The organism is Mycolicibacterium rutilum (genome assembly GCF_900108565.1).
In the GTDB taxonomy this organism is placed as follows: domain Bacteria; phylum Actinomycetota; class Actinomycetes; order Mycobacteriales; family Mycobacteriaceae; genus Mycobacterium; species Mycobacterium rutilum.
On sequence record NZ_LT629971.1, the window covers coordinates 4,487,495 to 4,718,180 of the forward strand.

Annotated in this window: 212 protein-coding genes and 4 pseudogenes (2 of these 216 cut by a window edge); 79 read left to right on the forward strand and 137 right to left on the reverse strand. The window is 69.0% G+C overall.

What is annotated here, in order from left to right; translation table 11 throughout:
• Together scpA and mutA are read right to left on the reverse strand one after the other, a co-directional pair.
• A protein-coding gene (gene scpA / locus BLW81_RS21840) for a methylmalonyl-CoA mutase (RefSeq protein ID WP_083408983.1) crosses the window boundary here: on the reverse strand, positions 1–212 show its beginning. Its footprint begins 2,056 nt before the window's first position; 212 of the gene's 2,268 nt are visible here — the first part of the coding sequence; the start codon lies at positions 210–212; its stop codon lies off the left edge, out of view.
• Position 213: 1 nt separating this feature from the next.
• Complete coding sequence (gene mutA, locus BLW81_RS21845; RefSeq protein WP_083408984.1) at positions 214–2,025, reverse strand: methylmalonyl-CoA mutase small subunit; 1,812 nt, start codon at positions 2,023–2,025, stop codon at positions 214–216.
• 99 nt (positions 2,026–2,124) lie between these two features.
• Here mutA and BLW81_RS21850 point away from each other — a divergent pair, with 99 nt between their 5' ends.
• Positions 2,125–2,862, forward strand: a complete 738-nt coding sequence (locus tag BLW81_RS21850; protein ID WP_083408985.1) for a TVP38/TMEM64 family protein — start codon at positions 2,125–2,127, stop codon at positions 2,860–2,862.
• Here the strand turns inward: BLW81_RS21850 and BLW81_RS21855 are convergent.
• The 3 genes from BLW81_RS21855 to BLW81_RS21865 all read right to left on the reverse strand — a co-directional run bounded on the left by BLW81_RS21855 (position 2,838) and on the right by BLW81_RS21865 (position 5,005).
• Positions 2,838–3,266 carry a hypothetical protein gene (locus BLW81_RS21855; protein ID WP_083408986.1) on the reverse strand — a complete coding sequence of 143 codons (429 nt, stop codon included), beginning with the start codon at positions 3,264–3,266 and terminating at the stop codon, positions 2,838–2,840. The two genes, BLW81_RS21850 and BLW81_RS21855, sit on opposite strands and share 25 nt — an antisense overlap.
• A 96-nt stretch (positions 3,267–3,362) precedes the next feature.
• On the reverse strand, positions 3,363–4,544 hold the full coding sequence (locus BLW81_RS21860; protein ID WP_083408987.1) for an SPFH domain-containing protein: 1,182 nt from the start codon (positions 4,542–4,544) through the stop codon (positions 3,363–3,365).
• A gap of 29 nt (positions 4,545–4,573) precedes the next feature.
• Positions 4,574–5,005: an NfeD family protein gene (locus tag BLW81_RS21865; protein WP_083408988.1), complete on the reverse strand. Its 432-nt coding sequence runs from the start codon at positions 5,003–5,005 to the stop codon at positions 4,574–4,576.
• Positions 5,006–5,065: 60 nt separating this feature from the next.
• On the opposite strand from BLW81_RS21865, the gene BLW81_RS21870 reads away from it, so the two are divergent.
• Positions 5,066–5,917, forward strand: a complete 852-nt coding sequence (locus BLW81_RS21870; RefSeq protein ID WP_083408989.1) for an Rv1486c family protein — start codon at positions 5,066–5,068, stop codon at positions 5,915–5,917.
• On the opposite strand, the gene BLW81_RS21875 is transcribed toward BLW81_RS21870, so the two are convergent.
• The 10 genes from BLW81_RS21875 to BLW81_RS21920 all read right to left on the reverse strand — a co-directional run bounded on the left by BLW81_RS21875 (position 5,914) and on the right by BLW81_RS21920 (position 15,899).
• On the reverse strand, positions 5,914–6,912 hold the full coding sequence (locus BLW81_RS21875; RefSeq protein ID WP_083408990.1) for a ferrochelatase: 999 nt from the start codon (positions 6,910–6,912) through the stop codon (positions 5,914–5,916). The genes BLW81_RS21870 and BLW81_RS21875 overlap by 4 nt on opposite strands.
• Complete coding sequence (gene inhA / locus BLW81_RS21880; protein ID WP_083408991.1) at positions 6,913–7,722, reverse strand: NADH-dependent enoyl-ACP reductase InhA; 810 nt, start codon at positions 7,720–7,722, stop codon at positions 6,913–6,915.
• A gap of 28 nt (positions 7,723–7,750) precedes the next feature.
• Positions 7,751–8,515 (reverse strand): 3-oxoacyl-ACP reductase FabG1, encoded by a 765-nt coding sequence (gene fabG1 / locus BLW81_RS21885; protein ID WP_083408992.1) that lies wholly within the window; start codon positions 8,513–8,515, stop codon positions 7,751–7,753.
• 57 nt (positions 8,516–8,572) lie between these two features.
• Complete coding sequence (locus tag BLW81_RS21890; RefSeq protein WP_083408993.1) at positions 8,573–9,583, reverse strand: VWA domain-containing protein; 1,011 nt, start codon at positions 9,581–9,583, stop codon at positions 8,573–8,575.
• Positions 9,584–9,596: 13 nt separating this feature from the next.
• A complete protein-coding gene (locus tag BLW81_RS21895; protein WP_083408994.1) occupies positions 9,597–10,604 on the reverse strand; it encodes a VWA domain-containing protein in 1,008 nt (335 codons plus the stop codon).
• A gap of 41 nt (positions 10,605–10,645) precedes the next feature.
• Positions 10,646–11,593 (reverse strand): DUF58 domain-containing protein, encoded by a 948-nt coding sequence (locus BLW81_RS21900; protein ID WP_083408995.1) that lies wholly within the window; start codon positions 11,591–11,593, stop codon positions 10,646–10,648.
• The gene (gene moxR1 / locus BLW81_RS21905) at positions 11,590–12,750 is read right to left on the reverse strand and encodes a chaperone MoxR1 (RefSeq protein ID WP_083410734.1); all 1,161 of its coding nucleotides are present in this window, start codon (positions 12,748–12,750) and stop codon (positions 11,590–11,592) included. The genes BLW81_RS21900 and moxR1 overlap by 4 nt, the downstream gene beginning before the upstream one ends.
• Positions 12,751–12,919: 169 nt before the next feature.
• Positions 12,920–13,597 (reverse strand): NlpC/P60 family peptidoglycan endopeptidase RipB, encoded by a 678-nt coding sequence (ripB, locus tag BLW81_RS21910; RefSeq protein WP_083408996.1) that lies wholly within the window; start codon positions 13,595–13,597, stop codon positions 12,920–12,922.
• Positions 13,598–13,669: 72 nt separating this feature from the next.
• Positions 13,670–15,088 carry an NlpC/P60 family peptidoglycan endopeptidase RipA gene (gene ripA / locus BLW81_RS21915; protein WP_083408997.1) on the reverse strand — a complete coding sequence of 473 codons (1,419 nt, stop codon included), beginning with the start codon at positions 15,086–15,088 and terminating at the stop codon, positions 13,670–13,672.
• Positions 15,089–15,335: 247 nt separating this feature from the next.
• A complete protein-coding gene (locus BLW81_RS21920) occupies positions 15,336–15,899 on the reverse strand; it encodes an Rv1476 family membrane protein (RefSeq protein ID WP_083408998.1) in 564 nt (187 codons plus the stop codon).
• A 161-nt stretch (positions 15,900–16,060) separates the two neighbouring features.
• Between BLW81_RS21920 and BLW81_RS21925 the strand changes: the two genes are divergently transcribed.
• Entirely contained in the window at positions 16,061–18,898 is a 2,838-nt protein-coding gene (locus BLW81_RS21925; RefSeq protein WP_083408999.1) for an aconitate hydratase, read from the forward strand.
• 18 nt (positions 18,899–18,916) lie between these two features.
• Positions 18,917–19,486: a TetR/AcrR family transcriptional regulator gene (locus BLW81_RS21930; protein ID WP_083409000.1), complete on the forward strand. Its 570-nt coding sequence runs from the start codon at positions 18,917–18,919 to the stop codon at positions 19,484–19,486.
• On the opposite strand, the gene BLW81_RS21935 is transcribed toward BLW81_RS21930, so the two are convergent.
• The 8 genes from BLW81_RS21935 to BLW81_RS21970 form a co-directional block, all read right to left on the reverse strand.
• Complete coding sequence (locus BLW81_RS21935) at positions 19,483–19,674, reverse strand: helix-turn-helix domain-containing protein (RefSeq protein ID WP_083410735.1); 192 nt, start codon at positions 19,672–19,674, stop codon at positions 19,483–19,485. The genes BLW81_RS21930 and BLW81_RS21935 overlap by 4 nt on opposite strands.
• Positions 19,675–19,795: 121 nt before the next feature.
• Positions 19,796–21,424 (reverse strand): ABC-F family ATP-binding cassette domain-containing protein, encoded by a 1,629-nt coding sequence (locus BLW81_RS21940; RefSeq protein ID WP_083409001.1) that lies wholly within the window; start codon positions 21,422–21,424, stop codon positions 19,796–19,798.
• Positions 21,425–21,436: 12 nt separating this feature from the next.
• A complete protein-coding gene (locus BLW81_RS21945) occupies positions 21,437–22,276 on the reverse strand; it encodes an enoyl-CoA hydratase (RefSeq protein ID WP_083409002.1) in 840 nt (279 codons plus the stop codon).
• Between the two features lie 18 nt (positions 22,277–22,294).
• Positions 22,295–22,660 (reverse strand): thioredoxin, encoded by a 366-nt coding sequence (gene trxA, locus BLW81_RS21950; RefSeq protein ID WP_083409003.1) that lies wholly within the window; start codon positions 22,658–22,660, stop codon positions 22,295–22,297.
• 40 nt (positions 22,661–22,700) lie between these two features.
• On the reverse strand, positions 22,701–23,333 hold the full coding sequence (locus BLW81_RS21955; RefSeq protein ID WP_083409004.1) for a hypothetical protein: 633 nt from the start codon (positions 23,331–23,333) through the stop codon (positions 22,701–22,703).
• Positions 23,333–23,857: a hypothetical protein gene (locus BLW81_RS21960; protein WP_083409005.1), complete on the reverse strand. Its 525-nt coding sequence runs from the start codon at positions 23,855–23,857 to the stop codon at positions 23,333–23,335. The genes BLW81_RS21955 and BLW81_RS21960 overlap by 1 nt, the downstream gene beginning before the upstream one ends.
• A gap of 34 nt (positions 23,858–23,891) precedes the next feature.
• On the reverse strand, positions 23,892–25,208 hold the full coding sequence (locus BLW81_RS21965; RefSeq protein ID WP_157897988.1) for an MFS transporter: 1,317 nt from the start codon (positions 25,206–25,208) through the stop codon (positions 23,892–23,894).
• A gap of 76 nt (positions 25,209–25,284) precedes the next feature.
• Entirely contained in the window at positions 25,285–25,788 is a 504-nt protein-coding gene (locus tag BLW81_RS21970; RefSeq protein ID WP_083409007.1) for a CGNR zinc finger domain-containing protein, read from the reverse strand.
• A gap of 85 nt (positions 25,789–25,873) precedes the next feature.
• Between BLW81_RS21970 and BLW81_RS21975 the strand changes: the two genes are divergently transcribed.
• The gene (locus tag BLW81_RS21975) at positions 25,874–26,749 is read left to right on the forward strand and encodes an alpha/beta fold hydrolase (protein ID WP_083409008.1); all 876 of its coding nucleotides are present in this window, start codon (positions 25,874–25,876) and stop codon (positions 26,747–26,749) included.
• Here BLW81_RS21975 and BLW81_RS21980 read toward each other — a convergent pair.
• The 7 genes from BLW81_RS21980 to BLW81_RS22010 are packed head-to-tail and all read right to left on the reverse strand — an operon-like array spanning position 26,739 to position 32,931.
• Positions 26,739–27,086 (reverse strand): metal-sulfur cluster assembly factor, encoded by a 348-nt coding sequence (locus BLW81_RS21980; RefSeq protein WP_083409009.1) that lies wholly within the window; start codon positions 27,084–27,086, stop codon positions 26,739–26,741. The genes BLW81_RS21975 and BLW81_RS21980 overlap by 11 nt on opposite strands.
• Positions 27,083–27,541 (reverse strand): Fe-S cluster assembly sulfur transfer protein SufU, encoded by a 459-nt coding sequence (gene sufU / locus BLW81_RS21985; RefSeq protein ID WP_083409010.1) that lies wholly within the window; start codon positions 27,539–27,541, stop codon positions 27,083–27,085. Before sufU ends, BLW81_RS21980 begins: the two co-directional genes overlap by 4 nt.
• 1 nt (position 27,542) lies before the next feature.
• Entirely contained in the window at positions 27,543–28,805 is a 1,263-nt protein-coding gene (locus tag BLW81_RS21990; RefSeq protein ID WP_083409011.1) for a cysteine desulfurase, read from the reverse strand.
• A gap of 3 nt (positions 28,806–28,808) precedes the next feature.
• Positions 28,809–29,579, reverse strand: coding sequence for a Fe-S cluster assembly ATPase SufC (gene sufC / locus BLW81_RS21995; RefSeq protein ID WP_083409012.1), 771 nt, complete (start codon positions 29,577–29,579; stop codon positions 28,809–28,811).
• On the reverse strand, positions 29,576–30,772 hold the full coding sequence (sufD, locus tag BLW81_RS22000) for a Fe-S cluster assembly protein SufD (protein WP_083409013.1): 1,197 nt from the start codon (positions 30,770–30,772) through the stop codon (positions 29,576–29,578). Before sufD ends, sufC begins: the two co-directional genes overlap by 4 nt.
• Positions 30,773–32,218, reverse strand: coding sequence for a Fe-S cluster assembly protein SufB (gene sufB, locus BLW81_RS22005; RefSeq protein ID WP_083409014.1), 1,446 nt, complete (start codon positions 32,216–32,218; stop codon positions 30,773–30,775).
• Positions 32,215–32,931, reverse strand: a complete 717-nt coding sequence (locus BLW81_RS22010; RefSeq protein WP_083409015.1) for a helix-turn-helix transcriptional regulator — start codon at positions 32,929–32,931, stop codon at positions 32,215–32,217. Before BLW81_RS22010 ends, sufB begins: the two co-directional genes overlap by 4 nt.
• A gap of 91 nt (positions 32,932–33,022) precedes the next feature.
• Here BLW81_RS22010 and mptB point away from each other — a divergent pair, with 91 nt between their 5' ends.
• Genes mptB through BLW81_RS22025 form a run of 3 tightly spaced genes read left to right on the forward strand, consistent with a single transcriptional unit; the run spans position 33,023 to position 36,434 of the window.
• Positions 33,023–34,729, forward strand: coding sequence for a polyprenol phosphomannose-dependent alpha 1,6 mannosyltransferase MptB (mptB, locus tag BLW81_RS22015; RefSeq protein ID WP_083409016.1), 1,707 nt, complete (start codon positions 33,023–33,025; stop codon positions 34,727–34,729).
• Positions 34,730–34,752: 23 nt separating this feature from the next.
• The gene (locus BLW81_RS22020) at positions 34,753–35,661 is read left to right on the forward strand and encodes an ABC transporter ATP-binding protein (protein WP_083409017.1); all 909 of its coding nucleotides are present in this window, start codon (positions 34,753–34,755) and stop codon (positions 35,659–35,661) included.
• A complete protein-coding gene (locus BLW81_RS22025; RefSeq protein ID WP_083409018.1) occupies positions 35,658–36,434 on the forward strand; it encodes an ABC transporter permease in 777 nt (258 codons plus the stop codon). Before BLW81_RS22020 ends, BLW81_RS22025 begins: the two co-directional genes overlap by 4 nt.
• Here the strand turns inward: BLW81_RS22025 and BLW81_RS22030 are convergent.
• Positions 36,348–37,043: a hypothetical protein gene (locus BLW81_RS22030; RefSeq protein ID WP_083409019.1), complete on the reverse strand. Its 696-nt coding sequence runs from the start codon at positions 37,041–37,043 to the stop codon at positions 36,348–36,350. The two genes, BLW81_RS22025 and BLW81_RS22030, sit on opposite strands and share 87 nt — an antisense overlap.
• 90 nt (positions 37,044–37,133) lie before the next feature.
• On the opposite strand from BLW81_RS22030, the gene BLW81_RS22035 reads away from it, so the two are divergent.
• Positions 37,134–37,703: a TetR/AcrR family transcriptional regulator gene (locus BLW81_RS22035; RefSeq protein ID WP_083409020.1), complete on the forward strand. Its 570-nt coding sequence runs from the start codon at positions 37,134–37,136 to the stop codon at positions 37,701–37,703.
• A 43-nt stretch (positions 37,704–37,746) separates the two neighbouring features.
• Positions 37,747–38,697 carry a COX15/CtaA family protein gene (locus tag BLW81_RS22040; protein WP_083409021.1) on the forward strand — a complete coding sequence of 317 codons (951 nt, stop codon included), beginning with the start codon at positions 37,747–37,749 and terminating at the stop codon, positions 38,695–38,697.
• On the opposite strand, the gene BLW81_RS22045 is transcribed toward BLW81_RS22040, so the two are convergent.
• Entirely contained in the window at positions 38,647–39,588 is a 942-nt protein-coding gene (locus BLW81_RS22045) for an ATP-grasp domain-containing protein (RefSeq protein WP_083409022.1), read from the reverse strand. The two genes, BLW81_RS22040 and BLW81_RS22045, sit on opposite strands and share 51 nt — an antisense overlap.
• A gap of 18 nt (positions 39,589–39,606) precedes the next feature.
• Between BLW81_RS22045 and BLW81_RS22050 the strand changes: the two genes are divergently transcribed.
• The gene (locus BLW81_RS22050; RefSeq protein ID WP_083409023.1) at positions 39,607–40,578 is read left to right on the forward strand and encodes a quinone oxidoreductase family protein; all 972 of its coding nucleotides are present in this window, start codon (positions 39,607–39,609) and stop codon (positions 40,576–40,578) included.
• Position 40,579: 1 nt separating this feature from the next.
• Here the strand turns inward: BLW81_RS22050 and BLW81_RS22055 are convergent, their stop codons facing one another.
• On the reverse strand, positions 40,580–41,593 hold the full coding sequence (locus BLW81_RS22055) for an Rv2253/PknI dimerization domain-containing protein (RefSeq protein ID WP_157897792.1): 1,014 nt from the start codon (positions 41,591–41,593) through the stop codon (positions 40,580–40,582).
• Positions 41,594–41,674: 81 nt separating this feature from the next.
• On the reverse strand, positions 41,675–42,601 hold the full coding sequence (locus BLW81_RS22060) for a heme o synthase (protein WP_083409025.1): 927 nt from the start codon (positions 42,599–42,601) through the stop codon (positions 41,675–41,677).
• Positions 42,602–42,778: 177 nt separating this feature from the next.
• On the opposite strand from BLW81_RS22060, the gene tkt reads away from it, so the two are divergent.
• The 7 genes from tkt to BLW81_RS22095 all read left to right on the forward strand — a co-directional run bounded on the left by tkt (position 42,779) and on the right by BLW81_RS22095 (position 51,390).
• Positions 42,779–44,872 carry a transketolase gene (gene tkt, locus BLW81_RS22065; RefSeq protein WP_083409026.1) on the forward strand — a complete coding sequence of 698 codons (2,094 nt, stop codon included), beginning with the start codon at positions 42,779–42,781 and terminating at the stop codon, positions 44,870–44,872.
• A gap of 22 nt (positions 44,873–44,894) precedes the next feature.
• Complete coding sequence (tal, locus tag BLW81_RS22070) at positions 44,895–46,013, forward strand: transaldolase (RefSeq protein ID WP_083409027.1); 1,119 nt, start codon at positions 44,895–44,897, stop codon at positions 46,011–46,013.
• A 7-nt stretch (positions 46,014–46,020) separates the two neighbouring features.
• Positions 46,021–47,547, forward strand: coding sequence for a glucose-6-phosphate dehydrogenase (gene zwf, locus BLW81_RS22075; RefSeq protein WP_083409028.1), 1,527 nt, complete (start codon positions 46,021–46,023; stop codon positions 47,545–47,547).
• Positions 47,544–48,452 (forward strand): glucose-6-phosphate dehydrogenase assembly protein OpcA, encoded by a 909-nt coding sequence (gene opcA / locus BLW81_RS22080; protein WP_083410736.1) that lies wholly within the window; start codon positions 47,544–47,546, stop codon positions 48,450–48,452. The genes zwf and opcA overlap by 4 nt, the downstream gene beginning before the upstream one ends.
• Positions 48,449–49,159, forward strand: coding sequence for a 6-phosphogluconolactonase (gene pgl / locus BLW81_RS22085; RefSeq protein WP_083409029.1), 711 nt, complete (start codon positions 48,449–48,451; stop codon positions 49,157–49,159). Before opcA ends, pgl begins: the two co-directional genes overlap by 4 nt.
• A 248-nt stretch (positions 49,160–49,407) precedes the next feature.
• Positions 49,408–50,841: an HNH endonuclease signature motif containing protein gene (locus BLW81_RS22090; protein ID WP_083409030.1), complete on the forward strand. Its 1,434-nt coding sequence runs from the start codon at positions 49,408–49,410 to the stop codon at positions 50,839–50,841.
• Positions 50,842–51,018: 177 nt separating this feature from the next.
• Positions 51,019–51,390 carry an ATPase gene (locus BLW81_RS22095; RefSeq protein ID WP_083409031.1) on the forward strand — a complete coding sequence of 124 codons (372 nt, stop codon included), beginning with the start codon at positions 51,019–51,021 and terminating at the stop codon, positions 51,388–51,390.
• Here the strand turns inward: BLW81_RS22095 and ppc are convergent.
• From ppc to uvrC, 12 genes are all read right to left on the reverse strand, one after another.
• A complete protein-coding gene (ppc, locus tag BLW81_RS22100) occupies positions 51,387–54,182 on the reverse strand; it encodes a phosphoenolpyruvate carboxylase (protein WP_083409032.1) in 2,796 nt (931 codons plus the stop codon). The two genes, BLW81_RS22095 and ppc, sit on opposite strands and share 4 nt — an antisense overlap.
• 51 nt (positions 54,183–54,233) lie before the next feature.
• Positions 54,234–54,467, reverse strand: a complete 234-nt coding sequence (gene secG, locus BLW81_RS22105; RefSeq protein ID WP_083409033.1) for a preprotein translocase subunit SecG — start codon at positions 54,465–54,467, stop codon at positions 54,234–54,236.
• Positions 54,468–54,498: 31 nt separating this feature from the next.
• Entirely contained in the window at positions 54,499–55,284 is a 786-nt protein-coding gene (tpiA, locus tag BLW81_RS22110; protein ID WP_083409034.1) for a triose-phosphate isomerase, read from the reverse strand.
• Positions 55,285–55,292: 8 nt separating this feature from the next.
• Positions 55,293–56,507 carry a phosphoglycerate kinase gene (locus tag BLW81_RS22115; protein WP_083409035.1) on the reverse strand — a complete coding sequence of 405 codons (1,215 nt, stop codon included), beginning with the start codon at positions 56,505–56,507 and terminating at the stop codon, positions 55,293–55,295.
• Between the two features lie 4 nt (positions 56,508–56,511).
• A complete protein-coding gene (gene gap, locus BLW81_RS22120) occupies positions 56,512–57,531 on the reverse strand; it encodes a type I glyceraldehyde-3-phosphate dehydrogenase (protein ID WP_083409036.1) in 1,020 nt (339 codons plus the stop codon).
• A 73-nt stretch (positions 57,532–57,604) separates the two neighbouring features.
• Positions 57,605–58,318: an ABC transporter substrate-binding protein gene (locus BLW81_RS22125; protein WP_083410737.1), complete on the reverse strand. Its 714-nt coding sequence runs from the start codon at positions 58,316–58,318 to the stop codon at positions 57,605–57,607.
• A gap of 10 nt (positions 58,319–58,328) precedes the next feature.
• On the reverse strand, positions 58,329–59,642 hold the full coding sequence (locus BLW81_RS22130) for an APC family permease (RefSeq protein WP_083409037.1): 1,314 nt from the start codon (positions 59,640–59,642) through the stop codon (positions 58,329–58,331).
• Positions 59,639–60,514 carry a carbon-nitrogen hydrolase family protein gene (locus tag BLW81_RS22135; RefSeq protein ID WP_083409038.1) on the reverse strand — a complete coding sequence of 292 codons (876 nt, stop codon included), beginning with the start codon at positions 60,512–60,514 and terminating at the stop codon, positions 59,639–59,641. Before BLW81_RS22135 ends, BLW81_RS22130 begins: the two co-directional genes overlap by 4 nt.
• A gap of 12 nt (positions 60,515–60,526) precedes the next feature.
• The gene (whiA, locus tag BLW81_RS22140; protein WP_157897989.1) at positions 60,527–61,504 is read right to left on the reverse strand and encodes a DNA-binding protein WhiA; all 978 of its coding nucleotides are present in this window, start codon (positions 61,502–61,504) and stop codon (positions 60,527–60,529) included.
• Positions 61,501–62,505 (reverse strand): uridine diphosphate-N-acetylglucosamine-binding protein YvcK, encoded by a 1,005-nt coding sequence (gene yvcK / locus BLW81_RS22145; RefSeq protein WP_083410738.1) that lies wholly within the window; start codon positions 62,503–62,505, stop codon positions 61,501–61,503. Before yvcK ends, whiA begins: the two co-directional genes overlap by 4 nt.
• Before the next feature lie 23 nt (positions 62,506–62,528).
• On the reverse strand, positions 62,529–63,443 hold the full coding sequence (gene rapZ / locus BLW81_RS22150; RefSeq protein WP_083409040.1) for an RNase adapter RapZ: 915 nt from the start codon (positions 63,441–63,443) through the stop codon (positions 62,529–62,531).
• Positions 63,440–65,422: an excinuclease ABC subunit UvrC gene (gene uvrC, locus BLW81_RS22155; protein ID WP_083409041.1), complete on the reverse strand. Its 1,983-nt coding sequence runs from the start codon at positions 65,420–65,422 to the stop codon at positions 63,440–63,442. The genes rapZ and uvrC overlap by 4 nt, the downstream gene beginning before the upstream one ends.
• 53 nt (positions 65,423–65,475) lie before the next feature.
• Between uvrC and BLW81_RS22160 the strand changes: the two genes are divergently transcribed.
• Together BLW81_RS22160 and BLW81_RS22165 are read left to right on the forward strand one after the other, a co-directional pair.
• Positions 65,476–67,437, forward strand: coding sequence for a gamma-glutamyltransferase family protein (locus BLW81_RS22160; RefSeq protein ID WP_197680334.1), 1,962 nt, complete (start codon positions 65,476–65,478; stop codon positions 67,435–67,437).
• Positions 67,434–67,895 (forward strand): GNAT family N-acetyltransferase, encoded by a 462-nt coding sequence (locus tag BLW81_RS22165; protein WP_235632056.1) that lies wholly within the window; start codon positions 67,434–67,436, stop codon positions 67,893–67,895. Before BLW81_RS22160 ends, BLW81_RS22165 begins: the two co-directional genes overlap by 4 nt.
• Here BLW81_RS22165 and BLW81_RS22170 read toward each other — a convergent pair.
• The 4 genes from BLW81_RS22170 to BLW81_RS22185 form a co-directional block, all read right to left on the reverse strand.
• Entirely contained in the window at positions 67,882–68,331 is a 450-nt protein-coding gene (locus BLW81_RS22170; RefSeq protein ID WP_083409042.1) for a PH domain-containing protein, read from the reverse strand. The genes BLW81_RS22165 and BLW81_RS22170 overlap by 14 nt on opposite strands.
• The gene (ribH, locus tag BLW81_RS22175; RefSeq protein WP_083409043.1) at positions 68,328–68,807 is read right to left on the reverse strand and encodes a 6,7-dimethyl-8-ribityllumazine synthase; all 480 of its coding nucleotides are present in this window, start codon (positions 68,805–68,807) and stop codon (positions 68,328–68,330) included. The genes BLW81_RS22170 and ribH overlap by 4 nt, the downstream gene beginning before the upstream one ends.
• On the reverse strand, positions 68,804–70,135 hold the full coding sequence (locus tag BLW81_RS22180) for a bifunctional 3,4-dihydroxy-2-butanone-4-phosphate synthase/GTP cyclohydrolase II (protein WP_083410741.1): 1,332 nt from the start codon (positions 70,133–70,135) through the stop codon (positions 68,804–68,806). Before BLW81_RS22180 ends, ribH begins: the two co-directional genes overlap by 4 nt.
• Before the next feature lie 65 nt (positions 70,136–70,200).
• On the reverse strand, positions 70,201–70,809 hold the full coding sequence (locus BLW81_RS22185) for a riboflavin synthase (RefSeq protein WP_083409044.1): 609 nt from the start codon (positions 70,807–70,809) through the stop codon (positions 70,201–70,203).
• Between the two features lie 154 nt (positions 70,810–70,963).
• On the opposite strand from BLW81_RS22185, the gene BLW81_RS22190 reads away from it, so the two are divergent.
• Entirely contained in the window at positions 70,964–71,662 is a 699-nt protein-coding gene (locus BLW81_RS22190) for an LppX_LprAFG lipoprotein (protein WP_083409045.1), read from the forward strand.
• Positions 71,662–73,233, forward strand: coding sequence for an MFS transporter (locus BLW81_RS22195; RefSeq protein WP_083409046.1), 1,572 nt, complete (start codon positions 71,662–71,664; stop codon positions 73,231–73,233). The genes BLW81_RS22190 and BLW81_RS22195 overlap by 1 nt, the downstream gene beginning before the upstream one ends.
• A 9-nt stretch (positions 73,234–73,242) precedes the next feature.
• On the opposite strand, the gene BLW81_RS29655 is transcribed toward BLW81_RS22195, so the two are convergent.
• On the reverse strand, positions 73,243–73,395 hold the full coding sequence (locus BLW81_RS29655) for a hypothetical protein (RefSeq protein ID WP_173839660.1): 153 nt from the start codon (positions 73,393–73,395) through the stop codon (positions 73,243–73,245).
• 140 nt (positions 73,396–73,535) lie between these two features.
• On the opposite strand from BLW81_RS29655, the gene BLW81_RS22200 reads away from it, so the two are divergent.
• From BLW81_RS22200 to BLW81_RS22210, 3 genes are read left to right on the forward strand one after another with little or no spacing between them, the layout of a single operon-like run.
• The gene (locus BLW81_RS22200) at positions 73,536–74,090 is read left to right on the forward strand and encodes a type 1 glutamine amidotransferase domain-containing protein (protein WP_173839661.1); all 555 of its coding nucleotides are present in this window, start codon (positions 73,536–73,538) and stop codon (positions 74,088–74,090) included.
• Positions 74,091–74,136: 46 nt separating this feature from the next.
• Complete coding sequence (locus BLW81_RS22205) at positions 74,137–75,186, forward strand: ABC transporter permease (protein ID WP_083409047.1); 1,050 nt, start codon at positions 74,137–74,139, stop codon at positions 75,184–75,186.
• 1 nt (position 75,187) lies between these two features.
• The gene (locus BLW81_RS22210) at positions 75,188–76,183 is read left to right on the forward strand and encodes an ABC transporter ATP-binding protein (RefSeq protein ID WP_083409048.1); all 996 of its coding nucleotides are present in this window, start codon (positions 75,188–75,190) and stop codon (positions 76,181–76,183) included.
• Positions 76,184–76,187: 4 nt separating this feature from the next.
• Here the strand turns inward: BLW81_RS22210 and ribD are convergent, their stop codons facing one another.
• From ribD to BLW81_RS22250, 8 genes are read right to left on the reverse strand one after another with little or no spacing between them, the layout of a single operon-like run.
• A complete protein-coding gene (gene ribD, locus BLW81_RS22215) occupies positions 76,188–77,189 on the reverse strand; it encodes a bifunctional diaminohydroxyphosphoribosylaminopyrimidine deaminase/5-amino-6-(5-phosphoribosylamino)uracil reductase RibD (protein ID WP_157897793.1) in 1,002 nt (333 codons plus the stop codon).
• Positions 77,186–77,863 carry a ribulose-phosphate 3-epimerase gene (gene rpe, locus BLW81_RS22220; protein ID WP_083409049.1) on the reverse strand — a complete coding sequence of 226 codons (678 nt, stop codon included), beginning with the start codon at positions 77,861–77,863 and terminating at the stop codon, positions 77,186–77,188. Before rpe ends, ribD begins: the two co-directional genes overlap by 4 nt.
• A 4-nt stretch (positions 77,864–77,867) precedes the next feature.
• Positions 77,868–79,244, reverse strand: a complete 1,377-nt coding sequence (locus BLW81_RS22225; RefSeq protein ID WP_083409050.1) for an RsmB/NOP family class I SAM-dependent RNA methyltransferase — start codon at positions 79,242–79,244, stop codon at positions 77,868–77,870.
• On the reverse strand, positions 79,241–80,170 hold the full coding sequence (fmt, locus tag BLW81_RS22230; RefSeq protein WP_083409051.1) for a methionyl-tRNA formyltransferase: 930 nt from the start codon (positions 80,168–80,170) through the stop codon (positions 79,241–79,243). Before fmt ends, BLW81_RS22225 begins: the two co-directional genes overlap by 4 nt.
• 9 nt (positions 80,171–80,179) lie before the next feature.
• The gene (locus BLW81_RS22235) at positions 80,180–80,710 is read right to left on the reverse strand and encodes a LemA family protein (protein ID WP_083409052.1); all 531 of its coding nucleotides are present in this window, start codon (positions 80,708–80,710) and stop codon (positions 80,180–80,182) included.
• Positions 80,704–82,539 carry a DUF2207 domain-containing protein gene (locus BLW81_RS22240; RefSeq protein ID WP_083409053.1) on the reverse strand — a complete coding sequence of 612 codons (1,836 nt, stop codon included), beginning with the start codon at positions 82,537–82,539 and terminating at the stop codon, positions 80,704–80,706. The genes BLW81_RS22235 and BLW81_RS22240 overlap by 7 nt, the downstream gene beginning before the upstream one ends.
• A gap of 36 nt (positions 82,540–82,575) precedes the next feature.
• On the reverse strand, positions 82,576–84,522 hold the full coding sequence (locus tag BLW81_RS22245; protein WP_083410744.1) for a primosomal protein N': 1,947 nt from the start codon (positions 84,520–84,522) through the stop codon (positions 82,576–82,578).
• 54 nt (positions 84,523–84,576) lie between these two features.
• Positions 84,577–85,305: a lysoplasmalogenase gene (locus BLW81_RS22250; RefSeq protein WP_173839662.1), complete on the reverse strand. Its 729-nt coding sequence runs from the start codon at positions 85,303–85,305 to the stop codon at positions 84,577–84,579.
• Here BLW81_RS22250 and BLW81_RS22255 point away from each other — a divergent pair.
• The gene (locus BLW81_RS22255; protein ID WP_083409054.1) at positions 85,304–86,260 is read left to right on the forward strand and encodes an alpha/beta hydrolase; all 957 of its coding nucleotides are present in this window, start codon (positions 85,304–85,306) and stop codon (positions 86,258–86,260) included. The genes BLW81_RS22250 and BLW81_RS22255 overlap by 2 nt on opposite strands.
• 50 nt (positions 86,261–86,310) lie before the next feature.
• Positions 86,311–87,792: a flavin-containing monooxygenase gene (locus BLW81_RS22260; RefSeq protein ID WP_083409055.1), complete on the forward strand. Its 1,482-nt coding sequence runs from the start codon at positions 86,311–86,313 to the stop codon at positions 87,790–87,792.
• A gap of 81 nt (positions 87,793–87,873) precedes the next feature.
• Here BLW81_RS22260 and metK read toward each other — a convergent pair whose 3' ends face one another.
• The 12 genes from metK to pyrR form a co-directional block, all read right to left on the reverse strand.
• Entirely contained in the window at positions 87,874–89,082 is a 1,209-nt protein-coding gene (gene metK / locus BLW81_RS22265) for a methionine adenosyltransferase (protein WP_083409056.1), read from the reverse strand.
• A 124-nt stretch (positions 89,083–89,206) separates the two neighbouring features.
• Entirely contained in the window at positions 89,207–90,457 is a 1,251-nt protein-coding gene (gene coaBC, locus BLW81_RS22270; RefSeq protein ID WP_083409057.1) for a bifunctional phosphopantothenoylcysteine decarboxylase/phosphopantothenate--cysteine ligase CoaBC, read from the reverse strand.
• Between the two features lie 30 nt (positions 90,458–90,487).
• Entirely contained in the window at positions 90,488–90,805 is a 318-nt protein-coding gene (gene rpoZ / locus BLW81_RS22275) for a DNA-directed RNA polymerase subunit omega (RefSeq protein WP_083409058.1), read from the reverse strand.
• Between the two features lie 73 nt (positions 90,806–90,878).
• Positions 90,879–91,454, reverse strand: coding sequence for a guanylate kinase (gmk, locus tag BLW81_RS22280; protein ID WP_083409059.1), 576 nt, complete (start codon positions 91,452–91,454; stop codon positions 90,879–90,881).
• A 10-nt stretch (positions 91,455–91,464) separates the two neighbouring features.
• Positions 91,465–91,782 carry an integration host factor, actinobacterial type gene (mihF, locus tag BLW81_RS22285; protein ID WP_003889986.1) on the reverse strand — a complete coding sequence of 106 codons (318 nt, stop codon included), beginning with the start codon at positions 91,780–91,782 and terminating at the stop codon, positions 91,465–91,467.
• A 430-nt stretch (positions 91,783–92,212) separates the two neighbouring features.
• Positions 92,213–93,022, reverse strand: a complete 810-nt coding sequence (pyrF, locus tag BLW81_RS22290; RefSeq protein WP_083409060.1) for an orotidine-5'-phosphate decarboxylase — start codon at positions 93,020–93,022, stop codon at positions 92,213–92,215.
• Positions 93,019–96,366 carry a carbamoyl-phosphate synthase large subunit gene (carB, locus tag BLW81_RS22295; protein ID WP_083409061.1) on the reverse strand — a complete coding sequence of 1,116 codons (3,348 nt, stop codon included), beginning with the start codon at positions 96,364–96,366 and terminating at the stop codon, positions 93,019–93,021. Before carB ends, pyrF begins: the two co-directional genes overlap by 4 nt.
• A 21-nt stretch (positions 96,367–96,387) precedes the next feature.
• Entirely contained in the window at positions 96,388–97,515 is a 1,128-nt protein-coding gene (carA, locus tag BLW81_RS22300) for a glutamine-hydrolyzing carbamoyl-phosphate synthase small subunit (RefSeq protein WP_157897794.1), read from the reverse strand.
• Positions 97,512–98,015: a PH-like domain-containing protein gene (locus BLW81_RS22305; RefSeq protein WP_083409063.1), complete on the reverse strand. Its 504-nt coding sequence runs from the start codon at positions 98,013–98,015 to the stop codon at positions 97,512–97,514. Before BLW81_RS22305 ends, carA begins: the two co-directional genes overlap by 4 nt.
• 31 nt (positions 98,016–98,046) lie before the next feature.
• A complete protein-coding gene (locus BLW81_RS22310; protein WP_083409064.1) occupies positions 98,047–99,339 on the reverse strand; it encodes a dihydroorotase in 1,293 nt (430 codons plus the stop codon).
• Positions 99,336–100,286, reverse strand: a complete 951-nt coding sequence (locus tag BLW81_RS22315; RefSeq protein WP_083409065.1) for an aspartate carbamoyltransferase catalytic subunit — start codon at positions 100,284–100,286, stop codon at positions 99,336–99,338. The genes BLW81_RS22310 and BLW81_RS22315 overlap by 4 nt, the downstream gene beginning before the upstream one ends.
• On the reverse strand, positions 100,283–100,867 hold the full coding sequence (pyrR, locus tag BLW81_RS22320; RefSeq protein ID WP_083409066.1) for a bifunctional pyr operon transcriptional regulator/uracil phosphoribosyltransferase PyrR: 585 nt from the start codon (positions 100,865–100,867) through the stop codon (positions 100,283–100,285). Before pyrR ends, BLW81_RS22315 begins: the two co-directional genes overlap by 4 nt.
• A gap of 112 nt (positions 100,868–100,979) precedes the next feature.
• Between pyrR and BLW81_RS22325 the strand changes: the two genes are divergently transcribed.
• Both BLW81_RS22325 and BLW81_RS22330 read left to right on the forward strand, forming a co-directional pair.
• Positions 100,980–102,182, forward strand: coding sequence for a serine hydrolase domain-containing protein (locus BLW81_RS22325; protein ID WP_083409067.1), 1,203 nt, complete (start codon positions 100,980–100,982; stop codon positions 102,180–102,182).
• Between the two features lie 16 nt (positions 102,183–102,198).
• On the forward strand, positions 102,199–103,410 hold the full coding sequence (locus tag BLW81_RS22330; RefSeq protein ID WP_083409068.1) for an FAD-dependent monooxygenase: 1,212 nt from the start codon (positions 102,199–102,201) through the stop codon (positions 103,408–103,410).
• On the opposite strand, the gene BLW81_RS22335 is transcribed toward BLW81_RS22330, so the two are convergent.
• Both BLW81_RS22335 and BLW81_RS22340 read right to left on the reverse strand, forming a co-directional pair.
• Complete coding sequence (locus tag BLW81_RS22335; RefSeq protein ID WP_083409069.1) at positions 103,395–103,601, reverse strand: hypothetical protein; 207 nt, start codon at positions 103,599–103,601, stop codon at positions 103,395–103,397. The two genes, BLW81_RS22330 and BLW81_RS22335, sit on opposite strands and share 16 nt — an antisense overlap.
• Positions 103,602–103,656: 55 nt before the next feature.
• A complete protein-coding gene (locus BLW81_RS22340; RefSeq protein ID WP_083409070.1) occupies positions 103,657–106,233 on the reverse strand; it encodes a helix-turn-helix transcriptional regulator in 2,577 nt (858 codons plus the stop codon).
• A gap of 79 nt (positions 106,234–106,312) precedes the next feature.
• On the opposite strand from BLW81_RS22340, the gene BLW81_RS22345 reads away from it, so the two are divergent.
• Positions 106,313–106,720, forward strand: a complete 408-nt coding sequence (locus BLW81_RS22345) for a nuclear transport factor 2 family protein (RefSeq protein WP_235632057.1) — start codon at positions 106,313–106,315, stop codon at positions 106,718–106,720.
• 41 nt (positions 106,721–106,761) lie between these two features.
• Here the strand turns inward: BLW81_RS22345 and BLW81_RS22350 are convergent, their stop codons facing one another.
• The 4 genes from BLW81_RS22350 to BLW81_RS22365 are packed head-to-tail and all read right to left on the reverse strand — an operon-like array spanning position 106,762 to position 109,505.
• Positions 106,762–107,313, reverse strand: coding sequence for a hypothetical protein (locus tag BLW81_RS22350; RefSeq protein WP_083409071.1), 552 nt, complete (start codon positions 107,311–107,313; stop codon positions 106,762–106,764).
• Positions 107,314–107,316: 3 nt separating this feature from the next.
• On the reverse strand, positions 107,317–107,796 hold the full coding sequence (gene nusB / locus BLW81_RS22355; RefSeq protein WP_083409072.1) for a transcription antitermination factor NusB: 480 nt from the start codon (positions 107,794–107,796) through the stop codon (positions 107,317–107,319).
• 14 nt (positions 107,797–107,810) lie between these two features.
• Positions 107,811–108,374, reverse strand: coding sequence for an elongation factor P (efp, locus tag BLW81_RS22360; RefSeq protein ID WP_083409073.1), 564 nt, complete (start codon positions 108,372–108,374; stop codon positions 107,811–107,813).
• A 15-nt stretch (positions 108,375–108,389) separates the two neighbouring features.
• Positions 108,390–109,505 (reverse strand): aminopeptidase P family protein, encoded by a 1,116-nt coding sequence (locus BLW81_RS22365; RefSeq protein ID WP_083409074.1) that lies wholly within the window; start codon positions 109,503–109,505, stop codon positions 108,390–108,392.
• A gap of 33 nt (positions 109,506–109,538) precedes the next feature.
• On the opposite strand from BLW81_RS22365, the gene BLW81_RS22370 reads away from it, so the two are divergent.
• Entirely contained in the window at positions 109,539–110,087 is a 549-nt protein-coding gene (locus tag BLW81_RS22370; protein ID WP_083409075.1) for a B-4DMT family transporter, read from the forward strand.
• Positions 110,088–110,096: 9 nt separating this feature from the next.
• Here the strand turns inward: BLW81_RS22370 and BLW81_RS22375 are convergent, their stop codons facing one another.
• The 8 genes from BLW81_RS22375 to BLW81_RS22410 all read right to left on the reverse strand — a co-directional run bounded on the left by BLW81_RS22375 (position 110,097) and on the right by BLW81_RS22410 (position 116,977).
• Complete coding sequence (locus tag BLW81_RS22375) at positions 110,097–111,005, reverse strand: ATP-grasp fold amidoligase family protein (protein WP_083409076.1); 909 nt, start codon at positions 111,003–111,005, stop codon at positions 110,097–110,099.
• Positions 111,006–111,007: 2 nt separating this feature from the next.
• A complete protein-coding gene (locus BLW81_RS22380; protein WP_083409077.1) occupies positions 111,008–111,946 on the reverse strand; it encodes a methionyl-tRNA formyltransferase in 939 nt (312 codons plus the stop codon).
• Positions 111,947–112,287: 341 nt separating this feature from the next.
• On the reverse strand, positions 112,288–112,740 hold the full coding sequence (gene aroQ / locus BLW81_RS22385) for a type II 3-dehydroquinate dehydratase (protein WP_083409078.1): 453 nt from the start codon (positions 112,738–112,740) through the stop codon (positions 112,288–112,290).
• On the reverse strand, positions 112,737–113,822 hold the full coding sequence (aroB, locus tag BLW81_RS22390; RefSeq protein WP_083409079.1) for a 3-dehydroquinate synthase: 1,086 nt from the start codon (positions 113,820–113,822) through the stop codon (positions 112,737–112,739). Before aroB ends, aroQ begins: the two co-directional genes overlap by 4 nt.
• The gene (locus BLW81_RS22395; protein ID WP_083409080.1) at positions 113,815–114,459 is read right to left on the reverse strand and encodes a shikimate kinase; all 645 of its coding nucleotides are present in this window, start codon (positions 114,457–114,459) and stop codon (positions 113,815–113,817) included. Before BLW81_RS22395 ends, aroB begins: the two co-directional genes overlap by 8 nt.
• Positions 114,459–115,670: a chorismate synthase gene (gene aroC / locus BLW81_RS22400; RefSeq protein ID WP_083410747.1), complete on the reverse strand. Its 1,212-nt coding sequence runs from the start codon at positions 115,668–115,670 to the stop codon at positions 114,459–114,461. The genes BLW81_RS22395 and aroC overlap by 1 nt, the downstream gene beginning before the upstream one ends.
• A gap of 37 nt (positions 115,671–115,707) precedes the next feature.
• On the reverse strand, positions 115,708–116,331 hold the full coding sequence (locus BLW81_RS22405; protein WP_083409081.1) for a TetR/AcrR family transcriptional regulator: 624 nt from the start codon (positions 116,329–116,331) through the stop codon (positions 115,708–115,710).
• Positions 116,332–116,335: 4 nt separating this feature from the next.
• The gene (locus tag BLW81_RS22410; protein ID WP_083409082.1) at positions 116,336–116,977 is read right to left on the reverse strand and encodes an alpha/beta fold hydrolase; all 642 of its coding nucleotides are present in this window, start codon (positions 116,975–116,977) and stop codon (positions 116,336–116,338) included.
• 69 nt (positions 116,978–117,046) lie between these two features.
• Here BLW81_RS22410 and BLW81_RS22415 point away from each other — a divergent pair, with 69 nt between their 5' ends.
• On the forward strand, positions 117,047–117,835 hold the full coding sequence (locus BLW81_RS22415; protein ID WP_157897795.1) for an alpha/beta hydrolase: 789 nt from the start codon (positions 117,047–117,049) through the stop codon (positions 117,833–117,835).
• Here the strand turns inward: BLW81_RS22415 and BLW81_RS22420 are convergent.
• The 4 genes and pseudogenes from BLW81_RS22420 to eccA form a co-directional block, all read right to left on the reverse strand.
• Positions 117,820–118,305 (reverse strand): DUF3237 domain-containing protein, encoded by a 486-nt coding sequence (locus BLW81_RS22420; protein WP_083409084.1) that lies wholly within the window; start codon positions 118,303–118,305, stop codon positions 117,820–117,822. The genes BLW81_RS22415 and BLW81_RS22420 overlap by 16 nt on opposite strands.
• Positions 118,302–118,682, reverse strand: coding sequence for a nuclear transport factor 2 family protein (locus tag BLW81_RS22425; RefSeq protein WP_083409085.1), 381 nt, complete (start codon positions 118,680–118,682; stop codon positions 118,302–118,304). The genes BLW81_RS22420 and BLW81_RS22425 overlap by 4 nt, the downstream gene beginning before the upstream one ends.
• A gap of 25 nt (positions 118,683–118,707) precedes the next feature.
• Positions 118,708–119,691, reverse strand: a pseudogene (locus BLW81_RS22430) (MinD/ParA family ATP-binding protein); the annotation flags it as partial.
• Between the two features lie 29 nt (positions 119,692–119,720).
• The gene (eccA, locus tag BLW81_RS22435) at positions 119,721–121,538 is read right to left on the reverse strand and encodes a type VII secretion AAA-ATPase EccA (RefSeq protein ID WP_083409087.1); all 1,818 of its coding nucleotides are present in this window, start codon (positions 121,536–121,538) and stop codon (positions 119,721–119,723) included.
• Positions 121,539–121,732: 194 nt separating this feature from the next.
• Here eccA and BLW81_RS22440 point away from each other — a divergent pair, with 194 nt between their 5' ends.
• The 13 genes from BLW81_RS22440 to BLW81_RS22500 all read left to right on the forward strand — a co-directional run bounded on the left by BLW81_RS22440 (position 121,733) and on the right by BLW81_RS22500 (position 131,287).
• Positions 121,733–122,053: a hypothetical protein gene (locus BLW81_RS22440; protein ID WP_083409088.1), complete on the forward strand. Its 321-nt coding sequence runs from the start codon at positions 121,733–121,735 to the stop codon at positions 122,051–122,053.
• A complete protein-coding gene (locus BLW81_RS22445; RefSeq protein ID WP_083410748.1) occupies positions 122,050–122,403 on the forward strand; it encodes a YbaB/EbfC family nucleoid-associated protein in 354 nt (117 codons plus the stop codon). Before BLW81_RS22440 ends, BLW81_RS22445 begins: the two co-directional genes overlap by 4 nt.
• 391 nt (positions 122,404–122,794) lie before the next feature.
• Positions 122,795–123,079 (forward strand): hypothetical protein, encoded by a 285-nt coding sequence (locus BLW81_RS22450; RefSeq protein ID WP_083409089.1) that lies wholly within the window; start codon positions 122,795–122,797, stop codon positions 123,077–123,079.
• A 259-nt stretch (positions 123,080–123,338) separates the two neighbouring features.
• Positions 123,339–124,403, forward strand: a complete 1,065-nt coding sequence (locus tag BLW81_RS22455; protein WP_083409090.1) for a hypothetical protein — start codon at positions 123,339–123,341, stop codon at positions 124,401–124,403.
• Positions 124,404–124,423: 20 nt separating this feature from the next.
• The gene (locus tag BLW81_RS22460) at positions 124,424–124,720 is read left to right on the forward strand and encodes a PE family protein (protein WP_083409091.1); all 297 of its coding nucleotides are present in this window, start codon (positions 124,424–124,426) and stop codon (positions 124,718–124,720) included.
• A gap of 1 nt (position 124,721) precedes the next feature.
• Positions 124,722–125,807 carry a PPE domain-containing protein gene (locus BLW81_RS22465; RefSeq protein WP_083409092.1) on the forward strand — a complete coding sequence of 362 codons (1,086 nt, stop codon included), beginning with the start codon at positions 124,722–124,724 and terminating at the stop codon, positions 125,805–125,807.
• On the forward strand, positions 125,804–126,625 hold the full coding sequence (locus BLW81_RS22470; protein ID WP_083409093.1) for an ESX secretion-associated protein EspG: 822 nt from the start codon (positions 125,804–125,806) through the stop codon (positions 126,623–126,625). Before BLW81_RS22465 ends, BLW81_RS22470 begins: the two co-directional genes overlap by 4 nt.
• A 67-nt stretch (positions 126,626–126,692) precedes the next feature.
• Entirely contained in the window at positions 126,693–126,962 is a 270-nt protein-coding gene (locus tag BLW81_RS22475; protein WP_083409094.1) for a hypothetical protein, read from the forward strand.
• Positions 126,963–126,979: 17 nt separating this feature from the next.
• Entirely contained in the window at positions 126,980–127,267 is a 288-nt protein-coding gene (locus BLW81_RS22480) for a hypothetical protein (RefSeq protein WP_083409095.1), read from the forward strand.
• A 91-nt stretch (positions 127,268–127,358) separates the two neighbouring features.
• Positions 127,359–128,120 carry an ESX secretion-associated protein EspG gene (locus BLW81_RS22485; protein ID WP_083409096.1) on the forward strand — a complete coding sequence of 254 codons (762 nt, stop codon included), beginning with the start codon at positions 127,359–127,361 and terminating at the stop codon, positions 128,118–128,120.
• 21 nt (positions 128,121–128,141) lie between these two features.
• Positions 128,142–129,140, forward strand: a complete 999-nt coding sequence (locus BLW81_RS22490) for a 3-oxoacyl-[acyl-carrier-protein] synthase III C-terminal domain-containing protein (RefSeq protein ID WP_083409097.1) — start codon at positions 128,142–128,144, stop codon at positions 129,138–129,140.
• 34 nt (positions 129,141–129,174) lie between these two features.
• Complete coding sequence (locus tag BLW81_RS22495) at positions 129,175–129,495, forward strand: hypothetical protein (protein ID WP_083409098.1); 321 nt, start codon at positions 129,175–129,177, stop codon at positions 129,493–129,495.
• A 31-nt stretch (positions 129,496–129,526) separates the two neighbouring features.
• The gene (locus BLW81_RS22500) at positions 129,527–131,287 is read left to right on the forward strand and encodes a hypothetical protein (protein WP_083409099.1); all 1,761 of its coding nucleotides are present in this window, start codon (positions 129,527–129,529) and stop codon (positions 131,285–131,287) included.
• Positions 131,288–131,312: 25 nt separating this feature from the next.
• Here the strand turns inward: BLW81_RS22500 and BLW81_RS30030 are convergent, their stop codons facing one another.
• From BLW81_RS30030 to eccCa, 12 genes and pseudogenes are all read right to left on the reverse strand, one after another.
• On the reverse strand, positions 131,313–132,824 hold the full coding sequence (locus BLW81_RS30030; RefSeq protein ID WP_235632059.1) for a hypothetical protein: 1,512 nt from the start codon (positions 132,822–132,824) through the stop codon (positions 131,313–131,315).
• Between the two features lie 28 nt (positions 132,825–132,852).
• The gene (locus tag BLW81_RS29485) at positions 132,853–133,074 is read right to left on the reverse strand and encodes a hypothetical protein (protein ID WP_157897796.1); all 222 of its coding nucleotides are present in this window, start codon (positions 133,072–133,074) and stop codon (positions 132,853–132,855) included.
• A 6-nt stretch (positions 133,075–133,080) separates the two neighbouring features.
• Positions 133,081–133,332 carry a DUF7161 family protein gene (locus tag BLW81_RS22510; protein WP_083409100.1) on the reverse strand — a complete coding sequence of 84 codons (252 nt, stop codon included), beginning with the start codon at positions 133,330–133,332 and terminating at the stop codon, positions 133,081–133,083.
• A complete protein-coding gene (locus BLW81_RS30035; RefSeq protein WP_235632346.1) occupies positions 133,325–137,491 on the reverse strand; it encodes an alpha/beta hydrolase in 4,167 nt (1,388 codons plus the stop codon). Before BLW81_RS30035 ends, BLW81_RS22510 begins: the two co-directional genes overlap by 8 nt.
• Before the next feature lie 63 nt (positions 137,492–137,554).
• Positions 137,555–138,313, reverse strand: a pseudogene (locus tag BLW81_RS30040) (glycerophosphodiester phosphodiesterase); the annotation flags it as partial.
• A gap of 903 nt (positions 138,314–139,216) precedes the next feature.
• Positions 139,217–146,185, reverse strand: a pseudogene (locus tag BLW81_RS30240) (alpha/beta hydrolase); the annotation flags it as partial.
• A gap of 40 nt (positions 146,186–146,225) precedes the next feature.
• Positions 146,226–146,522: a WXG100 family type VII secretion target gene (locus BLW81_RS22520; protein WP_083409102.1), complete on the reverse strand. Its 297-nt coding sequence runs from the start codon at positions 146,520–146,522 to the stop codon at positions 146,226–146,228.
• A gap of 3 nt (positions 146,523–146,525) precedes the next feature.
• The gene (locus BLW81_RS22525) at positions 146,526–146,993 is read right to left on the reverse strand and encodes a YbaB/EbfC family nucleoid-associated protein (RefSeq protein WP_083409103.1); all 468 of its coding nucleotides are present in this window, start codon (positions 146,991–146,993) and stop codon (positions 146,526–146,528) included.
• A 308-nt stretch (positions 146,994–147,301) separates the two neighbouring features.
• Positions 147,302–148,666, reverse strand: a pseudogene (locus tag BLW81_RS30050) (MinD/ParA family ATP-binding protein); the annotation flags it as partial.
• Positions 148,667–148,683: 17 nt separating this feature from the next.
• Entirely contained in the window at positions 148,684–150,027 is a 1,344-nt protein-coding gene (gene mycP / locus BLW81_RS22535) for a type VII secretion-associated serine protease mycosin (RefSeq protein WP_083410749.1), read from the reverse strand.
• Between the two features lie 38 nt (positions 150,028–150,065).
• Entirely contained in the window at positions 150,066–151,517 is a 1,452-nt protein-coding gene (eccD, locus tag BLW81_RS22540) for a type VII secretion integral membrane protein EccD (protein ID WP_083409105.1), read from the reverse strand.
• The gene (eccCa, locus tag BLW81_RS22545) at positions 151,514–155,572 is read right to left on the reverse strand and encodes a type VII secretion protein EccCa (RefSeq protein ID WP_083409106.1); all 4,059 of its coding nucleotides are present in this window, start codon (positions 155,570–155,572) and stop codon (positions 151,514–151,516) included. The genes eccD (BLW81_RS22540) and eccCa overlap by 4 nt, the downstream gene beginning before the upstream one ends.
• A gap of 81 nt (positions 155,573–155,653) precedes the next feature.
• On the opposite strand from eccCa, the gene eccD (BLW81_RS22550) reads away from it, so the two are divergent.
• A complete protein-coding gene (gene eccD, locus BLW81_RS22550) occupies positions 155,654–157,138 on the forward strand; it encodes a type VII secretion integral membrane protein EccD (RefSeq protein WP_083409107.1) in 1,485 nt (494 codons plus the stop codon).
• 2 nt (positions 157,139–157,140) lie between these two features.
• Here eccD (BLW81_RS22550) and eccB read toward each other — a convergent pair whose 3' ends face one another.
• Positions 157,141–158,640 (reverse strand): type VII secretion protein EccB, encoded by a 1,500-nt coding sequence (gene eccB, locus BLW81_RS22555; RefSeq protein ID WP_083409108.1) that lies wholly within the window; start codon positions 158,638–158,640, stop codon positions 157,141–157,143.
• A 124-nt stretch (positions 158,641–158,764) separates the two neighbouring features.
• On the opposite strand from eccB, the gene eccE reads away from it, so the two are divergent.
• Both eccE and BLW81_RS22565 read left to right on the forward strand, forming a co-directional pair.
• On the forward strand, positions 158,765–160,420 hold the full coding sequence (gene eccE / locus BLW81_RS22560) for a type VII secretion protein EccE (RefSeq protein WP_268875570.1): 1,656 nt from the start codon (positions 158,765–158,767) through the stop codon (positions 160,418–160,420).
• Positions 160,421–160,431: 11 nt separating this feature from the next.
• Positions 160,432–161,160 carry a DUF5336 domain-containing protein gene (locus tag BLW81_RS22565; protein WP_157897798.1) on the forward strand — a complete coding sequence of 243 codons (729 nt, stop codon included), beginning with the start codon at positions 160,432–160,434 and terminating at the stop codon, positions 161,158–161,160.
• Between the two features lie 384 nt (positions 161,161–161,544).
• On the opposite strand, the gene BLW81_RS22570 is transcribed toward BLW81_RS22565, so the two are convergent.
• A complete protein-coding gene (locus tag BLW81_RS22570) occupies positions 161,545–161,973 on the reverse strand; it encodes an A24 family peptidase (protein ID WP_235632063.1) in 429 nt (142 codons plus the stop codon).
• A 494-nt stretch (positions 161,974–162,467) separates the two neighbouring features.
• On the opposite strand from BLW81_RS22570, the gene BLW81_RS29490 reads away from it, so the two are divergent.
• Positions 162,468–162,728, forward strand: a complete 261-nt coding sequence (locus BLW81_RS29490) for a molybdopterin-binding protein (protein ID WP_157897799.1) — start codon at positions 162,468–162,470, stop codon at positions 162,726–162,728.
• Between the two features lie 145 nt (positions 162,729–162,873).
• Here BLW81_RS29490 and BLW81_RS22580 read toward each other — a convergent pair whose 3' ends face one another.
• The 7 genes from BLW81_RS22580 to BLW81_RS22610 form a co-directional block, all read right to left on the reverse strand.
• Positions 162,874–163,401 carry a hypothetical protein gene (locus tag BLW81_RS22580; protein ID WP_083409113.1) on the reverse strand — a complete coding sequence of 176 codons (528 nt, stop codon included), beginning with the start codon at positions 163,399–163,401 and terminating at the stop codon, positions 162,874–162,876.
• Between the two features lie 13 nt (positions 163,402–163,414).
• Positions 163,415–164,563 (reverse strand): esterase-like activity of phytase family protein, encoded by a 1,149-nt coding sequence (locus BLW81_RS22585; protein ID WP_235632064.1) that lies wholly within the window; start codon positions 164,561–164,563, stop codon positions 163,415–163,417.
• Positions 164,564–164,683: 120 nt separating this feature from the next.
• Complete coding sequence (locus BLW81_RS22590; protein WP_083409115.1) at positions 164,684–165,484, reverse strand: shikimate dehydrogenase; 801 nt, start codon at positions 165,482–165,484, stop codon at positions 164,684–164,686.
• Entirely contained in the window at positions 165,481–166,722 is a 1,242-nt protein-coding gene (gene mltG / locus BLW81_RS22595; protein ID WP_083409116.1) for an endolytic transglycosylase MltG, read from the reverse strand. The genes BLW81_RS22590 and mltG overlap by 4 nt, the downstream gene beginning before the upstream one ends.
• The gene (ruvX, locus tag BLW81_RS22600) at positions 166,715–167,260 is read right to left on the reverse strand and encodes a Holliday junction resolvase RuvX (protein WP_083409117.1); all 546 of its coding nucleotides are present in this window, start codon (positions 167,258–167,260) and stop codon (positions 166,715–166,717) included. Before ruvX ends, mltG begins: the two co-directional genes overlap by 8 nt.
• Before the next feature lie 4 nt (positions 167,261–167,264).
• Positions 167,265–169,961, reverse strand: a complete 2,697-nt coding sequence (gene alaS / locus BLW81_RS22605; RefSeq protein WP_083409118.1) for an alanine--tRNA ligase — start codon at positions 169,959–169,961, stop codon at positions 167,265–167,267.
• Between the two features lie 114 nt (positions 169,962–170,075).
• On the reverse strand, positions 170,076–170,477 hold the full coding sequence (locus BLW81_RS22610; protein WP_083409119.1) for a secondary thiamine-phosphate synthase enzyme YjbQ: 402 nt from the start codon (positions 170,475–170,477) through the stop codon (positions 170,076–170,078).
• Positions 170,478–170,566: 89 nt separating this feature from the next.
• On the opposite strand from BLW81_RS22610, the gene BLW81_RS22615 reads away from it, so the two are divergent.
• Entirely contained in the window at positions 170,567–170,872 is a 306-nt protein-coding gene (locus tag BLW81_RS22615; protein WP_083410750.1) for a GlsB/YeaQ/YmgE family stress response membrane protein, read from the forward strand.
• Between the two features lie 60 nt (positions 170,873–170,932).
• Here BLW81_RS22615 and BLW81_RS22620 read toward each other — a convergent pair whose 3' ends face one another.
• From BLW81_RS22620 to BLW81_RS22635, 4 genes are all read right to left on the reverse strand, one after another.
• Entirely contained in the window at positions 170,933–171,406 is a 474-nt protein-coding gene (locus BLW81_RS22620) for an SRPBCC family protein (RefSeq protein WP_083409120.1), read from the reverse strand.
• Entirely contained in the window at positions 171,403–171,756 is a 354-nt protein-coding gene (locus BLW81_RS22625; protein ID WP_083409121.1) for an ArsR/SmtB family transcription factor, read from the reverse strand. The genes BLW81_RS22620 and BLW81_RS22625 overlap by 4 nt, the downstream gene beginning before the upstream one ends.
• Positions 171,757–171,827: 71 nt before the next feature.
• Positions 171,828–173,156: a replication-associated recombination protein A gene (locus tag BLW81_RS22630; protein ID WP_083409122.1), complete on the reverse strand. Its 1,329-nt coding sequence runs from the start codon at positions 173,154–173,156 to the stop codon at positions 171,828–171,830.
• A gap of 25 nt (positions 173,157–173,181) precedes the next feature.
• Entirely contained in the window at positions 173,182–174,018 is an 837-nt protein-coding gene (locus tag BLW81_RS22635) for a DUF3097 domain-containing protein (protein ID WP_083409123.1), read from the reverse strand.
• Positions 174,019–174,140: 122 nt separating this feature from the next.
• Between BLW81_RS22635 and BLW81_RS22640 the strand changes: the two genes are divergently transcribed.
• Both BLW81_RS22640 and BLW81_RS22645 read left to right on the forward strand, forming a co-directional pair.
• Positions 174,141–174,941: an SDR family NAD(P)-dependent oxidoreductase gene (locus BLW81_RS22640; protein WP_083409124.1), complete on the forward strand. Its 801-nt coding sequence runs from the start codon at positions 174,141–174,143 to the stop codon at positions 174,939–174,941.
• Positions 174,938–175,411 carry a nuclear transport factor 2 family protein gene (locus tag BLW81_RS22645; RefSeq protein WP_083409125.1) on the forward strand — a complete coding sequence of 158 codons (474 nt, stop codon included), beginning with the start codon at positions 174,938–174,940 and terminating at the stop codon, positions 175,409–175,411. Before BLW81_RS22640 ends, BLW81_RS22645 begins: the two co-directional genes overlap by 4 nt.
• Position 175,412: 1 nt before the next feature.
• Here BLW81_RS22645 and BLW81_RS22650 read toward each other — a convergent pair whose 3' ends face one another.
• From BLW81_RS22650 to BLW81_RS22670, 5 genes are all read right to left on the reverse strand, one after another.
• The gene (locus tag BLW81_RS22650; RefSeq protein WP_083409126.1) at positions 175,413–176,435 is read right to left on the reverse strand and encodes a zinc-binding metallopeptidase family protein; all 1,023 of its coding nucleotides are present in this window, start codon (positions 176,433–176,435) and stop codon (positions 175,413–175,415) included.
• Entirely contained in the window at positions 176,428–177,327 is a 900-nt protein-coding gene (locus tag BLW81_RS22655; protein ID WP_083409127.1) for a transglutaminase family protein, read from the reverse strand. The genes BLW81_RS22650 and BLW81_RS22655 overlap by 8 nt, the downstream gene beginning before the upstream one ends.
• Positions 177,324–179,978, reverse strand: coding sequence for a circularly permuted type 2 ATP-grasp protein (locus BLW81_RS22660; protein WP_083409128.1), 2,655 nt, complete (start codon positions 179,976–179,978; stop codon positions 177,324–177,326). The genes BLW81_RS22655 and BLW81_RS22660 overlap by 4 nt, the downstream gene beginning before the upstream one ends.
• Positions 179,978–183,304, reverse strand: coding sequence for a transglutaminase family protein (locus tag BLW81_RS22665; RefSeq protein ID WP_083409129.1), 3,327 nt, complete (start codon positions 183,302–183,304; stop codon positions 179,978–179,980). The genes BLW81_RS22660 and BLW81_RS22665 overlap by 1 nt, the downstream gene beginning before the upstream one ends.
• A gap of 74 nt (positions 183,305–183,378) precedes the next feature.
• Positions 183,379–184,209, reverse strand: coding sequence for a formate/nitrite transporter family protein (locus BLW81_RS22670; protein ID WP_083409130.1), 831 nt, complete (start codon positions 184,207–184,209; stop codon positions 183,379–183,381).
• A gap of 78 nt (positions 184,210–184,287) precedes the next feature.
• Here BLW81_RS22670 and BLW81_RS22675 point away from each other — a divergent pair, with 78 nt between their 5' ends.
• Entirely contained in the window at positions 184,288–184,668 is a 381-nt protein-coding gene (locus BLW81_RS22675) for an MmcQ/YjbR family DNA-binding protein (RefSeq protein ID WP_083409131.1), read from the forward strand.
• Positions 184,669–184,671: 3 nt separating this feature from the next.
• Here BLW81_RS22675 and BLW81_RS22680 read toward each other — a convergent pair whose 3' ends face one another.
• A complete protein-coding gene (locus BLW81_RS22680; RefSeq protein ID WP_083409132.1) occupies positions 184,672–185,139 on the reverse strand; it encodes a winged helix-turn-helix transcriptional regulator in 468 nt (155 codons plus the stop codon).
• A gap of 90 nt (positions 185,140–185,229) precedes the next feature.
• Between BLW81_RS22680 and BLW81_RS22685 the strand changes: the two genes are divergently transcribed.
• Positions 185,230–186,411, forward strand: coding sequence for a thiolase family protein (locus BLW81_RS22685; RefSeq protein ID WP_083409133.1), 1,182 nt, complete (start codon positions 185,230–185,232; stop codon positions 186,409–186,411).
• Between the two features lie 52 nt (positions 186,412–186,463).
• Here BLW81_RS22685 and BLW81_RS22690 read toward each other — a convergent pair whose 3' ends face one another.
• Positions 186,464–186,886, reverse strand: coding sequence for a nitroreductase family deazaflavin-dependent oxidoreductase (locus BLW81_RS22690; protein WP_235632065.1), 423 nt, complete (start codon positions 186,884–186,886; stop codon positions 186,464–186,466).
• A 59-nt stretch (positions 186,887–186,945) separates the two neighbouring features.
• Here BLW81_RS22690 and BLW81_RS22695 point away from each other — a divergent pair, with 59 nt between their 5' ends.
• The gene (locus BLW81_RS22695) at positions 186,946–187,740 is read left to right on the forward strand and encodes an SDR family NAD(P)-dependent oxidoreductase (protein WP_083409135.1); all 795 of its coding nucleotides are present in this window, start codon (positions 186,946–186,948) and stop codon (positions 187,738–187,740) included.
• On the opposite strand, the gene aspS is transcribed toward BLW81_RS22695, so the two are convergent.
• Positions 187,737–189,506, reverse strand: coding sequence for an aspartate--tRNA ligase (aspS, locus tag BLW81_RS22700; protein WP_083409136.1), 1,770 nt, complete (start codon positions 189,504–189,506; stop codon positions 187,737–187,739). The two genes, BLW81_RS22695 and aspS, sit on opposite strands and share 4 nt — an antisense overlap.
• 78 nt (positions 189,507–189,584) lie before the next feature.
• Between aspS and BLW81_RS22705 the strand changes: the two genes are divergently transcribed.
• Complete coding sequence (locus tag BLW81_RS22705; protein WP_083409137.1) at positions 189,585–190,472, forward strand: oxidoreductase; 888 nt, start codon at positions 189,585–189,587, stop codon at positions 190,470–190,472.
• Between the two features lie 79 nt (positions 190,473–190,551).
• Entirely contained in the window at positions 190,552–191,061 is a 510-nt protein-coding gene (locus tag BLW81_RS22710) for an SRPBCC family protein (RefSeq protein WP_083409138.1), read from the forward strand.
• Here the strand turns inward: BLW81_RS22710 and BLW81_RS22715 are convergent.
• Positions 191,055–192,560: a carboxylesterase/lipase family protein gene (locus BLW81_RS22715; RefSeq protein ID WP_083410751.1), complete on the reverse strand. Its 1,506-nt coding sequence runs from the start codon at positions 192,558–192,560 to the stop codon at positions 191,055–191,057. The genes BLW81_RS22710 and BLW81_RS22715 overlap by 7 nt on opposite strands.
• Before the next feature lie 31 nt (positions 192,561–192,591).
• Here BLW81_RS22715 and ypfJ point away from each other — a divergent pair, with 31 nt between their 5' ends.
• From ypfJ to BLW81_RS22745, 6 genes are all read left to right on the forward strand, one after another.
• Positions 192,592–193,488, forward strand: a complete 897-nt coding sequence (ypfJ, locus tag BLW81_RS22720; protein ID WP_083410752.1) for a KPN_02809 family neutral zinc metallopeptidase — start codon at positions 192,592–192,594, stop codon at positions 193,486–193,488.
• A complete protein-coding gene (locus tag BLW81_RS22725) occupies positions 193,481–195,127 on the forward strand; it encodes a DUF885 domain-containing protein (protein WP_083409139.1) in 1,647 nt (548 codons plus the stop codon). The genes ypfJ and BLW81_RS22725 overlap by 8 nt, the downstream gene beginning before the upstream one ends.
• A 41-nt stretch (positions 195,128–195,168) precedes the next feature.
• The gene (locus BLW81_RS22730) at positions 195,169–195,846 is read left to right on the forward strand and encodes an MBL fold metallo-hydrolase (RefSeq protein ID WP_235632066.1); all 678 of its coding nucleotides are present in this window, start codon (positions 195,169–195,171) and stop codon (positions 195,844–195,846) included.
• A complete protein-coding gene (locus tag BLW81_RS22735; protein WP_083409140.1) occupies positions 195,843–196,376 on the forward strand; it encodes a DinB family protein in 534 nt (177 codons plus the stop codon). Before BLW81_RS22730 ends, BLW81_RS22735 begins: the two co-directional genes overlap by 4 nt.
• An 84-nt stretch (positions 196,377–196,460) precedes the next feature.
• Positions 196,461–197,207, forward strand: a complete 747-nt coding sequence (locus BLW81_RS22740) for an SDR family oxidoreductase (protein WP_083409141.1) — start codon at positions 196,461–196,463, stop codon at positions 197,205–197,207.
• Positions 197,208–197,219: 12 nt separating this feature from the next.
• Positions 197,220–198,041: a mycofactocin-coupled SDR family oxidoreductase gene (locus BLW81_RS22745; protein ID WP_083409142.1), complete on the forward strand. Its 822-nt coding sequence runs from the start codon at positions 197,220–197,222 to the stop codon at positions 198,039–198,041.
• 77 nt (positions 198,042–198,118) lie between these two features.
• On the opposite strand, the gene BLW81_RS22750 is transcribed toward BLW81_RS22745, so the two are convergent.
• Complete coding sequence (locus BLW81_RS22750; RefSeq protein WP_083409143.1) at positions 198,119–199,000, reverse strand: acyl-CoA thioesterase; 882 nt, start codon at positions 198,998–199,000, stop codon at positions 198,119–198,121.
• Between the two features lie 78 nt (positions 199,001–199,078).
• On the opposite strand from BLW81_RS22750, the gene BLW81_RS22755 reads away from it, so the two are divergent.
• The 4 genes from BLW81_RS22755 (at position 199,079) to BLW81_RS22770 (ending at position 203,507) form a co-directional block, all read left to right on the forward strand.
• A complete protein-coding gene (locus tag BLW81_RS22755) occupies positions 199,079–199,708 on the forward strand; it encodes a TetR/AcrR family transcriptional regulator (protein WP_083409144.1) in 630 nt (209 codons plus the stop codon).
• Between the two features lie 109 nt (positions 199,709–199,817).
• Complete coding sequence (locus BLW81_RS22760; protein ID WP_083409145.1) at positions 199,818–201,041, forward strand: amidohydrolase family protein; 1,224 nt, start codon at positions 199,818–199,820, stop codon at positions 201,039–201,041.
• A gap of 67 nt (positions 201,042–201,108) precedes the next feature.
• A complete protein-coding gene (locus BLW81_RS22765) occupies positions 201,109–202,251 on the forward strand; it encodes an acyl-CoA dehydrogenase family protein (RefSeq protein WP_083409146.1) in 1,143 nt (380 codons plus the stop codon).
• Positions 202,248–203,507: an acyl-CoA dehydrogenase family protein gene (locus tag BLW81_RS22770; protein WP_083409147.1), complete on the forward strand. Its 1,260-nt coding sequence runs from the start codon at positions 202,248–202,250 to the stop codon at positions 203,505–203,507. Before BLW81_RS22765 ends, BLW81_RS22770 begins: the two co-directional genes overlap by 4 nt.
• Positions 203,508–203,513: 6 nt before the next feature.
• Here the strand turns inward: BLW81_RS22770 and BLW81_RS22775 are convergent, their stop codons facing one another.
• On the reverse strand, positions 203,514–204,557 hold the full coding sequence (locus tag BLW81_RS22775) for an Rv2578c family radical SAM protein (RefSeq protein WP_083409148.1): 1,044 nt from the start codon (positions 204,555–204,557) through the stop codon (positions 203,514–203,516).
• Positions 204,558–204,677: 120 nt separating this feature from the next.
• On the opposite strand from BLW81_RS22775, the gene helR reads away from it, so the two are divergent.
• A complete protein-coding gene (gene helR / locus BLW81_RS22780; RefSeq protein WP_407662283.1) occupies positions 204,678–206,861 on the forward strand; it encodes an RNA polymerase recycling motor ATPase HelR in 2,184 nt (727 codons plus the stop codon).
• A 1-nt stretch (position 206,862) separates the two neighbouring features.
• On the opposite strand, the gene BLW81_RS22785 is transcribed toward helR, so the two are convergent.
• Positions 206,863–207,282: an Rv2576c family protein gene (locus tag BLW81_RS22785; protein WP_157897800.1), complete on the reverse strand. Its 420-nt coding sequence runs from the start codon at positions 207,280–207,282 to the stop codon at positions 206,863–206,865.
• A 245-nt stretch (positions 207,283–207,527) separates the two neighbouring features.
• Here BLW81_RS22785 and urtA point away from each other — a divergent pair, with 245 nt between their 5' ends.
• From urtA to BLW81_RS22820, 7 genes are read left to right on the forward strand one after another with little or no spacing between them, the layout of a single operon-like run.
• Positions 207,528–208,793 (forward strand): urea ABC transporter substrate-binding protein, encoded by a 1,266-nt coding sequence (gene urtA / locus BLW81_RS22790; RefSeq protein WP_083409149.1) that lies wholly within the window; start codon positions 207,528–207,530, stop codon positions 208,791–208,793.
• Positions 208,794–208,830: 37 nt separating this feature from the next.
• Positions 208,831–209,715, forward strand: a complete 885-nt coding sequence (urtB, locus tag BLW81_RS22795) for an urea ABC transporter permease subunit UrtB (protein ID WP_083409150.1) — start codon at positions 208,831–208,833, stop codon at positions 209,713–209,715.
• Complete coding sequence (gene urtC / locus BLW81_RS22800) at positions 209,712–210,830, forward strand: urea ABC transporter permease subunit UrtC (RefSeq protein ID WP_083409151.1); 1,119 nt, start codon at positions 209,712–209,714, stop codon at positions 210,828–210,830. The genes urtB and urtC overlap by 4 nt, the downstream gene beginning before the upstream one ends.
• Positions 210,827–211,648 carry an urea ABC transporter ATP-binding protein UrtD gene (gene urtD, locus BLW81_RS22805; protein ID WP_083409152.1) on the forward strand — a complete coding sequence of 274 codons (822 nt, stop codon included), beginning with the start codon at positions 210,827–210,829 and terminating at the stop codon, positions 211,646–211,648. The genes urtC and urtD overlap by 4 nt, the downstream gene beginning before the upstream one ends.
• Positions 211,648–212,340, forward strand: coding sequence for an urea ABC transporter ATP-binding subunit UrtE (urtE, locus tag BLW81_RS22810; RefSeq protein WP_083409153.1), 693 nt, complete (start codon positions 211,648–211,650; stop codon positions 212,338–212,340). The genes urtD and urtE overlap by 1 nt, the downstream gene beginning before the upstream one ends.
• 51 nt (positions 212,341–212,391) lie before the next feature.
• Entirely contained in the window at positions 212,392–212,919 is a 528-nt protein-coding gene (locus BLW81_RS29660; protein ID WP_173839665.1) for a hypothetical protein, read from the forward strand.
• Positions 212,916–214,028, forward strand: a complete 1,113-nt coding sequence (locus tag BLW81_RS22820) for an MBL fold metallo-hydrolase (RefSeq protein ID WP_083409154.1) — start codon at positions 212,916–212,918, stop codon at positions 214,026–214,028. Before BLW81_RS29660 ends, BLW81_RS22820 begins: the two co-directional genes overlap by 4 nt.
• Positions 214,029–214,033: 5 nt before the next feature.
• On the opposite strand, the gene BLW81_RS22825 is transcribed toward BLW81_RS22820, so the two are convergent.
• From BLW81_RS22825 to BLW81_RS22835, 3 genes are read right to left on the reverse strand one after another with little or no spacing between them, the layout of a single operon-like run.
• Positions 214,034–215,023, reverse strand: coding sequence for an amidohydrolase family protein (locus tag BLW81_RS22825; protein WP_083409155.1), 990 nt, complete (start codon positions 215,021–215,023; stop codon positions 214,034–214,036).
• Between the two features lie 32 nt (positions 215,024–215,055).
• A complete protein-coding gene (gene hisS / locus BLW81_RS22830) occupies positions 215,056–216,321 on the reverse strand; it encodes a histidine--tRNA ligase (RefSeq protein WP_083409156.1) in 1,266 nt (421 codons plus the stop codon).
• A complete protein-coding gene (locus tag BLW81_RS22835; protein WP_083410757.1) occupies positions 216,318–216,995 on the reverse strand; it encodes an MBL fold metallo-hydrolase in 678 nt (225 codons plus the stop codon). Before BLW81_RS22835 ends, hisS begins: the two co-directional genes overlap by 4 nt.
• A 102-nt stretch (positions 216,996–217,097) precedes the next feature.
• Between BLW81_RS22835 and BLW81_RS22840 the strand changes: the two genes are divergently transcribed.
• Together BLW81_RS22840 and BLW81_RS22845 are read left to right on the forward strand one after the other, a co-directional pair.
• Complete coding sequence (locus BLW81_RS22840) at positions 217,098–217,967, forward strand: peptidylprolyl isomerase (protein ID WP_083409157.1); 870 nt, start codon at positions 217,098–217,100, stop codon at positions 217,965–217,967.
• Positions 217,968–217,977: 10 nt separating this feature from the next.
• Positions 217,978–219,015 carry a peptidylprolyl isomerase gene (locus BLW81_RS22845; RefSeq protein WP_083409158.1) on the forward strand — a complete coding sequence of 346 codons (1,038 nt, stop codon included), beginning with the start codon at positions 217,978–217,980 and terminating at the stop codon, positions 219,013–219,015.
• A 3-nt stretch (positions 219,016–219,018) separates the two neighbouring features.
• On the opposite strand, the gene BLW81_RS22850 is transcribed toward BLW81_RS22845, so the two are convergent.
• From BLW81_RS22850 to yajC, 7 genes are all read right to left on the reverse strand, one after another.
• Positions 219,019–219,312: a DUF4333 domain-containing protein gene (locus BLW81_RS22850; RefSeq protein ID WP_083409159.1), complete on the reverse strand. Its 294-nt coding sequence runs from the start codon at positions 219,310–219,312 to the stop codon at positions 219,019–219,021.
• Between the two features lie 139 nt (positions 219,313–219,451).
• Complete coding sequence (locus BLW81_RS22855) at positions 219,452–221,803, reverse strand: RelA/SpoT family protein (protein ID WP_083409160.1); 2,352 nt, start codon at positions 221,801–221,803, stop codon at positions 219,452–219,454.
• Positions 221,804–221,839: 36 nt separating this feature from the next.
• The gene (locus BLW81_RS22860; protein ID WP_083410758.1) at positions 221,840–222,334 is read right to left on the reverse strand and encodes an adenine phosphoribosyltransferase; all 495 of its coding nucleotides are present in this window, start codon (positions 222,332–222,334) and stop codon (positions 221,840–221,842) included.
• A gap of 29 nt (positions 222,335–222,363) precedes the next feature.
• A complete protein-coding gene (locus BLW81_RS22865; RefSeq protein ID WP_157897991.1) occupies positions 222,364–223,956 on the reverse strand; it encodes an ABC transporter substrate-binding protein in 1,593 nt (530 codons plus the stop codon).
• A gap of 83 nt (positions 223,957–224,039) precedes the next feature.
• On the reverse strand, positions 224,040–225,305 hold the full coding sequence (secF, locus tag BLW81_RS22870) for a protein translocase subunit SecF (RefSeq protein ID WP_083409161.1): 1,266 nt from the start codon (positions 225,303–225,305) through the stop codon (positions 224,040–224,042).
• Positions 225,306–225,308: 3 nt separating this feature from the next.
• Positions 225,309–227,144: a protein translocase subunit SecD gene (secD, locus tag BLW81_RS22875; RefSeq protein ID WP_083409162.1), complete on the reverse strand. Its 1,836-nt coding sequence runs from the start codon at positions 227,142–227,144 to the stop codon at positions 225,309–225,311.
• A gap of 77 nt (positions 227,145–227,221) precedes the next feature.
• Positions 227,222–227,563 carry a preprotein translocase subunit YajC gene (gene yajC / locus BLW81_RS22880; RefSeq protein ID WP_083409163.1) on the reverse strand — a complete coding sequence of 114 codons (342 nt, stop codon included), beginning with the start codon at positions 227,561–227,563 and terminating at the stop codon, positions 227,222–227,224.
• 263 nt (positions 227,564–227,826) lie between these two features.
• Between yajC and gabT the strand changes: the two genes are divergently transcribed.
• Positions 227,827–229,167: a 4-aminobutyrate--2-oxoglutarate transaminase gene (gabT, locus tag BLW81_RS22885; protein ID WP_083409164.1), complete on the forward strand. Its 1,341-nt coding sequence runs from the start codon at positions 227,827–227,829 to the stop codon at positions 229,165–229,167.
• Positions 229,168–229,177: 10 nt separating this feature from the next.
• Positions 229,178–230,611 (forward strand): gamma-aminobutyraldehyde dehydrogenase, encoded by a 1,434-nt coding sequence (locus tag BLW81_RS22890; RefSeq protein WP_083409165.1) that lies wholly within the window; start codon positions 229,178–229,180, stop codon positions 230,609–230,611.
• Positions 230,612–230,621: 10 nt separating this feature from the next.
• Here BLW81_RS22890 and BLW81_RS22895 read toward each other — a convergent pair whose 3' ends face one another.
• Positions 230,622–230,686: the 3' portion of a cytochrome P450 family protein gene (locus BLW81_RS22895; protein WP_083409166.1), read on the reverse strand. It continues 244 nt past the right edge of the window; 65 of the gene's 309 nt are visible here — the last part of the coding sequence; the start codon falls outside the window, past its right edge; it ends in the stop codon at positions 230,622–230,624.

A 230,686-nucleotide genomic window follows, 5' to 3' on the forward strand; every position in this document is an offset into this window, starting at 1 on the left:
TCGCGGTCGGCGCCGATGTAGACGGGTTTGACGTCGATGCCCTCGGGCGTCACCCAGTCGACCTGCTCGGCGGTGTAGCCGTGCGCGGCCGCGGCGGCCTCGACCTGCGCGCTGACCGCGGCCTGGTCCGGCGCCTCGGTGCCGGTGTCGCTGGCCAGCGGGACGTCGGCGAAGCTGCCGATGTCTTTTCCGATCCCGGCGGTAGCAGTCACCTCAGGCCCCCAATCTGGTGAGCAGGTCCGACAACGTGGCGACCGCGTCGATCTTCGCGGTCAGATAGCCGTCCGGCTTCGAATCCGCCTCGGCGACAGCCTTTTCCGGACCGGCCAGCAGAACATGCGAGACACCCGCGGCGCGTGCGGAATCGACCGCGGCCGAGGCCTCGGCGCCGTACCGCGCGTCGGTTCCGCAGATGACCGCGATCGACGACGTGCCGTCGGTCACCGCCTCGATGCCGCCGGACGCGAGCAGGTTGGTCGCGAACGTGGTGCGCACGTTGTGCTCGGCGAGCGGGCCGAGCGGCAGCAGCAGCACCTGGGGCCGCGAGCCGGTCTTCGCCAGGAAGGCGTCCGACCGGTCCCGCAGCGCCTCGAAGCCCGCCGCGTAGCGCGCCACCTCCGTCAGCGCCTCGCCGGCAGGGAGCGGCGTCTCGGCGAGGTTGGGGAACTCGTTGACCCCCGTCAGCGCGGTGCGCCGGTGCGCGATGTCGGCGGCGCGACGCTCGGCCACCTCCGCGATCTGCGCGACGACGTGGTCGCGGGCCTGGGCGAAACCGCCGCGCGATTCGATGTCCTGGAAGTGTTTCCACGCCTGCTCGGCGAGCTGGTTGGTGAGGTCCTCGACGTGCCACGACCCCGCGGCGGGGTCGAGCACCCGGCCCAGATGCGACTCCTCGAGCAGCAGCAGTTGGGTGTTGCGGGCCATCCGGCGGGCAAAGCTGGCCGCGGTGCCGGGATAGCCGCCGGCGATCGCGACGTCGAACGGGTGCACCTGCACGGTGTCGGCGCCGCCCACACCGGCGGCGAACGCGGCCAGCGTGGTGCGCAGCATGTTCACCCACGGATCGCGCTTGGCCATTATCGGCAGCGACGTGACCGCATGGATGGTCGCGGCACCTTGTTCGGGGGCGCCGACCACCTCGGCGACCCGGGCCCACAGCCGCCGGGCCGCGCGCAGCTTGGCGATCGTCATGAACTGGTCGTCGTCGGCGGCGATGCGGAAACTGATCTGCCGCAGCGCATCTGTCACGTCGACACCGCCCTGGCCGAGCAGCCGCAGGTAGTCGACGCCGGCGGCCACCACGGCCGCCAGCTCCCAGGAGGCGCTCGCGCCGCGGTTGTGGAAGGCGGGACCGTCGACGGTGACGGTCCGGACGTGGCCGCCGAATTCGGCCACCCGCGCGGCGGTCGCGACCACGTCGGCGATCTCCGGCGCCTGCTTCGCGCTCAGCGGGGCCGTCAGCGGGTCGGCGCCGAAGTCGATCGACAACCGCGACCGCCGGTCGGCGTCGAAACCGGCGACCAGCCCCAGCGCCGCGTCGACGGTGGCGGTGAAATCGCTTCCGGCGCAGTCGAAGATGACCGGAACCAGGTCCAGGAACACGCCGTCGAAGAACCGGTCGAGTTCGGCGGCGGCCACCCCGGAGGGCGCCCCGACGCGGACCGCGAGCGCGCTCACTCCTTCGGTGAGGCCCAACAGCACCGCGCCGTTGTGCTCGGCCACGCTGCCGGAGTCGGTCGCCGGGAAGGCCTCGGCGACCCGCCATCCCGTCTTGACGTCACGCAGCGCATCGCCGCCGCGCACGAACGGCCACCGCCCGGGCAGCGGCGGTTCGGGCAGGGCGTCCAGGCTCGTGTAGAGCGGACGGATGGCGAAGCCGTCATACGTCGGCGAATCCAGCAGGCGCTCGGGTTCGGCGGGCAGATCGGCGGGATCGCGTCGGGTGCTCTTTGCCAGCACCCCGGCGACCGCGGAGCGCCAGCGCTCCCGATCGGCCTCGACCGCAGTGGGTTTCTGCACGTCCATCAGGCTAAATGATGGCCATCACACGCTCGTCCGCCGGTCGGCCGACTCACGCCCGCGCCGGCGGGTGCCCGCCGACACCGTTCCGTACGCTTGGTAGGCGTGAATACCGTCGTCAACACCCTGCGAACGCTCGGAGCCGCGGTGGTCGCGACGGCGACGGGAGTGTCGCGGGTCCGGTTGCTCGGCACGTTCGCGGTGATTGTGATTCTCGTCGCAATCGCGCTGCTGGTGCCGCTGCCGACGGCGCTGCAGTTGCGGGACTGGGCCACCTCGGTCGGGCCCTGGTTCCCGCTGGCGTTCCTGGCGGCGCACATCGTCGTGACGGTGTTCCCGTTCCCCCGCACGGCGTTCACGCTGGCTGCCGGCCTGCTGTTCGGTCCCGCACTCGGCGTTCCGCTGGCGGTCACCGCCGCGACGATCAGCGCGCTGCTCGCGCTGCTGCTGGTGCGCGCCGTCGGCCTGCACCTGGACCGGCTGCTGCCGCATCCCCGGATCGGGTCCCTCAACGCCCGGCTGCGCGAACGGGGCTGGCCGACCGTGGTGTCCATGCGGCTGATCCCGGCGGTGCCGTTCTCCGTGCTGAACTACGCGGCAGGCGCGTCATCGGTGCGGGTGCTGCCGTACACGTTGGCGACGCTCGTCGGGCTGCTGCCCGGCACCGCCGCCGTGGTGATCCTCGGCGACGCGCTCACCGGCAACGTCAGCCCGTTGCTGGTGCTGGTGTCGCTCTGCACGGCCAGTGTCGGCGTGGCCGGACTGAGCTACGAGATCTACCGCCACCGGCGTCGGCGGCCCGCCGACGCCGCGGCCGATCAGCCAGCGCGCCTGACGAGGTAGCCGAGCACGCCGTAGAGCACCACCACGAAGAGCTCGAACGGCATCACCCCGTTGACGATCTTGATGACCGCGGACACCAGGATCGCGAGCGACGCGATCACGGCGGCGATCAGCAGGATGCCGTTCGGCCGGCGGCGCACCGTGGCGACGCTGCCGTAGATCAGCAGCCCGCCCAGCACCAGATGCAGCGGGCCGGTCACCCACCACAACGGCGAGGCGCCCTCCATCGTGGCGACCGCGCCGGTCAGCGCGAACCCCGCGATCAGCTCATAGAGCCCGAGCACGACGGCCAGCACCGCGATCGGCACCGTGTACCGGCCGTGCGGGGCGACCGCGACTTCGCTGGTTTCGGTCGATGTGGGCGGTTCCTCCGGCCCCACCGGATCCGTTTCCGCCTGTGACATGGCACCCTCCCCTGCACTGCCGACGGCTGTCGTTGTTTGCTGGATCAACGATAGCCGTCGCGGGGGCGGGCTGACCGGCGATTCGCCGGACAGATGTCAGAGCGAATGCGCTCCGCCGCCGTCGGCGCGCGCCGGCGGGGGCCCGCTGATCTGTTGCGGCGGCGCGTACCCCGGACCGTCGACCGGAGTGCGTGCCTCGGCCTCGGCCTTGGCCACCGCGCGGGCGATCTCGGGGTCGGTCTCGGTGTTGAACCAGTCCGAGACCTCGTCGTCGTCGCTCGGGGGCGGGGTGTCGTCGACCGGCGACGGCGTGTACCGGAACACCCCGTCCTCGCCGGGCGCGCCGAGCAGTTTGGTGAAACCCTGCAGCGCCGAACCGAAGTCGCTGGGCACCAGCCACACCTTGTTGGCCTCGCCCTTGGCCATCTGCGGCAGCGTCTGCAGGTACTGGTAGGCCAGCATCTCCGGCGTCGGCCTGCCCGCCTTGATCGCGGCGAACGTCTTCTCGATGGCCTTGGCCTGCCCCTGGGCCTGCAGGTACGCGGCGGCGCGCTCGCCCTGGGCGCGCAGCATCCGCGACTGGCGGTCGGCCTCGGCGGCCAGGATCGCCGCCTGCTTGGCGCCCTCGGCGGCCAGGATCTGCGCCTGCTTCTGGCCCTCGGCCTGCTTGATCGCCGCTTCGCGGCTGCCCTCGGCGGTCAGGATCATCGCGCGCTTCTCGCGGTCGGCGCGCATCTGCTTTTCCATCGAGTCCTGGATCGACGGCGGCGGGTCGATGCTGCGCAGTTCGACGCGCGCCACGCGCAGTCCCCAGCGGCCGGTGGCCTCGTCGAGCACCCCGCGCAGCTGGCCGTTGATGGAGTCGCGGGAGGTCAGCGTCTGCTCGAGCGTCATGCCGCCGACGACGTTGCGCAGCGTCGTGGTGGTCAGCTGCTCGACGCCGACGATGTAGTTGCTGATCTGATAGACCGCGGCCTGCGGGTTGGTGACCTGGAAGTAGACGACGGTGTCGATGTTGACGGTCAGGTTGTCCTCGGTGATCACCGGCTGCGGCGGGAACGACACCACCCGCTCGCGCAGGTCCACCCTGGCGCGGATCTTGTCGATGAACGGCAGCAGCAGCGTCAGTTGACCGGACACGGTCTTGCTGTAGCGGCCCAGCCGTTCGATCACCGCGGCCTCGGCCTGCGGGATCAGCGCGATCGACTTCGCGACGATGATGGCGGCGAACACCACCAGCACGCCGACGAGTATCAGGCCGGCGACGGCACCTTCCATGACTTCCTCCTCATCGCGCCCAGTGGTCTCTAGGCGAGCTTTTGGACGACGGCGGTGGCGCCGTCGATGTGGACGACGGTGACGTTGTCGCCCGGTTCGTAGATGTCGCTCTCGTTGAGCGGCCGGGCGGTCCAGACCTCACCGTCGAGTTTGACCTGTCCTTCGTGGCGCGCGACCCGGTCGAGCACCAGCGCGGTCTTGCCCTCCAACGCCTTCGCCGGGTCCGGCAGCCCGGTGCCCGACCGGAAATGCCTGCGCAGCGCGGGCCGCACCAACACCAGCAGCAGCACCGACACCACCGCGAACACCGCACCGTGAATCCACAGATCGTCGAAGATCAGGCTCGACCCCGCCGCGGCGAGCGCCCCGCCGCCGAGCATGAGCAGGAACAGGTCACCGGTCAGGGCTTCGGCCCCGGCGAGGGCCAGCGCGGCGATGAGCCAGAGCAGCGCAGCGGGCATGTCGCCAGCGTAACGTCGCAACCGGCCACATGCGGGCGTAACAACTACACTGCGAGCATCATGTGGTGTCCGAGTGTTTCTTTGACGGTGTGGGCGAATGCCTGGCTTGCCGGCGCGGCCGCGCCCGACGACGTTCTTGACGCGTTATCGCTATGGGCGCCAAAGCATTCCGTAACGGCGTATGACTCCGTGGCGGCCGGCCGCACCGGACTTCCGTGGCCGGATCTGCTCGACTCGGGCGCGGTCTCGCTGCTGCAGACGCTGCGCACCGCCGCCGGGCCGGGCCGGACGTCGCCGCCGATCGCGCTGGCGCTGCCGGTCCCGGGTGATGTCCGCGGACTGCCTGCGGGCACCCAGTTCCAGCGCGACGCGGTCACCGCGGGTGAGGCGCTGATCGTGTCCGGCGGCGCGGCCGACCCGATCGGCCTGGTCCCCGATTTCGAGTACGACGAACTCGACGTCGACGACGAGTTCGACCGCGATCCGAGCGCCCTGTCGTGGACGGTGTACTCGCTGCCCGTGACGGCGCCCCCGCAGTACATCGACCTCGGTGAGGCCGAATACGAACTGCGTTCGGCGGTCAGGGCTGCCGCCGACGCGCTGGGCGCGCTGCGCGCCGGCGCCGCCGACATCGACGTCGAGGATCCCCGCGGGCTGGTCGAGGAGATCTTGGAATCCGGTCGCGCGCATCGGCTTCCGGGCCATGCACCGGACCGCGCGCTGCGTGTCCTGGAGAACGCCGCGCACGTCGACGCGATCATCGCGGTGAGCGCGGAACTGATTCCCTCCGGGCTGGCCAGCTCCACCCAGGTGCAACTGGCCAGCGATGCACTGCGGCCACTGGGGTCGGTGGTGCGGTCCGCACGGATCGCGGCGGTGACCGCGATCCTGCAGTCGGCCTGGCGCGGCTAGCCGGCGCAGGCGGGCGTGCACACCACGCCGTCGACCGAAACCCCTTGCAGCGGAGGGGCGTCCGCACCCGCCACCCGGGCCGGGGATCGGCCTTCGCGCAGCTCGCCGAGCAGATCGGCGGCCACCTTCGCGAGGTCGGCGTTGGGCGTCGCGGCCCGGGCGAACGCCACCCCGGCGTCGCGGGCCTGCAACCGCAGTTCGTGGTCGAGGTCCCAGACGACTTCGATGTGGTCGGCGACGAACCCGATCGGGCACACCACGACGGCCTCGGTGCCCGACTCGGCCAGCGTCGCCAGGTGGTCGCCGACATCGGGTTCCAGCCACGGCATCTGCGGCGGCCCCGATCGCGACTGCCACACCTGGTCGTAGTCCGAGTAGCCCGCGGCGGCGGCGACCAGTTTCGCCGCGTGCGCCACCTGCCGCGCGTAAAGGTCGGTGCCGCAGCGGGACCGGGCCGTGTCGGGGATCGAATGCGCGGTGAACACCAGCCGCGCGCCCGCGGGCACCGTCTGCGCGGCGGCGGTGACCGCGTCGGCGAACATCTGCACGAACAGCGGATGGTCGAAGTACTGGCGCATTTTGACCAACTGCGGGGCGTCGGGTCCGGCGGCCTGCCGTCCCCGCGCGATGTCCTCGACGTACTGCGTGCAACTGGAGTACCCGCCCCACGCCGACGTGGTGAACACGGCGGCCCGGCGGACGCCGTCGTCGCGCATGGCCGCCACCGTGTCCTCGACGTACGGCCGCCAGTTGCGGTTGCCGAAGTAGACGGGCAGATCGATCAGGGTCCGCAGTTGTTCGATCAGCGCCCGGTTGATGCCGTTGATCGGTGAGATACCGCCGAAGTGCAGATAGTGTTCGGCGACGCCGGCCAGTCGTTCGGGTGGGATCCCGCGGCCCCGGGTGACGTTCTCGAGGAACGGCATCACGTCTTCGGGAGCCTCGGGCCCCCCGAAGGACAGCACCAGGACGGCCTGGGGATCCCGGAGATCCATCTAGAGCAACTGGGTGCTGGCGCCGCCGTCGGCGTAGACGACGGTGCCGGTGGTCGCGGGCAGCCAGTCGGACAGCAGCGCGCACACCGTCTTGGCGACCGGGGTCGGGTCCTTCATGTCCCAGCCGACCGGCGCGCGCTGATCCCAACCCTCCTCGAGCAGGCGCATCTGTTCGCCGGCTTCGGCGCCGAGCGCGCCGCCGACGATGGCGCTCATCGCCAAGGTCCGGATCGGCCCGGCGGCAACGAGATTGGAGCGCACGCCGTACGGGCCTGCCTCGCGCGCGACGAACCGGTTGACCGACTCCAGGGCGCTCTTGGCGACGGTCATCCAGTTGTAGGCGGGCATCGCGCGGGTGGGGTCGAAGTCCATGCCGACGATGCTGCCGCCGCGGTTCATGATCGGCAGCGTCGCCTTGGCCAGCGAGGCGTACGAGAAGGCCGAGATGTGGATGCCCTTGGAGACGTCCTCGTACGGCGCGTCGAAGAACGGGTTGATGCCCATCCCGGACTGCGGCATGAAGCCGATCGAGTGCACGACTCCGTCGATCTTGTTGCCCTCGCCGATCGCCTCGCCGATACGGCCGGCGAGGGAGTTGAGGTGTTCCTCGTTCTGCACGTCGAGTTCAAGCAGCGGCGCCGGGTTGGGCAGCCGGTCGGCGATGCGCTGGATCAGCTTCATCCGGTCGAACCCGGTGAGCACCAGTTCGGCGCCGGCCTCCTGGGCGACCTTGGCGATGTGGAACGCGATCGACGAGTCGGTGATGATCCCCGTGACGAGGATGCGCTTGCCTTCGAGCAGACCTGCCATGTTGAAAGTCCTTCTCTCCTGGTGAGTTCTAGTGACCCATGCCCATGCCGCCGTCGACGGGGATCACCGCGCCGGCGATATAGCTGGCGTCCTCCGACGCCAGGAAGCTGACGGCGCCGGCGACCTCGTCGGCGGTGCCGACGCGTTTGGCCGGGATGAAATCCAGTGCCCCCGCCTGGATTCGTTCGTCCAGGGCGCGGGTCATCTCGGTGTCGATGTAGCCGGGTGCCACCACGTTGGCGGTGACGTTGGCCTTGGACAGCTCGCGCGAGATCGACCGGGCCATGCCGATCAGCCCGGCCTTGGCGGCTGCGTAGTTGGCCTGGTTGCCGATGCCCCACATGCCCGACACCGAGCCGATGAAGATGATCCGGCCGAAGCGCTTGCGCTGCATGGTGCGCGAGGCTCGCTGGGCGACCCGGAACGCCCCGGTGAGGTTGGCGTTGATGACCTCCTCGAACCGCTCCTCGGTCATCCGCATCAGGAACGCGTCCTTGGAGATGCCGGCGTTGGACACCAGCACCTCGACCGGCCCCTGGTGCTCCTCGACCTCTTTGAAGGCGCGGTCCACGGCGGCGTTGTCGGTGACGTCGCACACCACCCCGAACAGTCCCTCGGGGGCACCGGATCCGCGGTGGGTGACGGCGACCTTGTGCCCGTCGGCGGCCAGGCGCTGGGCGATGGCCAGCCCGATCCCCCGGTTCCCACCGGTCACCAGCACCGAACGCGACACGAACGGCGGACGCCCGCCTCCGGTCTGGCTGGCCGATTCAGGTACTGCAGTCTCGGTCATGCCCGCCAACCTATCGCCTGCACGGCATTCTTAAGAAATCGCCTTAGTCGTGTGGAGCTACAGCGGAAGCCGACGGTTCATCAGCAGGCTCGCCGCGGCGGCCACGGCCGCGACCAGAGCCGCGAGTCGCAGCCACCCGGTGGTCGCCTCGCCCCGCACCGTTTCGTAGCCGATCTGGTCCTGCAGGGTCGAGTAGACCTTGTTCAGTTCCTCGAGGTTCTCCGCGGTGTAGGACTCGCCGCCGGACAGTTCGGCGATCCGCCGCATCATCTTGTCGTCGACGGGCACCGGCACGCGCTCGTTGTTGACCTCCACGGTGCCGTTCGGCGTGCCGAACGAGATCGTCGAGATCGGCACGCCCTGGTCCTTAGCGGCGCGCGCCGCGGTGAACGCGCCCTTGGGGTTGTCCGGGTTGTTCGGCACCGTCTCCTTGCCGTCTGAGAAGAGCACGATGTGCGCGGGCGGTGGTTCGTCACCGCCGCCGATCACCGCGCCGACCGTCGAGATCGACGACAGGGACGTGAGGATCGCCTCACCGGTCGCGGTGCGCTCGGCCACCTGGAGGTTGTCGATGGCGCGCCGGCTCGCGTCGCGGTTCGTCGTGGGCGACACCAGCACCGTCGCGGTGCCCGCGAATGCGATCACCCCGAGGTTGATGCCCGGCGTCAACTCGTCGACGAACTTCTTCGACGCCTCCTGCGCGGCGGCCAGCCGGCTGGGCTCGACGTCGGTGGCGTTCATCGACTGCGACACGTCGATCGCCAGCACCACCACCGCGCGGTTGCGCGGCAACCGCTGGTCGTGCGTCGGGCCGGCCAACGCAATCGTGCACAGCAGCAACGAGATTGCGAGCAGCGCCGCGGGCACGTGGCGCCACCGGCTGGGCCGGCTGGTCGCGACGCTCTCGAGCAGTTCGGTGTTGGTGAACTGCTGCAGCCGGCGACGCCTGCGGATCTGGGCGACGACGTACAACGCGACCAGCACCGCGACCACGATCAGGAACAGCAGGAACCACCACAGGTGGGTGAACCCCGAAAGCGAGACCGGCCCGAGCAGTGGAATCGTCATGTCAGCGGTGTCCTCAGTTCGGCAGCCGACGGTTGATGGCCAACGCCGCCAGGGTGGCCAGTGCCAGCGCCAGCGCACCGAGCCGCAGCCAGCCGATGCTCGCGTCGCCCCGGATGGTCTCGTAACCGATCTGCTGCTGCAGGTTCGCGTAGACCTGCCGTAACTGTTCGAGGCTCGACGCGGTGAACGCGTCGCCGCCGGACAGGTCCGCGATCTTCTTGAGCATCTCGTCGTCGACCGGCACCGGCTGGCGCTGGTCGTTGATCTCGACGTAGCCGTACGGGGTGCCGAACGAGATCGTCGAGATCGGCACGCCCTGGTCCTTGGCCGTGCGCGCGGCGGTGTAGGCGCCCTTGGGGTTGTCCGGGTTCGACGGCACCGTCTCCTTGCCGTCGGAGAACAGCACGATGCGCGCGGGCGGCGGCTCGTCACCGCCGCCGATCACGGCGCCGACCGTCGCGATCGCCTGCAGCGCAGTGAAAATGCCTTCACCGGTGGCGGTGCGGTCGGCGAACTGCAACTTGTCGATCGCGGCCTTGGTCGCCTCGCGGCCGGTGGTCGGCGAGACCAGCACGGTGGCCGTGCCCGCGTACGAGATCAGCCCGAGGTTGATGCCCGCGGTCAGCTCGTCGGCGAACTGCTTGGAGGCCTCCTGGGCCGCGGCCATCCGGTTGGGTGAGACGTCGGTGGCCCGCATCGACTGCGACACGTCCATCACCAGCATCACCACCGCGCGATTGCGCGGGATGCGCACATCGTGGGTGGGGCCGGCCATCGCGACCGTCAGGAACACCAGCGCGATCACCGTGAGGATGGCGGGCACATGCCGCCAGCGCGACGACCGTTTGGGCGCAACGCTTTCCAATAGCTCCATGTTGGCGAAGCGCAGCATCCGGCGGTGCCGGGCGAGCTGGACCACGATGTAGAGCCCGACGAGCCCGAGCACGACGAGCAGGAACAGGAAGAACCACGCGTTTTCGAAACCCGACAGGCTCATCGGTCCGAGCAACGGCAATGTCATATGCGCCTAATCATTTCGATCATCTCCGCGGCCACCGTCAACTAGGCGTGGCCCGCCAGCGCGCCCCGCCTGCGGTTGGCCACGAACCGGACGACGTCGGCGATCCAGTCGCGGTCCGTGCGCAGCGTCAGCAGCGGTGCGTCGCAGCGCCGCAATGTCCTGGCGACCTCGGCGCGGTGCGCCCCCGCGGCCCGCTCGAAGTCGGTGCGCAGCTGCTCGTCGATGGTGAACTCGCGGGTCACCCCGGTCTCGGCGTCCTGCAGCACGACGTCGCCGACGGGCGGCAGTTCGACATCGCGGGGATCGAGTATCTCGATGCCGAGCACCTCGTGGCGGCCGGCGATCGCCCGCAGCGGGCGCATCCAGTTGATCGGGCCGAGGAAGTCGCTGATGATCACCGCCATGCCGCGCCGGCGCTCGGGCCTGCGCAACGCGTCGATCGCCGCGGCCAGGTCACCGCGCACACCCGCGGGCGCCTTGGGCATGGTCGCGATGGTGCGCAGCATCTCCTGCTCGTGCATACGGCCCGACAGCGCAGGCACCCGCCGCACCGTGTCGCCGTTGGCGATGACGGCGCCGATCCGGTTGCCGCCGCCGCTGTTGAGGAACGTGATCGCCGCCGCGGCGGCGACCGCCAGGTCGCGCTTCTCGCAGCCGGTGGTGCCGAAGTCCAGGCTCGCCGACATGTCGACGACCAGCCAGGTCTCCAATTCCCGGTCGGCGATCATCTGCCGCACGTGCGGATGCGTCGTGCGCGCCGTGACCGACCAGTCCATCCGGCGCACGTCGTCGCCGGGTTGATAGAGCCGCGACTCCCCCGGTTCCGAACCCGGGCCGGGCAGCAGTCCCAGGTGGTCGCCGTGCAGCACGCCGTCAAGCTTGCGGCGCACGGTGAGCTCCAGTTTGCGCAGCGCCGCGCTCAGCGCGGGGTCACGAATCTCCCCGCGCTTGAGCGACGGAAGGTCGACCGCCCGCCGAGAACTGGTCACCGACCACCGGCCGCACCTGCGGCGGCGGGTACGACGGGCGGAACCGAATGACCTTGCTGCGGAATCGCATTCACCTGCGGCAGCGCGACGGTCTGCAGGATCCGGTTGATCACCGTCTCGGCGGAGATCTCGTCGGCCAGCGCGTCGTAGGTGAGCACCAGCCGGTGCCGCAGCACGTCCGGGATGACCTCGACGACGTCCTGCGGGATCACGTAGTCGCGGCCGCGCACCAGGGCCAGCGCCCGCGACGCCGCGATGATGCCCAGCGAGGCGCGCGGAGACGCGCCGTAGGCGATCCACGCCTTGGCGTCGGGCATCCCGAACTTCTCGGGCTGGCGGGTGGCGGTGACGATGCGCACCACATAGTCCACCAGCGCGTGATGGACGAAGTTGTTGGCCGCGACGTCCTGCAGCCGCAGCAGGTCGCCGGGCCCGAGGATCTGCTTGGGCTCCGGCGGCTTGACGCCCATCCGGTAGATGATCTCGCGCTCTTCTTCAGGCGACGGGTAGTCGATGTTGAGCTTGAACAGGAAGCGGTCGCGCTGCGCCTCGGGCAGTGCGTAGACGCCTTCCTGCTCGATCGGGTTCTGCGTGGCCATCACCAGGAACGGCTGCGGCAGCGGGAAGGTCTTGCCGCCGATCGAGATCTTGCGCTCGGCCATCACCTCGAGCAGCGCCGACTGCACCTTGGCCGGCGCACGGTTGATCTCGTCGGCGAGCAGGAAGTTGACCACCACCGGGCCGAGCTCGATGTCGAACTCCTCCTTGCCCACGCGGTAGATCCGGGTGCCGATGATGTCGGTGGGCACCAGGTCAGGGGTGAACTGGATGCGGGCGAAGGTACCGCCGACGACCTTGGCGAAGGTCTCGACGGCCAGCGTCTTGGCCACCCCGGGCACGCCCTCGAGCAGCACATGGCCCTTGGCCAGCAGGCCGACGAGCATCCGCTCGACCAGCTGATCCTGGCCGACGATGATCCGCTTGACCTCGAACACGGCCCGCTCGAGCGTGTGGACCTCCTGCTGCAGCCCGCCGTTGGTGGCGGCCCCGGCCCCGGGGTTGGCCGGCGCGGCGTGCGCGCCCTGCTGGTATCCCTGCGGCTGCGGCTGGCCGGGATAGCCTCCAGCGCCCTGCGGCGGCCCACTCGGTGACGTCATCCACGTTCCTTCCACGTAACTCGCTGGTCTGGGCGGCGCTGGCCGGTCCGGGCCGCACGCTCGCCGTCAACTATTCCAGGCACCGCAGAATCCGTCGACGTTGCCCGGCGCTGAGCGCGTACCCGGCGGGCATTTCAAAACACCCGTTCAGGAAGCGCTCAGCTTGCGCTCAGGATTCGATGATGCGGGCCGCGTACGGCTGCAGCCCGCCGCGCCGCACGGGGCTCACGGTGACCTTGCCTGCGCTGCCCGAAGCCTCGATCATCTGCCCGCCGCCGAGGTAGAGCGCGACGTGCTGGCTGCCACCGGGACCCCAGAACAGCAGATCGCCGCGCTTGGCCTGCGCCACGGGCACCTTGCGACCGGTGTCGTACTGGTCGCCGGAGTACTTGGGGATCAGCACGCCGACGCCGGCGAACGAGAACTGGGTGAAGCCCGAGCAGTCGAAGCCGACGGTGTTGGCGCCGGAGTCGACGCCGCGGCTGGGCCCGTTGGGCTTGCCGCCGCCCCATGAGTACGGCACCCCCATCTGGGTCGCACCGCGCCGGATCACGTACTCGATGGCCTGCGGCCCGCGCACCCGCCCGGGCGCGACGCCGGCCGTCGCCGCCTCCGGTGGCGCGAGGCCCAGGGTGGACAGGAACTTGCGCCCAAGGTTCATCGTGACCTCGGTGGCCTGGGCCGTGGCGGCCAGCGACGCGTTCGCGATGGCCAGCGGGTCGCCGGGAGCGCCCGCGCTGATCAGTTTGGGCAGCGTCGGGTCCCACTGGCCGTCATCGGGCGCCGAGGCAGCCGGGATGGCGGTGCCTGCCGCGAGGCCGACCGCCAACGCGACCGCCGCCAGCACGCGTGTGCACCTGGAGTGGAACCGGAATCGCTTGAACTGCAAAGTCTTCCTATCGTTGTGGCTCGGCACCTCTCACCATTCGATGAGACGGGTCGCGTAGGGGGTCATGCCGCTGGTGCGGACCGGGGACACCTTGACCACCGACCCGGTGTAGGGCGCTTCGAGCATCTGGCCGTCGCCGAGGTAGAGCGCGACGTGCTGGCTGGCGTTGGGGCCCCAGAACAACATGTCGCCGCGGCGCATCTGGGACGACGGGATCTTGCGGCCGGCGTTGTACTGCGAGCCCGAATAGTGGTCGAGCTTGATCCCGACACCGGCGAACGCGTACAGCATCAGGCCCGAGCAGTCGAAGCCGACAGTGCCTGCGCCGGAGTCGATTCCGCGGCTCGGTCCGGCCGCGTTGCCACCGCCCCACGAGTACGGGACACCCATCTGCGACATGGCCCGCTTGATCACGTACTCGGTGGCCTGCCTGCCGTAGACCCGCGGGATCCCGCCGTTGTTGGTGTAGCCGGTCGGGGTGGGCAGCAGGCCGAGCTTCTGCAGGAAGCTGCGCCCGAGGTCCTGGGTGACCTGCGCCGAGGTGGACGCGATGCCCAGGATCGCGTTGATGATCGCGATCGGGTCGCCGCTGACGAACGCGCTCGGGATGGCGGGCAGCGTCGGATCCCACGGCATGGCCCAGTTACCGGTCGCCGGATCGGGCTTCTGCGGGGAGCGGTCCCAGTTCGAGTCCGGCGTGCCGACGGGGTTGGCGGCGGGCTGCGCGGGCACGGCCGCGGGTGCCGGCGCCGACGACGCCTGAGCTGCCGCCAGCCGGGCCTGCGCGGCCGAGCGTTCGGCGCTGAGCTTGTCGAGTTCGGCCTGCTGGGTGCGGAAGGTCTCCTGTGCGGCGGTCAACGCGGACACCGCCGACTGTTGGCTGGCCTCGGCGTCGGCGACCGCCTTGTCGGCGCTCTCCTTGGCCAGCCGCGCCGCGGAGTCGCGGTTGACCTGCTCGGTGCGGGCCCGCTGCAGATCGGTCATCACCTGCTGCGAGCTCAGCGAGAGCGTCTGCCCCGCCGCGGCGGTGCTGATGACGTCGGCGGGGTCGGCAGCGGTGAGGTAAGAATCCGACGGCCCGTTGATGTAGGTGGCGGCGGCGAACGAGTCGAACCGCTTCTGCGCCTGCTCGATCGCGATGTTGGCGTCCTGCACCCGCAGCTTGCTGGCATCGACCTCACGCTGCGCGGCGTCGGCGTTGTCCCGCGCGGTCTGCACGTCGAGGATCGCCTTGTTCACGCTCTCCTGCTGTTGCTGGATCTGCGCGCCGAGGTCCTGCAGTTTCTGGTCGGCGTTGGCGACGGCGGCCACCAGCGCGGCGATGCTGTCGGGACTTGCGGGCTGCGCGACGGCCAGGCCGGGGGTGGCGAACACGATCGCGGCGGCGAGCAGCGCCGCGCAGAACCGCCCACGCGGCCGCGTGACGGATGGGCCAGGGGTGCGTCTCATCCGACTCAGTTCTCCTATGGCTCTGATGCGAACGTGCGGACACATTCGTCGGGTGAACTGTGCGCAGTTGTCACACAAAGCACATCCACAACACAGTTACCGACTGCACCGTACGTCACATCTGACGCCGAAGAAACTTATGTCACAAATTACAAGTTTGTAATTGAAATAGGCGTTATCCGACCGTTATTTCGGCCATTGCCGGGCACTCGCGCGAACCCGCGAAAGTGCTTGTGGCAGTGAGACTTCAGGCCTGCGCACGCGAGACGGCGCGCTTGCTGCGGACCTGCAAAAGTCGCGTTCCGATAACGGCCGCGACGACCCCGAGAACCACCAGAATGGTGAATGTCGTCCAGGGAAAATGCGAGGCGGTGAGTTCGCTCAGGAAGTTCTTCGAACCCTGTACCGGACCGCGCCCCTCGGCGACGTCCTGACCGGCCTCCAGCGTCATCCGGTCGTAGGTCGTCGAGAACGTGCCGGACTCGGTCGGGCTGAGCACCAGCACCGTCGAACCCGGGAACGCCTCACCCACCTCGGTGGCGATGTCGCGCAGCGGGGTGTCGATCGGCGGGTTGCGGTCGACGACGACGATCTTGAGGTCGACGCCCTTTTGCTGGGCCTCGGCGATGACCTCGGGTAGTCCCTCGTTCTCGGGGGTGGGCGCCGCACTGACGCCGTCGTCGCGTACGTCGTCGATCACGAGGCTCATGCACGTGTCGACCGGCGTGGTCGCCGGGTCCTGGCCGACCGGTCCGCACACGTCGGGCGGGATGTAAGCCGGCAGGAACGGAATGACATGCGGTCCGATCACAGGGAAACCGTACGTGATGGGTACTCAGCGGGGTGGCAGCACACACGCGCGGCGACCAGACTGGAGACGGGCCCTGGTTGTTTTGCAGGACAAGCGTACTGTTAGGATCGGAGACGTCGCCGACACAGCCCGTCGGCGGCGAGAACTAGCCGGGAGTTGATGTGAGCAAAGGTAATAACGCCAATTCGTCCTTGAACTCTTTTGGTGCCCGCGACTCCCTCAAGGTCGGGGACAAGAGCTACGAGATCTACCGCCTCGACGCGGTGAAGGGCACCGAGAAGCTGCCCTACAGCCTGAAGGTGCTCGCCGAGAACCTGCTGCGCACCGAGGACGGCGCCAACATCACCAAGGACCACATCGAAGCGATCGCCAACTGGGATCCCGACGCCGAGCCCAGTGTCGAGATCCAGTTCACCCCCGCCCGGGTGATCATGCAGGACTTCACGGGCGTGCCCTGCATCGTCGACCTGGCCACCATGCGCGAGGCCATCGGTGATCTGGGCGGCGATCCCGACAAGGTCAACCCGCTGGCGCCCGCCGACCTGGTCATCGACCACTCGGTGATCGCGGACCTGTTCGGGCGCGCGGACGCCTTCGAGCGCAACGTCGAGATCGAGTACGAACGCAACGGCGAGCGGTACCAGTTCCTGCGCTGGGGCCAGGGCGCCTTCAACGACTTCAAGGTGGTGCCGCCGGGCACCGGCATCGTGCACCAGGTCAACATCGAGTACCTGGCCCGCGTCGTGTGGGAGCGCGACGGCGTCGCATATCCGGACACCGCGGTCGGCACCGACAGTCACACCACCATGCAGAACGGCCTGGGCGTGCTGGGCTGGGGCGTCGGCGGCATCGAGGCCGAGGCCGCGATGCTGGGCCAGCCGGTGTCGATGCTCATCCCCCGCGTCGTCGGCTTCAAGCTGACCGGCGAACGGCGCCCCGGCGTGACCGCGACCGACGTGGTGCTGACCGTCACCGAGATGCTGCGCAAGCACGGCGTGGTCGGCAAGTTCGTCGAGTTCTACGGTGACGGCGTCGCCGAGGTGCCGCTGGCCAACCGCGCGACGCTGGGCAACATGAGCCCCGAGTTCGGTTCCACCGCCGCGATTTTCCCGATCGACGACGTCACGATCGACTACATGCGGATGACCGGCCGCAGCGAGGAGCAGCTCGCACTGGTCGAGGCCTACGCCAAGGAACAGGGCATGTGGCACGACCCCGAGCGTGAGCCGAAGTACTCCGAGTACATCGAGCTCGACCTGTCCGATGTGGTGCCGTCGATCGCCGGACCGAAACGCCCGCAGGACCGGATCGCGCTCGACGAGGCCAAGGAAGCGTTCCGGCGCGACATCCACAACTACGTCGACGAGCACCAGCCGACGCAGTACACCAAGCTCGACGACGCGGTCGACGACACGTTCCCGGCCAGTGACCCGGTGCGCAACATCGAGTACGCCGACAACGGCACGCTGCACGACCACGAGTCCGCCACCTCGGCCGCGGTCGGGGCGAAGGGCCGCCCGAGCAAACCGGTCAGCATCAAGTCCGACGAGCTGGGCGAGTTCGAACTCGACCACGGCGCCGTCGTCATCGCCGCGATCACGTCGTGCACCAACACCTCCAACCCCGAGGTGATGCTCGGCGCGGCGCTGCTGGCCAAGAACGCCGTGGAGAAGGGGCTGGCAACCAAGCCGTGGGTCAAGACCACGATGGCGCCGGGCTCGCAGGTCGTCACCGACTACTACGACAAGGCCGGGCTGTGGCCGTACCTCGAGAAGCTCGGCTTCTACCTGGTCGGCTACGGCTGCACCACGTGCATCGGCAACTCGGGGCCGCTGCCCGAGGAGATCTCCAAGGCGGTCAACGACGCCGACCTGTCGGTCACCGCGGTGCTGTCGGGCAACCGCAACTTCGAGGGCCGGATCAACCCGGACGTGAAGATGAACTACCTGGCGTCCCCGCCGCTGGTCATCGCCTACGCGCTGGCCGGCACGATGGACTTCGACTTCGAGAAGGACTGCCTGGGCACCGACAAGGACGGCAACCAGATCTTCCTGAAGGACATCTGGCCGACGCAGAAGGACATCGACAACACGATCGCCGAGGCGATCAACACCGAGATGTTCACCAAGAACTACGCCGACGTGTTCAAGGGCGACGAGCGCTGGCGCAACCTGCCGACACCGAGCGGCAACACCTTCGAGTGGGCCGACGACTCCACCTACGTGCGCAAGCCACCGTACTTCGACGGCATGCCCGCCGAGCCGGAGCCGGTCACCGACATCAAGGGCGCCAGAGTGCTGGCGCTGCTGGGTGATTCGGTGACCACCGACCACATCTCCCCCGCGGGCGCGATCAAGCCCGGCACCCCGGCGGCCGAGTACCTGGAGTCCAACGGCGTCGAGCGCAAGGACTACAACTCCTACGGCTCGCGTCGAGGCAACCACGAGGTGATGATCCGCGGCACGTTCGCCAACATCCGGCTGCGCAACCAGTTGCTCGACGACGTGTCCGGCGGCTACACCCGCGACTTCACCAACGGCGGTGAGCAGGCGTTCATCTACGACGCCGCGCAAAACTATGCAGCGCAAGGGATTCCGCTGGTGGTGCTCGGCGGCAAGGAGTACGGGTCGGGCTCGTCGCGCGACTGGGCGGCCAAGGGCACCAGCCTGCTGGGCGTGCGCGCGGTGATCACCGAGTCCTTCGAGCGCATCCACCGGTCGAACCTGATCGGCATGGGCGTGATCCCGCTGCAGTTCCCCGAGGGTGAGTCGGCGGCGTCTCTCAAGCTCGACGGCACCGAAACCTTCGACATCAGCGGCATCGAGGCGCTCAACGACGGCAAGACGCCGAAGACGGTGCACGTGACCGCGACCAAGGAGGACGGTTCGAAGGTCGAGTTCGACGCGGTGGTGCGCATCGACACCCCCGGCGAGGCCGACTATTACCGCAACGGCGGCATCCTGCAGTACGTGCTGCGCAACATGCTCAAAACGCAGTAGCGGGAAGGGACAACTCCGTTGCCCCGGGTCACCGACGATCACCTGGCGGCGCGCCGTCGGCAGATCCTCGACGGTGCCCGGCGGTGCTTCGCGGAATACGGTTACGACAAGGCGACCGTGCGACGGCTCGAACAGACGATCGGGCTGTCGCGCGGCGCCATCTTCCACCACTTCAAGGACAAGGACACCTTGTTCTTCGAACTGGCCCGCGAGGACGCCGAGCGGATGGCCGACGTCGCGGCGCGCGAGGGCCTCGTGCAGGTGATGCGCGACATGCTGGCCGCCCCCGACCAGTTCGACTGGCTGGCCACCCGGTTGGAGATCGCGCGCAAGCTGCGCAACGACCCGGAGTTCCACCGCGGCTGGCAGGACCGGTCAGCGGAGTTGTCCGCAGCCACCGAGGCGCGGCTACGGATGCAGAAGCAGGCGGGCCGGCTTCGTGACGACGTGCCCGGCGCCGTGTTGCAGACCTATCTCGATCTGATCCTCGACGGTCTGGTCGCCCGGCTGGCGTCCGGCGACGACCCCGAAAAGCTCAGTGCGGTACTGGACCTCGTGGAGGACTCAGTCCGCCAGTCGCGCAGCTAGTGCCGCCTGCTGCGGTGGTTCGGCCCCCCGCGGCTGCGCATCGTGGTACCGGATTCACGCAGCATGCTGTGAATCGAACCGTATGAGCGTCCGGTGGATGCGACCAGCGTCCGGATGCTCGCGCCGCCTTCGTACGCGCTGCGCAGCTCGTTGAGCAACTCGTCGCGCGACTTGTCCAGTTTCTTCATCAGCACCTCCCCAAGTGGATGCCCCGACGGTTACCCAGGGTAGGAAGCAGCTACACGCCGCTAGCCGAAATTGACGAAACGGTTCGCGATTTGGATCCACCACGACGCAATGCGTCCGAGGTCAGGCGAGTTCGATCAGTTCCGAGTACTCCTCGGACCAGAAATCCTCGGTGCCGTCGGGCAGCAGCACGACGCGCTGGGGTTCCAGCGCCTCGGCCGCCCCCGGGTCGTGTGTCACCAGGACCACCGCGCCGACATAGCTGCGCAGCGCGTCGAGGACCTGCTCGCGCGAGGCGGGGTCGAGGTTGTTGGTCGGCTCGTCGAGCAGCAGCACGTTCGCCGTCGACGCGACCAACCCGGCCAGCGCGAGCCGGGTCTTCTCGCCGCCGGACAACGTGCCCGCCGGTTGCTCCAGCTGCGGACCACTGAACATGAACGCGCCCAACAGACCTCGCAGATCCTGCTCGCCGGTGTCCGGTGCGGCGTGGCGGATGTTCTCCCACACGGTCGCGGTGTCGTCGAGGGTGTCGTGTTCCTGGGCGAAGTATCCGAGCTTGAGACCGTGGCCCGGTTCGATGCCGCCGGCGTCCGGCGTCTCGACCCCGGCCAGCAGGCGCAGCAGCGTGGTCTTGCCCGCGCCGTTGAGGCCGAGCACGACGACGCGCGAACCGCGGTCGATCGCCAGGTCCACGCCGGTGAAGACCTCCAGCGAGCCGTAGTTCTTCGTCAGTCCCTTGACCACCAGCGGCGTGCGCCCGCACGGCGCGGGGGTCGGGAACTTGATGCGGGCCACCTTGTCGGCCACCCGTTCCTCGTCGAGCGCGGCCATCATCCGGTCCGCGCGCCGCAACATGTTCTGCGCCGCAACGGCTTTGGTGGCCTTCGCGCCCATCTTTGCGGCCTGGGTACGCAGCGCTGCGGCCTTGCGTTCGGCGTTGGCGCGTTCGCGTCGGCGGCGCTGCTCGTCGGTGGCGCGGGCGTCGAGATACTTCTGCCAGCCCATGTTGTAGACGTCGACCTCACCGCGCACCGCGTCGAGGAACCACACCCGGTTCACCACGTCGGCGAGCAGATCGACGTTGTGGCTGATGACGATCAGCCCGCCGGTGTGGCTCTGCAGGAAGTCGCGCAGCCAGCCGATGGAGTCGGCGTCGAGGTGGTTGGTCGGTTCGTCGAGCAGCAGCGTCGTGCTCGAGCCCGCCCCGCTCTCGGACGCCGCGAACAGGATCCGCGACAGCTCCACGCGGCGCCGCTGACCACCGGAAAGGGTGCGCAGCGGCTGGGTGAGCACGCGTTCGGGCAGGCCGAGGCTGGCACAGATCCGGCCGGCCTCGCTCTCGGCGGCATAACCCCCGAGCGCGGCGAACCGCTCCTCGAGCTGGCCGTACTTGCGGACCGCCTTGTCCCTGGCCGTGTCGTCGGCGACCTCGGCCATCAACACCTGCTGCTTCTCCAGGTCGGCGAGCAGGGTGTCGAGTCCGCGGGCCGACAGCACCCGGTCGCGGGCCAGCACGTCGAGGTCGCCTTCGCGGGGATCCTGTGGCAGATAACCGATCTCGCCGTTGCGGATGATCGTGCCGGCGTAGGGCTCCCCCTCGCCCGCCAGGATCCGCATCGTGGTGGTCTTGCCGGCGCCGTTGCGTCCGACCAGCCCGATCCGGTCACCCGGCTGGACCCGCAGCGCGGTTCCGTCTGTGGACAGCAACGTGCGCGCCCCGGCGCGGACCTCGAGGTCCGTTGCGGTGATCACGCGGTGCAGTCCTTACTTGTCGTCGGTGAAGACCGGGGCCCGTTTCTCGGCGCGCGCCGCCACGGCTTCTTCGAAGTTGGCGGCGAGCAACCGGACGAATAGTTGTCCGAGGCCCTCGGCTTGCATGTGCCCTTCCAGGCTACCGGCGTCCAGTCCACTCCATAGTGTGCGTTTGGTCAACTCGATTCCGGGCCGCGAGAACCCCGCGATCCGCTCACCGAACTCGTAGCAAACGTCGAGCAACTCGGCTGCCGGCACGGTGCGCGACACCAGCCCGATGCGTTCGGCCTCCACGGCGTCGACGTCGCGCCCGGTCAGCATCAGCTCGAACGCGCGCGAGGTCCCGATCGCGCGGGGCAGCAGGTAGGACAACCCGAGTTCGCTGGCCGTCAGGCCGTTGTTGATGCCTGCCGCCCGGAAGTAGGCGCCGTCGGCGGCGACCCTGATGTCGCAGGCCAACGCCAGGCACAGCCCTCCGCCGATCGCGGCGCCGTTGACCGCGGCGATCACCGGCTGGTGCATCTTGCGCAGCGCCAGGATGACGTCGTCGAGGACCTCCATGGACCGCAGCGCGAAACTCGGCCGGGTCAACCCGTCGATGTGCGGCACCGAGCCTGCGGACTTGTGGTCGGCACCCGAGGAGAAGCCGCGCCCGGCGCCGGTCAGCACCACGGCGCGCACCGAGTTGTCGTAGGTCAGTTCGTCCAGCACCTTCTTGAGCGGCACCATGACGTCGAACGCCATGGAGTTCATCCGCTCCGGCCGGTTCAGGGTCACCAGGGCCAGCCCGGGGCGGGGCCGGTCGACCAGGACGAAGTCGCTGTTTGCTGAATGCTCGGTCACGCAGTGCACGCTATCGCGTGCGGCCGATTACTCCTGCTCGCCGTTGCTCTGCGCGGCGATCGCGGCGTCGATGTCGAATTCCTTGACCTTCTGCACGAGGTCCTCGAGCGCGGCGGGCGGCAGGGCGCCGGCCTGGTTGAACACCAGCTTGCCCTTCTTGAACGCCATCAGCGTCGGGATCGACCGGATGTCGGCCGCGGCCGCCAAAGCCTGCTCGGCCTCGGTGTCGACCTTGGCGTAGACGACGTCGGGGTGGTTCTCCGACGAGGCCGCGAACGTCGGGGCGAAGGCCTTACACGGGCCACACCACGACGCCCAGAAGTCCACCAGCACGATCTCGTTGTCGTTGATGGTGTCGTTGAATTGCTCGGCGGTGATGTCTTGGGTAGCCACGTTGGTTCCTAACGCTGTTGGGCGGCTGGATGTTCCCAGCCTACGGACGAATACCCAGTTCGGCGCGGCCGCGCTCGAAGAACTCGACGACGCGCTCGGTGGTCGCGTCGACATCGTCCGCGGGATCGAGCGCCAGCAGCGCGCCGAACGGTGCATTCCAGAACGCGCCGGTGCGCGGCTGCCACGGGCCGACGTAGGCGTAGGGGGTCGGGTGGGTGTCGTCGCCCGGCGACACCCCGTAGTTCACCTCGGCGTCGACGGCCGCGACGTCGAAATGCTCCGGCCACAAGATCGGATGCTCTTGTGGCAGAACCCGTTTGATCGCGTGACCGCCGGCGTAGAGGCAGCGGTGCAACCACTCGGCAGCGGCCCGGTCGAGGTCGAGTTCGGCGTCGTCGGGCAGCGGGTCGACCAGTTCGTAGACGCCCTCGGGTGGCCCGGCGGTCACCCCGGCCGCCGCCGCGATCGCCCGTACGGGGCCGGCGAGCGCGACGCTGCCGTTCTCGAACACCAGCTCGGTGCCGTGCACGGCCAGCGGCATGGCGACCGCGGCGAAACCGTCCGGGCGCACCGCGAGCCGGATGGTGCCCGCCGCGCGGTACTGCGGACCCGCGATCAGGCTCTCGGCGACACCCCGCAGCTGGCGGCGGGTGGCAACGTAGGACGTCGTCATCACGACGCCAGGCTACGGGCGCGGGTCAGCAGGTGTGCTCGGCGGCGCGGCCACCAGAACACCTCGACGAGCAGCGCGGCCAGATACACCAGCGAGGCGATCGCGCTGCCCCACGAGCCGAAGGTGGCGTCCCACACGGCTGTGCCGAGCGCCACGACCAGGACCACGACCAGCACCCAGCGCACCGGCCGGCCCTCCTCCGCCGCACCACACAGCGCGCGGGCGTATCCGGCGGCCGCCTGCGAGAGCCCCGGATCGAGGTCGTCGCCCCGGCGCACCGCGCGGACCACCGCGACGCGCTGGTCATCCTCAAGCGTCTCCGACTGCGGCCAGTACCGAACCATCCGGCGCGCCATCCAGACGCCGTAGCAGGTGCCGACGACGACCGTGACGATGACACCGCCGACGAGGAATCCGGAGTCGAGCCAGGCCAACACGCCCAAACTCGAGCCGACCACGCCGCCGATCGTCAGCGCGCGACGGCCGAAACCGCCCCGCCACATCACCGCGGGCACCGTGACCATCGGCTCATTCTCGCCAGCCGACGCGCCCGCGGGGTCAGATTTCGGTCAGGGCCTTCGGCCGCAACAACAGCGTCGCCACGACGCTGACGACGGCGGTCGCGACGAGGTAGCTGCACGCCAACCACGGCGACTGATTCGCGGCGGCGATCAGCGCGGTGAGGATCAGCGGGGTCACGCCCGACGCGTACACCCCCGACAGTTGGTAGACCGTCGACAACCCGGTGTAGCGCACCCGCGCCGGGTACAGCGACGCGTACAGCGTGCCCTGGGCGCCGTAGAACCAGGCGTGGATGACGCCGAACACCACCAGCATCCCGAGGGTGTAGGCCGTCAGGCTGCCGGTGTTGAACAACGCGAACACCGGGAAGACCGCGACCGCGTAGGCGGCGATCCCGCTGGCGTACACGGTGCGGGCGCCGAACCGGTCGGCCAGCAACCCCGACACGGGCAGCAGCACCGCCATCAGCAGGGCGGCGACCGTCACCGCGATGAGCACCGGTACCCGCTCCAGGTGCAGCGTCCCGGTCGCATAGGAGATCGCGAACACACCCCAGGTGTTGAACGCCGCACCCTCACCCCAGCGCGACAGCAGGCCGAGCACGGTGTTGCGCAGGGCGGGCGGGCGGAACACTTCGCGCAGCGGGACCGCCGCGCGGTCGTCGTCGTCGCGGACCTTCTCGAACGCCGGCGTCTCGGTGGCCTTCCACCGCACGACGAGCCCGAAGACGACGAGCACGATGCTGATCAGGAACGCGATCCGCCAGCCGTAGGACTCGAACGCGTCGTCGGGCAGCGCGATCTGCAGCAGCGCGAAGACTCCGGTGCCCAACGCCAACCCCAGCGCGAGGCCGACCTGCGGGATGCTGCCTGCGAAGCCGCGCCGGCGCGGCGGGCTGTGCTCGACGGCCAGCAGGATCGCCCCGGCCCATTCGCCGCCGAGCGCGAAGCCCTGCACGATGCGCAAAAGCAGCAGCAGGATCGGGGCGAGCACCCCGATCTGCGCCGCGGTGGGCAGCACTCCCATCAGTGCGGTGGCCCCGCCCATCAGGACCATGGTCAACGCCAACGTCTTCTTGCGGCCGATCCTGTCGCCGACGTGGCCGAACACGAATCCACCGATCGGCCGGACCACGAAGCCGACCGCGAACGTCGCGAACGACAGCATCGTGCCGACCAGCGAGCTCTGGTCCGGGAAGAATGCATGGTTGAACACCAGGCTCGCCGCGGTCGCGTAGAGGAAGAAGTCGTACCACTCGATCGTGGTGCCGACGAGGCTCGCGACGAGTGCGGTGCGGACCCGCTTGGCGTCGCCGGTCGGGTCGGCTTCGGGGGTGATGGGTACGTCGGTCACTGAAGACACGAGGTTCTACCCTGCCGCCGGCGCTACGTGCCAGGAAGGTTTGAACTCTGGGTGATCGAAACGACCGTCAGGTACGGGTCCGCCGGTAGTGCCGTCGCGCTTTCATGCGGTTGCCGCACACCGCCATCGAGCACCAGCGGGCGGTGTTCGGCTTGCTGCGGTCCAGCAGAAACAGCCGGCACTCGGTGTTGGCGCACGGCCGCAGCCGGCCGGGGCTGCTGATCCGCAGGGCGTCCCAGGCCAGCACGACCCGAGCCGCGGCGTCGTCGACCGCCAGCCGCCAGTCCAGGCCGGAACCGCTCACCGTCGGCTCCAGCCGCACGCCGTCGAGGAACCCGTGCAGCGCGGCCGGTTTCGCCTCGCCGCGGACCACGCCCTGGAGCACCGGCCGCACCTCGCGCAGCGCGGCCAGCTGGGCGTCGGTTGGAGCTACTCCCCTGTCCCGCAACCATTTCCGCGCCGCCCGCGACTCGGCCAGCTCGTCGTGGGCCACGCCGTCGATCACGGGCGTGGTGTTGAGCAGGTCGAGCAGCAACGCCTCGTCCGCGGGACCGGCGACCACCAACTCCATACCTAACCTCCAAATCCTTATTGACAGGTTACCGCACGCGGTGTTGACTGTCTCTAACCACTAAAATCAGTCAGAGGAGTTAGCCATGTCGGGTCGAGTTCATCACCGCTACGCCACCGTGCAGGGCCGGACGCTGTTCTACCGGGAGGCCGGCGATCCCGACGCGCCCGCCGTCGTGCTCTTGCACGGGTTCCCGACCAGTTCGTTCATGTTCCGCGACCTCATCCCCCGACTGGCCGACGCGTACCACGTCATCGCACCCGACCACCTCGGCTTCGGGCTGTCTGACGCCCCGACCGTCGACGAGTTCGACTACACCTTCGATGCGCTCACCGACCTGACCGAGGGACTGCTGGACCACCTCGGCGTCGCCCGCTACGCGATCTACGTGCAGGATTACGGCGCCCCGATCGGCTGGCGGCTGACGCTGCGCCACCCCGACGCCATCACCGCGATCATCACGCAGAACGGCAACGGCTACGAGGAAGGCTTCGTCGAGGACTTCTGGCGGCCGGTGTGGGCGTACCACCGCGAGCAGACACCCGAGACCGAGGCCGGTGTCCGCACCGCGCTCGACGTCGATGCGATCAAATGGCAATATCTGACCGGTGTGCCCGACGAGACGCTGGTCAGCCCGGACACCTGGTCACACGACGCGGCGCTGATCGGCCGGCCGGGCAACGATCTGGTGCAGCTGAAGCTGTTCGGTGACTACGCCACCAACCCGCCGCTGTACCCCGCGCTGCACGACCATCTCCGGACGGGCCGGGTGCCGGTGCTGGCCGTGTGGGGGCAGAACGACCCGATCTTCGGGCCCGACGGCGCCCGCGCGTTCGGCAAGGACGCGCCCGACGCGGAGATCCATCTCCTCGACGGTGGCCATTTTCTGTTGGAGACCGCGGTCGATCAGGTCGCCGAACTGATCCGCGACTTCCTGGGCCGCCGCGTGCTCAGACCGTGAAGCCCAGCGCGCGCAACTGCTCGCGACCGTCCTCGGTGATCTTGTCCGGGCCCCACGGCGGGTTCCACACCCAGTTGATCTTGATCTCTTTGACCAGCCCGCTGCCGACCAGCGCGGTGCGGGACTGGTCCTCGATCACGTCGGTCAGCGGGCAGGCGGCCGACGTCAGGGTCATGTCGATGAGCGCGACGTTGCCCTGCTCGCCCGGCTCGACGTTGAGGTCGTAGACCAGGCCGAGGTCGACGACGTTGATGCCGAGCTCGGGGTCGACGACATCGCGCATCGCCTCCTCGAGGTCGGCGAGCAGCTCGTTGTCCGGCACTGCGGTGTCACTCATCCTGCCTCCTGCAATCCCTCCGACGCCTGCGCCAGCGCGTCTTTGAAAGCCATCCAGCCCAGCAGCGCGCACTTGACGCGCGCCGGGTACTTCGCGACACCGGCGAATGCGATGCCGTCTCCGAGTACATTCTCGTCGCCCTCGACCGTGCCGCGCGAGGCCACCATCTCGTTGAACGCCGCCACGGTTTCCAGCGCGCCCGAGACGCTCTGCCCGATCACCTGATCGGTCAGCACGGATGTCGACGCCTGGCTGATCGAACAGCCCTGCCCGTCGTAGGAGATGTCGATAACCCGCTCGCCGTCGTCGGAGAGCGCGACGCGCAGTGTCACCTCGTCCCCGCAGGTCGGGTTGACGTGGTGCACCTCCGCGCCGAACGGCTCGCGCAGGCCGCGGTGATGCGGGTGCTTGTAGTGATCGAGGATCACTTCCTGATACATCTGCTCGAGTCGCACGTCAGTCCCCGAAGAACTCCACGGCGCGGCGCACACCGGCCACCAGCCGGTCGACCTCGTCGAGGGTGTTGTAGAGCGCGAACGACGCCCGCGCGGTCGCGGCGATGCCGAACCGCCGGTGCAGCGGCCACGCGCAGTGGTGGCCCACGCGCACCGCCACCCCGCCGTCGTCGAGGACCTGCCCGACATCGTGGGCATGGACCCCGTCGACGACGAAACTCACCGGCGAGAGGCGGTTCTGCAGCGTGGTGGGTCCGATGATCCGCACGCCGTCGACGGTCGCGAGCCCGTCCAGCGCCGCGGCCACCAGTTGTGCTTCGTGCTCGGCTACCACATCCATCCCGATGGTGCTCAGATACCGTGCGGCCGCGGCCAATCCGACGACCTGCGACGTCATCGGCGTGCCGGCCTCGAAGCGCTGCGGCGCCGGCGCGTAGGTGGTCGCCTCCATCGTGACGGTCTCGATCATCGAACCGCCGGTCAGAAACGGTGGCATCGCGTCGAGCAGCTCGCGGCGTCCGTACAGCACACCGATGCCGGTGGGTCCGAGCATCTTGTGCCCCGAGAACGCCGCATAGTCGACGTCGAGGGCGTGGAAGTCCACCGGCTGGTGCGGCACCGACTGGCATGCGTCCAGCACGGTCAGCGCACCGACCGCCTTCGCCCGCGCCACCAGTTCGTCGACCGGGGCCACCGCACCGGTGACGTTCGAATGGTGGCTGAACGCAACGACTTTGACGCGCTCGTCGAGCTGCAGCGAGTCCAGGTCGATGTGCCCGGCGTCCGGCCCTTCTGAAGTGACGCCGTACCACTGCAGCGTCGCACCGGTGCGCCGCGCCAATTCCTGCCACGGGATCAGGTTGGCGTGGTGCTCGAGCTCGGTGGTGACGATGACGTCACCCGGCCCGACGGCACGCTCGAAGCGGCTGTCCCCGAGCACATAGGCCACCAGGTTGAGCGCCTCGGTGGCGTTCTTGGTGAACACGAGTTCGTCGGGATCGGCGCCGACGAACGCGGCGATGTCGGCCCGGCCGTGCTCGTAGGCGTCGGTGGCCTCCTCCATCAACTGGTGCGCGCCGCGGTGCACCGCGCCGTTGGAGGTCAGCAGGAACTCGCGTTCGGCGTCGAGCACCTGCAGCGGACGCTGCGAGGTCGCGCCGGAATCCAGATACGCCAGCTGTTCTCCGCCGCGCATCTGTTTCTTCAGGATCGGGAAGTCGGCGCGGAGGGCCGCCACATCCAGCCTGCGGACAGGGGCGGTCACGGCTTACGCCCCCGCTGCCGCCGTCTGCGTGAAGCGCACGTAGCCGTTCTCCTCCAGCTCATCGGCGAGTTCGGGGCCGCCGGACTCGACGATGCGGCCGCCGACGAACACGTGCACGAACTGCGGCTGGATGTAGCGCAGGATCCGCGTGTAGTGCGTGATCAGCAGGACACCGCCGTCTTCGGCCTCGGCGTAGCGGTTCACACCCTCGCTGACGACCCGCAGCGCGTCGACGTCCAGACCCGAGTCCGTCTCGTCGAGGATGGCGATCTTCGGCTTGAGCAGCGACAGCTGCAGGATCTCGTGGCGCTTCTTCTCGCCGCCGGAGAACCCCTCGTTGACGCTGCGCTCGGAGAACGCGGCGTCGATCTCGAGGTCGGCCATCGCGCCCTTGACCTCTTTGACCCAGTGCCGCAGTTTCGGCGCCTCACCGCGCACGGCCGTCGCGGCGGTGCGCAGGAAGTTCGACATCGACACGCCCGGCACCTCGACGGGGTACTGCATCGCAAGGAACAGCCCGGCGCGGGCCCGCTCGTCCACGCTCATCTCCAGCACGTCCTGGCCGTCGAGCGTGATCGAGCCCGACGTCACCGTGTACTTCGGGTGCCCGGCGATCGCGTAGGACAGTGTGGACTTGCCGGATCCGTTGGGGCCCATCACCGCATGGGTCTCGCCCGACTTCACGGTCAGGTTCACACCCTTGAGGATCGGGATCTCGGTCTGCTCCGGTGAGGTGACCGAGACGTGCAGGTCTTTGATTTCCAGAGTGGTCATGATTGAGCTGTTCTCGATTCCGTGATCGCTAGTTCTCGTTCGATTGCTTCGGTGAGGCGTTCGCGCACTGCGGGCACGGCGATCTTCGCGATGATCTCGTTGAAGAAGCCGCGCACCACCAGGCGGCGCGCCTGGTCCTCGGGGATGCCGCGCGCCTGCAGGTAGAACAACTGCTCGTCGTCGAACCGGCCGGTGGCACTGGCGTGGCCGGCGCCGACGATCTCACCGGTCTCGATCTCGAGGTTGGGCACCGAGTCGGCCCGCGCGCCGTCGGTGAGCAGCAGGTTGCGGTTGACCTCGAAGGTGTCGGTGCCGGTGGCCTCGGCGCGGATCAGCACGTCGCCGACCCACACGGTGTGCGCGTCGGGCAGGTTCGACGCCGGATCCCCCTGCAGCGCACCCTTGTACAGCACATCGGACTTACAGTTCGGGTGCGCGTGGTCGACGAGCAGCCGCGACTCGAAGTGCTGGCCGTCGTCGGCGAAGTAGGTGCCGAGCATCTTGGCGTCCCCGCCTGGCGCGGTGAACCGCACGTTCGCGGTCGTGCGCACGACGTCGCCGCCGAGGGTAACGTTCACGTGGCCGAGCACCGCGTCCTTGCCGAGCTTCGCGTGGTGCGCACTCACGTGCACGGTGTCGTCGGCCCAGTCGGCGATCCAGATGACCCCGAGCCCGGCCGAGTCGCCGACGATCAGTTCGACGTTGTCGGCGTAGGTGCCGCTGCCGCGCAGGTCCACCACGACGATCGCGCGCGAGAGTTCCTCGACACGGATCTGCAGGTGCCCGTAGGCGACCGCGCCCTCACCAGGGCCGGTGATGTCGACCTCGATCGGCTCGGCCACCTCGGTGTCGCGGCCGACGGTGACGATCGTGGCCGTCTCGAACGACGAATAGGCTTGCGCCGCAACGCGGTCCGAGGGCACGCCGCCCTGTCCGAGGCGTTCGTCGTCGCGGGTGACGGTCTCCACGGTGACGCCGGGGCGCTCGCTGACCGCGATGTCGGCGCGGGCCGTGGCGGATGCCGAGCCGTCGTGCAGGCCGCGCAGCCGCTTGAGCGGGGTGAACCGCCAGATCTCGTCGCGGCCGCCGGGCACCTCGAAGGCGTTGACGTCGAACGAGGTGAAGACCTCACCCTTGTTGAGCGCCGAGCCTGCCGGTGTCCCTTCGACCGCTGTTTGCAGAGGGGAACTCACTTAGCCCACAGCCCCTTCCATCTGCAGCTCGATCAGCCGGTTGAGCTCCAGCGCGTATTCCATCGGGAGCTCCTTGGCGATCGGCTCGACGAAGCCGCGCACCACCATCGCCATCGCCTCGTCCTCGGTCAGGCCGCGGCTCATCAGGTAGAACAGCTGGTCCTCGCTGACCTTGGACACGGTGGCCTCGTGACCCATCGTCACGTCGTCCTCGCGGATGTCGACGTACGGGTAGGTGTCGGAGCGGCTGACCGTATCGACAAGCAGCGCATCGCATTTGACGCTGGACCGCGAACCGTGCGCGCCCTTGTTGACCTGAACCAGGCCGCGGTAGGACGCGCGGCCGCCGCCGCGGGCCACCGACTTTGACACGATGTTGCTCGAGGTGTTCGGCGCCAGGTGCAGCATCTTGGCGCCGGTGTCCTGGTGCTGACCCTCGCCGGCGAACGCCACCGAGAGCACCTCGCCGCGGGCGTGCTCACCGGTCATCCACACCGCCGGGTACTTCATCGTGACCTTGGAACCGATGTTGCCGTCGACCCACTCCATGGTGGCGCCGGCCTCGGCCCGCGCGCGCTTGGTGACCAGGTTGTAGACGTTGTTCGACCAGTTCTGGATGGTCGTGTAGCGACACCGGCCGCCGGCCTTGACGATGATCTCGACGACCGCGGAGTGCAGCGAGTCGCTCTTGTAGATCGGCGCGGTGCAGCCCTCGACGTAGTGCACGTAGGCGCCCTCGTCGACGATGATCAGCGTGCGCTCGAACTGGCCCATGTTCTCGGTGTTGATCCGGAAGTAGGCCTGCAGCGGGATGTCGACGTGCACGCCCGGCGGCACGTAGATGAACGAACCGCCCGACCACACCGCGGTGTTGAGCGCGGAGAACTTGTTGTCCCCGGCCGGGATCACCGTGCCGAAGTACTGCTTGAAGATCTCCGGGTGCTCCTTGAGCGCGGTGTCGGTGTCCAGGAAGATCACGCCCTGGGCCTCGAGGTCCTCACGGATCTGGTGGTAGACCACCTCGGACTCGTACTGCGCGGCGACGCCGGAGACCAGGCGCTGCTTCTCCGCCTCGGGGATGCCGAGCTTGTCATAGGTGTTGCGGATGTCCTCGGGCAGGTCGTCCCAGGTGGCGGCCTGCTTCTCGGTGGACCGCACGAAGTACTTGATGTTGTCGAAGTCGATGCCCTCGAGGTTGGAACCCCAGTTCGGCATCGGCTTCTTGTCGAACGTGCGCAGCGCCTTGAGCCGGATGTCGAGCATCCACTCGGGTTCGCTCTTCTTCGCGGAGATGTCGCGCACCACCGCCTCGGACAGCCCGCGCTGTGCGCTGGCGCCCGCGGCGTCGGAGTCCACCCAGCCGTAGCCGTACCGGCCCAGCGAGGCGATGGTCTCCTCCTGGCTGAGCGGTTCGCCCACCTTGTGGACCTCGGGTGTGGTCGTCATGTCGACGCTCCTTGCTTACTTGTGGGGGCTGCTAGCGGGCTGGAGCTGATCTTGTCGACCAGCGGAACGTGCGTGGTGCAGGCGCAGTCGCCGTTGACGATGGTGGCGAGCCGCTGCACGTGCGTGCCGAGGATCTCGGCGAACGCCTCTTGCTCGGTCTCGCACAGCTCCGGGAACTCCTCGGCGACGTGTGAGACCGGACAGTGATGCTGGCACAGCTGGATGCCGCGGATCGGACCGGCCACCGGCGTCGTCGTCGTCGCGTAACCCGCCTCGGTCAACGCGTCGGCGATGCGGCCTGCAGCAGATTCAACGTCATCGGACCCCTCGGATACTCCCGCGACACCCGCGAGGATCCCGTCGATCCGCCGCCGCGCGAACGTGCGGACGGCGTCGTCGCCGCCGATCTCGCGCAGCTGCCGGATCGCCGCCACGGCCAGGTCGTCGTAGGCGTGTCCGAGCTTGGCCCGCCCGGCCGCGGTGAGCCGGTACCGCTTGGCGGGCCGGCCGCGACCGGTGTGCTGCCAGGCCGCGGCGGCGCTGGACTGCGCGTCGCCCGCCTCGATCAACGCGTCGAGGTGCCGACGCACGCCTGCGGCGGAGATACCGAGCTGTTCGCCGATGTCACCTGCGGTGATGGGTCCGGATTCCAGCAACAGCCGGACGATCGCGCCACGGGTGTGGCGATCTGAGGCGTCCGGACTGACTTTCACAACACTATTGTGACGGAATTCCGAAAGCCGTGTAAAGCAAGGGCACCCTTAGCGTGACGGACCGCATAAGGTCGGCGGTTACGCTGCTGAGGTGGCAGCCCGCCTCCGTTCGTTCAGCTCGTCGATTGCCCGATGGCACGCCGACGAACCGCCGGTCGGGTCCCCCCTCAACGACGCCGAGGTCATCGCGCTGCGCCACACCCGGCTGTTCGGGGCGACCGGCACGGTGCTGATGGCGATCGGCGCGCTCGGCGTCGGTGCCCGCCCGGTGGTGCAGGACCCCACGTTCGGCGTGCGGCTGCTGAACCTGCCGTCGCGCATCCAGACGGTGTCGCTGACGATGACCACCACCGGCGCGGTGATGATGGCGCTGGCCTGGCTGATGCTGGGCAGGTTCGCCCTCGGGTCCCGGCGCATGTCGCGCAGCCAACTGGATCGCCTGCTGTGGCTGTGGGTGCTGCCGCTGCTGATCGCGCCGCCGATGTACAGCCGCGACGTCTACTCCTACCTGGCGCAGAGCGAGATCGCGGTCAACGGGCTCGACCCCTACCGGGTGGGGCCCGCGCCGGGGCTCGGCCTCGACCACGTGTTCACCCTGTCGGTGCCGAACATGTGGCGCGAGACGCCCGCGCCCTACGGTCCGCTGTTCCTGTGGATCGGACAGGGAATCTCGGCGCTCACCGGCGAGAACATCGTCGCCGCGGTGCTGTGTCACCGGCTGGTGGTGCTGCTGGGCGTCGGGCTGATCGTGTGGGCGGTCCCGCGGCTCGCGCGCCGCTGCGGTGTCGCCGAGGTGAGCGCGCTGTGGCTCGGCGCGGCCAACCCGCTGCTGATCATGCATCTGGTCGCGGGCATCCACAACGAGGCGTTGATGCTGGGCCTGATGCTGGCCGGCACCGAGTTCGCGCTGCGCGGGGTCGACGCGGCCGCGCCGCTGCTCCCCCGCCCGCTGAGCTGGCCGCACGGCCGGGAGGGCTGGTCCCGCTGGTGGCCGGCGGCGATGCTGCTGCTCGGCGTCGTGCTGATCACCATGTCGTCGCAGGTCAAGCTGCCCTCGCTGCTGGCGCTGGGCTTCGTGGCGATGGCACTGGCCTGGCGGTGGGGCGGCACGGTCAAGGCGTTCTTCCTGGCCGGCGGCTCCCTGACCGCGGTGTCGGTCGCGGTGATGGCGCTCATCGGGTGGGCCAGCGGCCTGGGGTTCGGCTGGATCTTCACGCTCGGCACCGCCAACGTCGTGCGCAGCTGGATGTCGCTGCCCACGCTGCTGGCGCTGGGCACGGGCCAGGTCGGCATCCTGCTCGGCCTGGGCGACCACACGACCGCGGTGCTCGGCCTCACCCGCGCCATCGGCGTGTCGATCATCGCGATCCTGGTCACCTGGCTACTGCTGGCCGTGCTGCGCGGCCGACTGCATCCGGTGGGCGGGCTCGGCGTCGCTCTGGGCATGACGGTGCTGCTGTTCCCGGTGGTCCAGCCCTGGTACGTGCTGTGGGCGGTGCTGCCGCTGGCCGCGTGGGCGACGCGCCCCGCGTTCCGCAGCGCGACGATCGTGGTGACGTTGGCCGTCGGGATCTTCGGGCCGACCGCCAACGGCGACCGGTTCACGTTGTTCCAGATCCTGCTGGCCGTCGCCGCGAGCACCGTGGTCGCGTTGCTGCTCATTCTGCTGACCTACAACCGGCTGCCGTGGCGGGCCGTGAAGACGCTGCCGCCCGACCACCCGTCCTCGTCGCCGCCACCGGCGCCGCAGCCGGTGCGGCCCAGCCGGACCACCGACGCCTACGCTGAATCCCCGTGACGCAGCTAGGGGCCGCTCACCCCGTGCGACTGCACGGGGTGACCAAGCGCTACGGGGCGACCGTGGCGGTGGCCGAACTCGATCTCGAGGTGCACACGGCCGAGGTGTTCGCCCTGCTGGGCCCGAACGGCGCCGGCAAGACCACCACGGTCGAGATGTGCGAGGGCTTCATCAAGCCCGACTCCGGCACGATCGAGATCTTCGGGCTCGACCCGTCCGCCGACAACGCCCGGGTGCGCGAACGCATCGGCGTGATGCTGCAGGGCGGCGGCGGTTATCCGGCGGCCCGCGCCGGCGAGATGCTCGACCTCGTCGCGGCCTACGCCGCCAACCCATTGGACCCGGCCTGGCTGATGGACACGCTCGGGCTGACCGAGGCGGCCAAGACCACCTACCGCAGGCTGTCGGGCGGGCAGCAACAGCGCCTGGCGCTGGCCTGTGCGGTCGTCGGCCGGCCCGAGCTGGTGTTCCTCGACGAGCCGACCGCCGGTATGGATGCCCATGCACGAATCGTGGTGTGGGAGTTGATCGACGGGCTGCGCCGCGACGGCGTGACCGTGGTGCTGACCACCCATCAGCTGACCGAGGCCGAGGAGCTAGCCGACCGGATCATGATCATCGACCACGGCGTGCCCGTCGCCACCGGCACCCCCGAGGAGCTGATGCGCAGCGGCGCCGAGAACCAGCTGCGGTTCCGTGCGCCGCGCATGCTGGACCTGTCGCTGCTGGTGTCGGCGCTGCCGGAGAGCTATCAGGCCACCGAGACCGCGCCGGGTGAATACCTGGTCGAGGGCGCGATCAACCCGCAGGTGCTGGCGGCGGTCACCGCGTGGTGCGCCCGGCTCAACGTGCTGGCCACCGACATGCGCGTCGAACAGCGCAGTCTCGAAGACGTTTTCCTGGAGCTGACGGGGCGGGAGTTGCGGCCGTGACGACGAATCGCTTTGCGCCGGGGACGTTTTCGCCGGCACCGGGACCGGCCAGCGTGCAGAAGATGCTGACCGCGCAGTTCGGCCTGGAGTTGCGGCTGCTGCTGCGCAACGGCGAGCAGCTGCTGTTGACGATGTTCATCCCGATCACGCTGCTGATCGGGTTGACACTGTTGCCGTTGGGCGACTTCGGCCCGAACCGGGCGGCGACGTTCGTCCCCGCGATCATGGCGTTGGCGGTGATCTCGACGGCGTTCACCGGGCAGGCGATCGCGGTGGCGTTCGATCGCCGCTACGGCGCGCTCAAGCGGCTGGGGGCGACCGCCCTGCCGGTGTGGGGAATCATCGCGGGCAAGTCGCTGGCGGTGGTCGCGGTCGTGATCCTGCAGTCGATCGTGTTGGGCGCGATCGGTTTTGCGCTGGGCTGGCGCCCGCACCTGGCGGGGCTGGCCCTCGGTGCGGTGATCATCGCGCTGGGCACCGCGGGCTTCGCCGCGCTGGGCCTGTTGCTGGGCGGCACGCTGCGCGCCGAGATCGTGCTGGCCGTCGCCAACCTGTTGTGGTTCGTGTTCGCCGGGCTCGGTGCGCTCACGCTCGAAGGCGGCATGGTGCCGTCGGCGCTGCAGTGGGTGGCGCGGCTGACCCCGTCGGGCGCGCTGACCGAGGCGCTGTCGCGGGCGATGAGCCTGTCAGTGGACTGGTTCGGCCTGCTCGTGCTCGCGGTGTGGGGCGGCGTCGCGGCGCTGTGCGCGCTGCGCTGGTTCCGCTTCACCTGAGACGAGTTGCGGCAGCAGGTATTCGAGTTGGCCCACCTCCTCGATGTTGTGCCTGACCCACGCTTCTGCCTTCGCGGCCACGAACTTGCGCCGGAGCACGGCGTTCACCGGCGCGAACAACGCCGAGCGGGCACCGAGGTCCATCACGGTCACGTAGTGCACACCGTCGGCGCCGGCCGACCAGGTGTGTTCGAGTTGGAAGACCGGGACGCCGGCGATGCGCTTGACCAGCCGGATGCCGGTCTCGTCGAGCTTCTCGACGCGGGCGAGCTCGTCGATGGCGTATTCCGGTCGCGCACCGAACGCCTCGACCATCCGGAACCGGGCGCCGTCGGCCGCACCGCCACCGGGCGCGGGGCGCGCGAGCTCCCATCGGATGTGGTCGAGGGGATGCCAGGCGAGGTAGCGGTCGATCACCTCACCGCCGTAGAGCATGGTCTCGCCCAGATGGCTGAACCAGTCGAGCAGCATCGCCGGGGCCAGCCCGCGCAATGGCCGGTGGTCGATCGTGATGCGCCGGCGGCCGCGCGGATAGTCGAGGTGGCGCACGGTCGCGGTGTCGACCGAGCGCAGCGGATAGAGCACGGGACGGGGCTGAGGCAGTTGCATCAGGAACCTCCAAGATACGGTAGCGTTTCTTATAGTTCGAGAGTAGGCAGCTCGGTTAAGATACGCAAGCGTTTCTTCTAAGGAGGTCGGATGTCGCGTCGGCGCGGTGATGAGCTCGATGCGGCGATCCGCACGGCGGTCCTGCAGATCCTGGCCGAGCACGGCCCGGCCGGGGTGACGATGGAGGCCGTCGCCGCCGCGGCGCGGACCAGCAAGCCCGTGCTCTACCGCCGCTGGCCGGATGCGCCGGCGCTGCTGCGCGACACGCTGCTCGGCATCGCGACCGCCGCGATCCCCCACGAGGACACCGGCAGTTACCGCGGCGACATGCTCGCGGTGCTGCGCGGGTGGGCGGCGTTGTTCACCGGACCGCAGGCCGCGCTGATCCGTTCGGCGATCGGCGCGGCCGCCCACGACTCCGAACTCACCGAGGCGTTCCGCGCCGGCGTCATCGGATGGCGCAAGGCGGAGATGGCCGCACTGCTCGCGCGCGGGATCGAACGTGGCGACGTGCGCGCCGACGTCCCGGTCGAGATCGCCCGCGAGTTGGGCCAGAGCGTGCTGTGGCACCGCCTGCTGATCACCGGCGACCCGATCGACGACGCGCTGGTCGTGCAGCTCGTCGACGAGGTGCTGATCCCGTTCGTGGCGCCGCGCTGACCCGCTACTACGGGTTGTAGTTGCGCTGCTCTACCATCGGTACGTGCGACGCGTGTTCCTGCGGCTGGTCGATCTGCTACCGCTGCCCAGCCTGCGGGCCCAGCGCGTCATCGCCCTGCTGGTCATCCTCACCCAGGGCGGGATCTCGGTCACCGGCGCGATTGTGCGCGTCACCGCCTCGGGTCTCGGCTGTCCGACGTGGCCGCAGTGCTTCCCGGGCAGCTTCACGCCGGTGCCGGTTGCCGAGGTGCCCGTCGTGCACCAGGCGGTCGAGTTCGGCAATCGGCTGATCACGTTCCTGGTCGTGCTCACCGCCGCCGCGGCGGTGCTCGCGGTGATTCGTGCCCGCCGGCGGCGCGAAGTCCTGGTCTATGCGTGGCTGATGCCCGCCTCAACCGTCGTGCAGGCGGTGATCGGCGGGATCACCGTGCTGACCGGGCTGCTGTGGTGGACGGTCGCCATCCACCTGCTGGCGTCGATGACCATGGTCTGGTTGTCGGTGCTGTTGTTCGTCAAGATCGGCGAGCCCGACGACGGGGTGCCTACCCGGCGGGCACCCAAGATCCTGCGCCGGCTCGCCCTGCTCAGCGCGCTGGCGCTGGCCGCCGTGCTGGTGACCGGGACGCTGGTGACCGGCGCCGGTCCGCACGCCGGCGACAAGAGCGTCGACCGGACGATCCCGCGCCTCGAGGTCGAGATCACCACGCTGGTCCACCTGCACTCGTCGCTGCTGGTGGCCTATCTGTCCCTGCTCGTCGGTCTTGGTTTTGGGCTGCTCGCGGTGCGGGCGCCGCGGCCGGTGCTCGTCCGGCTCGGCGTGCTGCTCGTGCTCGTGGTGGCACAGGGGTTGGTCGGCACGGTGCAGTTCTTCACCGGGGTGCCGGCGGCCCTGGTCGCCGTCCACGTCGCGGGCGCCGCGGCGTGCACCGCGGCGACCGCCGCGCTATGGGCGTCGATGCGAGAGCGGGCCGAGCCCGAACCGCTCGAGCGCTGATTCCACGGCGAGGACGAACTCGCGCTGCTGCACCCCGCGCGTGGCGTCGTCGAGCTGCGCCCAACCCAGCGACGGCTCGACCAGTTCCACCTCCAGCACGCGCGGATCGGCCCGGCCGCCGATGATGTCGACCCGCGCGTACAGGAACTCCTCCGGCTGCATGCCGAGGTGCGCGGCGGCGGCTGCGAGCGCCGCATGGCCGACGTCCCACAGCTCGAAATCGGGATCGGCCGCGGCGAGCTGCTCCTGCGCGTAGGTGCCCGATTCGTCGAACTGCGGCGCCTCGCCGGGCGCCCGCAGGATCGGCCCCTTGGTGAACGCGTGCGATTGCGCGCCGGCGAGGAACACCAGCGCGGTCTCACCGTCCTGGACTCGTTCGTCGTAGGGCTGCACCAGCACCGTCCGCCCCGCGTCCTGCAGCCGGGCCGCATGCTCGCGCGCATCGTCGCGGTCCGAAAAGCGAAGCGTGTCAACCGAACCCGCCCCTACCGAGGGTTTGACGACGACCTCGTCGCTGTCGGGCAGGCGCACCCGCTCCCCCGGCGCGAAGAACCGGCTCGGAATCGTGGGCACCCCGGCGGCCGCGAGGTCGGCCAGATAACGCTTGTCGGTGTTCCAGGACACCACCAGCGCCGGGTTCAGCAGGTGCCGGACCCGGCGCGTCCAGCCGAGAAACTCGTCGAGCCGCTCGATGTAGTCCCACGTCGCGCGCAGGATCACCAGGTCGGCGTCCAGCGTCGCCGGATCGTCCCAGGACAGCCAGCGAGCGTGCAGGCCGCGCCCGGCCAGCGCCGCGACCAGCCCCGCGTCGTCGCCGTCGCCGTCCGGCAGGGCCGGGCAACCGGCCAACACGATGCGCGGATGGAACACGTCGGGACGGGCGAGCTTCACGGAAGGCAGGATAGAACCATGTACGCCATCGAAGTCGCCGAGACCGGCGGACCCGAAGTCCTCACCTACGTCGAGAAGCCGCAACCCACGCCCGGGCCCGGCGAGGTGCTCATCAAGGCCGAGGCGATCGGGGTGAACTTCCTCGACACCTACTTCCGCTCCGGTCAGTATCCGCGGGAGACGCCGTTCATCCTCGGCAACGAGGTGTGCGGCACCGTCGAGGCCGTCGGCGACGATGTGGCCGCGCTCAAGGTCGGCGACCGGGTGGTGACCGCCCAGGCCAACGGCGCCTACGCCGAATACTCCGTCGCACCGGCCGATTTCGTCGCCTACGTGCCCGACGGCGTGAGCCCGGAGGCCGCGGCGGCGAGCCTGCTCAAGGGCATGACCGCGCACTACTTGATCAAGTCGCTGTATCCGGTGCAGCAGGGCGACTCCGTGCTGGTGCACGCCGGTGCCGGCGGCGTCGGGCTGATCCTGACGCAGTGGGCGACGAGCATGGCGGTGCGGGTGATCACCACGGTGTCCACACCGGAGAAGGCGGAACTGTCGCGGCAGGCGGGCGCGGTGGAGGTGCTGGACTATCCGGAAGATCCCGCCGAGTTCGGCGCCAAGATCAAGGAAATGACCGAAGGTGGGGTCGCCGCCGTGTACGACGGCGTGGGTGCGGCCACGTTCGAGGCCAGCCTGGCCAGCCTCGCGGTGCGCGGCACGTTGGCTCTGTTCGGCGCGTCCAGTGGGCCGGTGCCGCCGTTCGACCCGCAGCGCCTCAACGCCGCGGGCTCGCTGTTCCTGACCCGCCCGACGCTGGTGCACTACACCCGCACCGCCGACGAATTCGCTTGGCGGGCAGGCGAACTGCTCGACGCGATCGCATCGGGTGCGCTGACCATCACGGTCAGCCACCGCTACCCGCTGGCCGACGCCGCCCAGGCGCACACCGACCTGCAGGGCCGCAAGACGGTCGGGTCGGTCGTGCTGGTGCCCTGAGCTAGCCGCCGGGCGCGGGTGCGGGCGCCGCTGCCGGTGGCGGCGGCGGGGCGACCATCCGGTCGTACTTGAGGTCGAAGACCTGCTGGGTCGGGCAGGGCTCGCCCGCCTCGATCCGACGGGTGCCGCTCAGCGTCACGATCGGGTTCTCCGACGGCGCCGGGAACAGGATCTCGTCGTTGCCGAACGAGCGCACCCGCTCCGGCATCCCCGGCCCGCACGACTTCTCGCCGCGGTCCCACCGGTAGGTCCACCGGTCACCGGCGAATGTCAGCGGCGTCAGCTGCGGATCGTTTTCGATCGCGGTGGCCTGGGTGCTCGCACACTCGTCGGTGTTGCGCACACAGAACGTGGCGACGTCGATGGTCAGCACACCGGGCGCCCCGTCCGGCGGCTGCGTGGTGATGGTCTGGGTGTAGGTGCCGCTGAACGCCTGGGCCTTCGACGGCTTGCGGGCCTCGACCGCGCTCGGGTCGATCAGCTGGACACCCTCCGGAACGTCGCCCTGCTTGGTCACGGTGACCGGCATCTGCACCACCCACGGGCAGTCCGGGCCGGTGGTGATCTCGGTCCACGTCCCGGTCAGCGTGTCATTCGGCTGCGGGGTCAGCACCCAGGTGCCCAGCACCCGCGCCGGTTGCCCGCCCGCGCGGCACTTGCTGTCCTCGGCGATGACCATCACCCAGTTGCCGTCGATGAGGTCGAGGGTGCCCTGGATGTTGGTCGGCGACCCGTCCGGCTTGATCCGGGTGCCGGTCGCGATGCAGACGTTGTCGGCCGCGCAGTGCGAGTCCAGCGCCCACCGCGCGCTCATCGGTTCGGTGCGCGGTGAGGCGGCCCCCAGCTGGGTGCGCTTGGCGACGTCGAAGTCGATCTTGTAGAGCCCGTTGAGCACCGGCCCGGCCGCACTGGGCGGGGGCGTCGACGTCGTGGACTCACTTTCGCCGCCCGACGAGCAACCGACCACCAACACCGCGGCCGACATTGCTACCGCGAGCCCTCGCAACCACGACACGTTTCCGCCCCCTGCTAGTCGTTGTTTACGCAACTTCGCAGCACCTTAGCTCAGGAGGTGCGGCGTGCGGGGCGAACTTGCTCAGAGCAAAGTCGGAATTGCGAGAACCGAGTCGATCGCCAGCGCGCAGAAGACCACGGCGAGGTAGTTGTTCGACTGCAGGAACAGGCGCAGCGGCTTGACCGGTTCGCCGCGGCGCACACCGCGGTAGAGCTGGTGCGCCATCACCAGGAACCAGCCGCCGGCCAGCACGGCGACGGCGGTGTACAGCCAGCCGGTGACCGGCACCAGCGCCAGCGTGGCCGCCACCGTCAGCCAGGTGTAGATCACGATCTGCTTGGTGACCTCGCGCTCGGTGGCCACCGCGGGCAGCATGGGCACGCCCGCCGCGCGGTAGTCCTCCTTGTAGCGCATGGCCAGCGCCCAGGTGTGCGGCGGCGTCCAGAAGAAGATGATCGCGAACATCGCCAGCGCGGGCCACGCGATGGTGCCGGTGACGGCGGACCAGCCGATCATCACGGGCATGCAGCCGGCCGCGCCGCCCCACACCACGTTCTGCGATGTCCGGCGCTTCAGCAGCAGCGTGTAGACCAACACGTAGAACGCGATCGTCGCGCCGGCCAGGTGCGCCGAGAGCATGTTGGTGGTCCACCACAGCCAGAAGAACGAGCCGACCGACAGCGCCAGCCCGAACACCAGGGCGTGGCTGCGCGGAACCGTGGCCCGCGCCAGCGGCCTGCGTTCGGTGCGCTTCATCACCTTGTCGATGTCGGCGTCGGCCACGCAGTTCAGTGCGTTGGCGCCCGCGGCGGCGAGCATGCCACCGACCAGGGTGTTGAAGATCAGCAGCGGGTCGACGTGGCCGCGGTCGGCCAGCAGCATGGCCGGAATGGTGGTGACCAGAAGCAGTTCGATGACGCGCGGCTTGGTCAAGGAGAGGTAGCCGAGGAGCCGGTCGCGGATTCGGACAGCCGCCCCGTCAACGAGGTGGCCTTCGCGAACGCTCAACGCAGTTACTCCTGTCGAACAGCTTCTACTACAGACGATGGTAGACCGCAGGACAACGGCGGCCTAATCGTCCCCCGGCAATCTGCATTGGATGACCATCCCGCACTAGGGTGTTTAAACGAGCAGCGAAAAGAGTTCGAAGCCGACCAAGCTCAGAAGCCGACCAGGAGTGCGCCTGTGACCACGCTCGAAGAGATTTCCGCGCTGACCCGTCCGAACCACCCGGACGACTGGACCGACGTGGACACGCTGGCCGTCGACACCGTCCGGGTGCTGGCCGCCGACGCTGTGCAGAAGGTGGGCAACGGCCACCCAGGGACCGCGATGAGCCTGGCGCCGCTGGCCTACACCCTGTTCCAGCGGCAGATGCGCCACGACCCGAGCGACGTGCACTGGCTGGGCCGGGACCGTTTCGTGCTGTCGGCCGGCCACTCCAGCCTCACCCTCTACATTCAGCTCTACCTCGGCGGCTTCGGCCTCGAGCTGTCCGACATCGAGTCGCTGCGGACGTTCAAGTCCAAGACGCCGGGGCACCCGGAGTTCCGGCACACCAAGGGCGTCGAGATCACCACCGGCCCGCTGGGCCAGGGCCTGGCCTCGGCCGTCGGCATGGCGATGGCGTCGCGCTATGAGCGCGGGCTGTTCGATCCCGACACCCCGTGGGGTGAGAGCCCGTTCGACCACTACGTCTATGTCATCGCCTCCGACGGCGACATCGAGGAGGGCATCACCAGCGAGGCGTCCTCGCTGGCGGGCACGCAGCAGCTGGGCAACCTGATCGTCTTCTACGACAAGAATCAGATCTCCATCGAGCACGACACCAACATCGCGCTGAGCGAGGACGTCGCGGCCCGCTACCGGGCCTACGGCTGGCACGTGCAGGAGATCGAGGGCGGCGAGAACGTGGTCGGGATCGAGCAGGCCATCGCCGAGGCCAAGAAGGTGACGGACAAGCCGTCGTTCATCGCGTTGCGGACCATCATCGGTTACCCGGCGCCGAACAAGATGAACACCGGCGGGGTGCACGGCTCGGCACTCGGCGACGACGAGGTGGCCGCCACCAAGAAGATCCTCGGCTTCGACCCGGACAAGACGTTCGAGGTGCGGCCCGAGGTCATCGAGCACACCCGCAAGCTGGTCGACCGGGGCAGCGAGGCGCACGCCAAGTGGCAGAGCACGTTCGACGCCTGGGCGGAGCGGGAGACTGAGCGTAAGGCGCTGCTGGACCGGCTGCTCGCCCAGGAACTGCCCGAGGGCTGGGATTCGGACCTGACGTACTGGGAGCCGGGTTCCAAGCCGTTGGCGACCCGCGCCGCGTTCGGCCAGGTGCTCAACGACGTGGCGCCGAAGCTGCCCGAGCTCTGGGGTGGCTCGGCCGACCTGGCGGGCAGCAACAACACCACCATCAAGGGTGTCAAATCGTTTGGCCCGCCGTCGATTTCGACTGAAGACTTCACCGCCGACTGGTACGGCCGGGTGCTGCACTTCGGGATCCGCGAGCACGCGATGGGCGCCATCTTGTCCGGCATCGTGCTGCACGGTCCGACCCGCGCGTTCGGCGGCACGTTCCTGCAGTTCTCCGACTACATGCGGCCTGCCGTGCGGCTGGCGTCGCTGATGGACATCGACACGATCTACATCTGGACGCACGACTCGATCGGCCTCGGCGAGGACGGGCCGACCCACCAGCCGATCGAGCATCTGGCTGCGCTGCGGGCGATCCCGAACCTGTCGGTCGTGCGGCCGGGTGACCCGAACGAGACCGCGTACGCCTGGCGCAGCATCCTGGCCCGCGGCAACGGCAGCGGGCCGGTCGGGTTCATCCTGACCCGCCAGGGCATCCCGGTGCTGGAGGGCACCGACGCCGATGGGGTGGCGCGCGGTGGCTACGTGCTCGGCGGCGGCAACCCCGCCGACGACGCGGACGTGATCATCATCGCCACGGGCTCGGAACTGCAGTTGGCGGTCGAGGCGAAGAAGCAGTTGGCGGACAAGGACATCACGGCCTACGTGGTGTCGATGCCGTGCGTCGAGTGGTTCGAGTCGCAGCCGCAGGAGTACCGCGACAAGGTGCTGCCGCCGACGGTGTCGGCGCGGGTGGCGGTCGAGGCGGCCGTCGCGCAGAGTTGGTACAAGCTCGTCGGCGACACCGGCGAGATCATCTCGATCGAGCACTACGGCGAATCGGCTGACGACAAGACGTTGTTCCGTGAGTTCGGGTTCACGCCAGAAGCCGTCGTGGCCGCCGCGGAGCGCTCCATAGCCAATTAGGTAGTAGTGGAAAGGCACAGCAATGGCTCAAAATCCGAATCTCGCGGCGCTGGCCGACGCGGGTGTGTCGGTCTGGCTTGACGACCTGTCGCGCGATCGTCTGCAGACCGGCAACCTGCAGGAACTGATCGACACCAGAAGCGTCGTCGGGGTCACCACGAACCCGTCGATCTTCCAGGCCGCGTTGTCCAAGGGCACGGCCTACGACGCGCAGGTCAAGGAGCTCGCCGAGCGCGGTGCCGACGTGGACGCGACGATCCGCACCGTCACAACCGACGACGTGCGCAACGCCTGCGATGTGCTGGCCAAGCAGTACGAACTGTCCGACGGCGTCGACGGCCGGGTGTCGATCGAGGTGGACCCGCGGCTGGCGCACGACACCGACAAGACTATCCTGCAGGCGATCGAGCTGTGGAAGATCGTCGACCGGCCCAACCTGCTGATCAAGATCCCCGCGACCGAGGCCGGCATCCCGGCCATCGCTTCGGTGCTCGCCGAAGGCATTTCGGTCAACGTCACGTTGATCTTCTCGGTGGAGCGCTACCGCCTCGTGATGGACGCGTACCTGCAGGGCCTCGAGAAAGCCAAGGAGGCGGGGCACGACATCTCCCGCATCCATTCGGTCGCCTCGTTCTTCGTGTCGCGGGTGGACACCGAGATCGACAAGCGGCTCGAGAAGATCGGCTCACCGGAGGCGCTGGACCTGCGCGGCAAGGCCGGCGTGGCCAACGCGCGGCTGGCCTACGCGGCGTACGAGGAGGTCTTCGTCGGCGGGCAGCGCTTCGAGGCGCTGAAGGCTGCGGGCGCGCGGGTGCAGCGTCCACTGTGGGCGTCGACCGGGGTGAAGAACCCGGACTACTCCGACACGCTCTACGTCACCGAGCTGGTCGCGCCGAAAACCGTGAACACCATGCCGGAGAAGACGATCGAGGCGGTCGCCGACCACGGCGTCGTCACCGGCGACACCGTGACCGGCACGGCCGACGAGTCGCAGGCGCTGTTCGATCAGCTCTCGGCCATCGGCATCGATCTGCCCGACGTGTTCCGGCTCCTCGAGGACGAGGGCGTGGAGAAGTTCGAGAAGTCATGGCAGGAGTTGCTCGAGGCCACGCAGGGCCAGCTCGACGAGAAAAAGGGATGAGCGCGGAATGACGGACTGGGTCAATCCGCTTCGCGACAAACGCGACAAGCGGATGCCCCGGATCGCGGGGCCGTGCGGGATCGTGATCTTCGGCGTCACCGGCGATCTCTCCCGCAAGAAACTGATGCCCGCGATCTACGACCTCGCCAACCGGGGGCTGCTGCCGCCGTCGTTCTCGTTGATCGGATTCGCCCGCCGTGACTGGGAGGACCAGGATTTCGGCAAGGTGGTCTATGACGCGGTCAAGCAGCACGCCCGCACCCCGTTCCGTCAGGAGGTGTGGGACCGGCTGGCCGAGGGCTTCCGGTTCGTGCAGGGCACGTTCGACGACGAGGCCGCGTTCGGGCGGCTCGCCGAGACACTGGAGAAGCTGGACGCCGAACGCGGAACCGGCGGGAATCACGCGTTCTACCTGTCGATCCCGCCGAAGGCGTTCCAGCAGGTCTGCGAGCAGCTACACAAGTCCGGACTGGCCAACCCGCAGGAGGGCCGCTGGAGCCGGGTGGTCATCGAGAAGCCGTTCGGCCACGACCTGCAGAGCGCCCGCGCCCTCAACGAGGTCGTCAACAGCGTGTTCCCCGAGGAGTCGGTGTTCCGCATCGACCACTATCTCGGCAAGGAGACCGTGCAGAACATCCTCGCGCTGCGGTTCGCCAACGAGCTTTACGAGCCGATCTGGAACAACAACTACGTCGACAGCGTCCAGATCACGATGGCCGAGGACATCGGATTGGGTGGCCGCGCAGGCTATTACGACGGTGTCGGTGCGGCGCGCGACGTCATCCAGAACCACCTGCTGCAGCTGCTGGCGCTGACCGCGATGGAAGAGCCGGTCAGCTTCGGACCCAAGGAGCTGCAGGCGGAGAAGATCAAGGTGTTCTCGGCGACCCGGCCGCTGCAACCGCTCGACGAGACCACCGCCCGCGGGCAGTACGCCGCGGGCTGGCAGGGCAGCGAGAAGGTGGTGGGTCTGCTCGAGGAGGAGGGCTTCTCCAAGGACTCCACGACCGAGACCTACGCCGCCATCACGCTGGAGGTCGACACCCGACGCTGGGCCGGGGTGCCGTTCTTCCTGCGCACCGGAAAACGATTGGGCCGCAGGGTCACCGAGATCGCGTTGATCTTCAAGCGGGCGCCACACCTGCCCTTCGACAAGACGATGACCGAGGAGCTCGGCCAGAACGCCCTGGTGATCAGGGTGCAGCCCGATGAGGGCATCACGACCCGGTTCGGGTCGAAGGTCCCGGGCAGCGCGATGGAGGTCCGGGACGTGAACATGGACTTCTCCTACGGCTCCGCGTTCGCCGAGGACTCCCCCGAGGCCTACGAACGGCTGATCCTCGACGTGCTGCTCGGCGAGCCGTCGCTGTTCCCGGTGAACCGCGAGGTCGAATTGTCCTGGGAGATCCTCGACCCGGTGCTCGACCACTGGGCGGCCGGCGGTAAGCCGGAGGCATACGAGTCCGGCACCTGGGGGCCCGCGGCAGCCGACGAGATGCTGCACCGCATGGGCCGGGAATGGAGGCGGCCGTGATTGTCGATCTGCCGGACACCACCACCAACGACATCAACAAGAAGATCACCGGCCTGCGCGAAGAGGGCGGCGCGATCACGCTGAGCCGCGTTCTCACGCTGGTGATCTCGCTGGACTCCGACACGCTGCTCGAGGAGTCGATCGAGGCGGCCAACTTCGCGAGCCGTGAGCATCCGTGCCGCGTCATCGTGGTCGTGCCCGGCGACCGCGAGGCCGAATCGCGGCTCGACGCCCAGTTGCGCGTCGGCGGCGACGCCGGCGCCGGCGAGATCGTGGCGCTGCGGCTGCACGGTGAGCTCGCCGACCACGCCAACGCGGTGGTGCTGCCGTTCCTGCTGCCCGACACGCCGGTGGTGGCGTGGTGGCCGGCGGGTGGACCGGACGTGCCCGCGAAGGATCCGTTGGGCCGGTTGGCCATTCGCCGGATCACCAATGCGACGCAGTGCTCGGATCCGCTGTCGGCGATCAAGAGCCGGTTGGGCGGATACACCGCGGGTGACACCGACCTGTGCTGGGCGCGGATCACCTACTGGCGGGCCCTGCTCGCCGCCGCGGTCGATCAGGAGCCGCACGAGCCGGTCGAGTCCGCGTTGGTGTCAGGGTTGCGCGACGAGCCGTCCCTCGACGTCCTGGCCGGCTGGCTGGCGAACCGGATCGGCGGGCCCGTGCAGCGCGCGGTCGGGGAGCTGAAGGTGGAGCTGACCCGCGCCAGCGAGACGATCACACTCAAGCGCCCGCAGGAGGGCACCACCGCGACGCTGACCCGCACGAGCAGGCCCGAGGCTCGAATCCCCTTGGCGCGCAGGGAGGCCAAGGAGTGCCTGGCCGAAGACCTGCGTAGGCTCGATCCGGACGAGATCTACCACGAAGCGCTGCAGGGCCTCGACAAGGTGCAGTACCTGTGAGCGCGATCGTCGAACGGTACGTCGACACCGAGGCGCTGGTGGCCGCGGCCGGTGACCGGTTGGTCGCGGCGATACTCGACGCGATCGACAAGCGCGGTGTCGCGCAGATCGTGCTGACCGGCGGCGGCAGCGGTACGGGTCTGCTCAAGCGTGTCGCCGAGCGCGGTGAGCGCATCGACTGGTCGAAGGTGCACCTGTTCTGGGGCGATGACCGATTCGTGCCCGAGGACGACGACGAGCGCAACTACAAGCAGGCGCGTGAGGCGCTGCTGGACCACGTCGACATCCCGGCGGCCAACGTGCACGCGATGGCGGCCAGCGACGGTGAGTTCGGCGACGACCTCGACGCCGCGGCGGCGGCATACGAGCGCGTGCTGGTTTCCGACTTCGACGTCCACCTGCTGGGCATGGGCGGTGAGGGGCACGTCAACTCGCTGTTCCCGCACACGCCCGCGGTGCGGGAGACCGAGCGGTTGGTGGTCGGGGTCACCGACTCCCCCAAGCCACCGCCACGCCGGATCACGTTGACATTGCCCGCTGTTCGGCGCTCGCGCGAGGTGTGGCTGGTCGTCTCCGGTGAGGCCAAGGCCGAGGCGGTGGCCGCCGCGATCGGCGGCGCGGACGCCGACGACATACCGGCTGCCGGAGCGGTGGGCCGTGAAGCCACCGTGTGGCTGCTCGACGAGGCGGCCGCAAGCAAGCTCTGATTGTCGGACCACTGGCGTCAAGGGCTCAAGCGGCGTCGATGAGTTGGATGCTGAGCCAGCGTCGGTGACTTGCGGGCCAGGTGTCATGCCCGTCCTCCCAGGGCTGATGCCGTACTTGCCCCACGGCGCCGGTGAGACAAATCGGTCGAAAGACAACCAGCAGGGCTCCAGCCGCGAACGAGCAGGACCATCCTCACTCGGGACCGCGTATCGGAATCGTGTCGGACCCCGCGAGTAGTATCGAACGTATGTACGAGGGGGCCGATGATGTGGTGGTGGTGGAGGCCATCGCTGCGGCGTCGCGTGAGCAGAACGCGGCGTGCGGTCAGGAGATGCACGCCATTGGTGAGCTCTATGCCCGTCGGGCGCCCGAGGATGAGGATGAGCGGTTGTCGTGGGCGGTTGATGGGCATGCCAACGTGGTCGCCGAGGTCTCGGCGGCACTGAACATCAGCCGCGGCCGAGCGGCGAGCCGGCTGGATCTGGCGATCGACCTGCGCGAGCGCCTACCCAACGTCGGGGAGGTGTTCGCCGCCGGGGACATCGACTACCGCATGGTGATCGCGCTGGTCAATCGCAGCAGCAACGTCGAAGACCCTGAGCTGCTGGCCCGCCTGGACGCCGAGTTCGCCCGCCGGGCCCCGCGATGGATGAAACTATCCGGGCCCAAACTTGGTGAGCGCATCGACATGTGGGTCGAAAAGTTCGACCCGGCCGGGGTGCGCGAACCCACACCAGAACGCGATGACCGCTATGTGCACGTCGCCCCGATGGGCGGCGGGATGGTCGGAGTCTGGGCGCGGCTGGCCTTCGACGAAGGCGTCGCGTTCGATACCCGCATCGACGAGATCGCCGCCACCGTGTGCCGCGAGGATCCACGCACCGCCGAGCAGCGCCGGGTGGACGCGATGATGGCCATGTCCCAAGGGCAGCTGCCGCTGGTGTGCGGTTGCGGTGCCTCCGACTGCCCGAATAGTGGGTCGGTGGCGCCGCCGGCGCAGGTGGTGATCAATGTGATCGCCGAGCAGGCCACCCTGGAGGGCCGCTCGAACAATCCCGGGTATCTGCCGGGGTACGGGGCGATCCCGGCGGCGGTGCTGCGCGAGCGCGCCGCCACCGCCCAACTGCGCCCGCTCACGTTGCCTGAGCCGTGCGCTGAGGCCGGTTACCGGCCCTCGGCGGCGTTGGCCCGGTTCGTCCGGTGCCGCGATCTGGCGTGCCGGTTCCCCGGGTGTGACGTCCCGGCGTCAGCGTGTCAGATCGACCACACGGTCGCTTACCCGATGGGGCCCACCCATCCGTCAAACCTGAAGTTGCTGTGCGTGTTTCACCATCTGTTGAAGACGTTTTGGACCGGGCCCACCGGATGGGGCGACCTGCAACTGCCCGATGGCACCGTGATCTGGCGCGCCCCCAGCGGAAAGATGTACACGACCACACCCGCCGGGGCTGAGTTCTTCGCCGCGCTGGCCCAACCCACCGGCGTCATCGACCTGACCACACCAAGCGCAGCGCCCAACGTGCACCGGGGCGCGATGATGCCCAAACGCCGACGCACCCGCGCCCAAGACAAGGCCTACCGCATCGCCCTGGAACGCCAACACAACACCGCACGCATCACCCGCACAGACCTACTCATCGCCGAACGACTCGCCAGAAACGACGAACCACCACCCTTCTGAGCCGCGGTGAGCGTCGCGGAATCCCCGCTCGTAGTCGGCGCTTCGCCCACCCTGTTCCCGCGTGGCACTGCGCGGGTCGCCCCCGCACTGCCGCGACGTGGTTCTTGACTGGTCCACACCTAGTCAGACGCCGCGTTCCGCCCAGCGGTTCCCCTGCGGGACGCCATAATGACTTTCATGGTGGACAAGAGCAGCCGACCAGTGCGCACGGGACCGGAGCGGATCAGGAAGCTCGCGCAGGCGGCGCTCAATGCCGACGTCACCGTCGAGCAGGTCGACACCATCCTCGAGGGGCTCAGCGAGACCCTCGAGGACCTCAACAGCTCGACGGCCAACCTCGACGCGACGCTCGAACGGTTCAACGAGACCATCAACCAGATCAACGAGCTCGCCCCGCGGCTCAACGCGGTGGTGGGCCGGATGGAGGGCATCGTCGACCGGGTCGAGCGCATCGTCGGTCTCGGCGAATCGGTGATCTCGCCGCTCGCCGCGACCGAACAGGTGGTGCGCGGAGCGGTCAACAAGGTGCGCCGCTCGGCGGGGATCTAGCCGCTGTTGCGCAGCGCGGTGGCCAATCCGCTCATCGTCAGCAGAATCCCCCGCTGGACGAGTTCGTCGTCATCGCCGGACCGGTAACGGCGCAACAGTTCGACCTGCAGGTGGTTCAGCGGCTCCAGATACGGGAAGCGGTTGAACACCGACCGGGCCAGCGCCGGGTTGTCGGCGAGCAGGTCGTCCTGGCCGGTGATGAGCTTGTGCATCCGGATGGTGCGCCCGTGTTCGGCGACGATCTTGTCGAACACCCGCCGCCGGAGCTCCTCGTCCTCGACCAGCTCCGAATACCGCGCGGCCAGGCCGAGATCCGACTTCGCCAGCACCTGCGCCATGTTCGACAGCACGGTGCGGAAGAACGGCCAGCGCCGGTACAGGTCGCGCAGCACCTCGACGCGTTCCTCCTCGACCCCGGCGGCGATCCACTCCTCGAACGCCGTTCCCGTGCCGTACCACCCGGGCAGCATCACTCGCGACTGGCTCCACGCCAGCACCCACGGGATCGCCCGCAAGTCGCTGATCGACGTCGTCGGCTTGCGTGATGTCGGCCGGCTCCCGATGTTCAGCGCGCCGATCTCGCTCACCGGCGTCGACGCCTTGAAGTACTCGACGAATCCCGGTGTGTCGTGCACCAATTCGCCGTACGCCCGCTGGGCGCGCGCGGCGAGGTCGTCGAGCACCTGGTAGGCGGGCCCGGCCTCGTCGCCGAGCCCCTCGACGTCGAGCAGCGTGGCCTCCAGCGTCGCGGCCACCAACGTCTCGAGGTTGCGATGCGCGAGCTGCGGTTCGGCGTACTTGGCCGCGATCACCTCGCCCTGTTCGGTGATCCGCAGCGACCCGTTCACCGCGCCGGGCGGCTGCGCGAGGATCGCGTCGTAGCTGGGCCCGCCGCCGCGGCCGACGGTGCCGCCGCGACCGTGGAACAGCCGCAACCGGATTCCGGTCTTGCGCGCCGACTCGACCAGGTCGAGTTCGGCGCGGTACAGCGCCCAGTTCGCCGCCAGATACCCGCCGTCCTTGTTCGAATCCGAGTAACCGAGCATCACCTCTTGGCTTTCGCCGCGCGCCGTGACGATGTGCCGGTACACCGGAAGGCCCAGCGCCGCCTCGAGAATCGACGCGCCGTGCTGCAGATCGTCGATGGTCTCGAACAGCGGCACGATCCCCACCGGGGCGTAGTGCTCCGAGTCCGACACGTCCAGCAGCCCGGCCTCCTTGAGCAGGACCGTCGCCTCGAGCATGTCCGAAACCGATTGACACATCGAGATGATGTAGTTGGGCACCGCCTGCGGGCCGAACACCCGCACGGCGCGGGCGGCCGCCGCCACGATGTCGAGTTCCTTGCGCGCCAACTCCGACAGCGCCGCGCCGTCCTTGACCAAGGGCCGGCGCGTGGACAGCTCCTTCGACAACAGCTCGACCCGCTCCGGCTCGTCCAGCGACGCGTAATCGGAGTGCACCCCCGCCCACGCCAGCAACTCGGCGACGACCTCCTCGTGCACGTCGGAGTTCTGCCGCATGTCCAGACCGGACAGGTGAAACCCGAAGACCCGCACCGCTTCCCGCAGACGCGCCAGCCGGTCATCGGCCAGCACGGCGCTGCCGTTGGCGCGCAGCGACTCGTAGACCACATCGAGGTCGGCCAGCAGTTCGGCCGGTGTCTGGTACCGCTCGAGCCCGAGGTCGAGGACGTGTTCGGGCTGCCGGTCGAGGATTTCCTGTGCGGTCGCGGTCAGCCGGGCGTGGATGACCCGCAGCGCACGCCGGTACGGTTCGTCGGCCCTGGCAGGCTCGTGGCACTCGTCGGCCAGCGCGGCGAGGTCGTCGCTGATGCGGACCAGCCGCGCCGACATCGACAGTTCCTCTTCCAGCGCGGTTATCTCGGTGAAGTAGTGGTCGAGCGCGAGGTGGGCCGCGCTTCCGGTGGCCAACCGCACGACCTCCGCGGTCACGTTCGGATTCCCGTCGCGGTCACCGCCGATCCACGACCCGGGCCGCACGATCGGCTCGTCGAGCAGACCCGAATCCGGCCACCGTGACTGCAGTTCGGCGCGCACACCGGCGTTGACGGCGGGGATCACCTCGAAGAACGCGGCAGGGTAGTACCGCAGCCCGGTCTCGATCTCATCCTGGATCTTCAGCCGCGACAACCGGATCAGCGCGGTCTGCCACAGGGTCAGGATGTGGCGGCGCAGCTCGTTGTCGATGTCACGGCCGTCGTCGGTGCGGTCGTGCCCGCGCATCCGCAACCGCATCAGCTCGGTGATGCGGTGCTGGGTGTCGAACACCGTGCGCCGGCGGGTCTCGGTCGGGTGCGCGGTGATCACCGGTGACACCAGCGCCCCCGCCAGCGCGTCGGCGACGGTGTCCGAATCCAGTTCGGCGGAATCGAGTTTGGCGTACGTCGCCGCCAGGCTGCTGGGTTGCGGCGGCTCCCCCGCCTCGACGTGGACCGCGCGGCGCCGCTCCCGGTGGATGTCCTCTGCGACATTGGCCAGCAACGCGAAGTGTGTGAACGCCCGGATGACGGGGATCGCCTGGCCGACGTCGATCCCGTCGAACAAGCCCGCGAGTTCGGTGCGGTCGATCTCCGAACGGCGCACCCGGAAGGATTCGACGCGGGCGCGCTCGACGAGGTCGAACACCGCTTCGCCGTTCTGCTCGCGCACCGTGTCGCCGAGTATCGCGCCGAGCAACCGGATGTCCTCACGCATCGGCTCGGTGGCCTCGCGGCCCACCTGCGTGCGCATGACCGCGCCGATCGGTTCCAGTCCCGCGACTTCAGCCATGGTTCCAGTATCGACGCCCCGGAATGGGGCCGCACGGTGAGGAGGTGTGAGCTAGCTGTACTTGATGATCAGCGCGACGCCGACGATCGACACCAGCCAGATGCCGGTGACGAACAGCGTCAACCGGTCGAGGTTCTTCTCGACGACCGTCGACCCCGACAGGCTGGACTGCACGCCGCCACCGAACAGCGTGGACAAGCCGCCGCCCTTGGCGCGATGCAGCAGCACCAGGAGCACGACCAGGACGCTGGTCACGATCAGGGTGATCTGCAGGGCCAATTCCATGGCGACCAGAGTACCTAACGCCGCACCGTGCTCAGGGCAGGGGCCCGCCGGCCGCGATGGCCGACAGCGTGGCGAACTGCTCGCCGTCCAGCGACGCACCGCCGACCAGGGCACCGTCCACGTCGGGCTGGGCCACGATCTCGCCGACGTTCTTGGCGTTCACCGAGCCGCCGTACAGGACGCGGATACCGGCCGCCAGTTCGGGCGTCGCGAGGTTGCCCAGCTCGTCGCGGATGGCCTTGCAGACCTCCTGCGCGTCCGCGGCGCTGGCCACCCGGCCGGTGCCGATCGCCCACACCGGCTCGTAGGCGATCACGACCTGGCCGATCTGCTCGGCGGACAGCCCCGCCAGCGAACCGCGCAGCGACTCGACGTTGTGCTCGACGTGGTTGCCGGCCTCCCGGACCTCGAGTTGCTCGCCGATGCAGATGATCGGCACCAGGCCGTGCCGGAACGCGGCCGCGGCCTTGGCGGCGACCTGGGCGTCGTCCTCGTGGTGGTAGGTGCGGCGTTCGGAGTGGCCGACGACGACGTAGGTGCAGCCGAGCTTGGCCAGGAACGCTCCGCTGATGTCCCCGGTGTAGGCGCCCGAGTCGTGCTCGGAGAGATCCTGCGCGCCGTAGGTCAGCAGCAGTTTGTCACCGTCGACGAGCGTCTGCACGCTGCGCAGGTCGGTGAACGGCGGGATGACCGTGACGTCGACCTTGTCGAAGTACTTCGCGGGCAACGCGAAGGCGATCTTCTGCACCAGGGCGATGGCCTCGAAGTGGTTGAGGTTCATCTTCCAGTTGCCGGCGATGAGCGGCTTACGCGACACGGGTCTCCTCAGTTCTCGAGCACTTCGATGCCCGGCAGGGCCTTGCCCTCAAGGTATTCCAGCGACGCTCCGCCGCCGGTGGAAATGTGCGAGAAGCCGTCCTCGGCCAGGCCGAGTTGGCGCACGGCGGCCGCGGAGTCACCGCCGCCGACGACGCTGAAACCGCCCTTGCCGGTCGCGGCGATGATCGCCTCGGCCACGCCCTTGGTGCCCGCCGCGAACGACGGGAACTCGAACACGCCCATGGGGCCGTTCCAGAACACGGTCTTGGCGTTGCTCAGCAGCGTGGTGAACCGCTCGACCGAGCCCGGCCCGATGTCGAGCCCCATCTTGTCGTCGGGGATCCGGTCGGCGGTGACGACCTCCGATGTCGCGTCGGCGGCGAACTTGTCGGCCACCACCACGTCGACCGGCAGGTGCAGCACGTCGGCGTAGGTGTCGAGCAGCTTGCGGCAGGTCTCCACCATGCTCTCCTCGAGCAGCGAGCTGCCGACCGAAAAGCCTTGCGCGGCAAGGAAGGTGAAGCACATTCCGCCACCGATGAGCAGGCTGTCGGCCTTCTCGGCAAGCGACTCGATGACCGCCAGCTTGTCCGACACCTTCGATCCGCCGAGCACGACCGCGTAGGGCCGGTCCGTGGAGCTCGTCAGCTGCTCGAGCACCTTGACCTCGGCGGCCACCAGCGTGCCCGCGTAGTGCGGCAGCAGGGTCGCCACGTCGTAGACCGACGCCTGCTTGCGGTGCACCACGCCAAAGCCGTCACTGACGAACGCGCCGTCGTCGCCCACGAGCTCGACGAGCGCCTTGGCCAGCTTGCCCCGCTCGGCGTCGTCCTTGCTGGTCTCGCGGGCATCGAACCGGATGTTCTCCAGCAGCAGGACGTCGCCGTCGGTCAGCCCCTCGGCGCGGGCGAGCGCGTCGGTGCCGACCACGTCGCCGGCCAGCTGCACGTGCCTGCCGAGCTGCTCCCCCAGCGCCGCCGCGACCGGAGCCAGCGAGAACTTCGGGTCGGGACCGTCCTTGGGGCGGCCGAGGTGCGCGGTGACGACGACCTTGGCGCCGGCGTCGGACAGCGCCTTCAGCGTCGGCACCGACGCGATGATGCGACCGGGGTCGGTGATGTTGCCGTCATCGTCGAGCGGGACGTTGAGGTCCGAGCGGACCAGCACCCCACGCCCCGAAACACCTTCGGAGAGAAGGTCTTCGAGTGTCTTGATCGCCACGGCTCTAGAGCGACTTGCCGACCAGCGCGACGAGGTCGACGAGGCGGTTCGAGTAGCCCCACTCGTTGTCGTACCACGAGACGACCTTGGCCTGGTTGTCGATGACCTTGGTCAGGCCCGCATCGTAGAGCGAGCTGTGCGGGTCGGTGACGATGTCGCTCGAGACGATCGGGGCGTCGTAGTACTTCAGGATGCCCTTGAGCGGACCCTCGGCGGCGGCCTTCATCGCGGCGTTGATCTCGTCGACGGTGGCCGACTTGCTCAGCTCGGCGGTCAGGTCGGTGACCGAACCCGTGGGGATCGGCACCCGCAGCGCGTAGCCGTCGAGCTTGCCCTTCAGCTCCGGCAGCACCAGGCCGATGGCCTTGGCGGCGCCGGTCGAGGTCGGCACGATGTTGATCGCGGCGGCGCGGGCGCGACGCAGGTCCTTGTGCGGGCCGTCCTGCAGGTTCTGGTCCTGGGTGTAGGCGTGGATCGTGGTCATCAGGCCCTTGACGATGCCGAACTCGTCGTTGAGGACCTTGGCCAGCGGGCCGAGGCAGTTCGTGGTGCAGGACGCGTTGGAGATGATGTTCTGGCTGCCGTCGTACTTGTCGTCGTTGACGCCCAGCACGATCGTGATGTCCTCATCACTGGCCGGAGCCGAGATGATGACCTTCTTGGCGCCGGCGTCGAGGTGGCCCTGCGCCTTGTCCCGCTTGGTGAAGATGCCGGTCGACTCGACAACCACGTCGACGCCGAGGTCACCCCACGGCAGCGCCGACGGGCCCTCCTTGATCGACAGACCCTTGAGCGCGTCGCCGCCGACGTTGATGGTCTCGCCGTCGACGGAGACGTCGAACGGCAACCGGCCCAGGATCGAGTCGAACTTCAGCAGGTGCGCCAGCGTCTCGTTGTCGGTCAGGTCGTTGACCGCGACGATCTCGACGTCGGTGTTCTTGCCCTCGAGCTTCTGGGCCGCCAGGGCCCGGAAGAAGTTCCGCCCGATGCGGCCGAAGCCGTTGACGCCTACGCGGATGGTCACGCTGTCTCCTTAGTCGGTCCTGGTGTACTCGCCAGCCAGCCTAATGGTGTGATACATGCCACGCGCGACCTGGTCAGTGCACGGCCAGGCTCTGGTCGGCGTAGGGGTTGCCGAGCCATTTCCTGCGGATCCGCTGCAGGGTGCCGTCGGCCTCCAGTTCGGCCTGCGCCACGGTCAGCCGGCCCAGCAGCGCCTGGTCACCGGGCGCGACGGCGATCGCGATGTCCTCGACGGTGATGCCACGCTGGACCACCTCCACGCCGGGCAGCGGCCGGACCAGTTCGGTGAGCACCGGCGCGAGCTTCATGAACGCGTCGCAGTCGCCGGTGGTCAGGTCGGTCAGCGCGGTGCGCACGGCGCCGTAGTCGTAGACACGCACGGCGGCGGCCCTGCCGTCGGCGACCAACTGCTCGGCGACCGGCCGGCTGGTGTTGCCGCGCTGCACGCCGATGGTCAGGCCGTCGAGGTCGTCGACGGAGGTCACGCGCGGCAACCGCCGGGTGTCGACCGCCAGCGACTGCCCGGAGATGACGTAGGGCGCGACGAACGTCGCCTTGCGTTCCCGTTCGGCGGTGACGGTGGTGCCCGCGGCCACGCAGTCGTAGGCGCCGTCGCCGAGCGCGTCGAAGATGCCGTCGAAGTCGGCGCCGTCGTAGGCGATGAATTCGGCGGCGGCACCGATCTTGTCGGCGATCGCCGTCATCAGGTCGATGTCGAGTCCACCGCCGTCGGGCATGGAGTTGAACGGCGGGTCGGGGGCGGCCACGCCGACTGTGAGTGTCGCCACGCTGTCCAACCTATGCCGTCGCCATCTCCGGTGGTTCGCGAGTCAGCCCGCGCGTGAGCACCAGCAGGTACGCGATGCCGATCCCGAGCCAGGCCAGCCCCAGCACCAGCGCCTTGGAGTCGAGTTGGGTCAGCAGGTAGACGTCGATGGCCGCGCCGACGACCGGCAGCAGTACGTACCGCCACGGGCTGAGCTGCTCGCCGCGGTGCTTGAGGTAGTAGCCGATGACCGCCAGGTTCACCAACGTGAACGCGGTGAACGCGCCGAAATTGATGAACGACGTGGAGGTCGCGACGTCGAGGAAGATAGCGGCCAACCCGATCGCGCCGCACAGCATGATGTTGAACACCGGTGTGTGGAAACGCTCTGAGAGCCAACCGAACACCCGCGGCGGCAGCACCCGGTCGCGGCCCATCGCGTACAGCAGCCGCGCCACCGCGGCCTGCGCCGACAGCCCCGAGGTGAACTGGCCGACGATGAGCCCGGTGAGGAACACCGCACCGAACAGGCTGCCGCCGATCGTCTTGGCGATGTCGGCGGCCAGCGAATCGGCGTTGTCGAACGTCCCGCCGGGCGACACCAGCGTCACGAAATAGCTGACCAGCACGAAGATCCCGCCGCCGATCACGGCGACGAGCACGATCGCCCGCGGGACCGTGCGTTCCGCGTCGTGGGTCTCCTCGGTCAGGGTGCTGATCGCGTCGAACCCGAGGAACGAGTAGGCCGCGACGGCGGCGCCGGCTGCCAGCGCGCCGAAACCGCTCGCGCCGGTGAACGGCGTCGTCGACACCAGCGACTCCGAACCGTTGACCAGATGCGCGATCGACAGGATCACGAACAGCGCCAGGATCAGCAACTGCACGGTCATCAGCACGAAGTTGGTGCGGTCGGCGACCTTGAGCCCGATCACGTTGAGCGCCGACGTGATCACGATGAACGCCAGGATCCAGACGAAGAACGGCACACCGGGGAACTGGCCGTGCAGATACGAGCCGCCGATCAGCCAGATCACCAACGGCAGGAACAGGTAGTCCAGCAGGATCGCCCAGCCGACAACGAATCCCACCCGGGAGTCGAGCGACTTGCGCACATAGGTGTAGGCCGATCCGGCGACCGGGAAGTGCTTGGCCATCACCGCGTAACTCAGTGCGGTGAACAACATCGCCACGGTCGCAACGAGATACGACCCGGCGCTGCCGCCGTCGGAGAGCTCGGCGATGACCCCGAAGATGCCGAGCACGATGATCGGCGTCATGTACGCCAGACCGAACAACACCAGCGATCGCAGTCGCAGTTGCTTCTGCAGTCGGGGTGTCTCGGTCATGACGCTCCTCTCGGTTCCCACCGGGTCGGATCGATCCGGCCCTGATAGATCGGCAACTCGATCACCGGATCGTCGGCGGCCATCTGCGACCACATCCGGTTGTAGCCCTCGGTGCCGCGTGCCCGCACGAGGGTGACGGCGTCGAGATCCAACTCGACGTACAGCACACCGGGTTCGGCGGTCGGCAGGTCGGCGACGACGGTGCCCTCCGGGTCGCACACGAGCGAACCACCGGTGCCGATCGGGCCGGCCGCGTTCACGCTGAGCATGAACACCTGGTTGACGATCGCGTTCGCCTGCGCGAGCACCCGCTCCTGTTTGCGGTCCGCGCCGATGGTCTTGACGACGTTGACGACGAACTCGGCGCCCATCCAGGCCACGCTGCGGGTCGCCTCCGGAAACCACGAGTCGTAGCAGATCGACAGCCCGGCCCGGCCGATCCCCGGCAGGTCCGCGACGACGAACTCGTGCCCGGACGCCCACGCCTCATAGGGCCGCCACGGAAACACCTTGCGGTACGCCGCAATCAACGTCCCGCCCGGGTCGAACACCACCTCGGTGTTGTACACCCGCCCGTCGCCGCCGAGTTCGGGTACCGATCCCGGGATCAGCCACACCCCGAGCTGTCGCGCGACCTCACCCAGCGCGCGGATACGGGGACCGTCGAGCGGTTCAGCCGCCGCACGCAGCCAGTCGTTGGCGTCCGGGGCCGCGTCGCAGTCACCGCACAGATGGATCTCGGGGAAGACGATCAGATCGAGACGGGCCGAGTCACCGAGGATTTCGGCAACCTGTGCCGCCAGCTGACCGACCGGATCGACACCCGTGATCGGCGGGTACTGCGCGAGCGCGGCGGCGAGGTGACGGCCCATGCGAGTCGAGCGCTACGCGTCTTCGAGCAGGTCCGGCGTGACGGCCGACTCGGTGTCGGCGATGCCTTCCTGTTTGGCTTTCCGGTCGGCCATCGACAGCAGTCGCCGAATCCGCCCTGCGACAGCATCTTTCGTCATCGGCGGATCGGCCAGCCGGCCCAGCTCCTCCAGCGACGCCTGCCGGTGCTCGACGCGCAGCTTGCCCGCCGCCGCCAGATGGTCGGGCACCGTGTCCCCGAGGATCTCCAGCGCCCGCTCCACCCGGGCCGCCGCGGCGACCGCAGCCCGTGCGGACCGCCGCAGGTTCGCGTCGTCGAAGTTGGCCAACCGGTTGGCCGTCGCGCGCACCTCGCGGCGCATCCGGCGCTCTTCCCACGTCAGCCTGGTGTCCTGGGCGCCCATCCGGGTCAGCAGCGCGCCGATCGCCTCACCGTCGCGCACCACGACCCGGTCGGTCCCGCGCACCTCGCGGGCCTTGGCGCTGACCCCCAGCCGGCGTGCTGCGCCGACCAACGCCAGCGCCGCCTCCGGTCCCGGGCAGCTGACCTCCAACGCCGACGAGCGGCCCGGTTCGGTCAACGAGCCGTGCGCCAAAAACGCTCCGCGCCAAGCGGCTTCGGCGTCGGCGACGCTGCCGCCGACGACCTGTGCCGGCAGTCCGCGCACCGGCCGGCCGCGCAGATCCAGCAGGCCGGTCTGCCGGGCCAACGCCTCGCCGTCCTTGGCCACCCGCACCACGTAGCGGGTGCTCTTGCGGATACCGCTGGCCGACAGGACGTGCACGGCCGCGCTGTAGCCGTAGAGGTCGTAGATGTCCTTGCGCAGCCGGCGGGCGATGATGCCGAGATCGACCTCGGCCTCGACCACCACCCGGCCGGAGACGATGTGCAGGCCACCGGCGAACCGCAACAGTGAGGCGACCTCGGCGCGTCGAGCGCTGACCGAATTGACGACCAGCCGGCTCAACTCATCCTTGACCTCGGCTGTCATCGCCACGGATCGTCACCTCTCGGTCCATTCACTGTCGACGTCTGCACCGTCGGCGCCGGGCCCCGCAGCCGCACCCCTTCCAGCGCCGCGGCCAACCGCGCCGGGTCATGTAAAGGTGTACCAGGTCTGGAGACGTCAGCAAACTCCACGGAAGCCTGCAAGATGTTCGCGGTGCGACGCAGTTGCTCACGCTCGCGCTCGCCCGGCACCCGGCTGGCGTCGACGATGATCTCATGCACGGTGAAGTCGGGGGCGTGCTGGGCGAGCACATGGATGTGCCGCTCGACCGAGAAGCCCGCCGTCTCCCCCGGTTCGGCGACGAGATTGAGCACCAGGGCCCGGCGCGCGGCTGTCGCCTGCAGCGCCGCGGCCAGTTCCGGCACCAGCACGTGCGGGATGACACTGGTGAACCACGAGCCCGGCCCCAGTACGACCAGGTCGGCGCTCAGGATCGCGTCGACGGCCTGCCGCGTGGCCGGCGGATCGCCCGGCAGCAGGCGGACCCGGCGCACCTTGCCGACGGTGGTGGCGATCGCCACCTGCCCGCGGATGACCCGGCTCATCCGCGGATCGGACTCCAGTCCCGCGACATCGGCCTCGATGCCCAGACCCACCGGGCACATCGGCAGCACCCGGCCCTTGACGCCGAGGATGCGGCCCAGCTCGTCGAGCGCGGCGACCGGGTCGGCCAGCACCTCGGACAGCCCCGCCAGCATCAGGTTGCCGATCGGGTGGCCGGCCAGCGCGCCGCTGCCGCCGAACCGGTGCTGGATGATCGTCGCCCACAACCGTCCGTGCGGGCTGTCGGAGGCCAACGCCGCCAACGCCATTCGCAGATCCCCGGGCGGTACGACGTCGAGCTCGTTGCGCAGCCGCCCTGATGACCCGCCGTCATCGGCGACGGTGACGATCGCGGTCACGTGCGGGGTCAGCCGTCGCGCCGCCGACAGCGTCGCGTACAGGCCGTGCCCGCCGCCGAGCGCGACGATCCGTGGCGGCATCAGGTCCTCGTCGCGGGTGGGCGTCATTCGCGACCCAGATCCCGGTGCAGCACGCGCACCGTCAAGTCCTCACCTTCCCCGAGCCGCGCCGCCAATGCCTCGGCGATCGCCACGCTGCGGTGCTTGCCGCCGGTACAGCCGATGGCGACGGTCATATAGCGCTTCCCCTCGCGACGGTATCCATCGATGACCACATCGAGCAGCCGATGATAGGTGTCGAGGAAATCTCCCGCGCCCGGTTGCCCGAGGACGTAATCGCGAACCGCGGGATGCTGACCGGTGTACGGGCGCAGGTCATCTACCCAGTGCGGGTTCGGCAGAAACCGCACATCCATCACCGTGTCGGCGTCCATCGGCAGCCCGTACTTGTACCCGAAGGACTCGACCGTGACATTGGTGTGCGCGACGGTCTCGCCGCCGAAGGCGCGTTCGATGCTTTCCCGCAGCGCGGGCACCGACAGCGTCGAGGTGTCGATCACCAGGTCGGCCGACGCGCGCACCGGCGCCAGCAACGCGCGTTCGGCCGCAATGCCTTCGGCGAGAGTCTGGTTGCCCTGCAGCGGGTGGCTGCGCCGGTTCTGCTCGTAGCGGCGGACCAGGATGTCGTCGGACGCCTCGAGGAACAACACCCGCGGCGTGATGTTGCGGGTGGCCAGATCGGTGCGCACCCAGTCCAGGTCGCCGGTGAATCCGCGGGACCGCACGTCCATCACCACCGCGAGCTGGGTGATCCGCGAACCGGCGGCCAGGCCCAGCTCCACCATCCGCGCGATCAACTCCGGCGGCAGGTTGTCGGCGACATACCAGCCGAGGTCCTCGAGCACCTTGGCCGCGGTGCCGCGGCCCGCGCCGGACAGGCCGGTCACCAGGACCACGTCGATACCCGAGTCGGCCGCCGACCCGTCCCGCAGATGCTCGTGCATACCCTGGTCCGTCATCCCGACACCTTGTCCTGATCATTGCCGATTACGGCTTCGGGCGCGTCGCTTTGCGACGGTACGCCAAGCGCCTCGAGCACCGCGCGCGCGGTCGCGACCCCGATGCCGGGCACGGCGGTGATCTCCTCGACCGAGGCCTGCTTGAGCCGGGCCACCGAACCGAAGTGCGTGACCAGCGCCTTGCGGCGGTGCTCGCCCAGCCCGCGCACCGAGTCCAGCGCCGACGCGGTCATCCGCTTGGAGCGCTTGCTGCGGTGGTAGGCGATCGCGAAGCGGTGCGCCTCGTCGCGGACCCGCTGCAGCAGATACAGCCCCTCGCTGTTGCGCGGCATTATCAGCGGATCCGGCTCGGCGGGCACCCACACCTCCTCGAGCCGTTTGGCCAGCCCGATCACCGCGACGTCGGTGATGCCCAGATCGTCGAGCACCGCCTGCGCGGCGTTGACCTGCGGGGCGCCGCCGTCGACGACATACAGGTTCGGCGGATAGGCGAACTTGCGCGACTTGCCTTCCGGGGCAATCTCCGTCGGATGCTGGACGTCGTGCAGGTGACGGTAGAACCGGCGCCTGGTCACCTCGGCGATCGAGGCCACGTCGTCGGAGCGGCCGTCGCCGGCGGCTTCCCGGATCGCGTAGTGCCGGTAGTCCGACTTGCGCGGCAGCCCGTCTTCGAAAACCACGAGCGAGGCCACCACATCGGTGCCCTGCACGTGGCTGATGTCGACGCACTCGATGCGCAGCGGCGCGTCCGACAACCCGAGGGCATCCTGAATGCTCTGCAGCGCAGCGGTTCTGGCGGTGAAGTCGCCGGCGCGTTTGAGTTTGTGCTGCGCCAGGGCATCCTGCGCGTTGCGGCGCACGGTCTCTGCGAGTGCGCGCTTGTCCCCGCGCTGCGGCACCCGCAGGCTCACCCTCGACCCGCGCAGCGCCGACAGCCACGTCGCCAACTCGTCGGCGTTGTCGGGAAGACACGGCACCAGGACCTGCCGCGGCACCGGGTTGGTCGACTCATCGGCGGCGCCGCCCAATTCGGCCTGATCGCCGTAGAACTGCGTCAAGAACTGCTCGACCAGTTGCCCTTGGTTGTCATCGCCTGGCTCGCTTGACTTTTCGACGATCCAGCCGCGTTGACCGCGCACCCTGCCCCCGCGGACGTGGAACACCTGGACCGCGGCCTCGAGTTCGTCGTCGGCGAACGCCACCACGTCGGCGTCGGTACCGTCGCCGAACACCACCGTCTGCTTCTCCAGCGCGCGTCTGAGCGCACCGACGTCGTCGCGCAACCGCGCGGCGCGCTCGAAGTCCAGTTCCTCGGCGGCCGCGTTCATCTGACGCTCGAGGTCACGGATCAGCCGGTCGGTCTTGCCTGCCAGGAAGTCGCAGAAGTCGAGAACGATGCGCCGGTGCTCCTCGGCGCTGACCCGCCCGACACACGGTGCCGAGCACTTGTCGATGTAGCCCAGCAGGCACGGCCGGTCGATCTGCCTGTGCCGCTTGAAAACTCCGGCCGAGCAGGTGCGGGCCGGGAACACCCGGGTCAGCAGGTCGAGCGTCTCGCGGATGGCCCATGCGTGCGAATATGGGCCGAAGTAGCGGACCCCCTTGCGCCGGGCGCCGCGGTACACCATCAGCCGCGGATACTCCTCGTTGAGGGTGACCGCGAGCACCGGATAGGACTTGTCGTCGCGGTAGCGGATGTTGAACCGCGGGTCGAACTCCTTGATCCAGTTGTATTCGAGCTGCAGCGCCTCGACCTCGGTGCTGACCACCGTCCATTCGACGCTGCCCGCGGCCATCACCATCTGCCGGGTGCGCGGCGCCAGACCGGCGATGTCGGCGAAGTACGAGTTCAGTCGGCTGCGCAGGCTCTTGGCCTTGCCGACGTAGATCACCCGGCCGTGCGGGTCGCGGAACCGGTAGACGCCCGGTTCGACGGGGATCGACCCGGGGGCCGGTCGGTACGTCGCTGGATCGGGCACGGATTCCAGGTTACTGCCGGGTCCCGACGCGGCTGATCCACTACCGTCGAGTGATGCGGCCCTCATCGCCCACCACGCTGTTGGCCTCACTCGCGGCGATCATGATGGTGCTCGCCGGTTGCGCCGCCGAGGACTCCGAGGACACCGAGGACCCGCAAGCCGCCGGGCCGTGCGCGATCGTCGAGAACGGCACCCCCACGCGGAAGCCGCCCGCCCCGCCCGCCGGCGGGGCCAGCACGCCGCGCGACATCGCGACCAATCCCGAGGTCGCCACCGGCTACCGCACGGACATGACCGCGGTGCGCACCGCCACGTTCTCGGTGGTCACCGCCAACCCGCTGGCCACGCAGGAAGCGTGCGAGGTGCTGCAGGACGGCGGCACCGCGGCTGACGCGCTGGTCACCGCGCAGGCGGTGCTGGGGCTGGTCGAGCCGCAGGCCTCCGGTGTCGGCGGGGGCGGCTTCCTGCTGTACTTCGACGCCGCCTCCGGTGAGGTGCAGGCCTATGACGGACGGGAGACGGCGCCGGCTGCGGCCACCGAGAACTATCTGCGCTGGGTCTCCGACACCTACCGCACCGAGCCCAAGCCCGACGCCCGCGGCTCGGGCCGCTCGATCGGCGTGCCGGGCATCGTCCGGCTGCTGCAGGAGGCCCACGCCGAGCACGGCAAGACCGCATGGCGCGACCTGTTCGCCCCGGCCATCGCGCTGTCCGACGACGGCTTCGACATCAGCGACCGACTGGCCGCGGCCATCGAGGACGCCGCGCCGGACCTCAAGGCCGATCCGCAAGCCGCCGGGTACTTCCTCAACTCCGACGGCAGCCCCAAGCAGGCCGGCACCCGGCTGACGAACCCGGCGTACTCGAAGACCTTGAACGTCATCGCATCTGACCCGGAGGCGTTCTACACCGGCGACCTCGCCCGCGCCATCGTCGCCGCGGCGGCCGACACGTCCGGCGGTCGCACACCGAGCCTGCTGACGGCGCAGGACCTCGCCGGCTACACCGTCAAGAAGCGCGAGCCGCTGTGCAGGCCCTATCGGGGGCGCGAGATCTGCGGGATGCCGCCGCCGTCGTCGGGCGGCATCGCGGTCGCCTCGACGCTCGGGATCCTCGAGCAGTTCCCGATGGCCGACCACCGGCCCACCGACATGGATCTCAACGGCGGACGGCCCACCGTGATGGGTGTACACCTGATCTCCGAGGCCGAGCGCCTGGCGTATGCGGATCGCGACGAGTACGTGGCCGACACCGATTTCGTCCCGCTGCCCGGCGGCTCACGCGACACCCTGCTCGGCAGTGACTATCTGGCGGGCCGCGCCGCGCTGATCTCGGAGCAGCGCACGATGGGCACCGCCGAACCGGGCCGGTTCGGACCGCCGACCAGCCCCGCCCCGCCGACACCCGAGCACGGCACCAGCCAGGTCAGCATCGTCGACGCGCAGGGCAACGCCGCCTCGCTGACCACCACCGTGGAGTCGGCGTTCGGCTCGTACCACATGGTCGACGGCTTCATCCTCAACAACCAGTTGACCGACTTCTCCGCCGAACCGGCCAAACCCGACGGCGCGCCAATCGCCAACCGCATCCAGCCGGGTAAACGTCCCCGCAGCTCGATGGCGCCGACCTTGATTTTCGACCAGGGCCAGGCCGGTCAACGCGGACCGCTGTTCGCGGTGCTGGGTTCGCCGGGCGGTTCGGTGATCATCCAGTTCGTCGTCAAAACGACTGTCGGCGTGCTGGATTGGGGCATGGATCCGCAGCAGGCGGTGTCCATGGTCGACTTCGGTGCGGCGAACACCCCGAAGACCAACGTCGGCGGCGAGCACCCGGCCATCGACACCGCCGATAACGGTGACCATGACCCGCTGGTTGTCGGACTGCGCGCGTTGGGCCACGACGTCGACCTGGCCGATCAGTCCAGCGGTCTCTCGGCGATCGTGCGCGACGGGAGCGGGTGGGTCGGCGGTGCGGATCCCCGCCGGGAAGGACTGGTGATGGGCGATTCGCGTTGACGTTCCGCGTCGCCCGCCTGCACGAGTCCGACTGGCAGCTGTTCGCCGCGATGCGGTTGCGCGCGCTGACCGACGCGGTCGGCGAGGATGATTCGAGCTACCACGAAGAGGTGATCTTCACCGCCGCGCAGTGGCGACGCCGGCTGCGTGACCACGCGCAGTTCGCCGCGCTGCTCGAGGACCGCCCGGTCGGCCTCATCGGGGCGCAGCTGGAAAGCGCCGAGGTCGTCTACCTGTACTCGCTGTGGCTGGAGCCGACCGTCCGCGGCCGGGGACTGGCTCGCCGCCTCGTCGCCGCCGCGGTCGACTGGGCGGGCGAATGCCGGGTCCGCACAGTCAAACTGCGGGTCGCCGCCGACAACGCGGTGGCGCGCGGGGTGTACGAGAGCCTCGGGTTCAGAGCGGACGAAAACACCGCGCCTGACGGCGAGCTGGCGATGTCGCTCAGCGTGAGTTGACGCCCTTGTAGCGTTCCAGCAGCTCACGCACGCGGTCCATCGCCGCGACCGCGCGGCCCTTGTCGACCGCCTGGATCGCCAGCACCGGAACGTACTCGTCGTCGGGCAGATCGACGCGGGCCCAGCGTGCACCGCGCGGGAACGACACGTCGACCACGTCGGCCCACGGAATCAGCTTGTCGTTGACCAAATTTCGCACGGACAGACCGGACGGTCCGACCCGCAGCCGGGGCCGCGCGAACAGCAGCACGACGCACGCGATCACGACCCCGAGCAACGCGATCGCGATCTGGTCGGCGGTCTGGAAGATCACGCCGGTGGATGCGATCTTGAGCAGCGCACCGACGGTGATGTGCGCCGCGAGGATGATCACCGCGGCGCCGTAGGCGAAATAGGGCGTCAGGTGCGGCCGGATCTCGGCGTCCCAGTCGCTCATCCGTCCGACCGGATCTGCCGTAGGGTCAGCGCCGTCGACAACGCGGCCGCGGCGGCCTGCGCGCCCTTGTCCTCGCCCGACGACGGCAGCCCCGCCCGGTCCAGGGCCTGCTGTTCGGTGTTCACGGTCAGCACGCCGTTGGCGACCGGTGTCGACGAGTCCAGCGACACCCGGGTCAGGCCCTGGGTGACCGCATCGCAGACGTAGTCGAAATGCGGTGTCTCGCCGCGGATCACCACGCCCAGCGCGACGACCGCGTCGTGCTGGGCGGCCAATGCCTGTGCCACCACCGGGATTTCGATGGCGCCCAGCACGCGGGCCACCGTCGGGTTGTCGATGCCGGCGTCGGAGGCGACCTTGCGCGCGCCGTCGAGCAGTGCGTCGCAGATGGTCTGGTGCCAGGTGCTGGCGACGATGGCCAGTTTCAGTCCCGACGCGTCCAGCTGCGGAAGATCGGGAACCCCTTCACCGCTCACAGCGCTCCGCCGAGATCGGTGGGGCGGCGGTCACCGAGCAGGTACACGCCTTCGTCGTAGTCGGCCATGGTGGTGGCTTCGTGGTAGTCGTCGAGCCCCACCAGATCGTGACCCATCCGGTCACGCTTGGTCATCAGGTAGCGGATGTTCTCCTTGTTGGCCCGCACCGGCAGCGGCACCCGCTCGATGATGTGCAGCCCGTAGCCGTCCAGACCGACCCGCTTGGCGGGGTTGTTGGTCAACAACCGCATCGAGCGCACCCCGAGATCGACGAGGATCTGCGCGCCGATGCCGTAGTCGCGGGCGTCGGCGGGCAGGCCGAGTTTGAGGTTGGCGTCGACGGTGTCGTCGCCGGCGTCCTGCAACTGGTAGGCCTGCAACTTGTGCATCAGCCCGATGCCGCGGCCCTCATGTCCGCGCATGTACAGCACGATGCCGCGGCCTTCGCGGGCCACCATCGCCATCGCCGCGTCCAGTTGCGGGCCGCAGTCACAGCGCTGCGAGCCGAACACGTCGCCGGTGAGGCACTCCGAGTGCACCCGCACCAGCACGTCGTGGCCGTCCGCGCCGGGACCGGCGCCAGGGTTGACGATGTCACCCTTGACCAGCGCCACATGCTCGACGTCGTCGTAGATGCTGGTGTAGCCGACCGCGCGAAACTCCCCGTGCCGCGTCGGGATACGCGCCTCGGCGATGCGCTCGATGTGCTTCTCGTGCTTGCGTCGCCACTCGATCAGATCGGCGATCGAGATCAGCGCGAGGTCGTGTTCGTCGGCGAAGATGCGCAGTTCGTCGGTCTGCGCCATCGCCCCTTCGTCCTTCTGGCTGACGATCTCGCAGATCGCGCCTGCAGGCTGCAGGCCGGCGAGCCGAGCCAGGTCCACGGCGGCCTCGGTGTGGCCGGGCCTGCGCAACACGCCGCCGTCCTTGGCCCGCAGCGGCACCACGTGGCCCGGTTTGGTGAAGTCGTCGGAGACCGCGGTCGGGTCGGCGAGCAGCCGCATCGTCGTCGCCCGGTCGGCCGCCGAAATACCGGTCCCCACACCGTTTTTCGCGTCGACGGTGACGGTGTAGGCGGTGCCGTGCTTGTCCTGGTTGACCGCGTACATCGGCAGCAGACCCAGCCGGTCGCAGATCGCGCCGTCCAGCGGCACGCACAGGTAACCCGAGGTGTAGCGGACCATGAACGCGACGAGTTCCGGTGTCGCCTTTTCGGCGGCGAAGATCAGATCGCCCTCGTTCTCGCGATCCTCATCGTCGATGACGACGACGGCTTTTCCCGCCGCGATATCGGCGACCGCGCGCTCTATGGAGTCCAGCCTCGTCACCACATCAGTATGAACCACCAGGGCCGAGAACTTATTGCCGAGGTCTTGACCTGCGTCGATGACCGCTACCGGTCCTCGTCGTCACGGGTCCCGAGCAGCCTCTCGACGTACTTGGCGATGATGTCCACCTCGAGGTTGACCCGGGTGCCGACCTCGGCGCGGCCCAGCGTCGTCAGGTCGAGCGTGGTGGGGATCAGCGAGACCTCGAACCAGTCGTGACTGATCGCCGAGACCGTCAGCGACACCCCGTCGACGGTGATCGACCCTTTCTCGACCACATACCGCGACAACGCGGTCGGCAGCGCGATCCGCACCACTTCCCAACGCTCCGACGGAGTGCGCGCGATCACATGCCCGGTGCCGTCGACGTGGCCCTGGACGATGTGCCCGCCGAGCCGGCTGTTGACCGCGGCCGCGCGTTCCAGGTTGACGCGGCTGCCCACCCGCACACCGTCGAGGCTCGACCGGTTCAGGGTCTCCCCGATGACGTCGGTGGTGAACGCGCCGTCGGACCGGACGTCGACCACGGTCAGGCAGACGCCGTTGACCGCGATCGAGTCGCCGTGTCCGGCGTCGGACGTCACCACCGGGCCGCGGATGGCCAGCCGGACCGAGTCACCGAGATCTTGCTTCTCGACGACCTCGCCCACTTCTTCGACGATTCCGGTGAACACGTCGTCAGACTATCCAGACCGCTCGGCGCTCACCGGAGCGCCGACGCACAGTCACCGGCCGATGTGGCGAAACTGCAGCTCAGCAGGCATGCTTGCAGGTACCATCCGCCCCCGCGCACGGACTCGGCGCGGCCGGACCCTCTACGATGCACTCATGCGCTCCCGCCTGTTGGCGATCTTCGCCGCCCTTGTCTTTGCTGTCGCCTTCCTGTCCAGCTGCTCGAAGTCGGATGAGTCCGCCAAGGACCTGCCTGATGCGGCGACGCTGCTGCAGCAGTCCAGCGATACCACCAAGAACCAGACGAGCGTGCACCTGCGGCTGACGGTGCAGGGCACGATCGAGCAGCTGCCGATCGAGTCGCTCGAGGGTGACCTGACCAACGTCCCGGCGGTCGCCGCCCAGGGCAAGGCCAACATCAACTTCCTCGGCCAGCGTCTCGAGGGCATCGAGTTCGTGGTGTTCGACGGAATCCTCTACGGCGCGATCAACGCCGGCGGCCAGCTCCAGGACTTCGGGCCGGCGGCCGAGGTGTACGACGCGTCGGCGATCTTGAGCCCCGAAAAGGGCCTGGCCAACATCCTCGCCAACTTCTCCGATCCCGAGGCCGACGGCCGCGAGACGCTCAACGGCGTCGAGACCGTCCGGATCACCGGGAACGTCAGCGCCGACGCGGTCAACAAGATCGCGCCGCAGATCGGCGCGACCGGTCCGGTGCCCGGAACCGCCTGGATCGCCGAGGAGGGCGACCACGAACTGATGCAGGCCAAGCTGGAACCGTCGTCGGGCAACAGCGTGACGATGACGATGACGGACTGGGGTAAGCCGGTGACGGTCACCAAGCCCGCCGCCTGATGCCGACCTCGGAGTCAGTGGTCGCGGGGTCCGTCGCGACCAACCGCCGGATCGCGATCAGCGCGGGCAGCCTCGCGGTACTGCTCGGGGCGCTCGACACCTACGTGGTCGTCGCGATCATCCGCGACATCATCGTCGACCTGCAGATCCCGATCAATCAGCTGCAGCGGGTGACCCCGATCATCACCTGCTACCTGCTCGGCTACATCGCGGCGATGCCGCTGCTGGGCCGCGCGTCGGACCGGTTCGGCCGCAAGTTCATCCTGCAGCTGAGCCTGGCCGGTTTCGCGGTCGGCTCGGTGGTCACCGCGCTCTCCAACGACCTGGTGCCGATGGTGATCGGCCGCACGATCCAGGGTGTCGCCAGCGGCGCCCTGCTGCCGGTGACGCTGGCGCTGGCCGCCGACCTGTGGGCCAGCCGCAACCGGGCCTCGGTGCTCGGCGGGATCGGCGCGGCGCAGGAACTGGGCAGCGTGCTGGGCCCGCTGTACGGCATCGCGGTGGTCGCTGCGCTCAACACCTGGCGCGACGTGTTCTGGATCAATGTTCCGCTGGCCGCCGTCGCGATGGTGCTGATCCACTTCAGCCTGCCGGGCCGGCTGAAACCCGAAGAGCCCGAACGTGTCGACGTCGTCGGCGGCGTGCTGCTGGCCGTCGCGCTGGGCCTCACGGTGATCGGGCTGTACAACCCCGCGCCCGACGGCCGCAAGATCCTGCCCGACTACGGATTGCCGGTGCTGGTGGGTGCCGCCGTCGCCCTGATCGCGTTCTTCGTGTGGGAACGCTTCGCCCGCACCCGGCTGATCGAACCGGCAGGCGTGCACTTCCGGCCGTTCCTGGCTGCGCTCGGCGCCTCGCTGTGCGCGGGGGCGGCGCTGATGGTGACGCTGGTCAACGTCGAGCTGTTCGGTCAGGGCGTGCTCGGCAAGGACCAGACCGAGGCCGTCCTGCTGTTGCTGCGGTTCCTGATCGCCCTGCCGATCGGCGCCGTGATCGGCGGCTGGCTGGCCAGCCGCATCGGCGACCGGATCGTGGCGTTCGTCGGGCTGATGATCGCCGCGGGCGGCTACTGGCTGATCTCGAACTGGCGGATCGACCTGCTGTCGGCCCACCATGACCTCGGCTTCATCACCCTGCCGGTGCTCGACACCGACCTGGCGATCGCCGGGTTCGGGCTCGGCCTGGTCATCGGTCCGCTGACCTCGGCGACGCTGCGGGTGGTGCCGGCAGCGCAGCACGGCATCGCCTCGGCGGCCGTGGTGGTCGCGCGAATGGTCGGCATGCTCATCGGGCTGGCCGCCTTGACCGCGTGGGGCCTGTACCGGCTCAACCAGCACCTGCAGACGCTGCCGTTCCCGGCGGGCGCGGACACCCTCGCCGAACGGCTGGCCGCCGAGGCCGACCGCTACCGCGAGGCCTACGTGCTGCAGTACGGCGACATCTTCCTGGTCACCGTCGGGGTTTGTGTGGTGGGCGCCCTGCTGGGCCTGTTGATCAGCGGCAAGAACGAGCACGCCGACGAAGTGGACACCCCGGAGCAGCAGCCGGTGGGCCGCCACCAGCGCGGCTGACGGCGCCGCTCAGCAGCGCTCGAGGCCGCGGGCCAACAGCTGGGGTTCGGGTTCTGGGACCTCCTCGACGGGAGGCTGCCTGCGCAAGACGTCGCAGATCAACGCCTTGACGCTACGGGGAACCATCGGGGGGTCGCTGAGCCAGTCCTGCAGTGCAGTCATGGGTCATCCTTTGTTCGTGCTCACCAGCGCGCACATCGTCGGTGAAAGCGCGATCCGGGGCCGTGCGGTCCCGTCTGAGACGAGTGTACCGATCAAATTCGCCCAGGTTGACTGCTCGTCACGCCGGGTATGCGTGGACCATGGCTGATTCATTGACTGGCAAGAAGATTGCGTTCCTCGTCGCACTCGAGGGCGTCGAACAGGTCGAGCTGACCGAACCCTGGAAGGCCGTCGAGCAGGCCGGTGGCACACCCGAACTCGTGTCGACGGAAGTGGGCAAGGTCCAGGCCTTCAACCACCTCACCCCCGCCGACACGTTCGAGGCCGACAAGGCCGCCGACTCGGTGTCGGCGTCCGATTACGCGGCTCTGGTGCTGCCCGGCGGCGTCGCCAACCCCGACAACCTGCGCACCAACACCGCCGCCGTCGCGTTCGCGAAGGGCTTCTTCGACGCGGGCAAACCGGTCGCGGTGATCTGCCACGGCCCGTGGACGCTGATCGAGGCCGACGTGGTGCGCGGCCGCACCATGACCTCCTGGCCCAGCGTAAAGACCGACCTCGTCAACGCCGGCGCCAACTGGGTCGACGACGAGGTCGTCGAATGTTCGCGCGGGGCAAACACTTTGGTGTCCAGCCGAAAGCCCGACGACCTGCCCGCGTTCTGCAACACGCTGGTGAGCGCTTTCGCCAAGTAGCGGAAACCCGGCCCGCACATGCGTCCGCGTCGGTAACGTCGCCGCCATGCTCATCGCCGCGCTGCGCGACATGCAGTGGAGAAAGCGGCGTTTCGCCATCGCGGTGGTGAGCACGGCGATCATCTTCGGGATGACGCTGGTTCTCACCGGGCTGGCCAAGGGCTTCCAGACCGAGGCCGAACGCACCGTCGACGCCCTCGGCGTGGACCAGTTCGTGATCAAGGCGGGCGCATCGGGCCCGTTCGTCGGCGCCACCCCGTTCGCGCCGGTCGAGTTGCGCCGCATCGCGCGGGCGCCCGGCGTCGAAGCGGCCGCGCCGCTGGCCTACGCGGGCGGCACGGCCACCCTCGACGGCGACACCCGCAACGTCGACATCTTCGGCGCCCCGGAGCAGGGCCCGGGAATGCCCGCGGTGATCGAGGGCCGCGTGCCGCGCGCCGCCGACGAGGTCGCGGTGTCGACGACGTTGGGCCGCAATGTCGGCGACGAAGTCGAAATCGCCTCGCGCAGGCTGACGGTCACCGGCCTGGTGGACAACTCGACCGCGCTGGCGAACCTGCCCAACGTGTTCCTGACCACCGAAGGCGCCCAGCAGTTGGTCTACGGCGGCGAGCCGCTCGTGGCGTCGATCGGTGTCCGCGGCTCGCTTCAGCAGGTGCCCGAGGGCTACCGCGTCGCCGACCGGGCGGGCGCGATCGAGGATCTGTTGCGGCCGCTGCGGGTCGCGGTGAACTCGATCACCATCGTGGCGATCCTGCTGTGGATCGTCGCGGCGCTGATCGTGGGCTCGGTGGTGTATCTGTCGGCGCTCGAGCGGCTGCGCGACTTCGCGGTGTTCAAGGCGATCGGTGTGCCGACCCGGTCGGTGATGGCCGGGCTGGCGCTGCAGGCCGTGATCGTGGCGCTGCTGGCCGCGCTGGTCGGCGCCGGCCTGTCGCTGCTGCTCGGCCCCCTGTTCCCGATGCAGGTGATCGTGCCGACCGAGGCGTTTGTCGCGCTGCCGGTGATCGCGGTGGTGATCGGGTTGCTGGCCAGCGCGGCCGGGTTGCGGCGCGCGGTGAAGGTCGACCCGGCGCTGGCGTTCGGGGGTCCCTGACATGGGTGACCTGTCGGTGCAGAAGCTGGTGGTCGAATACTCCAGCGGGGGGCACGCGGTCCGCCCGATCGACGGGCTGGATCTCGAGGTGCCCGCCGGGTCGCTGGTGATCCTGCTGGGGCCGAGCGGATGCGGGAAGACGACGCTGCTGTCGTGTCTGGGCGGCATCCTCGCGCCGACCGGCGGTGCGATCAAGTTCGGAGACATCGACGTCACCGCTCTGGACGCGAAAAGCCTTGCGACATACCGCCGTGAGACCGTCGGGTTCGTGTTCCAGGCGTTCAATCTGGTGCCCAGCCTCACCGCGGTCGAGAACGTGATGGTGCCGCTGCGGGCCTCCGGTCTGTCGCGCCGCGCCGCACGAAAGCGTGCCGAGCAGCTGCTGGCGCGGGTCGGCCTGCAGGACCGTCTCGATCACCGGCCCGGCGATCTGAGCGGCGGACAGCAGCAGCGGGTCGCGGTGGCCAGGGCGATCGCGCTCGACCCGCCGCTGATCCTGGCCGACGAGCCAACGGCGCATCTGGATTTCATCCAGGTCGAGGAGGTGCTCAAGCTGATCCGCGAGCTGGCCTCCGACGACCGGATGGTGGTCGTCGCGACCCACGACAGCCGGATCCTGCCGCTCGCCGACCGTGTCGTGGAGATGGTGCCGAACTTCGCCTCGGTCGACCGGCCGCCGGAGACAATGGAACTCGACGAGGGCGAGGTGCTCTTCGAGCAGGGCACGATGGGCGACCTGATCTACACGGTGTCGCGCGGCGAACTCGAGGTCGTGCGTGAAACCCCCGGCGGCGGTGAGGAAACGCTCAAAGTGGTGGCCGAGGGCGACTATGTCGGCGAGATGGGGCCGCTGTTTCATCTGCCACGCTCGGCCACCGTGCGGGCGCGCACGGAGGCGACCGTCGTCGGCTACACCGTGCAGGCGTTCCGGGAGCGGTTGGGGTCGTTCGGCGCCCGAGACCTCGTCGAGCACCGGCCGTTGGAGACCGAGGACTGACCGGTCAGGCCGGCACCAGGCTCAACCGCACATCGGGTCCGATGGGCGAGATGCCGTCGAAACGCCAGCGCTGGGCGTGGGCGATGCTGAGCACACCGACGTCGTCGACGGCGGTGATCGGTCCGCCCAACAGGATCGGCGCCACGTAGGCCAGGATGCGGTCGATCACCCCGGCGCGCAGGAACGCGCCCGCCAACGTCGGCCCGCCCTCGAGCAGCACGTCGGTGCGGTCCGAGAGCGCTCTGACAACCTCCCGCGGGTCGCGGGTGCGGATCACCATCGTGCGCGAGTCGTCGTTGAGAACCTTTGCCTCGTGCGATATTTCGCGTTCGCCGACAACGACCCGCAGCGGCTGCCGGTCGGCCAGGGTGCCGTCGGGTAGCCTCGCGGTCAGTGTCGGATCGTCGGCGAACACCGTGCCCGTGCCGACCACGATGGCGTCGGCGACCCGGCGTTTGCGGTGCACGTCGGCGCGGGCGGCTTCACTGGTGATCCACTGGCTGCTGCCGTCGGCGGCCGCGCTTCGCCCGTCCACGCTGGTGGCGAACTTCCATGTGACGTGCGGTGAGCCGGTGCGCTGCTTGTGCAGCCACTCACGCAGCGGCCCGCGCGACACCTCGTCCGCGAGCACCGCCGCGGTGACGCTGACGCCCGCGTCGGCCAGCCGCGCCGCCCCGCCCGCCGCCACCGGGTTCGGGTCGGTGACCGCGTACACGACCGCGGACACCTGCGCGGCGAGCAGCGCGTCGACGCAGGGCGGTGTGCGCCCGTGATGGTTACACGGCTCCAGCGTGACCACCGCCGTGCCGCCTGCGGCCCGCTCCCCCGCCCTGCGCAGCGCCAGCACCTCGGCGTGCGGTCCGCCGGGCGGCTCGGTGGCGCCGACGCCGGCAACATCGCCGTCACTGTCCAGGATCACCGCTCCCACAGGCGGATTCGGGTATGTCCGACCCTTGACAGCCTCGGACCGTTCGATCGCCAGCCGCATCGCGGCCTCGAGGTTCACAGCTGCAGATGCTGGGCCGCGGAGGCGGCTTGACGACGGAGCGACTCCACCGCGGCGGCCGGGTCCTCGGCGCTGTAGACGGCCGATCCCGCGACGAAGCAGTCCACCCCGGCCTCGGCCGCGGCCTCGATCGTGTCGGCGTTGATCCCGCCGTCGATCTCCACGACGATCGTCAGCTCCCCGGCGTCCACCAGCCGCCGCGCCGTACCCACCTTGGGCAGCACCTCGGGGATGAACTTCTGCCCGCCGAAGCCCGGTTCCACCGACATGATCAGCAGCGTGTCGAACTCGCGCAGGATCTCCAGATAGGGCTCCAGCGGGGTGCCGGGCTTGACCGACAACCCGGCCTTGGCGCCGGCCGCCCGGATGTCGCGGGCCACGCCGACGGGATTGTCGGTGGCCTCGGCGTGAAACGTCACGTTGTACGCGCCTGCCTCCGCGTACGGCGGCGCCCAGCGGTCGGGGTTGTCGATCATCAGGTGGCAGTCCAGCGGGATGTCGGTCACCTTCAGCAGCGACTCGACGACCGGTTGCCCGATGGTCAGGTTCGGCACGAAGTGGTTGTCCATCACGTCGACGTGCAACCAGTCTGCGCCGCGCACCGCCTCGGCTTCGTCGGCGAGCCGGGCGAAGTCGGCGGCCAGGATCGACGGCGCGATGAGCGGTGCTGGCATGGGCCTACCCTACTTTGAGGGCCGCCGCGAACATCGCATCGGTGCCGTGCCGGTGCGGCCAGAGCTGCACGTAGGGGCCGCCGCCGAGACCGGGCACCTGATCGAAGAGCGTGCGGCTGTCCAGCGCGGTCACCGGGTGGCGGCGCAGCGCGTCGGCAACCACACCGACGGTCTCGGGCAGGTGCGGTGAGCAGGTGGCGTAGAGCACCACGCCGCCCGGGCGGGTCAGGCGGATCGCCGACGCCAGCAGTTCGCGCTGCAGCCGGGCCAGCGGCGGCACGTCGCCGGGTTGGCGCCGCCACCGGGCCTCGGGCCTACGTCGCAGCGCGCCCAGGCCCGTGCAGGGGGCGTCCACCAGCACCCGGTCGAAGCCCGGCTCGATCCCGGGGTCGCGGCCGTCGACGCGTAGCACCTCGACGGGCAGCCCGCGGGTGTTCTGTTCGACGAGCTCGGCACGGGCCGGGGCCGGTTCGACCGCGGTCACCCGGAACTCGTCGCTGCGCTGGGTGGCGAGGGCCGCCAGCAGCGCGGTCTTACCGCCGGGGCCTGAGCACAGATCGAGCCAGCGACCGCCGTCGTCGCCGTCGAGGTCGGCAAGGGTCAGGGCCCGCGCGACGAGCTGGCTGCCTTCGTCCTGCACCAGTGCCGCGCCCTCGCGCACCGGCTGCAGCCGACCGGGGTCGCCGCCTGCCAGGTACACCGCGTGAGGCGAGTACCGGCCGACGGTGCCGTCGACCCGCTCGGCGAGTTCGGCCGCCGACAGCACACCGGGCCGGGCGGCGAGGTGGACGGCGGGCCGCTCGTCGTCGCTGGCGAGCAACGCGTCGAGTTCCCCGGCGTCGGCGCCCAGTGCGTCGGCGAACGCCTGGCCGATCCAGCGGGGATGGGCGTGCACGAACGCGGTGTGCCCGATCGGGTCGGTGGCCGCGTCGGGCGCAAGTTCGTCGACCCAGGACTTCTCGTCGCGCGAGGAGATGGTCCGCAGCACGCCGTTGACGAAACCGGCACGCGCCGAGTCGAATTCGATGCCCGCCTGTTCGACGGTGGTGGACACCGCGGCGTGTTGTTCGACCCGGGTGCGCAGCAGTTGGTAGGCGCCCAGGCGCAGCAGATCCAGCAGCACCGGGTCGATCCGCTCGGGCGGCCGGCCCGCGGCGCTGGCGATGACGGCGTCGAGCAGACCTTTCGTCCGGCAGGCGCCGTAGGCCAGTTCGGTGGCGAACGCGGCGTCGCGGCCGCTGATCCCGCGGTCGCGCAGGATCGCAGGCAACGCCAGGTTCGCGTAGGCGTCCTTCTCGGTGACGGCGCGCAGTACGTCGAACGCCGCGCGGCGGGCGGGGTCGAGCGGTTTGCGGCGTTGCTGCCTGCGCGGCTTGGTCATTCGGCCTTCGCCGCCTCGTCGAGTCGCGCGCCGCGCGCCCAGTCGGCCGCGTTCATCGCCTTCTTACCGGGCGGCTGGACCGTGCCGAGCAGCACCGGCGACGAGGCGGTGCCGACGCGCACCCCGGTGCGGTCGGCGCGGATGACGCCGGGTCCGAGACTGTCGGCGGCATCGTCGACGGTGACCGGACCGAGCTTGACGCGCAGGTCGCCGATCATGGTCCAGGCGCCGGGATTCGGCGTGACCGCGCGGATCCGGCGGTCGACCACGTGGGCCGGCAGATCCCAGCGCACGCGGGCCTCGTCGACGGTGATCTTCGGCGCGATCGTGACGCCATCGGCGGGCTGCGGCACCGGCGTCAGCGCGCCGTCGGCGATCCCGTCGAGCGTGCGCTCCAACAGTTCGGCACCCGAAACCGACAGGCGGTCAAGCAGATCGCCCGCGGTGTCGGCCGGCCGGACGGTTTCGGTGACGACGCCGTAGACCGGGCCCGAGTCCAACGCGGGTTCGATGAGGAAGGTGGTGGCGCCCGTGACGGGGTCGCCCGCGGCGATGGCGGCCTGCACCGGCGCCGCCCCGCGCCAGGCGGGCAGCACCGAGAAGTGCAGGTTCACCCAGCCGTGCGGCGGCACCGCGAGCAGCCGCTCACTCAGTAGCGCCCCGTAGGCGACCACCGCGCAGCAGTCGGGGGCGTATCCGGTCAGCTCGGCGATGAACTCGTCGGAGTTCGGCTTGGCGGGCCGCAGCACCGGGATGTCGTGCTCGAGCGCGAGGCGCGCGACCGGGGACGGCGACGGTTTGCCGCGCCGCCCGGCGGCTGCATCGGGCCGGGTCAGCACCGCGACGACGTCGTGGCGCGGGGATTCGATGAGTCGGCGCAGCGACGGCAGGGCGGGCTCGGGGGTACCGGCGAAGACGATGCGCACCGCGCCAGTCTAGAGACGGTAGTATTCGCGCTCCGACACGCCGGTCAGCGGTGCCACGAACATCCACGGGATGGTCGTCACCATCCGGTTCAGGGTGGCCACCGAGTCGTTGTAGTACTGCCGCGCGAACGCCAGCTTGTTCTCGCTGTCGGTGAGGTTCTCCTGCAGGTTGAGGAAGTTGTTCGACGAGTTCAGCTGCGGATAGTTCTGGCCGAGCGCCAGCAGCGGCGTCAGCGCGCTGTCGAGGTCCTTTTCTGCGGCGCTGCGCTGCGCCACCGATGTGCTCGACGTGGCCGAAGTCAGCGCGGCGCGCGCGTTGGTGACGTGGTCGAGGATGCCTTTCTCGTGCGCGGCGAAGGTCTGCACGGTGTGCACCAGGCTCGGGATCAGCGACGCGCGCCGGGTCAGTTCGACGTCGATGCCGCTGAGCGCCTCGGCCACCCGCACGTCGGCGCCGCGTAACTTGTTGTAGCCCACCACGAAAATGATCAACGCCGACACCGCCAGCACCAGCGCGATGATCAGCAGTGTGCTCACCACGATCCGCCTCCTCCTCCGCCGCCGCCCCCACCGCCGCCGCCTCCGCCCCCGCCGCCGCTGAAGCTGCTCCCGCCGCTGCTGCTGCCGCTGCTCGAGGACGCCTGCGACGCGGTGTAGGCCCCGATGGACGACGACAGGGCCGAATCGAAACTGTCAAAGCTCGCGATGGAACCACCGGAGCCGATGAAACCCGTGCTCGTCGACGAGGACGAGTTGTACCAACCCGGTTGCGGCGCAGCGGTTCCGGTGGCCGTCTCGTACTTCTTGGCCCATAGCGCCGCGACGCCCGCGGCCACCGCGAACGGGACGTAGGCCGAATACAGATCCCTGCGCGCGCCGAAGTCGAACCGATCCTCGGCCGAGTCGGTGGTGAGCAGCCGGTGGAAACCCCCTGCGCGCGACCACAATTCGCGTCCGGCCTCGGTGCGTCGGGTGCCGACGCCGGGATTCCAGGAGCCGAGGCTGAGCAGGAAGAACGTCGCGAACGGCAGCGCCCACATGGTGGCCGGGAACATCCACGTGAAGACCCCGCACAGCATGAGCAGGAACGCGCCGACGTTGGCGACGCGGATCCACAGTTCCTCCTTGCGCTTGACCAACAACTTCTCGTCGGCGACCCACTTCTCGACTGCCGCGGTCATGTCGGTCTTGGCCCGGTTGAGACGCTGCCCGGATTTGACCGTCTTCTTGGCGGTGAACTCGGTGTCCGGGCTGTTCACCTTCAACGCCGCCCCGACCGCGACGCTGACCCGGTCGACGTCGGCCCATGCGCTGCGTTCGGCGATCCCCCGGATGCGCCAGGTGTCGTCGCTCATCTGCTGCAGGTCGACCAGCCCCCGCTCGGCGAGGTAGAACAAGGTCGCGGTGAGGCCGTTCTTGGGTATGGCCTCGGTCCGGATGTACTCGGTCTGCACCGGGCCGAGCCCTTCCGGCGGCGTGTACTGCAGCGGAAATCCGGGCGACGGCTCGATGGTGCTGCGGTGCCACAGCAGCGCGCCCAGCCCGAACGCCACGGTCAGGCCCAGCATCCAGAACAGCCCGGTCAGCGAGCGGCCGAGCACCCTGTCCCAGTCGGGAGTCCACGGCACCTCGGCGCGGGCCGGGGTTGGTACGTCGACGCTCGCCCGCACCGTCACCGGCGTGCGGGCCGGCAGGTACCTGGCCGACAGCCGCACCGTGTTCCCGTCGATTGTCAGGTTCTCGCAGGGCTTCCCGACCCCGTAGCCGACCGAGCACTGCGCGCCGGGCACGTCACCGGGCAGCCGCACCGTGATGTCGGCGTTGCGGATCAGGTTGTTCCACGCCGGCGCGATCACGTTCCAGTAGAAGACCGAGGGCGCGTCGCCCGGCGATCCGGTGGCGGCGGCGAACGTCTTGTCCGCCCCGGTGGCGCCCGGATCGAGGACGCCGTCGATGGAGTAACGGATCTCGAACACGTGCTCGCCGTAGCTCAACGTGCGGTCGGGGTCGCCGATCTTGGCCACCCGGAAGCGCTCGTTGTCCTCCCACAACATCTGGTAGGACGCCTCTTTGCCGTCCATCAGAATCGATTTGATCTCCGGTGTCTGCCGGACGTGCGGGCTGTTCTGATTGGTGACGTCCCAGTATCGGAAGATGCCGTGGCGTCCGCCGGGGAACTGTCCGGTGATGGTTTCGACCGCATCGAGGCGGCCGGCGTCGTCGACGACGTATTCCGCCTGGTAGTTGTTGATGACCATCGGGTCGTCGACGGCCGATCCGTCGGATCCGCCGCCGGTGAAGACCAGCGGCCACAACACGCCAAAGGCGAGGAACAGCAACGTGATCGACCATGCGATGAGCCGGCGCATCGGGCCTCCCGTCCGGTCTGACGCCAGGGTCGGGACTCACCCTATGTGCAATGGGTCGATTTGCACACGAACTGGATCTTGATCGTGGCGCGCGCTGAGCACGGCGACGGCTCGGCGTAGCGCCGACGCCAGGTCGAGGCCTGCGGTGCGTGGGACCCGCACCAGCATCCGGATCACGGTGGCGTCGGCGGGCAGGCCGGGTGGTCGGCGGGCGCCGAACGGCAGTTCGACCGGGCCGAGTTGCTCGGCGTCGCCGGGCAGGTCGGCGGCGTCGAGCAGCGCGTGCACGGCGTCGGAGGTGCCGTCCACGGCGGCCATGTGGGTGGCCGGCGGCAGTCCCACCTCGGCGCGGGCGGCCAGTTCGGCGTCCGCGTGTCGCACCGGATCCCACCGGATCAGCGCCTGCACGGTCGGCAGCGTCGATTCGGCGACCACCGCGATGGTCCCGCCGTCGGCGCGGCTTCGCACCAGGGCCGCCGCGGCCATCCAGCGCCGCAGCGTGTCCTCGGCCGCGCGCAGGTCCTGACGCCCCAGCAGCGCCCAGCTGTCCAGCAGCAACGCAGCGCCGTACCCGCCCTCGGCGACGGGTTCGGCGCCCGGGGTGGCGACCACCACCGCCGGATGTGAGCCCACCTCGGTGACCATCGCCTCGCCGCTGGAGGTGATGACCGTCGTGCCCGCGAAGGCGCGGCCCAGCTCCTCTGCGGTGCGCCGCGCGCCGACCACCACCGCGCGCACCTCGTCGGAACCGCAACGCCCGCAACGCAACCGCGGGTCGGCGCGGCCGCACCAGCGGCACACCGCGCCTGCGGTGTCGCGGTCGGGCAGCGACAGCGGGCCCGTGCAGTGCCGGCACCGGGCGACGGTGCGGCACCGCGCGCAGGCCAATGCGGGCACATACCCGCGACGAGGCACCTGCACCAGCACCGGCGCGCCGGCGGCCAGCGCCTTGCGGGCGGCCTGCAGCGCCATCGACGGCAACCGTGCCGACCGCGCGGCGGGGTCGCGTTCCTGTTCGAACCCGCTGTCGTCGAGCGCGACCACCCGCGGTGCGGCGGCCCGCACCGTCGGTCGCAGCGCCACCAGATCGTGCGCCCATCCGCTGCGCACCAGCGCCTGGGCCTCGGCGGTCCTGGCGTACCCGCCGATCAGTGCGGCGCAACGCAGTTGGTGAGCGCGCAGCATCGCCACCTCGCGGGCGTGCGGGTATGGCGCGCGTGGCTCGGCCAGCGTGTCGTCGCCGTCGTCCCACACCATCACCAACCCGAGCGCGGCGACCGGCGCGAACACCGCGCTGCGGGTGCCGATCACCAGTCGGGCGTCGCCGCGCAGCACCGCAAGCCACCGGCGATAGCGCTGGGCGGGGCCCAGCCCGGCCGACAGGGCCACCACCGCCGTCTCACCGAGCAGCCGGACCGCGGCGGCGTGCACCGCGTCGATGTCGCGCTGGTCGGGAACGATGATCAGCACACCGCGCCCGGCGTGCACGGTGACCGCGGCGGCCTCGGCCAGCCGGTCCGGCCACGTCTCCCCCGGCAGCGCCTGCCACACCGCGCGGGCCGCCCGGCCGTCGGCCAGCGCCGCGACGAACTGCTCGCCGCGGCCGTAGGCGCTCCACGCCGCACAGTCGACGGCGGCGGCGGGAATCGGGGCGGGCTGCGGCGGGTCCTGTTTCTCGACCCGTGCGTGGCGCGGCGGGATGGCCAGCCGCAGCACGTCGGCGCGGGTGCCGGCGTACCGCGCCGCGACGGCGTCGGCGAGCCGGCGGATCTCCGGGGTGAGCACCGGTTCGGGTGAGATCACCCGGTCGAGCCAGCCGAGCTTGCCGGCGTGGTCGGTGTCGGAGCGTCGCTCCAGCACGAACGCGTCGACCAGCCGGCCGTTGAACCGCACCCGCACCCGGACGCCGGGCTGGGCGTCGTCGGACTGCTCGGCGGACACCAGGTAGTCGAACTCGCGGTCGAGGTGCGGCACCGTCAGCATCGGCAGCACACGAGCGATCGGCTCGTGCTCAGCCTGAACGCGGGTGCTCGCCACCTACGAAGTGGTAGCAGACCGCCCGGACAGCACCGGAGTCCGGCCGAAGAAGAAGCCCGCGGTGATCAGGATCAGCGAGGCCGCATACGCCCACCAGATCGGCACCGCCAGCGCCTCGGACCCGAGCACGAACTTGCTGATGCCGATCATCGCGTCGGAGACCGCGAAACACACCGCGCCCAGCGCCGTCCACACGGTCGGCAGCCGCGCCAGCAGCGCGGCGCACACCATCGCAGCCAGCACCGCCATGTACAGCGTGACCGGGACCGCCATCCCCTCGGCGATCAGCCTCGGCCAGAACCACACCACTAGGGTCAGGCACGCAGCGACGGTGACGCCCGCCGCGGCGAGCCGCGGCACCGAGCGGCCGACCAGCGGTACCAGCGCGCCCAGAAAGCACAGGTGCGCGATCAGGAACGCGGCCAGACCCAGCACGAACGACGGCGCCCACCAGGGCAGGGCCAACAGGAAGTCGCCCGCCGCCGAGAACAGCAGCGCGGCGACCAGCCAGCGCCTCTCCCGCGCGACCGGGTGGTGCAGTGCGGCGACGGCCAGCAGCACCGCCGCGGCCGCCTTGACGGCCGGCTGCAGCGCGAACTGCCCGGTCAGTTCCGCGCCGACGGGCACCCGCAGCGCGGTGATGATGAGGAACAGGCCGTAGCAGGCGCCGACCGCCGCGGCCGCCACCCACAGAAGCCTGGTCCGCGGGTGAACGTACGGTGTCCCCATGTCAGTCGCTGAAGAGAAGCCGGTCAGCCCGGAACCGATCGACGCCATGCTGCTGAAGGTACTGGAAGCGGTGCCGTTCGAGTTGACAACCGACGGCGGTCCCGAGGCGGCCCGGAGGCGGTTCGCCGACCTGCCCCGTGTCCCGGTGCACCCCGAGGTGGGCAGCGAGGACCGCACCATCGACGGGCCCGCGGGCCCCATCGGCATCCGCATCTACCGTCCCGCGACCGACGCCCCGGCGCCGCTGGTGATCTACATCCACGGCGGCGGGTGGGTGGTCGGCGGCCTCGACAGCTACGACAGCATCGCCCGGCGCCACGCGGTCGCCGGGGATGCGGTGGTGGTGTCGCTGAGCTACCGGCTGGCCCCCGAGCATCCGTTCCCCGCAGCCGTCGACGATGTCTGGGCGGCCACGCAGTGGGTCGCCGCGCACGCCGCCGAACTTGGCGCCGACCCGGACCGTATCGCGGTGGCCGGTGATTCGGCGGGCGGGAACCTCGCGGCGGTGGTGACGCAACTGGCCCGTGCTGCCGGCGCGCCGGCGATCCGGTTCCAGTTGCTCTGGTATCCGTCGACGACGTTCGACCTGTCGCTGCCGTCGTTCAAGGAGAACGCCGACGCGCCGATCCTGAGCACGCAGGCGGCCAGTGGCTACTCGCGCTGGTACATCGGCGATCTCGACATGGCCGACGCACCGGCGACGCTGGTGCCGGCACGAGCCGCGGACCTGTCGGGGTTGCCTGCCGCCTACATCGCGGTGGCCGGCCACGATCCGCTGCGCGACGACGGCATCCGCTACGGCGAATTGCTCTCGGCGGCAGGCGTTCCCGTCGAGGTGCACAACGCCCGGACCCTCGTGCACGGATACGTCGGGTATTCGGGTGTCGTGCCCGCGGCGACCGAGGCGGTGGACCGGGCGCTCGCGGCGCTGCGCAGCGCGCTGCATTCTGACTGACGACCGTCGTCGGCGCGGGTACCGTGGGCGCGAGACCATGGGGAGGCCCTATGACAGTGCCCGATCACGACACCATCATCGTCGGCGCCGGATTCTCGGGCATCGGCGCCGCGATCAACCTCGACAAGGCCGGCCTCGGCGACTACGCGATCATCGAGGCAGGCGAGGGACCGGGCGGTACGTGGTACTGGAACACCTATCCCGGTATCGCCGTTGACATTCCGTCTTTCTCGTATCAGTTCTCGTTCGAGAAGAGCGCCGACTGGTCGCGCACCTACGCCCCGGGGCGCGAACTGCGCGCCTACGCCGAGCACTGCGTCGACAAATACGGCCTGCGGCCCAGGATCCGGTTCAGCACGAAGGTGCTCGGCGCCGCGTTCGACGACCACGAGAACCTGTGGCGGGTGGAACTCGACTCCGGGGACACGCTCACCTCGCGGTTCCTGATCAACGCCTGCGGGGTGCTGATCACCCCACGGCTGCCCGACATCGACGGGGTGGACTCATTCGCCGGGGTCACCATGCACACCGCGCGCTGGGATCACGAGTTGGACCTCACCGGTAAGCGCGTCGCTGTCATCGGGACCGGCGCCTCAGCGGTGCAGGTGATCCCCGAGATCGCGCCGAAGGTCTCGCAGCTCACCGTGTTTCAGCGCACGCCGATCTGGTGTTTCCCGAAGTTCGACGTGCCGCTGTCGGGGCCGGCGCAGCGGCTGATGCGGCTGCCCGGCGGCAGTACCCTGCAGCGCTGGCTCAGCCAGGCCTACGTCGAGCTCACGTTCACGCTGCCCGCGCAGTACTTCACCGTCAACCCGATGGCCAAGAACATGTCGAAGGTCGGTGAGTCCTTCTTGCGCAAGCAGGTTCGCGATCCGCAGGTGCGCGCCAAGCTGACCCCCGACTATGCGGTGGGGTGCAAGCGGCCGGGTTTCCACAACGGTTATCTGGCGACCTACAACCGCGACAACGTCGAGCTGGTCACCGAACCGATCGACAAAATCACCGGCTCTGGGGTGGCGACCGTCGACGGGGCGACCCGCGACGTGGACGTGCTGATCCTGGCCACCGGTTTCAAGGTGATGGACACCGACGAAATGCCGACCTATCCCGTCGTCGGCGCGGGCGGCCGGTCATGGAGCGAGCACTGGCAGCAGCACCGGCTGCAGGCCTATGAGGGCGTCAGCGTGCCGGGTTTTCCGAACTTCTTCACGGTGTTCGGGCCCTACGGATACGTGGGTTCGTCGTACTTCGCGCTGATCGAGGCGCAGACCCATCACATCGTGCGCTGCCTCGCGCGAGCCCGCCGCGAGGGGGCGCGCCGCGTCGAGGTCACCCAGGAGGCCAACGACCGGTACTTCGCCGAGATGATGCGCAAACGGCATCGCCAGATCTTCTGGCAGGACAACTGCCGCAACGCCAACAGCTATTACTTCGACAAGAACGGCGACGTGCCGATCCGGCCGACGACGACGCTGGAGGCCGTCTGGCGCAGCCGCCGCTTCCCGCTCGCTGACTACGCGTTCAGTCGCTGAGGCCGGGGTTTGCGCCGAGACCGACGAAATGGCTGATTTCGGCCGCCCGGATCGACCATTTCGTCGGTTTCGACGAAGGAACTAGACGGAGGCCTTGAGGTCCTCGACCTTGTTCAGCTGCTCCCACGGCAGCTCGACGTCGGTGCGACCGAAGTGGCCGTAGGCCGCGGTCTGCGCGTAGATCGGCCGCAGCAGGTCCAGGTCGCGCACGATCGCGCCGGGGCGCAGGTCGAACACCGAGGTGATGGCCTTCTCGATGCGGGCCGGGTCGACGGTCTCGCTGCCGAAGGTCTCGACGAACAGCCCGACCGGGGCGGCCTTGCCGATCGCGTAGGCGACCTGCACCTCGACGCGCTCGGCCAGGCCGGCGGCGACGACGTTCTTGGCCACCCAGCGCATCGCGTACGCCGCCGAGCGGTCCACCTTGGACGGATCCTTGCCGGAGAAGGCGCCGCCGCCGTGACGGGCCCAGCCGCCGTAGGTGTCGACGATGATCTTGCGGCCGGTCAGCCCGGCGTCGCCCATCGGCCCGCCCAGCACGAACTTGCCGGTCGGGTTCACCAGCAGCCGGAAGTCCGAGGTGTCGAGCGTCTCGTGGTTCAGGTCGGCGAGCACGGTGTTGACGACCTTCTCGCGGATGTCCGGGGTCAGCGTGCCCTCGAGGTCGATGCCCGCCGCGTGCTGGGTCGACAGCACGACGGTGTCGAGGCGGACCGGCGTGGTGCCGTCGTACTGCACGGTGACCTGGGTCTTGCCGTCGGGCCGCAGGTAGTCGAGCACGCCGTTCTTGCGGACCTCGGTCAGCCGGCGCGACAGGCGGTGGGCCAGCGCGATCGGCAGCGGCATCAGCTCGGGGGTGTCCTTGATCGCGTAGCCGAACATCAGGCCCTGGTCGCCGGCGCCCTGCAGGTCCAGCGGATCGCCTGCGCCCTCGACGCGGGTCTCGTGCGCGGTGTCGACACCCATCGCGATGTCGGGCGACTGGCGGCCGATGCCGATGTTGACGCCGCAGGTCTCGCCGTCGAAGCCCTTGTCCGACGAGTCGTAACCGATCTCGAGGATGCGCTCGCGCACGGTGTTGGTGATGTCGGCGAACGCCTCCTTGGCGGCCGTGGTCACCTCGCCGACGACGTGCACCTGGCCGGTGGTGACCAGCGTCTCCACGGCGACCCGCGACTTGGGATCACCGGCGAGCAGCGCGTCGAGCACCGAATCGCTGATGGCGTCGCAGATCTTGTCGGGGTGGCCCTCGGTCACCGACTCACTGGTGAACAGCCGAGCTTCACTCACAGCGATCCTCCCGCTTTCTCAATCGAGATAGTTAGTTCATCAAATTGTATGCGTACCCTGTTGCACCCAAGCCTGCGCGCCGACCGCACGCAAGGGTTACGCGCAGCCGAGTGCGTGATTCGAGTTACCCGCTGCCGCTCTGCAAGAAGGCCACGATCGCGTCCACGATACGGCTGGCCATCAGAGTTTTCGAACCGTGCTCCAATGCGGACTCCGCCCCGTCGGCGGCCAGCAGCCAGCCGTCGTTGTTGTCCACTTCGAACGCCCGATTCTCACCCACCGCATTGACGACGAGCAAATCACAACCCTTGCGCTGCAGTTTCGCGCGGGCGTGGTGAAGCACATCGCCGTTGGCGTCGCCGGTTTCGGCAGCGAATCCCACGATCGCGCGCATGTTGGGCAGCTGACCGTCGGCGCGCGCCCGCACCGCCCCGGCCAGCACGTCTTCGGTGCGGGTGAGCTCGATGGTCGGCGCGGCGGCGTCCGGATCGGCCGACTTCTTGATCTTGCTCGTCTGTACCTGGGTGGGCCGGAAGTCGGCGACCGCGGCGGCCATCACCAGCACGTGCGCGTCGGGCGCGTGCTTGGACACCGCGTCCTTGAGCTGCGCGGCCGACCCGATGTGGACGACGTGCACGCCGGCCGGGTCGATCAGGCCCGCGGTGTGGCCCGCGATCAAGGTGACGTCGGCGCCGCGCTGGGCCAGCACTCGGGCCATCGCGTACCCCTGCTTACCCGAGCTGCGGTTGCCGATGAACCGCACCGGGTCGATCGGCTCGCGGGTTCCGCCCGCGGACACCAGCACCTTGACCCCGCCCAGGTCGTAGGGCAGCGCATCGCCTCGGGCCAGCAGCAGCTGGGCCAGGGTGGTGATCTCCTCGGCTTCGGGCAGCCGGCCCGCGCCGGTGTCGGCGCCGGTGAGGCGTCCGGAGGCCGGTTCGAGGACGACGGCGCCGCGGCGACGCAGGGTGGCGACGTTCTCGACGGTCGCCGGGTGGAACCACATCTCGGTGTGCATCGCCGGCGCGAACATCACCGGGCACCGCGCCGTCAGCAGGGTCGCGGTCAGCAGGTCATCGGCACGTCCGGCGACGGCGCGGGCCAGCAGGTCCGCGGTGGCGGGTGCGACGACGACGAGGTCGGCCTCCTGCCCGAAGCGCACGTGTGGCACCTCGTGGACGTCATCCCAGACGCCGGTGTGGACCGGGTTGCCCGACAGCGCCTCGAAGGTCGCCGCGCCGACGAAGCGCAACGCCGACTCGGTCGGCACCACCCGAACGGAATGGCCGGCCTCGGTGAGCTGCCGGACCACAGTCGCCGCCTTGTAGGCCGCGATGCCACCAGCGACACCGACGATGATCCGCTTGGGCTCCATAGTGGCCGCTCCCCTGGGAATGAATCCCTGCTACTCGCCCTCGGTGTGCTCGAGCAGGTCGGAGTGGATCTCGCGCATCGCGATGGACAGCGGCTTCTCCTGCAGGCCCGGCTCGACGAGCGGGCCGACGTACTCGAGGATGCCGTCGCCGAGCTGGTTGTAGTAGTCGTTGATCTGGCGCGCGCGCTTGGCGGCGTAGATGACCAGCGCGTACTTGCTCGACGCGCGGTCCAGCAACTCGTCGATGGGCGGGTTCGTGATGCCCAGCGGCGTGTCGTAGGCGCCGGCGCCGGACGGGTCGAAGTCGTCCACAGCGGTCAGCTGCGCGTCGGCGTGGGGGGTGCTCACGTAGAAAATCTCCTGGCGGTATGCGGAATGCTCGATAGCTGGCGGACCCGTCGGCGCCGTTACCGGCGCGGCATTATCGGTGGGCCGCCAGCAAGGATACCAATTCTGCGCAGGCAGACTCCAATTGACTGTTCACGACGACCTGGTCGAAGTCGCCCTGAGCAGCCAGTTCGGCCTGCGCGGTCGCCAGCCGGCGCTGCATCGCCTCGGGCGTTTCGGTGCCTCGGCTGATCAGCCGGCTCTCCAGTTCGGCCCAGCTCGGCGGCGCCAGGAACACCGTGATGACCTCCGGCATCGCCGCCTTGACGGCCCGCGCCCCCGCGAGGTCGACCTCGATCAGAACGGGCCGGCCCGCGGCGATCGCGTCGCGGACGGGCCTGGCCGGGGTGCCTGAGCGGTGCAGACCACCGTGGATTTCCGCCCATTCCAGCAGCTCGCCGTCGGCGATCAGCTGCTGGAACCGCTCGGGTGTCACGAACGAGTAATCGACGCCGTCAACCTCGCCCGGGCGCGGGGCTCTGGTGGTGACGGACACGCTGAAGTACATGTCGGGAACGCGTTCGCGCAGGCAGCGAACGACGGTCGATTTCCCGACGGCAGAGGGGCCGGACAGCACGATCACCCGTCCGGCCCCTCGGCCGGCGCTCAATGTATTGCGCCTAGGACTGGTCGAACTTTTCCAGCAGCGCCTTGCGCTGACGGTCGCCGAGACCGCGCAGCCTGCGGGTCGGGGCGATCTCGAGTTCGGTCATGATCTCCTGCGCCTTGACCTTGCCGACCTTGGGCAACGCCTCGAGCAACGCGGAAACCTTCATCTTGCCCAAGACCTCGTCGGTCTCGGCGTCCTTGAGCACCTGCTTGAGGTTGGTGCCGCCGCGCTTGAGCCGGTCCTTCAACTCGGCTCGCGCTCGACGTGCGGCAGCAGCCTTCTCCAACGCTGCCGCGCGCTGTTCGTCGGTCAACTGGGGAAGGGCCACGGGTTCCTCCGTCTCATCACCATCAATAGTTACTGCCTCAGCCGCCCGGAGAAATCTCGGAACAGCCAGCGACGACGACCGTACCCACGCTGGCTGACGAAAGCGAACGCCACCCCCCGCTTTCGGGGTTAAAAGCCCAGCTTGTCGACCGATCGCGGGGTGCAGCCGCGCCCGCCGCCGAGGGCGCCCGAAGCGGTGAAAACGGCCGTGGCGGCCACCGGAAACTGCTGCATTTCAAGGTATTTCGGAGCGTGTGCACGCCGATTTCCGGCGTAGAAGACGTGACCTGGACCACACCGCGACACGCTCGGCGGCGGACAACCAGAAAATTTTCGCTGGTCATGCGCTTTCGGCGTGTCGCACGCGGGCCGCGCTGTGACGTCTGTGACAGCTGTTTTTGGCGGTGATCCTGAGGCTGGGCGCGTGCGCCTCAGGCCAGGTAACGCACCGCATCGGCCATGGTTTCGGCCGCCGAACGCAGCGCGGCGACCGACGGACCCGCCCGCAGCACCTCCCGTGACACCGCGGGCAGCAGCTGGCCCGGCCGGGCGCCTGCGAAGCCCGCCAGCGCGTCGGGTCGCCCGCCCTGTGCGCCGACCCCCGGCGCCAGCACCGGGCCGCCCAGCGCGCTCACGTCGGGCGGATCGGACAGGGTGGCGCCGACGACCACGCCCACCGTTCCGGGATGATCCCGGTTCACCTCTGCTGCGGCGTCGACGATCGTCTGCGCGACAGTGCGCCCGCTCGCTTCGGCACGCTGCACCGTCGCGCCCTCGGGGTTCGACGTGGCGGCCAGCACGAAGACCCCGCGGCCGTGGGCCAGCGCGGTGTCGATCAGCGGCCGCAGCGCGCCGAAACCCAGGTACGGCGACGCGGTCACCGCATCGGCCGCCAGCGGTGACTCCCCCGCCCAGGCCTGCGCGTACGCCGCCATCGTCGAGCCGATGTCGCCGCGTTTGGCGTCGGCGAGCACCAGGACGCCGGAATCGCGCAGCGCGGCGATCGTCTCTTCGAGCACCGCGAACCCGGCGGCGCCGTACCGCTCGAAGAACGCCACCTGCGGTTTGACCACCGCGATGTCGGCGAACGCGGTCACGCAGATGTCGCTGAACCGCCGCAGCCCGTCGGCATCCTCGGATAAGTCCCAGGCGCGCAACAACTCCGGATGCGGGTCGATGCCCAGGCACAGCGGCCCGCGACGGCGCACCGCGTCGCCCAGCCGCGCACCGAAGCCGGTCACGATCCCAGTGTGCTGTGCAGTTCCTGCAGCGACATCACGCCGATGTCGCCGCGGATCGAGGCCTCGATGCCCTGCACCGCCGCCGACGCGCCCTGCACGGTCGTCACGCATGGGATGCTGTTGGCCACTGCGGCCGAACGGATCTCGTAGCCGTCGACGCGTGGACCGGAGTTGCCGTACGGCGTGTTGATCACCATGTCCACCTCACCGGCCTTGATCAGGTCGACGGCCGACGAGGCGGGCCGGTTCTCGCTCGGCTCCTCGAAGTGCTTGCGGACTTCTTCACAGGGAATGCCGTTGCGTCGCAACATTTCCGCGGTACCCTCGGTGGCCAGCACGCGGAAGCCGAGATCGGCGAGCCGTTTGACCGGGAAGACCAGGGAGCGCTTGTCGCGGTTGGCCACCGACACGAACACCGTGCCGTCGGCGGGCAGCGACCCGTACGCGGCGGTCTGGCTCTTGGCGAATGCGCTGCCGAAGTCGTGGTCGATGCCCATCACCTCACCGGTCGACTTCATCTCCGGCCCGAGCAGCGAATCGATCTGCGAGCCGTCCGTCTTGCGGAACCGGTTGAACGGCAGCACGGCTTCTTTGACCGCGACCGGCGCGTTGCGGGCGGTCGCCGCACCGTCCCCGCTGCGGGCCAGCACACCCTCCTCGCGCAGCTGAGCGATGGTGGCGCCCAACATGATCCGCGAGCATGCCTTGGCCAGCGGCACGGCCGTGGCCTTGGAGACGAACGGCACGGTGCGGCTGGCGCGCGGGTTGGCCTCCAGGACATAGAGCACGTCGTCCTTGAGCGCGTACTGCACGTTGAGCAGCCCGACGACGCCGATACCGTGCGCGATCGCCTCGGTGGCGCGCCGCACCGCCTCGATGTCGCTGCGGCCCAGCGTGACCGGCGGCAGCGCGCACGCCGAGTCGCCGGAGTGGATACCGGCCTCCTCGATGTGTTCCATGATGCCGCCGATATAGACCTCGGTACCGTCGCAGAGCGCGTCGACGTCGATCTCGATGGCGTCCTCGAGGAACCGGTCGACGAGCACGGGGTGCTCGGGCGAGAGTTCGGTGGCGCGGGTGATGTAGCCGTGCAGGGTCTCGTCGTCGTAGACGATCTCCATGCCGCGTCCGCCGAGCACGTACGACGGCCGCACCAGCACCGGATAACCGATGTCGGACGCGATGCGGCGGGCCTGCTCGAAACTGGTGGCCAGACCGAACTTCGGCGCGGGCAGGCCGGCGTTGGTCAGCACCTCTCCGAACGCGCCGCGGTCCTCGGCGAGGTCGATGGCGCGCGGGCTGGTGCCGACGATCGGCACGCCGGCGTTCTGCAGGCGCTCGGCCAGGCCGAGCGGGGTCTGGCCGCCGAGCTGGACGATGACGCCGACGACGCCGGGACCGCCTGCGCCGGAGGCCTGTTCGGCGTAGTACACCTCGAGGACGTCTTCGAAGGTCAGGGGTTCGAAGTAGAGCCGGTCGGCGGTGTCGTAGTCGGTGGACACCGTCTCGGGGTTGCAGTTGACCATGACCGTCTCGAAACCGGCCTCGCTCAACGTCGTCGCAGCGTGCACACAGCTGTAGTCGAACTCGATGCCCTGGCCGATGCGGTTGGGCCCGGACCCCAGGATCAGCACCTTGGGCCGCTCGGTCTGCGGCGCCACCTCGGTCTCGGCGGCCGGGTCGAGCTCGTAGCTGCTGTAGTGGTACGGCGTCTTGGCCTCGAACTCGGCGGCGCAGGTGTCGACGGTCTTGTAGACCGGATGGATGCCGAGCCGCTCCCGCAGCGCGCGCACCCCCACCTCGCCGGCGAGTTCGGGACGCAGCGCGGCGATCTGCCGATCCGACAGCCCGTGGTACTTGGCGCGGCGCAGCAGACCCGCGTCGAGCACCGGGGCGTCGAGGATCTCGGCGCGCAGCGCGACCAGCCCGGCGATCTGCTCGACGAACCACGGGTCGACCCCGGAGGCCTTCGCGACCTGCTCGACGCCTGCGCCCTTGCGCAACGCCAACTCCAGGTCATAGAGCCGACCGTCGGACGGGGTGCCCAGACGGGCCAGCAGTTCGTCGACGGTGATGGTGTCCTCGTCGGCGTCCGGTTTGGTCCAGAACCCGGCCCGCTTGGTCTCCAGCGAGCGCATCACCTTGCCGAGCGCCTCGATGAAGTTGCGCCCCAACGACATCGCTTCGCCGACCGATTTCATGGTGGTGGTCAGCGTGCCGTCGGCGCCGGGGAACTTCTCGAACGCGAACCGCGGCGCCTTGACCACCACGTAGTCCAGCGTCGGCTCGAAGCAGGCCGGCGTCTCCTTGGTGATGTCGTTGACGATCTCGTCGAGCGTGTACCCGATGGCGAGTTTCGCCGCGATCTTGGCGATCGGGAAGCCGGTGGCCTTGGATGCCAGCGCGCTGGAGCGCGACACCCGCGGGTTCATCTCGATCACGATGAGCCGGCCGTCGGCGGGGTTGACGGCGAACTGGATGTTGCAGCCGCCGGTGTCGACGCCGACCTCGCGCAGGATCGCGATGCCCAGGTCGCGCATCGTCTGGTACTCGCGGTCGGTGAGCGTCATCGCCGGTGCGACCGTGACCGAGTCACCGGTGTGCACACCCATCGGGTCGAAGTTCTCGATCGAGCAGACCACGACCACGTTGTCGCGACCGTCGCGCATCAATTCGAGTTCGTACTCTTTCCAGCCGAAGATCGACTCCTCGATCAGCACGTTGGCGCTCGGCGAGGCGGCCAGCCCGTCACCGGCCATCCGCTCGACGTCTTCCGCGGAGTAGGCCATCCCCGAACCCAGTCCGCCCATCGTGAACGACGGCCGCACCACCACGGGCAGGCCGAGGTCCTCGACGGTCTCGCGGACTTCGTCCATCGTGAAACACACACGGGAACGGGCGGATTCGCCACCGACCTTGGCGACGATGTCCTTGAAGCGCTGCCGGTCCTCGCCGCGCTGAATCGCCTCGAAGTCCGCGCCGATCAGTTCGACGTCGTACTTTTCGAGCACCCCGTTCTCCGACAGCGCCACCGCGGTGTTCAGCGCGGTCTGCCCGCCCAGCGTGGCGAGCAGACCGTCGATCTTGTTGCCGCGCTCGGCCTGTTGAGCGATCACCCGTTCGACGAACGCCGGCGTGATCGGCTCGACGTAGGTGTGGTCGGCGTACTCCGGGTCGGTCATGATCGTCGCCGGGTTGGAGTTGATCAGCGTGACCTGAAGGCCCTCGGCGCGCAGCACCCGGCACGCCTGCGTGCCCGAGTAGTCGAACTCCGCGGCCTGACCGATCACGATCGGCCCCGAGCCGATCACCAGCACATGGTTGAGATCGCTACGCTTCGGCATCTGGTTCTCCCCCGCGAGCGCTCATTTGTCTCCTGCCATCAGGTCGATGAATTGGTCGAACAGGTAGTTCGCGTCGTGCGGGCCGGCCGCCGCCTCGGGGTGGTACTGCACCGAGAACGCCCGTCCGCTGACGAGTTTGATGCCTTCGACGACGCCGTCGTTGGCGCAGGTGTGGCTCACGACGGCCTCGCCGAACGGGGTGTCGAACCGTTCCCCGGCCTCCCCCTCGAGCGCGAACCCGTGGTTCTGCGCGGTGATAGCGACCGCGCCGGTCTGGTGGTCGATCACCGGCACGTTGATGCCGCGGTGGCCGAACACCATCTTGTACGTCGAGCGCCCGAGCGCGCGCCCGAGGATCTGGTTACCGAAGCAGATGCCGAACAGCGGGATCCCCGCGCCGAGCACCTCGCGGGTCACCCCGACGATGTGGTCGGCGGTCGCCGGGTCGCCGGGGCCGTTGGACAGGAACACGCCGTCGGGTTTGAGGTCGGCGATCTGGTCGAACGTGGTCGACGCAGGCAGCACGTGGCTGCGGATACCTCGCCGAGCGAAGTTGCGCGGGGTGTTGGTCTTGATCCCCAAATCGATCGCGGCGACGGTGAACCGTTGCTGCTCTTCGGGTTCCACCACGTAGGTGACGTCCGTGCTGACCTCGCCGGCCAGGTTGGAGCCGAGCATCCCCGGCTGGTTGCGCACCCGGTCGAGCAGTTCGTCGAGGCCGGCCAGCGCGGGACCGGAGAACAGGCCGGCCTTCATCGAGCCGCGGCTGCGCAGATGCCGCACCACCGCACGGGTGTCGATACCCGCGATGCCGACGACGCCTTGGCGTTCGAGTTCGGCGTCGAGCGTGCCGGTCGCCCGCCAGTTCGAGGCCCGCGGCGACGGGTCGCGCACCGCATAGCCGGCCACCCAGATCTTGTCGCCCCGGCTCTCGGCGTCCTCGTGGTTCCAGCCGGTGTTGCCGATCTGCGGTGCGGTGGCCACGACGATCTGACCGTGGTAGCTCGGGTCGGTCAGGGTCTCCTGGTAGCCCGACATGCCGGTGGAGAACACGGCCTCGCCCAGCGCCTGCCCGACCGCGCCGTAGGTGGTGCCGGTGAAGACGCGGCCGTCCTCGAGCACCAGTAGTGCCTTGTCGGTGTCGCTCACGCGGCCTCCTGTTCCACCCACAGCGAATATTCACGACGGTCGTTGGCGCGGAATCCGGTGTCGATCTCGGTTCCCGACGGCAGCCGCCACCGGATCGCCAGGATCCCCTCGTGCGTCAGGGCCTTCCCCGCGATGCCCCGTTCGGTGCGGATCTCGGTGATCGACTCGTCGGGGATCCAGATCGGCATTCCGCCGCTGCGCTGCAACATGATTCCTTCGGGGTAGCGGGTCAGCACCGCCTTGGTGCGGAACCCGAGGTCGCCGACGGCGACCCGGTCGTTCCAGTGCGGCACCAGCGTGCTGCCGACGTAGAGGCCTTTGGTGGGCGGCACGATCGCGGGCCCGACGGTGTCGGGCATCGGCGGCAGCGAGCCGATCAGTTCGGCCTGGCGCTCGGCGCGCCGGCGCCACCCGCGCATCATCGCCTGGATCAGCACCGCGATCAGCACCGCCACGATGGCCGCCATGATCAGCGACCCGACGAGCGTACCTGTGTTCATGCGCGATCCGCCTGCGCTACTCGCTCGAAGTTCACGCGGGACTCTTCCCGTCGCGCGCGGTGACCTTGCCCCGCAACAAGGTCAGCGTCACCGCCGCGGGCAACTCGAGGGTCTCGAAGGGCGTGTTGGCCGACCGGCTGGCCAGCGCGCTGCCCTCGACGGTCCAGGTGACGTCGGGGTCGACGACGGTGAGGTTGGCCGGTTCGCCGACCTCCAGCGGCCGGCCCTGGTCGGGCAGGCCGACGATCTCGGCGGGCCGCTCGCTCATCACGCGGGCCACGTCGCGCCACGTCAGCAGTCCCGGACGCACCATCGTCTCGACCACCACGGACAGCGCGGTCTGCAGCCCGAGCATCCCGGGCCGGGCGACGGAGAATTCGCAGCACTTCTCGTGTTCGGCGTGCGGCGCGTGATCGGTGGCCACACAGTCGATGATCCCCTCGGCGAGCGCGCGCCGCAGCGACTCGGCATCGGAGGCCTCACGCAGCGGCGGGTTCACCCGGAACCGGCCGTCGTAGCTGGCCAGCCGTTCGTCATCGAGCATCAGGTGATGGGGTGTGACCTCGGCGGTGATCGAGATCCCCTGTGATTTCGCCCATTTGACGAGCTCGACGGTGCCGGCGGTGGAGGCGTGGCAGATGTGCACGCGGGCCCCGGCGTCGCGGGCCAGCAGGGCGTCGCGGGCGACGATCGACTCCTCGGCCGCGCGCGGCCACCCGGCCAGGCCCAGCCGCGCGGCGTTGGGGCCTTCGTGGGCGACGGCGCCGACGGTGAGCCGCGGCTCCTCGGCGTGCTGGGCGATCAGCACGCCCAGACCGGTCGAGTACTCCAGCGCGCGACGCATGATCAACGGGTCGTGCACACACATGCCGTCGTCGGAGAACATCCGGACCTGCCCCGCACCGGCGGCCATCATGCCCATCTCGGTGAGCTGAGCTCCGGCCAGCCCCACGGTCACCGCGCCGACGGGGTGCACGTCGACCAGCCCGACCTGTTGGCCGCGCTGCCAGACGTGGTCGGTGACGACGGGGCTGTCGGCGACGGGGTCGGTGTTGGCCATCGCGAACACGGCGGTGTATCCGCCCAAAGCAGCTGCGGCCGAACCTGTTTCGATGTCCTCGGCGTATTCGCGGCCCGGCTCGCGCAGGTGGGTGTGCAGGTCGACGAAGCCGGGTAGCAGGATCTGCCCGGTGGCGTCGATGACGTCGGCGGAGTCGGGGATCGACAGGCCGGCGCCGATCTCGGCGATCTGCCCGTCGGTCACCAGCACGTCGACGCGGTCGCCCTCGCCGTAGAGACGGACTCCGCGGATCAACACGCTCATGCGCTGATCGCCTCCTTCTCGGCACCGACCAACAGGTGGAACAGCACGGCCATCCGGACGTGCACACCGTTGGAAACCTGTTGCAGCACCGCCGATTGCGGCGAATCGGCGACCGAGAATGCGATCTCCATGCCACGCACCATCGGGCCGGGGTGCAGGACGACCGCGTTGCCGGGCAGCAGCGCCTGGCGTTTCTCGGACAGCCCGTAGAGCACGGAGTACTCGCGGGCCGACGGGAAGAAGCCGCCGGTCATCCGTTCGGCCTGCACCCGCAGCATCAGCACCGCATCGGCCACCGGCAGCTCGGCGTCGAGGTTGTGCGACACGGTGACCGGCCAGTCGGCGACGCCGACCGGCAGCAGTGTGGGCGGCGCGACGAGGACCACTTCGGCGCCGAGGGTGTGCAGCAGCAGCACGTTGGAGCGGGCCACCCGGCTGTGCAGGACGTCGCCGACGATCACCACCCGCTTGCCTTCGATGTCACCGAGCCGCTGCCGGATGGTGAGCGCGTCGAGCAGCGCCTGGGTGGGGTGCTCGTGAGTGCCGTCACCGGCGTTGATGACGGCGGGGCCGTGGCCGTCGGCCTCAGCCGTCCACTCGGCGAGCTGCTGCGGAGCGCCCGAGGCCGGGTGGCGCAGGATCAGCGCGTCGGCGCCGGCGGCGCGCAGCGTGAGCGCGGTGTCGCGCAGTGACTCCCCTTTGGCCACCGACGATCCCGAGGAGCTGACGTTGATCACGTCGGCGCTCATCCACTTGCCTGCCACCTCGAACGACACCCGGGTGCGCGTGGAGTTCTCGTAGAACATCGTGATGATGGTGCGTCCGCGCAGGGTGGGCAGCTTCTTGACGTCCCGGCCGAGCAGCGCCTGGCTGAACCGGTCGGCGTTGTCGAGGATGGCCAGCGCGTCGTCGCGCGACAGGTCGGCCGCCGAAAGTAGATGTTTCACCGAACAGGCCCTCCGTGCGGTGCGATCCAGATCCCCTCGACTTCGTCGTCCTCGGCGAGTCGAACCTTGACATTCTCACTGCGTGAGGTCGGCACGTTCTTGCCGACGTAGTCGGCGCGCAGCGGCAGTTCGCGGTGCCCGCGGTCGACCAGCACGGCCAACTGCACCGCCCGGGGCCTGCCGATGTCGCGCAGGGCGTCGAGCGCCGCTCGGACCGACCGCCCGGTGTAGAGGACGTCGTCGACGAGGATAACCAGGGCGTCGTCGATGCCGCCTTCGGGAATCGAGGTCTCCTCCAGCGCCCGCGGGGGCTTGAAGTCGAGGTCATCGCGGTAGAGCGTGATGTCGAGCGCTCCGTGCGGAACCGCGACGCCGGAGAACTCCTCGATCTTGCCGACCAGCCGGGTGGCCAGTGTCACGCCGCGGGTGGGGATACCGAGCAACACGACGCGGGGCGCGTCGGCGCCGTCGAGTGCGGTTTTTTCGATGATCTGATGGGCGATCCGGGAGATGGTGCGGCCCACGTCCGCTGCGGACATCAATTCCCGGTCGGCGCTCGGCGAGTCTGAATGCGCGCTCAAGCCACTCTGACCTCCTTCTCCGCCTCTCTGGACGGCTCTTTAAAGGACGTCGAAACTTGGCCGAGCTTAGCACCCGCGCTCCAGCCCATCTCGCCTGGTTACGCTGGCGCCGATGAAACTCGACGAGAACCAGGCCTCCATCCGTGAGGCCATCGACGCCGGGCTGCTGGCCGGGGCGGTCACGCTGGTGTGGCACGCCGGTCAGGTGCGGCAGGTCAACGAGCTCGGCTTCCGCGACGTCGACGCCCGGCTGCCGATGCAGCGCGACACGGTGTTCCGGATCGCCTCGATGAGCAAGCCCGTGACGGTCGCGGCCGCGATGGCGCTCATCGAGGAGGGCAAGCTCGCGCTCACCGACCCGGTGGCCAAGTGGCTGCCCGAACTGAGCGACATGCGCGTGCTCGCCGATCCGCAGGGCGTGCTGGACAAGACCGTGCCCGCCCGTCGCGCCATCACCATCGACGACCTGATGACGCATCGCAGCGGGCTGGCCTACGCGTTCTCCGTGCTCGGCCCGCTGGCCCGCGCCTACGGCAGGATGTCGTTTCGCCAGGACCAGGACCGCTGGTTGGCCGAACTGGCCCAGTTGCCGCTGGCGCACCAGCCCGGGGACCGCCTCACCTACAGCCACGCGACCGATGTGTTGGGCATCGCGCTGGCCCGGATCGAGGGCAAGCCGCTGTCGGACGTGCTCGCCGAGCGGATCTTCGAACCCCTGGGCATGGTCGACACCGGGTTCTCCGTCACACCGGCCGGCCGGCGGCGCGCGGCGACGATGTACAAACTCGACAAGGACAACAAGCTCCAGCACGACGTGATGGGCCCGCCGCCGATCACCGATCCGCCGTTCTGCACGGGCGGGGCCGGGCTGTGGTCGACCGCCGACGACTATCTGCGGTTCGCCCGGATGCTGCTGGCCGGCGGCACGCTCGACGGGGTGCGGGTGCTCTCCGAGGACTCCGTGCGGCTGATGCGCACCGACCGGCTGACCGACGAGCAGAAGCGACAGCCCTTCCTGGGCGCGCCGTTCTGGGTCGGTCGCGGCTTCGGGCTGAACCTGTCGGTGGTGACCGACCCGGCGAAGTCGCGTCAACTGTTCGGCCCCGGCGGTGTGGGCACGTTCAGCTGGCCGGGCGCGTACGGCACCTGGTGGCAGGCCGATCCGTCCGCCGACGTGATCCTGATCTATCTGATCCAGAACCTGCCGGACCTCGGTGTCGACGCCGCCGCGATCGCCGGCAACACGTCGTTGGCCAAACTGCAGAGCGCCCAGCCCAAATTCATTCGCCGGACGTACCAGGCGCTCGACCTGTAGCCGATATCCTGGCGCCATGTCGCAGCCGACCGTGGTGATCAACGGCGCCGGCATCGCCGGGCCTGCGCTGTCGTATTGGTTGACCCGCAACGGGTTTCACGTCATCGTCCTCGAGATCGCACCGAGCGTGCGCCCCGGCGGCCAGACGGTGGATCTGCGGGGCGCCGGCGGCGAGGTCGTCGAACGAATGGGCCTCATCGACGAGATGCGCTCGCGCGCCCTCGAACAGCGCGGTGCGGCCTGGGTGCGGTCCGACGGGTCTCGCCGCGCCGAGATGCCGGTGACCGCGTTCGGCGGCAACGGGTTGGTGTCGAAGTTGGAGATCCTGCGCGGCGATCTGGTCGAAGTGCTCTATGAGGCCACCCGCGACGACGTCGAATACCGGTTCGGGACGACGGTTTCCGCGATCGAACAGGCCGCGGACCGTGCCACGGTGACCCTGGCCGACGGCACCGCCGTCGACGCCGACCTCGTCGTGGGTGCCGACGGTCCGCATTCGGCGGTGCGACGACTGACCTTCGGACCCGAGGACCAGTTCGCCAAGCCGATCGGCGGCTACAACGCCTGGTTCTCCGCGCCGGACACTGTCGGACTCGACGGCTGGTATCTGCTCTATCAGGCGCCGGGCGGGCTGAACGCGTCGATGCGGCCCTCGCATGACCCGTCGATCGCCAAGGCGGGGCTGGCGTTTCAGTCCGGCCCGATCGGCTACGACCGGCACGACCTCGACGAGCAGCGCAGCATCCTGACCGACCGGTTCGCCGGCGCCGGGTGGCACTGCGACGCGCTACTGGAGGCGGCCCGCGCCGCCGACGACTTCTACTTCGACTCCTTCGCCCAGGTGCACATGCCGACCTGGTCGTCCGGGCGGGTGACGCTGGTGGGCGACGCCGGGTACTGCGCGTCGCCGCTGTCGGGCATGGGCACCAGCCTGGCGCTCGTCGGTGCCTATCTACTGGCGGGCGAGCTCGGGCAGGCCGAGACGTTCGACGCCGCCGGCCTGCCTCACGCGCTGGAGCGGTACGAGACCGTGATGCGCCCTTACGTCGACACGTGCCAGAAGCTGAACAACACCGTCGACCGGTACGCACCGATGTCGGCGTCCGACATCGCCGTCAACGCCGCGGTGATGAAGTGGATGCAGCGCTGGCCGTTTCGGCCGGTCGCGGCGAAACTCTGGTTCACCACTGCAGATTCGATCGTTTTGCCGGACTACAACGTCGGCTGATCGACCGTCCGGAGAGACTTCAGCTTGGCTTCCGCCATACGGTAGATGCCGTCGAGTGCTGCCTGCTCGACGGCGAGGTACTCGCTGATCACCTCGGGCGCCACCCCCGCGTCCCGAAGCCGCAGCGCCAACGAATAGGACAACGGCAATCTGCGCATGGCCCGCTCCCGGGCGTCGAGTTCGTCCGCCATCCTGCCAGCCTGCAGGACATTCGACCGGCCCAGCCGAGTAGCGCACTACTCGATTTCAGCCCGTGATCATTCGGGCCAGTTGGGCGCGGTCTTCTGCGCCGGTCTTCACCATCGCCCGGTAGATATGACCTTCGACGGTGCGCACTGACAACGTGAGGCGTTCGGCGATCTCGCGACTCGACAGCCCCTGACCGATCAGCGCGACGATCTCGCGTTCCCGGTTGGTGAACGGCACGGGCACGGACGCCTTCTGGAGCGCAGGGGTGCTGAGCCCTCCGCAGCGACGGGCCAGTTCCCGTGCCCGCGACGCGTTCGTCAACGCCGATCCGCTGCGTTCCGCACGCCGGAACGCGGTTGCAGCGTGGCTCGCGGCGTCGACTGCGGCCACCATGTCGCCGATGCCTTCGAACTCAACGGAAACCGCCTCCAACCCCACGCCGTCCCCGGCCCGCAGTGCCTCGGCGAAGCGGGCCGCCAACCCCGCGCGGTGGCCCTCCACGAGCGAAGCGAGCTCGGACAGCCGAACGCCACAGGAGCCGTCCCCGAACTGCACGGCGGTCTGGAGGCACGCCACTTCGGCCGCCAATTGCCCCCGCGACCCGGCGGTTTCGGCGGCCGCCCTGATGGTGCGAATCGCCTCCGAAACGGCACCCTGCGCGGCAGCCACCCATGCCTGCGCGAGTGCGCGCTCGTAGGCGAGGAACTCCCAGCCTTGAGGGCAGGCTGCGGCGATCACCGCCTCCGATGCGGCGGCCTCGGTTACCCGTCCCGACATGGCGAGCGCAGCCGTGAGCGGGAGGCGGTACCGGTACGTCCATCCGATCGGGTCTCCCGACGCCCTCATCAACTCAACGGCAGGCGCCAGCACCGAGCACGCCTCCGCCACCCGGCCCGCGCTGAGTGCCGCGCGGCCAGACACTCCCACGCTGACTGGAGACAACTGCGGACTCGGGAAGGTCGACGCGCGGACGCGCAACACTTCCGCGACGCGCTGCGCGTCGGCCATCCGGCCTGCCAGCCAGTACGCGCTCAGGTGTGCGTCGATGATCACGAGATAGCCGCGAATCCCGATGGGATAACCAGTCTCGGCGATGGCTTCGGCCTCGCTGGTGCGTCCCACCTCGCCGGCGGCTACTGTCATGGCCCACACCGCCATTCGGGCCGCCACATCTGGCAGTTCGGCGGGAACGATGCGTGCGGACGCTTCGAGCGCGGCCCGCGGGTCACCGGTGGCCGCGCAGTAGACCACCCGGGCGGCGTCGACGCAGCCGCCATCGTGTGCCTCGGCACCGTCGATCAATTCCGCCGCGCCCGCGGCATCGCCGAGGCAGAACAGCCGGTTCGTTGCGCGGACGAAAACCAGTTTGGCCCGGTCGATCCCGGTGTACCGGTCCGCGGCGCCGGAAAGCAGGTGTTCGGCTTCGGCGCCGCGGCCCAGCCACGTCAGCAGAAACGCGTGGATGAAGAGCGCGTCCGCTCCTCCGCCCGCGCGCACCGCCGCATCCGCGAGCCGCTCGGCGAGACCGACGTCGACCTGCCAGGCCGCGCCGTGGGCGGCTCGGATGAACAGCTCCGGCGGGGGTTTGAGATCAGCATCGAGGCTCAGGGTGGCGCGCCGCACGACGATCTGCATGTCGTCGCGGTGGTCGGATGCCGCCAGTTCCGCGGCCACCAGCCCGCGCAGCCGGCGTAGTCGTGTCGCGGGCGCACGATTGCGTCGCACCTCACCGTAGAGCGGATGCGCGATCCGGACGACCGGGGTTCCGTCGATGTCGCTCAACGAGATCAGCCCGCGCACGTCTGCCTCTTCGATCGCGGCCGGGTCGGTGATCCGCGCCAGGGCGGACAGTTCCAGCGGCTCACCGATCGCAAGCGCATCGAGCACGTCGCTGACCGGGTCCGGTAGCGCACCGATGCGCGAGTCGATCAGTTCGGCAAGACCCGGCGGGAGGACCGGATGTCCCGTCCACCGCCAGAACGCCTGATGCTTGGCGAGCCGCCCGTCCAGAAGTTCCTGCTCGACGATGTTGCGAAGGTAGAGCACATTCCCCCGGGTCAGCTTCCACAGCCGGCGCACCACCTCGGGGTCGACCGACCCCGTCAGTGTCGCGACAAGCAGCTCCGCGGTCTCGGTCATCGACAGCGGTTGCAGATCAAGACGCTCGAAATGTGAACCGCGCCAAAGATCTTGAAGCGCAGCGGGCAACGGCTCACCGTCGCGCACCGTGACGATGACTTTGGCCGCTTGCCGCACCACGATCTGGTGCAAGACGAATGCCGACAACTCGTCGAGGAGGTGGGCGTCGTCGACGCCGACGATGACCGGCGTATCCGGCGGCGCTGCCGTGAGCGAGTCGATGACGCTGTGCACCAGGCGAAGAGGATCGGTGAACTCGTCCTGGACCCAGGACGCGAAGGCGCCGAGGGGTAGCTCGCGGGCTGACGCGGTGGCCATTGCCCACTGCACTGGCAGTGCCCGGCGGCGACGGCCAGGGCTTCCCGAACGACTCTGCTCTTGGCCGACTCCTGCCGTTCCGCCGACGATGATGCCGGAGACGTCGTGGGCGGAGATCGCGTCGGCGATCGCCGCCATCTCCTCGTTGCGACCCGTCAACGGCCACGTCAAGCGCACGGAAAACAGCGTAGAAGCAGGTGCCCGACCAGTGCAGGGCGTATACACGAAGATCAGTCAGCGAAACCCCGGGGGGAACATGGATACCGCGATGATGGAGGAACTCGTTTCGCGTCATCTGCGCGCCGAGGAACGCGGCGACGTCGACGGCGCAATCGCCGTCTACACCGACGACATCGAGCACGATGTCGTCGGTTTTCCGGACAGTCCTTCGTACGGCAAGGACGGCGCCCGGTCCTTCTACGACGAGTTGACAGCCAACTTTCGCGCGAACCGAGAGCAGGTGCTGCACCGCTACGTCACCGACGAGGCGATGATCCTCGAGCAGCGCATGACCGGCGTGGTGACCGGCTCGATGCTCGGCTTGCCCGGCCGCGGGCGTGAGATCAGCTTCCGGATCCTGCACGTCTTCGAGTTTCGCGACGGACTCATCTGCCGGGAGAACATCTGGCTCGACAGCGCCGCCATCGTCGCGCAACTGAGCTGATACCTAAGGCGCTGCTGCGCAGATGATTTGAGCCAGTGCGGTCACTGCATACTGCGCGACAGCACCCGGCCGAACTGCAGTAGCCGCTGCATCTGCGCCAGCCCGCCGTTGTCGACGGACTTGTAGTAGCGGAAGGACTCACAGTAGATGTCGGATTCGGTCGCCGACTTCTGTCGCGACCGGGTTATCAGCTGCGTGTACATCCGCAGCCGGACCTCCGACAGCCGCCTGGTGTCGTCGTCGAGCATCTCGTATTCGGCGGTGAGCACGTGGTCGGTGATCGTCGAGAGCAGGATCGTGCGCACCGACGTGTTGAGCAGGCGCCGGCCGCGGTCGCCGCTGGTGGACATCTCGTCGTCCGCACGCCACATGATCAGCCGGTGGCCGTCGGTGAGCACCACCTCCTGCCACAGCGACTGGTCGGCCTCGCCCCACGCGTCGTCGGTGACCCCGCGCGACATGATGAACGACTTGATGGTCGGCAGATCCACCACCGACCGCAGCTGGTCGAGCGCCAGGTCGGGATCGCGGAGATAGACACGGGCCGCCTCGTCGACGCTCGAGTACGGCGCCCAGTCCTGCGGTGTGGGCATCTGCTACCCCTCGTTGCCGGTCCCTCGGACTGCCTGCGCTGCGGCCCGGATCTGCGGTGTCACGAGCATCACCTGGCCCAGTACGCCATTGACGAAACCCGGTGAGTCGTCGGTGGATAACTGCTTGGCCAGTTCGACCGCCTCGTCGACGGCGACCGGCTCGGGCACGTCGTCGGCGTGCAACAACTCCCACACCGCGACGCGCAGGATGGCGCGGTCCACGGCGGGCAACCGGTCCAGCGTCCAGCCCTGCAGATGCGCCGCGATCAGATCGTCGATGTGCGCGGCGTGGTCCGTGACGCCGCGCGCCACCGTCACGGTGTACGGGTTGAGCGCTGAGACATCGCCTTCGGTCTCGGCCAGTGCCGTACGCGCGTCGGCCACCTGGGCGGCGGTGAGCCCGCGGGCCTCGGCTTCGAAGAGCAGGTCGACGGCGCGCTTGCGGGCCGCGTGCCTGCCACGATCGCCTCGCCGGTCAGCCATCGACGCGGGCTCCGTCAGGCATTGACGCGGCCCAGGTAGCTGCCGTCGCGCGAATCGACCTTCAGCTTGTCCCCGGTGTTAATGAACAGCGGCACCTGGATCTCGGCGCCGGTTTCCACGGTGGCCGGTTTGGTGCCCGCGCTGGAGCGGTCGCCCTGCAGGCCCGGCTCGGTGTGGGTCACCTCGAGCTCCACGGTGACCGGCAACTCCAGGTACAGCGGGGTGCCGTCGTGGAAGGCGATCTGCACCGGCATGCTCTCCAACAGGAAGCCGGCGGCGCGGCCGACCAGCGACTCGGGCAACGGGTGCTGTTCGTAGTCCTCGGAGTCCATGAACACGAAGTCGCTGCCGTCCCGGTACAGGTAGGTGGCGTCGCGCCGGTCGACGGTCGCCGTCTCGACCTTCACGCCGGCGTTGTAGGTCTTGTCGACGGTCTTGCCCGACACCACGTTCTTGAGCTTGGTGCGCACGAACGCCGGGCCCTTACCGGGCTTGACGTGCTGGAACTCGATGATCTGCCACAGCTGGCCGTCGATGTTGAGGACGAGGCCGTTCTTGAAGTCGGCGGTCGATGCCACGTTGGTAGTACTCCTTTAGAGGATGGCCAGTTCCTTGGGGAACCGGGTGAGCAAGTCTGCGGTCTGATGTCGCCGGCTGCCCGGCTCCGAAGTGCCGCCGCCGACGACGAGCGTGTCCTCGATGCGGACACCGCCACGGTCGGGCAGATAGACACCGGGCTCCACCGTCACCGCGGAGCCAGCAAGCAGTGTACCGGCGGACGCGCCGCTGATTCCTGGCGCTTCGTGGATCTGCAGGCCGACGCCGTGTCCGAGCCCGTGGCCGAAGTTGTCGCCGTATCCGGCGTCGGCGATGACCTGCCGCGACGCGGCGTCGACGTCCTTGAGCACGACCCCCGGCGCGAGCGCCTCGCGGCCTGCCCGCTGTGCGGTGGCGACCAGCTCGTAGATCTCGGTCTGCCACTGCGCGACCGGCGCCAGTACGAACGTGCGCGTCATGTCCGAGTGGTAGCCGCTGACCAGCGCGCCGAAGTCGATCTTGACGAAGTCGCCCGCGGCCAGCACGGCGTCGGTGGGCCGGTGATGCGGGATCGCCGAGTTCGGGCCGGTCGCCACGATCGTCTCGAACGAGGGCCCGTCGGCGCCGTGTTCGAGCATCAGCGCCTCGAGCTCGCCGCGGACCTCCTTCTCGGTGCGTCCCGGCCGCAGGCCGCCGCGCTCGACGAGGTCGTGCAGCGCCGCGTCCGCCGCCTCGCACGCCAGCCGCAGCAGCGCGATCTCGCCGGCGTCCTTGACCTCCCGCAGCGCCTCCACCGTTCCCGCCGCGCGGACAAACTCGGTCTGCTCACCGGCCGCCTTCGTCAGCGTGGCGAACGCGTCGACGGTCACCACGTGGCTTTCGAACCCGAGCCGTCGCACACCGTCGGCCGCGGCGCGCCGTGCCAGATAGGGGCCACAGGCCCGCTCGATGACGAGTTCGGCGTCCGGCGACTGCTGCGCGGCCTGGGTGCGGTACCGGCCGTCGGTGGCCAGCACCGGCGTTTCGTCCTCGACACGGACCAGCAAGGCAGCGTTGGAGCCGGTGAACCCGGACAGGTACCGCACGTTCACCAGATCCGAGATCAGCATCGCGTCCAGCCCGGCCCCGGCGAGCCGGTCGCGCAACCGGTCCCGGCGCTGTGAAATAGTCACGGTCGATGACGCTACTCGCTAAGGTGAGGCCCCATGAGTAAGTGGTTGCTGCGCGGACTGGTGTTCGCGACCCTGATGGTGATCGTGCGATTGCTGCAGGGAGCGCTGATCAACGCGTGGGAAACCAAGGCGGGTCTGATCAGTGTCGTGCTGGTGGTGCTGTTCGCGGTCGCGGTGTTCGTCTGGGGCATCGTCGACGGACGCAACGACGCCCGCGCCAACCCGGACCCGGACCGCCGCGGCGACCTCGCGATGACGTGGCTGCTGGCCGGCCTGTTCGCCGGGATCGTCAGCGGCGCGGTGGCCTGGTTCATCTCGATCTTCTACAAGAGCCTCTACGTCGAGGCGCTGATCAACGAGCTCACCACGTTCGCGGCGTTCACCGCGCTGGTGGTGTTCCTGATGTCGGTCGCCGGTGTGGCGATCGGCCGGTGGATGATCGACCGCAAGGCCGATCAGACCCCGCACCTGCATCACGCCGGTGACGACGACCGCGCCGACACCGACGTGTTCGCCGCGGTCAGCCATGGCGGCACCGAGGAGCCCCCGACCGAGCAAACGCCGCGCGAGGACCGCGCTTAGGCGCTTGTCTCAGGGCCGGCCCGCCTGCACCTCGGCCAGGTCTGGCAGCCGCCAGTGCTTGCCCTGTTCGGCGTCGAACCCGCGCGGCCGGTACCGCAGCAGCCCCCCGCCGGGGTACGGCGTGTACTCGCCGAACCACACCACACCGTCGACGGCGTACAGGTCGACCCTGATGAAATCCCAGTCCGCTCCCAGCGTCGCGGCGATCTCGAGCATGGCGTCGAGCTCAGCGGGCCGCGCTTCGTCGGCGACCGGGCGGATCCGCCAGCGCACGGGTAGCCGGTTCCAGTCGGCGTCGAGAAAGGTCGCGGTCTGGGCACCGAACCGGCCGCGGTTCACCTGCACCAGTTCGACGCGGCCGTCGAAGACGAAGAACTTGTAGTCGGCAGGCGGCTCGCCGTCGGGCGTGGGAATGCGCTCCTCGAGCAGCAGCAGCGGCCGGGCCGCACCGTAGCCCCACTCGCCCAACTCGAGCGGAGTGCGCTTCCACCAGTCTCGGGTCTCGTCCAGCAGCGCCTCGACGTCGGTGTCGGGTTCCGGGCCGAACAGCGCGTGTCCGCTGCTGTGGTTCGGTTTGAGCACCCACGGCGGCAGCGTCCGCAGATCGGGCGCGTCGCGCAGATCCGTGCCGTGCCAGTAGGTTTCCGGGATCCGCAGGTCGCTGCCCGGGTAGGCCGCGCGCGCCATCTCCTTCATCCGCATCTTGTCGCAGGCGGCGACGATGCGGTCGCGTCGGTCGTAGAGAATTCGCCAGTTGACCTTCTCGTTGAAGGTGCGCGGTTCCTCGAAGTTACCCCATCGGTGGATCATGGTGAGGTGAAAGGCGTGCCGCACCAGGGGCACCGGCATCGCAGCGAGCATCCGCCGGTGCGCCGCAAGCAGTTTCGGAGGGGCGGGCCGGTTCGCCAGCAACGGCATGGCTACGCCTGGTTCGTCAGGTAGCCGCCACGCAGGAAGAATTCGTCGCCCGCGTGTTCCGCCCCGTCGGCCGTGCGGACGCCGGTGATCACCAGCCCGTGGTTGCCGCCCCGCACGGCGTCCGGCCCGCACACCGCGACACCGCCGCCCTCCTGGACGATCACCCGTCCCGGCGTCCCGCCGTACCGGGCCTCCGAGATCCGGGCCTCGACGATCTCGATCCGCTCGCCGCGGTAGTGGGTGAACGCGCGGGGATACGGGTCCGACAGGGCACGCACGAACCTCTCGAGATCCTCGGCGGCCCAGTGCCAGTCGATGAGGCTGTCGCGCTCGGAGCGCTTGTGGAAGTACGTGCGCTCCGCCTTGTTCTGCGGACGCCACACGGCCGTGCCGGATTCCAGGGCCGTCAGCGCCTCGTCGAGCGCGCCGGGGATCAATTCCATTCCGCGCAGCACCAATTCGGTGCCCGTCGCAGTCGGCCCGATCGGCAGCGAATGCTGCACCAGGATGTCGCCGGTGTCCAACCCCTCGTCCATCCGGTGAATGGTCAATCCGAACTCGTTCTCGCCGCTGATCAGCGCCCACAACACCGGGGAGAATCCGGTGAATTTGGGCAGCAGGGAATCGTGCATGTTCAGCGTTCCGTGCGGCGGGAGTTGGTAGAGCTCGGGCGGCATCCAGGTGTACCAGCTGTTGACGACGATGACGTCGGGTTCGGCCCGCTTCACCAGGTCGATGGTGTCGTTGTCGATGCGCTCGGTGAGGTGCACCGGGATGTCGCGGTCGCGGGCGAAGTCCTCGACCGACTCGGACCAGATCGCCTTGTAGGCCTGCTCGCTGGCCGGATGCGTGACGGCGAGGGCGACGTCGTGGTTGAGATCGAGCAGCGCTTGAAGGGTTCGGACCCCCCAGGTCTGAAAACCGAACGCGACGATGCGCATCTACACCAACCTTTACTGGAATCGCCATGTGTGGAACGGCGGCGGAGCCGCCTCCCGACGGCCAAGACAGTAGAGCAGATTACGTAAGGCTTAGCTAACTTGCCTGTGCAAAGTCAAGATCGGTTTTTGGCAGGATCGCCGGCCTGTTTTTGCTACAAATGCCGTTTTTAGTAAATCAGCCATTACTGAGCGCGCAGTAAAGCGATAAAGCTAGTTAGCCCAGAATTCCGGGGCCCACCAGAAATTTATTGACGCGACGCATGCGTGTCGAACTCATCGGGCGCCGAGATGCCGCCTCGCTCCGCCGGAGCGGCTCTGCGCCGCCGACATGGTGGACCGTGCTAGCCGGCCGCGCTGTCCTCTGCGGTCGTTGCCAGATACCGCAGAGCAAGGACGTAACCGTGCACGCCGAGACCCACGATCACGCCGGTGGCGACCGCACTCAGATACGAGTGGTGCCGGAACTCCTCACGCTGGTGCACGTTGGAGATATGCACCTCGATCAGCGGCGCCCGCAGCTCGGCGCAGGCGTCGCGCAGCGCGACCGACGTGTGCGTCAACGCCCCGGCGTTGAGGATCACCGGGTCCCCCGCATCGGCGGCGGCGTGAATCCAGCCCAGCAGGTCGGCTTCGCTGTCACTCTGTCGCACAACGGCTTTCATTCCGAGCTCGTCGGCTTCGCGCTCGATCAGCGCCACCAGCTCGTCGTGGGTGGTGCTGCCGTAGACGTCGGGTTCGCGCCGTCCGAGCCTGCCCAGGTTCGGGCCGTTGAGCACCAGCACTGTTCGGGTCACGACGCCACCGCTCCTATTTCTCCGTAGGCCGCCGCCAGCAGCGACGGGTCGGGGCCCTCCAGCCGGCCCGGCTTGCCGAGACCGTCGAGCACGACGAACCGCAACACGCCCGCACGGGTTTTCTTGTCCCCCGCCATGTTCTCGAGCAGCTCGGGGAACGCCTCGGGGTCGTAGCTGACGGGCAGACCCAGCGCGGTGAGGACGGCGCGATGCCGGTCGGCGGTCTGGTCGTCGAGACGTCCGGCCAGCCGGCCCAGCTCCGCGGCGAACACCAGCCCCACCGACACCGCCGCCCCGTGGCGCCATTGATAGCGCTCACGGCGTTCGATGGCGTGCGCCAACGTGTGCCCGTAGTTGAGGATCTCGCGCAGCTGCGACTCCTTCTCGTCGGCGGCGACCACCTCGGCCTTGACCGCGATCGCCCGGCGGATCAACTCGGGCAGCACATCGCCGGTCGGTGACACGGCGGCCTCGGGGTCGGCCTCGATGAGGTCGAGGATCGTCGGATCGGCGATGAAGCCGGCCTTGACGATCTCGGCCATCCCGGCCACGAGCTCGTTGTGCGGCAGGGTTTCCAGCGTGGCGAGATCGACGAGCACGGCGGCGGGTTGGTGGAACGCACCGACGAGGTTCTTGCCGGCGTCGGTGTTGATGCCGGTCTTGCCGCCGACCGCGGCGTCGACCATCCCGAGCAGCGTGGTGGGCACGTGCACGATGTCGATCCCGCGCAGCCAGGTCGCCGCCGCGAAACCCGCGACGTCGGTGGCCGCTCCCCCGCCCAGGCTGACGATCGCGTCCTTGCGGCCGACGCCGATGCGGCCCAGCACCTCCCAGATGAAGCCGACGACGGGCAGGTCCTTGCCCTTTTCGGCGTCCGGGATCTCGATGCGGTGCGCGTCGATCCCCTTGTCCGACAACATTGCTCGGATGGCCTCGGCGGTCTGTGCCAGTGTCGGCTGATGCAGGATCGCGACCTTGTGCCTGCCCTCGAGCACCCGCTCGAGCTCGCCGAGCAGGCCGGTGCCGATGATCACCGGATAGGGCCGATCGACCAGGACGTTGACGGTTACCGGTTCAGTCACGGTTGGCCTTTGCGTTGCGTGCGGCGACCACCGCCGGTGACGGCGGGGCCTCGGTACTGGGTTCGGCGGCCAGTGAGGACGGTCCTCGCCGCCAGGGCGGGCGGCGACGCCGCCGCGCGTTCGCGGTGTCCTCGTTCTCCAGCCGGGCCACGATGTGGCGCACGACGGCACCCGGGTTGCGCCGGTTGGTGTTGACGCGGATGGTGGCCACCTTTCGGTACAACGGAACCCGTTGCGCCATCAGCTCTTTGAACTTCTCACTGCGGTCACCGCCGGCGAGCAGGGGCCGTACCGTGCTGCCGCCGGTCCGGCGCACGCCCTCTGCGGCGCTGATCTCCAGATAGATGACGGTGTGCCCGGCCAGGGCCTCGCAGACACCCGGCGTGGTCACCGCGCCGCCGCCCAGCGACAGGATGCCGTCGTGGGTCTGCAACGCGGACTTGATCACGTCCTCCTCGATCCGGCGGAACTCCTGCTCGCCGTCGGCGGCGAAGATGTCGGCGATGGTGCGCCCGGTCGTCTCCTCGATGGCGGCGTCGGTGTCGAGCAGGGGAAGGCCGAGCACCTTGGCCAGCCTGCGCCCGATCGTCGACTTGCCCGACCCCGGCAACCCGACCAGCACGGCCCGCGGCGCCATCAGCCCGAGGCCTGCACCGGTTGTGAGGAACGCTGCCGCTCGGCGACTGTCCGCAGGTAGTTGTCGACGTTGGCCCGCGTCTCCGCCAGCGAGTCACCGCCGAACTTGTCCAGGACCGCGCGCGCCAGCACCAGCGCCACCATGGTTTCGACCACCACACCGGCGGCGGGCACGGCGCACACGTCGGAGCGCTGATGGATCGCGACCGCCTCCTCGCCGGTGGCCATGTCGACGGTGGCCAGCGCGCGAGGCACCGTCGAGATCGGCTTCATCGCGGCGCGGACGCGCAGCGGTTGGCCGTTGGTCATACCGCCTTCGAGGCCGCCGGCCCGGTTCGTCGACCGCACCACGCCGTCGGGGCCCGGGTACATCTCGTCGTGCGCGACGCTGCCGCGCCGGCGTGCGGTTTCGAAACCGTCGCCGATCTCGACGCCCTTGATCGCCTGGATGCCCATCACCGCGGCGGCCAACTGGCTGTCGAGTCGGTTGTCACCGCTGGTGAACGAGCCGAGCCCGATGGGCAGCCCGTTGGCGACCACCTCGACCACACCGCCGAGGGTGTCGCCGTCCTTCTTGGCGGCCTCGATCTCGTCGATCATCGACTTCTCGGCGGCCTCGTCGAAGGCGCGCACCGGGCTGGCGTCGATCGCGGCGAGGTCACCGGCCTGCGGCGGCGGACCGTCATACGGGGCGGAGGCACCGATGGAGATGACGTGCGAGAGGACCTCGACGCCGAGCGCCTCTTTGAGGAATGCGCGCGCGACGGTGCCTGCGGCGACGCGGGCGGCGGTCTCGCGGGCGCTGGCGCGTTCGAGCACCGGCCGGGCGTCGTCGAATCCGTACTTGAGCATGCCCGCGTAGTCCGCGTGGCCGGGCCGGGGCCGGGTCAACGGGGCGTTGCGGGCGCTTTCGGCCAGCTCAGCGGCGTCGACGGGGTCGGGCGCCATCACCGTCTCCCACTTGGGCCACTCGGTGTTGCCGATCTCGATCGCGATCGGCCCGCCCAGCGTGACACCGTGACGGACGCCGGCCAGCATCGTGACCAGGTCCTGTTCGAATTTCATCCGGGCGCCGCGGCCGTACCCCAGACGGCGCCGGGCCAGCTGCGCGGCGATGTCGTCGGAGGTGACGTGGACCCCCGCAACCATGCCTTCGACCACGGCCACCAGGGCGCGGCCGTGAGATTCACCAGCAGTGGTCCAACGCAACACGCGTCCCATCTTCCCACGTCGCGGTTGTGGCTCCGAATCAGCCGATCACCAGGCCGTCGAGGATGCGGCGGAGCTCGGCGACGGCCTGCCGCTGCGCCGCAGGCTGGTCGTCGGCGCGGGCGACGACCATCGCGGTCTCGCACAGCGCTCCGAACAGGAAATGGGCCAGCGGTCCCGCCGGACGCTTGGCGATGCGGCCCGCGCCGACCGCCCTGGCGATGCCCGTCTCCATCATCTCGAGCAGCGGCGCCTCCAGCCGGCGCATCCGCTCCCAGCCCAGCGCGGTGAAGGCGTCGAGCAGCACGATGCGCTGGGTGCCGGCGTCGAGGCACAAGTCGAGGAAGGCCTGGCAGGCGGTGTGGAACCCGGCCCAGGGATCGCGCTTGCTGCGGTACGCGGCCAGCAGCGGCGCCGCCATATCGTCGATCTCGCGGGTGAACACCGCCTCGAAGAGCTGCGGCTTGCCCTTGAAGTGGTGGTAGACAGCGCCTTTCGTCACCTCTGCGCGCGCCGCAACCGCCTCCAGCGATGTTGCCTCATAACCGTTCTCGGCGAACAGGTCCCGAGCGGCCCGCACCAGCGCCGCCACGGTCGCCTCCGTGCGCTCGGCCTGTGTGCGCCGGGCGGCCCGCGGGCGGCTCGCTGCTGCGTGCGTCGACATTCCCTCAGTATGCAAGGAGTTGGGCCAACTCCCGGGGACGGCTGAGCGCCACGCAATGTCCGGCGCTGATCTCCTCCGGAACGATCCGCAGTCGTTCGGCGACCACCTCCCGCAGGAAAGCGGGCGGAAAGAAGCGGTCCTCGGTGCAGAGCACGAACCGCGTGGACACCTCGGGCCAGTCCGCGAGGGGCCACGGCTCCCGCTGTGACGTCTCCGAGGGGTGCGCGCGCTCCCTGCTCATCGCCTCGTCGGCCAACGCCCGGGGTACGTCGTGGTAGAAGGACACGTACGGGTCGTCGTCGCCCTGCGCCGCTTCGGCGTAGCCGGTGTTCTCCCACCAGTCGCCGGGAGGTTCGCCCGGACGAGGGACCATGCCCGCGACCAGGATGAGCGCATCGGCTCCGAGGCGGTCGGCGACCAGCGGTGCGGTGAACGCGCCGAATGACTGCCCGACGACGACGAGGCCGCTGCGGTCACCGATTTGTTCCGCCACCGCGTCCGCGTAGTCGTGCAGGGTCAACGACTCGTCATCGGCGGGAAGGTCGGGTGCGACGACGTCGTGGCCGCGTCTGACCAACTCGGCGCCCACCAGGTACCAGTACCAACCTCCGTCGCCGGCACCGTGGATCAAAGGGAACGTACTCATGGTCCTCCCACAGGATTCATGACCTCACAGGTAATGGACGCGCGAATCCGGTTCCATCACAATCATTCTGTGACGTACGACCTGCAGAAGCCACCGATTCTGTTTCTGCACTCGGTGTTCGGCCGACCGGCGCTGTGCGAACCGTGGCTCGAGTTCTTCCGGGCGGCGGGATTCGAGTGTCACGCCCCCTCGCTGCCGGGCCGCGACCCGACGGACCGCGCGGTGCTTTCCGCCAGCGGTGTGGCCGAGTTCGTCGAGACGGCCCTCGAGGCCTACGACAGCCTGCGCGCACCCGCTGTCGTGGTCGGCCACAGCATCGGTGGGCTGCTCGGACAGAAGTTGGCCGCGCAGAGGGACGTTCGCGCTCTCGTGCTGCTCGCGTCGGTACCTCCCGGCGTGCTCTGGCCTCAGCTGCGGTCGCTGCCACACCTGTTTCCCGTGCTGCCCGCGGTGCTCGCGGGACGGCCGTTCCTGCCGAGTGCGCGCACCATGCGGGCCGTGCCGTTGAGCACGCTCCCGGGTGTCGAGCAGGATCGTCTGATCCCACAGCTGGTCCCCGACTCGGGCAAGGTGTTCCGCGCGTTGACGTTCGGCACGCGCTCGGTACGCATGGATGCCCGTGCCGTCACCTGCCCGGTGTTGTGCGTCAGCGGCGGTGAGGACCGCAATGTCGCGCCGTGGATCTCCCGCCGCATCGCCGACCGTTACCGCGCCGAGCATCAGGTCCATCCGGACATGCCGCACTGGATCGTCGCCGAGTCGGGCGTGCAGGAGGTCGCCCCTCCTGTGCTCCGGTGGCTGCAGCACACTCTGAGCGACGACCGTCGAGCGGCGCCTGAGGATCACAGCACCCGATAGACCCGGTAGTCGACCCGATTGGGCGAGAGCACGTTGAAGCCCACCGCCACAATCTCGCTGAGCCAGGAGTAGCCCGGGTCGGAGGTGGCGAATCTCGGCGTGGTCCGCACATAGGTCTCGTCGAACGGCAGTGCGTGCCCGGCCGAGAGCCGCTGCAGCCCGTCTGCGGGGACCTTGATGATTCCGGCGCTCTCGAAGTGGATGAGCACCCCGTCGTGCGTGCGCAGGGTCGCTCGCACGTCGACCCGCCCGGTGCCGTCGGCGCCGACGAGCAGCCAGTCACCGCCGCCGGGAACCACTTCACCTCGCAACCTCGGCCCGTCGATGGTGCCGCCGGTGGCGACGAACGTCAACCGGGTGCCCATCGGGGTCGAGATCGGTTGCACTGGAGCCAGATTCACGCGCATATCGAAGAGGTGCTCGACGGGCAGGGCGTCGACCAGCGGCAGCTCGTCGACCGCCGACGTCACGCGCCCGCCCCGTTCACCGTCGCCGTCAACTGGGCCGAATCGATGAACGAGTCCTTGCGCGCCACCAGGCCGTCGGCGGTCACCGTCACCAGATCGAGGCAGTCGAACCGGACGGACCCGTTGATCAGCGCCCAGTCCAGCACCCAGTGGTCGTCACCGTAGAGCACCCGGTAGATCTCGAACGAGAAGTCCGGGAACTGTTCGAAGATCGTCGCGAACGCGTCGCGGGCCGCTTGACGACCGACGGCGGGTGTTGTGCCCGTGTGCGTCCAGAACCGGGTGTCGTCGGTGTGCAGCGCGGCAATCGCGTCGGGATCGCGGGCGGCCCACGCCGCGAAGTACCGCTGGGACAGCTGCTCCAGGTCCGATCGTGACATTTGCATACCCAGAGTATGCACTTACCTACCTGCGGTATGCAACATGAGCGGCCGACACCGTGTCGGTGACAGTGGCGGCCAGCCCGAGGAACGCCTGCCGGGTCTCGGCCGCGCACAACTCGAGGTCGATCTGAGACCCCTCGGCCAGATGGTCGTCGAACGGGATGACGTGCATCGCGCGCACCCGCGGTAGGAACTGCGGCGCCAGCTGGTCGAGGTCGAGCCCCAGCTCCCCCGGCCGGGACGCACTGAAGACGACCGTCGCCCCGGGGATCAGATGTGCATAGCCGTGCCGCTCGAGCCAGCGCAGCGTCGCCCACGCACTGCGCGCCGAATCCACGGCGGGTGAGGCCACGACGATGACCATGTCCGCCTCGCTGAGCACGCCGGCCATCGCCGAGTGCACAAGGCCGGTACCGCAATCGGTGAGGATGATGTTGTAGAACCGCTGCAGCACCTGCAGCACGCCGCGATAGTCCGCTTCGGAGAACGCTTCTGAGGTTGCGGGGTCCCGCTCGGAGGCCAGGATCTCCAGCCGGCTGGTGCTCTGCGAGGTGTGCAGGCGCATGTCCGAGTAGCGCACGATGCGGTCGTCGAGCAGCACGTCGCGCACCGTGGACTCGGTCTCGTCCGGGCCGCGCTGGGCCAGGGTACCGAAATCGGGGTTGGCATCGACCGCGATGATCCGGTCTCCGCGGGTGGCCGCCAGCGTCGCGCCCAGCCCGACCGTGATCGTGGTCTTGCCGACACCGCCCTTCTGCGACAGCACGGCCACGCTGTGCGGCCCGCGTACCGGCTGGTTGACACGCTCGACGAGCGCGCGGTGGCCCGCCTCCTTCGCCGATACGCCCGGGTTGAGACCGGTCACCCGGTGCACCGCACCGCGCCAGCCGGTCCTCGGCACCGGTTGGCGTTGCACCAGGCCCAATTCGCCGTCGGTGGGCACCGCAGGCCACGCCGGCTCGGCGGCGGCACTGACGAACGGCGTTGCCGTAGCGGGGTTCTGTCCGACGTGTCGCGTCATCGTCGTGTTCCTTGTCAGTTCGGCGTCAGCATGCCGAGCACTTGTCGCAGCGCCGCCTGCATATCGGAGACCTCGATGCGCATCAACGAGCTCTCGTCGAGGTCCTGCAGGCTGGTCCCGTGCTGCTCACTCAGCCGGTACTCGCGTTCCTCCTCGGCCGCTTCGATGACGTTGCGGACGAACCGGCCGTTACCGAGCAGGTCGACGCGTCTGCGCAGTTGACCGCTCGGGTCCAGCGCCTCGCCCTCGCACAGCCCGAGGCAGGTCGCGACCAGTTCCTCGTACGCGGCGTCCGACAGCTCCGAGTCACGGGATCGCGCGATGAGCCGACCGATGTCACCGAGTTCGGCGGCGTTGTACGACTGGAACCGGATGCGTTTGGTGAACCGTGACGCCAGACCCTCGTTCGAGGCGAGGAATCTGTCGATCTCGGCGTCGTAGCCGGCGATGATGACCACCAGGCGATCCCGGTCGTTCTCCATCCTGGCGAGTAGCGTGTCGACCGCCTCCCTGCCGAACGCGTCACCGCCGGCCAGGCCCGTCTGGATCAGCGTGTACGCCTCATCGATGAACAGCACGCCGTCCATCGCCGAATCGATCAGGGCCGTCGTCTTGATCGCTGTGCTGCCCAGGTGCTGCCCGACGAAGTCGCTGCGTTTCGCCTCGACGATGTTCGGCGTCCGCAGCAGGCCGAGGCCGCAGTACGTCTGAGCGACAACGCGGGCGATGGTCGTCTTGCCGGTGCCCGGTGGGCCGGTGAAGGCCAGGTGCAGGGAACGCGCAGCGGCATTCAGCCCCTTGTCGCCGCGCACTTTCGCCAGCATGGCGGCCGATTTGAGCTTCGCCACCTGAAGCTTGACCTCGGACAGCCCGATCTGACGGTCCAGTTCCTCCTGCGCGGCCCGCAAATACTCGTTGCCCCGTTCGGACAGGTCGTCACCGACGAGATCGGCCGCGCTGGGGGCACTGTCGGGATCCCAGCGATCGGTCCGCGCGTCGATCATCTCCTTGGATGTGATGACCAAGCGGTACTTGGGATCGGCCAGCGCGGCCGCGTTGGCCTCGAAGCCGGGCTCCTCGCTGTAGATGCGCTCGAAGATGACGCGAGCGTCCTGTTCGTTGCCCATCTCCCGCAGTGTCAGCCCTTTACAGAACTCCGCCGCCTTGCGGGCCGCCGGGATCGGACCTGCGATCGCCTGATCGAGGCGTCGGATTCCCTCGCCGAACAACCCCATCTGGGCGCATGCCGAGCCCACCATGAGGTGAGCGCCCGCGGCGATGTACTCATCGGTGAACGACGCTGAATTGCTCACCGCGGTCAGCACATCGGGCCAGCGTTGCGTGGTGAAGTGCAGCACGCCGCGGATGTAGGCGCAGATGTCGTCGGCCTGACGGTCTCCGTCGGGGACGGTGGCGCGCACCGTGTCCAACTCATCGAGAACCCGTTCGGCCTCGTCAAAGTCCTTGGCGGCGATCATGCTCGCCGCGTACGCGAGATGGATCTCGGTCTTGGTGCCCAGCGGATAGTCGAGATACAGACCCGTCTGAAAGCGACCCATGAGCGTGCGCGGCGGAAGCCCCAGCCTTCGCTGTTCCCGAAACAGCGACGTCGAACTGGTCCGGTACAGGTGATAGAGGACCTCCGCGCCGGTGTCACCGGCAGCCGCGCGGCCGAGCCATGCGTCGCACATGTCGGGGTCGTACTCGGTGGCGCGCTTGAATGCTCGCGCGGCGTAGTCGACGTCGCGCTCGGTCTCCATGCCGTCGATGGGGATGCCCAGCGACAGCACGCCCGCATCGAACACCCGCTGCGCGTCGTTGGTGGCACTCATTTGAGGTGATCAGTCTCCTCACTGCGCTGCGCGCCGCTGAGCGCGATATGCGAGGACAGACACTCGGTCTCGACAGAATGCGTAGTGCTGACGAGTGTTTCGCACATCCTGGGCCCGCTGACTTCCGGACGGACGCTCGTGATTGTACGCAGATTGACCGTTGCGGCGGACCCCGATTTGTCTAACGTAGAACCATGCCGCAGCCGACGGTTCGATCAGCAAATGGTTCCATCGCCGTACGCACCACCGAGCGTGGCCTACCGCTCGCGCTTCGGCTCGACCGAACGGCATTGCAGAGCTCGCCGCAGCAATTGGCCGACGACATCTTGGCGCTGTGCCGGCTGGCGGCAGCGAGGGCACAGGTGGCCCGGCGCCGCGACCTCGTCGAAAAAGGCTTTGACGCCAGCGTAATCCGGACGATGCGGCTGGCGACCGAGGCCGACCTCCTCGATGCTGAGCAGCAGGTCTTCGGCGCCGACGACGATCTTCCCGCGACATGGATGAGGCAGCCGTGACCGGTCTGGCGGACTCTCTGATCGCCCGCATCCAGAAGCAACGCGACCTGATGCAGGCGATGGACGAACACTGCCAATCGATCTCGGCGCGCGTCAGCAGCCGCGATGAGAACGTCACCGTCGAAGTCGACGGCTACGGCGCGATGACCGGGTTGTGGCTGGGCGACAACGCCCACCGCCTGGGCGCCGATGCACTCGCGAGCCTCATCGTGCAGACCGCGCACGCGGCCGCCGCAGTGGCCGCCGAACGGCAGGGCTTTCTGACCGAGCAGTTCGCATCGCGCATGCGCGAGCTCGAACTGGCCCCGTTGACCCGTTGGGATCAAACCGTTTTCGAGCCCAACCGGTAGGCGAGCGCGGACGCACCGTGTCGCATCCTCGAACTCGGTTACCCGACAGCCGTTTTCAAAACAGGCGAAGGGTCCGCGTTCCCCAAGCTGGTAGCTGACGGCACCGCACCGCGACAATCGCCGTGCTGCTCGCACCTCAACCGCACTGTTCACAGGTACACGGACGTGACGACGAGACGGGGCGGTGTAACGGCAGCACGGTCGCCACCACAGCGGTCAATATTTGCTCGGCAATTTTGACGCCAACAATACTAATTATCGCGCCTTTTGAATGCATTCATGCGCGCCGAAAATCGTTAGCTGCTGGCGCGGTACACCGCTATAGTGAATTCCTCTGCGGAGCCAAGTCTATCCCCGAGTCCGGGACGATAGTTCGGAAGGTACTGACGCCATGAGTGACGCATTTCTCGCCGTTCCCGCCGGCATGTCCGCATTCTCCACCGCCAGCCAGTCCGCGTCCGCGGCGATCGTCGCCGCCGGAACCGCGGACTCTGCGGCCGTCGTGAACACGGTGGCCCTTGCGCTCGGACCGATCGGCGCGGCGTTTCTGGCGGCTTACGGGCCAGCTCAGGCAAACAATTTGGCCGGCACCCTGCTGGTCGGCGGTGTGCACGCCGGGGTCAGCGCCGCGACCGACTCGGCTAAGTCCGCCGTCGTTGCCGCCGACAACGGATAGTTCCGCGGCACCGATGGCAGCCCTCGTCCCTCCGGCGCCCGTCAATCCGACCGGGCAGTTGGCGCACACCATCCCCGGCTATGACCCGACGCCGGCGATCGCGGCGCAAGAGCAGAGTCTTCAGGACTTTCTGAATTTGCCAGTAAAGGAAATTTTGGCCCGATTGGGGTTATCTTCTCCGGAAGAAGCGAAGCCGGAAAATGGCGAGGAGCCGCGGCCGGAAGAACAGCCTCCGGAGCCCGAGCCGCAGGCGAGTCCGATGGACCCGAGTGCGCTGATCAGCCCGGTCACCGATGCGCTCGGCACGCTGGGCTCAGGACTGTTCGAAGGGACCGACCCGTTGGCGATGCTGCAGGGCATCTCCCAGGTGTTCCAGTCCACCAGCGGCACGCTTGCGCATTCCCTCGGGGCTGTCGACGACTCGTGGCAGGGCGCCTCCAGCACCGCCGCGGCGGCCAAGACGGCCGCCGCCGTTTCCGACGGCGCGCGCGTCGCCGAACAGTCGGAGGTGTTGCGCAGCAGCCTCGCCGCCGCCTCCGCCGACGTGGCCCAGGCACGCGCGCGAATGATCGCCATCATCGCCGAATTTCAGGCGACCATGGCGGCGATCGGCCCGAACATCATCTTTCCGTGGGGTTGGGCGGCAGCCATCGCGGCGGCCAACAAGGCCATCGCCTCCGCGGCCGAGGTGATCGCGTCACTGCAGGCGTCATTGGGCACGCAGGCTGCCCAGGTCACCGCCGCAGGTGCGCCCGTCGGGGTGACCGCCGCTCCCACGGCGGCCGGCTCCCCCCTCGCGGGCATGGCGTCCCCGCTGATGTCGATGGCGACCAAAGGCGCCCAAGCCGGTATTCAAGCGGCCACCGGCGCCGCAAGCCAAGCCGCGAGCCAGGCGGCGAGCGAATCCGCCGCCGCGGCAGACGAACCCGCCCGTGCCGCAGGCGGTGGTGCGGCGGCGATGGCACCGCGCGGCGCCGGCGGTGGCGGGGGCGGTGGCTACGGCGGCGCCGGAGGTGGATCACCGGCGTTACGGTCCCTGGCGTCCTCACCCATGGTGCAGCCCGAGACCGCGACCACCCAGCAGGCGACGGTACGCGCAACCGCGGGCGTCGGCGCGGGAGGCGGCGGGATGATGGGCGCACCGTACGCCCCGATGGCCGGTGCCGGTGCGGGCGCGAACTCGTCGAACACCCACACCGCGGCGCCGTTCCTGCACACCACCGACAAAGGCGGCGAGATCGTCGGGGATCTCGGCACGTCAGCGCCACCCGTACTCGGCGCGTCCGACCCGAACGAACCGCCGGATGTCGAACTCCGGATCTAGAAGTCAGTGAGGAGCAACGAATGGCCGATAACGCCGGGATGTCGATCCAGCCTGCCGAGGTGCTCGACGTCAGCCGTCAACTCGATGAGCTCGCCGCCCGCGTCGAGCGCGTGATCCACGACGAGTCCGCCCATCTCGCGGTGACCGCGCCGGGCCGCGACGAGGTCTCTCAGCGCGTGGCCGCGACCCTCAACGAGGTCCACGCCTCGTTCGGCACCGCCACCGAGAGAGGCCTCGGCGAAATGCACGAGGTGGCGGCCACGCTGCGGGGCCACTCGAACAACGTCGCCGCGGCTGACGGGGACTTCATCAGCTGATATGGGATTCACCAATGTTGCGTGGGCTTCCCGCAGCACGGAACAACTGGCGCGGGACCTCACCGAAGGTCCCGGGCCGGCTTCCGTGGGTAACGCGGGCGCAGCATGGATTCGAGTCGCCAACGAAATCACCGCGGTATCACAGGATTTCGACAAGCTGCTGATCCGCCTGAAAGGGGTGTGGGAGAGCCAGGCCTCGGACGCGGCCGCGCGGCGCCTCGAGGAGTTCGGCAAATGGCTGCAGGCCGTCAGCCTCAGCGCGGCGGCCAACGGCCAGCGGGCCGAGGAGGCCGCCGTCGCGAACACCGTCGCGGTGCTGGCCATGCCCAGCGTCTCGGAGGCAATCGAAGCCAAGGCGGCACAAGACATGATGGCATCGCTGGCGGCGTACAACGGTGCAGTCCTGACGGGCCGTTTCGCCGAATTCGACGAGGCCGCGACCGCCGATCAGGCCAACGCGGCGGCGGTGATGACGTCGTACGAGGAGGCGGTGGCCCACCTGGCGCAGCCGTGGGAGCAGCCGCCTCCCCCGGACGTGTCGAAAGGCAACGCGCTCGCCGCCGAACGCGGCGCCGCGGCCGAGACCGCCGGTGGCGGGTCAGCGGGCGGCGCGGCGGGTGGCGGGATTCCGGCGATGCCGCTGGGTCCGATGACAGCGCAGGAAGTCAAGTCCACCGCGGACCCCAAGAATCTGCAGCGCACCGCAGCGGCGTCGGCCGGAGGTGCGGGCGGCGCCGGGATGCACGGCGCCCCGTACGCGCCCATGGGCGCGATGGGCCGCGGCGATCAGGGCCGCGACTACGACTCGAGCCAGCCGGCGGCAGCCCTGGACGGCGCCGGCGAATCCGCCGCCGGACTGTCGGATTCGGGTCAGCCGTGGCTTCCGGCCACCGCGGACAACGACGCGCCGTTCACTGTGTCGAACGTCAGCTGGGGGCCGGACACCGCGCTGTTCGACGAGCTGGTCGCGCCGGAGGAGCCTCGTGTGGAGGGGTTCGCCGACGAACCCGAGCGCACGCTTCAGCAAGTGGATGACAGCTGGGTGGCTCCCCCGGTCCTCGGTGTCGATCGGAAGCTGAACCTGTGACCGCGGTGTGCGCAGCGCGTTTCGTCGTCAGTGACGACGAGCTGCAGGTTGCCGCTGCGCGGATCGGCGTGCAGTCGTGGCCGGTCGTCCTCGACGTACGCCCCCGCCACAGCACCGAGTCGGAACTGCTCGCCGCCTCCGATGTTGCGACACACAACCTCACCGAGCGCGGGTTGATCGAACACGGCGAACTCGCCGCCGAGTTGGGCTCGGTGCTGACCGCGCTACAACGACCTCCCCGTGAACTTGCGATGCGCCTGGTCACCCCCGACGGCATCGCGCGGGTCGCCGTCGTTCGGGCGGGCACCCGGGTCGTGACTGCCTGCCGGGTCGGCACCGAGACCACCCTCGAGGATCTCGGTGCGGCACCCGGTCCCGCGTCCACCGGCGTCGCGGTGCGCGCGCTGCTGCGCCACCTGCCCGCAGCCGTGGCCGCCGAGATACCACCGGTGGGTGCTCCGCTCGACGCATTCAGCGAGGCGTTGTCGGGAACGCATGACGCCACGGAGCTTTCGGACCGTATCCGCGCGCTCGGGGCGGAGCCGCGAGCCGCCATGCTGCTCGGTTCGGCGCTGGCGTCTCGGCAGGCGTTCGCCGAAGTGGTGTCGTACGCGCTCGATCCCGAGGACGATCGCATCACCCGCTCCTCCGCCGCGCTCGGGGTGTTCTACACCAAACGGGGGCGGATCGTCGCCGCCCCCAGCGCATCACCGAGCAACCAACTGTGGACAACGTTCAAACCGGGGTCCGATCACGCCATCGCGCAGGGCGTCGATCAGCTCATCGGGCTTGCCGGCGACAGATGGGAGGAGTGCTAGATCCAGCTCAGTTACGAGTCTCAATTCGTGCGGCGGGTAACGCCGTTGGACACAACGAGAGGAAGATATGACGCTCAATCTCACGCCATCCGAAGCCGAAACCAAGATCACCCAGGTCGACGAGGCGATGGGCAACCTTCGGACACTGGCCAGCAAGATCCTCGACAGCACCGAGACCATGACGTCCGGTTCCTGGCTGGGCGGTCGCGCGCAGGTGTTCCGCAGCATCATGACCCAGCACTCCGATGACTTCAATTACGTCATCGGCCAGCTGACGCAGGTCGCCGAAAAGGGCAAGGGCGACATCCGCACGCTGGTCAGCCACGACACCGACTAGAAGGAAGAGACACACGCATGACCGACACCATTCGCTATCAGTACGAGGCCAACAACGCCTCGCTGGAAGACATCCAGGGCCGCACCAACGACGCGCAGGCGTTGCGCGAGGAAGTCGCCAAGGTCTTCAACGCCCTGTCCGGGGTTTACGAAGGACAGGCCGCGGCGGCGTTGCAGCAGAAGCAGATCGAGATCTCGCAGATGCTGGACAACGTGCTGATGGAGATCACCCAGACCCGGTCGGGCGGCAACCAGTCGCAGGACGACGCGAGGGCGCTCGACGCCCACCTCGCGGGCGGGTTCTGACGATCGGCTCGTCGACACTGCGGTCAGGGCGGCAAAAACCGCTGCGCGGACGCCCTGACCGCAGTCTCGACCTCGGGGAAGACAGTTCGACATGATCACCGACGACGTCGCGCCGCTGCGCTATGACGTCGAGCCCTGGTTCATGAGCGGGTTCGACTTCCGGTGCCTGTGGGAAGCGCTCGGTCTCGACCGGCTGCCGTTCCCGCTTGCCTACCGCAACCGGCAGAAGTACATGCGCGAGGTCGAGGCCGACCGGCGCGCCGCGATGGCTCGGCAACGGTCCGAACTGACACCGGATCGGGTGCGCATCTTGGAGGCGCTGCGGTATCCCGCCTTTCTGATGCTGGGGTTCGGCCGGCTCGGATCCGGTGCGGAACAACAGCTCTACCGTCTGTTCGGGATGATCGGCACGAACGGCTACAGCGCGGTCATCACGCAGGATCCCGGGCCACAGCTCATTTTCGGCGAGGACATCCAGATCATCGGCTGCGTGAACGCCGACTTCCCTCAGGTCGTCCTGGAGGCGCTGCCGGACTTCACGGGCGGAACGCGGCCGCGCAAGGAGGCGCAGTTCGCTGACGAGAAGCCGGCGGACTTCTTCGAGGACTGCCCGATCAACGCGTCGATACTGCTCGGTGGTTCGGCGGATTTCACGCACGACTACGAGCTGCGTAACGCGAACTACCTGAACCTGGTGAACATCGCCGACGACGGCGCATACCTGGTCAATGAGGGCACCGACTCGTTCCAGATCGTCCCGGCAACCATCGCCAACCTGATGGCGGCGTTCCACAAGGTCGAGGAGTTGCAGCTGAGCGCGGCGGAACGCCTCTCGGCTGTGGAGATGGACTGACCGTTGGCCTACTTGAGCGCAGTGTCCACCTATGTGCCGGACGGCACCGATGGTGACGGCCGTCCGCGCCATCTCTGCGGCCCGTCCGAAGAGATGGCGTCCGTGCACGATCTCGTGGAACGGGCGGGCGCCCAGCTCGATCCCGGTCTGCTCGGGGCTGCAGCGGAGAGTCTGGCGGCCTCGTTCCACTGCGGAACCCTTTACCAGGGCGAGCATTTCTGGCCTATTCAGAATTCGATCCAGCAGACCGTCCTCGGCCGAGCGTCGGGCGGCGCGGCCACCGAGATTCGGCAGTTCTGTTCCGGTGGCCTCTACGGCGTGATGCTGGCCGACGCGCTGCTCGAGGCGGGCTGGGCCGGTGACTACGCGATGGTCACAGGCGGCGACAGCTTCTTCTACTTCGACCGGCACGAATACGCGACCAGTCCGGCGACCGAGGGCTCACTGATGGGCGACAGCGCCTTCTGCGTGGTGATGAACAGGCACCGTGGGTTCGCTCGTGTCCTGTCCTCCGCGGCGCGGTCGCACAACCCGTCGGCCGGGATGATGCGGAGCAGGACAGATCACGGTCAAGACGATCCGGTGTTTCCCACGCTGTCGGATTGGATTGCCAGATGGGAGGGCTACGAGCATCGCCGTCCCGGTGCGGTGGCCGACAACGCGATGGCCAGTTTCCAGCTCGCCGTCGAGACGGTGGTCGAGTGTTACCGGCGGGCGGGACTCGAACCCGAGGAGATCGACCATTTCGCACCGTCGTTCATCGAACCGAGCTATGTCACTGAAACACTCGCCAAGCAGGTTGCGCTTCGGACGCCCGCCGGGCTGCGCCCGTTCGGTGCGCGTTTCGGACATCTCACGGTGTCCGACTTCTGCGTCAACCTCAGCTATCTGATGAACAATCGGATTGTCAAAGTGGGCGATCTGGTGCTGCTGTTCGCGGCCGGAAACTTCGTGAACTCCGCCGCGATGCTGGTGCGTATCGAAGAGGAGGCGACGCTGCCATTCAACGTCGCCATGTGATGCCGCGTAAACCCACCGAGTATGAGGAAAGATCATGACCAACCCATGGAGTGGCCTCGACGCCGCGACGCAAGAGAAGAATCTGTACCTCGACCCGAGTGTGATACCCGAGCTCAACCGGGTCTTCGAACCCTACAAGGCCAGCCTGCAAAGGCTCATCGATGATGGACTTGACGAGACCGCAACCTATTTCGGGACGGAGAAGAACTCGCTCGCGGTGATCCTCGGCAAAGCCTTCGATGCGCGGGGCAAGGAGTTGACGACATATCTCAACGAACAACTGTCTCAATCGAAGGACTTCGTGAAGACGGCGCAGGACGCCGCCGACGCACTCAAGGCCGCAGAGGGCGACTAGTCGAGACGCGATTCGTGAGGGGTCATTTGGTATGAGCGGCTTCGGAAACTATCTGGGCGCGACACTGAGTAGCGGCCGCGACGACAACTCCGGCAGCGTCTATGACGAGTCCTGGGTCACCAACACCAACTTCCCGGAGCGCCAGACGCTGCTCGACGGCGATGACCTCAAGGACCTCAACTATGAAACTCCCGGCGAGGACAACGGGCAGAACAAGTACAAGCCCGACACCAGCACCCTCGGCGATGTTCCCGGCCTGACGTCGGATCACGGGATTCGTCAACAGGTCTCCGACGCCGTCAGCGGACCCAATTCGGAGAACTGGGAGAGCTGGAACTTCTCCGACCTTCGTGCGGAGAAGGACGCGCTGAAACCGGCTCAACTCCAAACCCTGGCCGACGCGTGGACAGACCACGGTGAGACGCTCAAAACGGATTCCGAAACCTTCAAGGAGTCCGTTCGCGACACGATCAACGGCAAGTGGACGGGCACGAGCGCGAGTGCGGCGGAGGCCGCCACCCAGCAGGTCACCAAGACGTCGATCTATGACTTCACGCCGTCGTCGGAGGCGCTGGCGAGCAGACTGGAGATGCTGAAGGCGGCGTTCGACAGCATCATCGAGAGATTCCCGGATGCGGATCGCGATCTGATCGACGGAGGCGACTTCGACAAGCAGGAGCTCAACGCCGCGATACGGGACTTCAATTCGAAGTACCACCTCGACGACGGCGGCCGGCTGCGCAACAACAGTGACGGCTATGTGTCGGCCTCCGAGGCGATCGAGGAGATGAACAGGATCAACCGCTCCATCGAGGACTTCCAGCTCGCAGTGCAACTCTTCCGCGACACGTACGAACCCACCGTGCTGGCCGTCACGGAGAATTTCCCCACGCTGCCGCCCGCCCCGAACATGAAGTACGGGACCCCGTCCGGCGATCCCGGCGGCGGGGGTGGTCCCGGTACGGGTGGCGGACCCGGTGGCGGCCCAGGCGTGGGCGGCGGCCCGAAAACCGGCACGCCTCCGGTCGGGACGCCGAAGTTCAAATCCCCTGATTTGGGCAAGAATCCGGCGATCTCCGGCCTGGAGGACCAGCGTCTCACCGAGCAGGGTAAGCCGCCGATCACCAACCCCCAGGGGATACCGCAGGGCGGACCGCCGGGACTGGCACAGGGCCTGAAACCCGCGATGGACGCCGCCACCAAAGCCGCGACATCCGGGATCGACGCGGCGACCAAGGCGGCGCAGCAAGCCGCGCAGGCGGCCGGAAAAGGGCTGGGCAAAAACGGTGTCCCGTCGCTTCGCGAAGGTGCGCTGGGACTCGGGGACAAAGCCGGCGCCGGCAAAGGCGGTGGCGCCGGTGCCGGAGGCGCCGGTCTGGGCAAGGGTGGTCCGGGCGTCAACCAGCCGGCCGCCCGGCTCTCCGCGCAACCCACCACGGCGGCGTCCGGGGCACGCCCGGCGGTGCCGGTCGCGTCCAACGCCGGGATGGGGGCCATGGGCGGACCGGGGATGGGCGGCGGACCGGCCGCCGGACAGCGGGGCGGTGACGGCAAGGAACACAAGGGCAACAAAGCGCTCAGGACCCGCAAGAACGGTGCCGACATCATGGGCGAAACCGACGCCGTCGTACCGGTTCTCGGGGACACGGCGCCGGCCGAGGAGAGCGAGCCGGCTCCGGCGCAGCCTCGCCGCCGCATCCCGCAGCGCGGCGCCCCGTGGCAGACCGATCCGGTGAGCGGGGCCGCGCGTTCCCCGCGCCCACCGCAGCCGAGCCCGGCGACGTCCGACTGATGTCGCCGCCGGACCCCGGACGCAGCTAGCCGGCCAGTACCCCGGCCAGGCTCAGCTGATTGACGGCCGCAGCGACATCGGCGCCGGGCACATTGGTGAAGATCGCCGCGACGGCCGCCGTCGTGGCGCTGTGCTCGACGGCCGCCGCCAGCAGCGCGGCGCACTGCGCCTCGGTACCGGGGCCGGTCAGCGCGACCATCGCCGAGACGGTGTCGTCCGGCGTCCGGACCGCCGGCAGCGCGGCGTCGAGTTCACCCGAGGTGTCGGTGGCGCCCCGGTGCCACTGGCCGTCCGCCCACCAGTAGCAGAAGCTCAACAGGCCGTTGCGGATTCGGGTGTTCAACGCGCTGTCGTTGACCCATGCGGGAGCCCCGGTGTACAGGTCGGGCAGCGGCCGTCCACCGTTGTAGGCGGCTTCCAGCAGCTCCGAGTCCCACTTCCCGCCGGACAGCACCGCGCGCTCACCGGGCAGCACGAACAAGGTCGACCCGCTTCGGCGGTCACTCTCGTACCAGAGGTGACCGGGGAAAACGCGTGGCCCCCAGCCTGATTCGACACCGGCGTAGATAGCCGACAACACCGCCCAGCGGGCCCGCAGCTCGGGCAGCGGCGGCAGATCGGCGGTGACGACGGCGGCAGATGCGGCCTCGGCGGCTTCCGCGGCCTGGCGCGGAGCCCTGCTCTGAGCGGCCGGACCGGCGACGTATCCAGCCAGCCACACCGGTATCCGGGAGCGCGGGTAGGCCTCGAGGTCGTCGCGGTAGTGCTCCGGTGCGACCAGTTGGTCCTCCGGGAAGGGCTCGTCACCGTAGTCGTAGTTCACCGTCGTCTCGCCCTGCTTGGTGACGTTCAGAATCAATCGCCACCACGGCCCGGCGGGCATCTGCGCCGCGACCTCGCGTTGGCGGCTGACCAGCGCGGCCACCGACTGCGGCACGGGCACCAGGCCGGTGCGGTCCTGCGAGGAGAACTGCAACTGGGCGATCTGCGAGGAGACGGTGAACGCGAATTCGGCGTCGAACTCCTCCCAGCCGTCCGGTCCGAGCTGGGCCAGCTGTTGCACGATCGGCTCGATGAGCCGCGAGGCCTCCTCGGCGATCGCCGCGTCGTCGTCCGGCCCCTCGGCGAGGTTCGGCCCCTCCGGTGGCGCGTCGACGACGGTGAAGCTGGCGACGGGCGCGTCCTCGCCGGCCGCCTCGTGAAATTGGCGCTCGAACTCGGCCATGAAATCCGCCGCCGAGGTGTCGCCGTTGCTGCCCTGCACACCCAGCTCGGTCGCCGCGAACGCGGCCTGCGCCTGCAGCGGGGGGACCGACGACGAGACCTCCTCGATGCGGCCGGAGTCACCGACCAGGAAGACCGAGCGGCCGACCGGCATTTCGAGGAACGCCATCGGATCGCTTTCATCCACCTCGACCGGCGCGTAGACGCTCCACCCGGCCTCGAAGCGATCGGCTTCCAGGCCCTCGGTGGGATAGTCCAGGCCGCGTGACCGGATCCAATCCGACACCAGTGCTATCGCTCGGGTCGCTTCCATCCGCTCTGTCCTCCTCGTCATGGTCACCCTACGACCGTTCTGCTTCGATCTGGTCGCCCAGCGCCGAGCGTTCGGCCCGGTGCCGGGTGAGCAGCTCGGCGCTGTACGCGGCCCAGGCCGCCCGTTCTTTCTCGGTCATCTCGTCGTCGGCCTCGGCCTCGATGTCGGGGTGCTTTTCGAGAAACCGGTCGAACAGCGCACCCACCTCGCGGCTGTGTCTGCGGCTGAGCTCAATCCGTCGTGGGTCCACCGGCTGTCACTCCTCGTAGAGCGCGAGCTGGTCGTACACGACCAACGCCACCCGCGCGGGGTCATCCGGCGGGTGCACCCGCAACGTGTGATGGGGATTGGGTTCGTCGTCGAGGATCACGACCGTTCGGATGCCCGCCGGAAGGTCAGCGGGCCAATCGATCTCATCGGTGGGTTCCTCGACGAGAACCCGTGCCGTCTTCCCGCGCAGACCGGACTGGTCGTAGCGCAGCGGGGTGAGGCCGTGTTCGTCAGTCATGGGCTCTACTCTCATCTTCCTCATCATCACCGGGCAAGCCCCGCATGCGTGGCATCGGGGGCGGGTTCTCCGGGTCGATGCCGAGCGACTCGTTGACGCTCGGGCGGCTGCGGGTCGCGCTGGCGATGATGGCCTCGTAGATCTCGTCGCCCACCCGACCCTTTGCTTGCTGCCTGGCGACGAGGTCCTCGAAGGACGGGTTGGGCTCGTTGGCGGTCAGATGTTCGGCGGTCTCCCGGTCCGCCATGAGGGTGCGTGTCCAGCTGCGCAGCGAGGCGCGCAGCTCGTACAACGTGCGGGCGCGTTCCTCGAGGTCGGCGCCTTCGTTCTCGAGGCGTTGCGCGACCTCGCGCATCCCGAGTTCGAAGGTGGTGTAGACCGTGCGGGTCTCGGCATTCGACAGGGTGCCCTGCGCGTAGTGGCTGTGGGTGGCGCTGGCGATGATCGCCTCGTACACGGCATCCCCGGTCAGCCCTTTCGACTCGTTCCTGGCGACCAGGTCGTCGAAGGACGGACTGCGCTCGTTGCTGGCGAGGACCTCGGCCGCCGCCCGGTTGCTCATCAGTTCCCGGGTCCAGCTGCGCAGCGAGCCGCGCAGGTCCGACAACAGCCGGGCGCGGTCCTGCACCGGCACACCGTCGCGCTGGAGTTGTTCGTTGAGCTCACGCAGCGCCAACTCGAACTTGCCGTAGACCTGGGTCGTCTCGGCGTCCGACAGGGTGCCGGGCGCATACCCGCTGTGGGTGGCGCTGTGGATGATGGCCTCGTAAACCGCGCCGCCTGCAAGCCCTTTGGCTTCGTTGCGGGCCACCAGGTCCTCGAAGGTCGCGGTGGTCTCCCGGGCTGCCAGCAGGTCGGCGACCTCCCGGTTGGCCATCAGATCTTGGGTCCAGGCCTTCAGAGCGTTGCGCTGTTCGGCCAGGATGCGCGCGCGCTCCCGCAGCTCGACGCCGTCGCGGGCGAGTCGCTCGTCGAGTTCGCGCAACCGCGCCTCACCGTCGCCGTAGACCGCACTGGCCTCGAGTTCGGACAGGGTGCCGCGCCGGTGCTCTCGCAGGCCGAGCACACGGACTGGATCGGGTGGCCCCGGTACCACCGGATCGGTCCCCTGCACGTGGCTGATCCTGTCCGCCGCTGCGAGTTGCAGCGGTACATCGTGTAGGGGCCGCACGGGGTTTCCGTGCTCATCGAGGTATCCGACCGCGGTCCGGGTGACCGCATCCTGACCCCAATCAGGGGGCCACCCGCTGCGTTGCCCGGTCGTGGTGTCGACCAGGAACACGTCGCGGCCGTCGAAGACGGCGAGGTAGGCGTGGCCTCCGGAACGCCCCGAGTTGTGCGCCCAGCGCGATGCGAGAACCGCTGAGGAGTTCGCGGCCATCCCCCGCAGCGTCTCCTCCACCTGCGCATAGGACTGGAACTCGGAACTCGTTCCGACGGCGAGGAAGAGCGCGTGCGCCGTCACTCCCATCGACGTGCGTGGGGCCGCGACCCGGATCTCGCGACCGTACATCCGTGACAGCTCCGATGCGACCGAGACGGCACAGTTCTCGCTCGCGCGCGACCCGCCGAACAACCGGTGCAGAATCCCCTTGACTCCGGTGGGCTGCGCGGGAGCTTGGTCCTCGCGGTAGTACTTGACGTAGTTGAGCCCCTGCTCGCGGCGTGCCCCGACTCCGTTCAACAGTTGCCTGCCGAGATCGGGCTCGGCGGATGTGCTGAGATCCAGGAGGTCGATCGGCTCGGGTAGGTGAGGATTGTCCGGTTCCAGCTGCGGCAGGATCTTGTCGAGCAGGGCCCGGCCTTCGGCGCCGACCGTGCTCCGCAACCGGCCGAGCGAGTCCTTGACCGCGTTCAGCGATTCCTGCAGTTTGCGCGGATCCGGGTCCCAGGTGAATCCCCTTGGCGGCCACGCTGATCCGCCGTTGCTGTGCGTTCTCATCTCGGCGCGGTCGACGCCGGACCTCAGGTAGAGGCGCTCGAACTCCGCCGTGAGGGCCTTCGAGAACCCCCTACCACGCAGCTTCTTGTCCGTGGTGATTTCCAGGCCGGAGTGGATCGCAACCAGGCGGCCCTGACTGTCGCGATCGAAGCTGCGCTGGATGGTGCCGATCTTGGTGTCGCCGTTGAAGATCGAGCCCGTCAGCAGTACTTCGCTGCCGAAGCGATCGACATCGTGCAGGTCGATCCGGTAAGGACCGTACATGCCCGACAGGTCGCGGGCGAGCCTGCGCGCCGACTCCATGTCTCCCGTTATGTCGACGACGTCGCCGGGTGCGTCCGCGTAGCGGGTGTCCACCTGCCGAGTGGCCGGCGGTTGCGCCCGGTACTCCGCCTGACGGCGGGCGAAATCACCCTCGGCGGGGACACCCGCGACGCGGCCGACGGCGTCGGCGGCGTCCAGACGCAGCGGCACATCGACGTTCACGCGTCCCAGAGGTTCGCCGCTCGACGTGAGATACCCGACGGCGGTGAGGTCGACCGCATCCTGCCCCCAGTGCGGCGGCCATCCCGACCACTCCCCCGTGTGCGGATCGAACAGGCGGATCGCGCCGTCGACCTTGCGGGCGAGGTACGCGTGCCCGCCCTGCTGCGCCCCGCTCCAACGCGACACCAACACCGCCGTCGTACCGTCCGGACGGTTCCTCAGCGTCGCTTCGACATCGGCATAGCTCGTGAATTGCGCGTCCAGACCGAGTGTTTCGAACAGCGCACGGGCGGGCACACCTCGCCGCGACGCCCGAACCCCGAGCCGGATGTCGCGATCGAACAGCGCCGACAGTTGATCGGTGACGACAGTCGCACAGTTGGGGATCCGCCGCCAGATCGGGTTCCATATGCGCCGCGGACCGGCCCGCTCGGCGGCCGGTTCGACAGTGCGCCCGCCGTCGCTGGTGCGGTGCCGTTCCACCTGAAGTCGTTCGGGATTCCCGGCCGCGATACGCCCGAAGTTGGCCCCCGATTCGGAGCGGTTCGCCGGCGTCGCAACCGGATCGGTGTGGAGGTAGTAGGCGTGGTGCGTGCCACCCGTCAACGGCAGGTTGCGCCCGTCCGGGAACTCCGCGGCGATGCGCACGGCGCCGAAAACGTCCATCGCCGGGTCGACACCCAACCCGAACGCACGCGTGAGCGCGCCGAGAAGCCGCGAGGTGGCTCCGGGCGTGCGCCCACCCAGCGCGGTCACCGCGTCACGGGAGGAGGACGCAACGTACACGTCCACGCCCGGCCCGAACTCGCTGGCGTGCCGCAGCGGTCCCGCTCCGGGCGAACCGATCAGGGAGATCGTGCGGACGTGACCCGCCAGTCTGCCGTCGCGACCGGCGTAGGCCGTCGTCGTCGAACCGTAGGAGTACCCGAACACGTGGTTCCCGGTGAAGTGGCTGCCGTCGCCCGCCAGGGCGTCGCGTCCCGCGTTGAAGGCTCGGATGTCGCTGTGCAGGATCTCTCCGCCGGTGCGCGCCGCGGTCTGGCGGAGCATGTGTCCCAGCCCTCGCCCGCTCGGGGTGTCGTAACCGATCCACGCGATCGACGCCGCTGTGAGGTTCGGGTTCTCCTGCCGAACGGACTGCAGGTGGTGCAGCGCGTTGCCGGTATAGAAGCCGAACAGCGAGTGCACCGAGGTCTGGACGCCGGGCGCATGCCAGGACACCGAATCTGCTTGATGCGGGTCGTCACCGAAACTGACGACCGCGCGCCCATCGCCGCCGAACTCAGCGGGGTCGAACGCCAGCAACAGCGGACCATCGAGGTTCGCGCGCGCCGCGTCGGCGGCCGCCTTGCGCAGCGCATTGTCCAGCCGATTGACCCGGCGCAGGAACCTGCGCTCCTCGCCGCTCGTGCGGGTCCCCTCATCGATCTTGGACTGCACCTGATCGGCACGGTCCCGAAGCTGTTGGAGTACTTGGCGATTGGCAGCATCGCGGGCCGTCGCCGGGATACCCTCGGCGTTGCCGATGTGCTGCGGGTAGGTCTCGATCAGCGCCTGCCGCTGCTCGTCGGTCAAGCCCTGCCACCAGGCCGCGTTGTTCTGGGCCCGCGCGACTGCCTCGTCCACCACCCCCAGCGGGTTGCGCAGCTCGTCGGGGCGCACCGGCGGGATCCGCTGGGCCAGCGCTTCCTCCGCCACCGCTCGCGTGGCGTCGGTGTCGGGCGTGGGCACCTCGGAGGGTTCCGGTTGCGGTGCGGGGCTGCTCGTTTCGGCCGGCTCTGGGATCAGCGCGCCGGTCTGGCCCGGGTGGTCGGTCGCGATCCAGCCGACGCCGAGGTCGCGGGCGTACTGCACATCGGCTTGCGAGTTGACTGTCCAGCAATAGGTGGTCAGACCCCGCGCGGCGGCGGAATCGACCAGCTCGGGATTGGCGCGCAACGTGGCGATCGACGGGCCGATCCCGGTGGCGCCCACCGCGCCCGCCAGGTAGGGGGCGGTCTGTCCCAGAAGGACGGTCGGCAGGTTCGGCGCCGCCCGGCGCACCCGCCACAGCGCGTCCGGATAGAACGAGATCACCGCCGCGCGAGCCTGCGCGGGCGACTCGGGGTTGGCCATGCCGTAACGCTCCAGCAACGCCACGACCTCGCGTTCCAGGCGCCAGCCGCCGCTGTCGGGATGCTTGGTCTCGATGAACAGGGTGACCGGTTTGTCGTGCTCGGCGACCAGCTGGAGCAGTTGCTCGAGAGTGAGAATGCCGGTGTCACTTCGGGTGTCAGCGACATCTCGGCTCGGGTGCCAGCCGCCGAAGTCGAGCTCCTGCAGCTGCGCCAGCGTCATGTCACCGACGGATCCCGTCCCGTCGGAGGTGCGGGCGACCTGTCTGTCGTGGATGCAGACCAGGTGCCCGTCCTTGGTCATCCGGACGTCGCATTCGAGTCCGCGTGCACCTTGGCGCAGCGCCTCGCGGTAGGCGGCCAGCGTCTGCTCCGGGAAGTCGTGCGACGCTCCGCGGTGTGCCACCACCCGCCCGCTGTCGTCGCGGGGTACCCACAAGTCCGGGTCGGCGGCCGTCGTCGAAGTGTGGATGCGGGTGCGCGCGAGGGTGGCGACATCGCCGCCCTCGGCTACCAGCGCTGCGCGGACAGCATGGAGTGCCGCGATGTCGCTGTGCAGCGCAGGCGCTGCCCGGTTGTCGCCGACCCAGACGATGGCGCTGTCATGAGACTGCAACTGGTCCAGTGCCGGGCCGACGAGGGCACCGATCTCGTCGATGGGCTGCCGTCCGGCGTGCCACGAGACCTCCTGCGCGGTGTACGGGTCGGCGCCGAATCCGATGACGGCGCGTCCGTCACCGCCGAACGCGGCGGGATCGAACGCCAGCAGCAGCGGCGCCGGCAGGCCGGCACGTTGAGCGTCGGCGTCGGCCTTGCGCAGCGCGGCCTCGATCCTGTTCACCGTGTCCAGGAACTTGCGTTCCTCGCGGCTGGGGCGGACGAACTCGTCGAGTTTGCGCTGCACCACATCGGCGCGCCCTCGATACTCCTGCAGCACGCGGCGATTGGCGGTGTCACGGTCGGCTGCGGGGATGCCCTCGGCATTGCCGACGTGCTGCGGGTAGCTCGCGATCAGGTGCTGGCGCTGCGTGTCGGACAGCGCAGCCCACCACGTGGCGTTGTCCTGCGCGCGCTGGACGGCCAGCTCGGCGTCCCCGAGCGGACTTCGCAGTTCGGTTGCGTGGATACCCCGTTCGGTGAGCAGCGTGTCAGCGGCCCCGACGGCAACGTGGTCGGGAAGCCCCTGGACCCGGCCGATGAACGCAGCGGCCGCCAGGTGATCCGTGCTGCCGTCGTATGCGTCGGCGGGATCACCGTTGCGGTCGAGGTAACCGACGGCGGTGCGGCGCACCGCGTCTTCGCTCCACGGCGGCGGCCATCGCCTCTGCTCGCCGCTGTGCGGATCGAGGAGATAGACCGTGCCGCCATCGTTGACCGCCAGGAACGCGTGCCCGGCCTGACCCCGGCCGCGCCACCGGGAGGCCAGCACCGCGGAGGATCCGTCGCCGCGCGCCAGCAGTTCCGCCTCGACGTCGGCGTAGGTGGCGAACTGCGAACGCAATCCGAGGGCCTCGAACAACCGCGCCGCCGGGATGCCGCGCGGTGACGGGGCCAGGGGCAGTAGAAAATCCCGCCCGTAGCGGGCCGACAACTGGTCCATGACGTCGAAGGCACAGTTGCTTTCGCGCCCGAAGCGTGGGTTCCAGAAGTTCCGGCGATTGACTGGGTAGTGGCGGGACGGGTCGTCATGCACGCGCAGCGGCCGGCCGATGGCCGGGTCGACGGTTCCTTCCCCGGGGCTGCGGCCCACTCGGGGACGCTCACGCAGCGTTCGATGGCCTTCGAGGTCGACTCGGTCGATGCGCCCGGCGGCGATCCGACCGAAGTTGGCCAGCGACTCGGTCCGCACCTGCAGTGTCCCCGGATCCAGGTAGGCCCAGTACAGGCTGTGCGTCATCCGCGAGCCGGCGCCGTAGCGATCCAGCACCGCCGGGAATTCGGCGGTGATCCGTTGCGCGCCGAACGAATCCATGGCCGGGTCGATACCTTGTCCCCTGCTGCGGATGAAGCGCCCCCGCTCGCCGGGCCGCTCCCCGCCCAGACCGGTCGTCCGGTCGCGCGACGACGAGGCGACGAACACGTTGTGTGCGCCGATCCCGAACTCGCTGGCATGCCGCAGGGGGCCCGCGCCCGGCGATCCGATCAAGGTGATGGTGCGCACCTGTCCGGCCAGTCGCATACCGGCGCCGGCATGGCTGACCGTGCTCGACCCGTAGGAGTGGGCGAAGATGTGGTTGCCGTTGAATTGCGTTCCGTCACCGGCGAACTCATTGCGCCCGGCGTTGAAGGCCCGGATGTCGCTCGCGAAGATCTGACCGCCATTGCGGGCCATCGTCTGCGAGGTTACGCGCGGGTCCCAGCTGCCCGGCGGCTCGTAACCCAGATAGGTGATCGAGGCCGCGTTGAGGTCCGGGTTCTCGCGCAGGGTCGACTCCAGCTGGTTGAAGCCGCGTTGCATCATCGTCCGCAGCTTCTCGATCGTCGTCGACATCCCCGGCACGTACCAGGAGACCGAATCGGCGGTGTAGGGGTCCGCGCCGAAGCTGACGATGGCGCGTCCGACGCCGTTGAACGCGCGGGGGTCCAGCGCCAGCAGGTAGGGTCCGCCGACCTGAGCTCGTGACGTGTTGCGTTGCGCGGCGCGCAGCCCGTCCTCGATCTTGTTCATCAGCGCGAGGTATTTCTCCTGTGCGCCGTTGAGCGCTACCCCGTTGTCGCGCCGGGACACCAGCAGGTCGCGGTACGCCAGGTACTTGTCGAGCATCAGTGAATTGGCCTGGTGGCGCGCCATCGGCGGGATGCCTTCGGCGTTGCCGACCTGGTGCGGATACGCCTCGATGAGCGCCTGCCGCTGCGATTCGGTCAGGCCCTTCCACCAGCGGGCGTTGGCGTCGGCACGCCGCACCGCCTCATCCACCGCGACCCTGTGATCGGCCGGGCTCATCAGCTGGTCCGCGGTTATTCCGCGCTCCGCCAACGCAGTATCGGCCACCACCTGCGAGGTGGCCGGCACCTGTTCGACGTCGGCGGCGACCAACTCGTCCGCCGACGGGATCGTCTCGGAGGCGGTGTCCGCTGCAGCGGGCAACCGCTGGAACCGTGGGTTCCAGATGTGCCTGCCCTCGACCGAGTGCCTCGCAGTCGGGTCGTCGGCGATTCGCAGGGGCCGGCCGATGGCGGGTTCGACAGTGATCAGGCGCGGCTTGCGGAACAAGCGTTGCTTCTCGACCAGGGTGCGGTGGGCTTCTTGGTCGACCTGATCGAACTGTCCCGCGGCGATGCGACCGAAATTGGTCAGCGACTCGCTGCGGATCCGCAACGTGCCCGGGTCCAGGTACGCCCAGTACAGGCTGTGCGTCATGCGGGAACCCGGTCCCCCGTGGTCGAGCGCCGAGGGGAATTCCGAGGTGATCCGCGTGGCACCGAAGGTGTCCATGGCGGGATCGACGCCCTGGCCCATCCGCCGGATGGTCCGCCCGCGATGTCCCGGCTGCTCGCCGCCCAGCCCTGGGGTGCGGTCGCGCGACGACGACGCGACGAATACCCGTACGTTTTCGCCGAATTCGCTGGCATGCTGCAGCGGTCCTGCGCCTGGAGAGCCGATCAGCGTCACGGTGCTGATGTCTTCGCCGAGCCGTTCGCCGACCGCGGCGTGACTGACCGTCGTCGAACCGTAGGAGTGGGCGAAGACGTGGTTGTTGCGGAAATGGCTTCCATCTGCGGCGAATTCGTCGCGGCCGGTGTTGAACGACAGCAGGTCACTGGCGAAGATCTGTCCGCCGTTGTGCGCCATCCGCTGGAACATGACGTTGGGGTCCCAGCTGCCCGGGGCCTTGTAGCCGATGTACGTGATCGAGGCCGCGGACAGATCGGGGTCCTGCTGCAGTGTGGACTGCAGTTGGTTGAACCCCCGGAGCATCATCGTGCGCAGCTTCTCGATCGTGGTCGTCATGCCGGGCACGTACCACGACACCGAGTCGGCCGTATAAGGATCCGCCCCGAAGCTGACGATCGCGCGGCCGTTGCCGCCGAATGCCCGCGGGTCCAAGGCGAGCAGGTACGGCCCTCCGACGTTGGCACGCGCGGTGTTGCGTTCGGCGGAACGAAGGGCGGCCTCGATCTCGTTCATCAGATCGACGAACTGCTGCTGCTTGCCGCTGAGCTCCAAACCGTTGTCGCGGCGCGACTCGAGCAGGTCCCGATGCGCGAGGTACTCCTGCAGCTTGAGCGAATTGGCGTCGTGCCGGGCCATCGGCGGAACACCCTCGGCGTTGCCGATCTGACGCGGGTAGGTCTGGATCAACGCCTGCTGCTGGGTCGGCGACAACCCCTTCCACCACTGGGCGTTGCCCCGCGCGAGCGTGACGGCCGCCGGCACCGGCTTGGTGTGGTCGGCCGGGCTCATCAGGGCGTCGGCATCGAGACCCCGTTGCGCCAGCGCCTGATCGGCGATGTCGCGTGCGGTCTCGGGGTCGAGATGAATCGCTGCGGTCTCGGCCGGGGTGTCGGTCGTATCGCCGGGACTCAGTTCGCCGGCGTCGGCTTGGGTGGGTTCGACTGCCGCGGGCGGAGGTGTGCGCCACCGTGGGTTCCACGGTCGGCGAACGGAGCGGTCGTCGGCATGTTCACCGTCGTCGAGCCGCAGAGGGCGCCCAGCGGCGGGTTCGACGGTGCGCAGATGCGGGCGGCGGAGCGGCCGCTCGTCGATTGTTCGGGCGGACTCGAAGTCGAGCCGGTCGGGGTGTCCGGCCGCGATTCGACCGAAGTTGGCCAGCGACTCGGTGCGCACGGGCGGGTCGGCCGTCCGGTCGACGAACTTGTAGTAGGACAGGTGCGTCCCCCAGGTGCGCCTGCGGTCCATGGCGGCCGAGAACTCCGCGGTGATCCGCTGGGCGCCGAACGACGACATCGCGGGATCGACGCCGAGGTTGATCCCGAGAATCCGCCCGGCGGCGCCGAACAGTCGGGCGCCGACCGCCGCGATCGGGTCCCGTGACGAGGAGGCGACGTAAACGTCGACGTCCGGACCGAATTCGTCGGCGTTCTGGACCGGCCCTGCGCCGGGTGAGCCGATCAGGGTGATGGTGCGGATGTCGTTCGCCAACCGGCCGTCGCGGCCCGCGTGGCTCGCGGTGGTCGATCCGTAGGAGTGGGCGAAGACATGGTTACCCCGGAAGTGGCTGCCATCGCCGGCCCATGCGTCGCGGGCGGTGTTGAAGGCGCGGATGTCGGCGTAGAGGATGGCCGCGCCGGCCCGCGCGGCGTTCTGGCTGGCCGCCCCGAAAAGTCCACTCGGGGTGTCGTATCCGATCCAGGCGATCGACGTCGCCTTCAGGGTGGGGTTTTCGTGCAGGGTGGACTGCAGGTGTTTGAGCGCGTCCCCCATACAGGGGCCGAGTTGGTCGATGTTCATCTTCAAGCCGGGCACGTGCCACGACACCGAATCCGCCGAGTACGGATCGGCTCCGAAGCTGACCAGGGCGCGTCCGTTCCCGCCGAACGACAATGGGTCGAACGCGAGCAGCATCGGGCCGCCGACACCGGCGTCGTCGGCCGCGTCGCGGGCCTGCGTGAGCTGCTCCTGGATGCGCTCGAGCCGAGCCAGTTGTTTGCGTTGCTCCCGGCTGAGCCGTTCGCCGCGTTCCCTGCGGGCCTGCAGTTCCCGGTGGTCCTTGTTCAGCGACTGGGTGTTGGCTTCGTGTCTCGCGGAGGCGGGGATCCCTTCGGCGTTGCCGATGTGGTGCGGATACGAGTGGATCAGCGCGCTCTGCTCGGCGCCGGTCAGCCCGGCCCACCAGGCGGCGTTGTCGCGTGCCCGTGCGCTGGCCGCCTCCATCAGCCCGAGCGGGTTGCGCAACTGCTCGGCGGAGTCGACCGGCGGCACGCGCCGGGCGAGCGCCGAGTCGGCGACCATGTGCTGGGGCACGACGTCGCGCCAGCGTTCCCCGGCCGAACGGTCCCCGTCGGGCGAGGGTGACGGGTCACCCTCGCCAGGGTGGCCCCGGGCCAGCCCGATCGCGGCCGGCGCGACGAGCTGGCTGATGTCACTCAGGCGGTTGGTCGGGTTGCCGTGTTCGTCGAGATAGCCGACGGCCGAACGTAATACCGCGTCCGGCCGCCAGTCCGGGGGCCACGGCCGACGCTCCCCGTCGGGAGTCTCGAGGAACACCTGCCCGTCCTGGTTGACGGCAAGGTACGCGTGGCCGCCCCGGTTCGGGCCGCCCGCCCACGCCGACGTCACGATCGCCGACGACCCCGATTCCATTCCCTCCAACTCGGCTTTCACCTGGGCCAAGGTCGCGAACTCGCCGCCGGAGCCGACCGCACGGAAGAGTGCCGTGGCCGGTGTGCCCTGCGACGAGGGCAACTCTTCGAGACGGATCGGCCGGCCGTATTTGGCCGACAACACCTCGGCGACCCGCTGGATACAGTCGTTGTCCGACGGGTCCGGAGTGCCGATCGTGGCGTCGGGATCGGGTGCCGGCGCGCCGGTGTCGGCCGTGTCCGGCTGTGCCGCCACGTCTTCCGCGATGCGGGCTGCCGGGATCGCGCCGTCCTGGGTGACCTGGGCGGCCGGTGTCGCCCTGGGCGCCGTGGTGTCGGGGTCCTGGTCGGCGGACGGTGTCTCACTCCGGCGGGGTTGCGACGGCGGTGGTGTGCGTGACGGGGGTACGGACGTGCTCGACGATGTCGGTGCGCTGGTGGTCGATGACGGCGGTGCTGCCGGCGTGCCGGCTGGGGACCCGCTCGGCGTGGCCGGTGAGACCGCGTGGGCCTGGTTCGGGCTCGGCTGGTCCGGAGTGATCGCTCCTGCAACGGAATTGGGCGACACCTCGGCGGAGTCCGTCGTCGGGCCGGCGTCGGCCACAGCTCCGTTGACCGGCTGCCCGGTGGCGGACACATCGGGAGCGGTGTCCGCGGCGGCCAGCCCGGCGATCGGCTCGGCGCTCGAGGTGTCGTGCGCGGTGGGTGCATCGACCAGTCCGGCACCGTCGGATGTCGGCGCCGGCGTGGCGGCGGGGTCTCCGGTCTGTGGCAGCGGCTGAGCCTGCTGTGTTCCTCCGTCGACGTCGGCGGGTGCCGAGTCCCTCTGCACAGCAGCGTGATTCGTTTCCGCGTCGACATTGGCGTGCGACTGCCCTGCGACGGGCTCGGCCACTCGGGCTCCGTCCGTACTGTCTGTACTGTCCGCACTGTCCGGTACCTGACCGTTGACCTCGGCGCGACCGACGGTGTTGTCGGGGTCGCTATTGGTGTCGTTGCCGGCCGGACTGCGATCGCCGGTGGCCGGTTCGGAGTCGTCGGGAGCGGGCTCGTGCAGCGGCCCCCCATCCTCGGGCATCGAGCGCGGATCCGCCGGCGGGCCGGGCAGCTGCCCGTCGGGTGTGCGGCTCGGGGTCGCGGGCATGACACCCGCGCCTTTCAAGCCGCCGATGCTGCTGGTCGTCGAACTGACCATGATCATGAACGGATCGAAATCCCCGCCGACCGAGGCCGTTCCGGCGAGGTTGCCCATCACCCCGGCGGTGAAGAACGTGGTGACACCCTTCGCGCGGGCGCCCGCCATCGTGCGCGCGGGGCCGAGATAAGCCGACACGGGGACAGCGCTCGCCCCACCGGCCCCGCCACCGACAGTCGATGCGATCCCGTTCATCAACAGCCGCTCGCCGTTGACGTTGTACCGGTCGCCCTGCAGCCCGTAGACGATTGCTTCCTGCGTCGCCGCGATGCCGAGTTCCTGAAGCGCCTCCTTGGGACTTTCCTTCAGGCTCGCCTTGACGAGTTGTTTGACCGACGTCCTCGCCAGCATCTCGCGCACCTTGGCGGCGAGGCGTCCCAGCAGCAGGGAGATCAGCTGGCGGATCGATGTGGCCGTCGCCCACTCGATGGGCGGGATGGCGGCCAGAGATCCGCCGAATGTCGGACCCGACATCGCCAGTGCGTAGCTGATCTCGGCCGCGGCCAGGGCCAGTCCCACGACGATCGAGTACTTCGAGTACTGGATCTCGCTGCCGGTGCCGCCGGACGATTCGCCGAGCGCACGCAGGGCGTCGGAGAGTTTGTCGACCGAATAGTCACCGTCGAACAGCATGGCGAACTGATCGTCCGCAGCCTGTGCGGCCTCCCCCATGAGCACCGAGAGTGTCTCGCCCCGCACGCGGTTCAGTTCGGGTATCAGCTCATCCAGCTGGTCGGCAGCGGCCAGCAGATGTTCCTCGATGCGGAACATGCCGTTCTCGCTGCCTTGCGGCCATTGATCCCCGGCCAGATAAGACACCCACTGAAGCCAGGGTGGGATATCGAAGTCCATCGCAGGAAGCCGCGCGGCTCATCGCGCGGCGGGGCCGGCGCTAGGCCTGATCCTGTTGTTCGAAGGAGTTCGCGGCGTCTCGCAGGCCGGTCGAGTAGTAGTCCAGCAGATCGGTCTTCGCGTCGACCGACCCGTTCACCCACTCCTGCTGGGCCAGGTAACCGGCGTCGCCTTTGGCGTACTGATCACCGATCCTGTCGTCGCCCCACGCGGCACCCTCGGCACCGAGGTTCTGCCGCAGCGTCGAGAGCACCTCCTTCATCCTCGTGCTGACGTCGTTGAGGTGCTGCGACGTCGCACGCAGTTCCGGCGGTGTCACTCCAAGCGGCTCTGCCATCGGTCATCTCCTCACAGTGGGAAACATCAGATTGCCCTCGCCGTCGTTGTCATCCGGGTGAGCCGGTGGCGCGGCCACGACCGAGGATTCGACGCCGGGCGGGGTGAAACTCCGTAAGTCGGGCGCCCCTTCGAAGAAGTCGGACAACGACGGCAGTGCCCGTCGGCGCTCGGCGATCGGTGCCATCATGTCGGCGACCGTGCTCGCCGCGGATCGGACGGCCGCCTGCGCCGCCTCGGTGATATGCCCTGCGAGCTCGTCGAATTCGAACTCGTCGAGGTAGGCCTCGTCGATGGTGGTGTCGACGACATGCCCGTGGGCGTTGACGGTGACCTCGACCAATCCGTCGGCCGCCGTGGCGCGCGCGCTCAACTGGGCCTGCGATTTCTGTACGGCCGCGAGTTCCGCCATCTGCTCGTGCACGAGGGCCAGCACCTCGGTCATCTGATGGCGCAGCGATTCGTTGCTCAAACTGCCTCACTCACCAGTACCGCGCCGCGCGTCGCGGAAGACATGTCGGTTCGGCCGATCCTTCCAGATCATCGGCTCGATGCAAGTGGTTTATTACGAATGCCGTTGTATTTGTTAGGTTTTCGACCATCTGCGTCAATAACGCCGACATTGCCGTTCCGGCAGCATGGCGCAGTCGGCGCTTTGCCGACAGGGCGGCGTCCGCGCACTGCCTGCGACGTGGGCCCGGCGAGCGATTGCCCACGAGGAACCGGGCAACGCACGATCTGTTTGCACGAATCCGCGTGCCGCGGTGATAATTCTGGCCGTCACTGGCGGTGGCGGCCGCCGCGTAACCGGGGAAACTTCTCCGCGACCGATCCCGCCAACTCGAGGTAGGCGTCGAAGGTGGCCGGCTTCAATGAATCGATGTCGATGTCGGCGCCTTCGGCGAGATGCGGGTCGAACGGGATCAGATGCACCGATCTGCAGCGTGCTTCGAAATGTTCGTAGACCTTGTCGATCTTCAACGCCGCCGACCCGGGCCGGGATGCGCTGAGCACCACATGCGCCTCACGCACGAGCGCGGAATGTCCGTGCTGCATCAGCCAATCCAACGTCGCCGACGCGCTCCTCGCCGCATCGATGGCGGGCGAGCTGACCAGGACGATGGTGTGTGCCAGGTCGAGGACACCCGCCATCGCCGAATGCATGATCCCCGTGCCGCAGTCGGTGAGGATGATGTTGTAGTACTGGCGCAGCAGGTCGACGGTGTGCCGGTAGTCGGCTTCGCCGAACACCTCCGATACGGCCGGTTCCTGTTCGCTGGCCAGGACTTCCATGCGGCTGCCCGCCATCCGGGTGTGGTTGCGGACATCGGCGTACCGCTTGATGTGCGGATCCGACAGCAGGTCGCGCACGGTGGACTGCGTCGACCTGTCCCGCACGCGTTCTGCGAGCGTGCCGCGGTCGGGATTGGCGTCCACCGCGATGACGCGGTCGTTGCGCATCATCGCCAACGCCGATCCGAGCCCGATCGTGGTGGTGGTCTTGCCCACCCCGCCCTTGATCGACAGCACTGCGATGCGGAAGTCACCGGCGATCGGTGTGCGGATGCGCGCGAGCAGGTCTTCCCGTCGTCGGTCCCTGCGTGATTCGCCGGGATTGAAGTGGCCCGCGCTGGCGCGGTGCACCGCGCGCCGCCACCCCGATTGCGGAGCACGACGGGCGCGACGGACGACTTCGGCCTCATCGAGCGACGGCGGTAGCCGAAAGCCACTCGACGCGACCTCCGGAGGCGGCGGCAGGTGTTGCTGATGCGGCGGCCAACCTGGCGGGGGCGGCAACCAGTGCGGCGGCGGCGGGGGTGGGAACGGCGGCGGAGGGGGTGGTGGGATCGGCGCCGCCCATCCCGGCTGTTCCATCGCAGGCAGGACCGGGGGCGGTTCGACCGGCTCGGTGTCGGCGCGCTCCTCGGGCTCTGCTTCACGCTCGGGCGGGCCGTCGCGGCGCGGCGGCGCGTCGAAACGTTCGGCGAAGGCTCGGTTGCCGATCGTGGTGTGCAGTTGCCACGGCGGCGGGGCGAGCCGACGGGCCGGCGGTCGCTGCGCGGATTCCGCATCTGTCACTGGTGCATCGTCGTCCGGCGGTGGCTCGGCCGCGGACGCGGTGAACTGACCGTTCGGGGTCATGTCGTGCGCCATCTCTCTCCTCATCGGTCGCGTCTGCGGGTCGCGGTCAAGGCGAGGGCGGCCGCCATCAGCAGCACGCTGACGCCGGTGACCGCCCATACGATCGCCCTGGCGCGGGCGTTTCCCGGATCCTGTTGCGGCGCAAGGGCGATCGCCGAACCGGCGGTCGGGGGCGAGTCAGAATCGGTGAGCGGGATCTGGTAAGTGAGCGCAGCGACCGGATCCACTACGCCGTACCCGGTGGCCAGGTCCGGGCCGTGTCCGGGCGTGCGAGCGGTCCGCTTGACCAGATCCATCACCTGGCCTGCGGTCAGTTCCGGAAAGCGCGACCGGATCAGCGCCACCATCCCGGCGACGAACGGTGTCGCGAAGCTGGTCCCGTTCAGTGGCGCCAGGCCCTCCCGCCCCATCTGCGCGTTGATCACCCCTGGGCCGTTGGGGTCCAGCGAGGTGATCTGTTCGCCGGGGGCGGCCACCGCCACCCAGGGTCCGTGCAGGCTGAATTCCGCCGGCGCCCCCGACGGTGTCACCGCGGCCACCGCCAGCACGTAGTCGTCGAACCACGCCGGGCTGGCGATGGTGCCCACGGACTCCCAGGCGACCTCCAGTGGCCGGTTCGGGTCGGCGGTGGTGTTCTGGGCGCTGCACATGCTCTGGGTGTTGAAGTTTCCCGCGGCCGCCACGACGACGACGTTGCGCTCGTAGGCGTAGCGCACCGCGCGGCCGAGTTCCGCATCGTCCAGTCCGGCCGCCACCGGCGCGCACGCCACCTCGGACAGATTGATGACCGTCGCGCCGAGATCGACGGCGCGGGTGATGGCCAGCGCCAGCGTGTGTGTGTTCCCGAATCCCGGCGACACCGCATTCGGGTCATCGCTGGTGTCCGGCGACGCTCCGACCGGGCCGTACGCACCACTGTTCTGCCGGATCGACAGGATGGCTGCCTCCGGCGCGATCCCCGCGAAGCTGTCGTCGGGTGACGGTGTGGCCGCGATGATCCCGGCGACGAGCGTGCCGTGCGCGTCGCAGTCCCGTAGTCCGTCGGAACCGCCGACGTAGTCACCACCGGCCTCGAGTGCGCGCAGGCGCGGATGCGGGTTCACACCGGTGTCGATCACCGCCACCTTCTGCCCCGCCCCCCGGGAGAACCGCCACGCCGAGCGGTAGTCGAGCATGGCCTCGGCACTGGTGCGCTTGGCCAGGTCGGTGGCGGGCAGCACGCCCGTCGGGATACCGCAGATCGCCTTCAATTCGGTCGGGACCGGCGGAGCGACCGGACCGGCGGGTGGCGGTCCGGGATCCACCACCGGCGGGGTGACCGCCCCCGCAGGCCCGACCGTCGTCGAACTTGCGAACGTCGCCATGGCCACCGTCAGCGCCGCGGCGCGCGCCACCCACCGCGTCACGGCACCAACCGCTCGTAGATGCCCAGCGGCCACAACGCCGCCGGTAGCACCGCGCCCACCGCGACGTACTCGGCGTAAGCGGCCGCGGTGGCGATCCAGCGGGGCGGCCGGCCGCCCGCCACCGTCAGCCCCGCCGTCACCGCGCCCACAGCGATGATGCCGAGCGCCGCGATCCCGGCCGAGGACAACCCCAGATCGCCGTGCTGCGCGCGAACGCACACGAACAACACCAGCACCACCGCGGGAACGACCAGCGCGAACCGTTCGGCCGCGTGCGCCAACCGTCTGCTGCGCAGCGCCAGCACCGCGGCAGACACCACCGCGAAAACCGCTGTTTGCCAGCTTGTCCGGGCGTACACCAGGGCACCACCCGCCGCGGCGACGACGATCGCCAGTCCGGCCAAGACGCCGGCCCTCGTCATCGTGGCCGACCGCACCCGCGTCCAGACCTCCTCAGCGCTGGGCATCGCCGCGGCCGCGTCGGCCTCGTCGACGCGCTCAGAGTCGAACCGGTAGGTACGGTCGTCCTCGCGGTGCTCCCCCACCGGCACCCGGTTCCATCGCGCGGTCAGGCTCGGCACGCTCAGGCAGAGCAGGGTCGCCGATGTCGCCGCCGCCACCGCGACCACGTCCTGCCGCGCACCCGCTGAGATCGCCAGCGCCGCAACCGTACCGGCCGCGTAGACCACCGCCGCCGCAACGTAGACTCCGCGGCCCGCTGCGATCAACCGCAGGCACAGCCACGTCGCGGCCGCCAACCCGGCGCACACGCCCGCAGTGACCAGCGGCCCTGCGCCGCGGACAGCCACCCACCCCAACGCGGCGGCCAGCACCACCACAGGCACCGCGGCGGGCGCGGCGATGTCAGGGCGCGCGAGCACGCGGTTGGCCAGCGCCGCGCCGCCGACCAGGCCGACGACCGTCAACACCGCACCGATCGCGACCACACTGCGATGAGCCGAAAGTTCCTCTGCCATCGAAAAATAGATCAACACCGCGGCGCACGCCCAGACGCCTGCGAGTGCCATCATGCGGGCTGCGGCGGCGTCCCAGGCCGCGTAGGAGGCACGGTTGAGCCGCGCAGCCGCGTCCACCACGTCGTCGTAGAGCGTCGGGGGTGACAGCGCGCGTTGTTGCGACAGCACCAGCAAATCGCCGTTCGTGACGCCCGCGTCCCGCAGGGTCTGATCGGGCGCCAACGCGGTGCCGGAGTCGGCGCGGCTGAGCACCCAGAAAGCGCGCCGCCCGTCCCGGTCGGCGAGTTCGCTGTCTCTCGGCGCGTCACGCGAGGTGATCAGGCGGGAAAGTTCCGGCAGGAACGCCGCCACCGCGACCTCGGCGGGCAGCGCCACATCGAGCTGGGTACGCCCACCCAGGACCGCCACCCGGATCATCTCGGGTGCGGCGGACGCGACCCGAACGGTGCGGAGCTCCTCGATACCGGTCACAGGTCGGGCATCCTCGACAGTTGGATCACGCCGCTCTTCATCGTGCGGGACACCAACATTCCGCGTCCGGGTGCCATCGGGGAGGCCTTGTAACCGCCGAACAGCGGCCCTTCCTCCTTGCCCCCGCTCATCACCAAGCCGTTGCACGACAGGTCCTTGAGCCGGCCGACGATGGGGTCGAGCATGGCGCGTCCCGCCCCGCCGCTGCGGCGGGTCACGATGACCCGTAACCCGATATCACGGGCCTGCGGCAGGTACTCCACCAGCGGACCGAGCGGGTGGCTGAGTGAGCCACCGGGGATCAGGTCGTAGTCGTCGATCATCACGAACAGGTCGGGTCCCGACCACCACGACCGCTCCTTGAGCTGCTGCTGGGTGATGTCATCGGGCGGCAGGCGTTCGCTCAACGCCCCCGCCAGCGCGGTCATCAGCTCGGTGCATGACTGCGGGGCGGTCGCGTAGCCGCCGAGATACTCGTCGGCGATCGCGCCGAGCATCGAGCGTCGGAAATCGACCAGGATGATCTTGGCCTCCGCGGGACTGGCGTTCTCCATCACGCCGGCGGCGATGTTGCGCAGCAACCCGGTCTTGCCGCATTCGGTGTCGGCGAACGCGACGAGGTGGGGCTGGGCGTCGAAATCGACGATGACCGGCGCGAGTTCTGATTCGTTGATCCCGATCGCGACGCGCGACTTGCTCAGCGCGCCGGCGGCACGGGCGGCAGTGACGACCGCATCGCGGTCGACGTTGTGCGGCAGCATCCGCACTCGCGGCGCTTCGCGTTCGCCGTAGTGCGCCCGCATCGCCTCCACCGCGCCCGCCACCCCGGCAGGCAGATCCTCCACCCCCGCGCTGGAGTCGAGCCGGGGCAGGCCGACCAGAATGTGCAGCCGCTCGGGGTTGATGCCGCGCCCGGGCCGGCCGATCGGCACCAGTTCGGCGGCCTTGCGGCCGACTTCGCTGTCGATCGGATCCCCGAGGCGCAGCTCGATGCGGGTGCCCAGCATGTCTTTGACGGCGGGCCGGATCTCCATCCACCGCGACGCCGAGATCGCCAGGTGCACACCGTAGGAGAGCCCTTGGATGGCCAGCGACTGCAGCACCGGGTCGAGGGATTCGAAGTCGCTCTTGATCGACGCCCAGCCGTCGACGACCAGCACCACGTCGCCGTACCGGTCCCGGCTCAGCGGATGGCTTGCCGCTTCGTCGGGCCTCAGGGCGGACAGTTCGGCCTTGCGCTGCCGGAAATCGCGGATCGACTCGATGCCCTGGTCGCGGAACAGCTCTTCTCGCGCCCGCAGCACACCGGCGACCTCGGCGACGGTGCGGCGGATCGCGTCGGCGTCCATTCGGCCCGCGACACCGCCGACGTGCGGCAGCTTCGCCAGACCGGTGAGCGTGCCACCTCCGAAATCCAGGCAGTAGAACTGGATCTGCTCGGGGGTGTGCGTGGCCGCCGCCGACATGATCAGCGAGCGCAGCGCCGTCGACTTGCCCGACTGCGGGCCGCCGACGACGGCCACGTTGCCCTGCGCACCGGACAGGTCCACCGTCAGCACGTCGCGGCGCTGGTCATACGGTCGGTCGACGACACCGATGGGCATCCACAGCCGCCCGTTGAGGTTGACCGGCGATCGCCAGTCGGTGTCGGTGAGCAGATCGTTGACGGCCGGACTTTCGTCGAGGGGCGGTAGCCACACCTCGTGCGCAGGGCGCCCGTGCCCGCGCAGCCTGCCGACGGCCACGTCGAGCACGGTGGACTTGGCCGGCGCGGCCACGGTCAACGGTTCCCGGGTTACGGCTGGTTCGTCCGCGGGCGCGCGGTCCGGGGTCGGCGCGACGGGCGCGTCCTTCTTCACCGGTGTCGCGGTGAACAGCTTCGGCGCCATCGCGCCCAGGTGGGCCGCACGTCCGGTCCGGATCGCCACTCGGGGCCGGGTGTACTCGCCGGACACATAGCTGGCGTTGAAGCGGATCGGTTCGGAGGCATCACATTTCAGGAACGCCGAGCCCGGGACGCTCGGCAGGTGATATGCGTCCGGCACGCCGAGGACGCTGCGCGATTCGCCCGCCGAGAAGGTCTTCAGGCCGATTCGGTAGGACAGGTGCGAATCCAGGCCCCGCAGTTTGCCTTCTTCGAGCCGCTGCGAGGCCAGCAGCAGGTGCATGTGCAGGGACCGGCCCAGCCTGCCGATCATCACGAACAGCTCGGCGAAATCGGGCTTCTGCGCGAGTAGCTCGGAGAATTCGTCGACGATGACGAACAGGGCGGGCAGCGGTTCGAGGTCGGCGCCGTTGGCGCGCGCATGCTCGTATTCGCTGACCTTCGAGAAGTTGCCCGCCGACCGCAGCAGTTCCTGGCGGCGGTTCATCTCTCCGGCGAGCGCATCCCGCATGCGGTCGACGAGGGTCAGTTCGTCTTCGAGGTTGGTGATGATCGCCGCCACGTGCGCCAACCCCTCGAATCCGAGAAAGGTAGCCCCGCCTTTGAAGTCGACCAGCACCAGGTTCAGCGCCTCCGGCGAGTGCGAGGTGACCAACGACAGCACCAGCGTGCGCAGAAACTCCGATTTGCCCGAGCCCGTCGCCCCGATGCACAGCCCGTGCGGACCCATTCCCCCTTCGGCAGCCTCTTTGATGTCGAGTTCGAGCGGTTGCCCGCCGGGGGTGATGCCGATGGGCACCCGGAGCCGCTCGCGCGGGGAACGCGGCCGCCAGACGGTCTCCGGGACGATCTCGGCGGCGTCGGGGATTTTCAGCAACGACATCAGCCCGGGGTCCACCGCGCGCGAATCGGGTTCGAGGCTGACGATGTGCGCCGCGTTCGCCGGCCGGAACTGGCCGATCCGCCGTGCGGTCGTCTCCGCCTCGGCAAGGGTGATGGCGTCGGGCGTGGCGAAACGTTCGACACCGACGGCGGTCCGCGCGGCAACGTGTTGCCCGTCGGCGTCCTCCTCCACGACGACCTGCAGCCCGCGCCTGACGGCGGCGCCGTCGCGCGGGCCGTTGAGGTCGAGCAGCGTCACGCTGTCCATGCCGGCGTCGGTGACGAGGCGCTCGTCTCCGGTGACGAAGCCGTCGTCGAGCACCACCACCAGCTGTTTGAGACCCTGCGTCGGTTGGGCGTTGCGGCTGAATCGCCCCCGCTCGTTGAGTTCACCGGACAGCGTCGATTCCAGCAGTTCCAGCGTGGGGAACAGCAGCCGCATCGAGCCCATCCCGTCTCTGATCGCGGCGTGCTGCGCGTGCGGCAACCACTTCACCCAACTCCAGGTGTCGCCGTCGGGGTTGGCGGTCACGATGGCAACTTGAACATGGTCGGGACCGTGAAAGGTGCACAACTCCAACACCATCGAGCGCACCAGTTGCTGCGCCAGCTTGCGGTCACCTTCGAACGTGATGGTGGGAAACGCGCGCAGCGAGACCGCGGTCGGCAGTGCGTGTACCACCGAGTGCGTCTTGACGAACCGTCGTAGCGCCACGGTGGACACCGGCTCGAGGTCTTCGGGCGGGCCGGTCTCCGGCGCCATCAGCCGGGTGGCGAGCCGGTGTGTCCCGACGCCGACGCGCACGTGGCAGTAGTCGGCGTCGGTCGGTCGGCGTTCCCACATCCGGCGCGTTCCCACCACGTCGGCGAGCGCGCGCGGGTCGGGGTGGCTCCACTCCAGCGCGGTGCGTTGCTCCTCCCCGGTCGTATCCGCCTCGTCCCGGAGATTCGCTAAGTAGCTGAAGTAGTCTTTGCGCTCCTCGTTGAGTTCCGCCGCCGCCTTGCCGGTACGGGCGTTGCCGCCCATGAACATTCCGGCCATCGACATGATCATCATCATCGGGAAGATGAGGAACATCGGGTTCCGCGTGAGGTCACGGCCGCCGACGGTGACCATCAACGCGATCATGCCGACGACGGCGACGATCATCACGAACGGCATGAGCTTCATCGCCAGGTTGCCCGGGATCGCCCGGGGCACCTCGGGTGGCGGCGCCAGATTCACTTCGCCACCGGGCATCCGAGGAGGCACCACCCGCAGGCGGCGGACGAAACCCTTCGTGCTCACCCGTTTGCCTTCGACGTTTCGGAACCCGCAAGGGTCTATCGTCTGCGACGATAGACCCAATTCGCAGGAGGCTGACCGCGTTTGACCTTACCGCCGCCATTATCGGACCTGGATCCCGATTCCGAATCCCAGCCCGAGCTGAGCAGGCTCACCCTCGCAGTCGGTGGCCTGAAACTCGACGTCGGGCTGCCGCCGGATGTGAGCATCGCCGAGTACATCGGCGACGTGATCGACATCGCCAACGAGCAGGCGGCGTTGCGAGATCCGCTCGACGGCGCGCTATTTGACGCCTCCGATAGTGACTGGACGCTCGCCCGGCTCGGCGGTGAACCGATCGAACCGCACCGGTCACTCACCGAAGCGGGCGTCCACGACGGTGAGCTGCTGATCATCTGCCATGCCGGACAGCCGATCAGCCCCTTGCTCTTCGACGACGTGGATACCGCCGAGCCGGTGAGCGATTCCGGTGTGGCGGGCTGGGTACGCCGCGAAGCGGCGGCGCTCACCGCGTTCGGCATCGGCCTGGCCGCGACCACGACCGTCGCGGCGCTGCTGCCGCGCTGGGCACAGACTCCGGCCGTCCCGGTCGCCGCGCTCGGGGTCGGGGTACTGGGAATCGCGTTCGCCTGCCTGCTGTCCACCAGACCGCGCGGAGCCGGGCGATCGGCGTGGGTCACGGCGACCGTTCTGCCGCTGCTCTTCGGCGGCGCACTGTACGTCGTCCCCGGTGGTTTCGGGGCGACAGCGCTCCCAATGGCGTTTGCCCTGACGGCCTTGGGTTCGCTTGTCGTGCTGTTGATCTCGAACGCCGGCCGGGCGTTGCACACCGCAGTGGTTGCTATGTGTGCATTCGGCGGTCTGGCCTCGACCGCGCTGCTCCTCACCCAGCCACCGCTACGCACGGTGGGAGCGATCACGGCGACGGCGGCCGTGATCGTGGTGTACCTGGCGCCGAGGGTGACGATCGCGTTGTCCAAGCTGCCGCTCCCCCGCGTGCCGACCGCCGGTGAGCCGCTCGACGACATCGAGACACAGGGTGGCACCACCGTCGAAGGCGTCGCTGCCGTGGGTAAGCAAATCATCCCGACCGAACAGAATCTGACCCGGCGGGTCCGTCGCGCCAACGAGTATCTGACCGGCATCCTGGTCGCGGCCGCTCTGGCCGCCGCAACGGGCAGCTACCTCGCCGCTGATGGAAGCGACGGGTTTTTCTGGCAGGGAACGGCTTTCACGGTGGTGGTGGCAACCGCGTTGTGCCTGCGCGGCCGGCGACACCACGACCTGGTGCAGTCGGCGGTCCAGATCGGTGGCGGGCTGGCGGCCACAGTTGCCGTGATCGTCAAAACGGCTGTGCTCGTGGAAAACTGGCAAATCCGGTCGGTGGTCGTTCTCCTGGTGCTGATCGCGCTGATCGTGGCCTTCGGTCTGGTCGCGCCGGCACGCGAGTTCTCACCGGTGGCACGCCGCTGGGTCGAGATCATCGAGTACGTCGCCATCGGCCTGATGGTCCCGTTGTGCCTGTGGATCATCCGGGTGTACGCGTTTTTCCGCGAGTTGCAGATCTGACGTCAGTTGGGCAGTTGCACAGGTGCGCTGGCCGGGTCGGCGGCCAGGCCGTCGTGGGCGATGAGCGCGGCTTCCTGAGACAGTGCGGGACCCGCAGGCAGCAGCGACAGTACCGGCCACGGCGCACGCTGCGGTGCGTTCGGCGGTCCGTCGGGCAGCCGAACGCCGGTGACGCCGAGTGACTCTGCGGTGGGCAGATCCTTGATGTGGTACCGCAGTCCGGTATCCGAGATGTAGAACAGTTGCCCCGCCGACTGACTGTCGGGCAGCGTCCCGGTCGCCTGAACGTATTCGCCATGGCCGGGTGCCAGGTACACGACATCGACTGCGGGTCCGTTGCCGTCGGCGGAGGCCAGCCGCACCGGTTGTGCGTCGACCGGCACGGGAAGTCGGTGCCCGAGCAGCAGTCGCACGGTCGCATCGCCCGCGGTGTTGGAGCGCTGCCAGCCCATGCACACGACGCGATCGGTGTCCGCGCCGACGATGCGCGGCGGCACGGCGGGGTAATGCTCGACGGCGAGGTGGTGCACGATCGGCACCGCCGCGAGCGAGGCGGGCGCGATGTCTCGTGCGTCGCCGGCACTGTCCGGATTGCCGTAGCGGATGATGTCGGCGGTCGCCGATGAGACAGGTTGCAGACCGTCGCGCAGCACGACGAAGAGTTGCTCGCCGCGGGAGTCGACCGTCCGCACCATCGAACCGACGGGGTGCTGCGGCCCCATCGCCGCGCTCGGCCCCCCGACCCCGTCGATGGTCACCGCCGTGATGGGTTCGACCAACGGGAACGCGTTGAGCAGCCCAGGCGATACCGGGCGAGGTGTCGCGCCCTGGAGGTGAAGACCGTTGAGGACGGCGGGATTCGACATGTCCAGCGGTGCGCGGACGCCGTCGTAGATCAGGAAGGTTGTGCCCCCGGCCTCGGTGAGGACGGCCTCGTTCACCTCGGCGGCCCGCACATCGCCGTCGAGCACCGGATCGTTGGCCAGCACCGCGGTCTGCCGGGTGACGGTGCCGGTCACTTGGGTGACTCCCGGGGTCTGCAGGTTGTCGCACACCGTCCACGACGACATCGCGGTGTTGTCGGCACCGCGGATACTCGTCGGCGCTCCGACGATGCCGACCATCGCGCCGCGCGGCAGCGGGTTGAGGAATTTGTCGTCGACCTCTTTGGGATTTTCGTTCGCGCCGACGATCAATCGCGCGGAGGCGAGGTTCAGCACCGGATGCACCCGGTCACCGATCTTCACGAACACCGCACCGCTGGACTTGCTCAGCAAGATCTGCGCATCACCGACGCTCGGCGCCGGTTTGAAGAAGGCCAGCACCCCGCATGCGCCGGTGATGAGGACGGCGATCACCACACCGACGATCAACGCCCTCATCTGACCCCGCATCGGATCGTGGATCATCCTCGAGTCACCACGGATCAGCGCGTGCTCGAGTCGCCGGATCAGAAATCGGTAGCCGTTGACCTGCGCCCGCGTGGTAACTTGCGCTGGCATATGTAGGGTATAGCACGTCCTCCGAAACGTGGTGCGCCACTTGGCCTTAACAGCGAACAGAATGCCGGCGACGCCTGGTGGCCGACGCCGCCCGTCAGAGGCCGTTCTGGCGACGTCCGATCCGGTGCCGCAGCTAAGGTCCGCCGTCGATATCCGCGTTCGTCGCTTCCTTCCCCTGGCCGATCTTGTCGCCCTGCAGGTTGTCGTTGCTGTCGGCGTGGTCATCGCGATGGCGCTGGATCGGCCCGGCTGGCAGGGAGCGGTCGCCGGACTCGTCGTCGGCGCGGCGTTCGTCGTCCCCGTCCGGGGCACCAATGCGGCCCGCTCGATCACGCTGCGCTGCGGCTATCTGCTGGACCGGCGGCGGAGGGCGCGCAGGCAGGAGTACCCAGAGCCGTTCGACATCACCGCATCGAACGGCGAACAGATCGGATTCCGCTGGGACGGCGCGACTTTGCTGTCGATGGTCCGCATCGACGCCGATCCGCAGGCGTTGACCGTGATGGAACCGCGGGTGACCGTCTCCGGGGAGATGGTCCCCGTCAGCGCCCTCGTCGAGTGCCTGCACCAGTTCGACATCCGGCTGGATTGCATCGACATCGTCAGCCACGGCGCCCGCTCCTACGGACACACCGATATCGCGGCGGTCTACGACGCGGTGCTGGGGCCGTTGCCGGCCATCGCGCACCGCAGCGTGTGGATCGTCTTGCGCTTCGACCCGTCCCGGTGCCCCGATGCCGTTCGTCGGCGCGGTGGTGGCCGCGAAGGCATCCTCCGTACCGCCACCACCGCCACGCGGCGCGTCGCCAACCGGCTGGTCGAGGCGGGGCTGCGGCCGCAGATCCTGACCGCGAGCGGAATAGCGGCCGCCGCCAACCAGCTCGGTGACGGCGTCAATCTCTCCACCGTGCAGGAGACCTGGGAGGCATGCCGCGACGGGCAGTTCCAACTGTGCACCTTCGCGGTCGAGCCGGCGCTGCTGACCACCGAGGGACTCGGGCTGCTGTGGACCGTGCCCAGTTACTCCACCACACTCTGTCTGTCCCTGCGTGAACACGACACCGACGGACTCACCCGGGTGCGGGGGTTGGCCCGTTTCGACGGCGGCATGACCGTTCCTGCGGAGCTGCCCGGACTGATACCGCTTCGCGGACTCCAGTTGTCGGCGTTGGCGAGCACACTGCCCGTCCCGCCGCCGGCCCGGGCGATCGGGCACTGGGGCTACGGCCGGCGAGACGCCGAACTGCGCGGTCTGACGGTGCCGGCATCAGGCTGTGGACAGGTGATCGGCGCAGACGAACTGGGTCGTGCCGTCGCTCTACCGGTGTTCGGCCCGCAGATCCGGAGGGTGCAGATCTGCGGGACCCTGCACCTCACCCAGCAGGTGGTGCTGCGCGCACTGGCGCTGGGCGCGCGGGTGCTGGTGCACAGCCGCCGACCCCAGCGGTGGCGGGACATGGTCGACGTGGTGGCGCGCCAGGACCTCCTGTGGGTCACCGATTTCAATCGGCGTGCGTTGCAGGCCGGATCCGACCGCAATTACACCGTCGAGGTTTTCGACGGTGTGACCGAGCAGTCGGTGCGGGCGGGGGTGACCAGCATCGTGGTGGCGCCGCCGGGCACGCCGGTGTCGCCGGATGCCGAGGTTGTGCTCGAGCTGGTCTCGGTGGAACACGACACCGTCAAGGTGAGCACCAGCTCCGGCGTCGCGCTGGTGACGATGGTCGCCACTGACGAAGAACTGCGCTATATCAAGGCATCCGCCGACGGCATCGACTGAGAGGAGTGATCGTGGTCTACTCGCCTGACAACTACCCGCGGTCCGCCCAGCAGGGTTCTGAGACCGGCCGCGTACGAACACTTCTCGTCGCTGTGGCAGCACTGGGAGCGCTCACCTACGGCGTCGGTTACGCCGATCCGGGTGAGGCGGCCCTGTGGTCGGTCCGATTCGCCGCGGCGGCTGGACTGGTCGCCGGACTCGGTCTGCTGACGAAGGTCGATCGCGTCCCACTGGTGGCCGCGGTCCTGGCCGTGCTGGCCTTCCTCGAGGCGTTATGGACCGTCGTCGGCGGAGCGGCGCCGGGGTGGGCGCCGCCGGTGATCGCGGCGCTCACTGCGCTGCAGGGCATCGCCGCGGCGGCCGCGCTACTCGCCGAGGGCAAGAGCGGACAGGCAGCGCCTGCAGGTTATGAGGCCTACGTCGACTACTACAACCAGGCGGTCCGCAACTACTACGACCAGCACGCGCAGGCCACCGCTGAGCAGACGCCGCGCGGCGGTTACGGCCAAGCGCGCGGCGCCGCACAGGCGTCTGCCCACGATCAGCGCGCGCAACGACCCTCGCAGTACGCCGACTACACCGAACTGGGCTATGCGGCGCCACCTACAGCACCTGCCCAGACCGGGAGTTCGACGGCCGAGCACACTGCGGGCCTGCCCAATGTCGGGCAGGCGCCCGGATCCGCCGAGCGGTACCGGTACCCCCACGGCGAGTCCGCGCCGCCTTCCCCACCGGCCTAGCCGGTCGCCACGCACCGGTGATCCCCGACACAATGAATCGTCCGTGTGAACGCCGGCCCGTGTGGGCTCGTTGTACCCAACAACGAGATGCCTACACGGACAGGACGGTTCGCCATGTCGACAAAGTTGGACGAGCGGTTTCAGCGCGTGCAACCGAGCGAATGGCCCAGCGCAGGACCCGACGCTGCTGTCCGTGACGACGCACCTCCTGCCACCATCACGTCGGGTGGGTGGGCTCGAATCCGCGGCCGTCTCAACCGATTGGCGCAAAGACCGGCCAGGCGCAGGCCCAGCCGACACACTCCGCGGCGCAGTGAGGCCATCATGCAGGACGCCTGCATGGCGCGAGAAATGTACCGTCTCTAGCTGTTGTCCCACGGCCGCTCAGCCCATTGCCAACGCTACTGCCGCAGCTGCGCTCACGCACATCGAAACCCCGTGCGGCACAGTGTCATCAGCCTGCCGCAGCGTCACCACGCCAGCCCACACACCGGAGCACAGAGCCGCGCCCAACGCGGCCAGCACCAAGACGTCAAGGCCGAACGTCCCCGTCAGCGCGCCGACGCCGAGCGCCAGTTTGACGTCACCCGCGCCGAGCGCGGCGGGCGCGAGCAGGTGCACCGCCAGGTAGATCACGAACAGCACCGCCGCACCTGATAACGCGGGCAGCCCGTGACCCAGTGACGCCGCCACGGCCAGGATCACCGTGGCGCCCGGCAGCGTCAGCCAGTTCGGCAGCCGGCGCCGTCGCAGGTCGAAGACGCTGAGCGTCGCCAGCCAGACGGCCGCAACAACAGCGAGCCCCACCCCCACACGGAAAGCGTATGGCCCCCGCGGCACCGCTTCCGCCACTTTTTCGGGCGGGCTCGGCGGCGATCAGCCGCGACAGTGGTTCCCAGTTCTGCTGCGCAGCGGTGGAAGGACCGCCTGCACGTCCCGCGCTGCCTCGGAACAAACAGGCCAAGACTGTGTCTGGCACAGCATCGAGGGAGGTGCAATACATTGGTTTCACGACCTGACTGATCTCGGGGTGAGGAGGGCACATCAAGCATCGCGGCATCCTCAGAATCGTTGCGGCGGCGGCTCTGCCGGCCGTCCTGTTGAGCCCGATCGGGCAGGTGGACGCGCACGCAGACAATCCCCCGGGAAGCGGCGATGGCGCCGTCCTCATCTCAGGTGCCGTCGAATCGCCGCGAACGTTCACCGCGGACTACCTCTCGCACCCGACATGCGGGACACAGTCCGCCACATTCGAAACTCACTCGAGTTCGGAGACTCACCTCTTCCAGGGTTGTGCGCTCGAACCGATGATCATGGCCGCGCAACCCGTCGCACGGGCCGCCGGGAATCTGAGCCTCGGGGTTTTGGCCGTGGGAGCGGACGGATACACGGCGGCCCTGTCGTGGGGCGACCTGTCCCCGATGCTGGCCCGCCGGCCCGCGATCGTCGCCTGGCGTGAAGACGGAAACCTGCTGCCGCGACCCAGACTGGTCGTGCCCGACGACATCAACGGCGCACGCTACGTGAAGCAACTGACCGAGCTGCGCGTCGTTCCCCTCACCGACTGACGACGCCCTGTCACCGGTGGATGTTCGGATCGACTGCAACGAATTTGCTCCGTAATCGTCAAGACGTGCGAGTCGGATTATCGACGCGACTTCCGATCCGGTTTGCTCATCACCGTCCGGGCGCGATTCCGCGATCGCATGTCTTTCAACATACTTCGACGACGTCGAGGGTGAGGAGACGCCTGAGCGGAATGACGACCTGCTCGCCGCTGGCGTCGAGATTCACCGTTCCGGAACGCCCCGGCACCGGCACCCCGCACACTGACCCCTGCGAGGTCGTCACCTCGATCTTGGGCGCGGTTGGTGTCTCACTCGGTGGTTGCGGCCACCACCAGGTCAGCGCGGCCACTGCGGTCAACACGACCGCGATGAAGGTGAGCGTTATGCCCATGACCAGCCGCGAGATCGCGGCTGAACTGGCTCGCGGCTGCCTGACGACGGGATGTGCGACCGTGGCGACCAGAAGGACAGCCGCGACGGCCATTGCGAGGCCCCCGAACGCGGTCACCACGCCGACCTCCTGCAGCCAGCGGGGACGCGGTCGACTCGAATCCCCGCCGCTGAGAACGCCACACAGCCCGGCGAAACCGATCGCCGCGAGCTGGAGCTTCTGCCACTCGCGGGCCGTGTCTTCGAGCCGGTTGTCGTACTGATACGGGCTTCCCACGGTCATCCCTCTCCGTCCGTCACAGTGCGAAGGCCAGGAATTGCGTCACTTCGAATGGTTGGAAATTGTCGTCGCTCACGAGGACCACGGATTGGCGGCCGTCGGGCAGGACCGGTCCCAACGTGATTCCCTCGATATTGTCGAGAGGCTCGAGGCCGCCGACGGTGTTGAGGTCGACGGCCAACGACTTGACCATCGGGGCGATCGGTTGACCGGTCAACGACGGCATCCCCAGCACGTCGGTGGCAGGCCCGAAATCCGCGTGGTAGAGGCGAACCGCGATGGCGGCGGGCAGACTCGCCGCCCGCTCGATGACAACGAGCGAGCTCTCCGAGAGCGCCAAGATGTCCGCCACGCCGTTCTCACCCGTCCCCGGTGCCGCACGGTCGACCTGATAGGCGAACTGCGCCACCGCATTTCTCGTCTCGACGTCGAACTTGGTGATTCGGACAAGCCCGGTATTGTGTTCATCGGCGGCGGTGCCGTCTTGATACAGGGGATGCTCCATCGCCGCGAACAGGTACCGGCCGTCGGGGGTCAGGGACAGCCCCTCGAGCACTCCGTTGGGGCGAGGCCCGGTGGCCTTGTCGGGCGAGAAGGCGAATCCCGGGGGCAGCGCGAATTCCCCTTGGTAAGCGCCGTCGAGACCGGCGATTCTGATCGACGGCTGCAACAGCCGCGCCGGTCGATCATCGCTGCCCTCGGCGGCGAAACCTTCCGATGACCAGTACAGCCTGTTGCGCACACCGTCGAAGGCGATTCCCTCGGCGTCGGGCATCAGCACCGGCGAATCGGCGGCCATGCTGCTGCGGCTGAACGGCTTTCCCGATTCATCGAGCAGCTCCTGCATCTGGAGGAACTGCCCGGCATCGATCCCTCCCTCGGAGACGCCGAGTCGCACGCTGTAGAACCGGACACCGCCATGCTCGGCCTTGTCGTCGCTGACCGTGTAGTACACGTTGCGCCCCGGGTCATAGCTGATCCCTGAGAGGCCACCGATTACGGTGTTGTGGAACGGGGTTGCGCGAGGGACTTGCCACTGACCGAGATACTGCGGCGTCCAAGCGTGGGCGACGGGCTGCGCCATGGAAAGTAGTGCTGCGGCGGTCACCGAAAGGGCGGCTCTGCTGGCTGAGGTCATACCGATAACAACGACAGATCCGCTCATCGGGTTCGCTGCGCGACCGAGTCACTGCGGCAACCCCAAGTAATTTGGGAACATCGGGGGTTGAAAACTCCACCGCGCCATGACGATTGCTCTACATCAGCGGCTCAATCGCTGCACACCCTAGCGACCGTCGAGCGCTGCTCGCATCGCCTCTTCAGGGGCCGGGCGCCCGGTGAATTGCTCGACCTGGGCGAACGCCTGGTGCAACAGCATCTGCAAGCCGCTGATCACCCGGCCGCCCGCGGTCGTCACCGCCGTGGCCAACGGCGTCGGCCACGGATCGTAAATCGCGTCCAGCAGAAGCGGAACCGTCGCCAGCGCGCCTTCATACACCGCGGCGACGTCGGCGGGGATGGTGCTGACCGCCAGCTCCGCATCGGCGACCGCCGCGGTCAACGCCGGCCCGTCGATGTCGGCCCACTGCGCGCCGGCGCCGACGCGCGTCGCCAGATCCACCAGCGGCGCGGCCTTGTCGGGATTGCGTGCGACGACGGTGATCTGCTGCACCCCGAGTTCGGCGAGCGCGACGATCGCTGCGGGCGCCGTCCCGCCGGACCCGATGACCAGACCGTGCCCGGCGGACACCTCACCGAGCGCGCCGCTCACCCCGTCGATGTCGGTGTTGTCGGCCCGCCAGCCACCGTCGACGCGCAGCAGCGTGTTCGCCGAGCCGACCAGTTCGGCACGCGCGGTGCGTTCGTCGGCGACGTCGAGCGCGGCGAACTTGCCGGGCATCGTGACCGACAGCCCGATCCAGTCCGGCCCGAGCCCGGCCACCAGAGCCGGCAGTTGGTCGGCGGTGCACTCGATGCGGTCATACGTCCAGTCGGTCAGGCCGAGTGCCCGGTACGCCGCGAGATGCAGTTGCGGCGAACGGGAGTGCGCGATCGGCGACCCGAGAACCGCCGCCTTGCGGGTCATCGCGCCGAATCGAGGACACCGTTGCGCCGGGCCACCTCGATGTTCGCCAGGTGCTGCTCGTAGTCGCGGGTGAACAGCGTGGTGCCCTGCATGTCGACGGTGACGAAGTACAGCCAGTCCCCCGGCGCGGGTTGTTCGGCCGCGGCCAGCGCGGGCTGGCTCGGCGAACAGATCGGTGTCGCCGGAAGGCCCGGGCGCACATAGGTGTTCCACGGGTTGTTCTGCGCGCGGTCGGCATCGGTGGTGGCCACCTCGATCCGGTCCAGCGGGTAGTTGACCGTCGAGTCGAACTCCAGGGTGCGGTTCTCGGCCAGCCGGTTGTAGATGACGCGCGCCACCTTCGCGAAGTCCTCCGGGGTGGATTCGCGCTGCACCAGCGAGCCGACGGTCAAGATCTCATAGGGCGACATGTTCATCGCCGCCGCGGTGTCGAGCAGCCCGCCCTGGGCGTACTGCGTCGCGCTGGCCGAGATCAGTGTCGACAGGATGTCCTGAGCCTGCGCCGACGGGTCGATGTTCCAGGTGCCCGCCGCGATCAGCCCCTCGAGCCTGCGGTGGTCGTCGCCCATGGCGAGGACCGGCTGGCTGGCCCATTGCGGCACCTTCAACGCCTCCGGCGTCGCGGTGGAGGCGACCTCCTTGAGCGCGTCGGCCGACACGCAGTTGCGTTCGCCGTCGAGGTCGACGCACGTCGCTTTCGAGATCAGGCTGAGGATGCCGTCGGTGACCGCGTTGGTCTTGACGTCCCGCACGTCGTCGAGCTGACGGCCCTCGGGGATCGTCAGCTTGCCGACCCGGTTCTGCGGATCGGCGAGGCGGGCAACGGCATTGGCGGCCGGGATCTCGGTTCGCACCTTGTAGAAGCCGGGCTGGATCTCCGAGATCGCGGCGTTGCCCTCGGCGGCGTCGACGAACGCGCTGGCGGTCGCGACGACCTTGTGGTCCTGCAACGTCTTTCCGATCGCGGTGGTCGAGTCACCGTCGTGCACCTGGATGACCACGTCGTTGACGCCGTCACCGCTGTAATCGTTGCTCCCGAACAGCGAATGCCACAGCTTCGAGCCGAGGAACACCGCGACGACCACGACGACGATCAGCATCGCCACCGCGAAGCCGCCCGCCACCCGGCGCTTGCGCCTGCCGCGCGCCTCGCGGATGCGGTCGGCGCGCGTCATCCGGCGCCGCGGCGGGCCGACCGCCACGGGTTCGGCGCGCTCCCGGCTCCAATGGTTAGTCATCTGCGACCTCTCCATGCACGGCGTCGTGATCGCTCGGTACTTGCGAGCGCGCCGCGGCGCGCCGTTGGTCCAACCAGTTCTGCAGAATGCTCACCGCGGCGGCCTGATCGATGACCGACCGCTGGCCTTTGGCACGCACGCCGGCCTCCCGCAGAGAGCGCTGCGCCACCACCGTAGTAAGTCGCTCGTCGGCCAGTCGCACGGGTGTCGGCGCGACCCGCCCGGCCAGCGCGTCCGCCAGTGCCACGGCGTCGTGCGCGGAGGTCCCGGACCGGTCGGCGAGCGTGCGGGGCAACCCGACCACCACCTCGACCGCGTCGAGTTCCCGGATCAGCGTCGTGAGCCGGCGCAGGTGCCGATCGGTGCGGTCGCGGCGCACCGTCTCCACGGGGGTGGCGAGGATGGCGTCGGGGTCGCTGGTGGCCACGCCGATGCGGACCTTGCCGACGTCGATGCCGATCCGACGGCCGCGCCCCGGATCGGGTGGGTTCAGCGAACTCCCCGGCCGATCGGGTAAGCGGTCGTCGGTGTGGACCACGCGGTCAGCTCCGGTCGATCTCTGCGCGGAGCGCGGCCAGTGCCGCGTCGATCCCCGCCGCCCCCTTGCCCGAACCCTGTGCCAGATCCGCCTTTCCACCGCCACGGCCGTTCACCGGGGCGCCGAGTGTCTTCACCAGATCGTTCGCGCGCAGCCCGAGGTCCTGGGCCGCGGCGTTGACCGCGACCACGAACGGCACGCTGTCCGCCTCGCCCTCGGCGATCAGCGCCACCACGGCCGGATCGCTGCCGAGTTTGCCACGGACGTCGCCGACGAGTGTGCGCAGATCCCCGGCCGACATCCCGCCGGCCATCCGCTGCGCCACGAGACGGACTTTACCGACAAGTTCGGCTCCGGCGGCGGCATTCACAGCCGCGGCGCGGGCATTTGCCAGCCGCAGCCGGTCGAGTTCCTTTTCCGCGGCGCGCAGGCGTTCGACGAGGTTGGCCACCCGGGCCGGCACCTCTTCGGAGGGCACCTTCAGCGACGACGCCAGCCCGGCCATCAGCGCGCGTTCCTTGGCCAGGTGGCGGAACGAGTCGAGGCCGACGTAGGCCTCCACGCGACGGACTCCCGAGCCCACCGAGGATTCGCCGAGGATTGTCACGGGTCCGATCTGCGCGGAGTTGTGCACGTGCGTGCCGCCGCACAACTCCAGCGAGAACGGGCCGCCGATCTCCACGACGCGGACCTGCTCGGGGTACTGCTCGCCGAACAGCGCCATGGCGCCCATCGCCTTGGCCTTCTCGAACTCGGTGATGAAGGTGTTGACTTCGTAGTCGGCTTCGACGGCCTGGTTGGTGACTTCCTCGATCTGGCTGCGCTGCTCCTCCGACAGGGCGCCCTGCCAGTTGAAGTCGAACCGCAGGTAGCCGGGCCGGTTCAGCGAGCCGGCCTGTACAGCATTGGGCCCCAACACCTCTCGCAGCGCGGCGTGCACCATGTGCGTGCCGGAGTGGCCCTGGGTGGCGCCGTGGCGCCAGCGCTGGTCGACGGCAGCGACCACGGTGTCGCCTTCGACGAATTCACCAGACTCGACGCGCACGCGGTGCGCCCACAGCGTCTTGGCGATCTTCTGCACGTCGGTGACAGCGGCCTTGGCGGCACTGGACGCGCCGGCGCCGGTGATGGCGCCCTCGTCGGCGATCTGGCCGCCGGACTCGGCGTAGAACGGGGTGCGGTCCAGGATCAGCTCGACGCGATCGGGCGCCGCGGCGCCGCCGTCGTGGGACACCACCGGCACTCGCTTACCGTCGACGAAGATCCCGAGAATTCGCGCCTCGGACGACAATTCGTCGAATCCGGTGAATTCCGTCGGTCCAGTGTCGACCAGGTCGCGATACGCCGACAGATCCGAGTGCGCCTGCTTGCGGGCCGCCGCGTCGGCCTTGGCGCGGGCCCGCTGCTCGGCCATCAACCCGCGGAAGCCCGGCTCGTCGACCGTCAGTCCGTGCTCGGCGGCCATCTCGAGGGTGAGCTCGATCGGAAAGCCGTAGGTGTCGTGCAGCGTGAAGGCGTCGGTGCCGGAGAGCACGGTGGCGCCCTTGGCCTTCGTCGCGCCGGCGGCTTCGTCGAACAACCGCGAGCCCGAGGCGAGTGTGCGGTTGAACGCGGTCTCCTCGGCCACCGCGATGCGCTGGATGCGCTCGAAGTCGTTGACCAGTTCGGGGTACGACGGTCCCATCTCGTCACGCACCGTGGTCATCAGGTCGGCCATGATCGGCTGTTCGACACCGAGCAGTTTGGCGGCGCGGATGATCCGGCGCAGCAGCCGGCGCAGCACGTAACCGCGGCCCTCGTTGCCGGGGCTGACGCCGTCGCCGATGATGATCGCCGAGGTGCGGCTGTGGTCGGCGATGATGCGGTAGCGCACGTCGTCATCGTGGTTGCCCTGGCCGTAGCCGCGCGGCGCGATGCCGGCGACCAGGTCGATGACCGGGCGCACCAGGTCGGTCTCGTAGACGTTGTCGACCCCTTGGAGCAGGCAGGCCACCCGCTCGATGCCCATGCCGGTGTCGATGTTCTTGCGCGGCAGCGGACCGAGGATCTCGAAGTCCTCCTTGGAGGTGCCCTCGCCGCGCTCGTTCTGCATGAACACGAGGTTCCAGATCTCGATGTAGCGGTCCTCGTTGGCTTCGGGGCCGCCCTCGACGCCGTACTCGGGTCCGCGGTCGTAGTAGATCTCCGACGACGGCCCACAGGGTCCGGGGATGCCCATCGACCAGTAGTTGTCGGCCATGCCGCGGCGCTGGATGCGCTCCAGCGGCAGACCGGCCACCTCCTGCCAGTAGCCGATCGCCTCGTCGTCGTCGAGGTAGACCGTGGCCCACAGCCGGTCCGGCTCGAATCCGTAGCCGCCCTGGTCGACGGGGTTGGTCAGCAGCGTCCAGGCGAACTCGATGGCCTGCTTCTTGAAGTAGTCACCGAACGAGAAGTTCCCGGCCATCTGGAAGAACGTGTTGTGCCGGGTGGTGATGCCGACCTCGTCGATGTCGGGGGTCCGGATGCACTTCTGCACGCTGACCGCCCGATTCCACGCCGGCGTCTGCTGGCCGAGGAAGTACGGCACGAACTGCACCATGCCGGCGTTGACGAACAGCAGATTGGGGTCGTCGAGTATGACCGAGGCGCTCGGCACCTCGGTGTGGCCCGCTTTCACGAAGTGATCGAGGAAGCGCTTCCTGATCTCGTGTGTCTGCACGTTCGATTCATCCTTGCGTTTGCCGGTACCTGCGACTATTCGACCGCACTACAGTACCGGTCGCGGTTGTCGCACCGGAAAGTCAACGAACGGGCGCGGCGGGCAGTGCCCCGATCAGCCGCCCAGGAAGCTGAGCCGCACGGTGCGCTGCGGGTTGTCGCGGTTCAGGTCGACCAGCACCACGCTCTGCCAGGTGCCCAGCAGCGGTTCCCCCTGCTGAACCGGCAGCGTCACCGACGGCGACACCAGCGCAGGCAGCACGTGGTCGGCGCCGTGACCGGGTGAGCCGTGCGAGTGCCGGTACCGGTCGTCGCGCGGCAACAGCCGTTCCAGCGTGTCGACCAGGTCGTCGTCGGAGCCCGCCCCGGTCTCGATGATCGCCACCCCGGCGGTGGCATGCGGCACGAACACGCTGCACAGCCCGTCGCGGCGGCTGCTGCAGAACGAGCGCACGGCGTCGGTCAGGTCGATGATGCGGCGCTGGCCGGTGTCAATGGTGAGCACGTCGGAGTCCACCCGACCGAGCCTAGGCGTCCGTGCACGCGCCCGTTTATTGACGCCAGTGTCGGGGTATCTGACTGGCACCCGAAACCATGGAGGAAGAGATGACCATCACCGGCGTTATCACCGCAATCCTGATCGGCATCGTGGTCGGCGTTCTCGGCCGACTCGTCCTGCCCGGCAAGCAGCCGATCGGCATGCTGGTGACCATCCTCGTCGGCATCGTGTCGGCGTTCATCGGCACCGCGATCGCCCGCGCGCTCGGCATCCCGACCGCAACCAGCGGCATCGACTGGCTCGAACTGCTCGTGCAGGTCATCGTCGCCGCCATCGGTGTGGCACTGGTGGCCGCCCTGATGGGCCGCAGGCGCACCGGCGTGACCGGCACCCGGCGCGGCGTGCTGCGCTGACTGATCTCGACCTGGCGATCCCGGCCCCTCCCCTCGGCGGCCGGGATCGCCTCATGCGTGTCAGAGGGTGCCGAGCAGTTCGTCGAGCTTCTCGTAGCCCTCGGTCATGCCGCCTTCCATGCCCGACGAGAGCAGCGCGTCGCGGGCCTCGGTGTTGGGACAGATCGAGCGGCCCCGCAAGCGGCTACGCCCCCCGCCGAGGTCCTCGAACCACATGAACTCGAGGTTCACCATGTCCGGTGCGCCCTCGAACTCGAAGGTCTGCAGAACGAACTCGTTCTCGCGGACGGTGTGGAAGGTGCCATTGAACCGGTACTCGCCGCTCGGGTCCTTGTGCGCGTAGCGGTAACCGCCGTGGGACTTGAAATCCCATTCCTCGATGGTCATCTCCAGCCCGCGCGGCCCGAGCCACTTCTTGACGAGTTCCGGGTCGGCGTGCGCGCGGAACAACGCTTCGACCGGGGCGTCGAATTCGCGGGTGAACTCCATGGCCAGGGTGTCGACGGGGGCAGTCAGATTGAATGCGTTGGTCATTCGTCGGTTCCTTTCTCGGTGTCGGTCATCTCCGCCAGGACGGCGTCCAGGCGGCGGTAGTTGCGTTCGGCATCGAGTCGGTAGCGGTCGATCCAGGCGGTCAGCCGCTCCAGCGCGGCGGCGTCCAGGTGCACCGGTCGCCGTTGCGCGTCCCGTGTCCTGGTCACCAGGCCCGCCTGCTCGAGGACCTGAATGTGTTTGGACACAGCCTGTTTGGTGATGTCGAACGGTTCGGCCAGTTCGTTGACGGTGGCCGGGCCTCGCGAGAGCCGAGCCACGATCGCGCGTCGGACGGGATCGGCCAGCGCCAGGAAAGCGCGGTCGAGCCCGGCGTCGGTGCTTGTAATCAACTTCCCCTTTGATCAACGAATTGGTTGAATAAAACCATAGGAGTAGATGCCGGCGCGGTCAAGGGTGGATTTCAGCGTTGGCGGCGGATGATGGCGCGCAGCTTTTCCAGGCGTGTCCTGATCTCGCGTTCCACACCCCGCCCGGTCGGCTGGTAGTAGTCGACGCCGACCAGTTCATCGGGCGGATACTGTTGCGGCACAACCCCATCGGGGTCGTCGTGGCTGTACTTGTAGCCGATCGCGTTGCCCAGCTTGTTCGCGCCGGAGTAGTGGCCGTCGCGCAGATGTGGCGGCACCAAACCCGCCTTGCCCGCGCGGATGTCGGCCATCGCCGCTCCCAACGCGGTCGTCACGGCGTTGGATTTGGGTGCGGTCGCGAGGTGCACGGTCGCATGCGCGAGGGTCAGTTGCGCCTCGGGCATGCCGATCAACTGCACCGTCTGCGCGGCCGCGACGGCGGTCTGCAGCGCCGACGGATCGGCCATCCCGATGTCCTCGCTGGCCAGGATCATCAACCGGCGGGCGACGAACCGCGGGTCCTCCCCCGCGACCAGCATCCTGGCCAGGTAGTGCAGCGCGGCATCGACATCAGAGCCGCGCACCGATTTGATGAATGCGCTGATCACGTCGTAGTGCTGATCCCCGTCGCGGTCGTAACGCACCGCGGCCTTGTCCAGCGACTGCTCGATGACCTCGACGGTGACGTGTTCGGTGGCCTCGGAGGCCACCTCCAGCGCGGTCAAGGCGCGCCGGGCGTCGCCGGCGGCCAGCTGGACGAGCAGATCGACGGCGTCGTCGGCGACCTTCACCTTGCCCGCGAGGCCGCGCGGGTCGTCGATCGCGCGGCGCACCACCGCCCGGATCGCGTCGGCGGTCAGCGGCTGCAACTGCAGGATCAGCGACCGCGACAGCAGCGGCGCGACCACCGAGAACGACGGGTTCTCGGTGGTGGCGGCCACCAGCAGCACCACCCGGTTCTCGACGGCGGACAGCAGCGCGTCCTGCTGGGTCTTGGAGAACCGGTGCACCTCGTCGATGAACAGCACGGTCTGCTCGCCGTGCGCGGCGGCCCGACGCGCGACGTCGATGACCGCGCGCACCTCCTTCACGCCCGCCGACAGCGCGGACAGGGCCTCGAACCGGCGACCGGTCGCGTGCGAGATCAGGGAGGCCAGCGTGGTCTTGCCGGTGCCCGGCGGTCCGTAGAGGATGACCGACGCCGCCCCCGAGCCCTCGGCGAGACGGCGCAGCGGCGAGCCCGGTTGGAGCAGATGATCCTGACCGACGACTTCGTCGAGGCCGGCCGGCCGCATGCGCACCGCCAGCGGCGCCGATGCCCCGACGGGACCTACCGCGGTGGCAGGCGCCTCACCGGGGACGTCGAACAGGCCGTCGGACACGTGTTCTGCTTACCACGGCAGACCGTCAGTCAGCGGCGGGCGCGGTCACGAAGTCGATCAGCTCCTCGACGCGCCCGATCAGCGCGGGTTCGAGGTCGTTCCAGTCGCGCACCCGACCCCGGATCCGCTGCCACGCCCTGGCCGTGTCGGCCTGCTCGGCGGCCGGCCAGCCCAGGGCCCGGCAGACCCCCTTCTTCCAGTCGACGCCCTTCGGGATGACCGGCCACTGCGGAATGCCCAGCCGCTGCGGTTTGACGGCCTGCCAGATGTCGATGAACGGATGACCGACGACCAGGGTGTGCTCACCTCCGGGACCGCGGCGCACCGCATCCGCGATCCGGGCCTCCTTAGATCCGGCCACCAGGTGGTCGACGAGCACACCGAGCCGTCGTCCCGGCCCGGGCCGGAAGTCCTCGACGATCGCTGCCAGATCGTCCACGCCGCCGAGATATTCGACGACGACGCCTTCGACGCGCAGGTCGTCGCCCCACACCTGCTCGACGAGTTCGGCGTCGTGGCGGCCCTCGACGTAGATGCGGCTGGCCAGCGCCACCTTCGCGCGCACCCCGGCGACGGCGACCGATCCCGACGCCGTGCGGGCCGGCTTCGGCGCGCTGCGTTTCGGCGCGGTCAGGATCACCGGCTTGCCGTCGATCAGATAGCCGGGCCCGACCGGGAACGGTTTGCGCCGGCCGTGCCGGTCCTCGAGTTCCATCCGGCCGTACTCGACGCGGACGACCGCGCCGACGTATCCGGTCTGAGCATCCTCGACGACCAGGCCGATCTCGACCGGGCGCTCGGTGGAACGCGGACGCCGTTGCGAGTTGCCGGCCAGGACGTCGGAGCCATAGCGATCAGCCACCGGGTGATCGTAGGGGCCGCCTTCCCCGCGAACAGCCGCAAAGTGGCCACGACACGCCGGGATTTCGGTCACTTCGCGTCTGCTCGCGGAAGGGTGGTGGGCCGTCGGCGACAATCGGTGCCGTGAGCGAACTCTCCCACTACGGACCATGGGCGGTGATCGCGGGCGGCTCCGAAGGCGTCGGCGCCGAATTCGCCCGCCAAGTCGCCGCTGCCGGAATCAATCTCGTGCTGCTCGCCCGCAAGCCCGGACCGCTCGAGGAGACCGCCGGCACCTGCAGAGACGCCGGTGTCGAGGCGCGGACCCTCGCCGTCGACCTCACCGGACCGGACGCGTTCGGCCAAGTGTGTGAGGTGACCGCCGACCTTGAAGTGGGCGTGCTGATCTACAACGCGGGCGCGAACACCTGCAGCGAGCACTTCCTCGACGGACCGCTGGGCGAATTCCAGCGCGTGCTCGACCTGAACATCGGCACGATGCTGGCGATGGTGCAGCACTTCGGCCGCCCGATGCGTGACCGCCGACGCGGCGGAATTCTCATGGTCGGCTCGATGGCGGGCTACCTGGGGTCGGAGCGGCACACCGTCTACGGCGGGGTGAAGGCGTTCGGACGGATCTTCGCCGAGAGCCTGTGGCTCGAGTTGCGCGAGTACGACGTCCACGTGCTGGAGTTGGTGCTGGGAGTGACGCGCACACCGGCGATGGAGCGGGTCGGGCTGAACTTCGACGTGCCCGGCTTGCGGGTCGCCGAACCCGCCGACGTCGCACGCGAGGGTCTGGAACAGCTGCCGCACGGCCCGGTGTACGTGGCGGGCGGCAACGCCGAGGATGTGGTCCGCCGCAACCATCCGGACCGGGCGAAGGTGGTGCTCGGCACCCACCAGTTCATGCAGAAGCTGTTGGGCGAGAGGGGAAGCCGATGACCGACATCGCGGATCTGGAGCGGCGGCTGCAGCGCATCGAGGACGAACGCGCGATCGAGCGCATGATCGCGTCCTACGGTCCGCTGGTCGACGCCGGCGAGGCCGACGCGGCCGCCGAGTTGTGGGCGGTCGACGGGAGCTACGACGTGGAGGGCTGGCGCATGGCCGGCCGCGCCGACGTCGCGGCGATGGTGCGCTCGGATGCCCACCAGGGGTTGATCGGACGCGGTTGCTGCCACTTCCTGGGCCCGGCGGTGGTCACCGTCGATGGTGACGACGCGGTCGCGATGTGCGACTCGATACTGGTGACGCGGCGCGGCGACGGGTTCGCGGTATCGCGCGCGGGCGCCAACCACTTTCGGCTGCGGCGCATCGATGACCGGTGGCAGATCGTCGAACGCCGCACCCGGATGTTGGACGGAAGCGTCGAAGCCCGGCGGTTGCTCACGGACGGGGTCGCCGGGCGCTGAGCTAGCTGAGGTCGTCGACGACGGTGTGGATGAACCGCATCTTGTCGAGCACCGGTGGCGGCAGCACGAACGGGTAGAGGTCCGCCTTGCCCATCGACCGGTTGATCATGTTCAGCGCCCATGACAGCGGTAGCCACTGCTCGATGATCGTGTCGAAACCGCTCGGTCCCAACACTTTTCGTTCAATTGTTGCCGACGCCGGCGCGAAACCGAACGCCGCAGCAGTATCGAGGGTGTCGCGGATGTGCAGATAGTGCGCGAACGTCTCGGCCCAGTCCTCGGCGGGATGCATGGTCGCATACGACGAGACGAAGTTCTGTTCCCAGTTCGGCGGCGGGCCGTCGTTGTAATGCCGGTCCAGCGCCGCCTGGTAGTCGGCGTCGGGATCACCGAACAGCTCGCGGAACTGGTTGTCGTAGTCTTCTGACACGCTGACCAGCCGGTAGTAGTAGTAATGGCCGATCTCGTGGCGGAAGTGGCCGAGCAGGGTGCGGTAGGGCTCGTCCATCGCCTTGCGCAGCTGCTCGCGGTGCACGTCGTCGCCCTCGGCGAGATCCAGTGTGATCACACCGTTCTCGTGGCCGGTGAACACCTTCTCCTGCTCACTGGACAGCAGGTCGAACGCCAGCCCGTAGTCGGGGTCCTCGTCGCGGCCGATGATCGGCAGTTTGAGCTCGTGCAATTCGGCGAGCAGCCGCCGCTTGGCCTTCTCGGACTCGGCGAACGCCGCGAGCGCTTTGGTGTCGGCGTCGTTGGGGCGCGTTCTGGTCAGCGCGCACGCCGGGCACAGCTTGTGCACCGCCTCCTTCTCGACGAGCCAATTGCATTCGGCCAGATGCATGTTCGCGCACAGCTGATACTTGTCGCCGTCGATGAACCCGGCCTGATCCTGCTCGTCGCCGGTGGCGATCACCAGCAACGCCATGTCGTCGAGCGAGAACCCCAGCGGCCTGCCGCACGACAGGCACAGCGAGTTCTCGAACGCCAGGCGCTGTCCGCAGTTGGGGCAGAGGAGATCACGCATGCCGCACTCCCCCGTCGAACGGTTCGACGTCCACCGAGACGTCGATCGCGCTGCTCTCGGAGTTGGTGTAGATGATGCCCCGCAGCGGCGGAACGTCGGCGTAGTCGCGGCCGTAGCCGACGGTGATGTAGCGCTCGTCGACCATCTGGTCGTTGGTGGGATCCAGTTCCAGCCACTGGTTCTGCGGCGTCCACACCGCGGCCCACGCGTGCGTCGCGTCGATACCGATCATGCGTTCCTTCCCGGGGGGCGGATCGGTGGCCAGATACCCCGACACATAACTGGCGGCCAACCCGTTGGCGCGCAGGCAGGCGATGGCCAGCCGTGCGAAGTCCTGACATACCCCTTCCCGCGCCGTCAAAACCTCGCTGACCTGAGTGGACACCGTCGTCGAGCCGGACCGGTAGGTGAAATCGGTGTAGATCCGGTGTGTCAGGTCGGTGAGCACATCGATCAGCGGCCGCTCCGGGACGAAACTCGGTGCGGCATAGTCCCGGACGGCGTCGGTGATCTCCGGCGGCCGCAGGTCGAGGGTGAACTCGGTCGCCAATGCGCCGTCGACCCCGACCGGCCGGGCGATCTCCCACGGCGCCAGCGCCGATCCGGCGCCGTACAGCGACGGCGGCGGCGGGTCCACCTCCACGAGCGCCCTGCTGGTCACCGACAGTTCGCGGTGACGTTCGGTGACGTGGAAGTACGAGCTGATGTTGCCGTACACGTCGCGGCTGGTGGAGCTGTCCGTGGCGGCCGGGTCGACGACGAGTTCGTGCGACAGGCACCGTTGGCGCGCCGAGTCGCGCGGCGTGAGGAAGCCGCGGCCGTAGGACGACGTGACGTCGTCGGCGTAGCGGTACACCGTGCGGTGCGCGATGCGATAGCTGCGGGTCGTCATGGCACCAACCGGCGTTCGTCGGGACCCCACAGGTGCTGCATCTCGCCCGGCAGCGACAGATGTGTCGCGGTGATGATGGTGGACAGCTCGCGCAGGTCGCGGTGCATCCCGTCGAGCAGGGCGGTCAATTCGACTCGCTCGCCGTCGACCACGTCGTCCAGATCGTCGGGATCCAGGCGTCGCAGCCGGGTGCCGATCTCCTCGACCAGTCGCTCGGCCCGCGACGACCCCGACGAGCCGGGCAGCGCCTTGAGCCCGGTGCGCAGCCGCTCCAACTGATAGGCCAGCGAGCGGGGATTGTCGGCGTCGAACAAGACCAGCTCGGCCACCGCGGACATGTCGACCCTGCCGAGCATGCGCCGCCGGTAGATGACCGAGGACTCCAGCACCACCAACGTCGACTCGGTGATCGTCTGCTCGGCGCCCGGGCTGCGCACCGTGGTCAGCGTCGCACCCAGCAGCGCGGTCAGGTTCAGGCCGCGTTCGATGCGCGTGCCGATGTCCATCATCGTCCAGCCGACGTCGCGGATCATCGACTCGGCCGCCACACCCGACAGCGCGAGCATGCCCGCGAGGGTCAAATTGCTCGTCGCCGACAGGAACGCCTCCCCCTCGGCCTGCGAATCAGGCGGCGTGTCAGGCGAATTGAGCAGGGCGCGCTCGAGGGCCGCCAGCACCATCCAGGTGTCGTTGGACAGCTGGTCGCGCACCGCGCGGGTCGCCAGGCCGAGCCGCTCGACCGACTGCGCCAGCGAACCGGGGCGCTGCCGGTCGGCGGTGAGCGACCACAGCGTCGACTGGGCGGTGGCGACCATCTCGGCGTGGTCGCCGTCGGCGCCGGTGTCGGTGCCGGTGATCGTGCCGAGCGCGGCCAGCAGCACCGGCACGCACTCGCTTCCGTCCATCTCGCGGCGGTAGTGGAACTCGTGGTAACGCTCGCGGGTGACCGTCAGCAGCCGGGCCATGTGCTCGGCGCGTTCGGCGTAGCGACCGGACCAGAACAGGTCGGACAGCACGCGCGGCGAGCTCACCGCCCGGGTGGGGCTGGGCGTGATCGCCGGCAGCTCGACCGGCGGGGTCCAGTCGACGCCGACCCGCGCCGAAACCCGCACCCAGACATCCTTGGCCGCAACGGTGTTGAGGGTGAAGGCGGCCTCACCGGCGGCCAGCTGATAGCCGAGGCCGCCGACCATCGGCGCGTAACCGCCGCGCTGCGCGACGGTGAACAGCCGCAGCCCGACGTTGCTGGCTGACAGGCCGCGGTATTGGTAGGCGCTCGGCGCCGACGAGAACTGGGGCAACTCCTGGCCGACCCACTGCCACGGCGCCGCTTCGATGCGTGCCGCGAGCGCCTCGCGCTGGGCGGCCGACAGCGCGGGGCCGACGAGAGGTGCACCGCCGGTGACCGGTCTGATCAGCAGCCGCGTCAGGTGGGTCAGCAGGTGCGATCGTTCGGTGTTGATGCCGCCCCAGTACATCGGAGCGGTCGCCAATTCGGGGGTCTCACCCAGCAACCGCTGCGAGAGTTCGGGCAGGAATCGTTGCAGCCCCGGGCTTTCCAGGATGCCGCTGCCCAGCGTGTTGACGACGGTCACCGCGCCGCGCCGCAGCACCTCGACCAGCCCGGCCACGCCGAGCCGTGAGTCGGCACGCAGATCGAGCGGGTCGACGAATTCGGCGTCGACCCGGCGCAGCACGACGTCGACCCGTTTGAGCGTGCCCATCGAGCGCATCCACAGCTTGCCGTCGCGCACCACCAGGTCGGTGCTCTCGACGAGCGGGAAGCCCAGCACGCTGGCCAGGTAGGCCTGGTCGAAGGACGTCTCGGAGTGGATGCCCGGGCTCAACACCACGACGACGGGTTCCTCGGCCGACTCGGGCGCCGCGTCGATCAGTGCCAGCCGCAGCGCCTGCGCCCATGGTGAGGCGGGCCGCGGGCCGATGCGTTCGTAGAGTTCGGGGATGGCGTGGGCGGCGACGCGGCGGTCCGCCAGCGCGTAGCCCGCGCCCGAGGGCGCCTGCGTCCAGTCGGCGTTGACCCGGAAGCTGCCGTCGGCGGCGCGGCTGACATCGCAGCCGTGCAGGAACAGCTGGTGTCGGCCAGGGATCTCGATGCCGCGGGCGGCGCGCACGTAGCCGGGATGGGCGAACACCAGGGGCGCGGGCAGCACGCCGCTGGTGATCGACTGCTGGGCTCCGTAGACGTCGGCCAGCACGGCGTCGAGCAGTCGGGAACGCTGCACCAGACCGGATTCCAGCGTGGCCCAGTCCTCGGCCGAGAGCACGAGCGGCAGCGCATCGAGGTGCCACGGGCCCGGTTCGGCGGCGCCGTGGCCGTTGGTGTGGGGCTGGCCGACCACCGACCCGTGCCTGCCGACCTGGATGTAGGTGATGCCGTCGTTGTCGACGAGGCTGCGCACCACCCCGCGCAGCTGGTCCAGCCCACTGCGGCCGCGCTCCTCGACGCATTCGGCGACTTCCTGCCAGGCGGGCCGGACATCGCCTGCCGCGTCGATGAATTCGTCGTAGCCGTTGCCGGCGCTCGGCGCGTCGGGCCCGCCGGTGCGCACGTCGAACAACGCCTGCTGCGTTCGCGCGGTGCGGTACCGCCCCAGCAGGTCGTCGGGAGCGTTCGGTGCCGGTAGTGCCATCAGTGCAGAACGGTACGCACTCGCCGGAGGTCGAGGATGCCGGGTGCACCCACATCGGTGGATTGGCGGGCCTGCTTCTCGCGGATGTCGGCCATGTCGGCTCTGCCGGGCGTGAAGCCGATCGCCTCGAAGCGGCGGCTGCGCCGCGATTCGGCCTCGACCGCGTTGACCGGCGGGGTGTCGTAGGCGCGGCCACCGGGATGGGACACGTGATAGGTGCACCCACCGCGCGACATCCCGGTCACGGTGTCGACGAGTTCGAAGCGCAGCGGAGCGTCGACGGTGATCGTCGGGTGCAGGGCGCTGGGCGGTTGCCAGGCGCGGAACCGGACGCCGCCGACCTGGATGTCGGGTTTGTCGGTGGCCAGCAGCGGGACCGGATGGCCGTTCGCGGTGAGGACGTAGCGGTGCCGGTCGGCGCCGACCAGCCGCACCTGGATGCGTTCGACCGACGAGTCGACGTAGCGGGCGGTGCCGCCGGCGGTGGACTCCTCCCCCAGCACGTTCCACGGCTCGATCGCGCCGCGCAGTTCGACCTCGACACCGTCGAACACCGCGGTGCCGATCCGCGGGAACCGGAACTCGGTGAACGGGTCGAGCCAGCTGGTCTCGAAGTCGATGCCGTGCGCGCGCAGGTCCGCCGCGACGTCGGCGATGTCCTGAATGAGGAAGTGCGGCAACAGGTACCGGCCGTGCAGGTTGACGCCGTGGCGGATCAGCGGCGCGCGCAGCGGCTCGTCCCAGAACCAGGCCACCAGCGAACGCACCAATAGCGACTGCACCATCGCCATCTGGTGGTGCGGCGGCATCTCGAAGCCGCGCAGCTCGAGCAGCCCCAGCCGGCCCCGCGCGCTGTCGGGGCTGTAGAGCTTGTCGATGCAGAACTCCGCGCGGTGCGTGTTGCCGGTGATGTCGGTGAGCAGGTGGCGCAGCGCCCGGTCGACCACCCAGGGCTTGGCCGTCGGCCGGGTTCCGTCGGGGCCCGACGTCAGCCGCGCGATCTCGGCGAACGCGATCTCCAGTTCGTAGAGCGCCTCGGCGCGGCCCTCGTCGACGCGCGGCGCCTGCGACGTGGTGCCGATGAACCGCCCCGCGAACAGGTAGGACAGCGCGGGGTGGCGCTGCCAGTAGGTCAGCATCGACACCAGCAGGTCGGGCCGCCGCAGCAGCGGCGAGTCCGCGGGCGTCGTCCCGCCCAGCGTGATGTGGTTGCCGCCGCCGGTGCCGCCGTGGGTGCCGTCGACGTCGAACGACTCGGTGGACAACCGCGCCAGCCGGGCCTCCCGGTAGAGCGTGTCGAGTTGGTCGTTCTGTTCGACGAAGCTGGCGGTGGGCGCGACGTTGACCTCGATGACGCCGGGATCGGGCGTGATCGTCATGGTGGTCAGGCGCGGATCGGCCGGCGGCCCGTAGCCCTCGACGACCACCGCGCACCCGGTCGCCGCCGCGGCGGTTTCGACGCGCGCGATCAGGTCGACGTAGTCGTCGGCGTCCTCGGTCGGCGGCAGGTAGACGTACAGCAACCCGTCGCGGACCTCGGTGACCAGCGCGGTGGTGGGCGCGGCGTCGGCGTCCTCGACCACCGCGGCCGGCCCCTCGTCGCGGCCCAGCGCACCGCGGACCGCCAGCGGGTCGGCGTGTTCGGTGGCGGGCGGCGGCTGCCAGCTGATCGCGTCGAGCGGGAGCCGCAACCCGGCCGGGGAGTCGCCGTCGAGCAGCACGATGCGGCCCCGGCGCAGCCGCCAGTCGGCGCTCGCCCAGCCGCGGCCGTCCGCCCGCCGGTGCAGCGGCAGTACGTACGCGGCGGGTTCGACGACCGACGCGTCGAGCCGGCGCATCAACCGCGCGCGGGCGTCGGGGGCGTCGGAGGCCAGGTCGTCGGCGGCAGCGACCGGGTCACCGTCGGGTTGACGCACCGCGGCGGCCAGCCGGATCAGCGGGTCCTCGTAGGCCGGCCGGACCTGGCTCAGCGGCAGGCCCAGGCCGTCGGCGATCGCGGCGAGCACTTTGTGGGCGGCATCAGGGTCGACGGGTTCGGGTGTGTGGTCGGTCGGCCAGGGATCGGCGAGCAGCGATTCGTCGGCCCACAGCGGCCGGCCGTCGCGCCGCCAGTGCAGGCTGATCTGCCAGCGCGGCAACGGTTCTCCGGGATACCACTTGCCCTGGCCGCGCTGCACCAGGCCGTGCGGCGCCCAGACTTTCTTGAGCCGGGCGGCCAGCGCGGACGCCCGTTGGCGTTTGTGCGGGCCGTCGGCGTCGGTGGTCCACTCGGGGTCGGTCTGGTTGTCGATGGACACGAACGTCGGTTCGCCGCCCATCGTGAGCCGCACGTCGCCCGCCGCGAGCCGGTCGTCGACGTGGGCGCCCAGCGCGCAGATCGTCGCCCATGCTTCGTCGGTGTAGGGCAGCGTGGCCCGCGGGTCCTCGTGAATGCGGGTGACGGTGTTGGAGAAGTCCAGGACGCTCTCGCAGGGCTCGGTGGCGCCGGTGATCGGCGCGGCCGACTCGGGGTGCGGGGTGGCCGACAGCGGGATGTGGCCCTCGCCGGCGAACAACCCGGACGTCGGGTCGAGGCCGATCCAGCCCGCACCCGGGATGTACACCTCGGCCCACGCGTGCAGGTCGGTGAAGTCGGCGGCGGGCCCCGACGGGCCGTCGAGCGCCTCCACGTCGGAGGTGAGCTGCACGAGATAGCCGGAGACGAAGCGCGCGGCCAGGCCGAGCTGACGCAGGATCGACACCAGCAGCCAGGCCGAGTCGCGGCACGACCCGATGCCGGTCTGCAGTGTGCGATCCGGGGTCTGCACACCGGGTTCCATCCGCACGCTGTAGCCGACATCGACGTTCACTGCCCGATTGAGTGCGACGAGGAAGTCGATGGTGCGGGTGTCGCGCGGGATCGTGAAGTTCGACACCCACGCCTGCACCAGGTCCCCGGGCCCCAAGCCCTCACCGTGTTCGTCGACGGGCCGCAGATACGGCTTGAGGTCCTCGGCCAGCGCCTTGGGATACTCGAAGCCGATCTGCTCGGCGTAGTCCTCGATGAAGAAGTCGAAGGGGTTGATCACCTTCATGTCGGCGATCAGCCCGACTGTGATCGTCAGCTCCCGCGTTCTGCTTGGAAAGACCAGCCGCGCAAGGAAATTGCCGAACGCGTCCTGCTGCCAGTTGACGAAGTGGTCGGCGGGTTCGACGGTCATCGAGTACGCCTCGATGGGCGTGCGCGAATGCGGGGCCGGGCGCAGCCGCACGACGTGGGGATGCACCTCGACCAGCCGGTCGAACGTGTAGCTGGTGCGGTGCTCCAGCGCCACTTTGATCCCCATAACCGGTGATCCCACCACAAGGCGTGGGCGCGCGCAGCGTCAGTCGCCGCAGGTGATCGACACCACGGCGCGCGTCAGTCCACCGGTTCGTCGTGTTCGGCCTGATCGCGTTCCTCTTCGATCCGATCCTTGCTGCGCAGCAGCCGCAGCAGGGTCACCAGCGCGAGGCCGCCGACGACATTGCCGATGGTGGTGTACCAGAACCAGGCCAGCCAGTCGAAGTAGCCGAACGGTGCTTCACCGGTGGCGAGCGCGCCGAAGATCAACAGCGAGTCGAGGATCGAGTGGAACAACCCGAGCCCGGCCAGGATGAACGCGCCGGCCACCGCCGCGGCGATCTTGCCGAAAACGGCGTCGGTGCCGTGCTGCATGCGGGTCATCAGCGTGATCGCCATGCCGCCCAGCACCGACAGCGCGACCGACTCCATCGACAGCGGTGCCCAGACGAAGTGCGCGGCCGATTCGACGGTCTGGTCGTGCAGCTTCGGGAACGCGGTCATGATGAGCCACATCAGGATCCAGCCGCCGGCCAGGTTCGCCGCCAGCGTGCCGCCCCACAGCTTGAGCAGCTGTCCCGGCCCGGCGCGTTTGGCCGCGACCGTGGTCACCGGCACCAAGAAGCCCTCGGTGAACAGCTCGCTGCGTCCCAGCAGCAGCGCCAGGAAACCGATCGAGAAGGCCAGCCCGGCGACGAGCTGGCTGTGCCCGGCGTGCAGCACCGACAGGTAGGCCAGCACACCGACGGCCACTTCGGTCCCGCCGAAGAAGCCGGTGACGAGTACTTCGCGCCAGGTGCGGTGCAGCCGTTGCGTGCCTTCGTCCACCATCCGGCGGAACGCGGTTTCGAGTTCGTCCTCGATGGGGCTGTCGGATTCCCCGAGTTGGCGTTGGCTTGTGTTGGACACGGTCCAGCCCTTCTGTTGGTGCCGCGCGGAGATAGCCGGTTCGGCCGCGTGGTAAACCGCGGGTGCCAGACGGGGCGGATGGCCACCTGGTCCGACGTCGGCCGCATCGCCGCGGCACTGCCGGAGACGAGCGAGACCTCGCCGCGGTCCTGGCGCGTGCGCAAGAAGCTGATCGTGTGGGAACGACCGCTGCGTAAGGCCGACTACGCCGCGCTGGGCGCCGACGCCCCGTCCGGCGACATCCTCGGCGCGCGGGTCGCCGACGAGGGCGTGAAGTTCGCGCTGATCAGCGACAATCCCGACGTGTACTTCACCACCCCGCACTTCGACGGCTACCCGATGGTGCTGGTGCGACTGGCCGCGATCGGGGTGGACGAACTGACCGAACTCGTCACCGATGCGTGGCTGGCGCAGGCGCCCAAGACGTTGGCGAAGGCGTTTCTCGCCGAGGAGCGCTGACCGTCACCGGGTCAGCCGGACCGCCAGCTCCTCGGGCGGCACGCGGTGCCCGTCGGCGCACACGATCTCGACGGTGGCCTCAGCGCCGCAGTCGCGGTGCGCCAGGCGCAGCGGCGTGCGGTTGGGCAGATGGCGCCGGCCCCACTCGAACATGGCCCAGACCACCGGCATGAATTCCGAACCCGCCTCGGTGAGCACATATTCGTCGCGGCTGCGCTGACCCGGCTCCTGGTACGGCCGCCGCTCCAGCAAGCCGGCGTCGACGAGGTCGGAAAGCCGAGCGGCCGCAGCGGCTTTGGTAATACCGACGCGGCGCCAGAAATCCTCGAAGCGGGTGGTGCCGTAGTAGGCCTCCCGCATGATCAGCATCGCGGACTTGGTGCCCAGCACCGCCATCGTCTTCTCGATCGGGCATTCCCCGACCGCCGACCAGGCGTCGCGGTCGGCCAGCCGGCCCTGCAGAACTGTCATGGAATTCACTCTACCCCTGGGTTGTTGTCTCTATACCCAGGCTGCTATAGCTGGGTATAGAAGGATTTACTCAGAGTTGAGGAGGCAGCAATGTCGGCATTCGCAGGCCGTGACGCGGTCATCGTGGGGGCGGTACGCACCCCGATCGGGAAGGGCAAGGCCAGCGGCGCGCTGCACGACGTGCTGCCCGTCGACCTGCTCGCCCACAGTCTCAAGGAACTCGTCGCGCGAACGGGTGTGGACCCGGTTCAGATCGACGACGTGATCGCCGGCGCCGTCACCCAGGTCGGCGACCAGTCGGTCAACATCGCGCGTAACGCGGTCCTGGCCGCCGGCTTCCCGGAATCGGTGCCCGGCACCACCGTCGACCGCCAGTGCGGCAGCAGCCAGCAGGCGATCAGCTTCGCCGCCCAAGGCGTGATCTCCGGCGCCTACGACATCGTCGTCGCCGCCGGCGTGGAGTCGATGTCGCGCGTCCCGATGGGGTCGAGCGTGCTGCCCGGCTCCGACCCGTTCGGCGCGATGGCGCAGCGCTACCCCGAAGGCCTTGTGCCGCAGGGCATCAGCGCCGAGCTGATCGCGGCGAAATGGGGCTTTTCGCGTCAGCAGCTCGATGAGTTCTCCGCGGGCAGCCACGAGAAGGCCGCCGCCGCGACGAAGGAAGGGCGCTTCGACAACGAGCTGGCACCGATCGCGGGCCTGGCCACCGACGAGATCATCCGGCCCGGCACCACCGTCGACACGCTGGCGCTGCTCAAGCCCGCTTTCTACAACCCGGCCTACGAGCAGCGTTTCCCGCAGATCGGCTGGAACATCACACCGGGCAACTCGTCGCCGTTGTCGGACGGCAGCGCGGCGGTGCTGATCACCACCAGCGAGGTGGCGGCGAAGCTGGGCCTGCGCCCGCTGGCGCGGATCCACGCGATGACCGTCGTCGGTTCCGATCCGCTGTACATGCTGACCGGTGTCATCCCGGCGACGGAGAAGGTGCTGCAACGCGCCGGGCTGACCCTGGCCGACATCGACCTGTTCGAGGTCAACGAGGCGTTCGCGCCCGTCGTGCTGGCCTGGGCGCACGACGTCGGCGCCGATCTGGCCAAGACCAACGTCAATGGTGGCGCGATCGCGATCGGGCACCCGCTCGGTGCCAGCGGGGCGCGCATCATGACCACGATGGTCCACGCGCTCGAGCAGCGCGGCGGCCGCTACGCGCTGCAGACGATGTGTGAGGGCGGCGGCATGGCCAACGCCACCATCATCGAGCGCCTCTGACCGGTGATTTCGGTGTAGTTGGTTGCGCTCACCGCGACCAACTACACCCAAATCACGACTTGGCGAGCTCGAAGACCGGGATGATGCGACTGGTCTTGGCCTGATAGTCGCCGAACACGGGTGCGGCCTCGACGAGCTTCGGATACAGCGCGTCGCGCTCGTCGCGCGGCAGTTCGCGAGCGGTCACGTCGTACTCGGTGGTGCCCACCTCGATGTGCGCCCGCGGGTCGGCGCGCAGGTTGTGCACCCACGCCGGGTCCTTGTCGGCTCCGGCGAAGGACCCGACGACGAACATCTTGTCGTCCATCGGGAAGTAGGCCAGCGGCGAGAGCCTCGGCTGACCGGACTTGGCGCCGGTCGTGTGCAGCAACAGGATGTAGGCGCCCTCGAACGGCGGGCCCACCTTGCCGCCGTTGGCGCGGAACTCGGCGACGATGCCCTCGTTGAGCTTCTTGATCTCGGAGATGTCGGTCACAGCAGCACCAAGTCGCGTTTCTGCCGCTCGTATTCCCCGAGCCCGCATAATCGGTCACCATGCGGGTGGTTGTGACGGGCGGCAACAGCGGGGTAGGCAAGGCGACGGCGGCGTCGCTGGCGGCCGACGGGCACAGCGTGCTGATCGCGTGCCGCGACGTCGAGAAGGCGCGGCAGGCCGCCGCGACCATGTCTGGCGACGTCGAGGTCGCTGCCCTCGACCTCGGCGACCTGTCCAGCGTCCGCGCGTTCGCCGACTCCGTGCCGACGGTCGACGTGTTGGTGAACAACGCGGGCGTGATGGCCGTGCCGTTGACACGCACCGCCGACGGTTTCGAATCCCACATCGGGATCAACCATCTCGGCCACTTCGCGTTGACTTGCCTGCTGGCCGACCGGATCACCGACCGGGTGATCTCGGTGGCCAGCGCGACCTACCTGTTCAACCGGTTGCATCTCGACGACTTGAACTGGGAGCGGCGCAGATACAACCGGTGGTCGGCCTACGGGGAGTCGAAGTTGGCGAACCTGTTGTTCGTCGCGGCGCTGCGCGAGCGCGGGATGCGGGCCTACGCCACCGATCCCGGCGCCACCGACACCGACATCACGCGGTCGCTGAACATGGCTGAGCACCCCCGCATCCGGCGTCTGATGCACACCCCCGCGCAGGGTGCCCGCGCGAGCCTGCAGGCGGTGACGACCGACCTGCCCAGCGGCACCTACCTCGCGCCGCGCTTCAACCAGTTGGGCCGCCCGAAGGTGACGCGCTTGCTCCGCAAGGCCGTCGACCCGGTCGCGGCGCGGCGACTCTGGGAGCTGTCCGCCGAGTTGACGGGCTGCGACTGGCCGGGTTAACCCTCGGTTTTCGGCTTGGCGTCGATGCCGGATTCCTTGCGCTGCTGGGCGGTGATCGGCGCGGGCGCACCGGACAGCGGGTCCACGCCGCCGCCGGACTTCGGGAACGCGATCACCTCGCGGATCGAGTCCGCACCGGCCAGCAGCGCGGTCGTGCGGTCCCAGCCGAAGGCCAGACCGCCATGGGGCGGTGCACCAAACGTGAACGCCTCCAACAGGAATCCGAACTTCTCCTCGGCCTCGGCCTGATCGAGACCCATCACCGCGAACACCCGCTCCTGGATGTCGCGCCGGTGGATACGGATCGAGCCGCCACCGATCTCGTTGCCGTTGCACACCACGTCGTACGCGTCGGCCAGCACGGCACCGGGGTCGGTGTCGATGCGGTCCGCGAATTCGGGCTTGGGCGCGGTGAAGGCGTGGTGCACCGCGGTCCAGGCGCCGGACCCGACCGCGACGTCGCCGTGGGCGGTCGCGTCGTCGGCCGGCTCGAACAGCGGCGGATCCACCACCCAGGTGAATGCCCACGCGTCGGGGTCGATCATGTCGAGTCGTTTGGCGACCTCGATGCGCACGGCGCCGAGCAGCGCGCGCGACGTCTTCGCCGCCCCGGCCGAGAAGAACACGCAATCGCCCGGCGACGCGCCGACATGGGCTGCCAGACCGTCGCGTTCGGCGTCGGAGAGGTTCTTGGCGACCGGGCCGCCCAGCGTCCCGTCCTCGTCGACGAGCACATACGCCAGCCCCTTGTGGCCGCGCTGCTTGGCGAACTCCTGCCAGGCGTCGAGCGTGCGGCGCGGCTGCGAGGCGCCGCCCGGCATCACGACGGCCCCGACGTAGGGCGCCTGGAACACCCGGAACGCGGTGTCCTTGAAGTACTCGGTGCACTCGACGAGTTCCAGGCCGAAGCGCAGATCCGGTTTGTCCGAACCGAATCGGCGCATGGCGTCGGCGTAGGTGATCCTCGGCAGCGGCAACGGCACGTCGTAACCGATCAGCCGCCACAGCGCGGCGACGATCTCCTCGGCGACCGCGATCACGTCTTCGGCGTCGACGAAGCTCATCTCGAGATCGAGCTGGGTGAACTCGGGCTGACGGTCGGCGCGGAAATCTTCGTCGCGGTAGCACCGGGCGATCTGGTAGTAGCGCTCCATGCCCGCGACCATCAGCAGCTGCTTGAACAACTGCGGGCTCTGCGGCAGCGCGTAGAACGAACCCGGTTGCAGCCGCGCGGGCACCAGGAAGTCGCGCGCGCCCTCCGGCGTCGAGCGCGTCATGGTGGGGGTCTCGATCTCGACGAAGTCGTGGCGCGCCAGTACCTCGCGTGCAGCCGCATTGACCTTGGAGCGCAGGCGAATTGCCTGTCCCGGGCCCTCGCGGCGCAGGTCGAGATAGCGGTACTTCAGTCGCGCTTCCTCGCCCGCGGTCTCGTCGAGTTGGAACGGCAGCGGGGCGCTCTCGCTCAGCACGGTCAACTCGGTCGCGTTGACCTCGATCTGCCCGGTGGGGATCTCGGGATTCTCGTTGCCTTCCGGGCGCACCTCGACGACACCGGTGACCGCGACGCAGAACTCGGCGCGCAACCGGTGCGCAGCCGCCAGGACGTCACCTTCGCGGAACACCACCTGCGATACCCCGGACGCGTCGCGCAGGTCGATGAAGATGACACCGCCGTGATCACGACGACGCGCGACCCAACCGGCCAGCGTCACCTTCTGACCGGCGTCGGCGGGCCGCAACGCTCCGGCGGCATGACTGCGCAACACTGAAACTCTCCTGGGAATCGCCTGATGGGACAACTGCTCAAGTGTAGAGGGGACGATTACGCCGGTAGTTTGGCGGATATGTCCACGCGCATCGCGCTCGTCGGGCCGGGCGCCATCGGCTCCACCATCGCCGCGCTGCTGCACGCCGCCGGCCACCACGTGACGCTGTGCGGCCGCACGCCGCGCGATTCCATCGAGATCCGGCCCGACGACGCCGAGCCGATCACGCTGCCCGGTCCGGTGCTCACCGATCCGGGGGCGCTCGACGGACCGGTCGACGTGGTGCTGCTGGCGGTCAAGGACACCCAGAACGAACACGCCGCGGCGTGGCTGGCCAAGCTCTGCGATGACCACACGCTGGTGTGCGCCCTGCAAAACGGGGTCGAACAGGTGGAGCGCGTCGGCGCCTACTGCCCGGGTGCGACGGTGGTGCCCTCGGCGGTGTGGATCTCGGCCGAGCCCACACCCGAGGGCGCCGTGCGGCTGCGGACCGCGGCCCGCCTGGTGTTCCCCGACATCCCCGCGGCCCGGTCGCTGGCCGAGCTGTTCGCCGGCACCGCGGTCACTGTCGAGATCGACCCCGACTTCGTCAACGCGGCGTGGCACAAACTGCTGGTGAACGCGGTCGTCGGGTTCATGGTGCTCAGCGGGCGCCGCTCGGGCCTGTTCCGGCGTGACGACGTCGCCGCCCTGGCCCGGCGGTACCTGGCCGAATGCCTGGCCGTCGCGCGCGCCGACGGCGCCACGCTCGGCGACGAGGTGATCGACGAGGTCGTCGGCCTGCTGGCCGGCCTGCCCGAGGACGTCACGACGTCGATCCTGACCGACCGCGAGGCGCACCGGCGGCTGGAGTGGGACATCCGCAACGGGGTCATCTCCCGTAAGGGCGCCCAGTTCGGGGTGGCGACGCCGGTCAGCGACGTCATCGTGCCGCTGTTGGCGGCGGCCAGCGACGGGCCCGGCTAGCCGTACGACGATCAAGCGGCGAGGCACGAGCCGCGTTGAGGAGTGCGGCCTTCAGGCTAGACACCGTCCTCTACTGTGTATGGCCATGCAGCCATGCGAACGCGTCGACCTCGAGTTCGTCGACAACGCGCCGTTCCGGTTCGTCAGCACCGTCGACCTCGCCATCACCCCCGAGCAGCTCTTCGAGGTGCTGGGCGACGCCGAATCGTGGCCGCGCTGGGCCAGCGTCATCACCGAGGTCACCTGGACCAGCCCCGAACCGCGCGGCGTCGGCACCACCCGCACGGTGAAGATGCGCGGCGGGATCGTCGGCGCCGAGGAATTCCTCGCATGGGAGCCCTACTCGCACATGGCTTTTCGCTTCAATGAGGCGTCGACGGGAAGTATCGCGGCGTTCGCGGAGGACTACCGCGTGGTGCGCACCCCGCGGGGCTGTCACCTGACGTGGGTGATGGCGATGAAACCCAACGGCCTCGCGGCCCGGCTGGGGATGACGCTCGGCAGGCCGGTGATGGGCTGGCTGTTTCAGAAGTTCCTCTACAACCTGCGCGACTACGTCGGCGAGCGGTTCGGCGTCGAGGCTCAGTAGAGGCCGGCCCAGGCCTGGCGGCGCTCGGCGTCGGGATCGGCGACGACGGTGTCGCGGGCGGACTGGATGATGCGGGTGTAGCGGTCGGCGGTGTCGTACACCGGCCAGTCATGGCCGGTGGACCAGCGGATCACCCCGTCGTCCCAGCCCTTGCCCGCGAAGTCCAGCCAGGCGCGCTGCATCCGGCGCCCGACAGCGGGTTGCCACCGCCGGCCCAGCGGATGCATCTTGCGGCCCAGATACGAGGCGTAGCTGTGCTGGACGTGCACGATCTCGCTGCCGTGCGTGGCGCCCAGCCCGAGGAGCCGCAGGCTGGTGCCGACGTGGTCGAAGCGGTAGACGTGCGTAGGGGCCAGCTGACTGTAGGCGTCGGCGAACGCCCACGCCGGGCCGCCGAACATGACGTCGGAGCCGAAGGCGATCAGCGCCCGTCGGCGCGGGTAGTCGGGATAGGCCGCCAGCACCCGCGCCTTCGCATCGCGTCCGACGCGGGCGAAGTAGGCGTCGACGGTCGTGCGGGTGGTGGGCAGCATCGGCGGTTTCGTCCAGGCGAACATCGACGCCTCGTGACTGTTCGTGCCGATGATCAGCGGCACGCGGCGCAGGCTGCCGTCGCGCGCAGCGTCGACGGGATGGCGCGGCAGCAGGTCGACGCCGTAGGTCAGGCCGTAGGCCAGCGTCGGGCTCCGCGCGGCGCTGTCGAGCTGCAGACTGCCGGCGGCGCGGCGCAACTCGCGCTGCGGCAGCCGCTTGACCTCGGCCGCGGTAACGCCGAGCCGGCGCAGCCACTCGTGGGCCTGCTCGGCTCGGAGCTCGCGGTCGGCGATCAGCGGCAGCGCAGGGCTCTGCGCGATCGCCCGGCTGAACAGCCCGTCGGCGGCCGGTGAGGCAAGCAGCGCAAGCACCGACGTGCCACCGGCCGACTCACCGAACACGGTGACGCGGGCCGGGTCGCCGCCGAACGCGGCGATGTTGTCGCGGATCCAGCGCAGCGCCGCCATTTGATCGCGCAGCGCCAGGTTGTCGTCGAACCCGTCACCGAGGTCGCCGAGCTCGAAACCGCCGAACACCCCGATGCGGTATGTCACGTTGACCACCACGACGTTGCCGTTGGCGGCCAGCCGCGACCCGTTGTACAGCTGAAACTGCCCGGCCCCGAACACGAACGCGCCGCCCGGGATCCACACCATCACCGGCAGCGACGCGCTGGTGTCCGGCGACCACACCGTCAGCGTCAGGCAGGCCTCGTCGCGGACCTTGGGATCGTCGCGGCCGCCGCCGACGAACGACTTGCCCTGCGGGGGCAGCGGCCCGTGCTCGACGGCGTCGCGCAGCCCGGTCCACGGCCGCTTCGGTTCGGGCGCCAGGAATCGGCGCTCGCCGACCGGCTGTTCGGCGTAGGGCACACCGCGCCAGACACCCACGCCGCCGTCGGTCGTTCCGCGCAGGTCGCCGAGCGGTGTGTGCACGACGGCCGAATGTCCGACAACGACTGCCACGACCAAATCGTAGTGTGCGAAGCTGGTGGCCATGACCTTCAACGAGGGCATGCAGATCGACACCAGCACCACCTCCACCAGCGGCGGCGGCAGAGGCCCGGGGCGCGGAATCGCGATCGGCGGCGGTGTGGGTGGACTCCTGGTCATGGTCGTCGCGCTGCTGCTCGGCGTCGACCCCAGTTCGGTGATGCCGCCGCAGCAAGGCCAGCTCGGCGGCCCGGGTGCCGAGGCGCCCGGCTTCGATCTGAGCCAATGCAGGACCGGCGCCGATGCCAACGAGATCCCCGAGTGCCGGGTGGTGGCGACCGGCAACTCGCTCGACGGGATCTGGCCGCAGTTGCTGCCCGACTACACGCGCCCGCAGGTTCGCCTGTTCAAGGGCAGTGTCGACACCGGGTGCGGCGCGGCGACCAGCGACGTCGGCCCGTTCTACTGCCCGGCCGACCAGACCGCCTACTTCGACGTCGACTTCTTCGATGTCCTGCGGACCCAATTCGGTTCGAGCGGTGGGCCGTTGGCGCAGGAGTACGTCGTCGCCCACGAGTTCGGCCACCACATCCAGAACCTCACCGGCACATTGAGCCAGTCGCAGGGTCCCGGCGCGGCGGGCCCCACGGGCGGCGGTGTGCGCACCGAACTGCAGGCCGACTGCTACGCCGGGGTGTGGGCGCACTACGCGGCGATCACCAAGCAGGAAAGCACCGGCGTGCCGTTCCTGGAACCGTTGACCGACAAGGACATCGCCGACGCGTTGTCGGCCGCCGCGTCCGTCGGCGACGACCGCATCCAGGAGAAGGCCACGGGCCGGGTCAACCCCGAGGCGTGGACGCACGGATCGGCGGCCCAGCGGCAGAAGTGGTTCACCGAGGGCTACCGCACCGGAGATGTGAACGCCTGCGACACCTTCGCGACGAACAACCTTGGGTAGGACAACCACGGCCGTCGATGCCGTCGCCGAACGCTACCTCGACACGTTCGCTGCGTTGGACCCGTGTGCTGCAACGGAAATGGGCATCACCGGCCACGACGAGGAGATCACCGACTACTCCCCCGACGGCGTAGCGGCGCGTGCCGACGCCGCCCGCGCCGCCCTGCGCGAGCTCGACGGTGTCACCGCCGAGGACGCCGTCGACGAGGTGACGATCGCGGCGATGCGCGAACGTCTCGGTGTGACGGTCGAACTCAACGACGCGGGCCTCGACGTCGGTGAGATCAACGTGATCGCCTCACCGCTGCAGTCGATGCGCGACGTGTTCGACCTGATGCCGACCGACACCGAGGACGACTGGGCGGTGATCGCGCGACGGTTGTCGCGGCTGCCCGACCGCGTCGCCGGATACGCCGATGCGCTGCGCGCGGCCGTCGCCGGCGGACACCCGCCGGCCGTGCGCCAGGTGGTGCGCGGCATCGACCAGTCCGCCACCATCCAGCACCTGCTGGTCGACATGGTCACCGCGGCGCCGACGGACAACGCGGCGCTCCACGACGAACTGCAGCAGCACGCGGCCAACGCGGCGAACGCCTACCGGGAACTGGGCCGGGTGCTCGGCGACGAGATCGCCCCGCACGCCCGCGCCGAGGACGCGGTCGGACGCGAGACCTACCGGCTGTGGTCGCGGTCGTTCCTCGGCGCGTCCATCGACCTCGACGAGACCTACGAGTGGGGTCTCGAACTACTCAAAAGCATTGTCGCCGAGCAGGACAGCCTCGCCCAGCAGTTGTATCCCGGCACGTCGGTCGCCGACGCGCTGCGTCGCCTCGACGACGAGGAACGCTACCTGGTGCACGGCGTGGACGCGCTGCAGGAGTGGATGCAGGACCTGTCGGACCGCGCCGTCGACTCGCTGGCCGGCACGCACTTCGACATCGCCGAACCGCTGCGCAGGCTCGAATGCCGCATCGCACCCACCCACACCGGCGGGATCTACTACACCGGACCGTCGGAGGACTTCAGCCGGCCGGGGCGAATGTGGTGGTCGGTGCCGCACGGGGTTGACACCTTCCACACGTGGCAAGAGACCACGACGGTGTTCCACGAGGGCGTGCCGGGCCATCACCTGCAGATCGGCCGCGCCGTGGTGCTCGCCGACCAGCTCAACCGGTGGCGGCGGCTGGGCTGCTGGGTGTCCGGCCACGGCGAAGGCTGGGCGCTGTACGCCGAACGGCTGATGGCCGAACTGGGCTGGCTCGACGATCCGGGCAATCGGATCGGCATGCTGGACGCGCAACGCTTCCGCGCGGCGCGGGTGGTGATCGACATCGGCGTGCACTGCGGCATGACCGCCCCCGACGGCGAAGTGTGGGACGCCGAGCACGCGTGGGACTTCCTGACCGCACACAGCGCGATGAAAGACGAGAACCTGCAGTTCGAACTGGACCGCTACCTCGGCTGGCCCGGACAGGCACCCTCGTACGCCGTCGGGCAGCGGATCTGGCAGCAACTGCGCGACGAGACGCTGCAGCGAGGCGTGTCGCTCAAGGACTTCCACAGCCGCGCACTGGATCTCGGGGGCCTGCCGCTCGAAGTGCTGGCCACCGCGCTGCGACGCGATTTCGCCGCGAGCTGATTCGCTTCAGTTCAGCGGCGCGTCCGCTTAGCGTCGACGGCGTGGAGACCGTGACCGTCACGCCGAATCTGACCATGCTCGTCGTCAACGGTTGGCAGGTCTACGTCTGGCGCGACCGCGACTCGGTGACGCTGATCGACACCGGCGCACCGGGATCTGCCGCATCGATCCTGCGCGCGGTGCCCGGTGTCGACCGAATCGTGTTGACACACGGCCACGTTGACCACGTCGGATCGGCGGCGCAGCTACGCGACAAGACGGGCGCCGAGGTGATGGCCGGCGCCGGTGACGCGGCCGCCATTCGCGCCGGCACCGCGCTGCCACGACCGCTCTTCGAGGACTGGGAGGTGCCGATCCACGAGCGGGTCGCCGCGGATCTGCCCGACGCGGCCGATCCGGTCGCGATCGACAAGGAGCTGCGTGACGGTGACGTCCTCGACTTCGGCGGCGGCGCCGAAATCCTGGCGATCCCGGGCCACACCGAGGGCAGCATCGCGGTCCACCTGCCCGAGCACCGCGTACTGCTCACCGGCGACACCATCGCCAACGTCGGCACCCTGATGCTGGGCACGTTCAACCAGGACCGGGCGCGCACCGTCGCGTCGTTTCGCCGGCTCGCCGAGCTGGACGTCGATACGGCGTGTTTCGGGCACGGTGAACCGATCGTCGCCGGAGCCGGCGCGCGGCTGCGCGACGTGGCTGCCACACTGACGCCGTGACCGATCGACCCGACCCCATCGAACCAGACACCAAGGACTGGACCTGGGTGCTCGACGAGCCGTGTCCCGACTGCGGATTCGACGCCGCGTCAACCCCGCACACGGCCGTCGCGCAACGCATCCGCACCGACGCCTCCGATTGGGTGACGCGGTTACAGCGTCCGGGTGTCGAGGTCCGGCCGAGCCCGTCGGTGTGGTCGACGCTCGAATACGGCTGTCACATCCGCGATGTGCACCGGATCTTCGATCACCGGGTGCGGCTGATGCTGACCGAGGATGTTCCGCTGTTCCCCAACTGGGACCAGGACGAGACCGCCCGCGCCGACGACTACGGCTCGCAGGACCCGGCGACCGTGGCCGTCGAACTGTTCGACGCGGCGTCGGCCGTCGCAGCCACCTACGACGACGTTCCCGAGACGGCGTGGTCGCGGCGAGGCCTCCGCAGCAACGGCAGTGAATTCACGGTCGCAACGATCGCGCTCTACCACCTGCACGACATCGTGCACCACTGCTGGGACGTCACCCGCTGACACCGACCGCGTTGTCGAAACCGGCCATGCCGTCGCGAACCGGCCATACCATCAGGCGGCGTCCCGTCGGCGAAGGAGAACACCATGCGCATCGCAGTCGCAGGGGCCACCGGAAACATCGGCGCCCGTACCGCCGCCGCACTCGAACGTGACGGGCACGACGTCGTGCGGATCAGCCGCTCGCTGGGTGTCGACCTGATGACCGGGGAGGGCCTCGACGAGGCGCTCACCGGCGTCGAAGCCGTCGTCGACGCGATCAGCGCACCACCCACCGACCGCGACAAGACCACCGAATACTTCGGCACCACCACGCGCAACCTGCTCGCGGCCGAACACCGGGCCGGGGTGCGTCACCACGTGCTCCTGTCGATCGTCGGCATCCACGGGATCGAGGGCAACGCCCACTACTCCGGCAAGCGCGAACAGGAACGGCTGATCGCCGAGGGGCCGGTGCCGTGGACGGTGGTGCCCGCCACGCAGTTTCACGATTTCGCGGCGATGGTCGCCGGCTGGACCGAACAGGACGGCGTATCCACCATCGCGCCGCTGCTGGTGCAGCCGATCGCGCCCGCGGACATCGCCGAGGTGCTCGCCGAGGTAGCGGTGGGCCCGCCGCACGGCCGCTACATCGACGTGGCCGGCCCCCAGACCCAGGACCTGGTCGACATGGCTCGGCGGACGCTGGCCGTCAGGGGGCGGCAGGTCACGTTGGTCCCGACATGGGACGGCGTCTTCGGGGTGTCGATGGCGGGAAACGTGTTGCTACCCGGCGAGAATGCCCGCATCGCGTCGACCACTTTCGACGACTGGCTCGCCGCGGGCGCCGACTAGACAGGAGTCTCGATGACGGAACTTCCCCTGGCGGGCAAGGTGGCCTTCGTGACGGGCGCGGCCCGCGGACAGGGCCGCTCGCACTGTGTCCGGTTGGCCCGCGCCGGCGCCGACATCGTGGCGATCGACGCGTGCGGGCCCGTCGCCGAGCACAACGGTTATCCGCCGGCGCTGCCCGAGGACCTGGCCGAAACGGTGAGCCTGGTCGAGGGCGAGGGCCGCAAGATCCTCGCCGACCGTGTCGATGTCCGCGACGCCGACGGACAACAGCGGGTGGTGTCCGACGCGGTCGAGCAGTTCGGCCGACTCGACATCGTCGTCGCCAACGCCGGCGTGATGAATTGGGGCCGGCTGTGGGAGATTTCGCCTCAGCAGTGGCAGGAGGTGCTCGACATCAACCTGACCGGCGTGTGGAACACGATCCGGGCCGTCGTGCCGCCGATGATCGCTGCCGGCAACGGCGGGTCGATCATCACCATCAGTTCGGCGGCGGGCATCAAGGCGGTGCCCGGTTGCGGCCACTACTGCGCGAGCAAGTTCGGCGTCGTCGGGCTCACCAATTCACTCGCGGTCGAACTGGGCCAGTACGGCATCCGGGTCAACTCGGTGCACCCGTATGGCACCGACACCCCGATGGGCAACGACACGTCGATGTGGCAGATCTTCGCCGATCACCAGACCTACATCCACAGCTTCTCCCCCGGCGCGCTGCCGACCGAGTCGCTCGCCGACCCGGACCTGATCTCCGACATCGTGGTGTGGCTGGCCGGCGACGCGTCGTCGCTGGTGACGGCGGCCCAGATCCCCGCCGACAAGGGCTACCTGAAGATCTGATTCCGACCGCGAGCAGACGCGAATTCCCCTATTCCGCTGCGAAAATGGGGCACTCCGCGTCTGCTCGCCGGAAAACGCTACAGGCGGGACTGTTCCTTGATCGCCGTGTCGGTGGTGCGCAGCGGACGGATCAGCGCGTCCTGGGTGAACGACGCGACCAGCTCACCGGCCTCGGTGTGCACCGTCCCGCGCACATACGACATGCCGGCGCCGACCTGCGTGCTCTCGTGGCTGTAGAGCAGCCAGCCGTCGGGCCGGAACGGCTCGTGGAAGCTGACCGACACCGTCATCGGCGCCGTCGACACCGTGATGTGCGACTGCGCGGTGCCGATGCCCTCGTGCGCGCGCATCGTCGTCGAGATGCCCAGGTGCCCGGTCAGATACGCGACCAGCGCCTTGGCCAGGTCGTCGCGCTCGGGGGTCTGCTCGTAGCGCACCCACGCGAACAGCTCCGGCGGGCCGACCTCGTCGGGGCTGTTGACGTCGACGACGTCGACCAACCGAATCTCCCTGCCGGGCATCGCCATTCGCGCATCGTTGGCCTCTGCCGGCGACTTCGTGTCCGGTCGCGCGACGGCGTGGCGGATGACGTCTTCGGTGGGGACGTCGGTCAACACGGTCGCGGTGATGCACCGCTTGCCGTTCTGCTTGGCGGCGACGACAGCGGTGGCGGTGGAGCGGCCTTCGTTGACGACGTCGATCTCCAGTTCGATCGGGCCCGCCGCGACCATCACCGCGCGGGAGAACACCGCGTGCGCCGAGCGCACCGACTTGCCCTCGAACCGTTTGGCCACCGCGACGATCACCTGCGCGAGCACCTGCGTGCCCTCGACGACCTGCCGATCCTCCTCGCCGGCGGGTCCGGCTTCGGCGATGAATCGGTTCTCCCCGTCCTGGCGGACGTCGAACAGGTCGAGCAGGGTGTCGACGGTCCACTGCTGCGCTGAGTCTGTCGTCATGACAGGGAACAGTAACCGAGGTTCTGCAAAAGCGGTAACGTCATTACCAGTTGATCCCGCGAGCGGAAGGTGCCGACCATGGCCAAGCCGAGCGGACCGGCGGCGGACGGCGCCACCCGGACGGCCGACGCCGACGCCCGGCCCAAGCGCTTCATGAAGTCGGCGTTGGAAATCCTGGGCGAGACGGGGCGCACCGACTTCACGGTGCTCGAGGTCGTCGAACGGTCGAAGACGTCGCTGCGGTCCTTCTACCAACACTTCTCGACCAAGGACGAACTGCTGCTCGCGCTGGTCGACAAGATCATGTCCGAGTCGACCCGGCGCTGGCGCGAGGACACCGACGGGCTGCCGGCGCCGGCCGCGCTGCGGGTCTTCATCGACCGGGTCTGCACTCCGCCGGAGACCACCACCCAGGACAAGGTCAACCGCGGTCTGACCAACTACAACGACCGGCTCGCGGAGACCCTGCCGCGCGAATACGCCCGCGTCCTCGCCCCGGTCCACGAGCTGATCAAGGACATCATCAACCGCGGCATCGCCGAGGGCGTGTTCCGCGCCGACCTCAACGTCGACGCCCGGGCGGCGCTGATCATGCAGTCCTCGCTGGGCGCGATCCGGCTACAGGTGCTCGGCGCCGAACTCAGCGGCGTGCCGGTCGACGCCGACGACATCTACGCCTACTGCCTGAGCGGCCTCACCCACGCCTGACACCGTCTGACCTGCAGAGAAGACCCCTCTCCAGGACTGCTGTATCTGCAGGTCCCCGAGTGGTAATGTCATTACCACCAGCCGCAAAGCACACTTCCAGGAGGCGTACATGGCCCGCCAACTGTCCTATCCGGTGTTCGACGCCGACAACCACTTCTATGAGCCGAAGGAGGCGCTGACCAAGTTCCTCCCGGACCATCGCAAACACGTCATCGACTACATCGAGGTCCGCGGCCGCACCAAGATCATGGTGCGCAACCAGGTCAGCGACTACATCCCCAACCCGACGTTCGAGGTCGTCGCGCGGCCCGGCGCGCAGGAGGAGTACTTCAAGCACGGCAGCGGCGGCAAGAGCTTCCGCGAGGTGATGGGCAAGCCGATGAAGGCGATCCCGGCGTTCCGCGAACCCGCCGCGCGGCTCGAGGTGATGGACGGCCTCGGGCTGGACTACTCGCTGATGTTCCCGACCCTGGCCAGCCTGGTCGAGGAACGGATGAAGGACGATCCGGAGCTGATCCTCGACGTCATCCACGCGCTCAACGAGTGGATGTATGAGACGTGGCAGTTCAACTACGAGGACCGAATCTTCTCCACCCCGGTGATCAACCTCGGCATCGTCGACCGCGCGCTCGAGGAACTCGAATGGTGCCTGGAGCGCGGCGCCAAGACCGTGCTCGTGCGGCCCGCGCCGGTGCCCGGGGTCCGCGGCACGCGGTCGTTCGGGCTGCCCGAGTTCGACCCGTTCTGGGACGCGTGCGTCAAGGCCGGCATCCCGGTCTCGATGCACGCCTCGGACTCCGGCTACGCCGAATACCTCAACGACTGGGAACCGGCCGACGAGTACCTGCCGTTCAAACCGACCGCGTTCCGGATGGTGTCGATGGGCAAGCGACCGATCGAGGACTCGATGGCCGCACTCGTGTGCCACGGTGCGCTGACCCGCAACCCCGACCTGCGCATCCTGTCGATCGAGAACGGCGCCGACTGGGTGCCCTACCTGTTCAAGCAGTTCGACGGCGTCTACAAGAAGATGCCGCAGGAGTTCCCGGAAAACCCCATCGAGGCGTTCAAGCGCGGCGTGTACGTCGCACCGTTCTGGGAGGACGACTTCGCCAAGATGGCCGATCTCATCGGCGTCGACCGGGTGATCTTCGGATCCGACTGGCCGCACCCCGAGGGTCTCGCCGAGCCGACGCACCTGATCGACGACCTGCAGGGCCTCGACGAAGAAGGCCAGCGGAAGGTGATGGGCGGCAACATGATCGATCTGTTCAAGGTGCCCAACGAGATCGTCCACAACCCGGACGTGCCCGCGCTCGTCATCCCCGCCTGACCCCTGTCGCGAATGTGCGTGCCGATCCCTCGGCACGCACATTCGCACGACTACGAAACGAGAGCCCGTGACCGCGAACAACGGTACGAACCCCGAGGTGCTGCTCTTCGCCTCGACGACGCAGTCCTTCCTGGAAAAGGAAGTGCCGCTGAGCCGAATCCGCGAGATGCACGAGGACGGCATCGCGTTCGACGCCGGTTGGTGGCGCCGGGCCGCCGAGCTCGGCTGGACCAGCCTGCTGGTGCCCGAAGAACTCGGCGGGGGAAGCGTTTCCGGTGACGGGGTCAAGGATCTGGCGCTGGTCGCCGAGATCGCGGGCAAGACCGTCGCCCCGGGACCGTTGCATCCGGTCAGCACCGTGCTCGCCGGGCTGGTCGAGACCCCGGACGGCCACGAAGACACCATCGAGGCGTTGGTCGCCGGCGAGGCCGTGGCGTCCTGGGCGGTCTACGAGCCCGGGCGGGCGTGGTCGCCGCTCACGCCGTCGGTGACCGCGACCGCGACCGACAGCGGTTACCGGCTCGACGGCGTCAAAGATCGCGTCGAGGCCGGCGCCGACAGCCAGATCTTCCTCGTCACAGCCCAATCCGACGACGGTGTCCGGCAATTCCTGGTGCCTGCTGACGCGACCGGCGTGCGGGTGGAACGGCAGCGCTCGCTCGACATGGTCAAGAGCTACGCGCGAGTGGAGTTCGACGGCGTCGAGGTCGACGCGAGCGCGGCCGTCGGCTCCGCCGAACAGACCCCGGCGCTGATCGAGCGCCAATCCCAGATCACCACGCTGCTGCAGTGCGCCGAGATGGTCGGCATCCTGGAAACCGTGCTGGCGTTCACGATCCAGTGGGGCTTCGACCGGCACTCGTTCGGTCGCCCGCTGGGTTCGTACCAGGCGCTCAAGCACAAATACGCCGATCTGAAGATCTGGTTCGAAGGATGCCGCGCCGCGACCAACGCCGCGGCCGCCGCCGTGGCGGCGCGCGCGCCGGGCGCTGCGATGGCGGTCAGCGTCGCGAAATCGTATGTGGGCGAATACGCGCCGGGCATGCTGCAGCTGTGCGTGCAGTTGCACGGCGGGATCGGGGTGACGTGGGAGCACGATCTGCACCTGTTCCTGCGCCGGGTCACGTTGTACCGCTCGCTGTTCGGCACCCCTGAGGACCACAACCTGCGCGTGTACTCGCTGACCAAGGACATGGAGCAAGCGTCATGACCGAGACGACATCGGCCCCGCCCGCCGCCCCGACGGAGTCGGTGGAGGAGTTCGCGGCCCGTGCGGAGGCGTGGCTGGCCGAGAACATGCCGCCGATCGACCCGACCGACCCGCCCGAGCACGACCGCGGCGAAGAGGAACCGTGGCAGCGGGCGCGCGAACTGCAGAAGAAGTTGTGGGAGGGCGGATTCGCCGGCATCTGCTTCCCCACCGAGTACGGCGGGCTGGGGTTGCCGATCGCCTACCAGAAGGCGTTCGACAACGTCTCGCGGTCCTACGAGCTGCCGATCATCCTCAACACGCCGACGTTCACGATCTGCGCCGCGACGATCCTCGACACCGGCAGCGAGGAGCAGAAGCGCCGGCACATCTCCGCGGTGCTGCGCGGTGACGAGGTGCTGGTGCAGTTGCTGTCCGAACCCAGCGGCGGCTCGGACCTCGCGGGTGTCATCACGCGCGCCGACCGCCAGGGCGACAAGTGGGTGATCAACGGGGCAAAGACCTGGAGCACCAGCGCCTTCGCCGCCGACTACGGCCTGATGCTGGCCCGCACCGACTGGGACGTGCCCAAGCACGAGGGCCTGACGATGTTCCTGGTGCCGATCAACAGCCCCGGAATCACGTTGCGCCGCATCAAGCAGGTCAACGGTTCGGTCGAGTTCTGCGAGGAGTTCTTCGACAACCTCGAACTCGGCGACGACGCGGTGGTCGGCGAGGTGAACGGCGGCTGGCACGTCGCGTCTCGCCAGCTCTACCACGAGCGGCGCGCGGTCGGCGGCGGGTCGGAGTTCGCCAGCGGCATCGGCGCCGAGGGCAAGTCCGATGTGCCGACGAATTACGTTGAGCTGTTGGAGAAGTCGGGCCAGGCCGACAATGTCCGGCTGCAGGAGATGGCGGGTCGCGCCCTGGTCCACCGGGCGGTCCGCGAGCAGTTGATCGACCACGTCTACCACGGCGTGCTCGACGGGTCGCTGCCCCCGGCCGCCGGGTCCATCATCCGCATCGCGCACGCCGACGTGCACCACGTCGAGTTCGACACCGCGCTGGCGATCACCGGAAGTGCCGGTGTGATCGACGTCGACGGTGCGCTGATCCGCCACGGCGAGCGCTACCTGTCGCGGCAGGCGGCCGCGCTGGGCGGCGGCACCACCGAGATCGCCCGCAACATCATCGGCGAACGCGTGCTCGGTTTCCCGCGCGAACCGGCCGCCGACCGCGGCGTGCCGTTCAAAGAGGTCAAGCGCAACAAGAGCTGACAGCGCTCAGAACAGGGTGGGCTGCAACATTGGCGCGGGTGGCGGCGGCACCTCAGCGGCACGGAAGGACCGGCGGTCGCGGCACAGCCCGTGCCTGGCGACCAACGGAGCGGCCCTGTCCTGCAACATCTTCCGGTAGTCCTGCGGCAGATACGCCCCGCGACGGTACAGCTCCCGGTACTTCGGCACCAGCTCGGGATGGGAGCGGGCCAGCCAGTCCATGAACCACCCCCGCGTCGAGCCGCGCAGGTGCAGCCCGAACACGGTGACGCTGGTGGCGCCGGCGGCCGCGATCCCGGCGAGCAGCCCGTCGAGGTGCTCGACGGAGTCGGTCAGGTGCGGCAGCACGGGCGCGACCATCACGTGGCAGTCCAGGCCGGCGTCGCGGATCGCGGCGATCAACGCGAGACGGGCCTGCGGTGTGGGGGTCCCCGGTTCGAGGTCGCCGTGCAGCACCGGATCGCCCACCGCGAGCGACACCGCAACGCTGACGTCGACGCGACGGGCGGCCTCGGTGATCAGCGGCAGATCCCGGCGCAGCAGGGTGCCCTTCGTGAGTATCGAGAACGGGGTCCCGGAGTCGGCCAGCGCCGAGATGATGCCCGGCATCAACGCGTAGCGGCCCTCGGCGCGCTGATACGGGTCGGTGTTGGTGCCCAGTGCCACCGTCTCGCGGTGCCACGACGGGCGCGACAGTTCCCGGCGCAGCACGTCGACGACGTTGGTCTTGACCACGACCTGGCTGTCGAAGTCAGTGCCGCAGTCCAGGTCGAGATACTCGTGGGTGGGCCGGGCGAAGCAGTAGCGGCAGGCGTGCGAGCAGCCTCGGTAGCCGTTGACGGTGAACTTGAACGGCAGCATCGTCGGAGCCGGCCTGCCGGCGACATTGGGCCGAGCATTGGGCACCTTGTTCAATGCGGACTTGCACAGGACCTCGTGGAAGGTGATCCCCTCGAACTGCGGTGTGCGTACGCTTCGCACGAAGCCGATCCGCTGCAGCCCGGGCAGCGCCCCGTCGTCGACTCCGACGCCCTGTCCGTCCCACCGCATACGTCCCATTCGAACTCATGTTCGATACGATGTCAAGGTCGGCGCGCGCACTCGGTGAGCAGGGGTACAAAGGAGATTCGGCGCTCGAGGGATCGAGACGATGAAGGAAAGTGGGGCGGCGTGCCGATCGACGGGTACGACGAGGAACTGCGCTCCGAGCAGCGCTACGTGGCCGGGCTGTACGAGCGGCTCGACGCCGAACGCGTGCGGGCCAAGGAGCGCTACGCCGCCGCGCTGCGCGGCACCGGCGGCGAGCTCGTCGACCGCGACGCCGAGGTGCGGGCCGAGGCCAAGCGGATGAACCGCCTCGACATCGCCGACCACGGACTGTGCTTCGGCCGCCTGGACAGCGTGTCGGGTGAACGCCGCTACATCGGCCGCATCGGGTTGCTCGACGAGACCAACGACTACGAGCCGGTGCTGATCGACTGGCGCGCACCCGCCGCTCGTGCCTTCTACGTCGCCACCGGCGCCCACCCCGAGGACATGCGGCGCCGCCGCCAGTTCCACACCCGCGGGCGCCGCGTCCTGGACTTCACCGACGAGGTCTTCGGCCGGCCCGGCGACGGGGAACGAGGCGACGCCGCGCTGCTGGCCGCGGTCAACGCGCCGCGCGGTGACGGGATGCGCGACATCGTCGCCACCATCCAGGCCGAGCAGGACGACATCATCCGGTCCGACCACGCGGGCGTGCTGGTCGTCGAGGGCGGGCCCGGCACCGGCAAGACCGTGGTGGCGCTGCACCGGGTGGCCTATCTGCTCTACACCCATCGCGACCGCATGGAGCGCCACGGCGTGCTGGTGATCGGCCCGAATCCCGCGTTCCTCGACCACATCAGCCGCGTGCTGCCGTCGCTGGGTGAGACCAACGTGGTGTTCATGACGACCGGTGACCTCGTCGGGGGTTTGCACGTCACCGCTCACGACGAGCCGGAGGTGGCGCGGCGCAAGGGCTCGCTGGCCATTCTCGAGGTGCTGGCCGCTGCGGTCGCCGACCGGCAACAGGTGCCCGCCGAGCCGCTGCCGATCAAGCTGGCCGACGTCACCGTGCGCATCGACGCCGAGACCGCGGAATGGGCCATCCAGGAGGCGCGTGACACCGGGTTGCCGCACAACGATGCGCGGGCGACGTTCGTCGACGTCATCACCTGGGTGCTCACCGAACGCGCGATCGCCCGAATCGGCAAGGGTTGGTTGACCGGTGCCGACAAGCAGGCGTGGGAGCACCTGCGCGCCGAACTGCTCGACGAACTCGGCGACCACGACGCGTTCGCGGCCGCGCTCGATCAGCTGTGGCCCGAGCTCACCCCGCAGTCGCTGCTGGCGGGGCTGTACGAGTCGCGCGACCGGCTGCGCGCCGCGGGGGCCGACGAGTCGCTGTGGCGCGCTCAGGGCGACGCGTGGACGGTCTCCGACGTGCCGCTGCTCGACGAGTTGGTCGATCTGCTCGGCGGCATCAAACCCGACCTGGCCGCTGAACGGGAGCGCCAGGAGGAGGCCGCGTACGCCGCGGGGGTGCTCGATCTGATGGTCGCGCGCGAGGACCTGATGGACGACGAGGACCACCTGATCGCCTCGGACCTGTTGCACGCCGACGAGCTCGCCGACCGCTTCGCCGAGCGCGACACCCGCGAGGTCGCCGAACGCGCTGCCGCAGACCGGGATTGGACCTACGGGCACGTCGTCGTCGACGAGGCGCAGGAATTGTCGGAGATGGACTGGCGGGTGCTGATGCGCCGCTGCCCGGCCAAATCGTTCACCGTGGTGGGCGATCTCGCGCAGCGGCGGTCCGCGGCGGGCGCCACGTCCTGGGAGGCGGTGTTGCAACCGTATGTGCCGGGCCGCTGGGTGTACCGGTCGCTGACGGTGAACTACCGCACGCCGGCCGAGATCATGGCCGTCGCCTCGGCGCTGCTCGCCGAGTTCGCGCCAGGAGCGCAGCCACCCGAGTCGGTGCGCGCGTGCGGTGTGCGGCCCTGGTCGCGACCGGTCGACGACGACGAATTAGCTTCCGCGATAGCCGAATTCGTGCAGGACGAGGCGGGACGTGACGGCACCAGCGTGGTGATCGGGCCGCCCGGGGTGCCGGGGACGGTGCCGCCGTCGGAGACCAAGGGACTCGAGTTCGACGCGGTGCTCGTCGTCGACCCGGGCCGGATCCTCGCCGACGGGCCGCGCGGCGCCGCCGACCTCTACGTCGCGCTCACCCGGGCGACCCAGCGGCTGGGCGTGCTGCACCGCGACCCGTTGCCCGCGGTGCTGCACGGCCTGACCGAGCTGGAAACCGTCGCCGGTTCGGACTAACTCACCACTGGCTGAGCTGGCACTGCACCGTGTACGGGCCGTCCTGCTGCACGGCCACCTGACCGTCGATGGCGATCTCGCAGTGCGGAGTCGGCGGCGCCTGCATGGCGTGCACACCGGTGCTCGCGGTGAGGATCGCCCACTGCGGATCCTCCATGGTGGTTTCGAACACCCACGGCACGCCCGGCTGCAGCACGACCTCTTCCTTCTTGAGGTACGCGTAGGCGTCGGCGTTGTAGGCCTCCTTGCTCGGAGGCTGCGCAATCAGATAGTTCAGTTGGAAGTCCGCTGCGGTCGTCGACGTCAACGTGTACCGGACCACCTGACCGGCCGGCTGGGCTTGCGCCGTTGCATTGCTGACCGCGATGGACGCTGCTGCCAGCATGAACACCGCCCCAACTTTGGCTGTAGCTGTTCGCATGTTCGTCACATCGCCGGACCGTACCAAACCGTTACAGCGCCGGCCGTCCAGCTACATCCCGGTAGGTCAACGGCAAACCAACAGCGCCGGAGTCACAGGTTAATTTGTTCGTCACACACAGACATTTCCTAGAAACACCGCGGCTCTAACGTCCCGATTCGACACCCGCGAGGTGTCGCGAATCTCGCACACGACTCGACGCTCATCGTCCGATGTGCGCTGCGGATATATAGGAAAGGCTGTTCATGCGACTACCACGACGGTCCTCGATGAAGCGGTCGGCCCTTGTTGCGGGCGGCATCGTCGCCGCAACAAGCCTGGTGCTGACCGGCTGCGGAAGCAAGGCGACGGAGTCGGACTCGGCAAACGCCGAATCGTGCGTCGACACCTCGGCTCCGACCATCAAGGTGGGTGCGCTGAACTCGCTGTCGGGCACCATGGCGATCTCCGAGGTGACCGTCCGCCACGCCATCGACCTCGCGGTCGAGCAGATCAACGCCTCCGGCGGTGTGCTGGGCAAGCAGATCCAGCTCGTCGGCGAGGACGGCGCATCGGAGCCGACGGTGTTCGCCGAGAAGGCCGAGAAGCTGATCAGCAGCGACTGCGTGGCCGCGGTGTTCGGCGGGTGGACGTCGTCGTCGCGCAAGGCGATGCTGCCGGTGTTCGAGAGCGCCAACTCGCTGCTCTACTACCCCGTCCAGTACGAGGGCCTGGAGTCGAGCAAGAACATCTTCTACACCGGCGCCACCACCAACCAGCAGATCGTGCCGGCGCTCGACTACCTCAAGGAGAAGGGCGTCAAGTCGCTGTATCTGGTCGGCAGCGACTACGTGTTCCCGCAGACCGCCAACCGGATCATCAAGGCCTACGCAGGCGCCAACGGCATCGAGATCAAGGGTGAGGACTACACGCCGCTGGGTTCGACGGACTTCTCGACCATCGTCAACAAGGTGCGCACCGCCGACGCCGACGCGGTGTTCAACACCCTCAACGGCGACTCCAACGTGGCGTTCTTCCGCGAGTACAAGAACGTCGGCCTGACGCCGGAGGCCATGCCGGTGGTGTCGGTGTCGATCGCCGAGGAGGAGGTCGGCGGCATCGGCATCCAGAACGTCACCGGCCAGCTCACCGCCTGGAACTACTACGAGACGGTCGACAACCCGGTCAACAAGGCGTTCGTCAAGGCTTACAAGGACAAGTTCGGCGCCGACAAGCCGACGTCGGATCCGATGGAGGCCGCCTACGTCTCGGTGTACCTGTGGAAGAACACCGTCGAGAAGGCGAACTCGTTCGACGTCAAGGCCATTCAGGACGCGGCCGGTGGCGTGACGTTCGACGCCCCCGAGGGTCTGGTCACCATCGACGGCGAGAACCACCACATCACCAAGACCGCCCGCATCGGTGAGATCCGGCCCGACGGCCTGATCTACACGATCTGGGAGTCGCCCGGACCGATCGAGCCGGACCCCTACCTGAAGTCCTATCCGTGGGCCGCCGGGCTGTCCAGCTGAGTCACACGACGAGCGACGCGACGGGAGTTTGTCCTCGATGGATGTCCTGATCGGGCAGCTGGCAACAGGATTGAGCCTCGGCTCGATCCTGTTGCTGGCCGCTCTGGGTTTGTCCCTGACGTTCGGCCAGATGGGCGTCATCAACATGGCGCACGGCGAGTTCATCATGGCCGGCTGCTACACCGCCTATGTGGTGCAGCAGGTCGTGTCGAGTGCCGGTGCGTCCCTGCTGATCTCGCTGCTCATCGGCTTCCTGATCGGTGGCGCGATGGGCGCGCTGCTGGAGACCACGCTGATTCAGCGGATGTATCACCGGCCGCTGGACACGCTGCTGGTGACCTTCGGCGTCGGATTGGTGCTGCAGCAGGTCGCCCGCGACATCTTCGGCGCGCCGGCGGTCAACGTGGTGGCGCCGGCCTGGCTCTCGGGTGGGGTGGAGGTCTTCGGGGCGGTGGTTCCCAAGACCCGCATCTTCATCCTGGTGCTGGCCGTGGTGTGCGTCGCGGCGCTGGCGACGGCGCTGAAGGTCAGCCCGATGGGCAGGCGGATCCGTGCCGTCGTGCAGAACCGTGATCTCGCCGAAACCAGCGGCATCTCGTCGCGGAAGACCGACATCACAACGTTTTTCATCGGCTCGGGCCTGGCCGCGGTGGCCGGTGTCGCGCTGACGCTGATCGGTTCGACCAGCCCGACGATCGGGCAGAGCTATTTGATCGACGCGTTCCTGGTGGTCGTGGTCGGCGGCCTCGGCCAGATCAAGGGCACCGTCATCGCGGCGTTCGCGTTGGGCTTCTTGAACTCGTTCATCGAGTACAACACCACCGCGTCGCTGGCGAAGGTGATCGTGTTCGTGATCATCGTCATCTTCCTGCAGGCCCGCCCGCAGGGTCTGTTCACCGTCCGGACGAGGAGCCTGGTATGACGACGTTCCTGGGCCGATGGCAGACGTGGGCCGGTTTCGGGGTGGCCGCGGTGCTGTTGTTCGGCGTGGCGCCGGCGGTGCTGTCGGATTTCCGGCTCAGCCTGCTGGGCAAGTTCCTGTGCTTCGCGATCGTCGCGGTCGGCATCGGATTGGCGTGGGGCCGTGGCGGAATGCTCGTGCTGGGCCAGGGCGTGTTCTTCGGTCTCGGCGGCTACATGATGGGCATGCACCTCAAAATCGCCGACGCGCAACTGCGCGGCGACGATGTGCCCGACTTCATGCAGATCGCCGGTGTGCGCGAACTGCCCGGCTACTGGGCGCCGTTCGCCTCCCCCGCCTTCACCCTGCTGGCGATCGTGCTGGTGCCGACGGGTATCGCGGCGGCGCTCGGCTTCGGCGTCTTCAAGCGCCGCGTCAAGGGCGCCTACTTCGCGATCCTGTCGCAGGCGTTGGCGGCGGCGCTGGCGATCCTGCTCGTCGGCCAGACCGGCCTGGGAGGAAGCAACGGGCTGAACAGGTTTCGCACGTTCTTCGGGTTCACCCTGAACGATCCGGCCAACCGGCGGATGCTGTACTTCATCGCCGCCGGTGTGCTGCTCGTGGTGGTCGCCGTGGTCCGTCAACTGATGCAGAGCCGGTACGGCGAACTGCTGGTGGCGGTGCGCGACGGCGAGGAGCGGGTCCGCTTCCTCGGCTACGACCCGGCCAACATCAAGGTCGTCGCCTACACCGCCGCCGCGTTGTTCGCCAGCATCGCCGGTGCGTTGTTCGCGCCGATCGTCGGCTTCATCGCGCCGTCGCAGGTCGGCATCCTGCCGTCGATCGCGTTCCTGATCGGCGTCGCGATCGGTGGCCGCACCACGCTGCTCGGGCCGGTGCTCGGCGCGATCGGCGTGGCGTGGGCGCAGACGCTGTTCTCCGAACGGTTCCCGTCGGAGTGGACGTACGCGCAGGGGCTGCTGTTCATCGTCGTCGTCGGCTTCTTCCCCGCGGGCCTGGCCGGCCTCGGGGTGCTGTTCAAGCGGCGCCGGTTCGGCCGGGCCAAACCGCCGCCCGCACCGCAGCCCGAGACTCAGACCGACCCCGACACCGAGAAGGTGGGCGCATCCACATGAGCACGTCCAAGGAACCCGCCGTCGGCGGCAACGCCGGCATGGGCGCCGAGTACCTCGAAGTGCGCGGTCTCACCGTCGATTTCGACGGGTTCAAGGCCGTCAGCGACGTCGACCTGACCCTGTTCCAGGGTGATCTGCGGTTTTTGATCGGACCCAACGGCGCCGGCAAGACCACCGTCATCGACGCGATCACCGGCCTGGTCAACGCCACCGGCTCGGTCAACAAGTCCGGCGTCGAACTGCTCGGCAAGAAGGTGCACCAGATCGCGCGCCTCGGTGTGGGGCGCACGTTCCAGACGGCCAGCGTCTTCGAACAGCTGACCGTGCTGCAGAACCTCGACATCGCGGCGGGCGCCGGACGGTCGGCGTGGACCCTGCTGCGCCGCCGCAAGGGGGTGCTGCCCGCGATCGAGGAGGCTCTCGAGACGATCGGGCTGACCGAGCTGGCGGACAAGCCCGCCGGTGTGCTCGCCCACGGCCAGAAGCAGTGGCTGGAGATCGGCATGCTGCTCGTGCAGAACGCCGACGTGCTGCTGCTCGACGAACCGGTCGCCGGCATGAGCCACGAGGAACGCGAAGAGACCGGAAACCTGCTGCGGCGCATCGGTGGTCAGCGCACCGTCGTCGTCGTCGAACACGACATGGATTTCATGCGCGCGTTCGCGACGTCGGTGACGGTGCTCGCGCGCGGGCAGGTCATCGCCGAGGGTTCGGTCGCCGAAGTGCAGGCCAACCCGAAGGTGCAGGAGGTGTATCTGGGGACGGCGGCCGCCGGCGCCGCGGGTGTGCCCGAGGAACTGATCGAGGAGAACGCCTGATGCTCACCCTTGCCGACGTGCGTTGCGGCTACGGCCGGTCCGAGGTGATCCACGGGGTCAGCATCGAGGTGCCGTCCGACGGGGTAGCCGCGGTGATGGGCCACAACGGCGCGGGCAAGACCACGCTGCTGCGGGCGGCGGTCGGGCTGCTCAAATGCTCTGCCGGACAGGTGATCTTCGACGGCGAGGACATCACGAAGCTGCGGCCCAGCGCCCGGGTGGCGCGCGGCCTGGCCTATGTGCCGCAGGGCCAGCAGTCGTTCGGCCAGTTGACCACGATGGAGAATTTGCAGGTCGTGGCCGACGGCCGGAAGAACGGCAAGCAGCTCATCGACGAGCAACTCGATTTGTTCCCCGCTCTGAAGGAGCTGCTGACGCGGCGCGCCGGTCTGCTCTCCGGTGGCCAGCGCCAGCAGTTGGCGATCGCCCGCGCGCTGATCACCACGCCGAAGTGTCTGATCCTCGACGAACCCACCGAGGGCATCCAGCCGTCGGTGGTCGCCGAGATCGAGGCGGCGATCACCGACCTGACCAAGCGCGGCGGTCTCGGCGTGCTGCTGGTCGAGCAGCACATCGGGTTCGCGCTCGAGTCGTCGCAGCAGTACTACATCCTGGAGGCCGGGCGCGTGACCTCCAGCGGTACCGGCGGCTCAGCCTCCGAGGCCGACGTACGCGCCGCCATGGCCATCTGACATTTGACAGTTCGTGCACGCTCGCGGCCGGTCGAATGGCACAGTGCAGCCGTGGACACTCCGACCGAGAACCGGGTACTCATCGACACCGGCGGCCTCGTCGTCACTGATGACGGGCGTCGCGTACTGGTCATCGACCGCGGCACCGGCGGGCTGACGGTGCTGGCGTTCGTGCTCGGGGTGCTCACCGTCGTCGTCGCGGGTTTCGGTCTGGTCGCGCTGATCGCGGGCACACCGTCGCGGGCGTTGGGTGGGGTCTTCGTCGCGGTTGGGGCGGCGCTGGCGGTGGCGACGTTCCTGGCGGTCCGCCGGATCCGCCGGTACCGAAGCCGTCCGCTGCATGAGTGCCGCCCGGCCGCCGTCCTGGACCGCAAGCTCGAACTGTTCAGCTACCGCGGCGGCGCGCTCGTCCAGCTGGACCAGGTGCGGTTCGCGCGCAAGTTCCAGGTCGGTTCGAGCTCGCCGAAACTCGTGGCGTTGACGCCCGGCGGCACGCAGGTCCTCAAGCGGGGCAACCCGTTCGACGGCGGGTTGGGCAATATCGACGAGGTTCTGAACGCCGTCGTCCGGGACCAATGACGACCGGACCCGCCGGATGTGCCTGCGGGCATCACGACGACGGGTTGTCCCGGCGAACGATGCTCGCCGCGTCGGTGTCGGCCGTCCTCGGCGGTGTGGCGTTGAGTGCGTCGGCTCCCGGATCGGCAGCGCCGCAAGCGCCTCACGAGCACCCGACCGACGCGCTGATCACCCTCGGCGTGCAGGCCGGCCCTCCCCCGGTGCCCGGACGGACCGGCATCTCGTCGACGCTCAAGGTCGGCGGCGATCTCTACCAGATCGACTGCGGCCTGGGCTCATTGAACGCCTTCACCAATGCGGGGCTGCGGTTCGACTCCTTGAAGGCCATGTTCATCACCCACCTGCACACCGACCACATCGTGGACTACTTCAGCTTCTTCGCCTCAGGCGGCTACACGGCGGCCAAAGGCAAAGCGCCGGTGAACGTCTACGGCCCCGGTCCCGCCGGCGGGCTGCCACCGAGCCGCGTCGGCAACCCGCATCCACCGACCATCGACGCCCCGGCCGCGACGCCCGGCCTGGCGGCCACCACCGCGGCGCTGCAGCAGGCGTTCGCCTACACCAACAACATCTTCATCCGCGACATGGGCATCGACGACATCCAGCGCCTGGCCAACGTCGTCGAGATCGCCGTGCCCCCGGGTTCCGACTACCTCAACAGGGCACCGCGGATCGACCCATTCCCGGTGATGCGCGACGACAACGTCGCCGTCACCGCGACGCTGGTCTCACACTACGACGTGTACCCGGCGTTCGCGTTCCGATTCGATCTGATCAGATCCGGTGTGTCGGTGACGTTTTCCGGTGACACGACGAAATCGGACAACCTCATCGTGTTGGCCAAGGACACCGACGTCCTGGTGCACGAGGCGCAGTTCAGCCTGGACGACGCCTACTACGGAAACCGGTTCCCCCCTGGCTACCTGGTCGCTTCACACACCTCCGCCGAACAGGTCGGCGAGGTGGCCGCCGCGGCCAACGCCGAACACGTTGTGCTGAGCCACTACTCACCCACCGACCTACCCGAAGCGGAATGGTTAAGTGCGGTCGGCAAGCACTTCGCCGGCCGCGTCACGGTCGCCCACGACGGACAGGTGTTCGGGCTGTGAGCGCCTCAGCCCCGCAGGTGAGCCGGTAGGCGGTCACCGAACAGCTCGACGGCGTTGCCGGAGCTGACCTTTCGGCGGGTGGCGTCGTCCATCGGATAGTCGCGCAGGAACTGTGCGCCGGTCGCGTTGTCGTCCATCGGATAGTCCACGGAGAACATCACCCGGTCGGCACCCATCACCTCCAGGGTGCACGCGAACGCCGGGGCGCAGAAGTTCCCGCTGGTGGTGACGTGGAAGTTGGCGCGCAGATACTCCGAGGGACGGCGTTTAACCCGGGTGCCCGAGCCGGATCCCCCCAGCCCGTAATACCGGTCGACGCGGTAGGCCGCGAACGGCAGCATCTCGCCGAGATGGCCGATGATCATCTGCAGGCGCGGGAACCGGTCGAACAGCCCCGAATAGATCAGCCGCAGCACGTGCGTGCCGGTTTCGGCGGCGAAGCCCCACGACGCCAGGTGCAGGCCGTCGTCGACGTAGGGCGCGAACCAGGCGTCCATCACCGCCGGATGCGGGGTGGTGGGGTGCAGGTAGATCGGCACGCCGAGGTCTTCGGCGGTGGCGAACAGGTCGGAGTAGGCCGGGTCGTCGAGGTAGCGGCCCTGACAGTGGCCGTTGATCAGTGCACCGACCAACCCGAGATCGGTTACCGCCCGGCGCAATTCGGTGGCCGCGGCGGCGGGATCCTGGGTGGCCAGCGTGGCGAAACCGCCGAAGCGGTCCGGGGTGCGGCGCACCGTCTCGGCGAGATCGTCGTTGGCGCGGCGGGCCAGCTCGACGGCACGGCCGACGTCGGTCTCGTCCTGCACGCCGGGGTCGAACAGCGACAGGATCTGAAAGTCGATGCCCGCCGGATCCATCTGTTCCAGCCGCAGATCACCTCGGTCGTACAGCCGCTGATACCCGAGCTCGTTATGCTCCCGGAGCCACGTCGCCACGACATTGCCCGTGCTCGCCGGGTCCCAGGCGTAGTGCTCCTCGAGCGCGATCAGCGACATGGGGCCTCCCGTCGACGTGATGTAGCGCGCGTTCAGGCGCGGTTCAGGCGCGCCAGGACCTCGGCGTGGATGCTGGCGACGGCGACGTCGGTCTGCTCACCGGTCGCCAGGTTCTTCACGCCGACGGTGCCGGCCTCGATGTCGCGGTCGCCGGCCACCAGCGCCAGCTTGGCACCCGATCGGTCCGCGGCCTTCATCGCGGCCTTGACGCTGCGGTCGCCGTAGGCCAGGTCGACGCGCACACCCGCGGCGCGCAGCCGAGCGGCCAGCACCGCGAGCGTCACCTTGGCCTGCTCGCCCATCGGCACCCCGAACACGTCGACGCGTGCCGTCCCGCCGACCGTCTTGCCCTCGGCCTTGAGCGCCAGCAGCGTGCGGTCGACACCGAGTCCGAACCCGATGCCGGACAGGTCTTTTCCGCCGAGCTGGTGCATCAGCCCGTCGTAACGGCCGCCGCCGCCGATCCCCGACTGCGCACCGAGCCCGTCGTGCACGAACTCGAACGTCGTCTTGGTGTAGTAGTCCAGTCCGCGCACCATCCGCGGGTTGATGACGTACGGCACGTCGAGCGCGTCGAGATGGGCCAGCACGCTGTCGAAGTGCTGCTTGGCGACATCAGAGAGGTGGTCGAGCATCACCGGCGCGTCGGCGGTCATCTCCCGGATGTGCGGGCGCTTGTCGTCGAGCACCCGCAGCGGGTTGATCTCCGCGCGGCGGCGGGTGTCCTCGTCGAGATCGAGCTTGAACAGGAACTCCTGCAACAACTCCCGATACTGCGGGCGGCAGGTGTCGTCGCCCAGCGAGGTGATCTCCAGGCGGAAGCCGTCGAGGCCCAGCGAGCGGAACCCGGCGTCGGCGATCGCGATCACTTCGGCGTCGAGCGCGGGGTCGTCGACGCCGATCGCCTCGACGCCGACCTGCTGCAGCTGGCGGTACCGCCCCGCCTGCGGGCGCTCGTACCGGAAGAACGGCCCGGCGTAGCACAGCTTGACCGGCAGCGCGCCGCGGTCCAGACCGTGTTCGATGACCGCGCGCATCACCCCGGCCGTGCCCTCGGGCCGCAGCGTCACCGACCGGTCGCCGCGATCGGCGAAGGTGTACATCTCCTTGGACACCACGTCGGTGGATTCGCCGACGCCGCGGGCGAACAGCGCGGTGTCCTCAAAGATCGGCAGTTCGATGTCGCCGTATCCGGCGCGACGGGCCATGTCGAGCAGCCCGTCGCGCACACCGACGAACTGCGCGGAGTCCGGGGGCAGGTAATCCGGGACGCCCTTGGGCGCCTGAAATTCACTCACTTACTCAAGCCTTCGAGAAACGGGTTGTGGCGGCGCTCGAAGCCGATCGTGGTCCTGGGGCCGTGCCCCGGTAGTACCACGGTGTCGTCGTCGAGCACCAACAGTTTGTTGACGATCGAGCCGAGCAGGTCCCGGCCGCTGCCGCCCGGCAGGTCCGTGCGGCCCACCGACTGCCGGAACAGGGTATCGCCGGTGAACGCGATCTCGTCGGGCCCCTGCGCGACGCGGAACACCACCGACCCGCGGGTGTGGCCCGGCGTGTGGTCGACGGTGACCGTCACCCCGCCCAACTCGACCTTGTCCCCGTCCTTGTCGAGTTCGACGAGCTGCTTGGGTTCGCGGAACAGCGCCCCGAACGCGGAGGTGGCCAGTCCCCCGATGAAGCCGCGCCCGAAGTCCTTGATCGGGTCGGTCAGCATGCCGCGGTCCTCGGGGTGGATGAACGCCGGGCAGCCGTACATGTCGGCGACCTTCTGCGCGGACCAGATGTGGTCGATGTGGCCGTGGGTGAGCAGCACGGCCGCAGGCGTCAGGTGGTTGTCGTCGAGGATCCGGCGCAGCGGCCCCATCGCGCGTTGGCCGGGGTCGACGACGATCGCGTCGGCCCCGGTCCGCGGAGCCAGCACGTAGCAGTTGCACGCCAGCAGGCCGGCCGGAAACCCGGTGATGAACACGGCCTCCAGTTTCCCATCCCGCCACGACGTGGGGTGCAGCACCGCACTCAGCAACGCCTGGCACACTCGTTGCGGACCGATCAACACGAGGAGGACACCGGCGTGCCGACCAACGAACAGCGGCGGGCGACAGCGAAGCGCAAACTGGAGCGGCAGCTGGAGCGCCGCGCCGAGCAGGCTCGTAAGCGGCGGCTGTACACGATCATCGGCTCGGTCGTGGGCGCCGTCGTCGTGATCGCCGCGGTGGTCGCGACCGTCGTCATCACCAACCGGGATTCGGACGTCAGCCAGAACACGGCCACCACCAGCACGCCCGACCCCGGCCCCGCGGAGCCCGGTCAGCTGCCCCCGTTCGCCGCACCGGCCGGCCTCGGCGAGAACTGCCAGTACCCCGCCTCGCGGGAGAAGGCCAGCAAGCCGGTCAACCCACCGCGCACCGGCAAGGTGCCCACCAGCGAGGCCGAGGTCAGCGTCAGCATGTCGACCGATCAGGGCAATCTCGGCCTGCTCCTGGACAACGCCAAGGCGCCGTGCACGGTCAACAGCTTCGCCAGCCTGGCCCAGCAGGGATTCTTCGACAACACGCCCTGCCACCGGTTGACCACCGCCGATCAGCTCAAGGTGCTGCAGTGCGGCGACCCGACCGGCAAGGGCACCGGCGGCCCGGGCTACGAATTCGCCAACGAGTACCCGACCAACCAGTACCAGCCCGACGATCCGAAGCTGATGGAAGCGGTGCGCTACCCGCGCGGCACGCTGGCGATGGCCAACGCCGGACCCAACACCAACGGCAGCCAGTTCTTCCTCGTCTACCAGGATTCGCAGCTGCCGCCGAACTACACCGTGTTCGGCAAAATCGACGAGACAGGCCTGGCGACGCTGGACAAGATCGCCGGCAACGGGGTCGAGGGCGGCGGTCAGGACGGCGCGCCGGCCACCCCGGTCCAGGTCAAGTCGATCCTGCTGGACTGACCGGACGACCGTGACGACACCACCGACGGGCGGGCCGCCTCCGCCGGCCGAGCCCTATCCGCCGCCGTACCCCGGGTATCCGCCGTACCCGGGCTACCCGCCGGCGTATCCCGGCTACGGCTATCCTCCGCCGCCGCGGCAGACCAACGCGCTGGCCATCGCGGCCCTGGTGTGCGCGTTCCTGTTCGCGCCGCTGGGCATCGTGTTCGGTCATGTGTCGCTGTCGCAGATCAAGAAGAACGGCGAGGAGGGCCGCGGGCTGGCACTGGCCGGCCTGGTCATCGGTTACCTGCTGACCGTGGCCGCGGTCCTGGTGATCGTCGTGAGCGTCGTCTTCGTTGCGGCCGTCGCGCGTGACCTGGAGTCGCTGGACGGCATGGTGCCCGACCGGACCGCCACCCCGACCGGTCAGCTCGACGAGCTGCCTGCGTTCAAGCCGCCGGCCACGCTGGGCTCCAACTGCCAGTACCCGGCGACCACCGAACCGGCGGACAAGCCGGCCAAGCCGCCGCGCACGGGGCGGGTGCCGGTCACTTCGGAGTTCATCAGCGCGAGCATGACCACCAACGAAGGCAACATCGGCCTGCAGCTCGACAACGCCAAGGCGCCGTGCACGGTCAACAACTTCGCCAGCCTGGCCCAGCAGGGGTTCTTCGACAACACGCCGTGCCACCGTCTGACCACCGGCGAGCTGGCCGTGCTGCAGTGCGGAGATCCGACCGGCAGCGGGACCGGCGGCCCGGGCTACCGGTTCCCCAACGAGTACCCGACCAACCAGTTCCGGCTGAGCGATCCGGCGCTCAAGAAGCCGGTGCGCTACCCCCGCGGCACCCTGGCGATGGCCAACGCCGGCATCGGCACCAACGGCAGCCAGTTCTTCCTGGTCTACGACGACTCCGAGCTGCCGCCGACCTACACCGCGTTCGGCAAGATCGACGAGACCGGGCTGGCCACGCTCGAGAAGATCGCCGCCGCCGGGGTGCAGGGCGGCAGCACTGACGGCGAACCCGTCACCGACGTCGAGATCGAGACGATCCGGCTCGACTGAGCCTCACTCGCTGGGCGCGGTCTCGATGTAGAACTCCACGTCGTCGCCCTCGACCTTGGTCACCCGCAAGTTCGCCGTGTACTCCGTACCTTCGGGTCCGGTGAACGTGCACTCGAAGGTGGTGCCCTCCTTGGCCTCGACGCCGTCGGGGCATGTGACGTCGGTCGGCTTGAAGCCGGTCTGCTCGGAAACCAGGTCGACGACGGACTTCGCCGCTCCCTCAGGCTTGATCGTGGAACTGCACCCGACGACCAGGACGCCGAGCGACGCGAAGACAACCAGCAGAGCGGGGCGCATCGTCGGAGTATCCCAGACCCGGCAAAAATTGACGAGCCTCACCGAAATTTGCCAACGCGGCCTACGCCACTTCTGTTGGATTGCGGCCTACGCCGCTTCTGTTGGATTGCGGCCTACGCCGCTTCTGTTGGATTGCGGCCTACGCCGCGGACGTGACGCGGTAGACGTCGTACACGCCCTCCACGTTGCGCACCACGTTGAGCACGTGACCGAGGTGCTTGGGGTCGCCCATCTCGAAGGTGAACCGGCTGATCGCGACGCGGTCGTTGGACGTGGTCACCGACGCGGACAAGATGTTGACCTTCTCGTCGGCGAGCACCCGGGTCACGTCGGACAGCAGCCGGTGCCGGTCGAGCGCCTCGACCTGGATCGCGACCAGGAACACCGACGACGGCGACGGCGCCCACTTGACCTCGATGATGCGTTCGGACTGTTGCTGCAGCGACGCGGCGTTGGTGCAGTCGGTGCGGTGCACGCTGACGCCGCCACCGCGGGTGACGAAGCCCATGATGTTGTCGCCGGGCACCGGCGTGCAGCACTTCGCGAGTTTGGTCAGCACGCCGGGCGCACCGGGCACCGACACGCCGACGTCGTCGCTGGTGCGCTGGCGCACCGGCATGGTCGCCGGGGTGGACCGCTCGGCGAGTTCGTCGGCGGCCTCCTCGTCGCCGCCGACCAGTGCCACCAGCCGCTGCACCACGTGCCGCGCCGAGACGTGGCCCTCGCCGACCGCCGTGTAGAGCGCCGAGACGTCGGCGTACCGCAGCTCGCGGGCCAGTGCGCCCATCGACTCCGCATTCATCAAGCGCTGCAACGGAAGTCCGCCGCGCCGCACCTCGCGGGCGATCGCGTCCTTACCGGCCTCGAGGGCTTCCTCGCGGCGCTCCTTGGCGAACCACTGGCGGATCTTGGCCTTGGCGCGCGGGGAGACCACGAAACTCTGCCAGTCCCGCGACGGGCCCGCGTTGAGCGCCTTCGAGGTGAAAACCTCGACCACTTCGCCGTTTTCGAGCTTGCGCTCGAGCGCCACCAGCCGGCCGTTGACGCGGGCGCCGATGCAGCGGTGCCCGACCTCGGTGTGCACCGCGTAGGCGAAGTCCACCGGCGTCGACCCGGTCGGCAGCGTGATCACGTCGCCCTTGGGGGTGAACACGAAGATCTCCTGCACCGCGAGGTCGTAGCGCAGCGACTCCAGGAACTCACCCGGGTCGGCGGCCTCCCGCTGCCAGTCGAGCAGCTGCCGCATCCACGCCATGTCGTCGATCTCGGCCGATGCGTGCTGGGTCGGAACGCCGTTGCGGCCCTTGGCTTCCTTGTACCGCCAGTGCGCGGCGATGCCCAGTTCCGCGGTCTTGTGCATGTCGTGGGTGCGGATCTGCACTTCCAGGGGTTTGCCCTCGGGTCCGACGACGGTGGTGTGCAACGACTGGTAGACGCCGTAGCGCGGCTGGGCGATGTAGTCCTTGAACCGTCCGGCCATCGGCTGCCACAGCGAATGCACCACGCCCAGCGCCGCGTAGCAGTCCCGGATCTCGTCGCACAGGATCCGCACGCCGACGAGGTCGTGGATGTCGTCGAAGTCGCGGCCCTTGACGATCATCTTCTGGTAGATCGACCAGTAGTGCTTGGGCCTGCCCTCCACCACCGCGTTGATCTTCGAGGCGGTCAGCGTCGCGGTGATCTCGGCGCGCACCTTGGCCAGATAGGTGTCGCGCGACGGCGCCCGATCGGCGACGAGCCGGACGATCTCCTCGTACTTCTTCGGGTGCAGGATCGCGAACGACAGGTCCTCGAGTTCCCACTTGACCGTCGCCATACCGAGCCGATGGGCAAGCGGCGCAATGACTTCCAGCGTCTCGCGGGCCTTGCGGGCCTGCTTTTCCGGCGGCAGGAACCGCATGGTGCGCATGTTGTGCAAACGGTCGGCGACCTTGATGACCAGCACGCGGGCGTCACGCGCCATCGCGATGATCATCTTGCGGATGGTCTCGCCCTCGGCGGCGGTGCCCAGCGCGACCTTGTCCAGCTTGGTGACCCCGTCGACGAGATGGCCGACCTCGGTGCCGAACTCCTCGGTCAACGCCTCCAGCGTGTAGCCGGTGTCCTCCACCGTGTCGTGCAGCAGCGCCGCGATCAGCGTGGTGGTGTCCATGCCGAGCTCGGCGAGGATGTTGGCCACCGCGAGCGGATGGGTGATGTAGGGGTCACCCGAGCGGCGCATCTGGTCGGCGTGGCGCTGCTCGGCGACCTCGTAGGCCCGCTGCAGCAATTGCAGGTTCGCCTTGGGATAGATCTCGCGGTGCACCGCGACCAGCGGCTCGAGCACCGGGTTGATCGCGCTGCGCTGGGAGGTCATGCGGCGCGCCAGCCGGGCCCGCACCCGCCGCGACGCGCTCGCCGACGTCTTCGGGGTCTCCAGCGGTTGGGTCTCGGGGCCGGGCGCGGTCGGCGGCGACTGCACGGCCTGGCCCGTGCCGGGTTTGTCAGCCATGGTCACCTCCTGCTCGCCCGCCTCCGAGGATATCGCTCAGACGCAAAGCAGTGACGTCACGGCCAGCGGCTCGAGCACCGAGCGGCCGTTCAGCGCGGTCAGCTCGAGCAACACCGCCGCGCCCGTCACCGTCGCGCCGGCGTCGCCGAGCAGCCGGACCGCGGCGGCCGCGGTGCCTCCGGTGGCCAGCACGTCGTCGATGATCAGCACCCGTCGCCCGCGGATGTCGAGGCCGTCGGCCGGGATCTCCAGCGTCGCGCTCCCGTACTCGAGCTCGTAGGTCACGCTGTGCACCGGCGGCGGCAGTTTGCCGCCCTTGCGGATCGCCAGCACCCCGGTGCCCAGCCGCAACGCGACCGCGGCGCCCAGCAGGAAGCCGCGCGCGTCGATGCCGGCGATCAGGTCGGCCCCTTCGCCGCATTCGGCGAGCGCATCGGTGACCGCGGCCAGGCCGTGCGCGTCGGCCAGCAGCGGGGTCAGGTCCTTGAACTGGATGCCCGGTTCCGGGAAGTCGGGGACCTGGCGCATCATCGATTCGATCAGCCCGGAGATGTCGTCGCTCACTGTTCGAGCACCCAACGGTCCATGTTCCAGCCCGCCCCCCACCGCGTCGGATTGCTGCTGACCGCGAACATCTTCTTCGACGTCAGCACGGTCCGCTGCTGACGGTACAGCGGCAGCGTCGGCAGGTCGGCCCACAACACCGGACCGCCCTCGCCGAGCAGCCGGGCGATCTCCTTGGGGTCGGCCGTGATGGCCAGACCGGTGATCACCCGATCGACCTCCGGATTGGAGTACCGCGGCAGGTTGTTGCCGTTGCCGGTGAAGAATTGGTAGGCGTCCATCGCCGACGAACCGGTCGATCCGCTGCCCGACGCGCCGCCCGTGCTGGCGATCAGCACGTCGATCTCCTTGTTGCGCAACGACAGTGGGCCGGTCTGGTCGGTGGCGGCGTCCTCGACTGTGATGCCCGCCGGGGCGCACGCCTTGGCGATGGCGCCGACGGCCGCGGCCAGCCGCGGGTTGGGGCTCTGATAGCCCATCCGCACGGTCAGCGGCCGGTTGGCCAGCGCGCCGCGGGCCGCCTCCGGGTTGGCGGCGACGAACTGGCCGGCGTCGCCCATGCCCTCGGCCGCGGAGTAGGTGTCCTCGGCGGCCGGGTTGAGCCGCGCGTTGGCGATCGGCACCTCGGCGTTGCGGGCGATCACGTCGCGCGGCGTGCACAGCGCCAGCGCCCGGCGCGCCGGCGGCGGCGCCATCACACCGTCCGGCGCGAAGAACAACTGCTGGATGCCGCCCGAGGGCGAATCGGTGCGGACGTAGTCGTCGGGCAGGTTCAGCGTCCCCGACGACCCGGTCGCGATGTCGACGACGTCGTAGGCGCCCTGGTTGACCCGCTCCTGGATATCGGCCCCGCGCGGCCACACGGTGACCCGCTCGGTGACCGGTTTGGCGCCCCACCACTTGTCGTTGGCGACCAGCACGACCGCGCCGTCCTCGGTGACCGAGTCGAGCTTGTAGGGCCCCGACGACGGGAACCTCTTGAGGTCCAGGTCGGGTTTGAGGTTCCAGCCGGTGTTCCACAGTTGGGCGATGCGCTCGACGACCGGTCCGTCGTTGCCGAGGATCGGGGTGGTGACCCCGCCGTCGCCCAGCCCGAGTTGGTCGGCGATCACGTGCGACGGCATCAGCGAGGTCGCGGCGAACAGCTGACCGAAGTCGACGAAGCCGCGGTCCGGCGCGAACGACACGCGCGCCTTCTTCTGCCCGGGCGCGCACTCCACCCCGGTGACGTCGCTGTAGCCGGCGCGGCTGGCGGCGTCGAACGTCGGGAACCGGCCGGATTGGGCCGCCCACGCCAGCACGAGGTCGTCGCAGGTGATCGGCTTCCCGTCGGAGTACACGGCGTTGCCGTTGATCTCGTAGTCGAGGACAAGCGGCGCGCGGCCGACCACCGAGATCGTGCCGAAGTCGTGGTCACCGACGATCTGCCCGTCGGGCCCGTGGTAGTTGAACCCGGTGAGCACCCGCGCGAACGCCTGCGGCCCGGCCGAGGCCGCGCCCGCCACCGTGTTGGTGTTGTAGGTGATCAACACGCCGTCGACGGCGTAGTCGATGCTGTCGGCCGGGCTCGGTGTGCACGCGGCGACCATCGATGCGGCCACTGCCGCGACGGTTGCCACGACCGAGAGCCGACGGGTCACCCGCCTGCGGGTCGTGCGGGCGATCATCGGCACTACCGCCGACGGGTGTCGCGCTTACCCGACGGGCGGCCGGTCCGGCTGGTCGTCGGTCGGGCGGGACGCGCACCGGGTGCCGGCTTGTCCGGCGGCGGCGTGGCGTCCGCCCGCGCGGTAGTGGCCGCGACGGTCTCCGGTTCGTCGGCGACGGTCTCGGTGCCGTCGGTGGCCCCGGTCGCCCGCGCAGAGGCACCCTTGCGGCGGTTCATCACCTTGCGGGTGTGCGAGCGGACCAGCTCGGTGCGTTCGCGCAGCGACACCAGCAGCGGGGTGGCGAAGAAGATCGACGAGTAGGTGCCCACAATCACGCCGACCAGCTGCACCAGTGCCAGGTCCATCAGGGTGCCGACGCCGAGCAGCCACACCGCGACCACCATCAGCGCCAGGATCGGCAGCACCGAGATCAGACTGGTGTTGATCGAGCGCATGAAGGTCTGGTTGACGGCGAGGTTGGCCTGTTCGGCGAAGGTGCGCCGGGTGGTGTGTTCGAACCCGTGGGTGTTCTCCTCGACCTTGTCGAACACGATCACGGTGTCGTACAGCGAGAAGCCGAGGATGGTGAGCAGGCCGATGACGGTCGCCGGTGTCACCTCGAACCCGACCACCGAGTACACCCCGGCGGTGACGATGAGGTCGAACGCGAGCGTGGCCAGCGCCGCGACCGCCATGTAGCGCTCGTAGCGGACCGTGATGTAGATGGCGGCGAGTACCAGGAACACCACCAGCGCGATCAGCGCCTTCTGGGTGATCTGACCGCCCCAGGTCTCCGACACCGCGGAGTCGCTGATCGCCTGCTTGCTGGGCTGGCCGTCGGAGCCCTTCGGTTTGAAGTCTTCGAACAGCGCCGTGCGCAGTTCCTCGGTCTCCTCGTTCGTCAGCGTCTCGGAACGGATCTGCACGGTCGCCGAATCGCCGCTTCCGACCACGACCACCGACTCCGGCGCTTTACCGAGCGTCCGGTTGAAGACGTCCTCGACCTGCTGGGTGGTCACCGTGCCGGACTCGGTGGCCGCCGGCATCGATACCTTGGTCCCGCCTTCGAAGTCGATGCCGAAGGTGAAGCCGCGCAACAGCATGCTGGCGACGCAGACCGCGACGATCAGGCCGCTGACCGCGTACCACAGCTTGCGTTTGCCGATGACCTCGAACGCGCCGGTGCCGGTGTAGAGGCGGACGAAGAACCCGTGCTGAGGCGTGGCCGCCTCGAGGTCGGGCGCCTCCACGGCGCCGCTCTGCTGGTCGTTGGCTGACTTGGCCGCCATGTGTCAATCCCGTCCCGTCGCGTGCGCGGCTGCTCGTCGTTCCCTGGCGATCTGCTGAACGGCCCCAAGGCCGTTGAGCGCCGGCTTGGCCAGCAGCGTCGACTTCGACGCCAGGTACACCAGCGGCCAGGTCACCAGGAAGACGACGACGACGTCGAGCACCGTGGTCAGCCCCAGCGTGAAGGCGAAGCCCTTCACCTGGCCCACCGCCAGGATGTAGAGCACCACCGCGGCGAGCAGTGTCACCGCGTTGCCCGACACGATCGTCTTACGCGCTCGGGCCCAACCGCGCGGCACCGCCGAGCGGAACGAACGCCCTTCGCGTATCTCGTCTTTGATGCGTTCGAAGAACACCACGAACGAGTCCGCGGTCATACCGATACCGATGATCAGACCTGCGATACCGGCCAGGTCCAATGTGTAGTTGATCCATCTGCCGAGCAGTACGAGTATCGCGAAAACCATTGCGCCCGAAGCGATCAGCGAAAGTGCGGTGAGCACACCCAGCATCCGGTAGTAGAGCAGCGAGTACAGCAGCACCAGCGCCAAGCCGACCGCACCGGCGATCAGGCCCGCCCGCAACGACGACAGCCCCAGGGTCGCCGAGACGGTTTCTGCCTCAGACGATTCGAAGGACAGCGGCAGTGACCCGTATTTGAGCACGTTGGCCAGTTCGCGCGCGGTGCTCTGGGTGAACTGCCCGGTGATCTGGGTGCGACCTCCGGGGATCGCCTCCTGGATCTCGGGGGCGCTCATCACCTTGGAGTCGAGGACGAACGCGGTCTGCGTGCCCACGTTGGCCGCGGTGAAGTCCGCCCAGATCTTCGAGCCTTCGCTCTTGAACTGCACATCGACGACATACTCGCCGCGCTGCTGGTCCAACCCGGAGGTGGCGTCCTGGATCTGCTCGCCGCTTAGGATCGACTTGTCCAGCAGATACACCGTCGCGCCGTCGTCGGAGCAGGTGATCAGCGGCAGGTTCGGATCGTCATTGCCCGCCAGCACGTCGTCCTGACCGCAGCGGGTGGCTTGGAACTGCAGGGCCAGGATCTGGATCTGCTGATCGGTGCTCTGGCGCAACTGCTTCTCGTCGGCGATGCGCTGCTGCAGCGGGACGTCACCCGGTCCGCGGGGTCCCGGCGGCGTGGGTGCGGGCTGCCCGGGTCCCGGAGGCGGAGTCGGCTGGGGCGTCGGCGGGGGCTCCGGCGCGGGCTGGGCCGGCAGATCCTGCGGATAGGGCCGCGGCTGCGGCGGGGCAGGCGCGGTCGGCGGTGCCGGCGGCTGCTGCCCGGCCGGCGCACCGCCCGGACCGATCGGTGCGCCCGGCTCGGCGGGGGCGATCGGCGGCAGCCCGGGCACCCCCGGCACCCCACCGGCGGGCGGAGCGCCCCCAGCAGGAGCACCACCGGGCGGGGCGCCCTCGGGCCCCTCGGTCGGCGGCTGCTGGGCCTGGCCCTGCGCGGGGATCTGATACAGCACCGGCCGGATGTAGAGCCGCGCTGTCTGTCCGAGGTTGCGGGCTTCGCTGCTCTCGTTGCCGGGCACCGTGATCACCAGGTTGTTGCCGTCGATGATCACCTCGGACCCGGAGACGCCGAGCCCGTTCACGCGGTCGTTGATGATCTGCTGCGCCTGGTTGAGCGCGTCACGCGTGGGCGGTGAACCGTCGGGCGTGCGCGCGGTCAGCGTGACACGGGTGCCGCCCTGCAGGTCGATGCCGAGTTTCGGCTCGGGCTTCTTGGTTCCGGTCAGGAACACCAGCAGGTAGGCGCCGATGAGCAACACCAAGAACAGCGTTAGGTAGCGGGCAGGGTGAACCGGCGCCGAAGACGATGCCACGTTTCCTCAGGTCTCCTCGAGATCAGTACGAGCACCGCAAAGATTACGGCCTCTTGCTGTGCTGTTGGCCCTCGGACTCAGCCGTCCGTCTTCGTGTTCGGGGTGTCGGTGAGCTCGGTGGCGGTCGACTCGGGCTCAGCGGTGTCGTCGTCGAACTCGTCGTCCTCGGTGATGCGGTCACGCACCGCGAGCTTCATCCAGGTGGTGACGACGCCCGGCGCGATCTCGAGTTCGACGTCGTCATCGGTGATGCCGACGATGGTGCCCTGCAGGCCGGAGGTGGTGTGCACGCGGTCGCCGATCTGAAGCGAATTGTGCAGGTCGATCGTGGCCTGCATGGCCTTCTTCTGGCGTCGCGAGGCGAAGAACATGAAGGCGCCGAGCACGATGAGCAGGGGCAAGAAGACGACGAGGTCCATGGCAAAACTGTCTTTCGTTAGGTTTTGTGGTGATGGCGCAGCGACGGTCGGGCCACGCGCCCATAAGTGACCAGTGTGCCATTGCGGGCGTTTGTGGCCGTGGCCCCGTCACGATCCGGGGCCGCCCGGCCCCGCCAGTGGTCCACGCTCGAGGCGATGGGCGACGAATTCCGTCGCTGTGTGCGACAGCGGGAGATGATCTCGCCACATGCCACCGGCTTTATCAACCGGATCGGTGCCCGCACGGCTAGGCTTTGACCACGATGAGCACCCTCGACCAGAGCCGCTACCTCGCCACCCCGATTCCGGGCCCCCGCTCGCAGGAACTGATCGACCGCAAGGCCGCCGCCGTGTCCCGCGGCATCGGCAACACCATGCCGGTCTACGCCGCGCGCGCCTTCGGCGGCATCGTCGAAGACGTCGACGGGAACCGGTTGATCGACCTCGGATCGGGCATCGCGGTCACCACGATCGGCAATTCGTCGCCGCGGGTGGTCGACGCGGTGCGCAGGCAGGCGGCCGAGTTCACCCACACCTGCTTCATGATCACCCCCTACGAGGGGTACGTCGCGGTCGCCGAGCACTTGAACCGGCTGACGCCAGGCACCGGCGAGAAGCGCTCGGCGCTGTTCAACTCGGGCTCGGAGGCGGTCGAGAACGCGATCAAGATCGCGCGGTCGTACACCGGCAAGTCGGCCGTCGTCTCGTTCGACCACGCCTATCACGGCCGCACCAACCTGACGATGGCGCTGACCGCCAAGTCGATGCCCTACAAGCACGGCTTTGGCCCGTTCGCCCCCGAGATCTACCGCGCGCCGCTGTCGTATCCGTTCCGCGACGGGGAATTCGGCAAGGAGATCGCCACCGACGGGGCGCTGGCGGCCAAACGGGCGCTGACCGTCATCGACAAGCAGGTCGGCGCGGACAACCTCGCCGCGGTGCTCATCGAGCCCATCCAGGGCGAGGGCGGGTTCATCGTGCCTGCCGACGGTTTCCTGCCCGCGCTGCAGGGTTGGTGCCGCGACAACAACGTGGTGTTCATCGCTGACGAGGTGCAGACCGGTTTCGCGCGCACCGGTGCGATGTTCGCCTGCGAACACGAGGGCATCGAACCCGACCTCATCGTCACCGCCAAGGGCATCGCCGACGGTCTGCCGCTGTCGGCGGTCACCGGGCGCGCCGAGATCATGGACGCCCCGCACGTCAGCGGTCTGGGCGGCACGTACGGCGGCAACCCGATCGCGTGTGCGGCTGCGTTGGCCACGATCGAGACGATCGAGGCCGACGGTCTGGTCGAACGCGCTCGCGAGATCGAGACGCTGATGAAGGACCGGCTCGGGCGGCTGCAAGCCGAGGACGACCGCATCGGCGATGTCCGCGGCCGCGGCGCGATGATCGCGATGGAATTCGTGAAGCCGGGCACCCTCGAGCCCGACGCGGAACTGACCAGGGCGCTGTGCGCCGGCTGCCACGCTGCCGGGGTGATCGTGTTGTCCTGCGGCACTTTCGGGAATGTGGTGCGCTTTCTTCCGCCTCTGACGATCAGCGACGACCTGCTCGTCGAGGGTCTCGATGTACTCGAACTCGTGCTCAAAGACCTGTGAAGGAGATCGAATGACCAAGGTGCAGAACTTCATCGGCGGTGAGCTCGTCGACTCGGTCGGCGGAGCCACCATGCCGCTGGTCGACCCGACGACCGGTGAGCAGTACGCCACGGCGCCGATCTCGAACGAGGCCGACATCGACAACGCCTACGCGGCGGCGGAAAAGGCGTTCGCCGATTGGAAGCGCACCACTCCGTCGGCGCGGCAGAAGGCGCTGCTCGACTTCGCCGACGAGGTCGAGAAGAACGCGCAGGCGCTCGTCGAGGCCGAGGGCCGCAATACCGGTAAACCCAACCACGTGACCATGGCCGAAGAGATCCCGCCGATGGTCGACCAGATCCGGTTCTTCGCCGGCGCGGCGCGGATGCTGGAAGGTAAGTCGGCCGGCGAGTACATGGAGAACCACACCTCGTGGATCCGACGCGAACCCGTCGGCGTGGTCGGGCAGGTGGCGCCGTGGAACTACCCGATGATGATGGCGATCTGGAAGTTCGTCCCCGCGGTCGCCGCCGGCAACACCGTCGTCATCAAGCCCAGCGACACCACCCCGGCCACCACGGTGATGCTGGCCGAGTTGGCGGCCAAGCACTTTCCGCCAGGCGTGCTGAATGTCGTTTGCGGCGACCGGGATACCGGTGCCGCGGTGGTGGCGCACCCGACTCCGCAGATGGTGTCGATCACCGGGTCGGTCGCGGCGGGCCGCGCGGTCGCGGTCAGCGCCGGCGGGCACCTCAAGCGCACGCACCTGGAGTTGGGCGGCAAGGCGCCGGTGATCGTGTTCGACGACAGCGACATCGCCTCGGCCGCCGAAGGCATCGCCACCGCCGGCTATTTCAACGCCGGGCAGGACTGCACGGCAGCGACCCGCGTGCTGGCCACGTCGAAGGTGGCCGCTGAGCTGACCGACGCGCTGGCCGAGCAGGCGCGCGGGGCGACGACGACGTACGGCAAGCCCGCCGACGACGAGGACGCGTGGGTGCCGCCGGTGAACAACTCCAATCAGCTGGAGCGGGTGCTCGGATTCCTGGGCGACGTGCCGTCGCACGCGTCGGTCGCTGCCGGCGGGGGACGCCAGGGCGACAAGGGTTTCTACGTCGAGCCGACGGTGATCGGCGGGCTGCGCCAGGGCGACCGGTTGGTGCAACAGGAGATCTTCGGCCCGGTCATCACCGTGCAGTCGTTCTCCGATGAGGATGAGGCGATCGCGTGGGCCAACGGCACCGAGTACGGGCTGGCGTCCTCGGTGTGGACCAAGGATGTGTCACGGGCGTTGCGCGTCTCTGCCGCATTGGATTTCGGCTGCGTGTGGATCAACACGCACATCCCTCTTGTGGCCGAGATGCCGCACGGCGGGTTCAAGTCGTCGGGCCACGGCAAGGATCTGTCGATGTACGGCTTCGAGGACTACACCCGCGTCAAGCATGTGATGGCCTACACGGGGTAGTGCCGGTAGGTCAGAAGACGGCCGCGCCGACCAGTGAGGCGACGAACCGCTGAATCTCGTCGGCGGTGAGTTCGA

Excerpts from the sequence above, each read along its gene's own strand:
- mutA (WP_083408984.1), bottom strand. The coding sequence starts at position 2,025 with ATGGACGTGCAGAAACCCACTGCGGTCGAGGCCGATCGGGAGCGCTGG.
- BLW81_RS21855 (WP_083408986.1), bottom strand. The coding sequence starts at position 3,266 with ATGTCACAGGCGGAAACGGATCCGGTGGGGCCGGAGGAACCGCCCACA.
- BLW81_RS21860 (WP_083408987.1), bottom strand. The coding sequence starts at position 4,544 with ATGGAAGGTGCCGTCGCCGGCCTGATACTCGTCGGCGTGCTGGTGGTG.
- BLW81_RS21865 (WP_083408988.1), bottom strand. The coding sequence starts at position 5,005 with ATGCCCGCTGCGCTGCTCTGGCTCATCGCCGCGCTGGCCCTCGCCGGG.
- BLW81_RS21870 (WP_083408989.1), top strand. The coding sequence starts at position 5,066 with ATGTGGTGTCCGAGTGTTTCTTTGACGGTGTGGGCGAATGCCTGGCTT.
- BLW81_RS21875 (WP_083408990.1), bottom strand. The coding sequence starts at position 6,912 with ATGGATCTCCGGGATCCCCAGGCCGTCCTGGTGCTGTCCTTCGGGGGG.
- inhA (WP_083408991.1), bottom strand. The coding sequence starts at position 7,722 with ATGGCAGGTCTGCTCGAAGGCAAGCGCATCCTCGTCACGGGGATCATC.
- fabG1 (WP_083408992.1), bottom strand. The coding sequence starts at position 8,515 with ATGACCGAGACTGCAGTACCTGAATCGGCCAGCCAGACCGGAGGCGGG.
- BLW81_RS21890 (WP_083408993.1), bottom strand. The coding sequence starts at position 9,583 with ATGACGATTCCACTGCTCGGGCCGGTCTCGCTTTCGGGGTTCACCCAC.
- BLW81_RS21895 (WP_083408994.1), bottom strand. The coding sequence starts at position 10,604 with ATGACATTGCCGTTGCTCGGACCGATGAGCCTGTCGGGTTTCGAAAAC.
- moxR1 (WP_083410734.1), bottom strand. The coding sequence starts at position 12,750 with ATGACGTCACCGAGTGGGCCGCCGCAGGGCGCTGGAGGCTATCCCGGC.
- ripA (WP_083408997.1), bottom strand. The coding sequence starts at position 15,088 with ATGAGACGCACCCCTGGCCCATCCGTCACGCGGCCGCGTGGGCGGTTC.
- BLW81_RS21935 (WP_083410735.1), bottom strand. The coding sequence starts at position 19,674 with ATGAAGAAACTGGACAAGTCGCGCGACGAGTTGCTCAACGAGCTGCGC.
- BLW81_RS21955 (WP_083409004.1), bottom strand. The coding sequence starts at position 23,333 with ATGACGACGTCCTACGTTGCCACCCGCCGCCAGCTGCGGGGTGTCGCC.
- BLW81_RS21960 (WP_083409005.1), bottom strand. The coding sequence starts at position 23,857 with ATGGTCACGGTGCCCGCGGTGATGTGGCGGGGCGGTTTCGGCCGTCGC.
- BLW81_RS21970 (WP_083409007.1), bottom strand. The coding sequence starts at position 25,788 with ATGGAGTTGGTGGTCGCCGGTCCCGCGGACGAGGCGTTGCTGCTCGAC.
- BLW81_RS21975 (WP_083409008.1), top strand. The coding sequence starts at position 25,874 with ATGTCGGGTCGAGTTCATCACCGCTACGCCACCGTGCAGGGCCGGACG.
- BLW81_RS21980 (WP_083409009.1), bottom strand. The coding sequence starts at position 27,086 with ATGAGTGACACCGCAGTGCCGGACAACGAGCTGCTCGCCGACCTCGAG.
- sufC (WP_083409012.1), bottom strand. The coding sequence starts at position 29,579 with ATGACCACTCTGGAAATCAAAGACCTGCACGTCTCGGTCACCTCACCG.
- sufB (WP_083409014.1), bottom strand. The coding sequence starts at position 32,218 with ATGACGACCACACCCGAGGTCCACAAGGTGGGCGAACCGCTCAGCCAG.
- BLW81_RS22030 (WP_083409019.1), bottom strand. The coding sequence starts at position 37,043 with ATGCAACTGCCTCAGCCCCGTCCCGTGCTCTATCCGCTGCGCTCGGTC.
- BLW81_RS22035 (WP_083409020.1), top strand. The coding sequence starts at position 37,134 with ATGTCGCGTCGGCGCGGTGATGAGCTCGATGCGGCGATCCGCACGGCG.
- BLW81_RS22050 (WP_083409023.1), top strand. The coding sequence starts at position 39,607 with ATGTACGCCATCGAAGTCGCCGAGACCGGCGGACCCGAAGTCCTCACC.
- tal (WP_083409027.1), top strand. The coding sequence starts at position 44,895 with ATGGCTCAAAATCCGAATCTCGCGGCGCTGGCCGACGCGGGTGTGTCG.
- zwf (WP_083409028.1), top strand. The coding sequence starts at position 46,021 with ATGACGGACTGGGTCAATCCGCTTCGCGACAAACGCGACAAGCGGATG.
- BLW81_RS22090 (WP_083409030.1), top strand. The coding sequence starts at position 49,408 with ATGTACGAGGGGGCCGATGATGTGGTGGTGGTGGAGGCCATCGCTGCG.
- BLW81_RS22095 (WP_083409031.1), top strand. The coding sequence starts at position 51,019 with ATGGTGGACAAGAGCAGCCGACCAGTGCGCACGGGACCGGAGCGGATC.
- ppc (WP_083409032.1), bottom strand. The coding sequence starts at position 54,182 with ATGGCTGAAGTCGCGGGACTGGAACCGATCGGCGCGGTCATGCGCACG.
- secG (WP_083409033.1), bottom strand. The coding sequence starts at position 54,467 with ATGGAATTGGCCCTGCAGATCACCCTGATCGTGACCAGCGTCCTGGTC.
- BLW81_RS22130 (WP_083409037.1), bottom strand. The coding sequence starts at position 59,642 with ATGACCGAGACACCCCGACTGCAGAAGCAACTGCGACTGCGATCGCTG.
- BLW81_RS22135 (WP_083409038.1), bottom strand. The coding sequence starts at position 60,514 with ATGGGCCGTCACCTCGCCGCCGCGCTCGCGCAGTACCCGCCGATCACG.
- whiA (WP_157897989.1), bottom strand. The coding sequence starts at position 61,504 with ATGACAGCCGAGGTCAAGGATGAGTTGAGCCGGCTGGTCGTCAATTCG.
- yvcK (WP_083410738.1), bottom strand. The coding sequence starts at position 62,505 with ATGCCGCCACGGATCGTCGCGCTCGGCGGCGGGCACGGCCTGTACGCG.
- rapZ (WP_083409040.1), bottom strand. The coding sequence starts at position 63,443 with ATGACGGACCAGGGTATGCACGAGCATCTGCGGGACGGGTCGGCGGCC.
- BLW81_RS22160 (WP_197680334.1), top strand. The coding sequence starts at position 65,476 with ATGCGGCCCTCATCGCCCACCACGCTGTTGGCCTCACTCGCGGCGATC.
- BLW81_RS22170 (WP_083409042.1), bottom strand. The coding sequence starts at position 68,331 with ATGAGCGACTGGGACGCCGAGATCCGGCCGCACCTGACGCCCTATTTC.
- BLW81_RS22190 (WP_083409045.1), top strand. The coding sequence starts at position 70,964 with ATGCGCTCCCGCCTGTTGGCGATCTTCGCCGCCCTTGTCTTTGCTGTC.
- BLW81_RS22195 (WP_083409046.1), top strand. The coding sequence starts at position 71,662 with ATGCCGACCTCGGAGTCAGTGGTCGCGGGGTCCGTCGCGACCAACCGC.
- BLW81_RS29655 (WP_173839660.1), bottom strand. The coding sequence starts at position 73,395 with ATGACTGCACTGCAGGACTGGCTCAGCGACCCCCCGATGGTTCCCCGT.
- BLW81_RS22200 (WP_173839661.1), top strand. The coding sequence starts at position 73,536 with ATGGCTGATTCATTGACTGGCAAGAAGATTGCGTTCCTCGTCGCACTC.
- BLW81_RS22205 (WP_083409047.1), top strand. The coding sequence starts at position 74,137 with ATGCTCATCGCCGCGCTGCGCGACATGCAGTGGAGAAAGCGGCGTTTC.
- BLW81_RS22210 (WP_083409048.1), top strand. The coding sequence starts at position 75,188 with ATGGGTGACCTGTCGGTGCAGAAGCTGGTGGTCGAATACTCCAGCGGG.
- rpe (WP_083409049.1), bottom strand. The coding sequence starts at position 77,863 with ATGCCAGCACCGCTCATCGCGCCGTCGATCCTGGCCGCCGACTTCGCC.
- BLW81_RS22225 (WP_083409050.1), bottom strand. The coding sequence starts at position 79,244 with ATGACCAAGCCGCGCAGGCAGCAACGCCGCAAACCGCTCGACCCCGCC.
- BLW81_RS22240 (WP_083409053.1), bottom strand. The coding sequence starts at position 82,539 with ATGCGCCGGCTCATCGCATGGTCGATCACGTTGCTGTTCCTCGCCTTT.
- BLW81_RS22245 (WP_083410744.1), bottom strand. The coding sequence starts at position 84,522 with ATGCTGACGGTGCCGCACCTCGACCGCGAGTTCGACTACCTGGTGTCC.
- BLW81_RS22255 (WP_083409054.1), top strand. The coding sequence starts at position 85,304 with ATGTCAGTCGCTGAAGAGAAGCCGGTCAGCCCGGAACCGATCGACGCC.
- BLW81_RS22250 (WP_173839662.1), bottom strand. The coding sequence starts at position 85,305 with ATGGGGACACCGTACGTTCACCCGCGGACCAGGCTTCTGTGGGTGGCG.
- BLW81_RS22260 (WP_083409055.1), top strand. The coding sequence starts at position 86,311 with ATGACAGTGCCCGATCACGACACCATCATCGTCGGCGCCGGATTCTCG.
- coaBC (WP_083409057.1), bottom strand. The coding sequence starts at position 90,457 with ATGGAGCCCAAGCGGATCATCGTCGGTGTCGCTGGTGGCATCGCGGCC.
- carB (WP_083409061.1), bottom strand. The coding sequence starts at position 96,366 with ATGCCGAAGCGTAGCGATCTCAACCATGTGCTGGTGATCGGCTCGGGG.
- BLW81_RS22305 (WP_083409063.1), bottom strand. The coding sequence starts at position 98,015 with ATGAACACAGGTACGCTCGTCGGGTCGCTGATCATGGCGGCCATCGTG.
- BLW81_RS22310 (WP_083409064.1), bottom strand. The coding sequence starts at position 99,339 with ATGAGCGTGTTGATCCGCGGAGTCCGTCTCTACGGCGAGGGCGACCGC.
- BLW81_RS22325 (WP_083409067.1), top strand. The coding sequence starts at position 100,980 with ATGAAACTCGACGAGAACCAGGCCTCCATCCGTGAGGCCATCGACGCC.
- BLW81_RS22330 (WP_083409068.1), top strand. The coding sequence starts at position 102,199 with ATGTCGCAGCCGACCGTGGTGATCAACGGCGCCGGCATCGCCGGGCCT.
- BLW81_RS22335 (WP_083409069.1), bottom strand. The coding sequence starts at position 103,601 with ATGGCGGACGAACTCGACGCCCGGGAGCGGGCCATGCGCAGATTGCCG.
- BLW81_RS22345 (WP_235632057.1), top strand. The coding sequence starts at position 106,313 with ATGGATACCGCGATGATGGAGGAACTCGTTTCGCGTCATCTGCGCGCC.
- BLW81_RS22350 (WP_083409071.1), bottom strand. The coding sequence starts at position 107,313 with ATGCCCACACCGCAGGACTGGGCGCCGTACTCGAGCGTCGACGAGGCG.
- nusB (WP_083409072.1), bottom strand. The coding sequence starts at position 107,796 with ATGGCTGACCGGCGAGGCGATCGTGGCAGGCACGCGGCCCGCAAGCGC.
- BLW81_RS22370 (WP_083409075.1), top strand. The coding sequence starts at position 109,539 with ATGAGTAAGTGGTTGCTGCGCGGACTGGTGTTCGCGACCCTGATGGTG.
- BLW81_RS22375 (WP_083409076.1), bottom strand. The coding sequence starts at position 111,005 with ATGCCGTTGCTGGCGAACCGGCCCGCCCCTCCGAAACTGCTTGCGGCG.
- BLW81_RS22380 (WP_083409077.1), bottom strand. The coding sequence starts at position 111,946 with ATGCGCATCGTCGCGTTCGGTTTTCAGACCTGGGGGGTCCGAACCCTT.
- BLW81_RS22395 (WP_083409080.1), bottom strand. The coding sequence starts at position 114,459 with ATGGCGCCGCGGGCCGTGCTGGTCGGGTTGCCGGGGTCGGGCAAGTCG.
- BLW81_RS22405 (WP_083409081.1), bottom strand. The coding sequence starts at position 116,331 with ATGTCGACGCACGCAGCAGCGAGCCGCCCGCGGGCCGCCCGGCGCACA.
- BLW81_RS22410 (WP_083409082.1), bottom strand. The coding sequence starts at position 116,977 with ATGAGTACGTTCCCTTTGATCCACGGTGCCGGCGACGGAGGTTGGTAC.
- BLW81_RS22425 (WP_083409085.1), bottom strand. The coding sequence starts at position 118,682 with ATGTCACGATCGGACCTGGAGCAGCTGTCCCAGCGGTACTTCGCGGCG.
- eccA (WP_083409087.1), bottom strand. The coding sequence starts at position 121,538 with ATGAGTGCCACCAACGACGCGCAGCGGGTGTTCGATGCGGGCGTGCTG.
- BLW81_RS22440 (WP_083409088.1), top strand. The coding sequence starts at position 121,733 with ATGCCGCAGCCGACGGTTCGATCAGCAAATGGTTCCATCGCCGTACGC.
- BLW81_RS22450 (WP_083409089.1), top strand. The coding sequence starts at position 122,795 with ATGAGTGACGCATTTCTCGCCGTTCCCGCCGGCATGTCCGCATTCTCC.
- BLW81_RS22455 (WP_083409090.1), top strand. The coding sequence starts at position 123,339 with ATGGACCCGAGTGCGCTGATCAGCCCGGTCACCGATGCGCTCGGCACG.
- BLW81_RS22460 (WP_083409091.1), top strand. The coding sequence starts at position 124,424 with ATGGCCGATAACGCCGGGATGTCGATCCAGCCTGCCGAGGTGCTCGAC.
- BLW81_RS22465 (WP_083409092.1), top strand. The coding sequence starts at position 124,722 with ATGGGATTCACCAATGTTGCGTGGGCTTCCCGCAGCACGGAACAACTG.
- BLW81_RS22475 (WP_083409094.1), top strand. The coding sequence starts at position 126,693 with ATGACGCTCAATCTCACGCCATCCGAAGCCGAAACCAAGATCACCCAG.
- BLW81_RS22480 (WP_083409095.1), top strand. The coding sequence starts at position 126,980 with ATGACCGACACCATTCGCTATCAGTACGAGGCCAACAACGCCTCGCTG.
- BLW81_RS22485 (WP_083409096.1), top strand. The coding sequence starts at position 127,359 with ATGATCACCGACGACGTCGCGCCGCTGCGCTATGACGTCGAGCCCTGG.
- BLW81_RS22495 (WP_083409098.1), top strand. The coding sequence starts at position 129,175 with ATGACCAACCCATGGAGTGGCCTCGACGCCGCGACGCAAGAGAAGAAT.
- BLW81_RS22500 (WP_083409099.1), top strand. The coding sequence starts at position 129,527 with ATGAGCGGCTTCGGAAACTATCTGGGCGCGACACTGAGTAGCGGCCGC.
- BLW81_RS30030 (WP_235632059.1), bottom strand. The coding sequence starts at position 132,824 with ATGGAAGCGACCCGAGCGATAGCACTGGTGTCGGATTGGATCCGGTCA.
- BLW81_RS22510 (WP_083409100.1), bottom strand. The coding sequence starts at position 133,332 with ATGACTGACGAACACGGCCTCACCCCGCTGCGCTACGACCAGTCCGGT.
- BLW81_RS22520 (WP_083409102.1), bottom strand. The coding sequence starts at position 146,522 with ATGGCAGAGCCGCTTGGAGTGACACCGCCGGAACTGCGTGCGACGTCG.
- mycP (WP_083410749.1), bottom strand. The coding sequence starts at position 150,027 with ATGGCGACGTTCGCAAGTTCGACGACGGTCGGGCCTGCGGGGGCGGTC.
- eccB (WP_083409108.1), bottom strand. The coding sequence starts at position 158,640 with ATGCCAGCGCAAGTTACCACGCGGGCGCAGGTCAACGGCTACCGATTT.
- BLW81_RS29490 (WP_157897799.1), top strand. The coding sequence starts at position 162,468 with ATGATCATGGCCGCGCAACCCGTCGCACGGGCCGCCGGGAATCTGAGC.
- BLW81_RS22580 (WP_083409113.1), bottom strand. The coding sequence starts at position 163,401 with ATGACCGTGGGAAGCCCGTATCAGTACGACAACCGGCTCGAAGACACG.
- BLW81_RS22585 (WP_235632064.1), bottom strand. The coding sequence starts at position 164,563 with ATGAGCGGATCTGTCGTTGTTATCGGTATGACCTCAGCCAGCAGAGCC.
- BLW81_RS22590 (WP_083409115.1), bottom strand. The coding sequence starts at position 165,484 with ATGACCCGCAAGGCGGCGGTTCTCGGGTCGCCGATCGCGCACTCCCGT.
- mltG (WP_083409116.1), bottom strand. The coding sequence starts at position 166,722 with ATGACTAACCATTGGAGCCGGGAGCGCGCCGAACCCGTGGCGGTCGGC.
- BLW81_RS22615 (WP_083410750.1), top strand. The coding sequence starts at position 170,567 with ATGACCATCACCGGCGTTATCACCGCAATCCTGATCGGCATCGTGGTC.
- BLW81_RS22620 (WP_083409120.1), bottom strand. The coding sequence starts at position 171,406 with ATGACCAACGCATTCAATCTGACTGCCCCCGTCGACACCCTGGCCATG.
- BLW81_RS22645 (WP_083409125.1), top strand. The coding sequence starts at position 174,938 with ATGACCGACATCGCGGATCTGGAGCGGCGGCTGCAGCGCATCGAGGAC.
- BLW81_RS22650 (WP_083409126.1), bottom strand. The coding sequence starts at position 176,435 with ATGCGTGATCTCCTCTGCCCCAACTGCGGACAGCGCCTGGCGTTCGAG.
- BLW81_RS22655 (WP_083409127.1), bottom strand. The coding sequence starts at position 177,327 with ATGACGACCCGCAGCTATCGCATCGCGCACCGCACGGTGTACCGCTAC.
- BLW81_RS22660 (WP_083409128.1), bottom strand. The coding sequence starts at position 179,978 with ATGGCACTACCGGCACCGAACGCTCCCGACGACCTGCTGGGGCGGTAC.
- BLW81_RS22665 (WP_083409129.1), bottom strand. The coding sequence starts at position 183,304 with ATGGGGATCAAAGTGGCGCTGGAGCACCGCACCAGCTACACGTTCGAC.
- BLW81_RS22675 (WP_083409131.1), top strand. The coding sequence starts at position 184,288 with ATGGCCACCTGGTCCGACGTCGGCCGCATCGCCGCGGCACTGCCGGAG.
- BLW81_RS22680 (WP_083409132.1), bottom strand. The coding sequence starts at position 185,139 with ATGACAGTTCTGCAGGGCCGGCTGGCCGACCGCGACGCCTGGTCGGCG.
- BLW81_RS22685 (WP_083409133.1), top strand. The coding sequence starts at position 185,230 with ATGTCGGCATTCGCAGGCCGTGACGCGGTCATCGTGGGGGCGGTACGC.
- BLW81_RS22695 (WP_083409135.1), top strand. The coding sequence starts at position 186,946 with ATGCGGGTGGTTGTGACGGGCGGCAACAGCGGGGTAGGCAAGGCGACG.
- BLW81_RS22705 (WP_083409137.1), top strand. The coding sequence starts at position 189,585 with ATGTCCACGCGCATCGCGCTCGTCGGGCCGGGCGCCATCGGCTCCACC.
- BLW81_RS22710 (WP_083409138.1), top strand. The coding sequence starts at position 190,552 with ATGGCCATGCAGCCATGCGAACGCGTCGACCTCGAGTTCGTCGACAAC.
- ypfJ (WP_083410752.1), top strand. The coding sequence starts at position 192,592 with ATGACCTTCAACGAGGGCATGCAGATCGACACCAGCACCACCTCCACC.
- BLW81_RS22740 (WP_083409141.1), top strand. The coding sequence starts at position 196,461 with ATGCGCATCGCAGTCGCAGGGGCCACCGGAAACATCGGCGCCCGTACC.
- BLW81_RS22745 (WP_083409142.1), top strand. The coding sequence starts at position 197,220 with ATGACGGAACTTCCCCTGGCGGGCAAGGTGGCCTTCGTGACGGGCGCG.
- BLW81_RS22750 (WP_083409143.1), bottom strand. The coding sequence starts at position 199,000 with ATGACGACAGACTCAGCGCAGCAGTGGACCGTCGACACCCTGCTCGAC.
- BLW81_RS22755 (WP_083409144.1), top strand. The coding sequence starts at position 199,079 with ATGGCCAAGCCGAGCGGACCGGCGGCGGACGGCGCCACCCGGACGGCC.
- BLW81_RS22760 (WP_083409145.1), top strand. The coding sequence starts at position 199,818 with ATGGCCCGCCAACTGTCCTATCCGGTGTTCGACGCCGACAACCACTTC.
- BLW81_RS22770 (WP_083409147.1), top strand. The coding sequence starts at position 202,248 with ATGACCGAGACGACATCGGCCCCGCCCGCCGCCCCGACGGAGTCGGTG.
- BLW81_RS22775 (WP_083409148.1), bottom strand. The coding sequence starts at position 204,557 with ATGCGGTGGGACGGACAGGGCGTCGGAGTCGACGACGGGGCGCTGCCC.
- BLW81_RS22785 (WP_157897800.1), bottom strand. The coding sequence starts at position 207,282 with ATGCGAACAGCTACAGCCAAAGTTGGGGCGGTGTTCATGCTGGCAGCA.
- urtA (WP_083409149.1), top strand. The coding sequence starts at position 207,528 with ATGCGACTACCACGACGGTCCTCGATGAAGCGGTCGGCCCTTGTTGCG.
- urtB (WP_083409150.1), top strand. The coding sequence starts at position 208,831 with ATGGATGTCCTGATCGGGCAGCTGGCAACAGGATTGAGCCTCGGCTCG.
- urtC (WP_083409151.1), top strand. The coding sequence starts at position 209,712 with ATGACGACGTTCCTGGGCCGATGGCAGACGTGGGCCGGTTTCGGGGTG.
- urtD (WP_083409152.1), top strand. The coding sequence starts at position 210,827 with ATGAGCACGTCCAAGGAACCCGCCGTCGGCGGCAACGCCGGCATGGGC.
- urtE (WP_083409153.1), top strand. The coding sequence starts at position 211,648 with ATGCTCACCCTTGCCGACGTGCGTTGCGGCTACGGCCGGTCCGAGGTG.
- BLW81_RS22820 (WP_083409154.1), top strand. The coding sequence starts at position 212,916 with ATGACGACCGGACCCGCCGGATGTGCCTGCGGGCATCACGACGACGGG.
- BLW81_RS22825 (WP_083409155.1), bottom strand. The coding sequence starts at position 215,023 with ATGTCGCTGATCGCGCTCGAGGAGCACTACGCCTGGGACCCGGCGAGC.
- BLW81_RS22850 (WP_083409159.1), bottom strand. The coding sequence starts at position 219,312 with ATGCGCCCCGCTCTGCTGGTTGTCTTCGCGTCGCTCGGCGTCCTGGTC.
- BLW81_RS22855 (WP_083409160.1), bottom strand. The coding sequence starts at position 221,803 with ATGGCTGACAAACCCGGCACGGGCCAGGCCGTGCAGTCGCCGCCGACC.
- BLW81_RS22860 (WP_083410758.1), bottom strand. The coding sequence starts at position 222,334 with ATGATGCGCCAGGTCCCCGACTTCCCGGAACCGGGCATCCAGTTCAAG.
- BLW81_RS22865 (WP_157897991.1), bottom strand. The coding sequence starts at position 223,956 with ATGGTCGCCGCGTGCACACCGAGCCCGGCCGACAGCATCGACTACGCC.
- secF (WP_083409161.1), bottom strand. The coding sequence starts at position 225,305 with ATGGCGGCCAAGTCAGCCAACGACCAGCAGAGCGGCGCCGTGGAGGCG.
- yajC (WP_083409163.1), bottom strand. The coding sequence starts at position 227,563 with ATGGACCTCGTCGTCTTCTTGCCCCTGCTCATCGTGCTCGGCGCCTTC.
- gabT (WP_083409164.1), top strand. The coding sequence starts at position 227,827 with ATGAGCACCCTCGACCAGAGCCGCTACCTCGCCACCCCGATTCCGGGC.
- BLW81_RS22890 (WP_083409165.1), top strand. The coding sequence starts at position 229,178 with ATGACCAAGGTGCAGAACTTCATCGGCGGTGAGCTCGTCGACTCGGTC.